Origin of the sequence: Pseudomonas sp. MMS21 TM103 (genome assembly GCF_022132145.1) — a bacterium.
In the GTDB taxonomy this organism is placed as follows: Bacteria; Pseudomonadota; Gammaproteobacteria; order Pseudomonadales; family Pseudomonadaceae; genus Aquipseudomonas.
Map to the genome: position 1 here is coordinate 57,672 of NZ_JAJISP010000007.1, position 215,188 is coordinate 272,859.

Below are 215,188 nucleotides of genomic sequence, written 5' to 3' on the forward strand. Positions count from 1 at the left end.
TGCTGGTCGGAGTGGGTACCCGTTACGGGTCCGGCTGTACCAGTGGCCACGGGGTCTGTGGGGTGGCCCGGCTGTCGCCGCGTTCGTTGGCGGCGACGCTCGCCTTCATGGCCGCCGGTTTCGTCACGGTCTTTGTTCTACGTCATCTGCTGGGGGGCTGAACATGCGCAAACTGAGTGCATTGCTGGCCGGCTTGCTGTTCGGTGTCGGCCTGTTGCTGGCTGGCATGGCCAATCCGACCAAGGTGTTGGGCTTCCTCGATCTGGCCGGTGCCTGGGATCCGTCGTTGGCGCTGGTGATGGTTGGCGCCATCGCGGTCGCCGCGGGGCCGCTGGCCTGGGCCAGGCGCCGCTCGCAGTCATTGCTCGGCGCGCCGATCCAGCTACCGGCCAAGCGCGAGCTGGATCGGCGTCTGATCGCTGGCAGCCTGGTCTTCGGCATTGGTTGGGGGATTGCCGGGATCTGCCCGGGACCGGCACTGGCCATTCTGCTCAGCGGCCATTGGCAGGTCATTGTTTTCGTTCTGGCCATGCTGGCCGGGATGTTGTTGTTCACCGCGCTGGAACGCCGGCGCAGCCTTTAACTCTGGAGATCATCATGAAAACCAATGTTGGCACCATCGACCGCAGCCTGCGCATCGCCGCTGGCTTGATTCTGATCGGTCTGAGTTTGAGCGGCACTATCGGCCTGTGGGGCTGGATCGGCGTCGTGCCACTGGCTACCGGCCTGCTGCGTACGTGCCCGGCGTATTCGTTGCTGGGCATCAATAGCTGCAAACGCTCCTGAGCCGCAGATCGATACGCTCATCACGGGCGCTTACGGCGCCCCACGAAACACCCCTGAGGTATGCGAAGGAGGGCCGTCAGCATGCAAGCGCACATCGAAGCTTTTTTTGATCCTGCCACCTTCACCTACAGCTACGTGGTCAGCGATCCTGCGACCCGGCGCTGCGCCATCGTCGACTCGGTGCTCGACTATGACCAGGCAGCCGGGCGCACCTCGTTCGAGAATGCCGACCGCCTGATCGCCTATGTACGCGAGCAGGGGCTGAGCGTCGACTGGCTGCTGGAAACCCATGTGCATGCCGATCACCTGTCCGCCGCGCCCTACCTCCAGCGTGAGCTGGGCGGCCAGTTGGCCATCGGCGAGCTGATCACCGTGGTGCAGACTACCTTCGGCAAGCTGTTCAATGCCGGCAGCGAGTTCGCCACCGATGGCCGTCAGTTCGACCGCCTGTTCAGCGACGGTGAGTGCTTCCAGATTGGCAGCCTCGCCGCGCGGGTCATCCATACCCCCGGGCATACCCCCGCCTGCCTGACCTATGTGGTCGGCGATGCTGCCTTTGTCGGCGATACCCTGTTCATGCCCGATTACGGCACCGCTCGCTGCGATTTCCCCGGTGGCGATGCGCGGGTGATGTTCCGTTCGATTCGCAAGCTGTTCGACTTGCCGGACCAGACCCGCCTGTACATGTGCCATGACTACAAGGCGCCGGGACGCGAGGAGTTCCTCAACGAAAGCACCCTGGCCGAACAGCGTGCGCACAATGTGCATGTGCACGAGGGGGTCAGCGAGGATGAGTTCGTCGCCATGCGCCGCGCGCGTGACGCGACCCTCGGCATGCCGGCCCTGATCCTGCCGGCGGTGCAGGTGAACATGCGCGCCGGGCAGCTACCGCCGCCCGAGGACAATGGCACCCGCTACCTGAAAATCCCGCTTGATGTACTTTGAGGAGAGGCTGATGGACTCGTCGAATGGCCCGTCGCGCTACCCCTTGGCCATGAATGCGCCGGGCGCAGGCGAAATCGCTCGGGAGCAGGCGCAATGAGCCTGCGCCGCTGGCTGCCCTGCCTCGACTGGGGACGGCAATACAACCGCGCCACGGCCGCGCAGGATGGCCTGGCGGCGCTGATCGTCACCCTGATGCTGATTCCGCAGAGCCTGGCCTATGCCATGCTCGCCGGCTTGCCGCCGGTGACCGGGCTGTATGCCAGCATCCTGCCGCTACTGGCCTATGCCCTGTTCGGTTCCAGCCGCACCCTGGCAGTCGGCCCGGTGGCGGTGGTGTCGCTGATGACCGCTGCCGCCCTTGGGCCATTATTCCCTGCCGGCAGCCCCGAGTATGTCGGCGCCGCCATGTTGCTGGCGCTGCTGTCCGGGCTGTTGCTCGCCGGCATGGCCCTGCTGCGTCTGGGCTTCGTCGCCAACTTCCTCAGCCATCCGGTGGTTTCCGGCTTTATCAGCGCCTCCGGGATTCTCATCGCGGTCGGCCAGCTCAAGCATCTCCTCGGCATTTCCGCCTCCGGCGAGAACCTTCAGCAGCTGCTGCCGGCGCTGCTGCACAACCTGCCGGCGGTACACGGGCCCACCCTGTTGATCGGCGCCTGCAGCCTGCTGTTTCTCTGGTGGGTGCGCGGCCAGCTACAGCCTCTACTGGTACGCCTGGGTCTGGGGGCGACCCTGGCCGGTAACCTGGCCAAGGCCGGTCCGGTGCTGGCAATCATCGTGTCGATCCTGGTGGTCGGCCTGTTGCAGTTGGAGCAGGCCGGAGTCAAGGTCGTCGGCACCGTGCCCCAGGGCTTGGCGGGGCTGACCCTGCCGACCCTGGACTACGGCCTGGCCCTGCAGCTGTTGCCGGCGGCGCTGTTGATCAGCCTGGTCGGCTTCGTCGAGTCGGTGTCGGTGGCGCAGACCCTGGCGGCCAAGCGCCGTCAGCGGATCGATCCAGACAATGAACTGCTCGGCCTGGGCGGCGCCAACCTGGCGGCGGCCTTCAGTGGTGGCTTCCCGGTCACCGGCGGCTTTTCCCGCTCGGTGGTCAACTTCGATGCCGGCGCACAGACACCGATGGCCGGCGTGCTGACCGCTGGCGGTATCGCCATCAGCGTGCTGCTGTTGACCCCGCTGCTGCACAACTTGCCGCAAGCGGTGCTGGCTGCGACCATCATCGTTGCGGTGCTCAGCCTGGTCGACCTCAAGGCCCTGGGCCGGACCTGGCGCTATTCCCGTCAGGACGGTGCGGCGCATGCGGCGACTCTGGGCGGGGTGCTGCTGGTCGGCGTGGAGACGGGTATCCTGATGGGCGTCGGCTTGTCGCTGCTGCTGTTCCTCTGGCGCACCAGCCGCCCGCATGTGGCGGTGGTTGGTCAGATGCCGGGCAGCGAGCATTTTCGCAATGTCGAGCGCTTCGACGTGGTGCAGAGCCCCAGCGTTCTGTCGTTGCGGATCGACGAGAGCCTGTATTTTCCCAACGCGCGCTTTCTCGAAGAGCGCATCGGCGAACTGATCGCGGCGCGCCCGCTGGTACGCCATCTGGTGCTGATGTGTCCGGGGGTCAACCTGATCGATGCCAGCGCCCTGGAAAGCCTGGAAGCCAGCGTCGAGCGCCTGCATGCGGCTGGGGTGCAGCTGCACCTGTCGGAAGTGAAGGGGCCGGTGATGGATCAGCTGCGCCGTTCGGATTTCCTCGAGCGCTTTGGCGGCCAGGTGTTCATCAGCCAGTACCAGGCGCTGCGCACGCTCGATCCGCTAAGCACGCGGCGCGCCCTGGCGCTGGGATAGCGCCGAGCGGGTGTAAGACACGCCCGCCTGCTGCTACCGCTTCAACTTCGCCGGGCGGCTCAAGCGGCGTTACGCATGCTCTGCGCGCCGTCAGTTACAGCAACAACAGCGTGGCCAGGCCGAGGAAGGCGAAAAAGCCGACGACATCGGTCACCGTGGTCAGAATCACGCTGCCAGCCAGTGCCGGGTCGATGCCCATGCGCTGGAGCAGCAGCGGGATGCCCCAGCCGGCCAGTGCCGCGCACAGCAGGTTGACCAGGATGGCGACGCCGAGCACGGCGCCTATGCCCCAGTCGCCGAACCAGAGCACCGCGAGCAGGGCGATCACCACCGACCAGAGCAGGCCGTTGAGGATGGAGATGCCCAGCTCGCGATTGAGCAGGATACGAATATTGCCTTTCTGCAGCTGCCCAAGGGCCAGGCCGCGGATCACCAGAGTGAGGGTCTGGCTGCCGGCGATACCGCCCATGCTCGCCACTATGGGCATCAGTACGGCCAGAGCCACCAGTTGCTCCAGGGTCGCCTGAAACAGGCCGATCACCCAGGCGGCGCTGAATGCGGTGACCAGGTTGATCCCCAGCCATACCGCGCGGCGGCGTGAACTGACCAGCACCGGGGCGAACATGTCGGCTTCGTCATCGAGACCGGCCATTTGCATCAGGGCACGGTCGGAGTCCTCGCGAATCAGGTCGACCACGTCGTCGACGGTGATCCGGCCGAGCACCCGGTTGTGCTCATCGACTACCGGCGCGGACAGCAGGTCGAAGTCCTGGAACAGCTGGGCAACTTCGTTACCCTTGCTGGTCACCGCGATGCCGGCGAGATCGCGGTTCATCAACTCGGCTACGGGGCGGTGCAAATCAGCGGTGACCAGGCTGCTCAGCCGCAGGCCACCCTGGTAATGGCCTTTGCGGTCGACCACCATCAGCATGTCGGTCTGTGGCGGCAGCTTTTCCAGCAGGCGCAGATAGCGCAGCACCGTGCTGACTTGTACATCGGCACGGATCTGGATGGCGTCGGCGTTCATCAAGCCGCCGGCGGAGTCCTCGGGGTAGGACAGCATCGACTCCAGCTGCTTACGCTGGCTAGCGCTGCTGGCGTACAGCAGTTTATTGCCCAGCTCGGCGGGCAGGGTCTGGATCAGGTCGACTCGGTCATCGAGTTCGAGGTGCTCGGCCGAGGCGATCAGGTCTTCAAGGTCGAGTTCGAGTGCCAGGGCGACGCGTATTGCATCGTGAAGATAGGTCAGGACTTTACCGGTCCGGTCGGTGTCGACCATGCTCCAGACGCTGCGGCGTTCTACGGGAGGCAGCGACTCGAGGAGACCAGCGATCTTGGCCGGGTGCATGCGCTGCAGAAGCTTGCCGACCCGCTTGAGCTTCTTCTGGTTCAGCGCATCGCGCACGGCTTCCAGATGGTTGACGCTGCTGTGTGCGTGTTCCTGTTCTGGCCTGGCGTGAGTCGTGTCCGTCGCATCGCCGGCCAGCTGACTGATCAGCTCGATACTGAGGTGGGGCAGGATGCGCACTTCGAGTGCGGGGTCGATTTGTTGCCAGAGCGCCATGCGCTGCTCGGCTTCAAGCCTCTCAAGCATGGCGGCGATCTTGGCCGGATGCATACGGCTGAGAAACTTTCGCGCACGTTTGTTCTTTCCGGCGCGCAGGGCCTGAATTATATGTTCGCTGTCAGTCAGCGTGTGGTTCTCGTCACTGAGACTTGGAGCCGGCTTGATCGGATTCATGGCCGCCAGAGTAACACCCGAGCCGGGACTATCGGGAGGCCAATCCCAAGCGGGGCCCCGGGCAGGCTGCACTCGCCTGCCCGGTTGCGCTCAAGCGCGTTGCGGCGCCGGCTGCTGCTGGGTAATGCAGTGGATGTTGCCGCCGCCGAGGAGGATCTCGCGGCCCGGCACCATCACCACGCGGTGCGCGGGGAACAGGCGCTGGAGGATGGCGCGGGCTTCCTCGTCCTTGGGGTCGTCGAAGCAGGGCGCGATGATGCCGCCGTTGACGATCAGGAAGTTGACGTAGGAGCCGGCCAGGCGCACCTCGGGGTTGCGCTCCTGGGTGCCGGCCACCAGGTCGACCCCGGCGCATTCCTCGGCGCTGGCATGCAGCGGGCCGGGGATCGGCATCTTGTGCACGATTAGCTGGCGGCCGCGGGCGTCGCGGGCGCCTTCGAGTACCTGCATTGCCGCCTGGCAGCGCGGGTAGTTGGGGTTCTGTGGGTCGTCGGTCCAGGCCAGCAGCACCTCGCCCGGGCGCACGTAGCAGCAGAAGTTGTCGACGTGACCGTCGGTCTCGTCGTTGAACAGGCCGTCCGGCAGCCAGATCACCTTGTCGATGGCCAGGTGGTCGCGCAGCAGCTGCTCGATCGCCTCGCGCCCCAGGTGCGGGTTGCGGTTGCGGTTGAGCAGGCACTCCTCGGTAGTGATCAGGGTGCCTTCGCTGTCGACGTGGATCGAGCCGCCCTCGAGGACGAAGCCCTCGGTGCGGTAGCGCGCGCAGCGTTCGATCTCGAGGATCTTGCTGGCCACCTGGTCGTCGCGGTTCCACGGGAAGTACAGGCCGCCATCGAAGCCGCCCCAGGCATTGAAGGTCCAGTCGACGCCGCGTATTTCTCCCTGGTCGTTGCTGACGAAGGTCGGGCCGGTGTCGCGGACCCAGGCGTCGTCGGTGCTGACTTCGACCAGGCGGATGGCCGCATGGTCAAGGCGGGCGCGGGCGTTCTCGTACTGGCCGGCGCTGACGCAGACGGTCACCGGCTCGAACGCGGCGATGGCCTTGGCCACCGCGGTAAAGGCGGCCTGCGCCGGCTTGCCGCCCAGGCGCCAGTTGTCCGGACGCTCGGGCCAGACCATCCAGGTCTGGCTATGGGCTTCCCACTCGGCCGGCATGCGGAAGCCGTCGGCGCGAGGAGTGCTGTGGAGTGTGGTCATTGCGTGTACCTGCAGGGGCAGATGGGGCGCGGCCTGGGCGGCCATCAGGCGCCCAGGCTGCGGCCAAGGGATGGGTCAGGATTCCAGGTAGCCGTCCAGGGTCTTGATCGGCCCGTAGAGGTTCGGCCGGCGGTCGCGGAAGCTGCCCCAGGCGCTGCGCGTGTGCTCCAGCTGATCGAGGTCGAAGCTGTGCACCAGCACGCCTTCCTCGGTCTGGTTCAGCTCTTCGACCTTGGCCCCGAACTGGTCGGCGATGAACGAGGAGCCGTAGAAGTTGATGTGGTAATCGCCCTGGTCTTCGCGGCCGATGCGGTTGCTCGCCACCAGCGGCATCAGGTTGGCGCCGGCATGGCCCTGCTGCACGCGCTGCCAGTGCTCGCGCGAGGTGATATTGGGGTCATGCGGCTCGCTGCCAATGGCCGTCGGGTAGAACAGAATCTCGGCGCCGAGCAAAGCCATGCTGCGCGCGCACTCGGGGAACCACTGATCCCAGCAGATGCCCACGCCGATCTTGGCGTAGCGGGTGTTCCACACCTTGAAGCCGGTGTCGCCCGGATTGAAGTAGTACTTCTCGTGGTAGCCGGGGCCATCCGGGATGTGGCTTTTGCGATAAATCCCGAGGTTGCTGCCGTCGGCGTCGATGATCGCGATGCTGTTGAAACGCGCCCGCCCGGCCAGCTCGAAGAAGCTGATCGGCAGCACCACCTCAAGTTCCTTGGCGACCTTCTGGAAGTGCGCAATGGCTTCGTTGGCCTCGACCGTGGTGGCCAGCTGCAGGTAGTCCGGGTTGGGCTTCTGGCAGAAGTACGGGGTCTCGAACAGTTCCTGGATCAGGATGATCTGCGCGCCCTGGGCCGCCGCCTGGCGTACCAGCTTCTCGGCGTTGGCGATGTTGGCGGCGCGATCCCAGGAACAAGCCATCTGGGTCGCGGCGACGGTGACGATGCGGGACATGGAACACCTCGTATAGGCAATGAGCGGTGGTCGTTACACGCTAGCAGACGACCGATGACGACGCCGTGTCGGCGGGCGGTTGCGTGACTTTATAATCGATAAAAATCCGTTTTAAAAGTTCATTCTGTCTATTTTGTTATTTATTTCGACAAAATGACGGATAAATATCTGTTTTTGGTCGCGGCTAGAGTGCTGCGCCGCGTTTTGGCAGATAGGGCGGCAGGTACAGGCCCAGGTAGGCGTCGAACACGCGCATGCCTTCTTCGGCCAGGCGCGGGGTAATGTTGCCGTGCAGCTGCACCGAGCGGGCATAGACGCGGTCGCCCAGTTCCATGGCCAGGGCGAACACATCGACATCGTCCGGCAGTGCCGGCAGCTCGAAATGCCGCTCGAACAGCACCTGCATCAGCCGGCCCAGCTCGATGTCGTGCTGGCGGTCGGCCTGGGTCACCTCGGTAAGCCCGTGCTGGGCCAGGATCAGTTGCCGGGCCGCGGGGTCGGCCGCGTAGATATCCAGCATGCGCTGCTCGACGATGCGTGATAAATCGCGCCAGTCGCGCAGTTCGGCATGGGTGATGGGCGCCTGCAAGCTGGCACGAAAGGCGGCGTGGATGTCGGCGGTCAGGCCTTCGAGCAGCGCCGGCACGCTGGCGAAGAAGTGGTAGACCGAGGACGCGGGAATGGCCGCGCGCTCGGCCACGCTGTAGATCGACAGATTGGCCACGCCCTGCTCGGCGAGCAGGGCGCGGGCGGCAGCGAGGATCACGGTAATCCGTGCCTGGCTGCTGGCGCGGGGTTTGCGGGCGGTGGCGCTACGCTGCATGGCAATCATCTCGGCAAGGGACGCGCTATTGGACGCCAGCCGGAGCTGTGCAGGCAAGTCGGCTGCAGCGCCTGCGGCCGCCGCCTAGGCTGGGATTCCGCCCGGGATTGCCTGCGGTGGGCTGCAAGGGTGCGCCGACCGGCCAGCGTTACAGCGACTGGGCGCCGTCACGAAAGCGCTGCCACACCCGGTCGCGGACCTGCACGTGCTTTTCCGCAAAGGCCTCCTGGGCATGCAGGCGGCGCTTGGTCTCGGCGTCCGGGTAGAGGCCGGGCTGGTTGCGCAGCGCCACGTCGAGGAACGCCTTGGCGTCGGCATTGCCGCTGGGGTAGAGGGTTTCCGTGGTGATCAGCGCGGCGACTTCGGGCTGCATCAGGTAGTCGATGAAGCGATGGGCCAGGTCGGCGCGGCGGGCGCTGCGCGGGATCACCAGATTGTCGATGAACAGCACCGAGCCCTCATCCGGGACCAGAAAACGCACCGGCTGGCCGGCATCGGCCGCCGCCAGGGCGTCGCCGACCCAGGCCATGGCAACACACAGGCGGCCATTGTTGAGGTCGTCGATATAGCGCTCGCTGTCGATGTAGCGCAAGTTCGGACGCAGGCCATCGAGCACACTGCTGGCGCGCTCGATGCGGCTCGGTGCGCTGCGAGTCAGGCTGCGACCTTGATAGTTGAGCAGCAACGACAGGGTTTCGTCCGGCGCATCCAGCACGCTGATGCCACAACTGGCCAGGCGCGTGCTCTGTTCGGCGTCGAACAGCAGGCTCCAGCTATTGGGTAGCGGGCCACCGAAGGCGGCTTCGGCCTGCGGGGTATTGATTGCCAGGCCAACTGCGCCCCACAGGTAAGGCACCGCGTAACGGTTGCTCGGATCGACCGCTGCGAGCTTGCTCAGCAGTAGTTTGTCCAGGTGCTTGCGGTTGGGCAGCAGGTTGAAATCCAGGGGTTGCAGCTGGTCGTCCTTGATCAGGCGCGGCAAGTCATTGTGCGAGGGGACAATGATGTCGATGGCCTCGCTGCCATCGAGCGCCGCCTGCATTTCCTCGGCACTGCTGAAGGTATGGTATTCGACGCGGATGCCGGTTGCGGCCTCGAAGTCCTTCAGCACTTGCGGGGCGATGTAGTCGTTCCAGTTGTAGACGCGCAGGCTGTCTCCGGCCTTCTCCAGTGGCTCCACTTGCGCAGAGTGGGCCAGTAACGGCACTAGGGTGAGCAGTAGCGAAGCGCAGAAGCGCAGCATGGGTGTCTCCTTGACGGTGCGTCCACGCCAGCCGGCGCGGCCATTGGATTGAGTACGGCGAGCATCCTCAGAGGAATGCGGCGCAACACTATGCCGCCACAGGCTTGCGCGCGCGGCTGATCAGGTTGTTGGCAGTTTCAGCTGGATAAAACGACGCCGGCTCAGGGCCGGCGTCGGGGCTTGCTTACACGGTGTGCAGGTACCAGTTGTACTCGAGGTCGGAGATCGAGTTCTCGAACTCGGCCAGCTCGCTTTCCTTGCAGGCGACGAAGATATCGATGTATTTCGGGTCGATATACCGCGCCAGGATCTCGCTGTCGTCCAGCTCGCGCAGGGCATCGCGCAGGTTGTTCGGCAGGCTTTGCTCGTTCTGCTCGTAGGAGTTGCCTTCCACCGGTGCCGTTGGCTCGACCTTGTTGGTCAGGCCGTGGTGGACGCCCGCCAGGACTGCCGCCAGCAGCAGGTAGGGGTTGGCATCCGCGCCTGCGACCCGGTGCTCGATGCGAACGGCATCGGCCGTGTCGTTCGGTACCCGCAGGGCAACGGTGCGGTTATCGATACCCCAGCAAGGCGAGTTGGGTACGTAGTACTGGGCGCCGAAACGGCGGTACGAGTTGACGTTCGGGCAGAGGAAGGCCATCGAAGCCGGCATGGTTTCCAGCACACCGCCAATGGCGTGGCGCAGGGCATCGTTCTGCTCGGGATCTTCGCAGGCAAAAATATTCTTGCCGTCCTTGTCGAGGATCGAGATGTGCACGTGCAGCCCGTTGCCCGCCTGGTTCGGGTACGGCTTGGCCATGAAGGTGGTGTCCATCTCATGGTCGTAGGCGATGTTCTTCACCAGGCGCTTGAGCAGCAGCGCATAGTCGCAGGCCTTGATCGGGTCGGCGACGTGGTGCAGGTTGACCTCGAACTGCGCCGGGGCACTTTCCTTGACGATGGCGTCGGCCGGGATACCTTGCTCTTTAGCGCCCTCGAGAATGTCTTGCAGGCATTCGGCATATTCGTCGAGGTCGTCGATCAGGTAGACCTGGGTCGAATGCGGACGCTTGCCTGACAGCGGCGAGAGCGGCGGCTGCGGTCGACCGTTCACATTGGCCTGATCGATCAGGTAGAACTCGAGTTCGAAAGCGGCACAAATAGTGAGGCCCAGTTCGTCGAACTTCGCGACCACCTGACGCAACACTTCCCGTGGGTCGGCAAAGAACGGCTCGCCTTCCATTTCGTGCATGGTCATCAACAGTTGCGCGGTAGGGCGCTTCTGCCAGGGTTCATTGCACAGGGTGTTGGGGATGGGATAGCAGATACGGTCGGCATCGCCGATATCCAGGCCCAGGCCAGTGCTTTCCACTGTCGAGCCATTGATATCCAGAGCGAACAAAGACGCCGGGAGGTTGATGCCGCGTTCGTAAACCTTGTGCAGGCTCGCACGCTCGATGCGCTTGCCGCGCACCACTCCATTCATATCTGCAATGAGAAGGTCGACGAACAGGACCTCAGGATGTTTCTTAAGGAACGCGTTCGCTTCGTTAAGCTGAACGGCACGCGGGGGTACCGACATGATGCAACACCTTTATTGTTAAAAATATCAATCATTGAACTGCGATAAGCTGAGTCAATCTTAAACCTAGAGCTCTGTCAAGGGTGGTTTATTTTGCTCTAAAAAAGAGCATTGTGGCCGTTTTTAGGGCGCTTCAGGGCAGTGAACCCCCCCTCGGAGCCATGACTGGCGCGGTGCTCATTGGGGTGTGTACAATTTTTTACATGGCTATTGTGTAAAAAAATGAACAAGGCTAAGCTCCGGTTCAACCCTCTAACAGCAATAAAACGGGTGTCTCATGTCGCACCTGCCGTTGATCGGCGTCACCGCCTGCTCCAAACAGGTTGGTCTGCATCTTCACCATATAACAGGTGATAAATACGTTCGTGCCATAGCTATCGGAGCCGGCGGCTTGCCGCTGATCATTCCGGCGCTGGGCGAACTGATCGATCAGCCGACCCTGCTCGATAATCTGCACGGTTTGCTGTTCACCGGCTCCCCGTCCAATATCGAGCCTCATCATTATAGCGGCTCGGCCAGCGAGGCCGGTACTGCGCACGATCCCGAACGCGATAGCACCACCTTGCCACTGATCCGCAAGGCGATTGCGGCAGGCGTCCCTGTGCTCGGCATCTGTCGCGGCTTTCAGGAGATGAACGTGGCCTTCGGTGGCACCCTGTACCAAAAGGTACATGAAGTCGCCGGCATGCTCGATCACCGCGAGCAGCCGGATGAGCCCCTCGATGTGCAATACGGCCCACGCCACCTGCTGCGGGTGCAGCCAGGTGGCATTCTCGCCGGCCTTGGCTTGCCGAGCGAAATTGCCGTCAATTCCATTCATGGTCAGGGCGTTGAGCGTCTGGCGCCTGGCCTTCGAGTCGAAGCGCTGGCGCCAGACGGGTTGATCGAATCCTTCTCCGTCGAAGGTGCGCCCAGTTTTGCGCTGGGGGTGCAATGGCACCCCGAATGGCAGGTAGGATCCAACCCGAATGATCTCGCCATCTTCCAGGCCTTTGGTGAGGCTTGCAGGAAGAGGGCGGGACTGTGCTGAGCCGACTATATATAAGTCGGCTCTAACCAACCCCGAGGTCTCTATGAGCAGCAAATTGGACCAGCTTTCGAGCTGGCTGAAAGAGCGCAAAATCACCGAAGTTGAATGCCTGATCAGCGACCTTACCGGCATTGCCCGGGGCAAGATTTCGCCGACCAACAAGTTCCTCGACGAGAAGGGCATGCGCCTTCCCGAGAGTGTGCTGCTGCAGACCGTGACCGGCGACTATGTCGAGGACGATATTTATTACGACCTGCTCGACGAAGCGGACATCGACATGTTCTGCCGTCCCGATGCCGATGCGGTGTTCCTGGTGCCGTGGGCCATCGAGCCGACCGCCATGGTCATCCACGATACGTTCGACAAGCAGGGCAACCCGATCGAGTTGTCGCCGCGCAACATTCTCAAGAATGTACTTAAGCTGTATGCCGATAAGGGCTGGAAGCCCATCGTGGCGCCGGAGATGGAGTTCTACCTGACCAAGCGTTGCAGCGACCCGGACTTCCCGCTGGAAGCGCCGATGGGCCGTTCCGGTCGCCCGGAAGTCGGTCGTCAGTCGTTCTCCATCGATGCGGCCAACGAATTTGACCCGCTGTTTGAAGATGTCTATGACTGGAGTGAAATCCAGGGGTTGGATCTCGATACCCTGATCCACGAAGACGGCCCGGCACAGATGGAAATCAACTTCCGGCATGGCGAGGCCTTGCACCTGGCCGACCAGATCACCGTGTTCAAGCGCACCATGCGCGAGGCGGCGCTCAAGCATGACGTGGCGGCGACCTTCATGGCCAAGCCGATCACCGACCAGCCGGGCAGTGCCATGCACATTCACCAGAGTGTGGTGGACATCAAAACCGGACAAAACCTGTTTTCCAATGCCGATGGCAGCATGAGCGAACTGTTTATGCAGCACATTGGTGGCTTGCAGAAATACATCCCCGAACTGCTGCCGCTGTTCGCGCCCAACGTCAATTCCTTCCGCCGCTTCCTGCCGGATACCTCGGCGCCGGTGAACGTCGAGTGGGGCGAAGAGAATCGCACGGTTGGCCTGCGCGTCCCTGAGGCCACGCCGCAGAACCGGCGGGTGGAAAACCGCCTGGCCGGTGCCGATGCCAACCCTTACCTGGTGCTGGCTGCCTCGCTGCTGTGCGGTTACATGGGCATGGTGGAACAGCTTGAACCTGGCGCGCCGGTCCAGGGCCGGGGTTATGAGCGGCGCAATCTGCGCCTGCCGATCACCATCGAGCACGCACTGGAGCGGATGGAGGCCTGCAAGGCGGCGGAAGAATACCTGGGTGCGAAATTCATCCGTGGTTACGTGGCGGTCAAGCGTGCCGAGCACGAAAACTACAAGCGGGTAATCAGTTCCTGGGAGCGCGAGTTCCTGCTGCTCTCGGTTTGAGCGAACGGGTGCCAGGGCGCGAGGCCCGCGGCACCCGCAGTTGGCGTACATTTTTGAGGTGGATATGACTAAGCAAGCAAGCAACCCGCAGACCCTTGAGTGGCAGGCCATGAGCCGTGACCACCACCTGGCGCCGTTCAGCGACTTCAAGCAGTTGGCGGAGAGCGGCCCGCGCATCATCACCAAGGCCGATGGCGTTTACCTGTGGGACAGCGAAGGCAACAAGATCCTCGACGGAATGGCTGGTCTCTGGTGCGTGGCCATCGGTTATGGCCGCGACGAGCTGGCCGATGCCGCCAGCAAGCAGATGAAAGAGCTGCCTTTCTACAACCTGTTCTTCCAGACCGCCCATCCGCCGGTACTGGAATTGGCCAAGACCCTCGCCGAGATCTCCCCCGCCGGCATGAACCATGTGTTCTTCACCGGCTCCGGCTCCGAAGGCAATGACACCATGCTGCGCATGGTCCGTCATTACTGGGCGATCAAGGGCCAGCCGCAGAAGAAGGTCATCATCAGCCGCATCAACGGTTATCACGGTTCCACCGTGGCCGGCGCCAGTCTCGGCGGCATGAAGTTCATGCACGAGCAGGGCGATTTGCCGATTCCAGGCATCGAGCACATTGCCCAACCCTATTGGTTCGGCGAAGGCGGTGACATGAGCCCGGAGGAGTTCGGTATCTGGGCTGCCGACCAGCTGGAGAAAAAGATTCTCGAAGTCGGCGAGGAAAATGTCGCCGCCTTTATCGCCGAGCCAATCCAAGGCGCCGGCGGGGTGATCGTGCCGCCGGACAGTTACTGGCCGCGCATCCGCGAGATTCTCGCCAAATACGACATCCTGTTCGTCGCCGATGAGGTGATCTGCGGGTTCGGTCGCACCGGCGAATGGTTCGGCAGCGACTTCTACGGCCTGCAACCGGACCTGATGACCATCGCCAAGGGGCTGACTTCCGGTTACATCCCAATGGGCGGCCTGATCGTGCGCGACGAAGTCGTCGAGGTACTCAACCAGGGTGGCGATTTCAACCACGGCTTCACCTATTCCGGGCATCCGGTGGCGGCGGCGGTGGCGCTGGAAAACATCCGCATCCTGCGCGAAGAAAAAATCATTGAGCGGGTCAAGGCAGAAACGGCACCGTATTTGCAAAAGCGTCTACGTGAGTTGGCCGATCATCCGTTGGTGGGTGAAGTGCGCGGTGTCGGCATGCTTGGGGCGATCGAGCTGGTGAAGAACAAGGCCACCCGTGAGCGCTATCCGAGCGAGTCGGGGGCAGGCATGATTTGCCGTGGTCATTGTTTCGACAATGGTCTGATCATGCGTGCCGTGGGCGACACCATGATCATTTCGCCGCCGCTGGTCATCAGCAAGGCCGAGATCGACGAACTGGTAGACAAGGCACGTAAGTGTCTCGACTTGACCGCCGCGGAACTTGCCGGCTGAAACACGCCGCTCGTTACAGCGTTCAGCGGGCTACGCTGAACGCTGTAACGAGTGACGCAAGCTTGCCAGGCTGGGCCAGTGCGTTGGTTCGGCTCACCGGAAAGTGGGGCAGCCAGGCTGCGCATTTTCCGGGAACATTTTTACAACAACAGGAGCTGTACGCATGAAGATATTCGGCAAAACCCTTCTCGCGTTGTCCCTCGCCGGGGCGGTCGCGGGTGCCGCGCAAGCTGAGGAAAAAGTGCTGCACGTCTACAACTGGTCGGATTACATCGCCGAAGACACCCTGGAAAATTTCCAGAAAGAAACCGGTATCAAGGTGGTCTACGACGTCTTCGACAGCAATGAAACCCTGGAGGCCAAGCTGCTTTCCGGCGGTTCGGGCTATGACGTGGTAGTGCCGTCCAACCAGTTCCTGGCCAAGCAGATCAAGGCCGGGGTGTTCCAGAAACTCGACAAGTCCAAGTTGCCGAACTGGAAGCACCTCAACCCGGACCTGATGACGGCCCTGGAAAATGCCGACCCGGGTAACCAATACGCCTTCCCCTACCTGTGGGGTACTACCGGCATCGGTTATAACCCGGAGAAGGTCAAGGCGGCGCTGGGTATCGACAAGATCGACTCCTGGGATGTGCTGTTCAAGCCGGAAAATATGGAGAAGCTCAAGTCCTGCGGCATCTCCATGCTCGATGCGCCGGATGAGGTCTATGCTGCCGCGCTGCACTATCAGGGCCTGAACCCGAACCCGACCAGCGTCGATGATGTGAAGAAGGCCGAAGAGCTGCTGATGCAGGTGCGTCCTTACATCACCTACTTCCACTCATCCAAGTACATCTCCGACCTGGCCAACGGCAACATCTGCGTGGCACTGGGCTGGTCCGGCGATGTGTTCCAGGCTCAGGCGCGTGCCGAGGAAGCGAAGAACGATGTCCCGGTCGCCTATGCGATTCCGAAAGAGGGTGCTGCCTCGTTCTTCGACATGATGGCCATCCCGGCCGATGCCAAGAACCTCGACGAGGCGTACGCCTTCCTCAATTACATCCTGACCCCGGAAGTGATCGCGCCGATCTCCGACTATGTCGCCTACCCGAACGGCAACGCCACCGCCACGCCACTGGTATCCGAGGAGATCCGCAACAACCCGGGCATCTACCCGACCGCAGAAGCTTCGAAGAAGCTGTACACCTTCAAGGAGCTGAACCCGAAGGTACAACGTGCCGTAACCCGCAGCTGGACACGGGTGAAATCAGGCCGCTGATCGTAGGCCCAGCGAGGTGGTGAATGCAGGCGATCTGCTGAACCACCCGATTGCTGGCGGGGCATCCCGCCAGCAATCCTGATAATAAAAAAGGAAGCCCATATGCATCGTTCAACCCAGCTGGCCGGCCTCGTGCCCGTGCCATTCGCCATCCTGTTGCCTGCTGTTAGCCCGGCAAGCCTCAAGAGCGGGGCAGAACACACTGTCCGCTTGGTGTTGAGCCGTTGAACCACAGGAATTTGACCACTAACGAGGCCTCCCCTTTGCGGGGCGCCGGAGTTGAAGAGGACACGGCTGTGCGAAATGCCTCCGTCAGCGCCCCGGCGCTTGCCCTGCTGGCCAAGGCCCAGGCGACGATAGTTCAGCGACGCACGGCCAACCGCGACAAGCAGGCAGCGGCCTGCACGAGTCATTCAGTGAGCCCCGCGATAAGTGTCGGGGCCAGCGGTTACCTTGGCTACGCTAAGTCACATGACTGTGGCCCGTATCGATCGATCAGGGCGTAGCCAGAGACGCGGCGGTGTAGCCGCTGCGAGCAGTTTTGGACAGGTTGTTTCACTCGGCGGAGTTGCCGATCACAATACAAAGGCCAATGACCCGAAGCTGGAACAGGGTCGACTAAGGCCACAATTTCAAACGTCCGGCCGTCGGGGTTGGGCGCTACTTTTGCGGGAGTTTTGGTAATGGCAGTTGCTTCCAGTGCCTATAAAAAGGTTATTGAGGGAGATCAACAACCCAAAGAGGTGTTGGTCAAAATCGATCGTGTGACGAAGAAGTTCGATGAAACCATCGCTGTCGACGACGTCTCTCTGACCATCAACAAAGGCGAAATCTTTGCCCTGCTCGGCGGCTCGGGTTCGGGGAAGTCGACCCTGCTGCGCATGCTCGCCGGCTTTGAACGGCCGACCCAGGGGCGCATCTACCTGGATGGAGAAGACATCACCGATCTGCCGCCCTACGAGCGGCCGATCAACATGATGTTCCAGTCCTACGCGCTGTTCCCGCACATGAGTGTGGCGGACAACATCGCCTTCGGCCTCAAGCAGGACAAGATGTCCCGGGCCGAGATCGAGGCGCGGGTCGAGGAAATGCTCAAGCTGGTGCAGATGACCCAGTACGCCAAGCGCAAGCCGCACCAGTTGTCCGGCGGCCAGCGTCAGCGCGTGGCCTTGGCCCGCTCCCTGGCCAAGAGTCCGAAACTGCTGTTGCTCGACGAGCCGATGGGCGCACTGGACAAGAAACTGCGCTCGCAAATGCAACTGGAGCTGGTGGAGATCATCGAGCGGGTCGGCGTGACCTGCGTGATGGTGACCCACGACCAGGAAGAGGCCATGACCATGGCCCAGCGCATCGCCATCATGCACCTGGGCTGGATCGCCCAGATCGGCAGCCCGATCGACATCTATGAAACCCCGACCAGCCGCCTGGTCTGCGAGTTCATTGGCAACGTCAACCTGTTCGATGGCCAGGTGGTCGAGGACATGGAGGGCCATGCGCTGATCGACAGCCCGGACTTGGAGCGCAACATCTTCGTCGGTCATGGTGTCAGCACCTCGGTGCAGGACAAGAGCATCACCTACGCGATTCGCCCGGAGAAGCTGCTGGTCACCACCGAACAGCCGAGCTGCGAGTACAACTGGTCGCGCGGCACTGTGCACGACATCGCCTATCTGGGCGGCCATTCGGTGTTCCACGTGCAGCTGCCGAGCGGCAAGATCGTTCAATCCTTCGTCGCCAATGCCGAGCGTCGCGGCGCGCGGCCGACCTGGGATGACCAGGTCTTCGTCTGGTGGGAGGATGACAGCGGGGTGGCATTGCGCTCATGAATATTTCCCGAAGCATCAGCCGGCGTATGCCCACAGGGAGGCACTTCGTTATCGGAGTGCCCTTCATCTGGTTGTTCCTGTTCTTCCTGCTGCCCTTCATCATCGTCTTGAAGATCAGCTTTGCCGAAGCCGACGTGGCCATTCCACCCTATACGGAGATTTACAACTGGGCGGAACAGCAACTGTCGATTGTCCTCAACCTGAGTAACTACATCTTCCTCAGCGAGGACGATCTGTACCTGGCCGCCTACCTCGGCTCAATAAAGATGGCCTTTATCAGTACCGCCTTGTGCGTGCTGATCGGTTATCCGATGGCTTATGCCATCGCCCGGGCTGACAAGGACATGCAGATGGTGTTTCTGTTGCTGATCATGATGCCGACCTGGACGGCGATTCTGATCCGCGTCTATGCCTGGATGGGCATCCTCAGCAGTAATGGCCTGCTCAACAGCTTGCTGCTGAGTATCGGGGTAATCGACTCGCCGCTGCGCATTCTCAACACCAACCTCGCGGTGTATATCGGCATCGTCTACTCCTACCTGCCGTTCATGGTGTTGCCGCTCTATGCCAACCTGGTGAAGCACGACCAGAGTCTGCTGGAGGCCGCCTCCGACCTGGGCTCGAGCAACATCAACAGCTTCTGGAGAATCACCGTGCCGTTGTCGAAGAACGGCATCATCGCCGGCTGCATGCTGGTGTTCATTCCGGCGGTCGGGGAGTTCGTCATCCCAGAGCTGCTCGGCGGTCCGGAGACACTGATGATCGGCAAGGTGCTCTGGCAGGAGTTCTTCAATAATCGCGACTGGCCCGTGGCCTCGGCCTTGGCGGTGGTGATGCTGGCGGTTCTGATCATTCCGATCATTCTGTTCAACCGCAGCCAAGCTAAAGAAATGGAGGGCCGGGCATGAAGCGTTTCAGTTTCTCCACCCTGATGTTGTGGGCAGGCTTCCTGTTTATCTACTTGCCGATGCTGATCCTGGTGATCTATTCGTTCAACGGTTCGCGCCTGGTCACGGTGTGGGGCGGCTGGTCGGTGAAGTGGTACGTCGGTCTGCTCGACAACACCCAACTGATGGGCGCGGTGATGCGCTCCCTGGAAATCGCCTGCTACACCGCGATTGCCGCAGTTATCCTCGGCACCATGGCGGCCTTCGTCCTGACGCGGGTAACCCGCTTCAAGGGCCGCACCGTGTTCGGCGGGCTGGTCACGGCACCCCTGGTGATGCCGGAAGTGATCACCGGTCTGTCGCTGCTCCTGCTGTTCGTGGCCATGGCCCAGTTGATCGGCTGGCCGAGCGAGCGCGGCATCGTGACTATCTGGATCGCCCACACTACCTTCTGTACCGCCTATGTCTCGGTGGTGGTGTCCTCGCGTCTGCGTGAACTGGATCTGTCGATCGAGGAGGCGGCCATGGACCTGGGCGCCAAGCCCTTGAAGGTGTTCTTCATGATCACCATCCCGATGATCGCGCCGTCCCTGGCGGCCGGCGGCATGATGTCCTTCGCCCTGTCGCTGGACGACCTGGTGCTGGCCAGCTTCGTCTCCGGACCCGGCGCCACGACCCTGCCGATGGAGGTGTTCTCCGCCGTGCGCCTGGGGGTGAAACCGGAAATCAACGCGATCGCCAGCTTGATCCTGTTGTCGGTGTCGCTGATGACCTTCATGGTCTGGTTCATCGCCCGTCGCGCCGAGGTCGCGCGCAAGAAAGCAGTACAGCAAGCCATGGATGAAACCGCTGGCGTTCGGGACCAAGTGGGCCCGGACAGCCGCCGCGATCCTTCGCAGGTGCATGCGCCCGCCTAGGCAGTTGTATGGGTAAACAAACAAGGGTCACTGCGGTGACCCTTTTTTGTGGGGATTTTGCGCACGACTCCTGCGCAGGGAGGCTTCGGCGCAGTTGTTGGCTCACTCGAGGCTCCTGCCTTCGCCGGCTTCCTCATGGGGCACCTGGTCGTGGATGGGCGTGAAGGAGGGGATGTCTTGTCCATCATGAGTGACGACAATGATTGCCGTCTCGAACTTGCGCGCCGTGTCGTTGAGGATGCGCATGACCGCCATGGCGCGCGTGCCATCAATCCGCCATGGAGCAGCACCAACGCCGTCAGTTAAAGCTTCTCTTCCATTCGGTCCACTACACTGCGGCGATGCGGGTAGCGTCTTTGCCGCTCGGCCGTTTCGGCGGCGAAGATCATCGTGTCCTGGTCAGGTGCTGCGTGGGGGTACCTGTCTCCCTGCCGGCGCGGGTTCAGGCGCGCGGATCATGGGGTTTTTGCCGGCAAGTCCCCTCGCGGGTCGAATAATAGGGCTCCCAATTGCGTGGCCCGCACTGCGACGCGGCTTCGCCGACAATCGGGTGAAGATTCCACGCTGAGTCCATATAAATGGAACATTTGCCCGGCTGGCAGCGTTAAATCCGTAACGCAGCGTGCAGGGGCCGATGTCTTGGGCAGAAAAGTTGATATGCACGATTCGGAAGAACAGTTGATCAAGCAGGCTCAAGCAGGCAATCGGCATGCCTTCGGCTCGCTGATGCAGCGCAACCAGGCGCGCGTATTCCAGTTTGTCCGGCGTCTGTGCGCAGGCGGCGACGAGGCCCTGGACATCACCCAAGACACCTTCCTCAAGGCATATCTGGCCTTGGACAAATGGCGGCCCGAGGCACGCTTTCAGACCTGGTTGTTGCAAATCGCCCGCAACACCACCCTGGATGCGTTGCGTCAGCGGCGGCGCCAGCCATGCGAAGCCCTCGAGGACGCCAGTCAACTACTCAGCCCTGTGGCTTCTCCGGAACAACAGTTAGCTGGCTCGCAGCGCATTGCCCTGTTGGAGCGCCTGCTTGCCCGGCTGCCGCTGGAGCACCGCGAAATCTTGCTGCTGCGTGAAGTCGAGGGCCTGTCTTATGCTGAGCTGGCAACCACCTTGGGAATCCAGCAAGGAACGGTCAAGTCGCGGCTGGCCCGGGCCCGCGAGGCCATGCTGAGCAGTTATCGACACGCGAGCGGAGGGCAACTAAATGACTGAGCACCCGGATATGGAGGCGCTGTCCGCCTACCTCGATGGCGAGTCTGATCCACTGGCAAGCCGCTTTATCGCCACGCATTTGGCCGTCTGCCCCAGTTGCGCCACGGTTGTTCGCGACTTGCAGGCAATCAGCCAAGGCTTGCGTGCGCTGGTGCCAGAGCAACCGCCGGTCGATCTAACCGCGCGCGTCAGCGTCTTGCTCGAGAGCCCGCGCCTGAGCCCCCGCCGATCGGCCAGATGGCGTAATCGGCTGCCGGTCGCAGCGGGGGCGGCGGCATCGGTACTGTTTGGCGTGCTGATCGGCTCCGCCTTACCCCCGGAACCGCCGGCGTCCGCTTCGCTGAGCCTGAATGCCCTGGCCGTGCTGGGGAGCGCCCCGCCCGGCGCGCTTTGTGCTCGCCCTGAATCCTGCTACCTGAAGGTAACCCTGAAATGACGCACGCCTCCCTTCGTACCGCACTGGTCTTTTCGTTACTGGTCAATGTCGGCGTACTCGCCGCCGCAGGCTGGCAAATGCTCCCGCGTGATGGTCTGCCGATGCCCTCAGGGGCGCCTACCAGCCTGTCCCGTCACCTCCAGTTGAGTGCCGATCAACTGCAACGCTGGCATGACGCCGAGGTGCTGTTCTTCACCCAGTTGCACGCCTCCGGCGGCGCCATCAAAGAGCACCGTGACCGGCTGATCGAGGCGATCTTCGGAGATACCCCAGACCCTGAATTGATCGAGCGCGAGCGGGTCGCGATCGCCCGCCTGCAAGACGCACAGCAGCAACAGGTTATCGAGCAGCTTCTGCTCGAACGGACCATTCTGACTTCCGAACAACGTCAACGGCTGGCGCAACTGCTCACGCAGCAGCCGGTCGGGCCATCCGGTTTCGAAAGCCTGCACCGTGAATAGGCGCAAAAGATGGAACAAAAAACTCCCGGGCGACGTTCAAGTAAATGAAATCAGTCGCTGAGATCGGCGACCATCATTTACTGCATTGACGGAGTCCCACCATGAACCTGCCCCCCCGTACAGCCATTCTCGCCCTGATCCTGGGCGCTTCCTCTCTGAGCTTTGCCCACGCCAGCCTGGCTAGCGAAGCCGCGCACCAGCACGGAGCCTCCACGCATGAGCTGCAACTGAACGCTGGCGAAAAATGGGCTACCGATGCGCCGTTGCGCAAGGCCATGGGGGCGCTGAATGGCGCCATGCAGACGTCATTGCCGGCCATCCATGACAACCAGCTGGGCGATGCGCAGTACGACCAACTGGCCGCTCGGATCAATGATGAAGTGGCCTATATGGTCAAGCATTGCAAGCTGGCACCCGAGGCCGACGCACAACTGCACCTGGTTATCGCCGAGCTGTTGGCCGGTGCCGACAGCATGGCCGGCAAGACTCCCGACGAGGCCCGTCGAAATGGGGCGGTCAAAGTCCTTGGTGCATTGCAAACCTATGCCACGTACTTCGCCGATACCTCCTTCGACACCATCGAGCATTGAGCTGATTCTGATGCAGGTTGCACCAATGCCTGACTGGGCATGGCCGACGGAGGGTCACCGCAGTGACCCTCTGTCGTGTAGTTGGCGATGCTCGGCAGCTGCTCGCTTTCCAGGTCGGCGATGCACCCAACGATTTTAACTGTACATCCATACAGATTAAGGTTGCCTGAACCCGCGCCACTGCGCATGCTGTGTGCCATCGCGACAAGGAATCAATGATGGCGGCCATGCAGCTCTTCCTCTGTGAGAAACCCTCCCAGGCCAAAGACATCGCCAAGGTGCTCGGCGCCAACCGGCGTGGCGATGGCTGCTGGCTGGGCAGCAACCTGACGGTGACCTGGTGCATTGGCCACCTGCTGGAAACCGCCCCGCCGGATGCCTACGATGCCCGCTACAAACGCTGGGTGCTGAGTGACCTGCCAATCATCCCCGAGCGCTGGAAGATGCTGGTCAAGCCCAAGACCTCCGGCCAGTTCAAGGTGGTCAAGCGCCTGCTCGGCGAAGCCGGCGAGCTGGTCATCGCCACCGACGCCGACCGCGAGGGCGAGATGATCGCCCGCGAGCTGGTCGAGCATTGCCGCTATCGCGGGCCGATCCGGCGCCTCTGGCTGTCGGCCCTGGACGACGCCTCGATCCGCAAGGCCCTGGCCGCGCTCAAGCCCGGCGCCGAGACCTTCAGCCTCTACCATTCGGCGCTGGGCCGCTCGCGCGCCGACTGGCTGATCGGCATGAACATGAGCCGGCTGTTCACCCTGCTCGGCCAGCAGTCCGGTTATCAGGGCGTGCTGCCGGTGGGCCGGGTACAGACCCCGACCCTGCGCCTGGTGGTCGATCGCGACCGCAGCATCGCCGATTTCGTGCCGCTGCCGTACTGGGCCATCGAGGTGCCGCTGCTGGCCGACGACACCACGTTCAGCGCCCAGTGGCGAGCCGCGGCGGATGTCTGTGACGAGCAGGGCCGTTGTTTGCATCAGGCGCTGGCGCAGGAGGCGGCGATCGCCATGGGTAATGCGGGCAGTGCACGGGTGGTGAAACTGCGCACCGAGCGCATGCGCGAAGCGCCGCCGCTGTTGTTCGATCTGGGCACCCTGCAGGAAGTCTGCTCCAAGAAGCTTGGCCTCGGCGCCCAGGAAACCCTGGATATCGCCCAGGCGCTCTACGAAACCCACAAGGTAATCACCTACCCGCGCAGCGACTGTGGCTACCTGCCGCTCAGCCAGCACGCCGAGGCGCCGGCCATCCTCGCTGCGCTGGGCCGGGCCGATTCAGGCCTGGCCGGCCTGCTCGAGCACTTGGACCCGCAACGCCGCTCGCGGGCCTGGAACGATGCCAAGGTCAGCGCCCACCACGGCATCATCCCGACCGCCGCCGCGCTGAACCTGGAGCGCCTGGTCGGCAAGCAACGGGCGGTCTATACCCTGATCCGCGCCCGCTACCTGGCGCAGTTCCTGCCCAGCCACGAATACGACCGCACCCAGGCGGATTTCGACTGCGCCGGCCAGGCCCTGCGCGCGGTCGGCAAGGTCATTGTCGAACCTGGCTGGCGCCGTGCCTTGCCCGAAGCCCTGGCACCCGCCAAAGGCCGCGAAGCGCCAGTCGCACAAGCACTGCCGGCCCTGCGCCAAGGGCAGGACTGCGCAGTGCTGGGCGTGACCCTCAAGGACCTCTGGACCCAGCCGCCGAAACCCTTCACCGAGGGCGACCTGATCAAGGCGATGAAGAACGTCGCCAAGCTGGTCGAGGACCCGCGGCTCAAGCAGAAACTCAAGGACACCACCGGCATCGGCACCGAAGCGACCCGCGCCGGCATCATCCAGGGCCTGCTCGACCGCGGCTACCTGCTCAAACAGGGCAAGGCACTGGCGGCGACTCCGGCCGCCTTCAGCCTGATCGATGCTGTCCCCCGCGCCATCGCCGACCCCGGCACCACGGCAATCTGGGAGCAGGCGCTGGACATGGTCCAGAGCGGCGAGATGAGTCTGGACGACTTCGTCGCCAAACAGTCGGCCTGGATGAGCAAGCAGGTGCAACGCTGCGCCGGCCTGCGCCTGACCATCAGCGGCCCCGCCAGCCCGGCCGCTGCCGCGCCCTGGAAAGGCAAACGCAAGACCGGCAAGCGCAAGGCGACGGCGAGTAAGCGGGTAGGCAAGCCGGTTGCGCGAGGGTGAGCGGGACATCCAGGCTGCATCGCTTAATCACGCAAGCCACGACTGCTGGGCCAGATTAAACGCCTTGGCGCGTCGGCGGCTGAAAGCGCGCGCCTTCACGTAGACGACCGCCTGGGGATGGCCCGAAGTAGTCATGTGTTACTTCGACCCTTGCCGAGGTTAAAAGCGCAACAACAAGCCATTGCCCGCGCCTTTGCGTCTTTCTGGCTGCCGACAACCCCTCTTCACGACTGTTTCCCTCGCTCTGCCCGCAGGCCGAATGTGCAACTGAGGGAAACCAGTTGCTCAACCGCGTGCGCTTCTGGTTTGAGGTCAATCTGGGCGTGCGCCTGTGTGATCTGCTGCTCCGCGCCAAGGCCCTTGGTGTCAGCGTGGCCGGTTTGCCGCGGGATTTGGTAGCAGCAGAGCTTTCGCCACCTGCACGATGAGGTGCGTAGCCTGCAGCTTTGCCGTGTTGTCGCCGTTCTATCCCGTTTTCCGGTTTCGGCAGGGCGACCGTGCTAGCTGCTGACGCGAAAGCGCCGGCTCAGGCTGTTCAACCGTTCGGCCAACGTGCTGAGCTGCTGACCATCACTGCTGAGCTTTTGCGCATCGCTGAGATTCTGCTCGGCCACTTGCTGCACGCTGTTGAGGTGCTGGCTGACTTCCGCACTGGTCGCCGCCTGCTGGTGGGTGGCAGCTGCAATCAGTTCGTTCATCTGGGTGATGGCGTTGATGTCCTGCGCCACTGCGCCGAGCAGTTCGGCGGTGGCCTGACTGTCCTTCACGCAATTGCGCACGCTGTCGCGGCTTTCCTGCATGGCAGAAGCGGCTTGCCGGCTACCCTGTTGCAGGCTGCTGATGATCTGCTGGATTTCGGCGGTGGACAGCGCGGTTTTCTGCGCCAGGTTGCGCACCTCATCGGCGACTACGGCAAAGCCACGGCCCTGATCGCCTGCACGGGCAGCTTCGATGGCGGCGTTGAGGGCCAGCAGGTTGGTTTGTTCGGCAATCGAGCGGATCACCTCCAGCACCTTGCCGATCTGTTCGGATTGATTGGCCAGCGCTTGTACTTCACTTTCGGTGACGTCGATCTGCGTGGCCAGCTTGCCGATCTCGCTGCGCACATGGTTGACCGAGCGGCTGCCCTCGGAGGCCTGCTGGTTAGCCGTTTGCGCCGCACTCGCGGCCCCGTCTGCATGCCCAGCGACTTCATCGATGGCATTGCTCATCTGCTGCATGGCCGAACTCATGTAGGCAATTTCACCCTGCTGGCGGTCTGCACCGCTGCTTAGATGACCGGTGGCCTGCACCAGGTTGTCGCCCATTTGCTGCAGCCCCTGGGTGTCCTTGATCACATCGCTGACCAGCTCATCGAGGGTGTTGAGAAAGCGGTTGAAGCCTTTGCTGACCTCGCCCTGTGCGCTGCTGCGGTAGCTAAGATCAATCGTATCGTCGTGTTTGGTGAGTTGTTCGGCGGCCTGCATCAACGCCGCGCCTTCGACTGCTTCGGCATGAGTCTGTCGGGCCAGGTAGATCAGGATCGCGCTTTCCATCACGACATAGAACGCATGCAGGAAGATGATCGGCCAGCTGCCATCGTTCACCACAACCACCTCAACACCCTGCGATTGCAGGGCGAAGAAACTCAGGTGATGCACTGCAATCACCGTGGCGGCCACCACGATGGGCAGCCAATCGCGGTAATACACCAGAAATGCCAGCAGCACGAAGATGCCAAAGTGCATTTCCAGCATGCCGCCAGCCTGGTTGATGTGCAGCGCCGACATCACCATAAAGGCCGCGCCAATCGCGCAACGCAGCAGACGCCTGCCGGCGATCAGCTGATGCAGCACACTCATCACCGCCACCGTACCGCCGCCGACCAGCAGTGCCTGGCCCCAGGTGCCTTGCCAAGCCGCGAGGCCCAGCGAGTAGAGGAACATCAGCCAGAGCACGCCCAGCATGATGCGATCCGCTTTGCGGTAGTGCTGTTCAAGGGGAGAAAGACTGTCAGGCATGTCGAGGCACTCGGTTAATGGCGTTGTACTCACTGCTGAGTATGGCGGCCATCCGTGGGCTCGCAGAGTATTTTCTGGTACCTAAGTTATACAAGATAATTACTTTGTACAACTGTCGTTAAATTATTGTGGGTTGTTGCTGGGCCGCAGACAGCCGGTTGCAGGGAGTGACCGCGATAGGCTGAATCTAGCCTTCCAAGCGGGCCGGGCAGGGGTTCTCTAGTGTGCTTCTACCGGAAGTGAGGTGCGGTAGTTCCCCCGGCGGCGTGTGCCCGCTGGTTTGAATTTGAAATAGTCAGTTGCTCTGCCAGTCGCAGAAGCAGCCTAGCGCCAGGGTGTTGCTGGCATTGACCGGGCGCCCAGCGCTCAGGGCCTCGAGGATGGGCTCGATGAAGCTGTTACTGGAGGTACAGGTGACCCCTTCGCTGTAGGGGCCGAAATAGGCCAGCTGACCCTGCTTGTCCCAGATCGCCACTGCGGGGCTGGCCGGTATGCCCGCGCTGCCGGGGAGCGCGGCCAGGGCTTGAATGGCGCTCAGGCTGGCCGGTAACTGACCCTTGCTGCCAGGTTTCTGCACGGCATGGAAGCTCACGCCCAAGGGGCCGAAGTGCTTGATCAGTTCGCCCAGGTGTTGCTGATTGCCGATGTTGCACGGGCAGGCCGGATCCCAGAAATGCACCAGGCGAATCGGCCCGGGGCCGGCCAGTTCGGCGGGCAGGCGCAGCTGCTCACCATAGAACAAGGCGGCCTGCTCGCTGAAACTGCGCAGGTAGCGTGCTTCATACCACCAATAGGCGGCGAACATGGCAGCGGCCCAGAGCAGGATCAGCAGGCTGGCGAGTAGGGTCTTGCGGTTGGGGCTGGACATGGCACATTCGGCAGGTGAAAGGACGCATAGCTTGCCATGGCCTGCCGGGCAGCAGAATATCTTTAACAGTCCGCCGCTTGCTGGAAAACGGCGAATGCCTTTGCGAGTACGGCCTACGCGCCCCCGCGTTATTCAACGGCCTGCTGTATCTGTTCCGCGGGAAGCCCGCCTGATTTGATGGAAAGTTTTATGCCAGACCGTTTTAAGCCCGCAGACCTGGTCGCCAGTCTGCGACCCTTGGCCGCCGCGACCATGGCTTTGCCACACGAGCAGGCGTACCGGCGTTTCTACGGCTTCGGGCAGTTGCCGACCGAGGGCAGCCTGCTCGGCTATTTTCAGGTCGGCGCATACCGAATTGCCGCTCAGGTCTGGTTGCCGCCGGCTCCGCGCGCCACCTTGCTGTTAATCCATGGCTATTACGACCACAGCGGCCTGTATCGCCATGTGATCGAGTGGGCGCTTGGCCTTGGCTTTGCCGTGTTGGCGATCGACCTGCCAGGGCACGGTCTGTCCAGCGGCGCGCGCGCCAGCATCGGCGACTTTTCCGAGTATCAACTGGTGCTGCAGGGTGCGCTGGAGCAGGCCGCCGCCCTTGACCTGCCGCAGCCCTGGCACCTGTGCGGGCAAAGTACCGGCGGCGCGATCCTGATCGACTATCTGTTGACCGGCAAACCCGGGCCCGAAGTGGGCGAGGCGATTCTGCTGGCGCCGCTGGTGCGGCCGCGGGCCTGGGCCTGGTCGCAGTTGAGCTATCGACTGCTGAAGCCCTTCATCCGCGAGATTCCACGGCGCTTCAGCGACAATTCGAGCGATCCCGAGTTTATCGACTTCGTGCACAATCGCGATCCGTTGCAGTCGCGCAGCCTGCCAACCGCCTGGGTTGGCGCCTTGAGCCAATGGGTGCCGCGGATCGAGGGGGCGCCACGCAGCGCGCGCAGCCCGCTGATCATCCAGGGCGAAGCGGACATGACCGTGGACTGGCAGCACAACCTGAGGCTATTGCAGGACAAGTTCGCCGCGCCGGAGATCCTGCGCCTGGCCGAGGCGCGCCATCACCTGGCCAACGAGTCGGCAGCACTGCGCCAGCGCTATTTCGATTTTCTGCGCGAGCGTTTGGCCTGAGCGGCTGGGGGGCAACTTAGGCTGGGCGAAGCCCAGCGCAGGCTATTCAGCTGCGCTGTCAGATCCCCCGGGGTGCCGGCGCCAGGTCGGCGCTGCTCTGGCCGACGGCCAGGCCGGCGCGGATGGCTGCCAGGGCGGCCTGATAGTAGGCCTGACCTGCTGTCGATTGGGCGAAGCTGACGAATTCTTCCAGCTCCGGATCGGACAGTTCGCGGTAGACGTGCAGCAGGGTGTTGTCCAGGTCCGCGCCGATCTGCTCCATCAGGCGCTGGCGCTGGGTGTTGAGCAAACCCTGGGCGCTATCGCCACCGAACAGGCCGGGGAGCATCTGGCTGAGGCTATCGGCCGCGACCCCGGCGAGGGCCAGGCTGACTTCGGCGCCGGCCTCCTTGGCCGGCAGCGCCTGGGCCAGGTGGCGGATCAGCAGGCGACGGGTGGCGGCGGCTTCGATGCGCGGCAAGCCTTTTTCATAGAGTGCCAGCTGGTCGCGGCGGGTGGCGAGTTGTTCGGCGGCGATCACCTTGCGACCCAGTTCCGACTGGAAAAACTGCAGGGCCGGTAGCGGGTCGGTGAGGTTTCGCCGCAGGCTTTGCTGCGCGCGTTGATCGATGGCCAGCGGGGCGAAGCGCTGGTTGCTGTTGTTCACCAGCGCCTGGTAGACCGCTGGCGGCAGGCTGTTGCGATAGCGCGTCTGTGCGGCACTCAGGGCATCGTTGAAATGCACGCGTTGCTGCGGCCAGCCGGCTGCCTGGTAGAGCTGATCTTGCGCATCTGCCAGGCTGGGGAGGCTGAGGAACAACAGTAAAACTATGGATAGGACGCGCATACAGACTCCTGTCTAGCGGGCAGCTATTTTCGGTGGCTTGGCGGAGCTTGTCGAGGCGTAGCCAGCAGACTGATAGAATCGCCGGCATGACTATTTCAACTCATTCTGCGCTGTTGGCGCGCATCGTTGACGACCTGGCCGAACAAGGTTGGTCGCTGCAAACGTTGTTCGCTCCACAGACTCTGACCCTCGAACTCGCCGAAGAGTGCCGCAAACGTGCTGCGCAGGGTGAATTAACCCCCGCCAGCATCGGCCGCGGCACTGGCCAGGAGATACGCGAAGGGGTGCGCGGCGATCGTATTCAATGGCTGGATGCCGGCTTGTCGCCGGCTTGCGACCAGTATCTGGCGCTGATGGACGGGCTGCGCCAGGCACTCAATCGCGAGCTCTATCTGGGCCTGGAAGACTACGAGTGCCACTTTGCCATGTATCCGCCCGGCGCCTTCTACCAGAAACATCTCGATCGTTTCCGCGATGACGACCGCCGTGCGGTGTCGGCCGTGTTCTATCTCAACCCACAGTGGCAGCCCGAGCAGGGCGGCGCCTTGCGCCTCTATCTGGCGGACGCGACGACGCGTGATGTGCCACCAGAGGCCGGCAGCCTGCTGGTGTTCCTTTCCGCGGACATGCCCCATGAGGTGTTGCCGGCGACCCGCGAGCGCTTGTCACTGACCGGCTGGTTCCGTCGGCGCGGCGACGACCCGCTGTAGGTCAGCCGATGGCTGATAGTCCCCAGGAGAATGTATGCAGAAGATTCTGGTCAGTCGCTGCCTGCTCGGTCACCGCGTGCGCTACGACGGCGGCGCCCATGGTCCCTTCGATCTGCTCCAGCGTTGGCAGGCCGAGGGGCGGGTGGTCGCGCTCTGTCCGGAAGTCGCCGGCGGCTTGCTGACCCCGCGAGCGGCGGCGGAAATCCCCTCGGGCCAGGGGGCGCCGGTGCTCGACGGCCTGCTGCCGGTACGGACTATCGATGGCGAGGACGTCACGGCGGCCTTCGTCGCCGGCGCCGAACAGGCCCTGAGCCTGGTCCGGCAGCACGGCATCCGTCTGGCGCTGCTCAAGGCGCGCAGCCCGTCGTGCGGCAATCGCGAGAACTACGACGGCAGCTTCAGCGGTGTGAAAGTCGCCGGCGAAGGTGTCACCGCTGCCGCCCTGCGCCGTGCCGGAGTGCTGGTGTTCAGCGAGGAAGAACTGGAAGCGGCGTCCTTGGCGCTGGCGGCGCTGGAGGATTTGCCAGGCGAAGGCGCGCCCCTCGACTAGAGTCATAGTTCTCGTCTTTGCTTGAGGTATGCGCTATGAATCCTGTGTTCGCTGGTCTTGGTCTGCTTGCCGCGCTGCTCGCGCCCCTCGGTTCGGCCTGGGCGCAAACGCCGCGCACCCCGGCGCCGGAAGGGGCGCAGGTGTACTTTATCGAGCCGGCCGATGGCGCGATGGTGGGACAGCACTTCACCGTCAAGTTCGGCCTCAAGGGCATGGGTGTGGCGCCAGCCGGCACGGATGCGCCGGCCACTGGTCATCACCATCTGCTGGTGGATGTCGCTGAACTGCCGGCGATGGACATGCCGCTGCCGGCGACCGACAACATCCGCCACTTCGGCAAGGGCCAGACCGAGACCGAGCTGAGCCTGCCGCCGGGCCAGCACACCCTGCAACTGCTGATCGGCGACAAGAGCCATGTGCCGCTCGATCCGCCAGTCATGTCGCAGAAGATCAGCATCACGGTGCAGTAACGCGGGGCGACCTTGCTGCTCCGGCGGACTGACGCACCGCGACGAAAGGACTCATCGCGCCTTTTCGCATCGTCCCGGTGAGCCCTTTTCACGCCGCCTGAGGCGTGTTCAGCCGGCGCCGCTGAACCAGCCAAAGCCCAGCAGCAGCTGCACCAGGGTGGCGTTGGCGATGTCGATGAAGAAGGCACCGAGCAGCGGGATCACCAGGTAGGCCTTGGGGCTGGGGCCGAAGCGGCTGGTCAGGGCGTTCATGTTGGCGATGCCTACCGGTGTGGCGCCCAGGCCCATGCCGATGAAGCCGGCGCAGATGCAGGCTGCGTCATAGTCGCGCCCGAGCAGGGGAAACACCAGCCACACGCTGAACAGGGCGATCACTGCGGCCTGGATCAGCATTATCAGGCTGATCATGCCCAGCGCGCCCTGCAGCGACAGCAGCGGCAGGCTGATCAGGCTCATGCCGAGAAACAGTTGCAGGCTCAGGTCGCCCATCAGCTGGATCGGTCGCTGATCCACCTCGATCTTGCACAGCTCCAGGCCATTGGTCAGCAGGATTCCGAGGAGCATGGCGGTGAGAAAGGCCGGCAAGCGTGTTCCCAGCGCAGCCAGCCAGTCATACACGGCCGCGCCCAGGGCGAAGCACAGGGCCATCAGCAGCACCGCGGTCAGCAGGCTATTGAGGTCAATCAAGTAGGTGGTGCGCTTGCCGACTTCGATGTGCGGCAGTTCAGGCTCGCGGTGAGCGGGCGACAGACGGTGCCGGCGGATCAGGAGGGCCGCGACGGGGCCGCCGATCAGTCCGCCGCTGATCAGCCCGACAGTGGCGAAGGTCATGCCCAGGGTGCTGGCATTTGCCAGGCCGAAGTGTTGCTCGAACAGCACCCCCCAGGTAAGCGCTGTGCCGTGGCCGCCGGCCAAGGAAATGCTGCCACCAATCAGACCGTAGAGCGGGCTTTTACCGGCAAGCATGGCCAGCGCCGTGCCAGTGAGGTTCTGGAAAAGCAGGAACACCACGGCCAGGCCCAGCATTATCGCCAGTGCCTTGCCGCCCTCAAGCATCTGGCGCAGCTTGGCGGACAGGCCGATGGTGCTGAAGAAGCCGATCAGTAGCAGGTCACGCAGTTGCAGGTCGAAGCGGATTTGCCAGCCGGTGGGTAACTCAATGAGCGCGACCAGGGCGCTGATCAGCAAACCGCCGCTCACCGCAGGCGGAATGTTGTAGCGATTGAATACGCTGATTTTGTGGTTTATGCGATAGCCCAGCCACAGCGCGACTATCGCCAGTGCCAGGGTGGTTGCGGTGTTGACCAGGATAATCGGAGGAACTTGCATGGGCTGCCTTTGAGCGCGTGCTGCTCATGGCCTGGCGGCGACTCGCGCTCCCGCAGGAGCCTGTCGTGGGGGCGCTCGATTGCAAGATGACCACTCCAAGCGCTCATCTTGCCCCCTCAAGCTTAGTCAGGACCAAACGCGGCGCAAAAAAAGGGAGGCCTGAGCCCCCCATGTGCACTGTCGATGCAGCGTTAGAACAGGACGCGGCTACGGATGGTGCCGTTGACGTGTTGCAGCTTCTCCAGCGCCAGGTCGGAATAGTCGGCGTCGACGTCGATCACCACATAGCCAACCTTGTCGTTGGTCTGCAGGAACTGACCGGAGATGTTGATGCCGTTTTCGGCGAACACCTGGTTGATCTCGCTCATCACGCCCGGCACGTTCTGGTGAATGTGCAGCAGGCGGTGCTTGCCCGGATGTGCCGGCAGGGCGACTTCGGGGAAGTTGACCGAGGACACCGAGGTGCCATTGTCGCTGTACTTGACCAGTTTCTCCGCCACTTCCAGGCCGATGTTGGCCTGTGCCTCGGCGGTTGAGCCGCCGATATGCGGGGTCAGGATCACCCGATCCAGGCCGCGCAGCGGGCTCTCGAACTCTTCGTCGTTGGACTTGGGCTCGACCGGGAACACGTCGATGGCCGCGCCGATCAGGTGTTCATCCTTGATTGCCTGGGCCAGGTGCTCCAGCTCGACCACGGTGCCGCGGGCGGCGTTGATCAGGATGCCGCCCTTCTTCATGGCGCGGATTTCCTTCTCGCCGATCATCCACTGGGTGGACGGCAGTTCCGGCACGTGCAGGGAAATGATGTCGCACATCCCCAGCAGGTCATGCAGCTTGGCGATCTGGGTGGCGTTGCCCAGCGGCAGCTTGGTCACGGTGTCGTAGAAGAACACCTGCATGCCCAGGGCTTCGGCCAGAACCGAAAGCTGGGTGCCGATCGAGCCGTAGCCAACGATGCCGAGCTTCTTGCCGCGGATTTCGAAGGAGTTGGCTGCGCTCTTGATCCAGCCACCGCGGTGGCAGGAAGCGTTCTTTTCCGGGATGCCACGCAGCAGCAGGATGGCCTGGGCCAGCACCAGTTCGGCCACCGAGCGGGTGTTCGAGTAGGGCGCGTTGAACACGGCGATACCGCGCTCACGGGCGGCGTCGAGGTCGACCTGGTTGGTGCCGATGCAGAAGCAGCCAACTGCCACCAGGCGGTTGGCGCAATCGAAGACTTCGGCGGTCAACTGGGTGCGCGAGCGAATGCCAATGAAGTGCGCGTCGGCGATCTTTTCTTTCAGCTCGTCGTCGGACAGTGCGCCCTTGTGGTACTCGATGTTGGTGTAGCCGGCAGCCTTCAGGGTGTCCACGGCATTCTGGTGGACGCCTTCGAGAAGAAGGAACTTGATCTTGCTCTTGTCGAGAGAGGTCTTGCTCATCGGAGTACCTGTTGTCCCACAAATAGTGTCAGGGAAAGGGCCAGCGGCGTTGCTGACTGCGTCCCGCAGATCGGCCATCAGCAATTGAAAGCCACTGGGCTCGGCCATAAAGCGTTGAAGCCTGGCTGAAAATGCGCATTTCCACTGAGCAAACTGCGCCTTCCCGGCTGCTTTCGGCTTGTCTGGCCTTGGCTCGCTACGCTTTCAATGCCCTGCTGGAGGGCACGATTCACGGGGTGCGTATGCTAGCATAAGCGCCCCGCGAAACACCCACCCCTGGCACATGAAGCGTGCTCAGGGTGACCATGAATCGTTTGAGAGTTCCGTAGATGACCAATCCTGCGCTGATCGAAGAGCTGAAGACCCTGGTTGAGCCCGGCAAGGTGTTGACCGACGCCGATTCCCTCAACACCTATGGCAAGGATTGGACCAAGCATTTCGCCCCGGCTCCCTGCGCCATCGTCTTTCCCAAGAGCATCGAGCAGGTGCAGGCCATCGTCCGTTGGGCCAATCAGCACAAGGTCGCCCTGGTGCCGTCGGGCGGGCGCACCGGGCTGTCGGCCGCAGCCGTTGCCGCCAATGGCGAAGTGGTGGTGGCCTTCGATTATATGAACCAGATTCTCGCGTTCAACGAATTCGACCGCAGCGTGGTCTGTCAGCCGGGTGTGGTGACCAAGCAGCTGCAGCTGTTCGCCGAAGAGCACGGGCTGTACTACCCGGTGGATTTCGCCTCCAGCGGATCGAGCCAGTTGGGTGGCAATATCGGCACCAATGCCGGCGGGATCAAGGTGATTCGCTACGGCATGACCCGCAACTGGGTGGCCGGTCTCAAGGTCGTCACCGGCACCGGCGAGCTGCTGGAGCTGAACAAGGACCTGATCAAGAACGCCACCGGTTACGACCTGCGCCAGCTGTTTATCGGCGCCGAAGGCACCCTGGGCTTCGTGGTCGAGGCCACCATGCGCCTCGATCGCACCCCGCAGAACCTCACCGCCATGGTCCTCGGCGCCGCCGACTTCGACTCGATCATGCCGGTGCTGCACGCCTTCCAGAACAAGCTGGACCTGACCGCCTTCGAGTTTTTCTCCGACAAGGCCCTGGCCAAGATCATGGGCCGTGGCGACGTGCCGGCACCGTTCGAGACCGACTGCCCGTTCTATGCGCTGCTGGAGTTCGAAGCCAGCACCGAGGAAGTGGCCGATGCCGCTCTCGCCACCTTCGAGCATTGCGTCGAGCAGGGCTGGGTGCTCGACGGCGTGATGAGCCAGAGCGAACAGCAACTGCAGAACCTGTGGAAGCTGCGCGAATACATCTCCGAGACCATCAGCCACTGGACCCCGTACAAGAACGACATCTCGGTCACGGTGTCGAAAGTGCCGGCCTTCCTGCACGATATCGACGCCATCGTCGCTGAACACTACCCGGACTTCGAGATCGTCTGGTTCGGCCACATTGGTGACGGCAACCTGCACCTGAACATCCTCAAGCCGGAAAACCTGTCCAAGGACGAGTTCTTCGCCAGGTGTACGACGGTCAACAAGTGGGTGTTCGAGACCGTGCTGAAGTACAAGGGCTCAATCAGTGCCGAACATGGTGTCGGCATGACCAAGCGCGACTACCTGCACTACAGTCGCTCGGAAGCAGAAATCGGCTACATGAAGGCAATCAAGGCGGTGTTCGACCCGAACGGGATCATGAACCCGGGCAAGATCTTCCCGCTCTGAAAGCTGCTGCGCTTGGACATGCGGCGTAGGCAAAGTCAGGAAAAATGCGGATTGGCAGTAGCCAACTCCGCTTTTTCCCGGCTCCGCCGCCTTGCCTTCGCTCGCGAGGCATTCAGCCAGCTGATTGACTCTTTGGTCGAAACGACAGCCCGCGATGATTCGCCGACTATGGGCGATCAACTATTCCGATCGTAGGGTGGCTTTGCCCGCCCTACACAGCCTGCTCCCACAAAGAGCGGTGCAATGCATTCCCATAAGGAGTTGCCCATGAGCTACCAGCATCAGTATGTCGATGGCACCCATATCCATTTCCCCATGGGCAAGGTGGTGTGCATCGGCCGCAACTACGCCGAACACGCCAAGGAACTGAACAACCCGGTGCCGAGCGAGCCCCTGTTGTTCATCAAGGCCGGCAGCTGTGTGGTGCCGCTGGACGACGGTTTCGCCATCCCCGCTGAGCGTGGTGCGGTGCATTACGAGGCGGAAATTGCCGTGCTGATCGGCAAGCCATTGTCGCGCACACCGAATGCCGAAGAAGTGCTGGACGCGATTTCCGGCTTTGCCCCGGCCCTCGACCTGACCCTGCGCGACCTGCAGGCCAAGCTCAAGGAGAAGGGGTACCCCTGGGAAATCGCCAAATCCTTCGATGGCGCCTGCGTGCTGGCGCCCTTCGTGCCGGGCGACGCGCTGGAGGACCTGAGCGACATCGGTATTCGCCTCTCGATCAACGGCGAAGTGCGTCAGGACGGCAACAGCCGCGACATGCTCAATCCGATTCTGCCGATGATCCAGCACATCGCCGGTCACTTCAGTCTGCAGCCGGGCGACGTGATCCTCACCGGTACGCCGGCCGGGGTCGGCCCGTTGCTCAAGGGCGATGAGCTGGTGCTCGAACTGGTCGGTCACTCGCGCTTCGTCAGCCGCGTGCTGTAACAGGCTCGCCGCGAACGGGGTGCCTGGAGGCGCCCCATTGGGAATCGAACTTCAAGCCCTGGTCGCTAGTCTGACGGCCATGGTTTTCTCGAGTCGTGCCCAATGCCTGTCCCACTCTGTCGTTTCATGCGCCTGCGCCGGCTGATGCTGGTGCTGCTGGTGCTATTGGTCGCCACGGCGTTGCTGATCAATTTCTTGCGGCTGGACGAGCGCGCCTGGTTCTGGCTCGAGGAAGGCCGCCTGAGTGTGGTCGAGCAGCAGGCGAGCATCTGGCTGCCGGGCTATCGCGCCGTCATGCAGGGCAAGTCGCTGTCCGGTCTGGAGCAGGATGAAACCTCAGGCCTGACTTACAACCCCGCCACCGACACCCTGTTCACCGTGACCGGCAAGCACCCGCAGCTGGTCGAGTTGACCCTGGGCGGCGAGGTGCTGCGGCGTATCCCGCTCAGCGGATTTTCCGATCCCGAGGGGGTTGAGGTCGTCTCTGACGGACGCCTGGCGATCATCGACGAGCGTCGGCGCAGCATGACGACGTTCAGTATCAGCGCCGACACCTTGAGCCTGGATGCCGGGGACTATCCGTCGTTCGACCTGGGTTTCGCCGATTCCGGCAACAAGGGTTTCGAGGGGATTGCCTGGGATTCGCTCAATCAGCGCGTGCTGCTCGGCAAGGAACGCGGTCCGCTGGGACTGTTCAGCTTGCCGTTTCCCGGCGAAGACGGCGCGGCCAGGACGCTGCAGGCCTTGCCCTCGAAGCGCGCGTTTGTCCGCGATATTTCTTCGTTGAGTTTCGATGCGCGCAGCGGTCACACCCTGGTGCTGTCCGACGAGTCGCGTTTGCTGCTGGAGTTGGATGAGCAGGGGCAGCCGGTCAGCTTCATCAGCCTGATCGGCGGTCTCAACGGTCTACACGAGAGCATCACCCAGGCCGAAGGCGTGACCATGGATGCGGCGGGCAATATCTACATCGTAGGTGAACCCAATCTGCTCTACGTCTTCAGCAAACCAGCACCTGTAGTGATGCCCACTCAGGTCGAATAAGCGCAGCGATGCCTGCGCACAACCCGCAGGCAGTGCAGCGTGGTTGATCAGTGTGGCGCGCATCCTGGCGGGTTATCGCTGTTGCCCAGGCAGCAGGGACTCATGGCCTCGCATGCGCAGGCGCAGGGCTGGGCGGCGACAAGCTGTACCCGGTCAGTGCGGCGGATCTGTTCCGTTTGTTGCAGACGCAAGCCGAGTGAATACCCGGCCTTCGCCTGCCAGTCCGTCAGCTTTCGTCGTGCAGGGACGCCGACGGTGCATTTTTCTTCACCGATTCGACGCCGTTCTGGCAGCCAGACTCGCTGGCATATAGCTGGCTCTGACCGACCACTTGGCCATTGGTAGCCTTGAGGACGAAGTGAAATTTGCCGCCGGCGGCGGGTTTGACCTCGAAGGCGCCCTCGCGCTGCGAGTTCTTCTGCACCGATTCGATGCCATTGAGGGCCGAGGCCTTGGTCTTGTACAGCTCGCTGGTGAGAATGATCTCGCCGTTGCCGGCGAGCAGGTTGAAGTGAAACTGCCCGTCCTTGGCTGTTTTCAGGTGAAATTTGCTGGCCATGCTGAGTTCCTTGACGTGGGGTGGAGTACCCCAGCAAGCCTAGCTCTCATTGCCTATCCGGCCAGTCCGCTCAGAGGTTGTGAAAATATCGTCTTGGGCGAGCGATATTTCACAGCCGCCCAGTACTCAGCGGGTCAGGGTTTTCACCCCGTCGGTCGTGCCGAGCAGCAGCACGTCTGCCGGGCGGGCGGCGAACAGGCCATTGGTGACCACGCCGACGATGTTGTTGATCTGCGCTTCCAGTTCGCGCGGGTTGACGATGGACAGGTTGTAGACGTCGAGGATCTGGTTGCCGTTGTCGGTGCTCACGCCCTCGCGGTACACCGGGTCGCCACCGAGCTTGACCAGTTCGCGGGCGACATGGCTGCGCGCCATCGGAATCACTTCGACCGGCAGCGGGAAGGCGCCGAGCACCGGCACCAGCTTGCTGGCGTCGGCGATGCAGATAAAAGTCTTGGCCACGGCGGCGACAATTTTCTCGCGGGTCAGGGCGGCGCCGCCGCCCTTGATCAGATTGAGGTGCTCGTCGCTTTCATCGGCGCCATCGACATAGAACTCCAGGTCGCTGACGGTATTCAGTTCGTAGACCGGAATACCATGGCCTTTCAGGCGCGTGGCAGTGGCTTCGGAACTGGCCACGGCGCCGTCGAACTCGGCCTTGTGCCGGGCCAATGCATCGATAAAGCAGTTGGCCGTGGAGCCGGTGCCGACCCCGACAACGCTCTTGGCGTCGAGCTGGGGGAGGATGAAGTCGACGGCAGCCTGGGCGACTGCTTGCTTGAGTTGATCCTGGTTCATCGCGGTCTGTGCCTGGGTGGAATTGGAAGGCGCGAATTATAGCCGCATGTGGCTGAAATCCTCGCCTTCCGCACGCCGTCTATGAGGCTTCGCGATACGGATTGCGCGGATCGTGCAGCCAGTCGAGGAACGGCTTGCCGGTGTCCTGCACCACCATCTCGATGCAGTCCTCGACTGGGCAGGTGATCTGGCACAGGTTGCAGCCCACGCATTCGTCGTCGATCACCTCGTATTTGTGGGTGCCGTCGGCCTGTTTGAGGCTGGCGATGGCCTGGTGCGCAGTATCTTCGCAGGCGATGTGGCAGCGGCCACAGCCAATGCAGGCGTCCTGGTCGATCTTGGCAATCACCTGGTAGTTGATGTCCAGGTACTTCCAGTCGGTGGTGTTGCCCACCGCACGGCCTGAGAAGTCCGCGAGGCTCTCGTAGCCCTGACTGTCCATCCAGCGCGACAGGCCGTCTTTCATCTCCTCGACGATGCGAAAGCCATGCAGCATCGCGGCGGTGCACACCTGTACCGCGCCACAGCCTAATGCGACGAATTCCGCCGCGTCGCGCCAGCTGCCAATGCCGCCGATACCGCAGATCGGCAAGCCTTGGGTTTCGGGGTCGCGGGCGATTTCAGCCACCATGTTCAGCGCGATCGGCTTGACCGCCGAGCCGCAGTAGCCGCCGTGGGTGCTCTGGCTGCCAACGATGGGGTTGGCGACCATACGCTCCAGGTCGACGCTGGTGATCGAGTTGATGGTGTTGATCAGCGAGACCGCATCGGCCCCGCCGCGGTAGGCGGCGCGGGCGGCCAGGCGTATGTCGGTGATGTTCGGCGTGAGTTTGACGATCACCGGCAGCGAGCTGTAGGTCTTGCACCAGCGGGTGACTTGTTCGACGTATTCCGGCACCTGGCCGACCGCCGCGCCCATGCCGCGCTCGGGCATGCCGTGGGGGCAGCCGAAGTTCAGTTCGATGCCGTCGCAGCCGGTGGCTTCCACCAGTGGCAGGATGGCCTTCCAGGACTCCTCGACGCAGGGCACCATCAGCGAGACGATCATGGCGCGATCCGGCCAGTCCTTCTTCACCTGGGTGATTTCGCGCAGGTTGATTTCCAGCGAGCGGTCGGTGATCAGCTCGATATTGTTGAAGCCGAGCACTTCCCGGTTGGCGCCGTAGTGCGCCGAATAGCGCGACGACACGTTGACCGCCGCCGGGTCTTCGCCGAGGGTCTTCCAGACTACCCCGCCCCAGCCGGCCTCGAAGGCGCGGACCACGTTGTAGGCCTTGTCGGTCGGCGGCGCGCTGGCCAGCCAGAACGGGTTGGGTGCCTTGATACCGGCGAATTCGATGGATAGATCAGCCATTTATGCGGCCTCCACGGTGAGCGTGAGATGGGAGTGGATGGCCTCGGCGGCCAGCTTGCCGTGTTGCACGGCCTGGACGGTCAGGTCCTGGCCCAGCGCCGTGCAGTCACCGCCGGCATAGATGCCGGGGAGGCTGGTGCGCAGTTGATCGTCGACCCAGATGCGCTCGCCCTCGCGCTTGAGTTCCTGGGCCAGCGGGTCGACCAGGGCTGCGCCATCGAAGGCCTGGCCGATGGCGGTGAAGATGGCGTCGGCGGCCAGTTCGAAGGTCTCGCCGGTGGGCTGCAGGCGGCCGTTGTCCAGGCGGGTGCGGGCGAAGCGCATGCCGCGCACCTGACCCTGATCGTCGAGCAGCACCTGCTCGGGTTGGGCCCAGGTCAGCAGGCGTACCTGGTTGTCCTTGGCGATGGCCTGCTCATGTTCGGTGGCGCCCATTTCGCCGAGGCCGCGGCGATACACCAGGTTGACGTCGTCGGCACCGAGTTTGCTCATCTGCACCGCCATGTCGATGGCGGTGTTGCCGGCGCCGAGGACGATGCAGCGCTTGGCCAGTGGCAACTGGCTGAGGTCGTCGGTCTGGCGCAGTTCACGGATGTAGTCGGTGGCGGCAAGCAGGCCCGGCGCGGCGTCGTCGGCCAGGCCGAGGCGCTTGCTGGCAGCCAGGCCGATGCCGAGGAATACCGCATCGAACTGCTGGTGCAGCTCGGACAGGCTGAGGTCATCGCCCAGTTTGTGACCGTGGCGGATCTCGATGCCGCCGATCTGCAGGAGAAACTCCAGTTCGCGCTGGGCGAAATCGTCCACCAGCTTGTACTTGGCAATGCCGTATTCGTTGAGGCCGCCGGCTTTCTCGCGGGCCTCGAAGATCACCACCTCGTGGCCGTGCATGGCCAGGCGATGGGCGCAGGACAGCCCCGCCGGGCCGGCACCGACCACGGCGATGCGCTTGCCACTGGCCGGGGCGCGCTGGAACGGGTGTTCGCTGAACTGCGCGTTGTCGATGGCATAGCGTTGCAGCAGGCCGATCAGTACCGGCGCGCACTCCTGTGCATTGTTACGCACGCAGGCCTGCTGGCAGAGGATTTCGGTGGGGCAGACGCGGGCGCAACTGCCGCCGAGGATATTCGCCGAGAGGATTTTCTCGGCCGCGCCCTGGACGTTTTCGTGGCTGATATTACGGATGAACGAGGGGATGTCGATCTCGCTCGGGCAGGCGTTGATGCAGGGCGCATCGTAGCAATACAGGCAGCGGGCGCTTTCCAGGGCGGCCTGGCGGGCGGTGAGCGGCGGGGCCAGATCGGTGAAGCGATCGGCCAGTTCGGCCGCGCCGGCATCCGGCCGCGGCAGGTGGCTGAGGGTGTCTATCACGGTTGTTGTCTCCCGGTTTTGTGGCTTTTATTGGGCAGTGAACAGCGGATAAGCGGCCGTCCGACCTCTGTGGGCCGGATCTGGCAGAGGGTGATGGGTTAGCGGTCTACCGGCGTCGGCCGATTCATCTCGGCGCGTTTGCTCAGCAGGTCGAACACCGCCGGGTAGGCCGGGCGCTCGACGTAGCGGCCGGCACCGCGCTCGGCGCGCAGGTCGCCGTCGGCCCAGACCAGCTTGCCCTGGCTGATGGTGTGGCTGGGCACGCCGCGCACGGTCTTGCCCTCGAAGATGTTGAAGTCGACCTGCTGGTGGTGGGTCTTGGCCGAGATGGTCCGGGTGCCCTGCGGGTCCCAGAGCACCAGGTCGGCATCGGCGCCGACGCGCAGCGCGCCCTTGCGCGGGAACAGGTTGAAGATCTTCGCGGTGTTGGTGCTGGTCAGGGCGACGAAGTCATTCATCGACAGGCGGCCGCTGTTGACCCCTTCGTCCCAGAGCACGGCCATGCGGTCTTCGATGCCGGCGGTGCCGTTGGGGATCTTGCTGAAGTCGTCACGGCCGGCGGCTTTCTGATCGGCGCAGAAGCAGCAGTGGTCGGTGGCGGTGGTGTGCAGGTTGCCCGACTGCAGGCCGCGCCAAAGTGCGTCCTGATGGCCGCGCGGGCGGAACGGCGGGCTCATCACGTAGCCGGCGGCGGTCTGCCAGTCCGGGTGGCGGTAGACGCTGTCATCGAGCAGCAGATGGCCGGCCAGCACTTCGCCGTACACCGGCTGGCCCTTGGCCCGGGCGTAGGTGATCTCATCCAGGGCTTCCTGGGTCGAGACGTGCACCAGGTACAGCGGCGTGCCCAGGGTTTCGGCGATGCGGATGGCGCGGCTGGCGGCCTCGCCCTCGACCTGGGAGGGGCGCGACAGTGGATGCGCCTCCGGGCCGGTCAGGCCCTGGGCGAGCAGTTTGTTCTGCAGGTGATAGACCAGCTCGCCGTTTTCCGCATGCACCGTGGGCACCGCGCCCAGCTGCAGGCAGCGCTCGAAGCTGGCTACCAGGGTGTCGTCGGCGGCCATGATGGCGTTCTTGTAGGCCATGAAGTGCTTGAAGCTGTTGACCCCGAACTTCGCCACCAGCTCGCCCATTTCGGCGGCGACCTGCTCGCTCCACCAGGTGATGGCGACGTGGAAGCCATAGTCGGATGCGGACTTCTCCGCCCAGCCGCGCCAGGTGTGAAAGGCTTCGAGCAGCGACTGCTGCGGGTTGGGGATGACGAAGTCGATGATCGAGGTGGTGCCGCCGGCGAGGCCCGCAGCGGTGCCGCTGAAGAAGTCCTCGCTGGCCACGGTGCCCATGAAGGGCAGTTGCATGTGGGTGTGCGGGTCGATGCCGCCGGGCATCAGGTACTGGCCGCTGCCGTCGAGCAGCTCGCAGCCGGCAGGTGCATCCAGGTTATGACCGATGGCCTGGATCAGGCCGTCTGCGCAGAGTACGTCGGCGCAGTAACTTTCTTCATGGGTGACCAGGGTGGCGCCGCGGATCAACAGAGACATGCCGAGTTCCTCACAGGCTGACCGGTGTATGCCGGTTCTTGATGTTATGGCGGGTCAGTCTGGCGGATTCAAAAAACCTGTCAGATGTGACAGGAATAAATCTAGCCCTAGCCTTGCGATTGAGCAAGATTATTTTTACAGCCAATTTTTAGAAGATTAAGTATCTGAAAAATAACGTTTAAATATTGAATTCACCAAAATGGTGAGGGGGGTAACCATTTTGACGCACTTGACAAGATTCAGATTTAGTCGAGATTTGCAGTGGAAATTCAAGCGTTTGAGTCGGGTCCGTGACTGGCACGCGACGGTGCGGAAATGGTTGCCTGCACCAGTTTGAATCCTGACTATGTGGACAGGCATGCCGGAACGGCTGCCGATCAACGGACGAAAGCCCTGCGAGGAGAGTGAGCGGTTTTATAAAGTCGTTTCAGATCAAATGGTTAGCTAGTTTCAGTAGGGCTGATGAGGGTTTCGGCACGCTTATTGAGTGTTGCCGCTACCGAGTCGGCCGGCTCTGAGACATAAAAATACTCCGGCCATCGGCTCATCCCGATGAGCGAACAATCAGAACAATTCCTGGAGAGGCTCCATGCAACAGAGCAGATCGCAAGTGACCGAGCGCGATGGCTTGTACGAACTGGCCGCTGGCCCCGACGTACTCGACAGCCCGCGCTACAACCACGACATCGCCCCGACCAAGGTGCATGAGCGCACCTGGAACAAGTGGCACATCACCGCACTCTGGGTCGGCATGTCGATTTGCGTACCGACCTACACCCTCGGCGGGGTGCTGACCGCCTACTTCGGCCTGTCGGTCGGCGAGGCGCTGCTGGCGATCCTGCTGGCCAATATCGTGGTGCTGGTACCGCTGACCCTGAATGCCTTCCCCGGCACCAAGTACGGCATCCCCTTTCCGGTCCTGCTGCGCTCCTCCTTCGGCGTGATCGGCTCCAACGTGCCCTGTCTGATCCGGGCGGTGGTGGCCTGCGGCTGGTTCGGCATCCAGACCATGTTCGGCGGCCTGGCCATCCACCTGTTTCTCGGTTCGATCTTCGAGGGCTGGAAGGATCTTGGCGGCACCGGCGAGGTGATCGGCTTCATGATCTTCTGGACCCTCAACCTGTGGGTGGTGCTGCGTGGCGCCGAGTCGATCAAGTGGCTGGAAACCCTCTCGGCACCGCTGCTGGTGCTGGTCGGCGCCGGCCTCTTGGTGTGGGCAATGCCGAATGTGTCGATGAGCGAACTGCTGGCACAGCCGCCCACTCGCCCGGAAGGTGCCAGCGTGACGGGCTACTTTCTCGCCGGGTTGACCGCCATGGTCGGCTTCTGGGCCACCCTGTCGCTGAACATTCCGGACTTCAGTCGCTACGCCAAGAGCCAGAAGGATCAGATCCTCGGGCAGATCATCGGTCTGCCGTTGACCATGTTCCTGTTCGCCTCCCTGGGGGTGGTGCTGACCGCCGCGTCTGCCTCGCTGGTCGGTGAAACCGTGTCCGACCCGGTCAGTCTGATCGGCCACATCCAGAGCCCCGGCTGGGTCGCCCTGGCCATGGCGCTGATCATAGTCGCGACCCTGTCGACCAACACCGCGGCGAACATCGTCTCGCCAACCAACGACTTCCAGAACATCGCGCCCAAGCTGATCAACCGCACCAAGGCGGTGATACTGACCGGTTTTGTCGGTCTCGGCCTGATGGCCCACGAACTGCTGAAGAAACTCGGCCTGCTGGTCTCGGACCTGAGTCTGGAAAGCGTCTATTCCAACTGGCTGTTGGGCTATTCCAGCCTGCTCGGGCCGATTGCCGGGATCATGGTGGTGGACTACTTCCTGATCAAGAAACAGCAACTCGACCTGGCCGGGCTGTACCGCGACGACGTCTATCCGGCGTGGAACTGGATCGGCTTTGTCGCCTTTGGCGTGCCGGTGGCGCTGACCCTGCTGTCGCTCGGCAGCAGTGCCTTCAGCTGGTTCTATGACTACGGCTGGTTCACCGGCTCCTTCCTTGGCGGCCTGCTCTATTTCGGCTTGTGCCGCCTGCGCAGCAGCAGCCCGGTTGCGCTCGCCAAACCCACGCTCTAACGGAACCGGCGCCGGCAACCTCGCGGCGCCTTGCCCTGCATCCTTGCCTGAGGAGATCAGCATGAACAGCACCCAATCCGTCCTCCAGTCCAGCCAGTCGCATATCAACGGTGAACGCCTGTGGCAGTCGCTCATGGAGCTGGCCCAGCTCGGTGCCACGGCCAAGGGCGGGGTCTGCCGCCTGGCCCTGACCGACCTCGATCGCCAGGCCCGCGACCTGTTCGTACGCTGGTGCGAAGAGGCCGGTTGCAGCGTGACGGTCGATGCGGTCGGCAATATCTTCGCTCGCCGCCCCGGGCGTAATCCCGAGTTGCCACCGGTGATGACCGGCAGTCATATCGACACCCAGCCCACGGGCGGCAAGTTCGACGGCTGCTTCGGCGTGCTCGCCGGGGTCGAGGTGCTGCGCACCCTGAATGACCTGGGCGTGCAGACCGAGGCGCCGCTGGAGGTGGTGGTCTGGACCAACGAGGAAGGCTCGCGCTTCGCCCCGTGCATGATGGGTTCAGGGGTGTTCGCCGAGAAATTCACGTTGGAAGAAACCCTGGCCAAGCGCGACGCCGAGGGCGTCACGGTGGGCGAGGCGCTGAATGCCATCGGCTATGCCGGCAGCCGTGCGGTGAGCGGGCATGCGGTAGGCGCCTATTTCGAGGCGCATATCGAGCAGGGACCGATCCTCGAGGATCAACGCAAGACCATCGGCGTGGTGCTCGGTGCGCTCGGGCAGAAGTGGTTCGACCTCAACCTCAAGGGCGTCGAGGCGCATGCCGGGCCAACCCCGATGCACCTGCGCAAGGACGCCCTGGTCGGCGCCGCCGCGGTGGTGGCGGCGGTCAATCGGGTGGCCCTGGAGCACCAGCCGCACGCCTGCGGCACCGTCGGTTGCCTGCAGGCCTATCCCGGCTCACGCAACGTGATCCCCGGCGAGGTGCGCATGACCCTGGATTTCCGCCACCTCGAGCCGGCGCGCCTGGATTCGATGATCGCAGAGGTGCGCGGCGTGATCGACGCGACCTGTGCCCAGCACGGCTTGAGTTACGAGCTGACGCCCACCGCCGATTTTCCGCCGCTGTATTTCGAACCGGGTTGTGTCGAGGCGGTACGCGGCGCGGCGCAGGGTTTGGGGCTGTCGCATATGGATATCGTCAGCGGTGCCGGTCACGACGCGATCTTCCTCGCCGAGCTGGGCCCGGCCGGGATGATCTTCGTGCCTTGCGAGGGCGGCATCAGCCACAACGAGATCGAGAACGCCGCGCCGGCCGATCTGGCCGCAGGTTGCGCGGTGCTGCTGCGGGCGATGCTGGCCGCGTCGGCGGCCATCGGCAAAGGCAAACTGGCGGCCTGATGGGCCGATTGGCCATCGACTAACGGCAGTTGGGTCATGGACGACCGCCGGCCGGCGCGAGCTAAACAGCTTCGAGGTCACCCTGGCGGTGATCATCGCCCACCTGACCGGCGGCGCCGAGCAGGGCTTGCTCGATCGGTTGGCCATCGCCTTCGTCAGCAGTTGCGTGCTGTATTGGCGCTGCTACCTGGCCGCTTGGGCGGTGGTGCGCTCGCGGGTGTGGTGCGTCGACAGGGGGCTGATCATCAGCCTGTTCGTGGTCTCGGCGTGAGCCGTTGATCGCTGTGGCAAAACACCACACTTGGCCCGCTGGCAATGGATGGCGATACTGTCAGCCGTTCCTTTAGCCCAAGCTGTCTGTCGTGAAGGTGTTATGAAGCTGAAAAGCCTGTTCCTCGTTGTGCTTGCCCTGACCCTGACCGCTTGCGGGGGTGTCGATCCGAATTCACCGGAGGGCCAGCGCCAGGCCATCTTCAAAAAGATGCTCAAGGTCAGTGAAGACCTCGGCGGCATGCTGCGTGGGCGCATCCCCTTCAAGGAGCAACGTTTCGTCAGCGGGGCGGCCGAACTCGATCAACTGGTCCGCACGCCTTGGCAGCACTTCCCCCAGGTCAAGGAAGAGGGCGGTGAAACCCGCGCCAAGGATGAAGTCTGGCAGCGCCAGGAGCGTTTTCAGCAACTGGCACGCGAGTTGGAAGCAAACACGGCCGCGCTGGTTGCCGCGACCGCTGCCCTGCCGCTGAAAAGTACCGATCTGGCCGCGCCCGTGCAGCGTGTCGAGGACAGTTGCAAGGCCTGTCATGAGGAGTTTCGCGCGTTCTAGCAGGCCGTTGAAAACTACCTACGTTGCCGATACAGCGTTAAAAACAGGCTCGGAATGCTCATTTACAGCTCGTAAACTCCGCTTCCTCGCCTGTTTTTGCCTTGTCTCGGCTGCCTCGCCTACGTTTTTCAACGGCCTGCTAGCCGGTGGTCTTGCGGCATAACCCCGGATCAGGTCGCGGCATTTACGGGGGCGCTGGTCAGCGTGCCAGCTTAAAACCCCTCGACCCGCGCCGCGCGCAGTTGATCGCGCAATGCGCGCACTTCAGGATGTTGGAAGAAGGCCAGCAGTTGCGCCGCGCGGGTCGGGCCGATGCCCGGCTGGCGCTGCCACTGTGCGTTGCTGCGTCGCGCCAGCGCATCCCAATTGTCCGCCAGCGGCGCCGCGCCGCTGGGCGGCATGCCGAGCGCGTGCAGCCAGTCGACAAAGGGTCGTTGGCGGGCCAGGGTAAATCTCTGTTCGAGCATGCGGGCGCTGCGCGGGCCTAGACCGGGAACCTCGTTCAATTGCGCGGCGGAGAAGGTCAGCCAGTCGAGCAGGCCGTCGAGTTGCTGCGCCTGCAGCAACTTGTCCCAGGTGCCGGGGCCGACCCCGGGTAGCGCCAGACCCTGGGTGCCACTGAGCCAGGCCAGGCGTGCGCGGAATTGGCTGGTGCAGGCCGGCGTCGCCCGCCAGCAGCTCAGCGGATGGTAGTCGCCGGGGTGCGGTGGCTTGACCACGAGGCGTTGCTGGCTGCGCCAGACCACGCTGTCCAGCTTGGGAACGGTCAGCCCGGCCAGCTGGATGGCGACTTGGTCGCCCGGGCCTATGTCCAGGCTTCGCCAGCGTTGCAGCGAACCGAGGCTGACATATTCGATGCTGCGCGCGTCTCGTTTGATCGGCTGCAAACGCAGTACCGGGGTGATGCGCCCGCTGCGGCCAATGCGAAAATCCACCGCCTGCACCACTGCGAGCGCCTGGCTCAGCGGGTATTTCCAGGCCATCGCCCAGTGCGGTGGCTTGGCGTGCCAGCGCTGCGCCGCCGGTCGCGTGCCCTGACGCAGCACCACGCCGTCGCTGGCGAAGGGCAGCGCGTTGCGGTACCAGTGTTCGCGCCAGTGCCTGGCCTGGTTGAAGTCGCCGATTGGCTGGCTCAGGCGCCGGCTGTCGGCAAAGCCCATGGCCTCGAGCCGCTGCAGGCGCTCGCGCATCCCGCTCGGACCGTCCGGCCAGTCCCAGACGAATAAACCGATGCCGGCGGCCTGTTGCTCGTCGAGGCGCTGTCGCGCCAGCAGTCCGGCGATCCGGCCGCGCGCGCCGCGGCCACCGGCTTCGGCTTGCACATGCCGGGGCAGGCGCCAATAGAGTTCGCCCTGCAGGGTCAGGTCAAGGGGCGTCGGCAGGCGTTGCGGAATCCCCGGCAGGCGCTGCACCAGGGCCGTCCAATCCTGGCCGCTGCGGCCGTTACCCCGGCTGATGGCCTGCTGCAGATGACCGTCGCGGTAGACCAGGGTGATCGCCACGCCGTCGACCTTGGGCTGGATCCACAGGTCCTCGCGGCTCGCCATCCAGTGGCGCACCGCCGCGTTATCCGCCAGCTTGCGCAACCCGGTGTGTGCCACCGGGTGGGCAATACGCCCGGCGCTGCTGGCCAGCGCGTCGGGCGGCGCGGCGCCTGTTTCGGCAAAGCAGCCGTGCCACTGCTCCAGGCGGGCGCGCGCCTGATCGTAGAGTTCGTCGGCCACCAGGGACACGCCCTGGCGGTGGTAGGCGTCGTCCCATTGGGCGAGTTGCCTGTCGAGTGCGGAGATTTCCGTCGTGGCCCGCTGGACGGACCAGTCGGGGCAGGCTGCAGCCAGGCCGTCGAGGGCCAGGGGCAAGAGGCAGAGTGCTATCCAGGGCTTCATCGTGAGCGTCCTTGCTCGGAGCGTGAGCCTGAAGCCTAGTCGATCGAACTCAGTTGGTTGCAGGGCTTGCGTAGGTGGCGGTCAGCGAGGACTTGCCCAGGCTGTTGGCGTTGAGCATGTAGCCGACCATGGCGTCCAGGTCGAGCTTGGCAACTTTCAACGCATGCACAGTGAAGATGTAGTGGTGCGGCTGGTCGCCGGAAGGGATGTGCTCGAGGCCGGCAGGTTGAACAGCAGCCAGTGCCACCAGCCACTGCCGGTCGGCGCGTCGGGGTCGTAGACGGTGATGGCGAAACTCTGGGTGCCGGCCGGGGCGTCCTTCCAGTTCAGGGCGGGTGCCCGGTTCTGCCCCTGGCAGCCGAAACCGGCGTATTCCTCGACGTTGCTCAGGGGCTGGCCGTCGTGGATGTCAGGGCTGCCCAACTCAAGTGCCTGGGCCAGGCTGCAGGACAGCAAGCTGGCGCAGAACAGGGCAAGGGGGGACGAGGCGCATGGCGATTCTTCAGGTGGTCCAGATGGATCCTGATTATTGACCGGTTGGCTCAGGCTGGCGCACTCGCTTCGCGCGATTTGTCGCCCGCGCTGCTCATCTGTCTCAGGCTCCTGGGGGCGGACATAAAAATACCCGTACCTCTCGGTACGGGTATTTTCTGCATCCGCCGCCTAGGCGGCTGAGCGGGGCTTTGCCTGGTGTCGCCGTTACAGGCCCGCAGCCGCACGCAGCTCGGCGGCCCGGTCGGTTTTTTCCCAGGTGAAGGAGGTGAAGGTGTCGCCGTCGACGGTCATCTCGGCCGGGGTGCGGCCGAAGTGGCCGTAGGCCGCGGTCGCCTGGTACATCGGGTGCAGCAGGTCGAGCATGTTGGTGATCGCGTACGGGCGCAGGTCGAAGTGCTCGCGCACCAGTTGGATGATCATTTCGTCGCTGATCTTGCCGCTGCCGAAGGTGTTGAGCGAGATCGAGGTCGGTTGGGCCACGCCAATGGCGTAGGACACCTGGATCTCGCAGCGCTCGGCGAGGCCGGCGGCGACGATGTTCTTCGCCACGTAGCGCCCGGCGTAAGCCGCCGAACGGTCGACCTTGGATGGGTCCTTGCCGGAAAAGGCGCCGCCGCCGTGACGGGCCATGCCGCCGTAGGTGTCGACGATGATCTTGCGCCCGGTCAGGCCGCAGTCGCCCACCGGGCCGCCGATGACGAACTTGCCGGTCGGGTTGATGTGGTACTGGGTGCCCTTGTGCAGCAATTCGGCCGGCAGAGTGTGCTTGACGATCAGTTCCATGACCGCTTCCTGCAGGTCGGCCTGGCTGATTTCCGGGTTGTGCTGGGTCGACAGCACCACCGCGTCGATGCCGACCACCTTGCCGTTTTCGTAGCGGCAGGTGACCTGGGATTTGGCGTCCGGGCGCAGCCACGGCAGCAGGCCGGACTTGCGTGCTTCGGCCTGGCGCTCGACCAAGCGGTGGCTGAACACGATAGGCGCAGGCATCAGCACGTCGGTTTCGTTGCTGGCATAACCGAACATCAGGCCCTGGTCGCCAGCGCCCTGGTCTTCCGGCTTGACCCGGTCGACACCCTGGTTGATGTCCGGGGACTGCTTGCCAATGATGTTCAGCACGCCGCAGGTGGCGCCGTCGAAGCCGACGTCGGAGCTGGTGTAGCCAATGTCGCAGATGACGTCGCGGACGATCTGCTCGAGGTCGACCCAGGCGCTGGTGGTGACTTCGCCGGCGACAATGGCCACACCGGTCTTGACCAGGGTTTCACAGGCCACGCGGGCGTGTTTGTCCTTGGCGATGATGGCGTCGAGCACCGCATCGGAGATCTGGTCGGCGATCTTGTCTGGATGGCCTTCGGAGACGGACTCGGAGGTGAAGAGGGAGTATTCGCTCATCGATCGGTTTTCCTATTGTTTACCGGTGGGTGAGAGGGGCCTCGTGAGCCCGTTCATATGCGTGAGCCCGCTCTCGGGCCGTTGTGGTGATCTGGCTTGGCAAAGTGCCGCACCTGAATCTGGAAACCATTGCGTAAACCCACGTACAGGCTTTCGCCCGGTGTGAGTCCGGCGGCGATCGCCCAGCGGGCCAGGTCATCCTGCTCGAAGCCCAGCCAGAGATCGCCGCAGGCCTGCCTGGCCCAACTCTGGTTGTGGCTGCACAGCTCGGTGATCAGCAGGCTGCCGCCGCTGTTCACCTGCCGGGCCAGCTGTTTCAACGCCTCGGCAGGGGCGGCGAAATGGTGCAGGACCATGTTCAGCACCACGCAGTCGGCCGCCGGGTAGTCATCGTTCAGGGCATCGGCGAGTTGCAGCTCGACGTTCACCAGACCCTCTGCCGTGCAGCGCGCACGGGCCAGTTCGAGCATCGCCGGGCTGTTGTCCAGCGCCGTGACCTGGCGGAAGCGGCGTGCCAGTTCGGGCAAAAAAGCACCGTCGCCGGGACCGATTTCCAATGCCGTCGCCGCGCGGGTAAAACCCAGGGCGTCGAGCAGTGCCAGCAGGCTGTCGCGGTATTGCGCCAGGCCGGCGATCAGATCCTGCTGGGCCTGGAAACTGGCCGCCGTACGGGCGAAAAAATCCTGGCTGGCGGCGGCGCGCTGGCTGTGGACCTCGGCGATACGTGCCTGAATAGCGTCAGGCAGCGCCAGGGCATCGACTTCATCGAGTAGCGCCGCGTGCAGGGTGCCGCCCAGGCGCTCGCCTTGGGCCAGGGCGCGGCGGTAGAAGATTGCGTTGCCCTCGCGCCGTGTGGCCACCAGGCCGGCCTGGGCCAGCACCTTCAAGTGGTGGCTCATGCCGGACTGACCGGTGGCGAAGATCTGCGCCAGTTCCAGCACGCCGAAGGAATCGTTGGTCAGGGCGCGCAGCACGTTCAGGCGCAACGGGTCGCCGCCGGCCTTGCACAGGGCGGCGAGGGCGTCGACGGGTTGGAAGGCCAGATGTGAGGCGCGCATATTCATAGGCCGAGCAGTTTAGTCGGTCATTTTTCATCCAGCAATACCAATATCAAAAAGTTTTGATATTGGTATTGCTGCGGTGCAAGCCAGAAAACATTGGCTCTGCGACTATCTGTCATTGCCCCGGCGGGCTCTGCTGGGCGAAAATGGCCGCCTTTTTCGACCTTCCTGTTGCAAAAACCCGTAGGAGATTCAGTGATGCCCAGCCGTCGTGAGCGAGCCAATGCCATTCGTGCCCTGAGCATGGATGCCGTGCAGAAAGCCAACAGCGGCCATCCGGGTGCTCCTATGGGGATGGCGGACATCGCCGAAGTCCTCTGGCGCGACTACCTCAAGCACAACCCGAGCAACCCGAGTTTCGCCGACCGCGACCGCTTCGTGCTGTCCAACGGCCACGGCTCGATGCTGGTCTATTCGCTGTTGCACCTGACCGGCTACGACCTGGGTATCGAAGACCTCAAGCAGTTCCGCCAGCTGCACAGCCGCACGCCCGGCCACCCGGAATATGGCTACACCCCGGGCGTGGAGACCACCACCGGCCCGCTCGGCCAGGGCCTGGCCAATGCCGTGGGTTTCGCCCTCGCCGAGAAGGTGCTGGGCGCCCAGTTCAACCGCGACGGCCACCAGATCGTCGACCACTTCACCTACGTCTTCCTTGGCGACGGCTGCATGATGGAAGGCATCAGCCATGAGGTCAGCTCCCTGGCCGGCACTTTGGGCCTGGGCAAGCTGATCGCCTTCTACGACGACAATGGCATTTCCATCGACGGCGAAGTCGAGGGCTGGTTCACCGACGACACGCCGAAGCGCTTTGAAGCCTACGGCTGGCAGGTGATTCGCAATGTCGACGGCCACGACGCCGAAGAAATCAAGATCGCCATCGACACCGCACGCAAGAGCGAGCAGCCGACCTTGATCTGCTGCAAGACCACCATCGGCTTCGGTTCGCCGAACAAGCAGGGCAAGGAAGATTGCCACGGCGCACCGCTGGGCGTTGACGAGATCGCCCTGACCCGTGCCGCCCTGGGCTGGAACCACGGTCCGTTCGAGATCCCGGCGGACATCTACGCCGAGTGGGACGCCAAGCAAGCCGGCGCCGCCGCCGAAGCCGAGTGGGATCAGCGCCTCAAAGCCTACGCCGCCGCCTATCCGGAACTGGCCACCGAGTTCAAGCGCCGCATCAGTGGCGAGCTGCCGGCCGATTTCGCCGAGAAGGCCACCGCCTATATTGAGGAAGTCGCGGCCAAAGGCGAAACCATCGCCAGCCGCAAGGCCAGCCAGAACGCGCTGAACGCCTTTGGTCCGCTGCTGCCGGAATTCCTCGGCGGCTCGGCCGACCTGGCCGGCTCCAACCTGACCCTGTGGAAGGGCTGCAAGGGCGTGTCGGCCGAAGACGCTTCCGGCAACTACATGTTCTACGGCGTGCGCGAGTTCGGCATGAGCGCGATCATGAACGGCGTCGCCCTGCATGGCGGCTTCGTGCCCTACGGCGCAACCTTCCTGATCTTCATGGAATACGCGCGCAATGCCGTGCGCATGTCGGCGCTGATGAAAAAGCGCGTGCTCTACGTGTTCACCCACGACTCCATCGGTCTGGGCGAAGACGGCCCGACTCACCAGCCGATCGAGCAGTTGGCCAGCCTGCGCTGCACGCCCAACCTCGACACCTGGCGTCCCTGCGACGCGGTGGAATCGGCGGTGGCCTGGAAGTACGCGATCGAACGCAACGACGGTCCCAGCGCGCTGATCTTCAGCCGACAGAACCTGCCGCACCAGGGGCGCGATGCCCAGCAGTTGGCCGACATTGCCCGTGGCGGCTACGTGCTCAAGGACTGCGCCGGCGAGCCGGAGCTGATCCTGATCGCCACCGGTTCGGAAATCGGCCTGGCAGTCGCCGCCTACGAGCAGCTCAGCGCCCAGGGTCGCCAGGTGCGCGTGGTGTCCATGCCGTCGACCAGCGTGTTCGATGCTCAGGATGCCGGCTACAAGCAGGCGGTATTGCCGCTGCAGGTGGGCGCGCGGATTGCCATCGAGGCGTCCCACGCCGACTACTGGTACAAGTATGTCGGTCTGGAAGGTCGCGTCATCGGCATGACCACCTTCGGTGAGTCGGCCCCCGCGCCGGCACTGTTCGAGCACTTCGGCTTCACTGTCGAGAACCTGCTGGAAACCGCCGCCGAACTGCTGGAAGACTGAGTCATACCGACAGAGTAGGGTGGGCTTCAGCCCACCCGACCTCGCCATCTCCCTCGTTTCGGTGAGCCTTTCTATGCAGCAACGCCCCTACAGAATCGCCCTCAACGGCTACGGCCGCATTGGCCGTTGCGTGCTGCGCGCGCTGCATGAGCGCGGTGCCGGGGCGCGTCTGGAAATAGTCGCGCTGAATGACCTGGCCGATCAGGCCAGCATCGAATACCTGACCCGCTTCGACTCCACCCACGGGCGCTTTCCCGGTGAGGTGAAGGTCGACGGTGACTGTCTGCATATCAATGGCGACTGCGTGCGGGTGCTGCGCCAGGCGACGCCGGAAGGCATCGACTGGGCGGCGCTGGGTATCGACCTGTTGCTGGAGTGCTCCGGCGCCTATCACACGCGCGCCGACGCCCAGCGTTTCCTGGCGGCCGGCGCGCCGCGGGTGCTGTTCTCCCAGCCGATGGCCAGCGAAACGGCGGTCGATGCCACCGTCGTCTTCGGGGTCAATCAGCAGTGCCTGACTGGCGAGGAAAAGCTGCTGTCCAACGCCTCCTGCACCACCAATTGCGGGGTGCCGCTGCTCAAGCTGCTCAACGAGGCGGTGGGCCTGGAGTACGTTTCCATCACCACCATCCACTCGGCGATGAACGATCAACCGGTAATCGACGCCTACCACCACGAAGACCTGCGCCGCACGCGCTCGGCCTTCCAGTCGGTGATTCCAGTGTCCACCGGCCTGGCGCGGGGCATCGAACGCTTGCTGCCGGAACTAAGCGGGCGGATCCAGGCCAAAGCCATACGCGTACCGACGGTAAACGTGTCCTGCCTGGACATCACCTTGCAGACCGCGCGTGACACCAGCGCCGCTGAAATCAATCAGGTGCTGCGTCAGGCCGCCGAACGTGGCCCGCTGCAGGGCTTGATCGCCTACACCGAGTTGCCCCACGCCAGTTGCGACTTCAATCACGACCCGCACTCGGCCATCGTCGATGGTAGCCAGACCCGGGTTTCCGGCCCGCGCCTGGTGAATCTGCTGGCCTGGTTCGACAACGAGTGGGGTTTCGCCAATCGCATGCTCGACGTGGCTGAACACTTTCTCGCCGTGTCTCCTGTTTCCATTCAACCAGCCCCCGTGAAGGACTGATTCCATGACCGTTCTGAAGATGACCGACCTCGACCTCCAAGGTAAGCGCGTGTTGATCCGCGAAGACCTCAACGTGCCGGTAAAAGACGGCGCGGTGACGAGCGACGCGCGCATCCTCGCCTCGTTGCCGACCATCAAGCTGGCCCTGGAAAAGGGTGCGGCAGTCATGGTCTGCTCGCACCTGGGTCGCCCGAGCGAAGGTGAATACTCCGCAGAGAACAGCCTCAAGCCGGTCGCCGACTACCTGAGCCAGGCGCTCGGCCGTGAAGTGCCGCTGGTGCGCGATTACCTCGACGGTGTCGCGATCCAGCCCGGCGAACTGGTACTGCTGGAAAACGTGCGCTTCAATCCGGGCGAGAAGAAAAACAGCGACGAACTGGCCCGGCAATATGCCGCGCTCTGCGATGTGTTCGTCATGGACGCTTTCGGCACCGCCCACCGCGCCCAGGGTTCGACCCATGGCGTGGCCAAGTTCGCCAAGGTAGCTTGCGCCGGCCCGTTGCTGGCGGCTGAGCTGGATGCCCTGGGCAAGGCGCTAGGCAATCCGGCCAAGCCGATGGCGGCCATCGTCGCCGGCTCCAAGGTGTCGACCAAGCTCGATGTGCTGACCAGCCTGAGCCAGATCTGCGACCAGCTGATCGTCGGCGGCGGGATTGCCAACACCTTCCTCGCTGCCGCCGGTTTCCCGGTCGGCAAGTCGCTGTACGAGGCCGACCTGCTGGATACCGCCAAAGCCATCGCCGCCAAGGTCAGCGTGCCGCTGCCGGTGGACGTGGTGGTGGCCAAGGAGTTCGCCGAATCCGCCACCGCCACCGTCAAACTGGTCGCCGACGTGGCCGCTGACGACATGATCCTCGATATCGGCCCGCAGACCGCGCTGCAATTCGCCGAGCTGCTGAAGTCGTCGAAGACCATTCTGTGGAACGGTCCGGTCGGCGTGTTCGAGTTCGCCCAGTTCGGTAACGGCACCAAGGTGCTAGCCGAAGCCATCGCCGCCAGCCCGGCCTTCTCGATTGCCGGTGGTGGCGACACCCTGGCGGCCATCGACAAATACGCCGTGGCGGACAAGATTTCCTATATCTCCACCGGCGGCGGCGCCTTCCTCGAGTTCGTCGAGGGCAAGGTGCTGCCAGCCGTGGAAGTGCTGGAGCAGCGCGCCAAGGGCTAGCGCCTGTTGCTCGGGAGGGCCGTGGCGAGGCTGAACCAGGCTCTCTGCAGGTTGTCGATTGACCTGCGCGCGGCGTGGGCCGGCTATCCTTTTACCGCAAGGGCAAAGAAGGGCTGGTCTGCTCGGCCGCTGCCGATGATGTACTCGGTCGCCCTGGCGGCTTTGTTCGGATGTAATCCGGGCTGCGAATTTCATCCCCTGGTGCGCCAGGGGCGGACGAGCTGACCCCTTGTCCCTGAATACTTGAATAGCGCCTGCCCCTGCGGCAGGCTTGCACGATTAACGAGTCCCTCCGGGAGAAAGAACACCATGGCACTTATCAGCATGCGCCAGATGCTCGACCACGCCGCCGAATTCGGCTACGGCGTGCCGGCTTTCAACGTCAACAACCTCGAGCAGATGCGCGCCATCATGGAAGCGGCCGACAAGACCGATTCCCCGGTGATCGTCCAGGCTTCCGCCGGTGCCCGCAAGTACGCCGGAGCACCCTTCCTGCGTCACCTGATCCTGGCGGCCATCGAAGAATTCCCGCATATCCCGGTGTGCATGCACCAGGACCACGGCACCAGTCCTGACGTCTGCCAGCGCTCGATCCAGCTGGGCTTCAGCTCGGTGATGATGGACGGCTCGCTGAAGGAAGACGGCAAGACGCCGGCCGACTACGACTACAACGTCGCCGTGACCCAGCAGACCGTAGCCTTCGCCCACGCCTGCGGCGTCTCGGTGGAAGGTGAGTTGGGCTGCCTGGGCAGCCTGGAAACCGGCATGGCCGGCGAAGAAGACGGCGTCGGCGCCGAAGGCGTGCTCGACCACAGCCAGATGCTCACCGACCCGGAAGAAGCCGCCGACTTCGTCAAGCGCACCCAGGTCGACGCCCTGGCCATTGCCATCGGTACCAGCCACGGCGCCTACAAGTTCACCAAGCCGCCGACCGGTGACATCCTCGCCATCGACCGGATCAAGGAGATCCACAAGCGCATCCCCAACACCCACCTGGTGATGCATGGTTCTTCTTCGGTGCCGCAGGAGTGGCTGGCGATCATCAACCAGTACGGCGGTGACATCAAAGAAACCTACGGCGTGCCGGTCGAAGAAATCGTCGAAGGCATCAAGTTCGGCGTGCGCAAGGTCAACATCGACACCGACCTGCGCCTGGCGTCCACCGGTGCGATGCGTCGCCTGATGGCGACCAACCCGAGCGAGTTCGATCCGCGCAAGTTCTTCGGCGCCACCGTGACGGCCATGCGCGACATCTGCATCGCCCGTTACGAAGCCTTCGGCACCGCCGGCAACGCTTCGAAGATCAAACCGATCTCACTGGAAGCCATGTTCCAGCGCTATGCCAAGGGTGAGCTGGCCGCCAAGGTCAACTAAGCCTCGGCTGCAACGAAAAGCCCGCTCTCGAGCGGGCTTTTTCGTGATCCAGGGTGCCGCCGCGCTGACGGCGGTACCTGTGGTTGCCTGATGAGTCGGCTCTTGCTCACAGGCTCAACGCGAGTGAGTGCAATCGCCAATATACCGCCTGAACAGACGGCTATTCGCTCGGTGCCCTTTCACCTCGTTAGACGAAGGGTTGGCCACCAAACCCTCTCGGGAGTCGCTGCAGTCCCGGCATGTCGGCGAGCTTCTCCCGCCACGCGGCGCGCCAGTCATTCGACACATGAGCGGTCTTGGATCTTCGCGCGGCTCTGCGCGCCGCATTCCGTTCGGCTTTCCGAGCCTCCTTGTACACGTCCGTATTACGACAGTTATGGCATTTCACCTGATTCAGTTTGGTGCTGGAGGCAAGGTTGCTGCCGTGGCTGCCGCAGGCGAGATGACCCGCGACCTTGTAGTGAGTAACCATCGGTTAATCTCCTTATGTTGAGTGCAGCGCAAGCAAGGCGATACGAGATCGGTTGCTTTGAAGCAGATGCCAAAGCGAAGCCGCCAAGGCGCTTGCAGCGAACCAGAGGCCTTACCCTGGCATGGACTCGCACCACCAGAGAGCGAATGAACTTACCTGCACCTAAGCAGCATAGTCCCGCTCACGGCTGCGATCCCGGAGTTCGATTGGACCACTCCCTGTGGGGCGGGTTCGCCGACGAGCGGCGAGGTCATGCACGCCCCGAGGCGTTGTTGATCTGAAACCGCTCGGCCATGCTGCGTTAAACAACAGGCTAAAAATGCGCATTTACAGCTCGTAAACTGCGCTTTCTCGCCTATTTTTGCCTTGCCTGATCTTCGCTCGCTACGTTTTCACACGGCCTGTCTCGTGCGGGCTTTTTGCGTTATGGCGCAGGGCTGGCCAGCGCTCGGTGCTCGATGCCCAGCTTGTAGAATTGTGCGGCGCCGGCCTCGGTTTCGTAACCACTGTTGTCCTGGGGGTAGGCCCCGGCTTTGAAGTACAAGGATTTCGCCGCCCAAGCCGAATCGATCGGGCTATTCCAGTTGATGTCGTTGAGGCTGATCGACAGGGTTCCCTTCGGGGTCAGGTGGATGGCGTAGGTGAAGCGCTGATTGAGTTCGATGTGGCGGGCGATGGTGATGACCTGAATCGGCGCGTCGGGACTCAAGCGCAGCTTGGCGACGATATTGCCGCTGGCCAAATACGCCTTGTATTGGTACTCCAGCTTGAGCAGCGGTGCGCTGCTCTGCTGGGCGTGGATCTGGCCGATGACCAGCTTGCCGGTCGAAGGTACCTGGCTGATCGCCAGGGCGGCGCGCAGGAAATTGTCGGCGCTGGGGTAGGTCCAGTTGCGCAGCTTGCCGTCGGCGAAGGTTTCGCGCAGCTCGCTGCGCGGGTACTTGGCATTCTCGGTGGTGCTGCCGTTGACCGGGGCCCAGAAGAAGATTGCCCCGTCTTTCGACTGGAAGTAATGATCCTGGTAGCCGCCGACCAGCAGGGGGGTGTCGATGGTGGTGGCGGGGACGCCGACGGGAATGCTCAGGTTCCAAGTGGCAAGATCGATCATGACTGGTTCTCCTGGAAGAGAAATGACGTCAGTCGAGGGGCACATCTCATCCTTGAGTCAGTAACGGCTTACTTGGCATCCCTGCGGGTGGCACACGCGAACTGATGGGAGGTTAGGGGGCTGCCGTTGGTCGCGAGAGGCGCTTGTCTTTATAGCGGCAGGCTGCTCGGGGGTATGATGGCCGTTCGTCGATATACTGGCGCCAAAATATAACCATGACGAGCCCGGCACCGTATCTGCTCCGAGAGGCAGCCGCGCGCGGTTGCCAAGGGGATTTCGGGTGGCCGCGAGGGGGCATGAGCTGGCGCGCTGTTGCTGGCAGCGGCGGTTTTTCCAGCGGCTGGGGACACAGGCGCCGACCACTAGTAGGCTGGCGGCGGCAGTGGCGGCTTGCCCGATCGGCGGGTTGCGGCATACTGCGCACCCAGGCCCTACGAGAACCGCTCGGTACCGTCCATGACCCCTCTGAAATTTCTCCAGGGCTACCCGCTGCAGCTGCAAGAGCAGATCCGCCAACTGATCGCCCAGGAGCGTCTGGGCGACTACCTGGCCCAGCGTTACAACGGCAAGCACGGCGTGCAGAGCGACAAGGCGCTGTATGCCTATATTCAGGCGCTCAAGCAGGAGCACCTGAAGAACGCGCCGGCCATCGACAAGGTGTTGTTCGACAACCGCCTCGACCTTACCCATCGCGCCCTCGGCTTGCACACCGCGATTTCCCGGGTGCAGGGCGGCAAGCTCAAGGCCAAGAAGGAAATCCGCGTCGCCGCCCTGTTCAAGGACGCCGCGCCAGAGTTTTTACAGATGATCGTGGTGCATGAACTGGCCCACCTGAAAGAGGCCGAGCACAACAAGGCGTTCTACAAACTCTGCGAATACATGCTGCCCGATTATCACCAGGTGGAATTCGATCTGCGCGTGTACCTGACCTGGCGCGAGCTGCAAGGGCGTAGCCCGGCCTGAACTCGCGGGTGGCCAGCCAGTCGCCGAGTGGCTTCTCAGCCGCGCAGCAGCAGATTAAGCTGATCGACCACTTCCGCCCAGTCGGCGTCCTCGAGAATTTCCTCGCGCAGAAAGCTGGCCTGGGCAGCGGTCCAGAAGGGCGCATCGGCCAATTTGCAGGTTTGCGGCAGCGGCGAATGGGTGCTGATGAAACGCTCGATGCTGGCTTGTTCGGCGGGCAAGCCGAGCTGTTTGAACAGTGCCGATAGATCGTGGCTAGGGTTTTCCATGATGTGCTCCTCTGGAGAGTGGACTCGCCCATACAGCCTAGCGTATATCGACCAATATCTGTCGCAGGATGCTGGCCAGCAGGGCCTGCCTGCAGGCAAGATTTTCACCGGTGCGAGGTGGTCACGGCATGCATTCAGGGGTTTCGCGCAGGTTGCTCGCGGTGCTGGCCAGCCTTGCACTGCTGCTCCCGCCGTTGGCACTGGCGCGCGAGTTGCTGGCGGTAGGCAGCGATTTCCCGCGGGTATTCGAGCGTTCGGGCGCAGGCGTGTATCAGGGGCTCGGCCCGGATGTCCTGCGCCAAGTGCTCGAGCCGCGAGGCTACAGCCTGCGCTTCGCGTCATACCCCTGGGCCCGCGCGCAGCGCATGGTCGAACTCGGTCGGGCCGACATCCTTATCGGTCCCTATCGTAATCCAGCGCGCGAGGCGCGTTTCGCGTTTGTCGGGCCGGCCTTCTATCGCGACCGGATCGTCCTTTATTGCCGCAGCGGCAGGTCGTGTCAGTGGTCTGGCGATCTCCGCCAGCTGTCCGGCCGGCGCATCGGCGTGGTGCGCGCCTGGGCCTACGGCGCGCGTTTCGATAGCGCGCGCGACGTGCTCGAGCTGGTCACCGTGGAGGGGGTCGGCAACGGCCTGAAAATGCTCAGTCTGGGCCGACTCGAACTCCTCGCCAGTAATCAGCGCAACACCCTGCCGCTGTTGCAGGTGCTGGGTTTGACCGATGAAATCAGCCAGCTCGAGCCCCCTGTCGATACCCTGGACGGTTACTTCGCGTTCCCTCTGCATAGCAGCCATGCCCGCCTGCGCGAGGATTTCGACGAGGGCTTTCGGCAGCTGGTCGAGCGTGGACAGCTGGCCCGGCTGGCAGCCCAGTGGCAGGTGGACATTCCTTGAGAAAGGCCCTGCGCCGGTGAGGTTATGCGGCTCGAGGTGGGGCCGGCCAGCCCAGGCTCAATCTAGCCCCGGTGGGCTTCCCTGCAGAACCTCGAGTTCGGCCGTTCAGCAGACCCGCAGCACTTCGAAGCGCTGCGTGCTGCTACCCATGCGAAGCTCCACCTGATCGCCTTCAGCGCAGCCGATCAGGCGTTGTCCAAGCGGTGCGCGCGGGCTGATCACCCGTACTTCCTCGCCTTCCAGCAGCAGCTTCAGGCCGGCACCGTCCGGGCCAAGGAACAGGCACTGCTCGACACCCTGAGCATCGGCTAGCCACACCAAGGCGCTGAGCTGAATGCCCAGTTGCGCATCGAAGGGCCGCAGCCGGAGCTTTTCCCAGGCGCTCAGGGCCTGGCGAATTTCCTCGACCCGGCGCGCCTGCCCGGCGGCCAGATAGGAAGCCTCCAGGCCCAGGGTGTCGTATTTGTTCTCGGCAATATTCTCTTCATGGGTGGCCGCTTCATAGGCGGTCAACGCCGCTTGCTGGGCCAGCGCCAGATCGCTGTGCAGCTTGTCGAGAATCAGTTGCTGGAGCAGAGCTTTGTTCAACGGTCACTCGCAGGGTCGGCAGGAAAAATATCGGCCTATGCACCAAAGTCTAGTGTCGCTATGGCTACCGAAGGCGGCATTGTGCACAGGTTGCTACTAAAAGTGAGGGTGTGGGAATGAACATGATGCGGTCGATGGGATTTTTCTTCCTGTTTCTGCTGGTGCCGCTGGGCGCCTTGCTGGCCAGCTACCCAGGGCCGATTGCCGAATGGTTGAGCGCTCTGTTCGGTGTACCAATCAGCCGGGGCAACCTCGGCGCCGGCTTTATGGTGCTGGCGGCGATCTGCCTCAAGGTCGATCTGACCATTCGTCGTCGTGCCCAGGTCAGCCAGGCGAGCATCGCCTGATCGCGAGTGGGCAACCTGCCATCAAGCTGGCGCAATAGATCCCTGCCGTGGTTACACTGCGCTCCATCTGCGGCGGGAGGCCATGATGGAGACGACACAGTCGGACTACTCGATTTATCGGCAGGTAGTCACGCAACTGATGAATGACCAGGAGCAGCTGCCCAGCCTGCCGATGTTGACCCTGGAGATTCGCCGGGCGCTGGCCAGGCCGGAGGTCAGCATGCCCCAGCTGGTCGGCCTGATCAGCAGAGATCCGGCGCTCAGCGCGTTGCTGATGAAATACGCCTCCAGTGCCTTGCTGCGCACCCGCGTGGCGCCGAAAACCCTGCAGGACGTGTTGCGCGTACTCGGCCTGCAGCAGGTGGATCGGGTGGTGATGCTGCACAGCGTCAAGAGCCTGTTCGTGCTGCACAGTCCCGGCCACAAGCTGCTGTTCATGGACGCCTGGCAGCGACTGACCCTGAAGGCGAGCATCTGCGGCTTTCTCGCGCGCAAGGTGGGGCAGGTGCAGGCCGATCATGCGGTGCTCGCCAGCCTGCTCAGCGAGGTGGGTTCGCTCGCGGTACTCTCGGCCTTCAAGGGCGGCGATCTGGTGCCGACACCGGCGCGTTACCACAGCCTGTGCCAGGCCTACAGCAAATCGCTGGGCCTGATGCTGCTGAAGAAGTGGGCGGTGGACGAAGCCTACGTGGACATCGTGCGCGAGGCGGGCAACTGGCCGCTGCAGCGCCAGCGGCAGATCGAGTTGCTCGATCTGGTCAACCTGAGCCTGTTCCATACCCTGCTTGATAGCGGCAGCGAAGCGCAGTTACCCGCGCTGGCCAGTCTGGCCGCCTATGCCAAGCTCAATGGCTTGCACAATGAGGTGGCGGCGGACGGCAGCCTGGCCCTGGTCAGCCAGCATTGGGACGAGATCCAGGAACTGGCGGCGGTGCTGCGCTAGGGTTTCCCCAGGCATAAGCCTGAAAACTGCCCGCTAGGTCTTGCTCCGGTCCTTGAGCAGGTGGGCGGTGAGGGTGCGCAACGGCCCGAGTTGCCGGCAGATCAGCGCCAGCTGGGTCTGTACCAGGCGCTGCTGGTCGTCCAGGGCATCGGTGCGCTGCTCCAATTCGGCGGCCAATTGCTCTTCGGCATCGCTCTGAATCGCCACCGCCCGCTCTTCGGCAAGGCTTTTGGCGATTTCATCGAGGCTGGCGGCGAGGCGCGCGGCGCTCGCCGGCAGCGGACTCTGCTGGTCGCCGAGGAGGATCTCACCGCGGTGCGCGCCAAGGCCCGAGAGATAACTCAAGAGGGTGTGCGACAGCACCAGAAAGCGGAAGCCGATGTCCGCCTCCTTCCGGAAATGCCCAGGCTCCATGAGCATGTTGCCCAGGGTGGTGGACAGCGCGGCTTCGGCGTTGTGCGCATTGCGCCGGGCCAGGCGGTAGGCCAGGTCGTCGCGTTTGCCGCTGACATACTGCTGGATGATCTGACGCAGGTAGATGCTGTTGCAGCTGAGGGTGTTGGCCAGCATGCGGTTGAGTCGGCGCCCCTGCCAGTCCGGCAGGATCAGGAACACCGCCAGCCCGGCGATCAGGCTGCCGATCAGGGTGTCGACCAGGCGTGGCAGGATCAAGCCGTAGCCGTCGCCGACCTGGTTGAAGCAGAACAGCACCAGCAGGGTGATCGCTGCGGTGGCCAGGGTGTAGCGACTGCTGCGGGTGGCGAAGAAGGCCACCCCGGCGGCCACGGCAAAGAAGGCCTGCACCAGCGGGCTGGGGAACAGGTCGAACAGCGCCCAGCCGAGGATCAGGCCGAGCACCGTGCCGGCGATCCGCTGCACCAGCTTGAGGCGGGTGGCGCCATAGTTCGGCTGGCAGACGAACACCGTGGTCAGCAGGATCCAGTAACCCTGGGTCGGATGCATCCAGTGCAGCACGCCATAGCCGGCGGCCAGGGCGATGGCCAGGCGCAGGGCGTGGCGGAACAGCAGTGAGGTGGGCGTCAGTTGCTGGCGCAGACGCTCCGCGACTTCCTTCAACGAGTGCGGTTCGCGATCCAGCAGGCTGCTGTCCTGCTGCTCGGCCAGGGCATCGGGGTTGCTGGCGTGGCCGAGCAGTTGGTCGAGAGCCGCCAGGTTGCCGGCTAGGGCGCCGAGGGAGCGCAGCAGCTGGCGCCAGGCCGGATTGCTCTGCAGATTCAGGTGCTGCAAGGAGGCATGCAGGTCATCCAGCGCCTGGCTGCACTGCTCGCGGTACTCGAACGGCTGGCGCAGTTCGATGGCCTGGGCCAGGCGCTGACAGGCCTCGCCATGCAGGCGCAGCAGGCGCTGGCAGCGGAACAGCACATCGCTGTGAAAGAAGGCTTCGGCCAGTTCGTTGTAGGGGTAATGCGAGGAACTGGCGCGCTCGTGGATGTCCTGGGCGAGGAAGTACAGCTTGAGGTAGCGACTGACCTTGCTGCCCGGTCGGTCATTGCCGACGCGGTGCAGGATGATTTCCTTGGCGGCATTCAGTGCCGCCACCACCCGACCGTTCTGCCTGGCCAGGGCCAGGCGCCGCTCCTCCACGTCGAGCTGGCGCAGCGGCTCGAACAGGGCAGCCTTGAGCTTGAGGTACTGGCCCAGTTCGCGGAACAGCCGGGCCAGGCTGTGCTGCACCGGCTGGTTGGCGAATAGCGCATTCCAGATCACCGACAGCACCCCGTACCAGGCCGCGCCCGCCATCATAATCAGCGGTTCCAGCCACAGGCCGGCGATGCCGCCCCGCTGCTCCACGCCGATCATGCTGTAGATCGCCAGGATCAGGGTGGCCGAGCCCAGGGTGGCGTAGCGCTCGCCGAGGGCGCCGAGCATGGTCAGGGCGAATCCCGACAGCGCCAGGGCGCTGACGAACAGCCAGGGATAGGGGAACAACCACTCGACCGTGTAAGCCGCCGCGCTGAAGCAACCGAGGGTCACCAGCAGCGCGGTCAGGCGGCCTTGCCAGCTGTCGTCAGTCTCGGCCAGAGCGCTGGCGATCACCCCGAGAAACAGCGGAGTCAGCGCCTGCATCCAGTCTTGCGCCCAGCACAGCCACAGGCTGCCGCTGAGGGCGATGAACACCCGCAGGCTGTAGCTGAATTTATCCAGCGCCCACAGACGGCGCAGGGAATGGCGAAAAGAGCTGGCGGACATCCGGGCGACCTTATGCAGCGGTAATAGTGAGCAGACTAACGGAGTATGCGGACCTCTGGCACTCCCCTGTTGGCAGCTTTTGTTGCCTGTCTGTCCGCTCGGGGCGAGGATGCCGGCTCTGCGCGAAAAGTCATGGACTATCCTTCTAAGCAGACAACCGTACTTAGCAAGTCTTTTGCCACCTGTAGCGGCTGTCGTGGAGAGGGCCGTGAAGGTTTTCCCGATATTGCGTTTGCTCTTGGTCCTGGCCCTGTTGCTCTTGCCTGCGGGGTTGATGGCGGCACCTGGAATGGTGGTGGAGTTGCGCGTCGATGGTGCGATTGGTCCGGCCAGCGCCGATTACGTGGTGCGTGGCCTGTCCCGCGCGGTAGACGAGGGCGCGCAACTGGTGGTGCTGAGCATCGACACCCCCGGCGGTCTGGACACCTCGATGCGCTCGATCATCAAGGCGATTCTCGCCAGTCCGATTCCGGTGGCCAGCTTTGTTGCCCCCAGTGGTGCACGGGCCGCCAGTGCCGGCACCTATATCCTCTATGCCAGCCATATTGCGGCGATGGCGCCGGGCACCAATCTTGGCGCGGCCACCCCGGTGCAGATCGGCGGCATGCCCGGTTCACCGTCGCCCGCACCGGACCAGCCGGAAAGCGCCGATAAGGGCGACAAGCCCGGCGAGGCCAGCGAGGCCGAGAAGGCCGGCGTACCGACCGATACCCTGAGCAAGAAACAAATCAACGATGCCTCCGCCTATATCCGGGGGTTGGCGCAGATGCGCGGGCGCAATGCCGAGTGGGCCGAGCGGGCGGTGCGGGAGTCAGTCAGCCTGTCCGCCGAAGAAGCGCTCGCCCGCAAGGTGGTCGACTACCTCGCCCGTGACCTGGCCGACCTGCTCAGGCAACTGGACGGTAAGCGCTTCACCGCCGCGGGCGTCGAGGTGACGCTGCAAACCGCCGATGCCGTGGTGGTCAGCCGCGAGCCGGACTGGCGGGCACAGTTGCTGGCGGTGATCACCAATCCCAGTGTGGCGCTGCTGTTGATGATGATCGGCGTCTATGGACTGTTCTTCGAGTTTTCCAACCCGGGCAGCGGCGTCGGCGGCGTGCTCGGCGGTATCTGCCTGATTCTGGCGCTGTATGCCCTGCAGCTGTTGCCGGTCAACTACGCGGGAGTGGCCTTGATCCTGCTCGGCATCGCCTTTATCGCCGCCGAAGCATTCCTGCCGAGTTTCGGCGTGCTCGGGATTGGCGGGCTGGTCGCTTTCGTCTTCGGCGCCTTGATCCTGATCGACACCGAAGTGCCCGGCTTCGGCATTCCCCTGGCGTTGATCGTGACCCTGGCCCTGACCACTGGCGGAGTGATTTTCGCCATTCTCAGCATGGCCTTGCGCGCCAGGCGCCGCGCCCTGGTCGGCGGCGACAGCGAATTGATCGGCAGCCTGACGCGGATCCAGGCGGTGCAGCCAAGCAACCCGCTGGGCGGCTGGGTGCAACTGCAAGGCGAGAACTGGCAGGTCGTCAGCCAGGTGCCGCTGCAACCCGGCCAGCAGGTGCGGGTGCTGGCGCGCAAAGGCTCGACGCTGGACGTCGCCACCACTGAAGACACACCGCCACAAGGAGACTGACATGGGTTTCGAATTGAGTTTTGCCACGCTGGCAGTGCTGTTGATGGCGCTGCTGGTTTCGGCGTTTCGTATCCTGCGCGAATACGAGCGCGGCGTGGTGTTCCAGTTGGGGCGCTTCTGGCGGGTCAAGGGGCCGGGTCTGGTGATCATCATTCCGGGCATCCAGCAGATGGTGCGCGTCGATCTGCGCACCATCGTGCTGGACGTGCCGACCCAGGACGTGATCTCCCGCGACAACGTCTCGGTCAAGGTCAATGCGGTGATCTACTTCCGCGTCCTCGACCCGCAGAAGGCGATCATCCAGGTCGAGGATTACCACGGCGCCACCAGCCAGTTGTCGCAAACCACCCTGCGCGCGGTACTCGGCAAGCACGAGCTGGACGAGATGCTCGCCGAGCGCGAACGCTTGAATATCGATATCCAGCAAGTGCTGGACGCGCAGACTGACGCCTGGGGCATCAAGGTGGCGAATGTCGAGATCAAGCATGTCGACCTCGACGAATCGATGATTCGCGCCATCGCCAAGCAAGCCGAGGCCGAGCGTGAGCGGCGGGCCAAGGTGATTCATGCCGAGGGTGAATTGCAGGCCTCGGAAAAACTCATGCAGGCCGCCGAAATGCTCGGTCGTCAGCCCGGTGCCATGCAGCTGCGCTACATGCAGACCCTGAGCAATATCGCCACCGACAAGAGCTCGACCATCGTCTTTCCGCTGCCGATCGAGCTGCTCCAGGGCATGGCCGAACTCAAGAGTAAAAGTTAGCCGGCCATCGACCGCGCAGGTGCTCGCCAGGTGCGAGCCCCGGCGCGGTCGAGGCTGTTGACGGAGGCTGCGATGAACATCCGCTACGAGAGCATTCTGGCCACCATTGGCCGCACCCCGGTGATCCGTATCAACCGCCTGGCGCCGCCCGACGTCGAGTTGTATGTCAAGGCGGAAGCCTTCAACCCCATGGGCTCGGTCAAGGACCGCATGGCCCTCAGCGTGATCGAGGCGGCCGAAATCAGCGGCGCCCTGCAGCCCGGGCAGACGGTGATCGAGGCCACCAGCGGTAACACCGGCATCGGCCTGGCCATGGTCTGCGCAGCCAAGGGTTATCCGCTGGTGGTGACCATGGCCGAGAATTTCAGTATCGAGCGGCGCAAGATCCTGCGTTTTCTTGGCGCGCGGGTGGTGCTCACCCCGGCGGCGCTGAAGGGTAGCGGCATGGTCGGCAAGGCCGAGGAACTGGCGGCGGCTCATGGCTGGTTCCTGGTGCGCCAGTTCGAGAACGAGGCCAACGCCGACGCCCACACGCGCACCACCGCCCTGGAAATTCTCGATGCCTTCGCCGATGGTAAGCTCGACTACTTCGTCACCGGCTACGGCACCGGCGGCACCCTCAAGGGCACCGCGCGGGTGTTGCGCGAGTACCGCCCGGCAACCCGCATCGTGGTCTGCGAGCCGGATAACTCGCCGCTGCTGGGGAGCGGTATCGAACAGATGCATGACGCCGAGGGTCGGCCGCTGGAGAGTCACCCGGCGTTTCGCCCCCATCTGATGCAAGGCTGGACCCCGGACTTCATCCCCAAGCTCACCGAAGATGCCCGCCGTCTTGGCCTGATCGACCGGATCATGCCGGTCAACGGCAACCAGGCCCTGCACTACGCCCGCCAGCTGGCGCGCCAGGAGGGCATCTTCTGCGGGCCGTCGAGCGGGGCCACCTTCGCCGGCGCCATGGCCGTGGCCGCCGATGCTGCCCCAGGCAGTCGCATCCTCTGCATGCTGCCGGATACTGGCGAGCGCTACCTGTCCACGCCGCTGTTCGAGGACATTGCCGTGGACATGACCGAGGAGGAGCAAGACTTGGCCAGCTCGACGCCCAACTTTCGTTTCGACGTTGCCGTCAGCGCGCCCAGCGCCGGGCCGTCGGCACCTGTCGAGCCGGTCGCCGATGCCGAGGCCGAGGCGTTGCTGGCGCAGATCCTCGCCGACCGCCAGCAGCCATTGGTGATGTTCGCCCTGGAGTGGTGCGAGTTCTGCTGGTCGGCGCGCAAGCTGTTCCACGCCCTCGGCGTGCCCTACCGCTCGGTCGACCTGGACTCGGTCGAGTACCAGCAGGGCGACCTCGGTGGCCGCCTGCGTGTGGCGCTGCGGCGCAAGAGCGGGATGCTCACCATTCCACAGGTATTCATCGGTGGCGAATTGGTCGGTGGCTGCAGCGAACTGTTTGGCGCCTATGCCGATGGCCGGCTCGCCACCATGCTGCGGGCCCACGGCGTCGACTTGGCTGAGGCACCGGCGATAGACCCGGCGACCCTGGCGCCGGCCTGGCTGCATCCGCGCAGCTGACCGGCGGCGGACAAGCTGTCGCGCTCTGCGCCGGGTGTCGGAAAATGTGCCGTGATACGCGGATTAATCAGAGCTTTCCCCTGAAGCGCGGCGGATATACAGGGAGGCCAGCGCCGTCGCTCTTCTAGACTTCAAGGTACTCGGCTGGATTAAGGAGAGGATTATGCGTATCGGTGTTCCCAAAGAGATCAAGAACCATGAGTACCGCGTTGGCCTGACCCCGCACTCGGTCGCCGAACTGACCAGTCTTGGCCACCAGGTCTGGGTCGAGACGTTGGCCGGCACCGCCATCGGCTTCAGCGACGGCGACTACCAGGCGGCCGGCGCGCAGATCGCCGGGGACGCGGCGCAGGTGTTTGCCGAGGCGCAATTGATCGTCAAGGTCAAGGAGCCGCTGACCGCCGAGCGCGCGCGGCTGCGTCCCGAGCACACCCTGTTCACTTACCTGCACCTGGCGCCGGATCGGCCGCAGACCGATGAGCTGATGGCCAGCGGCGCCACCTGCATCGCCTACGAAACCGTCACCGACAGCCACGGCCGTCTGCCGTTGCTGGCGCCGATGTCCGAGGTGGCCGGGCGCATGTCGATCCAGGCCGGGGCCAACTGCCTGGAAAAAGCCAAGGGCGGGCGCGGTGTGCTGCTCGGCGGCGTACCGGGCGTGGCGCCGGGCAAGGTGGTGATCCTCGGCGGCGGCGTGGTCGGCAGTCATGCCCTGGCCATGGCGGTGGGGCTGGGCGCCGACGTCACGGTGCTGGACAAGAACGTCGACGCCCTGCGGCGTCTGGACAACCAGTACGCCAGCCGCATCACCACCCTCTATTCGACCCGCGCTACGTTGCGCGAGCAGATCCTTGCGGCCGACCTGGTGATCGGTGGCGTACTGATTCCCGGTGCCGCCGCCCCCAAGCTGATCAGCGCCGAGATGGTCCGGCAGATGCAACCCGGCTCGGTGCTGGTGGATGTGGCGATCGACCAGGGTGGCTGTGCCGAGACCTCGAAAGCCACCACCCACGCCGATCCGACCTATGTGGTCGACGAGGTGGTGCACTACTGCGTGGCCAACATGCCCGGCGCGGTGGCGCGCACCTCGACCCTGGCGCTGAATAACGCGACCCTGCCGTTCGTCATCGCCCTCGCCGAGAAAGGCGTGCGCCGCGCGCTGGAGGATGACCCGCACCTGTGCAATGGCCTCAACGTGGCCAAGGGCATGATCACCTGCGCCAGCGTCGCCGAAGCTCATGGCTTGCCCTTCCAGTCGGCGGCCAGCGTGCTCGAGCATCTGCCGTAGCGCAGACGCACGGACTGATGGCGGCGTGCGCCGGGCGGTGTTGCGCTTCGGCCTCGTAGCTGGCGGCGGCGCCGAGTGGCTTTTCGCGGTTGAAGCCGACGCCGTGAGAGCAATTCTGCGCATTTGATTGACCGGACGGCCGATGTCACTCACGTGATGCGGCCGTGCCGGAACCGCAAATCCCGCAAAAACTGATCGTCAATCGATCAGCCCGTGGCGGTGATTCGGCGCGCGGCCCTTGGTTAGGCCGGCATTTGTGCATAAAATCGCCAGCCTCTAGCAATTCCCCTTGCAGGCGAGCCCGCTATGCCCGATTTCACCCAACGCTTTCTGTTCGACGACGCCGACATTCGCGGCGAGTTGGTCGTCCTGGGCGAGAGCTACCAGCACGTGCTGGCCAAACATGACTATCCGCAGCCGGTCGCGCAATTGCTCGGCGAGCTGCTGGCCGCTGCAGCCTTGCTGGTTGGCACCCTGAAGTTCGACGGTCTGCTGATTTTGCAGGCGCGCTCCTCGGGTGCGCTGCCGCTGTTGATGGTCGAATGCTCCAGTGCCGGCGAACTGCGCGGGATCGCCCGCTATCATGCCGAGCAGATTAACGCCGATGCCGGCCTGGCCGAGCTGATGCCCGATGGTGTGCTGGCGATGACCGTTGACCCCGCCCAAGGCCAGCGCTATCAAGGTATCGTCGATCTGGACGGCGCCACGCTGAGCGATTGCCTGACCAACTATTTCACCACGTCCGAGCAATTGGCCACCCGCTTCTGGCTCTGTGCCGATGGTCAACGTGCGCGCGGTATGCTGCTCCAGCAATTGCCGGCCGATCGTCTGAAAGAACCGGAAGAGCGTGAGGCCAGCTGGCAGCATGTGACGACCCTGGCTAGCACCTTGAGCCACGAAGAGCTGCTCGGCCTGGACAACGAAACCCTGTTGCACCGCCTCTATCATGAAGAGTCGCTGCGCCTGTTCGAACCGCGCCCGCTGCAGTTTCGCTGCAGCTGCTCGCGTGAGCGTTCGGCCAATGCGCTGGTCAGTCTGGGGCAGGCCGATGCCGAACTGCTGTTGAGCGAACATGCCGGGCAGGTGGTGATCGACTGCCAGTTCTGCAATCAACGCTATGCGTTCGATGCCGCCGACATTGCCCAGCTGTTCGCTGGCGGCGGCAGCGCAGGGCCTGCGGACACGCTGCATTGAAGCCGATAGCGTTCGTCTATCGACCCGCTTAGCGGATCGGGTACTGCCAAGAGACGTGCTTTCTGGCATACTTCCGCGACTTTTTTCTCGCTGTAGTAGTGTCTTTGCTTTTACTACAAACCGTTTGGAAAACTCGGCCCATTGGCCGACGGGGACCCTCATGACGCAAGCCAACACCGCCGTGTACACCGACATCAGCGCCGCCCAACTGGTCGAAGAAGCCATTCGCCGCGGCGAGGGCGAACTGGCCGCCAGCGGCGCCCTGGTCGTCCGTACCGGTCACCGCACTGGCCGTTCGCCGGCTGATCGCTTCATCGTTCGGGAGCCGAGCACCGAGGCGCAAATCGCCTGGGGCGCGATCAATCGCCCGTTCCCGGCCGACAAGTTCGACGCCCTCTGGGATCGTGTCGAGGCGTTCAATCGCGATCAGGATTTCTTCGTTTCCCACGTCCATGTAGGTTCCGCCGAGGAGCACTACCTGGCGGTCAAGATGACCACCGCCACGGCCTGGCAGAACCTGTTCGGCCGTCAGTTGTTCATCAATCCCGAGACCTACAACCCTGCCGGCAAGGACGAGTGGAAGGTGCTCAACGTGGCCAACTTCGAGTGCGTGCCCGAGCGTGATGGCACCAACTCCGACGGCTGCGTGATCATCAACTTCGCCGCCAAGAAGGTTCTGCTGGCCGGCATGCGTTACGCCGGTGAAATGAAAAAGGCCATGTTCTCGGTGCAGAACTTCCTGCTCCCGGAAAAAGATGTGCTGCCGATGCACTGCGCCGCCAACATTGGCGAAGAGGGCGATGTGACCCTGTTCTTCGGTCTGTCCGGCACCGGCAAGACCACCCTGTCGGCCGACGAGTCGCGTTATCTGATCGGCGATGACGAACACGGCTGGGGCGAAGGCGTGGTCTTCAACATCGAGGGCGGTTGCTATGCCAAGTGCATCGACCTGTCCGAGAAGAACGAGCCGGTGATCTGGAAGGCCATCCAGTTCGGCACCGTGCTGGAAAACGTCATCCTCGACGAACAGCGCGTGCCGGATTACACCGATGACAGCCTGACCCAGAACAGCCGCGCCGCCTACCCGCTGGAGTTCGTCGAGAAGCGCAGCGAGAAGAACCTCGGCGGCGAGCCGAACGCGGTGATCTTCCTGACCTGCGACCTGACCGGCGTGCTGCCGCCAGTGTCGATCCTCAACGAAGAGCAGGCGGCCTACCACTTCCTGTCGGGCTACACCGCACTGGTTGGTTCCACCGAAATGGGCAGCGGCAGCGGCATCAAGTCGACCTTCTCCACCTGCTTCGGTGCGCCGTTCTTCCCGCGCCCGGCTGGCGAGTACGCCGAGTTGCTGATCAAGCGCATCCGCGGCTTCAACTCCAAGGTCTACCTGGTCAACACCGGCTGGACCGGCGGTGGCTATGGTGTGGGCAAGCGCTTCAATATCCCCACCACCCGTGGCGTGATTGCCGCAATCCAGAGCGGCGCGCTGATCGGCACCGAAACCGAGCAACTGCCGATTATCAACCTCAGCGTGCCGAAGTCGGTACCGGGCGTCGAAACCATCCTGCTCAACCCGCGCAACACCTGGGAAGACCAGAACGCCTACGACGAAGCCGCCAAAGGCCTGGCCAAGCTGTTCATCGACAACTTCAAGAAGTTCGATGTCAGCGACGCCATCAAGCAGGCCGGCCCGCAGCTCTAAGCCGCTATGCCTCCTGCGACAGGGCCGCCTTCGGGCGGCTTTGTCATTTCCGCACCTCGCGCCTGACTGGTGGCGCTGCTCGCGCTGTGGGCGCGAACTGTCGACCCGCCGCTGACCAGCGAGGGTGCCGAGAGGACAGTTTCGCGACCAGATCACGGCTGCCTGGCACTCGCAGGCGACACCGCCCACCGCATCGTTTATGGGTGGCCTGACTCACCCTCACCGCGCTATGGTCACGGGCCATCCAGCGGTCAACGGAGTGACAGCTCATGTACACAACTCTCGAACGTGTTTTCGGTTTCAAGCAACTGCGTCCCGGCCAGGAAGCGGTGATCGGCGCCGTGCTGGCTGGGCGCTCGGCGGCGGCAATCTTCCCGACCGGTTCGGGCAAATCGCTGTGCTACCAGTTGTCGGCACTGCACCTGCCGCACCTGACCCTGGTGGTCTCGCCATTGCTGGCGCTGATGCAGGATCAGCTGGCCTTTCTTGCCCGCCACGGCATCAGCGCCGCCAGCATCGACTCGGCGCAGAGCCGCGAAGACGCCAGCGCGGTGATGGCCCGGGCCAAGTCCGGCGAACTGAAGATCCTGATGATTTCGGTCGAACGCCTGAAGAATGAACGTTTCCGCAACTTCATCGGCCAGGTGCCAATCTCCCTGCTGGTGATCGACGAAGCCCACTGCATCTCCGAGTGGGGCCACAACTTCCGTCCCGACTACCTCAAGTTGCCCGACTACCAGCGCCAGTTCGGCATTCCCCAGGTGCTGCTGCTCACTGCCACGGCGACGCCGCCGGTGATCGCCGACATGCAGGCCAAGTTCGCCATCGCCGCGGCGGATGTGATCACCACCGGCTTCTACCGGCCCAACCTCAACCTGCTGGTCGAGCCGGTCAGTGGCGCCGACAAGCAGCGCCGGTTGGTCGAGTGGCTGGGCGCCAAGGCCGAGCAGCCGAGCATCGTCTACGTCACCCAGCAGAAGACCGCCGAGCAGGTGGCCGAACGCCTGAGCCAGCGCGGTATCGCCGCCAGCGCCTATCACGCCGGGATGGCCCATGAAGCCCGCGAGTCGATCCAGCGCCGCTTCATGGGCGGGCAGATCAATTGCATCGTCGCCACCATCGCCTTCGGCATGGGCATCGACAAGAGCGACATCCGCAACGTGGTGCATTTCGACCTGCCCAAGTCGATCGAGAACTACAGCCAGGAAATCGGTCGTGCCGGGCGTGACGGCCAGGCCTCCGACTGCCTGGTGCTGGCCAACCGCGACAGCCTCAACGTGCTGGAAAACTTCGTCTATGGCGACACGCCTGAGGAGGAGGGCATCCGCTGCGTGCTCGATGAGTTGCTGGCGAACGGCCAGGACGGTCAGTGGGAGCTGATGCTGGGCGCCCTGTCCGAACAGAGCAATATCCGCCAGCTGCCCCTGAAGACCCTGCTGGTGCAGTTGGAGCTGCGCGGCATCATCGCCCCGCGCTATGCCTACTTCGCCGAATACCGCTTCAAACACCTGCTCGAACCCGAGGCCCTGCTGGCCAAGTTCGACGGCGAACGTCGCCAGTTCGTCGAGGCCATCCTCAACAGCTCGCAACGTGCGCGCACCTGGTGCACCCTGGATTTCGACGCGCTCTACCAGCAGCACCAGGCCGAGCGCGGGCGGGTGGTCAAGGCGCTGGATTACTTCCAGGAGCAGGGCTGGATCGAGCTGGAAAGCAAGCAGATGACCGAGGTCTACGCGCTGCTCGATGCCGGCTTCGACCCCGCAGCCCTGAGCGCCGAATTGCATGGCTACTTCAAGCAGCAGGAACGCAGTGAGATCACCCGCATCCACGCCATGCTCGAGCTGTTCGCCACCGAGCACTGCCTGAGTCAGCGTCTGGCCGCCTACTTCGGTGACCGCCAGGCGCCCGAGCGCTGCGGCCACTGCTCGGTGTGCCATGGTCAGGTCGCCCACCTGCCGGAGCCGCCGCCACTGCCCGCATTGGCCGAGCATGACCTGCACCGCCTGTGCGGCAGCTTCATCCAGCGCCACGCCGAGCTGAAAGGCACTCCCCCGAGCGCCGAATGCCTGACTCGCTTCCTCTGCGGGATAAGCGTGCCGCTGTTGACCAAGCTCAAGGCGCGCAGTATGGCCGGCTTTGCCGCGCTGGAGCGGTACCCCTATGCCGAGGTTCGGCGCTGGGCCGAGCAGGCCGGCTAAGCGGCTTGACCGGGCGGTGCTGGCTCCTGGTGCGCTCGATCGAAACGCGCGCCATGGCGCCGGAAGGTTGCGGTATGACGGATTGAGAGCGCATAACGACCCGGTTCTCGATCGAGTAGTTGCAGGGACCTGGCCGGATCGGCAGGCCCCTTAAGGGAGTCTGTAGCTGTCGGGTATCTCAAGTGCCACGAAGTGGCGTATATGCTCCAAAAAACCGTGATGAAATTTAGAGAGCCGGGCCTGGGTGGGAATCAGCATGCTGAAATCCATCTCGATCGCCGGCTCGAAGGCCCGAAACAGCACGCCGCTTCCCCGGTATTCGAGCGCGCTGATGGCATCCACCAGGGCAATTCCAGCGCCCTGCTCGACAAACATGCACATGGGGATCGACAGCTGGGTCTCCAGGCGCAGTTCACGCTGCACGTCATGGGCGGCGAAAATCGCGTCGATATGCTGGCGCGAGGCAATCGTCTGCGGGTAGGAGATGAAGGCTTCACCCTCCAGGTCCTCGGGCACTATCAGTGCCTTGTCCTGTAGCCGGTGACCGACCGGCAAGGCGCACAGCAGGCGCGATTTCAGCAGCTTCTCGCTGCGCGGGCTGGGGTAAGTATTGGGTTGCACGATAAAACCCAGGTCGCAGCGCTGCCCCACCACCAGGTCCACCACTTCGCGCGACGACTGCACCACCAGGGTGATCTGCGCCTGTTCGTGCGCTTTGAGAAAAGCGCTGATCGCCCGCGGCAGAAAGGACAGTCCCAGCGCCGGCGCGCAGGCGATATGCAGCGAGCCGCGGGTGAGGTTGCCTATTTCCCGGGCGGTACGGGCGATGCGCTCCACCCCCAGCAGCGAGCGCTGCACTTCTTCGTACAGCACCAGCGCTTCCGGGGTGGGCTGCAGACGGCCTTTGGTCCGCTCGAACAGGGCGAAGCCGATGTCCTCCTCCAACGCGCCGATCAGCCGGGTCGCCGCCGGCTGGGAGATGTGCAGCATCTCGGCGGCGCGGGTGACGGTCTGCCCGAGGATTACCGCACGAAAGGCTTCCAATTGACGCAGATTCATCCGTCGCAACCCCATAACGAAAAGACATAGTCTTGCAAAAATAAAGCATTTTTCATCGTCGCATAAGCGCCCTAGGATCAATTGCATCTTCACCGACATGGCCGTCTGAGTGAATCCCGGAACAACAACGGGAGCAATCCTGACTGAGGCGCACCCTATGCAAAAAACTGAGATCATGGTCGTTGGCGGCGGTTTGCTCGGCATGGCCATCGCCTACGGCCTGGCTCGCCTGGGGCGCCAGGTCAGCGTTCTGGACGAGGGCGACACGGCCTTGCGCGCGGCGCGCGGCAACTTCGGCCTGCTCTGGGTACAAGGCAAAGGCTACGGCATGCCGGCTTATGCGCAGTGGACCCTGCAATCGGTAGCGCTGTGGCCGCAACTGGCGCGCATGCTGCTGGACGACACCGGCATCGAGGTGCAACTGCGCCAGCCCGGCGGCTTTCAGCTGTGCCTGTCCGATGCGGAAATGGCCGAAGAAAGCCGTCGTCTGTGCTGGCTCAAGGATGCACTGGAGGGCGACTATCCCTTCGAACTGCTTGATCCCGCCGCCCTGCGCAAGCGCCTGCCCGGTGTCGGTCCGCAGGTGGTTGGCGCCTGCTATTCGCCGCTGGATGGCCACATCAATCCGCTTAAATTGCTGCGCGCTTTGCATGCCGGTTGTCACCAGCGCGGCGTGCAACTACTCAATGGACGTCAGGTTAGTGGCATCGCGCAACGCGGCGAGGGCTTCGAGGTTGCCTGCGGTGACCAGCGCTGGCACAGCGAGCGCCTGGTGCTGGCGGCCGGGCTGGGCAACCGCGAGCTCGGCGCTTTGCTGGGCCAGCCGGTACCGGTGCAGCCTAGTCGCGGGCAGATCCTGGTAACCGAACGCCTCGAGCCGTTCCTGCACTATCCCACCAGCACCGTCCGCCAGACCGACGAAGGCACCGTGCAGCTGGGCGATTCGGCGGAGTCGGTGGGCTTCGACGACGGCACCAGCAGCGCGGTCATGGCCGATATTGCCGGGCGGGCGGTGCGGTGTTTTCCGCGGTTGGCGAATGTCCGTCTGGTGCGTGCCTGGGGCGCGTTGCGGGTGTTGAGCCCGGATGGCGCGCCTATCTATCAGGCCCTGCCCGGCGCACCGGGCGCCAGCGTGCTGTCCTGCCACAGCGGCGTGACCCTGGCCGCCGCTCACGCACTGCGCCTGGCGCCCTGGATCGCCGGTGAGCAGGCACTGGTGGAGATCAGCTCCTTCGGCCTGCAACGTTTCGCCGCCCCTGCCGAGGTGCGTCATGCCAGCTGACAGCCTGTTCCGCCAACTGCCCTCCGACGCAGGGTTGCTCAGTATCGAGTTCGATGGCCAAGCCCTAGAGGTGCCGGCCGGTGTCTCGTTGGCGGCCGCCTTGCTCGCCAGCGGTATTCGCCATACCCGCAGCACCCCGGTGAGCGGCAGCCCGCGCGCGGCCTACTGCATGATGGGCGTGTGCTTCGAATGCCTGGTCGAAGTGGACGGCATGCCCAACTGCCAGGCCTGCCTATTGCCAGTCTCACCCGGCATGCGCGTGCGCAGCCAGCGCGGGGCCCGCAGCCTGAGCCCGGCGCCTGCGCTGGAGGAGCACCACGATGACGCTTGAATCCGTCGACCTGCTGATCATCGGCGCCGGCCCCGCCGGCATGAGTGCGGCGCTCGAGGCGTGTCGCCATGGCCTGAGCGTGACGCTGCTGGACGAGCAGGGCTCACCCGGCGGGCAGATCTACCGCAACATCGACGGCAGCGACCCGCAACGCCTGGCGATACTCGGTGCGGATTACCAGGCCGGAGCAAGCCTGAGCGCTGCCTTTATGACCTGCGGCGCGCGCTATATCGCCGGCGCCGCGGTGTGGCAAGTCACCGCGCAGAAGCAGGTGCACTACCTGCTCGACGGCCGCGCCAGGGTCTTACACGCGCGGCGCTTGCTGATCGCCACCGGTGCCTATGAACGGCCCATGCCGATTCCCGGTTGGACCCTGCCCGGAGTGATGACCGCCGGTGCCGGCCAGATCCTGCTGAAAAATGCCGCGCTGTTACCCAAGGGGCCGGTGGTTCTGGCCGGCTGCGGCCCACTGCTGTACTTGTTGGCCGTGCAGTACCTGCGCGCCGGTGTTGCGCTGGCGGCGCTGGTCGATACCAGCAGTCACGCCGATGCGCTCCGCGCCTGGCGCCAGCTGCCGGGCGCCTTGCGCGGCTGGCGCGAGCTGCTCAAGGGCCTGTCGTTGTTGGCGAGCTTGCGCCGCGCCGGCGTCGCGCATTACCGCGGCGCGCGTCATCTGGCTATTCAGGGCGAAGAGCAGGCCGAGGCCTTGCGCTTCAGCAGTGGCGGCATTGAGCGCCGCATTCCGGCGAGCTTGATCCTGTTACACCAAGGGGTGGTGCCGAACAGCCAGATCAGCTGGTCGCTGCGCTTGCAGCACCACTGGAACAACGAGCAACTGTGCTGGAGCGCCGGGCGCGACGTCTGGGGCGAAACCAGCCAGGCGGGCATTTTCATCGCCGGAGACGGTGGCGCCATTGGCGGTGCGCTGGCGGCGCAGCAACAGGGCCGGATCGCTGCCCTGGCCATCGCCGGGCAGTTGCAACGCCTCGCTGCGCCTGACATCGAGGCGCTCGCCAAACCCTATCGGCGCGCCCTGGCTCGACAGCTCGCTACGCGCCCTTTGATCGACACCCTGTACCGCCCGCCACTGGAAAACCGCGTACCGGCAGATGAAGTCATTGTCTGCCGCTGCGAGGAAGTCAGCGCCGGCGACGTACGCCAGCATGTCGACCTCGGCTGCCTCGGCCCCAACCAGACCAAAGCATTCGGCCGCTGCGGCATGGGTCCCTGCCAGGGGCGCCTGTGTGGCCTGAGCGTGACCGAAGTGATCGCCGAACGCCGTGGCGTCCCCCCGGCGCAGGTCGGCTACTACCGCATCCGTTCGCCCTTGAAACCCATCACCCTCGCCCAGTTGGCCAGCGAGCCCATAGCCAGCGCCCCTCAGGAGTCCTAATGAATAGCATCCAACGCATCGACAGCAATCCCCGCCTCAGCCGCGTGGTGGTGCACAACGGCGTGGCCTGGCTCAGCGGCATAGTCGCCGCCGATTGCAGTCAGGATATTCGCGGGCAAACCCGCCAGGTGCTGCAGCGCCTGGAGGAATTACTCACGGAGGTCGGCAGCGACAAAAGCCGCCTGCTCAGCGCGCAGATCTGGATGAAGGACATGCTCAGCGACTTCTCGGCGATGAACGATCAGTGGAGCGCCTGGTTCGCCCCCAGCGAGACACCGGCCCGCGCCACGGCCCAAGTGACCTTCGATGATACCGACATCCGCCTCGAGCTGATCGTCACTGCGGCGGTCTGAGCACAGCACTCACCCTGAACCCGCCGGGTCCGCCCGGAGGTATGGCCTGAATGGCCAGCCAAGCGCCATGCACAGCAGTCATTCGGCTTGCTGCTGCCGATAACGGGTGACTTCATTTCCTGGAGCATCTGGATTACAACAACAACGTAATTGGAGCCACCTATGAATCGCTACAGCACTCTCAAGACCCTCGGCCTGGCGACGCTGGTCGCATTTGCCTGCACCGCCCAGGCCGCCGACAAGCCCCTGCGCCTGGGCATCGAGGCGGCCTACCCGCCCTTCGCCTACAAAACCCCGGACAATCAGATCCAGGGTTTCGACTACGACATCGGCCAGGCGCTGTGCGCCGAGATGAAGGTCACTTGCGAATGGAAAGAGGTCGAGTTCGACGGCCTGATCCCATCGCTCAAGGTGCGCAAGATCGACGCCGCTCTGTCGTCGGTATCGATCACCGAGGAACGCCTGAAGTCGGTGGACTTCAGCCACAGCTACTACCGCGTCCCGGCGAAGCTGGTCGCTGGCAAAGACACTGGCATCGACCGCATCCCGGCGGATCTCAAGGGCAAGCGCATCGGCGTGCAGCGCGCCACCAACTTTGACCGCTATGCCAGTGAATACTTCGTGCCCGCTGGCGCCGAGGTGATCCGCTATGGCACCCAGAACGAGGTGTTCCTTGACCTGCTGGCCGGCCGCCTGGATGCCAGTCTGGCCGGTTCCATCGCCATCGAAGAAGGCCTGCTGAAGACGCCGGAAGGCAGCCCCTTTCAGTTCGTTGGCCCAAGCTTCACCGAACAGCAATATTTCGGCACGGGCGCCGGCATCGCGGTACGCAAAAATGACCCACTGGCTGCCGAGCTGAACAAGGCCCTGGCCGCCATTCGCGCCAACGGCACCTACGACCAGATCCGCAAGAAGTATTTTGACTTCGACATCTATGGCGACTGATTGAGTCCGCTCGTCGCCGCCCTGCGGCGGCGAGCCCGGCCTTCGCAACACCGTGAACCTTAACTCGGGTGGTAGCTATGGAACTTGATCGGGTTGAGCTTTTTGCGCTGGAGCGGTTGTTTGGCCAGGCTGACGCTGGGCCTCACTGCTTGGCAGTAGCGCGCCATCGTTTCGAGGTGTTGGAGCGCTCGAAGACGTCGGTCGGATTCTATTCAATCATTAAATACCCCCACGGCCTTGAGCAGATCCAGCCGCTGCAGGAGCTAAGCTTGCCCTTCAGGCACCATTTGCTGCCGTCTGGCGGCCACTTCGTCTGCTGGGTCGAGGGTGACTCAACGCTGTGCTTGGAGGCCGTCGCCAGTCAGCAGCCTTGGCCTGCGGACTTTACTCCGGCTGGCTTGTAAGGCGCTCGGGATTGCCTGCTTCGCTGCGTTGGACAGCTACCCCTACGCCGAGGTGCGCGCCTGGGCCGAGCAACAACGGGCCATGGCCTGACGTAGCGCGGCAATCGATAACAGCTGATATGGATTGAGGATGGTTCCAGGTCGAGCGGCCCGCTCGATCCGGAGAGGGGCGGCCCGGGCGGCATTCGACAATCCTCAGCTTGTGTGCCGCGCCGATGAACCCTGGTGCACTGCCTGCGGCGAGTGATGATGGGATGGACTCCTCCTCCTGTAGACGGCATCTAGGTGCCAAGTAATGTGTTCTGAGAAAGAGTCACAGTACTAACCAAGAGGAGGAGCCCGTCATGCATGCTAATCCCGTTGCGGCACGTATGCACATCCATTGCGTCGATCTGGCCAAAGAGAAGTTCCAGGTACACAGCTTCAACCACTCTGGCGAGTGCCTGAAGCAGCGCACCTTGACGAGAAGCCAGTTCGAACGGTTTTTCTGTGACGCCCAGATGCCGCGTGGACTGATCGTGATGGAAGCCTGTGCCGGTGCCTCGCACTGGAGCCGCCGGTTCGAAGCCTTAGGTCACCAGACCCGCTTGCTGCCTGCCCAGTTCGTGGCCAAAAAACGCGTGGGCAACAAGAACGATGGCAATGATGCCGACGCGATCTACGCCACCCATTGCGACAAACGGGTACGTCCGGTACCCACCAAAACCCTGGAGCAACAAGATCTGGCGGCATTGCACTGCGCACGGCAGTTATTGATCAAACAACGCATTCAGCTCAGCAACCACATCCGCGGTTTACTGGCCGAGCGCGGTTGCGTGGCCGGCAAGGGCGACAAGGGATTTCAACTGCTCCTGGCGCGCGTCGCCGAACGGCTCGACCCCGAAGTCAGCGAGCCATTGCTGGAGATAATCGGCTTGCAGCTCAAGGTCCTGGAAGCCCTTGATGCGCAACTGAGCGCGCTGGAAAAACGCGTGCGCCAGGCGGCGCAGCAATCGCCCCTGGCCATGCACCTAACCAGTATCTTCGGGGTGGGGCCGGTGATTGCGACGGCGTTTGTCGCCGAACATGGCCGGGGTGTCGAACGCTATGCCGATGCGCGCCAGTTTGCCGCCAGCCTGGGGCTGACCCCGACGGAGCACTCCAGTGGGTCCACACACTGGCTCGGCTCGATCACCAAGTGGGGCGATGCCTATCGACGGCACTTGCTGACCCAAGGAGCGCACACCGTGGTCAGCAACTGTCATCGCCATCTGGACCCGCTGAGCGATCTGGCCCGGCGCCTGCTGGACAAACACAAGCGTCGTAATGTGGTCGTGATCGCGGTGGCCAATCGCATGGCCCGGATTATCTATGCCCTGTTCAAACACCCGCAGGATTACCGCATCACCCGCCAAGGCTGGGCGAACATCACCGCAGGAGGGTATTAAGGTCTTTCGTACACTTGGGTTAACACGCAGGAGGCTTTTCAAACAGCAGCATCGCTGAGATGGTTGAATCAGGTCAGACCGAACGCCGGAAATGCCGAGTAGGGTGTAGGCGCAAGAAGCGTCGCAGTGACGATAGGCACCGGTGTTGCGAACGCCCCATCTAGGCTCGGAGACGACGGTCTCCACAAATAGAAGCCGAATATACGTTAGCGCTGACTTTCAACAATTCGAAGCTTGAAGCTGTGGAGGAGTCCATATACACCCTACGGACCGCGGATTGCTCCAGGCTGGGTGGCGCCTATTCGTAGGGCGGCTTCGGAGCGAAGCGACAGCCCGCAGAATGCGGTGTTGTACCGATGTGTCCTGATAGTTCTGCACTCACCTGAAGGGGCTTGGGTACAGAGGCAAATTCGGGAGCGCAAACGACGCATTCTTATCCCGATGCTAAACCGGGATAAGAATGCGTCAGGGGAGAGGAAAATTCACAACCGAGGCGGCGCTGATGAGGGTCAGCAGCGTCTCGGATTTCGATGGTTCACGCCCCGTCGGGGCGCTGGATCGGTATCGCTGGCCGCCTGGATCAGTGCCAGGGTGCTGCGTTGGATCGCCATGCTCTGCAGTTGAACGGAGCTTCGTTAGCGCTAAGGCTATCAATCCTGACCTATGGTCGGGTTATACCGCTCTACTGTTTCGCCTTGTACGATTTTCCCCTACGCGAGCTACGGCGTTACGCGCTAAGCGCTAAGTTCGGTTGCCATCTGTCGTTGACCTGCACCCACGGTCTGTCATTCGGACTCCATGGTTGTACGTGCATTCTGTGCTTTGGCACTGCGGCCAGCGTGCAGAATCACGCGGGTGCTGATTGGGGGACAAGTGATGCTGGGTGTCGTCATTCGCTTAGGCCCTCCCTATTGCTGTCCTAAGTCATAAGGTAGCCCGATTTATCGCCAGAGGTTTAGTACGAGTGGCGATAAAACCTGATGCTTCAGGAATTAACGCGCATAAACCCCGGCCCAGCGCCGTATTCCCTGGGCTGGGCCGATTTTCCCTGTCGAGAAACCAGCTCGGGGTGGCGTTATGCGTCAACAGGCTCGTCAGTCACCTGGCCTTTACGGTATCCGCGATGCGCGCTGAGCAAGGGTCGATCCGCCACAGGCTCAATCGGCGCGTTTCCAGGCATTTCGGGGTCGACTTCAGACATCCGTGCAGACGCCAGACCCTCTAGGTTAGGCGGCTGTTATATCAGCCGAAAAACTTGGAGTAGACATGTCCAGCCCGATCACCGTTCTGCGCGATACCACCCCCATGCCGATGCTCGACGCCTGCAAATGGGAAAAGCTTGCCGGCGACCCGCACACCGTCAACCTCAATGCCTACACCTCGGAAGACGGCAGCAAGATCATGGGCACCTGGATCTGCACTCCCGGCAAATGGCGGGTCGCCTACGAGAAATGGGAGTACTGCCACTTCCAGGAAGGCTACTGCATCATCACCCCGGACGGTCAGGCGCCGATCCACCTCAAGGCCGGCGATATCTTCATCGTCGAACCGGGCATGCAAGGCACCTGGGAAGTGGTCGAGACGGTGCGCAAGTACTTCGTCTTCGCCTGATATCCACAGTCGCGCAGCCAGGCGCAGATGTAGGGTGGCGTTCAACCACCACCTAGGGGGCTCCTGGTGCGCTCGCTTCCTCCTCCGTCAAGCGCTGCAGGTAGATGGCGAAATCCGGGTCTTCCCCGCGCAATAACTGTGGCAGCCGTTCGCGGAAGTCCTCGCGTCGGCTCCACTCGCGCATGTAGTCCTCCCAGGAGTGCCAGCGCCGCTGTTTCTTCTCGTCCATGTTGGGCTCGTAGATCAGCAGATAGGCACGCTCGAACAGGGAAATGAGCATATCGAAGATCAGCAACATGCGTTCGCGCTGTTCGTCGGTCAAATCCGGGGTGGCAGGCTGGCTGCGCAGCTTCAGGTCCGGGTTGGCCAGTACCACTTCCAGGAAGTCGATATAGGCATCGGAGATCTGCTGCCAGGTGGCTTCCTGTTCATTCGCGCGCTCCTTGCGCTGTTCGACGAGGAACACACCAATCGCGAAGGGCAAGGCCACCACCGTGACGATGTAGGACAGCAGTTCCCAGGTTTCGAGTGTCATATATCTCCCGTCGGCTAATGGCCGGTAGAGCAAGCAAAGCCCATTTTTCGCCGCGGCCGGCGCCAATCGCCCAGGCGCCCTTGGCAACATACGACCAGTGGCACAACTATGGCACACAGGCTGGCTATGCTCAGGTAGCGGGCCGAATGGGCCGCACCAATGCTGTCTTTCGCCCACTCAGCGGTATTTCTCGAACAGCATCGCGTTTATACAGGCAGTCTTCAGGTCAAACGGTGAGACAAGGCAGACAAGGGAAGTTGGTTAACAGCGTGTCATGTGCAACCTGAAAGTGGATGCCTCCGGAAAATTGATGGACGGTCCCAGGCGGCGGTTCAAGCAATTTGACGTGTAGGGATTCATATTATGTTCACGCGGCGTACATTCTTGAAATATACCGGCGGCACCGTTCTTACACTGTATGCAATTAACAGATTCGGCGTGCCCGTCGCACTCGCACAGATTCCCGGTGGCTCACTCGATCCACATGACATTGCCATGTTTCAGACCCCCTTGCTGATTCCGCCGGTCATGCCGAGAGCGGCAAAGTTCAACCGGTTGGCCGGCAAGCAGGTCGACTACTACGAGATATCGGTCAAGCAGTTCGCCCAGCAGATTCTCCCGGCGGGCCTGCCGGCCACCACCGTGTGGGGCTATGGCGCGTTGTCGGCCAACGGCAGTCGAGGCCTGTTGCTGCATAACGCCCCGTCGCTGACCATCGAGGCCAAGTGGAACACGCCGGTGCGGGTGAAGTGGATCAACGACCTCACGGACGATGTCGGCAACTACCTGCCGCACCTGCTGGCGGTGGACCCGACCCTGCACTGGGCCAACCCGCCCGGCGGCCTCGCTGGGCGCGACATGCGCCCGAGCTTCGACAGCACACCGCCGCTCTACACCGGACCGGTGCCCATGGTCACCCATGTGCACGGTGCAGTCGGCGTCGGCGACGAGAGCGACGGCTATACCGAGGCCTGGTACCTGCCCGCTGCCAGCAACATCCCACAGGATTACGCCCATGCAGGCACCTGGTACGGTTTCTTCGCCGGCAAGGCCGAGGCCAAATTCGGTGAGACCTGGGGGCCAGGCTTTGCCACCTTCCAGTATCCGAACCTCAATCGCGCCTCGACCCTCTGGTATCACGACCACACTCTCGGCATGACCCGACTCAATGTCTATGCCGGGCCGGCCGGTTTCTACCTGATACGTGGTGGCCCGGACGGCGACTTGGCGGTGAGCGATACCCGCTCCGGCATGCCAGCGCTGCTGCCAAGTCCGGCGCCGCGGGAGAACGACAAATTCCCGCCGAACAAGACCTACTACGAGATCCCCATCGCCATCCAGGATCGTTCGTTCAACATCGATGGCTCTCTGTTCTACCCCGACTCACGCGAATTCTTCGACGACATTGCCGGTCCCTTCATTCCCGACACCGACATCGCGCCGGCCTGGAATCCCGAGTTCTTCGGCAACACACTGATGGTTAACGGCAACACCTGGCCCTTCCATACCGTCGAGCAGGTGCGCTATCGCCTGCGCCTGCTCAACGGCTGCCAGTCGCGCTTCCTGATCCTCGACTTCGGCAATATCCCCGGTGTGGAGGTCTGGCAGATTGGCAACGAAGGCGGCTTCCTGGCTGCGCCGGTCAACCTCAGCGCCGATCACGGCAATCGCCTGCTGATGGGTCTGGCCGAACGGGCCGACCTGATCGTCGATTTCACCAATGTGCCAGTGGGCAATTACGTGTTGGGCAATATCGGCCCGGACGAACCCTTCGGAGGCGGCGAGCCGGGTCTCGATTTCGAAATTGCCGACCCGGCGTCCACCGGCCAGGTCCTGGAGTTTCGCGTGGTGCCGGCCGTGGCCGTTGACCCGAGTACACCGCCGCAGTTTCTGCAGTTGCCGGCGATCACACCGCTGCCGGCGGCAAGCCTCACCCGTCGCCTGGTCCTGATCGAGGAGGTGTCGGACTACTTTTACGATGCCCCAGCTGAAGCATTACTGGGCACTCTCGCCGGCGACCCCGCCGAGGCGCCGGCACAGTGGAGCAAGCGCCAGTGGGCAGAGCCGGTGACCGAGAACCCGGCCGTGGGTGCGACCGAGGTCTGGGAGCTGTACAACGCCACCGCCGACGCCCATCCGATGCACATCCATGAGGTGGTGTTCGAGGTCATCGACCGGCAGGATATCTTCGTCGACGAGGATGAACAGCAGGTGCAGCTAGCCCCCGGCAGCGTGCCCATTCCAGCCGAGCCCTGGGAGACCGGCTTCAAGGATACGGTCATCACCTACCCCGGCCAGGTCACGCGTCTGCGCGTACAGTTCAACTCGCCCGGCCAGTTCGTCTGGCACTGCCACATCGTCGAGCACGAGGACAACGAGATGATGCGGCCATTGCGCATCGGCCCCCTGCAGCCGGGGCAACCGGACTAGTCGCGCGAGGTGACTATGAGGGCGTCGGCCCGCGGCAGGCGCCCGGAGTCCATGTCCAGCGGCCGATCCGGGTGCCGAGTGTGCTTGCGTCCGCGTCATCCCAGCCAGCATTTACCCCGTCGCGCAAACGATAGGGGTTGCCTTCCACGCCGGCCATTGTCATAACTGTCACGTGGCCATGTGCGGGAGCCTACTCAGCGCTCCCCTGCAGGCTCAACGCAAGACAGGGTTGTGCATCTGCCGTTGCAGCGTCCCGATTTGTAATCTTTGTCAGCGTGTAACGACAAAGTCCGGAACCTCGGCGCCATGTCAGCCCTCGAAGGTACAGACCCGTCAGAAGCGAGGAATACCATGCAAATTCATGTGAGAAGCAACCATATCGAAGGAAGTGTCCGGCTTCAGGAGTGGGTAAGCGCGACAGTGTCCGAGCGGCTGGATCGTTTCGAAGATTTTCTCACTCGGGTTGAAGTTCATCTCAGCGACGAGAATGGCAACAAGGCCGGCGCCGACGACAAGCGCTGCCAGATCGAAGCGCGGCCCAAAGGCCATCAATCCATTTCAGTTACCCACAAAGCCTCCTCGCTCGATCAGGCCGTGGACGGCGCCACCGAAAAAATGCGTCATGCCCTCGATCACATGGTTGGCAAGCTGGAGGTCAGGGCCGTATCCACCGGGCATATCGACGACCCGCGCCTGAGCGAAGAACCCAAGCAAGTCACCGAGGCCCTGCTGCAGGAAGAGTTCCTGGCCAAGGAAGAAGCCCTGAGCCGCGCTTGAGGCGTTCCCATTCGTTGATTCCTGAATGATTGCCATAAGGGGTTGCCATGCGTGCATGGCAACCCCTTTAAGGTTGCGCAAACCGTCCCCGAAGCCGCCAAGCCAGCCCGCGCACTCCCTTGCAGCTGCGGCGCCGCTGCCGGTCTGTTGCGTAACAAAACCCTGTGCTCGCCGCCGATTGTCTGTCCGCCGGCTGCTGCTCAAGCAGGCGTCACAGTCCCCAAAGCGCCAACGCAATCCGCGACCGCCGCCCAGCAAACCCGATGGTTACTCGTTAACTGTTGCGAGCACTGCAGGCGCGAAATGCGCGGATAAAAACCAGGCGTTCTCTCTCTCTCTCTCTCTCTCTATCTCATCAAACAAAAATAACTCGTTGTTTTATATATAGAAATTAGATCAGGAGATGAGCCCTTTAGGAGCCAGCTTGCTGGCGATGCTTTTGACCTACAAAGATCGCCAGCAAGCTGGCTCCTACAGTTTGCTGCGCGACAGCGCGGCGTCGAAAACAAGGCAGGCCCTTCCTCCGGATGACAGACACCCATGCCATACGTCACGGGGGGCAGCGCCTGATTTATCGCCTTTATCGCCGCGCTCCAGCGCGAAATAGGGCCGCCTTTTTTTTTCCCTTCTATCATGTACACGATGCATTGGTATTTATGCCGGCCTGCCGATGTCGATACAGGCTGCGGTGACTCAGCCGTACAACCGTATAGCCGGAGAGCGGCCTTTCGCCATGGATCGTTGTGGCGGGAGCGAACAGACTGATTTCTGAGGCGTCGATGTCCGGGCACGCGGGCGTCTCATCGCAGGAGGGTCGGACATGTACGATTCCAGTCACATCCACCATGATCTGTCTGGTGGCAAGGATCGGATCAACCCCATCGTTTTCTACGGCTCTACACTGGCCATCGTCGTATTCGCCTTGTGGGCGATGTTTTTCACCGAGGCGGCCAACGCGGCCATCTACGCGGCGCTCGGGTGGATATCCAACACCTTCGGCTGGTTTTACTTCATCGCCGTAGTCGCCTATCTGGTGTTCGTCATCGTGATCGGCATGTCCCGTTTCGGCAGCATCAAACTCGGGCCCGACCACGCCGAGCCGGAGTTCAATGTGGTGACCTGGGCGGCCATGCTGTTCTCGGCCGGCATCGGCATCGACCTGATCTTCTACTGCATCGTGGAGCCCATTACCCAATTCATCAGCCCGCCGGTGGGCGAGGGCGGCTCCATCGAGGCCGCCCGCCACGCCATGGAAATTACCTTCCTGCACTGGGGGCTGTCCGGCTGGGGCATCTACACCCTGGTGGGGCTGTGCCTGGCCTTTTTCAGCTACCGTCATGGCTTGCCGTTGCGGATCCGCTCGGCCCTGTTCCCGGTGTTCGGCAGGAAAATATTCGGACCGCTGGGGGATGTGGTGGATATCGCAGCGGTCCTGGGCACCGTCTTCGGGGTAGCCACCAGCCTGGGCATCGGCATCATCCAGCTGAACTTCGGTCTCAACTACATGTTTGGCGTGCCCGAAAGTACGCTGACCCAATCGATCCTCGCCATCATGATCGTGGTGTTCTCCGCCGTTTCCGCGGCCACCGGCGTCGAGCGCGGCATCCGCCGGCTGTCGGAATTCAACATGCTGCTGGCCGTGCTGCTGATGCTCTTCGTGCTGATCGCCGGCAATACCATGTTCCTGCTCAACGCGTTCGTGATGAACGTCGGCGACTACCTGGGCCACTTCGTCCAGTTGTCCTTCAACACCTACGCCTTCGCCCCGCCTACCGACTGGCTCAATGGCTGGACGGTGTTTTTCTGGGCCTGGTGGATCGCCTGGGGACCCTTCGTCGGCCTATTCCTGGCGCGCATCTCGCGCGGGCGAACCATCCGTACCTTCGTGGCCGGCACCCTGATTCTGCCCTTGACCTTCATGATGGGCTGGATGTCCATCATGGGAAACAGCGCCATCGAAATGGTCATGGGCGGCGCCACCGAGTTTGGCGAACAGGCCATGACCAACCCCGGTTCCGCCATCTACCTGTTCCTCGAGAACCTGCCCTGGGTCACCCTCACCACCCTGGTGACCACGCTGCTGGCGATCGTGTTCTTCGTCACCTCCGGGGACTCCGCCTCGCTGGTGCTGTCGAACCTCACCTCCATCATCAAGAACCCCAACGACGACGCCCCGACGTGGATGCGCATAGTCTGGGCGGCGATTATCGGCGTGGTCACCCTGGCGCTGTTGATGACCGACGGCCTGTCGGCGTTGCAGAGCGCCGTGGTGGTAATGGGGCTGCCGTTTGCCTTCGTCCTGTTCCTGATGATGATCGGCCTGACCAAGGCACTGAGGCTGGAAGCCATGAAGGCGGAAAGTCTCAAGTCGTTAGGCCGTCACTTGCCGGAAAGCACCACAAGCGCCGGCGGCGCCCACCCGTCCTGGGCCTCGCGCCTGTCCCGGGCCATGAGTTTTCCGAGTGAAAAGGAAGCGCAGACCTTTCTCGCCGAAACCATCCAGCCGGCGATGGAGGAGGTCAAGGCCGTGCTGGCGGAGAAGGGTTACCACGCGAGCGTGGAAACCGGTGACGAAGCCCTGCCCTATCTGAGCCTGAAGGTGGATCTCGGCGAGGAGTTGAACTTCGCCTATCGGGTCTACCCCAACCAATGCCTGATGCCGTCGTTCACCCTGCGCGCGCCGCGCCCCCAGGCCTATTACTACCGGCTCGAGGTGCACCTGCACGAGGGCGGTCAGGGCTATGACCTGATGGGCTACAGCAAGGAACAGGTGATCGAGGATATCGTCGACCAGTTCGAGAACCACCTGCATTTCCTGCATTTGCAACGGGAGGCGGGCAGCAGTAGCGCGCCGGAGCTTGGCGACGCTACCTAATCCTTGGCGGCGACAGCGCCCTCGCGCCCTATCCGTCGAGGAGGCGGCACATGAACCAGGCAACGTTCGATGAGGAATTCGATTACGTGATCGTCGGCTCCGGCTCGGCGGGGGCCGTGCTGGCCAACCGGCTGAGCGCCGACGGCCAGCATCAGGTGCTGGTGCTGGAGTTCGGCGGCAAGGACAACTCCGTGTTCATCCAGATGCCGACTGCCTTCTCCATTCCCCTCAACATGAAACGGTTCGACTGGGGCTTCTACACCGAAGCGGAACCGGGATTGAAGGGGCGACGCATCCACCAGGCCCGGGGCAAGGTGATCGGCGGCTCCTCCTCGATCAACGGCATGGCCTATGTGCGCGGCTGCGCCGGCGACTTCGACGAGTGGGAGGCGCACGGCGCCAAAGGCTGGGGCTATCGGGACGTGCTGCCGTACTTTCGGCGCTCGGAAGACTGCGTCTACGGCAGCGACGCCTACCGCGGCACCGAGGGGCCGCTCACCACCTGCAACGGCAACAACATGAAGAACCCGCTCTACCGTGCCTTCATCGAGGCCGGCCGGCAGGCCGGTTACGGCGAGACCCGGGACTACAACGGCTATCGCCAGGAAGGCTTTTGCCGCATGGACATGACGGTGCGCGATGGCGTGCGCTGCTCCACCGCCCTGGCCTACCTCAAGCCGGCGCTGGGGCGACCCAACCTCAAACTGGTCATGCATGCCCTCACCACCCGGGTGATCATGGCGGGCAAGCGCGCCTCGGGGGTGGAGTACCGTCGGGGCGGCACGACCCGGCGCGCCCGGGCACGCCGGGAGGTGATCCTCTGCGCCAGCAGCTTCAACTCGCCCAAGCTGTTGATGCTCTCCGGCATCGGCCCGGCCCAGCACCTCAAGGCCCACGGTATCGCGGTGGTGCACGACTTGCCGGGGGTGGGGCAGAACCTGCAGGACCACCTGGAGGTCTGGGTCCAGCAGGCCTGCACCCAGAAGATCACGCTGAACGGCTGGCTGAACCCGCTGGCCAAGCTGTGGATCGGCGCCCAGTGGTTCTTCTTCAAACAGGGCCTGGGCGCGTCGAACCAATTCGAGTCCAACGGCTACATCCGCAGCCGCGCCGGCCTGCAATACCCGGATCTGCAGTACCACTTCCTGGCTGGCGCCATTGCCTACGACGGTTCCAGCGCGGCCGCGGGCCACGGTTTCCAGGTCCACCTCGGACACAACAAGCCCGCCAGCCGCGGCTGGGTGCGGCTCAAGTCCGGCGACCCGGCCGAGCCGCCACAGATGTTCTTCAACTACCTGAGCGAGGAAGCGGACAAGCAGGCCTACCGCAACGGCCTGCGCCTGACCCGGGAGATCTTCGCCCAGCCCGCGTTCGACCCCTACCGCGGAGCGGAACTGTCCCCCGGCAAGCAGGTGCAGAGCGATGACGAAATCGACAACTGGCTCGCCGAAACTGCCGAAACCGCCTACCACCCCGCGGGCACCTGCCGCATGGGCAGCGACGCCATGGCGGTGGTGGACCCGGAGTGCCGGGTGCACGGCGTGGAGGGTTTACGGGTGGTGGACTCCTCCATCATGCCGACGCTGACCAATGGCAACATCAATGCCCCCACCATCATGATCGGCGAGAAGGCCGCCGATCACATTCTGGGCAAGGGTCTGCTGCCTCCCGCCGAGGCGGACGTGTTCTTCGCCGAGGACTGGCAGAACCGCCAGCGTCTGGGTGGGGCCGAGCGCAAGCTCGAGTAGTCACGATTGCACGACCTACCCCGATCAGTCCCCTCTCCCCACTGGGGACGGCCGGCTAGGAGAGGGTTAGGGTGAGGGTGAGGGTGAGGGGAGGTTACCGAGGCAACGAAACTATCGGCTACAAACAGTCTCTGCGATAAACCCAGCTCCGTAAGATGCGCGGGCCGCGTAGGATGAGCGCAGCGATACTCCTCGTAAACTGGGCCGCACTGCACCAACGCCGGGAAATACCCAATCAATCCGCCGTTCGCTGCCGGTACTCGGTGGTGGTGATGCCGGCGAAGCCCCAGTTATCCGTGTCGACTTCCTCGATCACGATATGGGTCAGGTCGGGGCGTTTGTTCAACACCCGTTGCAGGGTTTCGGTGATCTCGCGAATCACCTGGGCCTTCTGCTCGCGGGTAACGCCGTCGCGGGTAATGCGCACATTGACGAAAGGCATGCTGGTACTCCTTGGGGTTTTAACATGCGGAAGGCGCATAGGCCTCCCAGGGGTTTACCACTTGCCGACGCTCATGCCGCCATCTACTGGCAGCACCGCGCCGGTGGTGAAATCGGCGTCCGAGAGATAGAGCACGGCGTCGGCAATCTCCTCGACGCGTCCCACCCGTCCGGCCGGATGCAGGCCAGCGAGGAAGTCGAGGGTTGCCGGGTCATGCATCGGCGTATCGATGATCCCCGGCGCCACCGCATTCACCTTGATGTTGTACGGCGACAGCTCCAGCGCCAGGGCGCGGGTCGCCTGATTCAGGCCGCCCTTGATCAGCACCGGCAGCATGGCCGGCACCGCCAGGTTCGGTTGCAGCGCGATGCTCGCGGTGATGTTGATGATGTGGCCCTGGCGCCGCTCGATCATGTGCCGCGCGGCGGCCTGGGAGGCGTACACCACGCCCTTGAGGTTGGTATCCAGCAGGCTGTCCAGCTCAGCGACCGTGTAGTCGATAAAGGGCTTGGCCAGGAAGAAGCCGGCGTTATTCACCAGCACATCGACCTGACCGAAGCGCTCGATGGCGCGTTCGATCAGGCGCGGCGCGGTGGCCGGGTCGGCGATATCACCGGCCACGCCGAGAAAACGCCCGTTGCCGGCCAGGGTTTCGGCGGCGTCGGCCAGCCGTGCTTCCGAGCGCGCATTGCCGACCACATTGAAGCCGCGGGCGAGATAAGCCTTGGCCAGGCCGAGACCGATGCCGCTGGAGGCACCGGTGATAACGACAGTTCTGTTGTTGCTCATGGTGATAGTCCTGCTTGGGTAGTGGAGGGCAGCGCTGTGGGCAGGACTATATTTGTGCGCTGAAAGCGGATAAATATGCAGCCAGGCACTTCACTTGATACACGGTGTAATCAATGCGGCGACAATTCGACGATGTACTGCTGGGCAGCATCGAGCTGTTCTGTCTGGCAGCGGAGATCGGCAGCTTCACCGGCGCGGCCCTGGCCGCCGGTGTCACCCCGGCGGCGGTGAGCCGCTCGGTCTCGCGCCTGGAGGCGCGGCTTGGCGTGCGCCTGTTCGTGCGCACCACCCGCAGCATCCGCCTGACCGAAGGCGGGCTCGCCTACCACCAGCAATGCCGCGGCGCGTTGAACCAGATGCTCGAAGCCGAGCGCGAGCTGATGGGCCAGCAACAGATGCCGTCCGGCACCCTGCGCATCAGCCTCCCCACCACCTACGGACACCACCGGATACTGCCGCTGCTGCCCGAGTTCCGCCGCCAGTACCCGCAGGTGCAAGTGGAGATCCACCTGGGCAACCGCAATATCGATTTCGTCGACGAAGGCTACGACATGGCCATCCGCGTACGCGCGCAGCCCGATTCCGGCCTGATCGCCCGCCAACTGGAAGACGCCGCCCTGGTCGTGGTGGCGACCCCCGAGTACCTGGCGCGCGCCGGCACCCCGCAGAACCTCGACGACCTGGCGCAACATGAATGCATTCAGTTCGAACTGCCCAGCAGCGGCCGACGCATCGCCTGGCTATTCAACGACGGCGGCCGCCCCTGCGAAACTCTCACCCAGGGCGCCTACCTCTGTTCTGACGACGTGCTTGGCGGCGTGACCCTGGCCAAACACGGCGCGGGGCTGTTCCAGACCTACCGCTTTATCATCGAACGGGAACTGGCCGAGGGCTCACTGGTGGAAGTGCTGCAAGCCTACGCCGGCCGCTCGCGGCCGTTCACCTTGCTCTACCCCCATGGGCGGCATGTGCCGTTGAGATTGCGGGCGTTTATCGATTTTCTGATGGATAAGCAGAAGGGCTGGGGGGCTTGAAGATGACTTAGTCGCCGGGTGCGCTGAAAGGACAATAGGGGACACGGTTTTGGCTTGAATCATCAAGCAGAAGCGAACTTAATCATGCTCTGACCCCCTATTACTCTGCTGGTGGCGTGGCCCTGTTCCAGACCTACCGCTTGATCGTCGAGCGCGAGCTGGCCGAGGACTCAGTGATGGAAGTGCTGCCGCCCTATGCCGGCCGCTCGCGCCCGTTCACCTTGCCCTATCTGCAGGACGATATGTGCTGTCGTGATTGCGTGCGGTTATCGACTTCCGGACAGATAAGCAGAAGGGCCGGAGCCGCTGGGGCGGACTCAGTCGCCAGGTGAGGGATCTCAAATTCGACGATCACGCCTGAGCGATCCGCGACCCTGTGGTCAACACCAGCAGCGGGTGGCTCGTCGGCGCGCACTGGCCGAGCCAGGCCGTTGAGCCGCGAGGCGGTGAAGGCCGACCTGGACCTGCAACCCGAGAGGGACCGGTACACACACCAGGGTCGCCTGGCGTACCGGCAGGCCGCCTCGACGATCAAGCGCTAGACTGAATCTGACGCGCCGCGCCAACCCATGCATGGGTTCGCGATGCTGCGGCCCACTCACTCGAGAGGAGCGTGAAGATGCAGATCGGCATGATCGGCCTCGGTCGCATGGGCGCCAGCATGGTGACCCGCCTGCTGCGCGGCGGCCATGACTGCGTGGTCCATGACCAGGCGCCCGAAGGCATCGCACGCCTGGTCGCGCTCGGCGCCACGGGCGCCGCATCGTTGCCGCAGTTCGTCGACAAGTTGCAGGCACCGCGTGCAATCTGGCTGATGCTGCCGGCCGCGGCCGTCGATGCCCTGCTCGAACAACTGACACCCCTGCTGCAACCCGGCGACATCGTCATCGACGGCGGCAACTCGCACTATCACGATGACCTCCGCCGCGCCGCGGCCCTGGCGGCAGCAAACATAGCCCACGTCGACGTCGGCACCAGCGGAGGCGTGGCCGGCCTGGACCGCGGCTACTGCCTGATGATCGGCGGCGGCAGGGAGTCGGTGCAGCATCTCGCACCGGTGTTCGTCACCCTGGCCCCGGGGGCCGGCACGGCGGCGGCGACACCTGGCCGCCGCGCGGGCGCCGGCACGGCCGATCAGGGCTGGCTGCATTGCGGGCCGCACGGCGCCGGCCACTTCGTCAAGATGGTCCACAACGGCATCGAGTACGGGGTGATGGCCGCCTATGCCGAGGGTCTGAACATCCTGCACCACGCCAATATCGGCCTGCGCGAGCACGCAGTCGATGCCGAGACGACGCCGTTGCGCGAGCCTGCGCATTACCAGTACGAGCTGGACCTGCCCGAAATTGCCGAGGTCTGGCGCCGCGGCAGTGTGATCGGCTCTTGGCTGCTGGATCTGACGGCCGCCGCGCTGGCGGACGATCCCTCGCTGGCCGGCTATGAAGGCCGGATCTCGGACTCCGGCGAAGGCCGCTGGACGGTGCAGGCGGCCATCGACGAGGCCGTGCCCGCCCCCGTGCTGAGCGCGGCGCTGTATGCCCGATTCGGTTCGCGCGGCGACGCCGACTTCGCCAACCGCGTGCAATCTGCCATGCGCCATGAGTTCGGCGGCCACCTCGAGAAGCCGGCCGATGGCGGGCCAACCGGAACCTGACATGAACGCAGACACCGCCTCTCCCCCCACAAAGCCCGCCGACGCCTTGGTGGTGTTCGGCGCCAGCGGCGACCTGGCGCACAAGAAAATCTTTGCGGCGCTCTGCGCGATGGGCCGAAGTGGTGCGCTGAAGGTGCCGGTGATCGGCGTCGCCTCATCACGGTGGAGCGTCGAGCAATTTTGCGCGCGCCCGGGACAGCGTCGAGAAAGGCGGCCGCGAGGTCAGCCCGCATGCACTCAATAATCACCTCCTGTCGGTGCTGCAGTACGTCAGCGGCGACTATCAGGATGCGTCCACCTTCGAGGCTTTGAAATTGGCCCTGCGGGGCGCGCAGCGACGTCGGCCTGCTGTCCGAGGAATTCGACCCGCGCAGCGGGCACATGCAGGGCAATTTCCCGCAGGCGCTCAGCCCCATGGTGCTGGTCAATACCGCACGGCTGCTTTCGTTGGCGCCACGCCAGCTCGATGAATCGAGCAGGACGGGCGAACGCCCTGCAGCCGTAGCGGGTCGGCCCCACTTAACTGCCTGGCCGAATGGTAAAGCATCGAAAAACAATGGCCAAACAAGCGCTTGAGCGGCCCATTTTGGCAGCAAGATTCGTGTTTAAAGGGAAAGAATCCGCGTGCGAAAGACCAGCGGTGACCACGATGACGATGCGGCTGGGCGCCGGCTTGGGTCGGTGAAATCCAGCAGCAATCGGCCAAAACGGGCGTTCAGGCCATGAGAATATGAAAAATTAAGCAGTCCCCCTTTTCCCCATGCGGTTATCCAGGGCGTGCCATGCGGCGGACGCCGATCTTCGACCTTGGTGGCACGACGGTTAGTGTCTGGGGTGGTGCTTGCGTGGCCAGGGTGCGCCCTGGATCGGTCTGGCTGGGCAAGGGCAGGCGCGCAGCTTGCGGTGGTGGGTATTCGGCAGGCTGACGGCCAGCGACTACCCTGTACCTGGCGAATCCGCTTGGCCGAGGCCGTCGCCCGGGCCAGGCTACACGACTGCGAGGAGGCCATGGCTGTGGAACACCTGGACGTTCTGATCATCGGCGCCGGCCTGTCCGGCATCGGCGCGGCCTATCACCTGATGCGGCAGTGCCCGCACAAGCGCTTCGCGATCCTCGAAGGCCGGCATGCCCTCGGCGGCACCTGGGATCTGTTTCGCTACCCGGGCATTCGCTCCGACTCGGACATGTACACCCTCGGCTACAACTTCAAACCCTGGACCGACCCGCAGGCGATTGCCGACGGCCCGTCGATCCGCCGCTATATCGAGGAGACCGCGCGGGAGCACGGCATCGACGCCAAGATCCGCTACCGGCACCGGGTGCTCAAGGCCGACTGGTGCAGCGTGGCGGCGCGCTGGACCTTGCAGGTTCAGTGCGGCGAGGCGGCCGAACCGCGCCAGCTGAGCTGCAATCAGTTGCTGATGTGCACCGGCTACTACCGCTACGAGGCCGGCTACACCCCGGCGTACAAGGGCCGCGAGTTGTTCCGCGGCGTCTTCATCCACCCGCAGCAATGGCCGCCGGGCTTCGACTACAGCGGCAAGACCGTGGTGGTGATCGGCAGCGGCGCCACCGCCGTGACCCTGGTGCCGGCGCTGACCGACAAGGCCCGCCACGTGACCATGTTGCAGCGCTCGCCGAGCTACGTGCTCAGCCTGCCGCAACGCGATGGACTGGCCAGCCTGCTGCGCCGCTGGCTGCCGCCGACCCTGGTCTACCGGCTGCTGCGCGCGCGCAACGTGGCCATGCAGCTGGCTTTCTACAGGCTGGCCAGGGGCTTGCCGACGCTGGTGCGCAAGCTGCTGCTGGGCCGGGCCCGGCGCCAACTGGGCGCGGATTTCGACATGCGCCACTTCAGCCCGCGCTACCGGCCGTGGGATCAGCGCCTCTGCGTGGTGCCGGACGGCGATCTGTTCAAGGCGCTGCGCGCGGGCAAGGCCTCGCTGGTGACCGAGCAGATCGACAGCTTGACCGAAACCGGGATCCGCCTGAAAACCGGCAAGGTGCTGCCGGCCGACGTGATTGTCAGCGCCACCGGCCTGGACCTGCTGCTGTTCGGCGGTATCGAGGTGGCGGTGGACGGCCAACCGTTCGACGCGGCCAAGAGCATGGGCTATCGCGGCATCATGCTGCGCGACCTGCCCAATGCCGCGGTGGTGCTCGGTTACACCAACGCCAGTTGGACGCTCAAGGCGGACCTGTCCAGCGAGTACTTCTGCCGCCTGATCAAGCACATGGACGCCATCGGCATGCGCCAGTGCACCCCGCGCGACCCGGCGCGTCGGGTCGGGGAAGCGCCGTTCCTCGACCTGGCCTCCGGCTACATCCAGCGCGCCGCCGAGAGAATTCCCAAGCAGGGCGATCGCGTGCCTTGGAAGCTCTACCAGAATTACCTGCTCGACCTGGCACTGCTGCGCTACGGCAAGCTGGAGGACGGCTACCTGGAATTCAGCTCGCCGCAACCCGGCGCGGATGCCGAGGCGGTCGGCACGGTCGCATAAGACTCAGCCCCATCGCGACGCGACCATCCTCCACAGGAAAAATTTTCCGCCGCTGCTATTCCAGTGGCACATTGCCATGTACCATTTGCGACGCGCTTCACGGATGACCACAAGCGCAGCCCATTGCAAATGGCATTAGCCACTGGACGAAAGGACTCGCCATGAATACTCAGAAAGAGCAACGTCACCTCCCCGCGCTGCGTGCGCACATCGATCAAATGCTCAACAACGGTTGGCAAATCGTCAGTCGCAACCCCCTCAAATTGAGCAGTGGCCGCAGAACCTGCCTGGTTATGCACGGCATGTTGATCGGCGAAGTCGCCTAGTGTTTCCGGTCGTTAGCTGCGAATAGCGTGGGCGACGGCTCACCCTCGGCTTCCGCCGCAGGCGCTAGAGATAGGTGCAGACACCAGGACCCTCCCCACGCAGTCGTTGCAGCAGCCGTTCGCGGACGTACTCGCGCGGGCTCCACTCGCGCATGCAGTGCCCCGAGGAATGTCGGCGCAGGTGCTTCTCCTCGCTCAGGTCCGGGCTGGCTTGCACTCCCCTCGGGAGCGTCGAGGTAGGCAGCGCAGCTCTGTTGTCAGGTCAGCTCCTCCTCCTGCGCCGGCTCCCGGGTCCCGCAATCGCGAACGGCAGGGCCGAGATAGGGCAGCAGTCATCTCGCTTCCGCTGCGTGCGGTTCACTCAAGCAATGACCCTTCTGGCCTGCCCTGACTACTGGCGAGTGCTGAAAATGGGGGGGGTTAGCCCCCGGATGTCATTCGATGTCCGGGGTTTCTTCACGTTTACCCTCCCGGCGAATGCGCGCTTCTTGCACCGTTCGAGCAACCACGACCCCGCTCGTCAATGACGCTCGTCCAGCCCTCGCCGTGGCGCCATCAGCCTCGGCCAATGGCGACTATCTGTTCGATCAACCACTGCAACGCCGCGTCGCGTTGGCGCTGCGCCAGGCTGACGACTTCCAGGTGGAAGGGGCCGAGGGGGAAGGGCAGGTCAAACAGTTGCAGCGGCAAGAGCGCGGCGAAGTGGCGGGCCAGTTGCCCGGGCAGCACGGCCGCCAGTTCGCTGCTGGCGACAATATGCGCGGCCTGCAGGTAGTTCGGTGTGGTGTAGAGAATCTCGCGGCTCAGGCCCTGCTCGCCCAGCCACTGGTCGACCATGCCGCGGGTCTGGCCTCCGTGAACCCACAGGTGGCGCAGCTGGAGAAAGGTCTCCAGGTCCAGCGCCCCCGCGACCAGCGGGTGGTCGCGGCGCAGCGCCAGTTGCAGGGTTTCGCTCATCCAGTGACGACGGGCGAAGCGTGCGGGTGTCTCCTCGAAGCGGCCCAACACCAGGTCCAGTTCACCCTTGTCCAGGTCTTCGGCAGGCAGGCTCGGGCTGAGGTGGCGGATGTCGAGGCGAATCCCCGGCGCCTGCTGGCTGAGCCGCTCGACCAGGCGCGGCATGCAGATCAGCTCGACGTAATCGGTTACCGCGATATTGAACCGCAGCCGGCTGCTCGCCGGATCGAAGGCCACACCGGCCATCAGGCTCTGCTCGATCTGCTGCAGGGCGGCGCGGATCGGCGCTTCCAGGGCCAGCGCGCGCGGCGTCGGTTGCATGCTGCGGCCGACGCGTACCAGCAACGGGTCGTCGAGCAATTCGCGCAGACGGTTGAGGGCGTTGCTCACCGCCGGTTGGCTGAGCGATAGCCGCTCGGCGGCGCGCGAGACATTGTGCTCGCGCATCAGGGCCTCGAATACGCGCAGCAGGTTGAGATCGAAGGTGGAGATATTCATCAGCTGAATACGACTTATCACAAGACTAAATTTCAAAAATAGTAGCGCCTTGTTTATGGTGATTGTCGATTTTTTGTACTCCCGCCAGAGGAACCCCGATGAGCCACTCCGCTTTCACCGTTCAGCAAGCCGCCGTGATCGGCGCCGGCACCATGGGCCGCGGCATCGTCATGAGCCTGGCCAACGCCGGCATCCGAGTGCTGTGGCTGGACAACAACCCGCAGATGCTCGAACAGGCCCTGGGCGTGGTCGCCGAGACCAATGCGCACAACGTCCGCCTCGGCCGCATCAGCGAGCAGGAGTCCGCCGCGCGCCTGGCCTGCATCACCCCGGTGAACGACTACCCGGCGCTGGCCGAGGTCGACCTGGTGATCGAGGCGGTGTACGAGAACCTCGAGCTCAAGCAGCAGATCTTCCGCAGCCTGGACGCCGTCATGCAGCCGGCGGCGATCCTTGCCAGCAACACCTCGGCGCTGGACATCGACGCTATCGCTGCGGTCACCGCGCGGCCGGAAAGCGTGCTGGGCCTGCACTTCTTCAGCCCGGCGCACATCATGAAGCTGCTGGAGATCGTCCGCGGCGCCAGGACCGCGCCCGCGGTGCTGGACGCCGCGCTGGAGCTGGGCCGGCGCATCGGCAAGGTGGCGGTGGTGGCCGGCAACTGCCACGGCTTCATCGGCAACCGCATGCTCCACACCTACGTGCGCGAGGCGCGCATGCTGCTGCTCGAAGGCGCCTACCCGCATCAGGTGGATGCCGCGCTGCAGGGTTTCGGCTTCGCCATGGGCCCGTTCCGCATGTACGACGTGGTCGGCATCGACCTGGAGTGGCGTGCCCGCGAGCTGGCCGGCAAGGGCCAGGATGACCCGGCGGTGCAGGTCGACAACCGCCTGTGCGGCCTCGGCCGCTTCGGCCAGAAGGTGCGCCTGGGCTATTACCGCTACGCCGAGGGCAGCCGTCAGGCCGAGCATGACCCCGAGGTGGACGCCCTGGTGTTGCAGGTCTCCGAACAGCTGGGCTTCGACCGCCGTGCCATCGATCCTGCGGAAATCCTCGAGCGCTGCCTGCTGGCGCTGGTCAACGAAGGCGCGAAAATCCTCGAAGAGCATATCGCCAGCAACAGCCACGACATCGATCTGGTCTACCTCAACGGCTACGGCTTCCCGGCGGACAAGGGCGGGCCGATGGCCTGGGCGGACGCGCAGGGCCTGGCGGACATTTTGGCCCGGCTCAAGGTGTTGCAGGCGCAGTTCGGCGAGCATTGGCAGCCTGCCAGGCTGATCGAAACCCTGGCCGCCAGCGGTCAGCCGTTCGCCTCCGTGCAGGAGGGCCGGGTATGAATTACCAGGCGCCGCTGCGCGACATGCGCTTCGTCCTCCACGAGCTGTTCGATATCGGCGGCCACTGCGCGCTGCTCGGCAACGGCCTGGAGCGCGAGCTGATCGACGGCGTGCTGGAGGAGGGCGCGCGCTACGCCGCGGGCGTGGTGGCACCACTCAATCGCCACGGTGACGAGCAGGGTTGCCAGCTGGACGCCGGGCGGGTCAGCACCCCCGAGGGGTTCCGCGAGGCTTACCAGCAATACGTCGACAACGGCTGGGCGAGCATGACCGGGCCGAGCGAGTACGGCGGCCAGGGCTTGCCGCAGATGCTGGCGTGCAACTTCCACGAGATGCTGATGAGCGCCTCGCTGTCCTTTCGCGTGTACTCGGGGCTGACCGAAGGCGCGGTGCTGGCGCTGTTCAAGCACGGCAGCGAGGCGCTGAAACAGGCCTACCTGGGCAAGCTGGTCAGCGGCCAGTGGGCCGGAACCATGTGCCTCACCGAGCCGCAAGCCGGCACCGACCTGGCGCTGCTGCGTACCAAGGCCGAGGCGCAGGCGGACGGCAGTTACCGGGTCAGCGGCAGCAAGATCTTCATCAGCGGCGGCGAGCAGGATCTGTCGGAGAACATCGTCCACCTGGTCCTGGCGCGTCTGCCCGATGCGCCGGCCGGGGTGAAGGGCATCTCGCTGCTGCTGGTGCCGAAATTCATTGCTACCGAGGATGGCGGCCTGGGCGCGCGCAATGCCCTGAGCTGCGGCGCCCTCGAACACAAGATGGGCATCAAGGGCGCGGCCACCTGTGTGATGAACTTCGACGGCGCGACTGGCTGGCTGGTCGGCGCGGCCAACCAGGGCCTGGCCTGCATGTTCACCATGATGAACGACGCGCGCTTCCAGGTCGGCTTGCAGGGCCTGGGCGTCGCCGAGGCGGCGTTCCAGGGTGCCTTGGGCTATGCCCGCGAGCGTCTGCAGTCGCGGGCGCTGGGCGGGCCGGTCGCGCCGGGCAAGGCGGCCGACCCGATCATCAGTCATCCCGATGTGCGGCGCATGCTGCTGACCCAGAAGACCCTGGTCGAAGGCAGTCGCATGCTCGGCGTCTACTGCGCGCGCCAGCTCGACCTCGAACACGGCCACCCGGACCTGGCCGCGCGCCAGGCCGCCGGCAAGCGCGCGGCGCTGCTGATCCCGATCGTCAAGGCATTCTTCACCGACATGGGCCAGGAAGTCGCCAGCCTCGGCGTGCAGGTGTATGGCGGCCACGGTTATATCCGCGAGTGGGGGATGGAGCAGTTGATGCGCGACAGCCGCATCACCCAGCTGTACGAAGGCACCAATGGCATCCAGGCGCTGGACTACATTCGCCGTAAGGTGCTCGGCGATGGCGGCAGCGAACTGTCGCGGTTGCAGGCCGAGTTCAGCCAGTTGTGCGATGAGCAGATGAGCCGTCCGGCCCTGGCCGAACTGGCCCATGCACTGCAGGCGCGCATTGGCGAATGGCGCGAACTGAGCAGCGCGGTGATCACCGCCAGCCAGCGCGATGTGCAGGAGATCGGCGCCACTTCGGTGGACTTCCTTCAGTATTCGGCCTATGTGTTGTTGGCCGGTCTCTGGCTGCAGGCCGCGGCCCGGGCGCAGGATGTGCTGGACGAGGCGCTGGACGAACCGGCCTTCTACCAGGCCAAACTGCACAGCGCGGAATTTTACCTGAAGCGCGTGCTGCCCCGCGCCAGCGGCCACCGCGAAGCGCTGCTCGGTGGCGCGGACTGCCTGATGGCCATGCCGGAGGCGAGTTTCGCCTTTTGAACCGCCAAGCCACTTCAGTCGCCTAGCCGTGACAGGGCGCCGCCGCGCTGGGACAGCCCAGGGAAGGGCCGTTCACCCTGGGTGCGGGACTCGCATCGAGAATAACCAGAGGATCACCCCATGCAGCCATTCAGCTTCGCCACCACCGCGCAGATCATCTGCGAAAGCGGTTCCGCCCGTCGGCTGGCGGCCCTGTGCGTCGAGCGCGGTGCTCGCTCGGTGTTTATCGTCACCGACCCGGGGATTACCCAACTCGGCCTGCTCGCCGAGGTGTTGCCCGGTTTTCTCCTGGAAGGGCTGACCGCCCAGGTGTTCGATCAGGTGGTGGCCGATCCGCCGGAGGCCATCGTGCAGAGCGCGGTGGCGCAGGCCAGGGCGCTCAAGGCCGAGCTGATCATCGGCTTCGGCGGCGGCAGCTCGATGGACGTGGCCAAGCTGGTCGCGCTGCTCGCCCACCCCGACTGCAGCCAGGAGCTGGCCGATATCTACGGCGTCGGCAATGCCAGGGGCCGGCGCCTGCCGTTGATCCAGGTGCCGACCACCGCCGGCACCGGCTCGGAAGTGACCCCGGTGGCGATCGTCACCACCGGGGTCACGACCAAGCTGGGCGTGGTCTCGCCGCTGCTGCTGCCAGACCTGGCCCTGCTCGACGCCGACCTGACCCTTGGCCTGCCGCCAGCGGTGACCGCCGCCACCGGCATCGACGCCATGGTGCATGCCATTGAGGCCTACACCAGCGTGCAGAAGAAGAACCCGCTGTCCGACCTGCTGGCGCGCGAGGCGTTGCGTCTGCTCGCGGCCAACCTCGACCAGGCGGTGCACAACGGCAGCAATCGCGAGGCGCGTCAGGCCATGCTGCTCGGCGCCTGTCTGGCCGGCCAGGCGTTTGCCAATGCACCGGTGGCGGCGGTGCATGCGCTGGCCTATCCACTCGGAGGCCACTTCCATATCCCCCACGGCCTGAGCAATGCGCTGGTGCTGCCGCACGTACTCGGTTTCAACGCCGCGGTGGCCGCGCCGCTGTATGCCGAGCTGGCGCCGCTGGTGCTGGGCGCGAAGTTGCGTCCCGGCAGTGCCATGGACCAGACAGAACAGTTCATTCTCGAACTGGCCGATTGCAGCGAACGTAGCGGCTTGCCCACGCGTCTGCGCGACGCCGGGGTGCCGCAGGAGATGCTCGCGCAACTGGCGGCCGACGCCATGCTGCAACAACGCCTGCTGGTCAATAACCCGCGCGAGATGACCGCCGCGCACGCCCTGGCGATCTACCAGTCGGCCTATTGAGGCGTATCACCGCCATCCAAGGACAGCCCATGACCCCGCCCCAGCATCTGCGCCGCGACTACCCGCACCTCCAGCCGATCAGCACCCGCTGGCACGACAACGACATCTACGGCCATGTGAATAACGTCACCTACTACAGCTACTTCGACAGTGCGGTGAACGCCTACCTGATCGAGGTCGGCGGCCTGGATATCCACCACGGCGAGGTGGTCGGTTTCGTCGTCAGTTCCAGCTGCGACTACTTCGCCTCCATCGCCTTCCCCGAGCGCATCGAGATCGGCATGCGGGTCGCCAAGCTGGGCAACAGCTCGGTGCAGTACGAGCTGGCAGTGTTCAAGCAGGGCGAGGAGCAGGCCTGCGCCGCTGGGCGCTTCGTGCATGTCTTCGTCGAGCGGCAGAACAATCGGCCGCTGCCGATTCCCGAACGCCTGCGCGCGGCGCTGGCGGCCTTGCGGGTGGAATAGGCTGTTCGCGGGCATGGGACTGGGCGTCGCCCCCGCCCCTCAGGCTTTGCAGTGCTCTGGTGGGCAGCGCGTCGTGCCCATGCAGACACGCGCAGGGTGTGCCGTATGCGCCAGTCAGCTGGATGAATGGTGAAAGTGCCGCCGGCACACTAGGCTTTCGGCAATCGTCTGGTGAAAGAGTGCCCATGCCCAATCCAACCCGTGAGCAGGCGCAGCAGCGCGCCGAGCGGATTCACGCCTTCGAGCAGGAACTGGCGCAGTTGCAGAGCGAGCGGGTGGTCAGCCTGACGCCGCAACAGCAGGTGGCGATCAGTCTCTATCACCGGCGCCTGCTCGGTCATTTCGCCACGACTCTGGACATCGACGCCGACCAGCGCTCGCGGCAGTTGTCGCTGGGCATGCGCATCGCTTCGCTGTTCGGCTCCCTGGCGCTGGCGACGGGAGTGTTCTTCCTGTTCTATCAGTTCTGGGGGCTGTTCAACGAGGCGGCGCAGGTGACGATCCTGCTCGGCAGCGCGCTTGGCAGCCTGCTGCTGACCTTCTGGATCCAGGCGCGCGACCGCTCCGGTTACTACGCCCAGCTGGCGGCGCTGCTGTGTTTCGTTTGCTTCGTGCTCAACCTGAGCATGCTCGGGCAGATATTCAACATCACCCCATCGGACCAGGCTCTGCTGCCCTGGGGCGCGCTGGCCTTGCTGCTCGCCTACCAGTGCCGGCAGCGCCTGCTGCTGGCGGTTGGCATCCTCTGCCTGGGGCTGTTGGTCGCCATTCGCTGCAACGCCTGGGGCGGCTTCTACTGGCTGTCGGTGGGCCAGCGGCCGGAGAATTTCCTGCCGGTGGCGCTGCTGCTGATGGCCATTCCGCAGCTGTTCGAGCAGTCGCACTACAGCGGTTTCGCCGGCCTGTATCGCGGCATGGCGCTGCTGTTCCTGTTCGTCCCGGTACTGCTGTTGTCCTACTGGGGGGCCGGCAGCTACCTGCCGTGGTCGAGCGCGGCGGTCGAGACGGTCTACCAGGTGCTCAGCTTCCCCCTTGCCGGGCTGGTCATCTGGCAAGGCATACGCCGCGGCTGGGCGGAGCTGGTCAATCTCGGCCTGCTGTTCGCGCTGATCTTCCTCTACGCCAAGCTGTTCGACTGGTGGTGGCAGCTGCTGCCCAAGTACCTGTTCTTCCTGTTGCTGGGGCTGCTCTCGCTGTTACTCCTGGCGCTGCTGCAACACTGGCGCAGAAGCGCCCAGGGTGGCGGGCAATGAACGCCCCGAGCACGCGCCAGCGCCTGTGGCTGGGTCTCGGCCTGATTCTGCTGAGCAACGCCCTGGCCCTGGCCGGGGTCTACTACAACCGCAGCGGCGAGACCGAGAGCAGCCTGACCCTGAGCGAGCGCGAACTGCAGTGGCCCCATGGCGACTGGTTCCACCGCGAGGACAACAGCGGGCTGCGTTTGCAGCTGCTGTGGCGCCGTGCCGACGAGTCCGGCTCGCTCGACTGGCTGAGTACAGACAAGCTGCAGGCCCTGGGTTTCCAACGGCCCGACTTCAGCCGGGGCGACTGGCAACAGCGCCTCAACCGGCAGTTGCCACGGCCGGTGGTGCTGGTGCTGGAACTCGCCGGCCCGGCGTACCAGCAGCAGGTGCAGAATGCGCGCCAGGCGCTGGCCGAGGCCGAGGAGCGGGTGCGCAGCCGGCCGGATGATCAGGAACTGCAACGCCAGCGCGACAGCCGCCGCGAGCAGCTGATCCAGGAAGAGCAGCGCGACAGCCGTCTGTTCCTGATCGATGCCGGACTCGACGCCCAAACGCTGCGCCAGGCCTACCCGGATCGCCAGCGCTACCTGTTGCTCGGCGGGCGCCTGAAGCCCCATGCGGGCAGTGGAACAGCGCAACCGGGCGGATTATCCGCAGCCATCTATCCCGATCAATTGCGGGTCACGGTGCCGCATGCCCTGCGTGAGGTGTTCAGCGACTGGCAGCAGGGCGGCGCCTATCGGACGGAGCTGCCGCAGGTGCGGGTCCAGCTGGCATTCGGTCGCCGGCATGAGCCGTGGATACTCGACGCCAGTCGCCGCTAGGCGCGGTGGTGACCAATTAGATAGCGAGGGGGACGCCTGGGGTCCAGCATCGCTCCGCTTTCCCGTCGCGCGCCTTGCCGCGAACGCCCGCGACGGCGCTCGATAGTGTCACCGCCTCTGCGCCCTATCGATCGGCCAGCGCCGCGCGGCGGCCGCGTTCGAGGTCGATGGTGGCGAGAATCAGCAGGCCAAGGACGAAGTAGCTGCCGGTGATCAGGATCGCCAGGCGGTGGTCGCCATCGGTCAGCCAACTGGTCAGGCCGTAGGTCATCGGGCCGAGAATCGACGACAGCTTGACCGCCTGGCCCCACAGACCATAGAACTCCGCGCGCCGCGATGGCGGCGCCAGCAGGCCGACGATGGCGCGCCCGGCCGACTGGCTGGCACCCATGCACAGCCCGGCGATGTTCGCCGCCAGCCAGAACAGCGGCGGGCCCTCGGCGGCCCAGGTCAGACCGATCATCAGCAGCCAGCCGAACAGGGTCAGGGTCAGGGTGGCGAGATGGCCGAGGCGATCCTGCACATAGCCGAACAGCACGGCGCCGATCGAGGCGGTGACATTCACCAGCAGGATCAGTTTGAGGGTGTCCTGGGTGGTGAAGCCCATGGCCTGGGTGGCATAGATGGCCGCCAGGGTCACCACCGCGGCGATCCCGGCCTGGTAGCACAGGGTGCAGGCGAGAAAGCGCAGCAGGTCGCGATAGCGCCCGGCTTCGCGGGCCGTCTGGGCGAAGCGGGCGAATGCCAGCCGCACGCCGTGGCGGGCGCCGGCTTGCAGCTGCGCCTGGCTGCGATCGCGCAGGAACAGGAAGGTCGGCAGGCTGGACACGGCGAACAGGCTCGCGGTGAGCAGCATGCACACCGGCACGAACTGCGCCGCCGTGTGGCCCTGGGCCTGCGCCCAGCTGACATAGGCCAGGCTGGCGCCGAGGCTGAGCAAGCCGCCGATATAACCGAAGCCCCAGCCCCAGCCGGAGACTTGGCCGATGGCATCCTCGCGGGCGATTTCCGGCAGGAACGCGGCAATCAGGTTTTCGCCAGTTCCGAAGCAGAAGTTCGACAACACGACGAACACGATGGCCGTAACCAGCGCGCCCGGCCCGGCGAATGCCAGGCCGGCGGTGAACAGCACGCAGCCGAGGGTGCTGAGCAGTAGCAGGCGCTTCTTGCAGGCATAGGCATCGGCGTAGGCGCCGAGCACTGGCGCGCTGACGATGATCAGGGCATAGGACAGGGCGATGGCACTGGTCCAGGCCAGGGTGCCCCAGGTGGCGCCGCCGGCCACCACCGCGACGAAGTAGGCGTTGAACACCGCGGTGATCACCACCGTGGTGTAGCCGGAGTTGGCGAAGTCGTACATTGCCCAGGCCCAGGCTTCGCGGCGCGTGACTCCGGGGGCAAGGCTGGGGGGCATGGCAATCACTCTGTTGGGGCGGGCAATTAAGGGTCAAGCAAGCCTAGCAGGCTGCCCGACGAGAGACGACCGCGCTATAACCGCCGACCTGCTATGGGCTAGAGGTTATTATCGCCCGCGCCGGCAAAGGCTTATTGTTTTTGGGCGAGGGTGGTCGTCGAGACTGCCCATCCGGTAAGGGGTCGCTGATGAGTCGTTTGCCTCACGCAACACGCGCCCATCCCGATTCAGCGGCTGCGGCGCAACGACTGTTACGCATCGTTAGACAGACGCTTGTCGAGCTGCGTCCCGATACGGCGCCTGATTTGTCCGTCAGCCTGCACAGCGTACTCGACAGCGATCTGGGGCTGGACAGCCTGGCCCGGGTCGAACTGTGGTCACGTGTCGAACGCGAGTTCGGCGTGCGTCTCCCGGAGGCACTGTTCGCCTCGGCGGAGACGCCGGGCGATGTGCTCGAAGCGCTGCTGGCGTGCGCCCCGACAGTCGCGGCTGGGCCGCCTGGCAACGTCGAGCGCTTGCCCGTCGGCCCGCAGGAGCGGCTTACACCGGACGCCGCGCAGACCCTGATCGAAGTGCTCGACTGGCATGTGCAGCATCATCCGCAGCGCATCCATGTACGCCTGTTGGGCGAAAACGATACCCCCGAAGACATCAGCTACCTGGCCTTGCAGCAGGGGGCCAGGGCGGTGGCCAGCGGGTTGCAGCGACGCGGTTTGCAAGCCGGGCAGCGGGTGGCACTGATGCTGCCAACCGGCCGGGATTTCCTCTACGGCTTCTTCGGCATCCTCCTCGCTGGCGGGGTGCCGGTGCCGATCTATCCGCCCATGCGCATGTCGCAGATCGAGGAGCACTTGCGCCGCCAGGCCGGCATTCTGGCCAACGCCGAGGCGACCATGCTGCTCACCGTCAGCGAAGCCAAGCTGCTCGCCCGCCTGCTCAAGCCGCAAATCCCGAGCCTGCGCGAGATCGCCACTGTGGCCGAGTTGTGCGGCGCAGCCGGCACCTTCCTGGCGACGCCGCGCCAGTCCCAGGATCTGGCATTCCTGCAGTACACCTCGGGCAGTACCGGGCAGCCCAAGGGGGTGATGGTCAGTCATGCCAACCTGCTGGCCAACATGCGGGCGATGGGCACTGTGCTGCGCGTCAGCGCCGACGATGTGTTCGTCAGCTGGTTGCCGATGTACCACGACATGGGTCTGATCGGCGCCTGGCTCGGCAGCCTGTATTACGGTTTCGTCCTGGTGCTGATGTCGCCGCTGGCCTTTCTCGCCCGGCCGCTGCGCTGGCTGGAGACCATCCACCGCTACCGGGCCACGTTGTCGGCGGCACCGAATTTCGCCTACGAGCTGTGCCTGAGCAAGCTCACCGACACTGAGATCCAGGGCCTCGACTTGAGCAGTTGGCGCCTGGCTTGCAACGGCGCCGAACCGGTCAGCCCGGACACCCTGCAACGCTTCGCCGAGCGCTTCGGCCGCTGTGGGCTGCAGCCGGGGGCGCTGGCCCCGGTCTACGGTCTGGCCGAGGCGACCCTGGGCGTGGCCTTCCCGCCTGTGGGCCGCGCGCCGCTGATCGACTGGGTTAGACGCGAGCCGTTCCAGGCCCAGGGCAAGGCTGTGCGCGCCGAGCCGGGGAGTCTCGATGCGCTGCGTTTCGTCAGCTGCGGTCGGCCGTTGCCTGGGCATCAGGTACGCATCGTCGATGACCACGACATCGAGCTGCCCGAGCGTACCGAGGGCCATCTGCAGTTCAAGGGGCCATCGACCAGCAGTGGTTATTTCCACAACGCAGAGGAGAGCCAGCGGGTACGCCATGGCGAATGGCTCGACTCGCTCGATCTGGCCTATGTGGCCGCCGGCGAGGTTTATATCAGTGGGCGGGCCAAGGACCTGATTATTCGCGGCGGGCGCAACATCTATCCCTACGATGTGGAGACCGCAGTTGGCAGCCTGCCGGGCCTGCGCAAAGGCTGCGTCGCGGTGTTCGGCAGTGGCGACCCGGCCAGCGTCAGTGAGCGCCTGGTGGTGCTGGCGGAAACCAACGAAAAGGATCCCCGCGTGCGGCAACGCCTGCAACAGCAGATCCGGCGGGTCGCCGTCGACCTGACCGGGGTGCCGCCGGACGATATCGTTCTGGCGCCGCCGCACAGTGTGCTGAAAACCTCCAGCGGCAAGATCCGTCGCGCCGCCAGTCGTGAGTTGTACGAGCGCGGCGAGGTAGGCCGGCCGGGGCGTCCGGTGTGGCGGCAACTGCTGCGCCTGCTGCAGTCGGCGGTGTGGGCGCAACTCGGCCGCGGCTGGCGCAGCGTGCGGGCCGTCTGCTATGCCGGGTATTTCTGGGCCTTGCTCGGGCTGCTCGGCAGCCTGACCTGGACGGCGGTGGCTCTGCTGCCACGGCTGAGCTGGCGCCGCCGTTTGACCGGGGCCTCGGCGCGTCTGTTCTTGCGCCTGGCGGGCATCCCCTTGCACATCGAACGCCTGGACAGGCTGCGCCATTCGGAGGTGCGAGTGCTGGTCGCCAATCATGCCAGTTATCTTGACGGTTTGCTGCTCTGTGCGGCGTTGCCGCCCGAGTTCAGCTTCGTCGCCAAACGCGAGCTGGCTGGGCAACGCATCGCCGGACCCTTCCTGCGCCGGCTTGGCACCTGCTTCGTCGAGCGCTTCGACCTGCAGCGCAGTACCGCTGATGCCGAACGCCTGGCGGCGGCTTTGCGGTCCGGACAATCGCTGCTGCTGTTTCCCGAAGGCACGCTGAGCCGCGAACCGGGGTTGCTGCCCTTTCGCATGGGCGCCTTCGTCCTCGCCGCGCGCGCCGACGTGCCGCTGGTGCCGGTGGCCATCGTGGGTTCGCGCATGGTGCTGCGTGACGGTCAATGGTTTCCCCATCGTGGCGAAATCCACCTGCACATCTGCGCCCAACTGCTGGCGCAGGGGCCCGACTGGCTGGATGCGATCAAGCTGCGCGACAGCGCGCGGGCCGAGTTGCTGCCGCGCCTGGATGAGCCTGATCGATTGCGGCTGTCGGGCTGAGGGGGGCTGGCGAGCCGGGCAAGCGCTGGTGGGTTGCTCAAGCGCATGCTGGCAGCTGAACACTGCAATCAGCGACCTTGGCCCAATGCAATGGACTTCCCACCGATGGCGTCCCTATTGGTGCGGCATGGGTAGCGGAGGGGGCGCCTGGTTTGTATCGGCGAATGCCACTTGGATGGAGCCTGAAAAAAAGCCGCTCACCTGGTTAAGTGAGCGGCTGGTGTCGAGGGCTATGGTGCTGGGCGCACCATGACTCAATGGTGGCGATGTTTCTTGTGCTTGTGCTTGTGCTTATGGCCATGGCGGTGGCCACCGCCGTCATAACGGCTGTCATAGCGGTTGTCATAGCGGTTGTCGTTGCTCAGTTCGTTGCCGAGTGCGCCGCCGGCTGCGCCACCCAGGCCGGCGCCCAGGATCGATCCGCTGCTGCCGCCGACTTGGCCGCCGAGCACCGAGCCGCCCGCCGCGCCGAGGCCACCGCCGAGGGCGGCGCCGGTCTTGTTGCCGTCGCGGGCGGTAATCGCGCCGCCAGCGGCGCCGCCGACCCCGGCACCAATCGCCGCGCCGCTGCTGCCGCCGACCTGTTGGCCGATGACGTTGCCCAGGACACCGCCCACGCCACTGCCGAGGGCGACTTTGCCTGAGTCGCCAGCCAGGGCATAAGGCGTGGCGATAAGGCTGCTGAGCGCGAACGCTACGAGAATTTTGCGCATTGTTTGAGTCCTGCTGAAAAAGGGGGCGAGCGTACTGCAGTCACGATTAGTGGCTTTTCGCTACATCGCACAGATGTAGAGGCGCCTGGCGGGTTTTGGTTCAATGGCGCTCAAACGCCCGTGCGCTATCCGCAGCAAAAGCGCGCTGTGGCCTAGGCTGTCACCCGCCGCAGGCCGTGCACCGATGGTTCACCGGCGCGGCGCACGTCCTGGCAGGTTGTCGCTGCGCTGTGAACGGACCGCCCACAGAGTCAGGGGCAATCCGCGCCTCAGCCCGGCGCGTGCCATCTGCGTGGGCTTCAGCGCTTGCCGGTTCGACCCACTAGTCGCGCCAGCCGTGGTCGTGGTGCCTACGCTTGTGGCGCTTGCCGTGGTGATGACGATGGCCGTGACGGTGGTCGTCACGGTAATAAACGCGGTCGCCACGGTAGTCGCGGTCGTCGTAACGGTTGGCATCGCCATAGCTGTTGCCGATGGCGCCGCCGGCCCCACCGCCGAGCGCCGCGCCGATCAGGCCGCCGGTGGTGCCGCCCATTTGCTGGCCGATGACGTTGCCACCGGCTGCACCCAGGCCGCCACCGATGGCGGCTTCGGTCTTGTTGCCGTTGCGTGCGGCGACCGAGCCGCCCGCGGCACCGCCGACGCCGGCGCCGATGACCGCACCGGTGCTGCCGCCGATCTGCTGGCCGACCACCGAGCCCAATACCCCGCCCAGCGCGCCGCCTACCCCGGCCCGCATGTTATCGCCTGCCATTGCCTGTCCTGCGACGAGGCCGAGGCTCAGTAGCAGCATCGAAATGTAGTTCATGGAGACGCTCTCCTGGTGATTAAGTCGGTGGCGATGCTGGGGTTGGCGACCAGGCCTGGCAAGCTTCTGCCGACGAGCGGTGTGCTTATGTTGAGTTGTGTAAGTGGCTGTTTTAAATGGAGAACTTTTTCTTTTTTCGGCGGTCTGCGGCTATTGGTCGAGCCCAGTCCGGGCGTTTCCAGGCCTTTCGAGGCCTCTGCTCGCGGCCCGGCAGGGAGGTGGAAAGTGCCATATTTTGGTCTTTGAGCGGCGGGACGCCGGACCACAGCAAGCCGGCTCCGGCAGCCGGGTGAGTGGCAAAGAAGGCTTCCCCTGGCGGGCAGGTTCCAGTCATTTCGCTAGAAGTTCGCCCGCGGTCATTGCCTAAGCGCTGATGCGCCGCAAAGCGAGACGCTCAGGAGGGTGGGACGGGCCGCCAGCGGGGGTGGTCAGGCGGGTCCGCCGCCCTGACAACACTCGGCCATTACGAAGCTCAGCGCCTGCTGCAGGCGGGCGAAGTCGACCCGGTTGAATACTTCACGGCCATCGCGCTGCTGGGTCAGCACGCCGGCCTGCACCATGGTGTTGAGGTGATGGGCCAGGGTCGAGCGGGGAATGCCGATGCGTTCCTGCAACTGGCCGAAGTTGAGCCCATCCGGGCCGCTGCGGACCAGCGTGCGGAAGACCTGCAGGCGCAGCGGATTGCCCAGCGCCTCAAGGCAAGATGCGACTTCATTGAGTTCCATGGCGCGGAGAATAGACAAGCGGCCAGCGGCATGCAACCATATGACTAGATTACTAGTTATATGGTCATTCAGTGAAGGCGACGGCGCCTGCCGTCCGGGAGCCTGCCGTGAACAAGTCAGCTTTACGCTTCGTCGCCGGTAACGGCCTGCTCGATCGCCGCGCCTTTCTCAAGAGCGGTTACGGTCTGACGCTTGCCACAGCCATCGGCCTGTCGCCGGCCGGGCGCGTGCTGGCGCAAGCCGAACCACCCATGCCGGCCTGGATGACCAGCCTGGGCGGCGCCGATGTCGACTACGGCAGTCCCTCTGGGCATGAGCGCCAGGTGTTGCGCCAGCTGCAGCCGAGCACCGCGCAGACCGCCGGGTTCAGCATCTGGCATTCGCCGTTGCAGCATCAGCGTGGCAGCATCACCCCCAGTGGCTTGCACTTCGCGGTGCACCACAACGGCATCCCGGCCATTGACCCCGAGCGTCATCAATTGCTGATTCATGGTCTGGTCGAGCGGCCGCTGAAGTTCGACCTGGAGAGACTGCTGCGCTATCCCATGGTGTCGCGCATCCAGTTTCTCGAATGCGCGGGCAACACCGCGGCCAACGCCATCTCGCCGACGGCTCGCGATGCCGATTGTCAGGAGCTGTTCGGCCAGGTATCGGGTTCGGAATGGACCGGCGTGCCGCTGTCCTATCTGTTGCGCGAGGCGGGGGTCAAGGCCGCGGCGCGCTGGGTGATCTGCGAGGGCGCCGATGGCGGCTCGCACAGCCGCAGCCTGCCGCTGGCCAAGTTGATGGATGACGCCATCATCGCCTTCTACCAGAACGGCGAGCGTCTGCGGCCCTCCCAGGGTTATCCGCTGCGCCTGTTCGTGCCGGGCTGGGAAGGCAACGTCAGCGTCAAGTGGCTGCACCGCCTGGAAGTCAGCGACAGCCCGGTGTTCAGCAAGGACGAGTCGGGCCTCTACACGCGCATTCTCAGCGACGGCGAGATTCTCGCGTTCGGCTTCCCCATGGATGTCAAGTCGGTGATCACCCACCCCAGCGGGCAGCAGCAGTTGCCCGAGCTCAAGGGCTTCTACGAGGTCTCCGGGCTGGCCTGGTCCGGCATGGGGCGCATCGCCAAGGTCGAGGTGTCCGCTGACAACGGCCGCACCTGGGCGCTGGCGCAGTTGCAGGCGCCGGTGCTGGACAAGGCGCTGACTCGCTTCAGCATCCCCTGGCAGTGGACGGGCGCGGCCACCACCCTGCTCAGTCGCGCCACCGACGAGCTGGGCAACACCCAACCGACCCGGAGCGACTGGCGCCGCCGCTATGCGGCCCACTCCTTCAACCACTACAACGCCATCCAGGCCTGGCGCGTGAGCAGCAGTGGCGAGGTAGAGAATGTCTATGCGTAGCCTCTGGCTGCTGCTGGCGCTGACCACCAGTGCGGTGGCGCAGCCGCTGATCGGGTTCGGCCTGCCGCTGTCGACGCAGACCATCCAGCGCTATGCCATCAGCGTGTATCCCGATGGCCGCAACCTGCCCCCTGGCCAGGGCAGCGTGCGCGCCGGTGGCGAGCTCTATGCCGACCGCTGCGCCAGCTGCCACAGCGCCAACGGCAAGCAAGGCCCGGCGGCGCGACTGGTCGGTCGCGACGGCTTTTTCAGCTTCGACGACCCGCTGCGTATCATGCGGATCGGCGAGCATCCGCTGTTGTTGTTTTCGGTAGGCGGTCAATGGCCGTACGCCACCAGTATCTTCGACTACACGCGCCGGGCCATGCCGCACTACGCACCGAAGAGCCTGAGCGATGATCAGGTGTATGCCATCACGGCCTATATCCTGCACATGAACGGCCTGCTGGACGCGTCCGCCGTGCTCGATCAGGACAGCCTGCCCAAGGTCGAGATGCCCGGTCGCAAGCGCCTGCGCTGGGCGCAAGGCGCACCGGAGTCCGCCGCGCCAGCGCCTATGCCGTGAGCGCTAGGGACAAACGCTCGTCTACTGCGTTCGATTTTTCACTACCTCTGAGAAAACAGCCGGTTCTGCCGGCGCAAGACGGCAACAGCGGCGGAATCTGGCGGGGTCCTACTCCAGCAGGCTCTCGCGACTCCACTGTTCCAGTGCCTGGGCCAGAGGCAGCACCTCGCCGGGGCGGCTCAGGGCGTAGCCGGGTAGCTGGGCGATGCGCGCCTGGAACTCGGGGTTCTGCAGCACCCCGAGCAGGGCGCCCATGGCCGGCAGGGCCAGGCTGTCCTGGTGGCAAAGCAGGCAGTAGTGCTCGCGCGCCATGGGAATGAAGGACAGGCCGAACAGGCGCGCCGCCGCCTCGACGCCGAAACCGGCATCGGCCATGCCGCTGGCGACGTAGGCGGCGACCGCCGCGTGGGTGTATTCCTCGTTATGGAAACCGTCGATGTCGGTGCTGTCGATCTGCGCCTGTTGCAACAGGCTTTCCAGCAGCATGCGTGTGCCCGAGCCCTGTTCGCGGTTGACGAAGCGTCGGCCGCTGCGCTGCAGGTCGGCCAGGCCGCTGATGCCCAGCGGGTTGCCGGGGGCGAGGATCAGGCCCTGGGTGCGCACGACGAAGGTGATCACCCGATGCTCGGCCCTAAGCCAGGGCTGGATGCGTGCCATGCTCAGGCTGCCCAGCGGCCCGGCCGGTACATGCAGGCCGGCCAGGTCGCAGTCGCGGCGTTGCAGCGAGAGCATCGCCTCGACCCCGCTGCGAAACTGCAACTCCCACTGCCAGCGGCCATCCTGTTCCAGCCACTCGCGTAGCGCCGCCACGGCGAAGCCATGGCTGGCGTGGATGCGCAGGCCGGGGCGGGTTTCCTGCAGCGCGCGATTGAGTTCGACCTCCAGTTCGCCGGCGAGGTTGTCCAGTTGCGGGCTCAGGCGCGCGCGGATCCGTTGGTCGGCGCGCAGCAGCTTTTCCCCGAGGCTGGTGAGGTGCGCGCCCTTGCCGCGCTCCAGGGCAATCAGCGGGCTGCCGAAGAAGGCCTCCCACTTGCCCAGCAGGTTCCACGCGTGCCGGTAGGAGTAGCCGCTGCGGGCCGCGGCCTCGGTTAGCTTGCCGGTATCGTGGACGTTTTGCAGCAGGCTCAGGCCCTGCGGGTCGAGGCTGCTGCCGTCGGTCTGGTGAAAGCGCCAGCGCGGTTGGATCTCGATACGGATCATATGTCCTCTGCTTCATATTTGATGCTGCGTTACGCCATGTTAGCTTGCTTTACGCGGTTTTTATCATCCGTAAATAAGAACTCAATTTCATATGTTGTGCGATCAAGAGGTCGCCCAGTCGTTCGCCGGATAGTTTCGGCGATTGCTGGCGACCACCACCACGCACAGCGGCCGGAGCCTCGAACATGGCCAAGCTTGCCCAGCATGCAGATTTTCCCCAGTACCAGGCCGTCACCCGCGCGGTGCTGGCGGCGCACCGGGACGAACCCGGCGCCCTGCTGCCGATTCTTCACGACATCCAGGAGCGTCTCGGCGCGGTGCCGCCCGAGGTGCTGCCGATGATCGCCGAAGACCTCTGCCTGTCGCGCGCGGAGGTGCACGGGGTGGTCAGCTTCTACCACGATTTCCGCGCCAGTCCGGCCGGTCGCCTGCACCTCAAGGTGTGCCAGGCCGAGGCCTGCCAGTCGATGGGCGCCAAGGCGCTGACCAATGAGCTGCAGGAAAAACTCGGTTTGCAACTGGGCGAGACTCGTGAAGACGGCAGCCTGACCCTGGAGGCGGTGTATTGCTTGGGCAACTGCGCCTGTGCGCCGAACGCCATGCTCAACGGTGAGCTGCACGGCCGGGTCGATGCCGAGGACCTGCTGGACCTATTGGAAGAACAGGAGGCGCGCGCATGAGCCAGTTGAACCAAGCCATCACCGTCTACGTGCCGCGTGACGCCAGCGCCCTGAGCCTGGGCGCCGACGCGGTGGCACGGGCCATCGTTGCCGAAGCCCAGGCGCGCAATCTCGAGGTACGCCTGGTGCGCAACGGTTCGCGCGGGCTGTTCTGGCTGGAACCGCTGGTCGAGGTTGCCACCCCGGCCGGGCGCGTGGCCTATGGCCCGGTCAAGGCCCGCGATGTCGCCGGGCTGTTCGATGCCGGCTTTCTCGCTGGTGGCGAGCACCCGAAGGCACTCGGCCTGACCGAAGAAATCGACTACCTCAAGCGCCAGGAGCGCCTGACCTTCGCCCGCGCCGGGATCACCGATCCGCTGTCGCTGGCCGACTATATCGCCCATGACGGCTACCGCGGCCTCACGCGCGCGCTGGAAATCGGCGCCGAGGCGATCATCGCCGAGGTGCTCGACTCCGGCCTGCGCGGACGTGGCGGCGCGGCCTTTCCCACCGGGATCAAGTGGCGCACCGTGGCCGGCTGCGCGGCTGCACAGAAGTACATCGTCTGCAACGCCGACGAGGGCGACTCGGGCACCTTCTCCGACCGCATGGTGATGGAGGACGACCCCTTCGTGCTGATCGAGGGCATGACCATCGCCGCCCTGGCCGTCGGCGCCACCGAGGGCTACATCTACCTGCGCTCGGAATACCCGCACGCCGAGGCGGCGCTCACCGCGGCCATCGCCACGGCCTATGCCGAGGGCTACCTGGGCGACGACATTCTCGGCAGCGGCCAGCGCTTCCACCTGCATCTGCGCCGTGGCGCCGGTGCCTATGTCTGCGGTGAGGAAACCTCGCTGCTGGAGAGCCTCGAGGGCAAGCGCGGCGAAGTGCGACCCAAGCCGCCGCTGCCGGCGATCGAGGGCCTGTTCGGCATGCCCACGGTGATCAACAACGTGATCTCGCTGGCCTCGGTGCCGATCATCCTGGACAAGGGCGGTGCCTACTACAAGGACTACGGCATGGGCCGTTCGCTCGGCACCTTGCCGATCCAGCTGACCGGCAACATCGCCCGCGGCGGCCTGATCGAGAAGGCCTTCGGCATCACCCTGCGCGAACTGCTCTACGACTACGGCGGCGGCTCGGCCACCGGGCGGCCGATCCGCGCGGTGCAGGTTGGCGGTCCGCTGGGCGCCTACCTGCCGGAATCGCAGTTTGACACGCCGCTGGACTACGAGGCCTTCGCCGCCCTCGGCGCGGTGCTCGGCCACGGCGGCATCGTGGTGTTCGACGACAGCGTCGACCTGGCCGAGATGGCCCGCTACGCCATGGAATTCTGCGCCATCGAATCCTGCGGCAAGTGCACGCCCTGCCGGATCGGCTCGACCCGTGGCGAAGAGCTGCTTGAGCAGATCATCGTCGCCCGCTCGGAAGGTCCGCAGCCGGGGCGCATCGAACTGCTCAAGAGCCTGTGCGACACCATGCTCGGCGGCTCGCTCTGCGCCCTCGGCGGCATGACCCCCTATCCGGTGCTGAGCGCCCTCAATCACTTTCCCGAAGACTTCGGGGTGTCTCCAGACACCGCCGCAGCCCGCTGAACCGGAGACACTGACATGGCCCTGTTTCGTGAACTCGACTATGGCACTCCCGCCCGCACCGGCGCCCCGGTAACGGTGGAAATCGACGGCCAGGCGATCACCGTGCCGGCCGGCACCTCGCTGATGCGCGCGGCCCAGGAAGCCGGCATCGCCGTGCCCAAACTGTGCGCCAGCGACAGCCTGGAGCCCTTCGGCTCGTGCCGCCTGTGCGTGGTGGAGATCGAAGGCCGGCGCGGCTTCCCGGCGTCCTGCACCACCCCGGTGGAAGCCGGTATGAAGGTGCACACGCAGAGCCCGAAACTGGCCGACCTGCGTCGCGGCACCATGGAGCTGTACATCTCCGATCACCCGCTGGACTGCCTGACCTGCTCGGCCAACGGCAACTGCGAGCTGCAGGACATGGCCGGCGTGGTCGGCCTGCGCGAGGTGCGCTACGACCCGGTGAAGACCCACCTGGCCGAGACCAAGGACGAATCCAACCCCTATTTCAGCTTCGACCCGGCCAAGTGCATCGTCTGCAACCGCTGCGTGCGCGCCTGTGAAGAAGTGCAGGGCACCTTCGCCCTGACCATCACTGGCCGTGGCTTCGATTCGCAGGTCAGTGCCGGGCAGAACGAGGACTTCCTCGACTCCGAGTGCGTGTCCTGCGGCGCCTGCGTGCAGGCCTGCCCGACCGCCACGCTGATGGAAAAGTCGGTGATCGAGATGGGCCAGGCGGAACGTAGCGTGACCACCACCTGCGCCTATTGCGGGGTCGGCTGCTCGTTCAAGGCCGAGATCAAAGGCAATGAAGTGGTGCGCATGGTGCCGAACAAGGACGGCCACGCCAACCACGGTCACTCCTGCGTCAAGGGCCGCTTCGCCTGGGGCTACGCCACCCACCCGGATCGCATCGCCGCGCCGATGATCCGCGAGAGCATCGATCAGCCGTGGCGCACCGTCGACTGGGACGAGGCGATCAGTTACACCGCCAAGCGTTTCAAGGACATTCAGGCGCAGTACGGCCGCGACTCGGTCGGCGGCCTGACCTCCTCGCGCTGCACCAACGAAGAAGCCTACCTGGTGCAGAAACTGGTGCGCGCCGCCTTCGGCAACAACAACGTCGACACCTGTGCGCGGGTCTGCCATTCGCCGACCGGTTACGGCCTCAAGGTCACCCTCGGCGAATCCGCCGGGACCCAGGACTTCGACTCGGTGCTGGCCGCCGACGTGGTGCTGGTGATCGGTGCCAACCCCACCGACGGTCACCCGGTGTTCGGCTCGCAGCTCAAGCGGCGTCTGCGCGAGGGCGCCAAGCTGATCGTCGCCGACCCGCGCGGCATCGACCTGGTGCGCGGCCCGCACGTCAAGGCCGACTACCACCTGCAACTGCGTCCCGGCAGCAACGTCGCCCTGCTCAACAGCCTGGCCCACGTCATCGTCAGCGAAGGCTTGGTCAATGAGGCCTTCGTCGCCGAGCGCTGCGAGACCGAGGCCTTCGAGCAATGGCGCGCCTTCGTCGCCGACCCGCGGCACAGCCCCGAGGCCATGGCGGAACTGACCGGAGTGCCGGCCGCCGAAGTGCGCGCCGCCGCGCGGCTGTACGCCACCGGCGGTAACGCGGCGATCTACTACGGCCTGGGCGTGACCGAACACAGCCAGGGCTCCTCGACCGTGATGGCGATCGCCAACCTGGCCATGGCCACCGGCAACATCGGCCGCGCCGGCGTCGGGGTCAACCCGCTGCGCGGACAGAACAACGTGCAGGGCTCCTGCGACATGGGTTCCTTCCCCCATGAGCTGCCCGGCTACCGCCACGTCTCCGATCCGCTGGCGCGGGCGCAGTTCGAACAATCCTGGGGCGTCAGCCTGCTCGACGAGCCGGGCCTGCGCATTCCCAACATGCTCGCCGCGGCGCATGCCGGCACCTTCAAGGGCATCTACATCCAGGGCGAAGACCCGGCGCAATCCGACCCGGATACCCAGCACGTCACCGACGCGCTGCGGGCCATGGAGTGCGTGGTGGTGCAGGACCTGTTCCTCAACGAAACCGCCAAGTTCGCCCACGTGTTCCTGCCCGGCGCCTCCTTCCTCGAGAAGAACGGCACCTTCACCAACGCCGAGCGGCGCATCTCGCCGGTGCGCAAGGTGATGCCGGCGCTGGCCGGCAAGGAAGACTGGGAAGTGACCATGGCGCTGTCCAACGCCCTCGGCTACCCGATGAACTACAGCCATCCGTCGCAGATCATGGACGAGATCGCCAGCCTGACGCCGACCTTCACCGGCGTCAGCTATGCCAAGCTCGACCATATGGGCAGCATCCAGTGGCCGTGCAACGACGCCGCGCCGCAAGGCACGCCGATCATGCACGAGGACGCCTTCGTGCGCGGCAAGGGCCGCTTCATGGTCACCGAGTACATCGCCACCGAGGAGCGCACCTCGCGCAAGCGTCCGCTGATCCTGACCACCGGGCGGATCCTCTCGCAGTACAACGTCGGCGCGCAGACCCGGCGCACCGAGAACAGTGCCTGGCATGCCGAGGATGTCCTCGAGTTGCACCCGGTGGATGCCGAGGACCGCGGGATCAACGACGGCGACTGGGTGGCGATCAACAGCCGCGCCGGCGAGACGGTGATGCGCGCGGTGGTGACCGAGCGGATGCAGCCGGGGGTGGTCTACACCACCTTCCACCATCCGGAATCCGGTGCCAACGTGATCACCACCGACAACTCGGACTGGGCGACCAACTGCCCCGAGTACAAGGTCACCGCCGTGCAGATCAGCAAGGTCGAAGCGCCTTCGCAGTGGCAGGACGAGTTCCAGGCCTTTACCAAGGAGCAACTCGACCTGCTGCCACGGATCAAGGTTACCCAGCTCTAAGCGCCGCTGGCGGCGGGCGATCCGGGTGATCGTCCGCCGCCCTTGTTTTTCAGCTCTTCGACCGCCAGAGGTTCGCAGATGGGCATGAACGCCACACAATTGATCAAGATGGCCAACCAGATCGGCGCCTTCTTCGCCTCCCAGCCCGACCCCGAGCAGGCGCGCGCGGACTTCGCCCTGCACTTGAAGAAACAATGGGACCCGCAGATGCGCACCGCGCTCTATGCCCACCTCGACGCCACCGCCGGCGAAGGCCTCAGCGCCTTCGCCCTGGAGGCGATGCAGGGCCTGCGCGAGCAGATAGAGCCGCTGGCCAAGCGCGCCTGATTGCTGACCTAGGCCAGGCGCAACGCCGAACAACAAGCCCGCATCCTGCGGGCTTGTTGTTTTATCTCGAGCAGGCGCCGCAGGATTCAAGGCAAGTGCGGCGAGTCGGCCCGTAAGGTTTTTCGCAAGCAGCGGGGTTTAGCTAACTGGAACGCGCCCGTTGGCCATGGCGAGCTGGTCGTGCAAGTAGATGCAGCGCTTTGCCGATTCGCCCTAGACAGCGTCCGTTTGAATGGCATAGTTTCTGATGGGAATCGGCCGGCAGCACCTGCTGCTTGGGCTGGCTGTCATCCCTATCGAATTTCTCCCTCAAGGCGTCTCTCAGCACAAGGCAAGAAGTGACAAGGGCTTAAGGTTGCACTGAGCCGCTATTGCGCGGGCATGGTCCTTCTCCACCGCGCTCAAATCGCTCGCTTGGCTCACGGGGACTGCGTGTCGCAGCCCCTAAACCGTTCTGCAACGCTATAGGCCTTTTATGTGGATGCGTGCTACCTGCTTACTTGAATTCAACAGCCCGGTTGCGACGCCGTTTATCTTCATGCTGCGGCCACGCAGTGGCTGGCAGCAGTGGGTCGGCCGCGAACAATACCTGTTGACGCCCAGCGTATCGGCGGTTGAGTTCACTGACCCATTTGGCAACCTTTGCCAGCGCCTGGTCGCGCCGGCCGGGCAATTCGCGGTCCACACCTCGTTTGATGTCGAGGCAGCCGAAGCCTCCGATACCGCGCCCGGCGCGTACTTTGTCGAGGTGCAACAGTTACCCGAAGAAACCCTGCCATTCCTGCTGCCCAGTCGCTTCTGCGAGTCTGATCGCTGCACCCAGCTGGCCGCTTCCATCGTTGCCGGACGGCTGCCTGGCTACGATCAATGCAGCGCGATCGTGGCGTACATTCGCCGAACCATCGCCTATACGCCCGGAGCGGGTCAGCAAATCATCAGCGCGTGCGAGGTCAACGAGCGGTCACAGGCGGTCTGCCGGGACATGGCGCATCTGGGGATTGCCTGTTGTCGTGCGCTGTCGATTCCGGCGCGCATGGTCGTGGGCTACCTGGAAAACCTGCAACCGATGGACCTGCATGCCTGGTTCGAGGCCTACGTGGGCGGGCGCTGGTACACCTTTGATCCAACCCAGGATAATGAGCAAGGCGGCAGGATTACCGTCGCCTACGGGCGAGACGCAGCCGACGTGGCCATCTACACGCAGTTCGGCGACCCGGTTGAGTTACTGCACATGCAGGTAAGCGTCGAACGAATCGCGGCACCGGCCTACTGACTGGTTTCTGTCTTTGCTTGCAGCGGCGCCGGGCTGTACACCCGTGGGGCGTTGTGGTGCGGCAGGTGGATCAGGTTGAGGCAATGGCGACGAGCCCAGTCCGTCGCCAGGTCGGTTGGGGCGGAGAGGCTGACCAGGGTGCCGATGCCGGCGCGCACCGCCTTGTGGATCAACTCCAGGCTGCAGCGGCTGGTGACCACGGCGAAGCCCTGACAGGGCTCCAAGGGCTCGCGCAGCAGGGCGCCGATCAGCTTGTCCAGGGCGTTGTGGCGGCCGATGTCCTCGCGGCACAGGCGCAGCTCGCCGCTGCCATCGACGAAGGCCGCGGCATGCAGCGCGCCGCTGTGGCGGGCCAGGCGCTGGGCTTCGGCGAGGCGATCGCGCAGCGCATGCAAGTGGGCGGGCGGCGGCAGGGTATGGGCGGGCAACACCGCGAGCTTGGGCAGTGCCTGTTCCAGTGCTTCCACCCCGCACAGGCCACAGCCGCTGGTGCCGGCCAGCTGCCGGCGCTGCTGCTTGAGCGCCCAGAAGGCGCGGTTGCTGATGTCCACCTCGGCATTCAGGGTGGCACCGCTACGCGTGAGGCGGATGTCGTAGATCTCGTCGATGGAGTCGACCAGGCCGCCGCTGAGGCTGAAACCGGCGATAAAGTCTTCCACCGCCGAGGGCGAGACCATCATCACCGCATGACTGATGCCGTTGTAGCTGATGGCCAGCGCGCTCTCTTCGGCCAGTACGGCATCGGCCACCACGCTCGGCGTGCCCAGTTCGGCGTAGGCATAGACCTCACCCGCGCGAGTGGGCGCGTCGGAGGCCTGGGCGGTAGGGGGCGTTGATGCAGCGCGTGACATGGCTGGCGTCTCTGGATACGACTTATTGGCCTAGCCTAAGCCCGCCGGGCGCAGGCGTCTAATGAGGATTGGCGCGATGCCGAGCGTGGATACTGGCAGGTCGTTTTCAAGCGTGCCGTTCAAGGCAGCAGGTCGCGGTAATCCTCCACCGCGGCGAATTCCTCGGTGTCCTTCGGGCCTTTGCGGCTGTCCGGCTGGCGCACCGCCAGCAGATGGCCGACGCCGAAGTCGCGGGCGCTGCGCAGGACTGGCAGGCTGTCGTCGATGAACAGGCTGCGCGCCGCATCGAAGCCGATATCCTGTTGCAGGGCGAACCAGAACTGCTGCGCTTCCTTGGCGAAGCCGTAGTCGTGCGAGCTGATCAGGCGGTCGAAGTAGGGCGCCAGTTCGATGCGTTCGAGCTTCAGCGACAGCGAGTCACGATGGGCGTTGGTGATCAGCACCGCGCGCTTGCCGGTGGCGCGAACCGCGGCGAGGAAGGTGTCGGCGTCCGGGCGCAGGGCGATCAGGTGCGCCACTTCGCGCTTGAGGTCGCGGATCGACAGGTTCAGCTCGCGGCTCCAGAAGTCCGTGCAGTACCAGTTGAGCTGGCCGGCATGCTCGTGGAACAGTGGCAGCAACTCGGCGTCGGCCAGCGCCCGGCTGATGCCGTGCAGCTCGGCATAGCGTTGTGGCAGGTGCTCCAGCCAGAAGTGGTTGTCGAAATGCAGGTCGAGCAGGGTGCCGTCCATGTCCAGCAGTACGGTGTCGATCTCGGTCCAGGGCAATGACGGCATGGCGGCTTCTTGTAGGCTGAGTGCGGAGCTTGTCGCGAATCTGCCGACTGGCGTCGTGATCGCGCAATCTCCGACGGGGCTAATCGGAAAAGGCGCGGTATGATAACTCGCCCCGCCACTCTCAGGAGCCGCACCATGCGTCAGAAACCCACCGTACTCGCCCGCGAGATTGTCGCCAGCAGTCGCCTGTTTCGTGTCGAGGAACTGCAGCTGCGTTTCGCCAACGGTGTGGAACGGACCTATGAGCGGCTGATCGGCAAGGGCGTCGGTTACGGCGCGGTGATGATAGTGGCGCTGGCCGATGCCGAACATGTGCTGCTGGTCGAGGAATACTGCGCCGGCACCGACGACTACCAGCTGTCGCTGCCCAAGGGGCTGATCGAACCGGGTGAGGACGTGCTGGCGGCGGCTGACCGCGAACTCAAGGAAGAAGCCGGTTTCGGTGCGCGGCGGCTCGAGCACCTGACCGAGTTGAGCCTGTCGCCCGGCTATATGAGCCAGAAAATCCAGGTAGTGCTGGCCACGGATCTGTACCCGGAAAGCCTGCCCGGCGACGAACCGGAGCCGATGCGGGTGGACAAGGTCAACCTGCGCGAGCTCTCGAGCCTGGTGCAGCATCCCCAATTCAGCGAGGGCCGAGCCCTGGCCGCGCTCTACCTGGCGCGCGACCTGCTGACCCAGCGTGGAGACTTCGTGCTATGAGCCACCCCCTGATCCCGGCGGTAATCCAGTTGGTCCGCGAGGCCGGCGCGGCGATTCTGCCGCATTGGCGCGCCGGTGTGCTGGTGACCGAGAAGGCCGACGCCTCGCCGGTGACCGCCGCCGACATGGCCGCCCACCACATCCTCAACGACGGCCTGATCGCGCTCGATCCGAGCATTGCGGTGCTGTCCGAGGAGGATGCCGATATCGCCTACGCCGAGCGCGCGCAATGGCGCCGCTGGTGGCTGGTCGACCCACTGGATGGCACCAAGGAATTCATTGCCGGCAGTGAAGAATTCACCGTCAACGTCGCGCTGATCGAGCAGGGCCGGGTGGTGTTCGGCGTGGTCGGCATCCCCGCCAGCGGTCGCTGCTACTACGGCGGCGCCGGCCTGGGTGCCTGGCGCGCCGAGGCCGATGGTGCGGAGCAGCCAATCAGCGTGCGCCTGAGCCCGGACGAAGCCTTTACCGTGGTCGCCAGCCGGCGTCACACCAGCCCGGCGCAGGAGCGTCTGCTGGAGGGCCTGAGCGAGCGCTTCGGCGACCTGCAACTGGCCAGCGTCGGCAGTTCGCTGAAGTTCTGCCAACTGGCCGAAGGCATTGCCGATTGCTACCCGCGCCTGGCGCCGACCTCGCAGTGGGACACCGCTGCCGCCCAGGGCGTGCTGGAAGGTGCCGGCGGCGAAGTGCTGACCCTGCAGGGCGAGGTGCTGACCTATGAGGCGCGCGAGTCGCTGCTCAATCCATCCTTTCTCGCCTTGCCGGTAGCCGTCGAGTGGCGCGCCGAACTGATCCAGCTGGCCCGCGCCCTGGACTGAGAGCAGGTTTACCCGCCTGCTGCAGCCGGCTCCAGGCGTCCGTAGCTGCCCCCCCCAGAACCTCGAGCAATCCGCGCTCCCTGGGCGGTCATTCGCCGCAGGCAGTGGACCATAGGTTCGCTGGTGCGGCACCAGAGCTGGCGGGTTGTCGCTGCGCTCCGAAGCCGCCCTACGCTCTGGGGGAGTCGTCATATCTGCAGCGATCCGCGATCCGGGTGTCAGTCGGCGATCAGTTGCTCGACCAGCTCCGGGTCGTCGATAAAGCGATTGCGCGTGCCCTGCAGACTGCCGATCTTTTCGTTGCGGGCGTTTTCTTCGGCATCCGGCGGGTCCATCCGGTGCCACTGCTTGTACATGCGCACGTCGCCGACGATGGGCAGGCCGTACTCGATGTGCATGTAGAAGATCGCCCGGGCGATGTTGCCCTTGGCGGCGTCGCGCGGCTCAAGCACTTTGAAGCGGCTCTTGAGGTCGCAGCCGATGTCGGCGAAGGTGCTCTGCTCGCTGGCGTCCAGCAAACCGAACTGCGCCTTGCGCCGCAGCTGTTCGGCGCGGGTCAGCGCCGGATAGAGGTTATGCAGATCGGCGGCCATATAGGCATAGCGTGGGGTCATGATGCTGCACTGACGATCGGTGATGCAGTGCAGGGCGCTTTTCAATTGCTTGCTGCTGTAGATCGGGCTGATGCTGAGCAGTCCGCCGCCGCCTTGGCCGGTGAAGGCCTTGGCGCAATACAGCGAGGTGCCGCCGGCGCCATACAGCTCATCCCAGAACAATTGGTCGCGCAGTTGTGGGTCGGAAATCTGACTCTGGCCATTGGCCAGAATCGGCAGGCTGAAACTGGCTGCCAGGCAACCGAGGGCGATAACGACTGCTCGCATGCTAAGGACCCGCTGACCGCCGTGTTCGGGGTCTGTTGTTTTTCTGGAATGGCCGCATCTAACAAGACCGACGTCACATGATCAAGCCGAAAGATTGGCGCCATGTAAGCCTTAGCTTACATGGCGTGCTGTCGATCGCCACTACTGTGGTGGCTGCTGGGCAGCTAATCTTCTGCCCATGGACGTAGCGCAGGAAGCGCAAAGCAACCAACAGGGATACGCTGGATAGCCGCCAGGATGGCGCGCGCAACATGGATGTCAGTACACAGTCTGCAAAGGCCCCGCACCAGCGGGGTTTTCTTTTTTGGGCGTTCGCCCAGTCCGGCGCTTCTGCCGCGTCAATCTCCAGTAGAGTGATGGTCCACAACGGGGGCAGCCCAGGCATCGGCACGCAGGCCGGTCGACTCGATGGCGACCCGCAGTGAACTGTGACGACTTTGCACTCCCCGAGTCCCGCCATGCTGATTCCACTTGCCCAGTGCTTTCCCCCTTCGATCCGCGCCGTCTGGTTCCTGCTGCTGGCGGCGTTGAGCCTGGGCGCTGTCCTGCCAGTGGCTGCCGCGCCGCTATACCGCGTGGGAGTGGAAGACGTCGATTACTACCCAATCTATGCGGTGTCGGCGGACAACCAGTACCGTGGTTACGCCCGCGCCCTGCTCGACCTGTTCGCCGCCCACGCGGACATTCAGCTGCGTTATGTACCCTTGCCGGTACGCCGACTCCATCACAATTACTGGGCGGGCCGGCTTGACCTGATATTCCCCGACAGCCCGCGCTGGAATGAAACCGGCAAACCACAAGGAGTGATTACCTACTCGCAGCCGCTACTGACCTTTCAGGACGTGATGTTGGTGCTGCCGGGGCGGCTGGGCCAGCCGCGTGAGCGTTTTCGCAAGCTCGGCTTCGTGCGCGGGTTCACTCCCTGGAAGTTTCAACCCGAGATCGCCGCAGGTCTGGTGGAGATCCACCAGGCGCCGAGCCCGGAGGGTCTGATTCGGATGACCCTGGCGGGCTACATCGACGGGGCCAACATGGCCCGCCAGGTCGCGCGCTACCACCTGGGCAAACTCGAGCGGCCGTACGCCCTGGTGGAAGAGCCCAGCTTGTTGCCGTCCAGCGACAGCCGCTATTACCTGTCGAGCATCCGCCATCCCGAGCTGATCCAGCGCTTCGATGCCTTCCTGCATAGCGAGCGGCAGGCGGTCGCGGCGCTCAAGGCGAAATACGGGCTGTAAGCCAAGGCGTCAGTGCTCGTGGAACTATCGAGCGCCGGCGCGCGGCACCGAGCAGCGCCCCAAGCCGCAACCGCCCAACGGATGTGGGGCGTAGCGATGAACCATCGGTGTACTGCCGGCGTCGAGTGACAGCCAGCGGCGCGCGCAATGCTCGAGGTAAGGGGGCGGCCGCTGGCCAATCCGCGCTGACCCGCGCGGGTCAGCTGTTTACCTGCTTCTCCACCCACTTGGCATAGGCGTCGATGAATTTCTGCAGGAAGGGCTTGATGCCGTCGCCGAGCATGCCGGCTTCCTCGAAGAAGCTGCCGGCGCCGCCCAGATAGGCTTCTGGCTGCTGCATCATCGGCACATCGAGAAACACCATGGACTGGCGCAAGTGCTGGTTGGCGCCGAAGCCGCCGATGGCGCCCGGCGAGGCGGTCAGCACCGCACCCGGTTTGCCGCTAAAGGCGCTCTGGCCGTAGGGCCGCGAACCGACGTCGATGGCGTTCTTCAGCGGCGCCGGCACCGAGCGGTTGTATTCCGGGGTGACGAACAGCAGCGCGTCGGCCGCCTTGAGCGCGGTGCGAAAGGTGGTGTAGGCCTCCGGTGGCCGGTCGTGGTCGATGTCCTCGTTGTACAGCGGCAGTTCGCCGATCTCGACGATCTCCAGCTTCAGCGAGGCTGGTGCCAGTTCGGCCAGCGCCAGGGCCAGCTTGCGGTTGATCGAGCCTTTACGCAGGCTGCCGACCAGGACGGCGACGTGGTGAACCTTGCTCATGACGACTCCTTGCTGAGGGATGAGCTGAAACTATAGACCGCCGCTGCGCAGAAGGTCCTGGCGGGCCTCGCTCAGCTGAAGGCCGTGAGCAAATCCTCGACCATGGCGCGTTGTGCCTCGCTCGACTCGCGGCCGCGGTGGCTGGCCAGGTCGAACTGCACGCTGAAGCCGAGTGGCTGCGCCAGCAGCGCGCGCAGCTGGCCGCGAGTCACCCAGGGCGCGGCGATGTGCCGGGGCAGGTAGCCGATATGGGCGCCGGAGAGGACGAAGGCCAGGGTGCCCTCGACCTGCTCGCTGCGCGCACTGCTGGCGCTGGCCTGCCAGGGCTCGTCGGGCTGGGTGAAACGGTAGGGGTGGTGCACGCCATCTGCGCTGTCCAGTTGTTCTACAGCGGGGTCGGGTTGGTCGAACAGCGGGTGGCCGAGGCCGCAATAGAGCGCCTGCTGCTCCTCGAACAGCGGCCGGTAGTCGAGGGCGGTCTGGGTGCCGGAGAAGTAGCCGATCGCCAGGTGCAGCTGGTCCTGCAGCAGGCGCCTTTCCAGTTCGGCGGGCATGGCGCTGAGCAGCTCGATCTGCACCGCCTGGTTGCGCCGGCGGAAGCGCCCGATGGCGGCGCCGACCCGCGCCAGCACCTCGTCGTCGAGGGCCTCGGACAAACCGATGCTGAGCGTGCCGAGCAGCTTGTCGGCCATGCCCTGGGCCTCGCCCTTGAAGGTCTCGATGGCGGCGAACAGCTTGTGCGCCGCCAGCAGCACCTGCTCGCCCTTGGGCGTCAGGCGGAAACCGGCCTTGCCGCGTTCGCACAGGCGAAAGCCCAGGCGGGTTTCCAGCTTGGCCATCTGGGTGCTGATGGTCGACTGGCCGATTCCCAGTTCGCCCTGCGCGGCGCTGAAGCCACCGCTTTCCACCACGGTGGCGAACAGGCGCAGCAGTTGCAGGTCGAGGTCGCGGACTTGGCTGAGCATGCGGCTCCATACATCGATAAATGTTGATGCCAGAGTAGATCACTTCATATTTATTGGATGCAACAGGCGGTGCAGGATCGACCTATCCAGCGCCTCCGCGAGAGAGGCGCGGCCACCGAAACTGCCGGAGGAATACCGCCATGCGCCTTGCCGCAAGCCTGTTACTGATCGCCTTCGCCCTGCCGTTGCAGGCCGAGGAGCGGGTGCTGAATATCTACAATTGGGCCGACTACGTGGCGCCGCAGGCGCTCAAGCGCTTCCAGGCCGAGAGCGGCATCCGGGTCAAATACGACACCTTCGACAGCACCGAGGTACTCGACAGCAAGCTGCTTACCGGGCGCAGCGGCTACGATGTCGTCTTCCCGGCCTCCAGCGGCCTGGCGCGGGCGATCCAGGCCAGGGCCCTGCAGCCAGTCGGCGCCCTGAGCAATGCCGGCAACCTCGATCCGCAGCTGCTGGCCAAGCTGGCCGGCGTCGACCCCGGTAACCAGTACGGCGTGCCCTATACCTGGGGCACCGTGGGCCTGGGCATCAACCAGCAGGCGGTCGAGCAGCGCCTGCCGGGCGTGGCGCTGGACAGCCTCGACCTGCTGTTCAAACCGGAGTACGCGAGCAAGCTCAAGGATTGCGGGATCGCCGTGCTGGACTCGCCCCAGGAGGTGATTGCCATCGCGCTCAACTACCTGGGCAAGCCGCCCTACAGCGCCAGCAGCGAGGACCTCGCGGCCGCCCAGCAACTGCTGGCGAAGCTGCAGCCGAACCTGCTGTACGTGAACTCCGCCCGGCAGATCAACGACCTGGCCAGCGGCGCGGTGTGCCTGGCGCTGACCTATACCGGCGACGCCGGCATGGCCGCGGCGCGGGCGGCGGACACCAAGCAGCCGTTCGATGTGGTCTACCGCATCCCCCGCGAAGGCACGCTGATCTGGTTCGACACCATGGCCATCCCCAAGGATGCGCCGCACCCGCAGGCAGCCCGCGCCTTCATCGACTACATGCTCAAGCCCGAGGCAATCGCCGAGTTGACCAACGAACTCTATTTCGCCAATGCCAACGTCGCCTCGGCGCCGCTGATCGATGAGGCGGTGCGCAGCGATCCAGAAATCTATCCGGCCGCCGCGGTGCGCGCCAGGCTGTTCCCCGAGCAGACCATGGCGCTCAAGGATCAGCGCAAGCGCACTCGCCTGTGGACCGCCTTCCGCAGCCAGTATTGATCACCTGAACGAGTAGACGACCATGGATCACGCCTTCGACAACGACCAGGCCATCACCCGCGACAGCCTGTACGGCACCAGCGCCGAACCGACCTACGCCGGCATCACCAGCTTCATGCGCCGCCGCTATACTCGCGACCTGCGCGGCGTCGACCTGGTGGTCAGCGGGGTGCCGTTCGACACCGCCACCACCAACCGTCCCGGCAGCCGCTTCGGCCCGCGGGCGATCCGCGCTGCCTCGATCCAGTCGGCCTGGGCCCGCCACTTTCCCTGGGAGTTCGACCCCTTCGACCTGCTGGCCTGCATCGACTATGGCGACTGCTACTTCGACCACGGCACCCCGCAGGACACCCCGGCGGCCATCGAGGCCCATGCCGACAAGATCCTCGCCGCCGGCTGCGCCATGCTCACCCTCGGCGGCGACCACTTCATCAGCTACCCGTTGCTCAAGGCCCACGCCAAGCGGCACGGCGCGCTGTCGCTGATCCACTTCGACGCCCACAGCGACACCTGGCCGGACGAGGAGGGCGCGCGCATCGACCACGGCACCATGTTCTACCACGCCGCCCGCGAGGGCCTGGTCGACCCGGCGCGCTCGGTGCAGGTCGGCCTACGTACCACCAATGACGACGTCATGGGCTTCCAGGTGCTGGATGCGCGCGAGGTGCACCGGCACAGCCCGGAGCAGATCGCCGAGCGCATCCGCGCGCGGGTCGGCGACCACCCGGTGTACCTGACCTTCGACATCGACTGCCTCGACCCGGCCTTCGCCCCCGGCACCGGCACCCCGGTATGCGGCGGCCTCTCCAGCCACCAGGCACTGGAGATCCTGCGCGGCCTGCGCGGCATCAACCTGGTCGGCATGGACGTGGTGGAAGTGGCGCCGCCCTACGACAACGCCGAGGTCACCGCCCTGGCCGGCGCCACCCTGGCGATGGAGATGATCTGCCTGTACGCGGCGCGGCATAAGCTATAGGGCGCGTCTGCACATGAGCTGAGCCGCTTCCGTCGTCTCGCCGATCCAAGCCCCGGTCCGCCTGTGAGTAGCCCGGGGCTTTTTCTTTGGCCCATGGCGAAAAGCTGGTGGCCTGAATGGTCAGTCCAATGAGTCAATGTTGGCGCCCGAGACGCCGACAGGCGGTTGCAGTGCTTGTCTCGGGACCTCAGGGATCCGCTCTTGAGTCAATCGGCTGGCTGCACCGATCACCAGCCGCAAGCTGTGTGCCTGAGCCGGAGTGGCGCGTGCGGAGGGTTGTATACAAAGCCCCGTAGCAGTCCATCCAATTGTTCACACGCTTTTGATAAATTGTTTACAGCGTATTGCGCAATCTTGTTGAAACGTAGTACACAGGGTCTCGCGTTTGCGCACCCGGTGCCGCTCAGCGAAGGGAAAAAAGAAGGGTGCAAGGCCCCACAGGGCGCTGCTCCTCTCCAATAATAAAACGCCGATACCCGCTTGTTTGAGCTGCTAAGGTCATCGGAAGACAGGAGAAAACCCAATGAATCAAGAGCAGGCCACATCCGCCTCCGATGCCCAGCCGCGCTTGATCTTGACCGGCATCCGCAAGGTCTACCCCGCGGTTGTCGCCAATGATGGCATCGACCTCAGCGTGATGCCTGGCGAGATTCATGCCGTGCTCGGCGAAAACGGTGCCGGCAAATCTACCCTGATGAAGATCATCTACGGCGTGACCCGCCCGACCTCCGGCCACATGGTCTGGGAGGGCCAGCCGGTCTCGGTGGAAAACCCGGCCCATGCGCGCAGCCTGGGCATCGGCATGGTGTTCCAGCACTTCTCCCTGTTCGAAACCCTGACCGTGCTGGAGAACGTCGCCCTGGCCCTGCCGGGCAAGCCCGACATGAGTGACCTGGCCCGGCGCATCGAGTCGGTGTCCAAGCGCTATGGCCTGCCGGTCGATCCGCGTCGCCACGTGCATGCGTTGTCGGTGGGGGAGCGCCAGCGGGTCGAGATCGTCCGCTGCCTGTTGCAGAACCCGCGTCTGCTGATCATGGACGAACCGACCTCGGTGCTCACCCCGCAGGCGGTACGCAAGTTGTTCGAGACCCTGCGCCAGCTGGCCAGCGAGGGCTGCTCGATTCTCTATATCAGCCATAAGCTCGATGAGATTCAGGAGCTCTGCCACAGCGCCACCGTGCTGCGCGGCGGCAAGGTCACGGGCGCCTGCATTCCTGCCGAGGAAACCCCCAAGAGCATGGCGCGGCTGATGATCGGCAAGGACCTGCCGGCTTGCGAGCACACAGTCGCACCGGCCGACGGCGAGATTCGCTTGAAGCTGAACGGGCTGTCGCAGGCCTCCATCGACCCCTTTGGCACCGACCTGAAGAACCTGCAGCTGGAGGTGCGCTCCGGCGAGATCGTCGGCATCGCCGGGGTCTCGGGCAATGGTCAGGCCGAGCTGTTGGCGGCTATTTCCGGGGAGGCCCCGCTGAGCGAGAAAGACCCGGTGCAGATCTGCGGCAACGCGGCGGGGCGCTTGTCGCCCGATCAGCGTCGGCAGATCGGGCTGTGCTTCGTGCCAGAAGAGCGTCTGGGCCGTGGCGCGGTGCCGAGCATGGCGCTGAGCGACAACGCGATTCTCACCGCCGCCGTGTCGAAAGGCCTGGTCAGGCACGGCCTGATCGATTTTCGCGCGGCCAAGGCCTTCGCCAGCGAATGCATCGAGCGCTTCAACGTCAAGTGCGGTGGGCCGGCCGCGCAGGCCCGATCGCTGTCCGGCGGCAATCTGCAGAAGTACATCATGGGCCGCGAGATCATGCAGGCCCCCAAGCTGCTGGTGGCTGCCCAGCCCACCTGGGGCGTCGACGTAGGCGCATCGGCCTTTATCCGCCAGCAGATAATCGACCTGAGAAACGCCGGGTGCGCGGTGTTGGTGGTGTCCGAGGAACTCGATGAGCTGTTCGAGATTTGCGACCGCATCGCGGTGATCGCCGATGGGCGATTGTCGCCGACGCGGCCCTTGGCCGAGACCTCGGTGGAGGACATCGGCGTGTGGATGAGCGGCATGTGGCCAGGCAGCGAGAGCGCCGCCACATCGACCAGCAACCAATAACAAGGGAACGCGCACCATGCTGTCATTCAAGCTAGAAACCCGCCCCGAAGCCTCGCGCACCATGAGCTATCTGTCGCCGCTGCTTGCGGTGGCACTGACCATGCTCGGTGGGTTGCTGTTGTTCTCCGCCTTAGGCAAAGACCCCCTGGAAGGCTTCCAGGTCTTCTTCCTCAACCCGTTGCGCCACTGGTACGGCGTGTCCGAACTGCTGCTCAAGTCCGTCCCGCTGATGCTTATCGCGGTGGGCCTGGCCATTGGTTTTCGCGCCAATGTGTGGAATATCGGCGCAGAAGGCCAGTTCATCCTCGGCGCCTGTGGCGCGACTGGTGTGGCCCTGGCCATGGGCGACTACAGCGGCCCGCTAGTGCTGCCGGCGATGGTCGTCGCCGGGGCGCTGGGCGGTGCTGCCTGGGCGGCGATCCCGGCATTCCTGCGCACCCGCTTCAACGCCAACGAGATCCTGGTCTCGCTGATGCTGGTGTATGTCGCGCAATTGCTGGTGTCCTGGCTGGTGTTCGGCCCCTGGATGGACCCAGACGGCTTCAACTTCCCGCAGAGCAAGATGTTCTCCGATTCGGCGCTGTTGCCGCTGCTGGTAGAGGGCACGCGGCTCAACCTGGCTTTCGTGATGGCGCTGGGGGTGCTGTTGATCGGCTATGTGTTCATGCACAACAGCTACCTCGGCTTCAAAATGCGCGTGGCCGGCGAGGCGGCGGATGCGGCGCGCTATGCCGGCTTCTCGGCCAAACGCATGGTCTGGATCGGCCTGCTGGTGGGCGGGGCCTGTGCGGGTGTGGCCGGCATGGCCGAGGTGGCCGGGCCCATGGGCCAGCTCACCGACAAGGTCGCCAGCGGCTACGGCTTCGCCGCCATCATCGTGGCCTTCGTCGGGCGGCTCAATCCCATCGGGATCTTCTTTGCCAGCCTGTTGATGGCCCTGTTGTTTCTCGGCGGCGAGCAGGCGCAGTTGTATCTGAGCCTGCCCGCGTCGATCTCCAAGGTGTTCCAGGGCATGCTGCTGTTCTTCCTGCTCGGCTCGGACCTGTTTATCAACTACCGGCTGCGCGTGCGGCTGACCCTGGCCAAGGCGGGAGACTGACATGGAGCAGAGTCTGATTACCTCAATGCTGTTCGCCACCCTGGTGGCGGGCACGCCGCTGATCATCGTGGCCCTGGGCGAACTGATCACCGAAAAGGCCGGGGTGCTCAACCTGGGCGCCGAAGGCACCATGGCGATGGGCGCGGTGGCCGCCTTCGCCGCCACCCATTACACCGGCAATCCCTATCTCGGCGTGCTGGCCGGCATGGCGGCGGGTGCGCTGATGAGCCTGTTGTTCGGCCTGCTGACCCTGACGCTGATGGCCAATCAGGTGGCCTCCGGGCTGGCCCTGACGATCTTCGGCGTCGGCCTCTCGGCCTTTGTCGGCAAGCCCTTCGAGTCGCTGACCCTGCCGGCCGTGCCGGCGATCCGCATACCGCTGCTGGCCGATATTCCGCTGCTCGGGCCGGCGCTGTTCAACCAGCAGTCGCTGGTGTATTTCTCCTGGGCCCTGCTCGGCGGCGTGATCTGGTTCCTCTACAAGAGTCGCGCCGGACTGATCTTGCGCGCCGTCGGCGAGTCGCCCTCGTCGGCCCATTCGATCGGCTATTCGGTGATCGGCATCCGCTACCTGGCCACCACGTTCGGCGGCGCCATGGCCGGTATCGGCGGCGCCTTCCTGTCGGTGTTCTACACGCCGCTGTGGGTCGAGGGCATGGTCTCCGGTCGCGGCTGGATCGCCCTGGCGCTGGTGGTGTTCGCCACCTGGCGGCCGCTACGGGTGATGGCCGGGGCCTATCTGTTCGGCGGGGTGATGATCAGCCAGCTGTTTATCCAGGGCTCGGACCTGCAGATCGATGTGCCGTCGCAGTTGCTCTCGGCGCTGCCTTATCTGGCGACCATTTTCGTGCTGGTGCTGATTTCGCGTAATCAACAGACGATCCGGCTCAACTCGCCGATGTCGCTTGGCCAGCCCTACCGGCCGGACGCCTGATCCGTTGGCCGGTGCGCCGAGAGCTGCCGGCCAGGTTAATTTTTCACCGAATACCAAAACCCACAACAGTGAGTCAGGAGAGGCATCGATGAGCAATCGCAGGAACTTCATCAAGGCAGCGAGTGGTGTGGCAGTGGCAACAGCGTTGGGCTTTGGCCTGCTGGGCGCGGCGCAGGCGGCCGACCCGCTCAAGGTCGGCTTCGTCTATATCAGCCCGATCGGCGACGCCGGCTGGACCTACCAGCATGATCAAGGGCGCTTGCAGATGGAAAAGGCCCTGGGCGATCAGGTTGAAACCAAATACATCGAGAACGTACCGGAAGGCGCCGACGCCGAACGGGTCATCCGCGAACTGGCCAGTAGCGGCTACAACCTGATCTACGCCACCAGCTTCGGCTACATGAACTACGTCGAGCGGGTCGCCAAGCAGTTCCCCAACGTGACCCTGATGCATGCCACCGGCTACAAGACGGGCAAGAACTTCGGCAACTACAACGCGCGCTTCTATGAGGGCCGCTACCTGAATGGCGTGGTCGCCGGCAAGATGAGCAAGTCCAACGTGCTCGGCTATGTCGCCGCCTTCCCCATCCCCGAAGTGGTGATGGGCATCAACGCCTTCGCCCGCGGCGCGCGCAGCGTCAACCCGGATGCCGAAGTGCGGGTGATCTGGGTCAACAGCTGGTACGACCCGGGCAAGGAACGCGAAGCCGCGCTGACCCTGATCTCCCAGGGCGCCGACATGCTCACCCACCACACCGACTCCACCGCCGTGGTGCAAGCCGCGGAAGAGAAGGGCGTGAATGCCTTCTCCTATCACTCGGACATGAGCAAGTACGGCGCCAAGGCGCAGCTCTCCGGCACCACCCACCAGTGGGGCAAGTTCTACACCGATACTACCCAAAGCGTGCTGGACGGCACCTGGAAGCCGGCTTCCACCTGGGGTGGGATCAAGGAGGGGATGATCGAGATCGTGCCGCTCAACCCCTCGGTACCGGCTGATGTCAACGAGCTGGTGGTGAAGTTGGAAGCCGACATGCGCGCCGGCACCTTCCACCCCTTCACTGGCCCAGTGGTCGATCAGGATGGCAAGACGCGTGTCCCCGCTGGCGAGGTGATCAGCGATGAGGAGTTGAATCACATGAAGTACTTCGTCGAGGGGGTCGCGTCCAAGCTGCGGCAGAACTGAGTACCGACAAACAAAGGGCCAGCCGCGAGGCTGGCCTTTTGCGTTGCGGCCGGTTCCAACTGGCGGTCAGGGTGAGGGATATCTGGGTTTACGCCGCAGACAGTGGGCCGTTGAGCGCGAGGGCGAAGGTTGCGGCGACGTTGGCCAGGCGAGAAAAAGCCGGGCCATCAGGGCCCGGCAAAGCCTGTACACGGAGTCATCGAGATGCGGAGGCGCGGCCTTACCAGAGCGGCAGGCTGTAGCTGACGATGAAGCGGTTCTCGTCCAGGTCGCTGCCGAAGTTGCTGCGGGTGGTGGCGTTGCGCAGTCGCAGGCCGAGGTTCTTCAGCGGGCCGTCCTGGAAGACGTAGGCGATGTCGGTGTCGCGTTCCCAGGTCTTGCCTTCGCTGAGGCCGACGCCGCGGTCGACGTTGTCGCCGGACAGGTAGCGGGTCATGAAAGTCAGCCCCGGCACCCCTAGGGCGGCGAAGTCGAAGTCGTAGCGCAGCTGCCAGCTGCGTTCGTCCTGGTTGCCGAAGTCGTTGATCTGCACCAGGTTGACCAGTGCGTTGTCGGCGCCGGCGAGGTAGGCGAAGCCGGTGTCACCGCTCAGGCGCTGGTAGCCGGCGGTGAAGCCCTGGGCCCCCAGGCGGTAGGTGAACAGGGCGCCGAAGGCATCGTTGTCGACGTTGCTGCCACCGTCATCGCGGGAGCGGGCGAAGCGGACATCCGACTTGAAGCTCTGCCCCTCGCCCAGCGGCACTTGGTGCACCAGGTTGACCAGGTGCTGCTGGTAGATGCCGTCGAGACCTCCGTAGTAGTAGCTGGTGGCGAGTTCGGGGGTCCATTGGTAGCGACCGCCAGCGAACAGGAACTCGTCGCTGCTCTTGCTGCTGCCCAGCACGATGTTGCGCTTGCCGCCGTTGAACACGGTCATTTCCTGGTTATCCGAGGAGTCGCGCTGGTTGACCCGGTCGAGGCGGCCGAGGTCGAGGTTCAGGCCCGCCACCTCGTTGCTGTTGAGCCAGGCGCCGCGAAAGGTCTGCGGCAGCAGGCGGCTGTCGTTGCGCATCACCGCCGGCAGCACCGGCTGCAGGGTGCCGAGCTTGAGAGTGCTGTTCGATGCACGCAGCTTGGCGGTGAAGCCGGCCTCGGCGTACTCGTCCTGGGCGCGCTTGGGCGCCTCGCGATCGCTCTTGAGGATGCCGGTGCCGGTGCGATCCGGGCTGGAGTCGAGCTTGACCCCGAGCAGGCCGATGACATCGAAGCCGACGCCGATCGGGCCCTCGGTGTAGCCGGACTCGAAGCGCAGCTGGAAGCCCTGGGCCCACTCCTCGGCCTTGGCCTGGGGCGCGCCGTGCTGGCGGAAGTCGCGGTTCATGTAGAAGTTGCGGGTATCCAGCAGCGCCTTGCTGTCGTCGACGAAAGCCGCCAGGGTCGGGCCGCTCAGGCCCAGGGCGATGCTCGCGGCGAGCAGCTGGCGGCTGAGTATCGGGGTGTGTCGCATGGGTAGTTCCTCTTGTTGTTATTGTCGCTACGGTTTTTTTTGCCCACAGCCGTCCTGGCAGCGCCTGCCGGGGCAGCGCCGTGGGGTTTGGGGTGAAAGCTGAAAAAAAAGCGCGGGCCCAATACGCGGACCCGCATTTTCGCTCAAGGGTTACAGGGTCTCGCGCAGACCCAGGCGCTCGGCGCGGAACAGCCGCGCATCCATCAATTTCGGTTGGCGCACGATGGGGGCGAAGTCCATGCGCGCAAGAATGTCGCGCTCGAGATCCACACCCGGAGCGATCTCGATCAGCTCCAGGCCGTGCAGGGTCAGGGCGAACACACAGCGCTCGGTGACGTAGAGCACCGGCTGGCCGCGCTCGGCGGCCTGGCGTCCGGCGAAGGTGCGCTGCTCGACTTCGGCGACGAACTTGCGCAGCGCGCCGTCCGCGACGATGCGCAGCTGGCCGTCCTCGATGCGGATGTCCTGCTTGCCGGCGCTGAAGGTGCCGACGAACACCACGCGCTTGGCGTTCTGGCTGATGTTGATAAAGCCGCCGGCACCAGATAGCCGGTTGCCGAACTTGGACACGTTGAGGTTGCCCGCCGCGTCGGCCTGGGCCAGACCGAGGAAGGCCAGATCCAGGCCGCCGCCGTCGTAGAAGTCGAACTGGTAGGGCTGGTCGAGCAGCGCGCTGTGGTTGCTCGCCGCGCCGAAGTCCAGGCCCGACGCCGGAATGCCGCCAATCACCCCGGGCTCGGCGGTCAGGGTCAGCAGGTCGATCACGCCTTCCTCGGCGGCTACCGCAGCGACGCCTTCGGGCATGCCGATGCCCAGGTTGACCACTGCGCCGGCCTGCAACTCGAGGGCGGCGCGCCGGGCGATCAGCTTGCGCACGTCCAGCGGCAGCGGTGCCAGGCTGTCTACCGGCACCCGGGTTTCTCCGGCGAAGGCCGGGTTGTAGGCGGTGGCGAAGGTCTGCTGATGGTTCTGCGGTTCGGCCACCACCACGCAGTCGACCAGGATGCCGGGGATTTTAACCGCGCGCGGATTGAGCGAGCCGCGTTCGACGATGCGTTCGACCTGGGCGATCACCAGGCCGCCGCTGTTGTGCGCGGCCATGGCGATGGCCAGGCTCTCGATGGTCAGTGCCTCGCGCTCGAACGACAGGTTGCCGTCGGGGTCGGCGCTGGTGGCGCGGACGATGCCGACGTGAATCGGAAAGGCCTGGTAGAACAGATAGTCCTGGCCGTCGATCGGCATGCGCCGCACCAGGTCGGCGGTGGTCCTGGCATTCAGCTTGCCGCCGCCGAACGCGGGGTCGACGAAGGTGCCCAGGCCGACCCGCGACAGCTGCCCCGGCTTGCCGGCTGCGATGTCGCGGAACAGTTGCGAGATCACCCCCTGCGGCAGGTTGTAGGCCTCGATGCGGTTGTCCACCGCCAGTTTCTGCAGCCCCGGCACCAGGCCCCAATGACCGCCGATCACCCGCCGCAGCAGACCTTCATGGGCCAGGTGATTGAGCCCGCGGCCCTTGCCGTCGCCCTGGCCGGCGGCATACACCAGGGTCAGGTCGCGTGGCGCCTGTTCGCGCTGGAAACGCTGCTCTAGGGCGATGGCGATTTCCTCGGCGAAACCGATGCCGACGAAGCCACCGGTGGCGACGTTGGCGTTGTCTGGAATACGTGCCACGGCGGCGGCGGCGGTGATGATCTTTCTCATGGCACGAACCTCAGAAACTGCCAAACAGGGTGCCCAAGCTGATGCAGCGCGAGAGAAATCAGAATACCGAGGGTACCCATGGTGGGGGCGTTCCTTTTTGTTGTTGTTTTACGGCGCGACTCTGCGGTGCGCCGAACTTCAAGCATCCGGGCGGCGCCCCGGTGCGATGGATGGACAAGCTTTAGCGAAAGCCGTGCCAAGTCGTTCGAAGAGCGTTGGGGAAAGCCGGAGAACAGGCTGCGGGCCAGGCACCATGGGGCTTTGCGCCCTGTGTCGGCGGGCGGCGTCGTGCCCGGGCACCGCTGTCGGGCCGAACGCGAGTGTCTGCTTAGCTGGACATGCTCAGTGGGACAGTGGCCGTCGAAGGCGTTGTCCAGTTTCCTGGACGGCGGCGCGGCGGAGCTTCGGTAGACAGGCGCGCACGGATTTCCCCGGATCGCCTGCAGGTGTTCATCTATCGGTGCGCATGGCGCACCCCACGGGGCGGCGAGGCAGGGCGGACGGTGTCGGGGTAGGGTGCGCCGCGCGCACCAAGGGTCACTGCTCGCGCGCGCTCAAACCGTGCTGCTGCAGCTTGCTGTACAGGCTGGCGCGGGAGATGCCCAGTTCGGTGGCGGTGCGCCGGCGGTTGCCGGCGCAGGCGGCTAGGGCCTGCTGCAGGGCGCGGCGTTCGGCTTCGGCGATGCTCTCGGCCAGCGGTCGCAGTGGGCCTGCGAGCGCCCCGGCGACGGCCAGCGGCTCGGCCGGCAGCGCCTGTGCCGGCAGGCCCGGTATGGCCAGCAGCGGCTGCAACTGCGCCGCCTCCAGCAAGGGTCCGTCGGCATCCAGTTGTGCGCGCTCGAGCAGGTTGCGCAGCTCGCGCACGTTGCCCTTCCAGGGCTGGGCGCCGAGCAGGGCCAGGGCCGCGGGGCTGAGTTCCATGGGCGCCTGGCCGGAGCGGTTGGCGATGTCGTCGAGCAGGTGCTCGACCAGGGCGGGGATGTCCTCGCGGCGTTCGCGCAGCGGCGGCACCTGCAGGGCCAGGACGTTGAGACGGTAGTAGAGGTCGTCGCGGAACTGCCCGGCAGCGACCTTGGCCTCCAGGTCGATATGGGTGGCGGCGATCACCCGTACATTGAGCGGCTTGACCTGATTGGAGCCGAGCGGTTCGACCTCCTGTTCCTGCAGCACGCGCAGCAGCTTGGCCTGCAGCGGCAGGGGCAGGTCGCCGATCTCGTCGAGGAACAGGGTGCCGCCGTTGGCCACCTCGAACTTGCCGATGCGGCCCTTGCGGTCGGCGCCGGTGAAGGCGCCGGGTGCGGTGCCGAACAGCTCGGCCTCGACCAGGGTTTCCGGGATGGCCGCGACGTTGACCGCGACGAAGGGCCCGTTGGCCCGCGGCGACAGGTTGTGGATGCCCTGGGCCAGCAGTTCCTTGCCGGTGCCGGTCTCGCCGCGCAGCAGCACCGTGGCGTCCAGTTGCGCGGCGCGCCGGGCCATGCGCTTGACCTCGCTGGCCGGCGCGCTGCTGCCGATAAAGCCGGCGATGGTGTAGCGCGCCCGCCGCGCCTTGGCCAGCTCGTGCTGGGTGGCCAGCAGCTGGTTCTGCAGCACGGTGAACTTGGCCATCAAGGGCTTCAGGTGACGGGCGCGGTCGAACAGGACGAAACCCAGGGCGCCGACCAGGGTGCCGTCCTCGTCGCGCAGGGGGATGCGGGTGACCACGAAATGCTCGCTGCCGAAGGCCATCAGGTCGAGCATGCTCGGCTGACCGCTCTCGACCACCTCGCGCAGCCGGCTGGCCGGCAGCACCTGCTCGATTTCCTGGCCGAGCACGCTACGCGGATCGCTGATACCGACCTTCTCGGCGTACTTGTCGTTGATCCAGACGATCCGCGCCTGGCGGTTGACCGCGATGGTGCCCTCGCACTGGGCGTTGAGGTGATCGAACAACAGCGGCATGGCCACCGCGCGAAAGCGTTCGGGCGAGACGCCGATGATCAGGCCGTGCTGGTCGAGGTCGTCGCGGGATATGGCCATGGCAGCTGAGGTTCCAGGGAGTGATGCAGGCGATTATGGGAGCCGGCGCCCGGCCGAGGCAAGGCAGGCGCGCCGCGCCCGGGCTCGGCGGCTGCCGAGCCCGGGGCCGCTGGGGGCGGGCGCACCGATCGAGCGGGTTTCAAGGCCCGCCATACACCTCGTTGGGCAGCCAGGTGGCCAGCGGCTGGAACCAGAACACCAGCGCCAGGCCGAGCAGTTGCAGGGCGATGAAGGGCGCGACGCCCAGGTAGATATCGCGGGTGGTGATGCCCGGCGGGCACACGCCCTTGATGTAGAACAGGGCGAAGCCCACTGGCGGGGTGAGGAACGAGGTCTGCAGGCACATGGCGAACAGGATGGCGAACCACAGCGGGTCGACGCCCATGGAGAACAGCACCGGCGCCACCAGCGGCAGGATGATCAGGGTGATCTCCACCCAGTCGAGGAAGAAGCCCAGCAGGAAGGTGATGAACAGCACGGTCAGCAGCACGCCGGTCTGGCCGAACGGCAGGCCGGTCAGTGCCGCGCGCACCACGTCGTCGCCGCCCAGGCCACGCAGCACGGCGGCGAACACCGTGGCACCGATGAAGATACCGAAGATGAACGCGGTGGTGCGGCTGGTCTGGTACAGCGCCTCCCTGAGCACGGCCAGGTTCAGGCGGCGGCTGATCCCGGCCATCAGCAAGGCGCCGGCCGCGCCCACGGCCGAGGCCTCGGTGGTGGTGGCGATACCGAAGAAGATCGAACCGAGCACCGCGAGAATCAGCGTCAGCGGCGGCACCACGGCCCAGAACACGTCGATCAGGGCGCGGGCGTCCAGCGGCTGGCGATTCTTCGGTGCCGGGGCGAAGTCCTTCTTCAGCCAGGAGGCGATGACGATATAGAGGATGTACAGGGCGGCGAGCATCATTCCCGGAATCAGCGCGCCCATGAACAGCTTGCCGACCGAGGCCTCGGGGGTGCCGAGGCGGTCGGCCATCAATACCAGCATGATGCTCGGCGGCACCAGGATGCCCAGGGTGCCCACCGAGCAGGCAGTGCCGACCGCCAGTGACTTGTTGTAGTTGGCCTGCAGCATGGGCCCCAGCGAGAGCATGCCGAGCAGCACCACCGAGGCGCCGACGATGCCGGTGGAGGCGGCCAGCAGCACGCCGACGATCACCACGGTGATCGCATAGCCGCCGCGCAGCGGTCCGAGCACCCTCACCAGGCTGTGCATCAGGCGTTCGGCGATGCCGGAGCGGTCGAGCATGATGCCCATGAAGATGAACAGCGGCAGCGCCACCATCAGTTCGTTGGCGACAATGCCGTAGATGCGCGCATCCAGCACGCCGATGGTGCCGCTCCAGGTGAACCAGAGGTCGGCGTCGAAATATTCCACCAGCACATGGCCGGTGACGGCGAAGACCAGGCCGATGCCGGCCAGCGACCAGGCCACCGGGAAACCGAGCAGCAGCAGGACCATGAAGCTGGCGAACATGGCCATGACGAGAATTTGTTCCAGACCCATTACTTCAACCTCGTGATCAGGGGTGCGGATGGCCGCCGTTGCGGTCATCGGCGGGCACGCTAATGGCCCGGGGGAAGTTGAACAGCAGGGTGCTGCAGCGCGAGGCGCGGGAGAACAGGGCGATGCCCACCAGGATCAGGCCCAGCGGCAGCACGCTCTTGAACAGGAAGCGGTAGGGCAGCCCGCTCGGCGCCTGCGAGTGTTCCTGGTAGACGAAGGCGGTGTAGGCATAGGGGACCAGGGCTTGGATCATCAGGTAGATGACCGGCAACGCCAGCAGGACGATACCCAGCAGTTCGATCAAAGCCTGGCTGCGCGTGGAGAACTTCTCGCGCAGGACATCGACGCGTACGTGATCGTCGCGAACCACGGCGTAGGCCAGGGCCAGCATCATCGCCGCGCCGAACAGGTGCCAGGACAGCTCTTCCAGGGCGATCGAGCCGCGCGCCATGACGAAGCGGCTGAACACATTGCCCAGCACCACCCCCAGCACCGCCAGCCACAGCCAGGCGCTGGCCCGGCCGATGGCGACGATCAGGCGATCCAGGCGCCAGGACAGGCGGTTGTTGGGCAGATCAGCGGTGGCCAGCGGATCGGCAGAAGCAGGTTGCTGCATCGGGAAAACCTCGCACGTATCAGGCAGGAAGACGCAACGGGCCGCGGCATGGCCGGGCCCGTGCAGGTTCAGGTTGCGTGATCATTCGTGCTGATAGAAGTCCCGTGGCAGGTAACCCATGCTGTGCCAGGTGCCATGCAAGGTCATGAACTCGCGCTGACTGGTCAGCACACGCTTGAACATGGCGTCCTGCCCGGCGATCTCTTCGAGCACCTCATTGGTCACGCGCTGCAGTTCACGCAGCACTGGCTCGGGCAGCACCCGGGCCTGCACGCCTTCCTTCTTGTAATCGGCGAGGGCGGTCGGTTGTGCCCACTCGCTTTCGGCGAAGCCCTTGAGGGTGGCCGACTCGCAGCCCATCTCGATCAGCGCACGGCTCTGCGGCTCCAGCTTGTCCCACACATCCTGGTTGACCAGCAGGTGCGAGGTGGTCAGGGTCTGGTGCCAGCCCGGCATGATGTAGTTCTTGATGATCTGGTCGAGGCCGAGCATCTTGTCGATCGCCGGCTGGGAGAACTCGGTGGCGTCGATGGTATTGCGCTCCAGCGCCTGGTAGATCTCGCCGCCGGGAATCATGGTGACCGAGGCGCCGAGCTTCTCCAGCACCTTGCCGCCGATGCCGGCGAAACGGATGCGCAAGCCATCGAAGTCTTCCAGCTTCTCGATCGGTTTGGCGAACCATCCGGCGCCTTCCGGGCCGATGATGCTGCACAGCATCGGGTGGATGTTGTGCGGGGCGTAGATCTCCTCCAACAGCTTCTTGCCGTCGCCCTGGTAGTACCAGGCCAGATAGGCCGGCGGCTCCATATTGAAGGGCGCGCCCGAATACAGCGGCAGGGCGGGGATGCTGCCCTGGTCGTAGCCGATCCAGGTGTAGCCGGCCGGGTACTTGCCGGTGCTCACCGCATTCATGATCTCGAACGGCGGCACCAGCTCGCCCGGCTCGTAGTAGCGCAGCTGGATATCGCCGCCGGAGATGGTCTTGAGCGATTCGGAGAGGTGCTTGATCGGAGTGGTCAGGCCCACCAGGTGTGAAGGGAAGGCCAGCGGCACCTGCCAGCGGATCTTCTCCGTCGCCAGCGCCGGGGTGGCGAGCAGGCTGCCGGTGAGCAGGGCAGCGGCGGTAACGCCTAGGGTCAGGCGGGAGAGCTGTTGTTTCATCGACATGCTGGAATTCCTTGTTGTTGTTTTTGTCTGGGCTGCCGGTCGGGCAGCGACCCAGGCGAAGCGGGGCGGATCGCGCCCCGTCAGCTGCAGCGGTCGACGCCGCAAGGGCGCCGGCAATTAGCCTGTGGGGCTAAGCAGATTCTGTGCCTCATTGAATAAGTCCTTTTAAATCAGATCATTAGATGGTTTCAGGGCGGCCGGGTGGAACATCCAGTCCGGAAATCTGGACAGTGTCCGCAATGACCCGGTCAGGCTGTCCAGAAATTCAGACAGCTGTCCGAAAATCCAGACCTCGCTCCCCTGGGCCGCGCGCTGGTGGGGGCGCACAGCCAGCGCCGCCCTCTAGACTAGTCGCTGTCGCCGCAGCCGTGGCTCATGCGAAGGGCCAATGGCGCCCTTGCGGCGCATCTGCGATAGTCGATCGGCTAAGCCGCGGGGCGCCAAGCCGCCAGTGGTCTGGGTTCTGGACAGGCGGAAACGAGAAAGCCGCGCAGTGCGCGGCTTTAAAGTTGGTCGGCCCACCCGGACTCGAAGCGTGGACCAGGGGATTATGCGTTGCCTGGGAATGCTGGAAGCCCAGTGAAATGGTGCGTAGCTAAGCGCAGGTACAGTGAGCTGAAAGTATCGTCTTTACTGGTGTTGAGCGTAGTTCGACGTAATGGGTAGAAGCTGGGCGCTGTACCGTCAGCGTACTGTGTTTTTACTGCCAAACGGCTCAGCCTTGGGATCGTCTGAAAGGCCCCTTTCCCCCAAAAAAAACTCAAGTGAGGTTATCAATGTTCCCACACGTCAGCGGTTCCTGCGCGGATCGCTGCCACAACAAATTTTGCAGATAGCAGGCAGCCAATTCGATGGAACGAGTCACCTTTATTCTTACCACCATCGTCAACAACCGCTTTCGCGGCAAAAACCGCGGTACGGCTACGAGCGTGCCTTGCAGCCTCGTAGACGGAGTAGACCTCCATGTCAAAGCCGGTCAGTTTTCGCTGTCCAACCGCCAGTGTCGAGGTTTTGCCTCCCTCCGCAATGACCGCGCTTCCGCTGCTAGTGATCGCATCAGATATGATCTTGCAACTGACCCGTTCCCTGCCACTCGGCACTTCCGACGTGCCGGGATCTAGACCAGCCTGAAGGTTCGTCATCGCTTTTCCCGAGGCGACCTCTACTAACTTGTTGTGCACATTAACGTCCAATTGCACATCGTAGTGTTCAGACTTGAAGCCCGTCGTGCTCCACTTCCCCGCGTCGTGCTGATGGCAAGTCTGGGTCACTAACAAATCGTATATTTCGGACTCTCCCGCGACTCCGCCGCAGATGCCACTCATGCAAATCAGGCGCGGCTCGAACCGGTCTAACGCGAACGCAGCAGAAACTGCTGCAGCAACGAGGCCCATGCGACTTGCTCGAACGATTACCGTCTTGTATTCCCCTATCCGGACTTCTCGGCAGATCAAGCCTGAGATGGTCGTCACTGGTCCCCAAGTATCCGTAAGGCCTTCGAATGCGTCGGCCTCCTTTTCTAATGCACACACAATAACCACATCAAATTTTTTCGCAGGCTGAGCCGCCAGCAGTTTGATCTTCAGCGCCTCTCGCCACTTGCCGTGATCGTTGAAGGGGATCACGTTGATGTCGACCAAGTTTAGGTCGTGCACGAAATCCCCTTCGTTGAGGCTGTGCCGGGTCAAGACAATAGCGGGTGTGCTGAAGGACTTGCTGTGATAGTCCCGCGTAGTCTCGACTAGTGATGCATGGTGGTCTTCCAAAGCACTGTCCCTGGCCGAGCGGGGTACTATGAGATCAAGAAGAATCAAATCGAACTTGGCATTGGCAACGGCGCGCGAATAGTCCAGCCAATTCTTTTCTCGCTGGATTATAGCCTCAGGCATGATTTCGACGACGTGCGCACGGACCTGTTCAAACTTCTCGTCTTCGTCTTCCAGTACCAATATTTTCATAGCTGCTCCAAGATCGAAATGATGTCCGCCTTCCATTGGTTGTCGTTCTCTAGGTATCTAACGCAACCAGCCACCTCTATACCGAATTTCTCGAATATTTCCTTTTTAGCCAAGTCCACAGGAATTGGAAGGCTATCCATGTCGATATCTGGATACTGAGTCAGAATAATGCAGTGTGTATTGTTTCCTGTGTAGGCGATCTCAAACAACACATCGAGCCCGCCCGACGACAGTGGGAAGGGAGAGCCTGCGCCCGCTTGCGGCTCATGGCTGTGGATCGACATGTCAATGATTGCCAATTCGAACACCTGCGATGCCAGCAACGCGGTCGCGGACGCTAGGGCTTGACATCCGACCATTTCAATCCTGTCCTTAAAGATTTCGCTCAAATGCGAACGAATACCTTCCATTTTGAATTGATCGTCTTCGACGATCAGACATTTGAACTTCTCAGTGTTCAAGAACATAAATAAGCCTTACTTGTACTTCGTTGTCCACTACCGCGTACTGGTCTAGCGCAAAATCTTGCCGATTGCTCGCCAAAAGTAGCAGCTTCGGTATTCCGCTCTTCTTGTCATATAAGTTCGCATCTTGGAAGCCTACCTTCTTGCGCATTTCAATAAGATCTGAAACCTCAGCTGGGTCATCTGTTGGTTTGATCGAAGAGCATATCTCAATGACCAAGAGTTTTTCCTTGCCTGGCACGATTTCAAACTTGCGCTTTAGCGGGCGGCTGCGATCTGCGTATTTAGCCGCATTGCCAACCACGATTGCGAGAGAGTCGTAGATCAGATGGTAGAAACTGCCGACAAGCTCGATCTCTTCCTTACTGTGGTCGACATTTTGGGGATCGAAATCGGGGATTGTGTCCTTCACTTCGGCAACTGTCGCAGCAAAGAGCAATGAAACCGACGCTTTAGGCGCCACGATCGATGGGCGCTTGAACCATCCGAACATGGTTGAGAGCTTCCGGTCGATAGATAGTTCTAATTCCCGCCGAAAGCTATCTGCGAGCCTCGCGTTGACCGCTGTCGCTGCCGGCACTAACTCTTCAACGAGGAACTTTTCATTTTTCAAGGGCGTCTGCTGCGCTTTCAGGTACCGAGTGACCGCAATTAAGTCCAATTCCGCGAGTCGCCAGCAGTAGTCGATGATCGTTGGACAGATATCAGCGGTCGATGTTGTCTCAGCATAGCTGTTGCTGATGTTCGTCACAGCCGCCGCCAACACCTCCTGTTTGCTCGGGCAATATACTTCCGGAGTCAAAAGACCTAGCGGTTTCGATTTCGAATAAACATGTAAGCGCTCCGCAATGATTTTCTCAACTGCATCGTTGTAAACGTCCTTCCACGAATTCCATTTCGCTACAAAATGAGGCATGTTAAACAGCGGTTTGAATCTATCTGACTTTTCCATCGAGTTGATAACACTCGAATACACATGCCCGTGAAAGGTGCCGTGACGGATCCGTCGGCCGATATATGACGCAATACCAAAAACTGCATTTGAGCAGAATGCGTTATAGCTTTGAGCCATGACCATCGAAATTATTGTCTCATCGCAGGTGACGGATACTCCTTTCTTTCCTGATCCTGTTGAAGTCAGTGCGCTACTCAGCTCAATCATCATCTCGTCTTCAATCCACGACGAGAAGCGCGAGGGATCCACGTAGATCCTGTGGTCATCAATCTCGTTTCGAACTCTGTTGATTTTGTGATCGATCCGCACAGCGCGAGCGCGCTGAAGAAAGTGTTCGTCGTCAGTAAATCTAGCCATCCATTCATGCAGTGATGCGCGAATCTCGGGGATGTCGGCACGATGTGGCGCGAGTTTGGTTAGCTTGGCCAAGAAGTCTTCAGTTGCAATGTCATATATGTACTCCGCCACATAGGGATGAGAAATCTCATAGGCTTTTACAAGCTTGACCAGCGAGCCATCGTGATACTTGAAAGCGATATCCTCTAGAAGTTTTCTCAAAATAAAGCTATCAAGTTCATTTTTACTGCGTTTGGCGAGCAGTAAGAAAAGGATCAGCTTTACCAGTTCGTCCCTAGCAAGCTTTGCTGCCGTACGAACCGAATTGATGGGAACCGTACGTGCCAAGTCGCGCGTCAGGCCCATAAGGGTGAGCAGGTCCTCCTTTTCGAAACCGATCTGCCCCTCTGACTCAGTCAGCCAGTAGTTAAATAGTGCTGACCTCGTGACTGTACCCGATATCTCCAGCTTGGCTAACGCAGGATATTTGTGCTTGGTGAACTGTGAGCTTCCCACGAGATCATGTAGTGTAGTATTTCCCACCCAGTCTCGCAGTGTTTGGTCAAGCTCGGCAGGCAACACATCCACTTGTTCGCGTGATACGTCGTAATAGCTATCGATCAGTACTCGATATTGCCGAATCGGTTCATATTCTAACCACGCGCTAGATTGTTTGAAAAAAGCGTACTCGCCTTCGCTGGCCGTGGCATCGTAGGTCGCCACGAGAGATTCGAAGAGCTCAGGCCGGCCGATATCGTTGGCAATCTCCGCGATTGCGGGAAAGTCGCTCATCTGAAAAAGGTGGCAATTGAATTTCGCTAAAATGATGGCGTCGATCAGCGAGCACTTCACTACTTCCCTAAGGAAACTCTCTAAATCCTGGATTGAGTCTGCAAACGGTTGAACGGTCAGTTTGGATAGCGTGCGGGTATAGCGGTTGATGGCACCTCGGTCAGAGATATTTAGAATGGACCTCTTGCTCATCAGAATGCTTTGATCCCGCGCATATGTGTGGATCAATGATGAGACCACCCCGCCTTTAATGCCGGCCTGAAGCACCAGTTTCTCAATACGGTCGTCAACACAGCCTTGTCCGAGGTTTTCACGGATAAGAATGATGCGCCGCAAGAGCGCGTGGCTCCAGCCATCTGTTTTCAAAGTATCGACGATGAAATCTAGACAAGCAGTGAAGTCCCTAGCAGCATACAGCGTGTCAATTTTTTGTAGGGAATTGGCGAGCTGTTTGAGTCGTGCCTTGTACGTGCGGGCGCTGGCTTCTACGACGTTCAGTAGTTCGTGTAAATCTGTCTCACGATGCTCTTGAAGGGTATCGAAAAACGGCGGCTTTTTCGGGAAAGGAGTTGGTTTTCTTACCGCCTTTGTTAAGGCCGAACTATTCAAAATCGCCTCTAGGGCTTCCACTTGAGCCTTTCCAAGCTTGCTGCTCAATTGCGTCAAGCGACTGATCGTATTTCCGTCTCTATCGCTGAGTATGGCTCGGAGCTTGTTTCTCGTTTTTAAGTCGAGTCGCTTGAACTCTTCATCCCTGCGCATTATTAACTCCGAGTAGGCATAACTTTGTCTGTAAACAGGGAAGCGATTTATTCTCCGCACGGGCACTTGTTGTTCTTCTCACTGTTCTGCCTCTCAAAGACTCTGCATGGTTCGGCACTTTGGAAACTCCGAGCAGCCCCAGAATTGCTGTCCCGCTTTCGCGCCTGATTTCACGGTGCGGATCAGCAATGCACTGCCGCACTTAGGGCATTGCCGCTCAGCTGTCGGGTCACTTCGGCGCTTGAGGTTTTGTACATGCTCGCTGTGGGTGGCGAGGGTCGGGGCGCGACGGCTGGTTTGCAGAGCCTGCAGCATGGCGTCCACTTCAGCCTTGCTGAAGACCGACTGCTGGAATGACTGGATATAGCGAATAAAGCCAACGCCCTGGGTCACGTTGGCCGGCACTTCGGTTTTGAAGGTGCTGCCGCCGACAAAGGTGATGACCGAGTGCAGGTGCTCGGGGTTAACGCCAAGGGTGGCTTCCAGGGCCTTGAGGTGCTTGTAGTTCTGCCGCAGCGGGTTCTGGAATTTGAAGGTGCGCTTGTAGAGCTTCTGCGTCCACTGCGCCTGCTTCTCGCTGCCGAAGATCCAGCCGCTCATGTTCTTGGTTTCCAGCACGAAGATGCCGAAGGGCGAGAGGAAAACGTGGTCGATCTGCGTGGTGCCGTCCGGGGTGGTCAGCGTGACGTTGTGTAGGCGGCGGTAGGTCTGCTTGTCCAGCTGCCAATGGGCGAACAGCCGTACCAGGAGTTCGCCAATATGGCCCTTGGCCCAGGGCGACTTGAGCAAGCCGATCAGCAGCATCAGCGGAATAAACCAGCCCAGCGTGCCCCAGACCTGCGCGATGACGGGGGTGAAGTCCATTTCTCAACCTTCGGAAATCCTGAGTTACCCGGATAGTACCGAATGTAAGGGTAAAAGAACGAAAGTATTCAATGGCGCGTCTAGCTCGGGCCTTTGCTGCTGATTGTTGGCAAGAGCGCGGGCCGCTATATGTGTGGCTATACACCTGGCTGGGCTCGTCGCCCGGCCCGGCATAACCATTGAGAAATGATGATGCGTATTCACTTGCTGTCTGATCTGCACAATGAGTTCGGGCCGTTTACGCCAGAGCCGCTGGACTGCGATGTGGTCATTCTGGCGGGCGATATTGATGTCAGGGCGCGTGCTGTTGAGTGGGCCAGGCAGTCCTTTGCCGGTCCGGTGCTGTACGTCCCGGGCAACCACGAGTTTTACGGTGGCCACCTGACTCACACCCTGCAGGAGCTGCGGGCGGCGCAGGATGATCGCGTCCGGCTGTTGGAGCGCGACGAAGTCATCCTCGGCGGCGTACGCTTTCTGGGGGCGACCATGTGGACGGATTTCGCCGCTACCGGTAACCCGCCGATGGCCTGCCTGAGTGCGCAGAACGCGATGAACGACTTCCGGCAGATCCGCACTGGAGGTTACAGGCGCATCCGCCCAGCCGATCTGATCGCCCAGTCGGTGCAGACGAAAGACTGGCTGCGCGTGAAGCTGTCGGAAGCATTTGCCGGCCCAACGGTGGTGATCACCCACCACGCGCCAACGCTGCGCTCCCTCCAGGGCGGCCCGCTCGCGGGCACTCACCTGGCTGCCGCATACGCCAATCACTGGGAAGACCTCATGGGTGGCGAGCGCATGGCGCTGTGGGTGCACGGCCATTCGCACAGGGCTGTCGACTATGACCTGGCGGGCACGCGGGTGGTGTGCAATCCCCGGGGGTATCCGGGGGAGGAGACAGGCTTTCGCTCGAATCTGCTCATTGAGTTCTAGCCACCCGGCTAAAGCCCGAGGGCCGGTCTGGCGGTTTTTTGCTGCAGACATGAAAAAGCCGCGCAGTGCGCGGCTTTGGAGTTGGTGGGCCCACACGGACTCGAACCGTGGACCAAGGGATTATGAGTCCCCTGCTCTAACCAACTGAGCTATGGGCCCTCAGAAGCCGGCGGATTATACCGGTGCCTTCTCTGTAGTGCCAACCGAACGACGCGGACCGAGGAAATTATGGGCGAAGACGTCGGCCGCGAGGGGACGACTGAGGACGAAGCCCTGGATCTGTTCGCAGCCTTCGGTGGCAAGAAACAGTTCCTGGGCCTTGGTTTCCACGCCTTCGGCGATCACCGTGAGTTGCATGCTGCGGCCCAGGGCAATGATGGCACGGGCTATGGCTGCGTCGTGTGGGTCGTTCGGCAGGCCGCGGACGAAGGATTGGTCGATCTTCAGGGTGTCCAGCGGCAGGCGCTTGAGGTAGCTCAGCGAGGAGTAGCCAGTGCCGAAGTCGTCGATGGCCAGTTGCACGCCGAGGGCTTTCAGTTGGTGGAGGATGCTCAGGGCGTCCTCGGTCTGGTTCATGATGAAGCTTTCGGTGATTTCCAGTTGCAGCAGGCTGGGGTCGAGAGAGTTGCCGTCGAGCAGCTGCGAGATGCGCTCGAGCAGGTGCGGCTGGTGCAGTTGGGCGCCGGCCAGGTTGACCGAGAGCGGGCCGAAAGGTGCGTGGAGGATTTGCCACTCGCGCATTTGCCAGCAGGCTTGCTGCAACACCCAGTCGCCCAGGGGCAGAATCAGCCCGGTTTCCTCGGCCAGCGGGATGAAACGGTCGGGCGGAATTTCGCCGAACACCGGGTGGATCCAGCGTATCAGGGCTTCGGCGCCGGCCAGGCGGTTGGTGCTCAGGTTCAGTTTCGGCTGGTAGTAGAGTTGCAGCTCTTCGCGCTCCAGGGCGCGGCGCAGTTCATGTTCCAGGGCCATGCGTTCGGTGGCCTCAAAGGTCAGATTGCGGGTGTAAATTTCGACCCGGTTGCGGCCTTTGGCTTTGGAGCGGTACATGGCGGCGTCGGCGTTCTTCACCAAAGTGGCGACATCCTGGCCGTCATCCGGGAACAGGCTGATGCCGATGCTGGCGCTGATATGGAACTCATGGTCGTCGATATGGAAGGGCGGGCCGAAACAGGCGAGCAGTTTGTTGGCGACCAGTTTGGCGTCCTCGCTCTGGTGCAGGCCCGGCAGCAGGATGATGAACTCGTCGCCGCCGAGTCGGGCGACGGTATCGATGTCGCGCAGTTGTTGCTTGAGGCGGATGGCAATGCTCTTGAGCAGCTGGTCGCCGACCGGGTGACCAAGGCTGTCGTTGATGTGCTTGAAGCGGTCCAGGTCGAGAAACAGGATGGCGCCTTGGCGCTCGTCGGTTTGCGCCTCGTCGAGTGCGGCATGCAACCGTGTTTCGAACAGCAGGCGGTTGGGCAGGCCGGTCAAGGAGTCGTGGTGGGCCTGGTAGTCGAGTCGGGCCTGGGCATGTTTGAGTGAGCTGATGTCTGCGAACACGGCGACGAAGTGCGTGGTCTGCTGGTGCTCATTGCGCACGGCATTAATGGTCAGCCATTCCGGATAGATTTCGGCGTTCTTGCGCCTGTTCCAGATCTCCCCTTGCCAGTGCCCTTCAGCTTCCAGTTGGTGCCACATGGCACTGTAAAAGGCGCTGTCGTGTTGGCCGGAGGCAAGTAGTCGGGGTGTTTTTCCGAGCGCTTCGGCTTCGCTAAAGCCGGTAATTTCGCTGAAGGCGCGGTTGACCGCGACTATGCGCTGCTGGGGATCGGTGATCATCACGCCTTCGGCGGTGCTTTCGAATACGGTGGCGGCCTGCTGGAGTTTTTCCTGCATGGCCTGGCGTTCGGTGATGTCGCGGGCGATGCTCAGCAGGCAGGGCTCGTCGCCGACCTGGATCGGTTGGACGGTCAGTTCGCACAGGCGTATCTGGCCATTGCGGTTGCGAATCGAGGCCTCCATGTCACGCACGCTGCCGTGCAAGCCGATCAGTTCGATCATCCTGGCGCGGTCTGCGGGGTTGGCCCAGATACCCAGTTCCAGGGTTGAGCGGCCGGCTGCTTGGCTGCTGCTGTAGCCGGTGATGCGGCTGAAGCCTTCATTGATTTCGATCAGCTGGCCGTCGCGGACGCGACTGATCAGCAGGCCGTCGGGGGAGGCGTGGAAGGCTCTGGCGAATTTTTCTTCGGAGATCAGCAGTTGCTGTTGGGTGGCTTTGAGTTGGCTGATGTCGCGCACGACCACCACCAGCGCCGGCGTATCGGCTAGCTGGAAGGCCTGGGCGGAGATCAGGCCGGTGAAGGTTTGGCCGTCACGCCGCTGGAAGGGCAGCTCCAGGTTGCGCAGGCTCTCGTCTTGCAGGCGTTTGAGCAGGATCTGGCCGATGCCGGGGTTGCCCCAGATATTCAATTCGGTGGCACTTTTGCCGAGCGCTTCGGCGATCGGGATGCCGGTCTGCTGTTCGAAGGCGTCATTGGCTTCCAGCAGGCAGCCGTCGGCCCTGCGCATGATCATCAGCATGTCCGGGCATTGCTGGAATACCGAGGCGAATTTCTGTTCGGAGAGGCGCAGGTCCAGCTCGGCCTGTTTGGCTTCGCTGATGTCGACCATCAGGCCGCGCATGATCGTCTCGTCGCCACTGCGGGCCAGGGTCACGATGTCGCGGATCCACAGCACGCGGCCATCGGCGGCATGCATGCGGTAGTCGAGGCTATGGTCGCGGCCGGCAGTGCTTTCGCGTTGGCGGTAGTCCAGGGCCTGCTGTGCGTCGTCCGGGTGCAGGATGCTGAGCCAGAAGCCTGGGCGTTTCCAGTCGGCCAGCGGGTAGCCAAGCAGTTTTTCCGCGTGCGGCGAGACGTAGGTAAAGCTGTAGTCATGCAGGTGTGCCTCCCAGGCGATGGCCGAGAGGTTTTCCACCAGACTGCGGTAATGCTGTTCGCTGTTGCGCAGTTTTTGTGCGAGAAGACTGCGAGTGGCCATTTCGGCATGCAGGCGGCGGTTGATACGCAGTATCACGGCGATGATGGCGCACAGTGCAAGCAAAGCCGGGAGGCCGTACAGCAGCAGTTCGCGCCAGTTGCTGCGCCTGTCCTCAACGTTGCCGACCCAGCGCTCTTGCAGGGCGCTGATTTCGCTGCTGCTGATGTCGGCGAGGAGCTTGTCGAGAATCCCGATGAGTACCGTTTGGTCGCGGGGCGCGGCCATGGAAAGCTTATAGCGGTAGGGCGTTTCGCCGCTGATGATCAGGCCGTTGAGTTTGAGCTGGCGCATGCTCCAGACACTGGAGGCGAGGTCGCCGATCAAGGCATCGGCCTGGCCGGTTGCGAGTGCCTGCAGGGCCGCATTGACGGTCGGCAGCGCTATCAGGCTGAGTTCGGGGTGCTGGCTGCGCAGCAGTTCATGGGGCGCATAATTTTCGACCACGGCAATTTTGAGGTCTTGGAGATCCTTTATCGCGCGTGGATGCGGGCCATCATCGCGCGCCAGGATGACGATCGGGAAGTCCAGGTAAGGGCGGCTGAAGGCCAGGTAAGTCTGCCGTTCCGGGGTGGCCATGACCGCTGGAAGTAAATCCAGTTGGCCGGTCTTGGCCAGCTCCAGTACTTCGCTCCAGTTGTTGGTGTCACTCGGTTGCAGGCTCACGCCCAGGCGTTTCTCGAGCAAGGCGATGTAATCGGCGGCCAGGCCCTGGTAGCGGCCTTGTGGGTCGCGGAACTCGAACGGCGGCCAGGAGGTATCGATGCCCAGGCGCAGTACTGGGTGTTCGGCGAGCCAGCCGCGCTCCTCTTCGCTAAGCGAGAAGGCGGCAACCGGACTGACCCAATACACCAGACACAACAGGAGAATGGCCGGCAATCGCGGCATAGCGCCCTCGTTACAAATCGAGTGATGTTTCGAGTGTAGACGGGGCGTGGGGCACAAGGCCAGCAGATAGCAAAACCCCCGGTTTGGGCCGGGGGTTTTGTATTACTCGTCGAGGAAGGAGCGTAGATGCTCGCTTCGCGTCGGGTGGCGCAACTTGCGTAGCGCCTTGGCCTCGATCTGACGAATCCGCTCGCGCGTTACATCGAACTGCTTACCAACCTCCTCGAGGGTGTGGTCGGTATTCATGTCGATGCCGAAGCGCATGCGCAGTACCTTGGCTTCACGAGCGGTGAGGCCGGAGAGTACGTCGCGGGTGGCTTCCTTGAGGCTTTCCACGGTCGCCACGTCGATCGGCGACTGTGTTCCGGAATCCTCGATGAAGTCACCCAGATGCGAATCTTCGTCATCGCCGATCGGGGTTTCCATGGAGATCGGCTCTTTGGCGATCTTCAATACCTTGCGGATTTTGTCCTCAGGCATTTCCATGCGTTCACCCAGCTCTTCCGGGGTCGGTTCGCGACCCATCTCCTGCAGCATTTGCCGCGAGATACGGTTGAGCTTGTTGATCGTCTCGATCATGTGCACCGGAATACGGATGGTGCGGGCCTGGTCGGCAATCGAGCGAGTGATCGCCTGACGGATCCACCAGGTGGCATAAGTCGAGAACTTGTAGCCGCGACGGTATTCGAACTTGTCCACCGCTTTCATCAAGCCGATGTTGCCTTCCTGGATCAGATCGAGGAATTGCAGGCCGCGGTTGGTGTACTTCTTGGCAATCGAGATCACCAGACGCAGGTTCGCCTCAACCATCTCTTTCTTCGCGCGACGAGCCTTGGCTTCGCCGATCGACATGCGACGGTTGATGTCCTTGATCTCTGCCAGAGTCAGGTCGCACTCGGTTTGCAGGGCAACCAGCTTCTGTTGGCAACGCTGGATGTCGGCCTGCAGGCCGCCGATGGCCTCGGCGTATTTTGCTTTGCCCTTGGCCAGTTGCTCGGACCAGGTTGGGTCAATTTCGTTGCCTGGGAACAGGCGCAGAAAGTCGGCGCGGGGCATGCGGGCATCACGTACGCAGAGCTGCATGATGGCGCGTTCTTGAGCGCGCAGGCGCTCCAGGGCACCACGCACACGAACCACCAGCGCTTCATACTGCTTGGGCACCAGCTTGATCGGCGAAAACAGCTCGGCCAGGGCTTTCAGCTCGGCAATGCCTTGCTTGCTGCCGCGACCATGCTTCTTCAGCGTCTTCTTGGCGATCTCCAGTTGCTCGGAGATGGCTGTGAAGCGGCGCAGGGCTTCTTCCGGATCCGGGCCGCCGTCGCCTTCTTCTTCCTCTTCGGTGTCGTCCTCTTCCTCTTCCTTGTCGTCACCGGCATCGTCGGCAGTGCCGTCTTTGACCGGTACCGGCGCGGCAGGGGCTGCAACAGGAATAGTGCCGTCATCCGGGTCGATATAGCCGTTGAAGACTTCGACCAGGCGGCCACCTTCGGTGGAAACGCGGGTGTATTCGGCGAGGATGCTGTCGACGGTGTTCGGGAAGTGGGCAATAGCACCCATGACTTCTCGGATACCTTCTTCGATACGCTTGGCGATTTCGATTTCGCCTTCGCGTGTCAGCAGTTCCACGGTGCCCATTTCACGCATGTACATGCGCACCGGGTCAGTGGTACGGCCAATGTCGGTCTCCACCGCTGCCAGCGCGGCAGCGGCTTCTTCAGCGGCTGCCTCGTCGGTATCGGCGTCGGCCAACATAAGGGCGTCCGCATCCGGAGCACTCTCGTGTACGGGGATCCCCATGTCGTTGATCATGCGAATGATGTCTTCCACCTGCTCCGGATCTGAAATATCTTCCGGCAGGTGGTCGTTGACCTCTGCGTAAGTCAGATACTTCTGCTCACGACCCAGGGTGATCAACTCTTTGATACGGGACTGTTGTTGCGCTTTTCCGGACATAACACCCTATCCACTGAAGGTCTTGGCGGGCTAAAAACAAGCCGCGGATTATACCCGAATAAGACCCCTATGCGCCAGTTGGGCTCGGGATTACCGGTGATGCATTACGGCTCAGCAGGTTGCGCAGCTGGTTTTTTTCCTCTGCACTTAACTCACTTTGACGGGCTTTGTTGATCAAATGTTCCAGGCTACGCTCGCGTTGGCGGGCTATTAGCCTATTTATAGTGTCGAAAAACTGTTGTTCAAGGTTGTCGGCCGAAATTAGCCACTCCTTTTCCGCCAGGGCCCGCAATAGGCGGCCCTGATCGGTACCGTGCCAGCGCGCGATCAGTTGCAGTGTGCGCAGTTTCGGGTTCTTTTGCAGGGCGCCGAGCAGGGCGACCAGCAGCTGTGCGTAGGTGTCGTCTTCGGCGGCGAAATGGCTGACATCTTCGACGTTCTGTGCCAATTCAGGGTGATGCAGTAGCGTGCGTAAAGCGCTCAGGTGCGGCGATTCGACGCTGACGGCGGTGCGGGGTGCGCGCGGCGTGAAGTCGTCGCGACCCTTTTTACTCCACTTCCCGCCTTCTTTCTTCCAGTTGCTCTTGCCCTTGCTGCGTTCGAAGCCCGCCGTTGGTTCGGGGTTTTCGTATTCGTTGTGGCTGGGCGCGACATCATAGTAGGCGCTATCGGGGATTTCGCCATGATCCGGGTGGTAGTCGCCGGGCGACGAATGGCTGGTGTGCGGTTGGGCGCTGCTTTTCGCGGTCGGGGCCATCTGGCTCAGGGCTTCGCCGCTCAGTCCGGTGATTTCGGTCAGGCGCTGGCGCATCAGGGTGCGCAGGTTGTTGCCGGGAATTTTGTCGATCAGTGGCGCGGCCAGAGTCACCAGATGGGCTTTGCCTTCGAGCGAGCGCGGGTCGGCCTCTTCGCTGAGTTGCTGGAAGAAGTAGTCGGCCAGCGGTTGCGCCTGTTGGTTGATCCGGGCGCGGAAGGCGTCGGTGCCTTCGCTGCGCACCAGGGTGTCCGGGTCTTCGCCGTCGGGCAGAAACAGGAAGCGTGCGCGCCGGCCATCTTGCAGGCTTGGCAGGGTCGCCTCCAGGGCGCGCCAGGCGGCGTTGCGTCCGGCCTGGTCGCCGTCGAAGCAGAACAACACGCTGGGCACTATGCGAAACAGGCGCTTGAGGTGTTCTTCGCTGGTGGCGGTGCCGAGGGTGGCGACGGCGTTGCGCAGGCCTTGCTGGGCCAGGGCGATGACGTCCATGTAGCCTTCGACCACCATGATTTCGTCGAGGTCGCGGTTGCTTTTGCGTGCCTCGAAAAGGCCGTAGAGTTCCTGGCCCTTGTGGAATACCGGGGTTTCCGGGGAGTTCAGGTACTTGGGTTTGTCGTCGCCGAGTACCCGGCCGCCGAAGGCGATCACCCGGCCGCGGCTGTCGCGGATGGGGAAGATCACGCGGTCACGGAAGCGGTCGTAGCGCTTGATTTTTTCCGGGTTGTCGGCGTTTTCCACCAGCAGGCCGGCGTCGATCATGGCCTTCTGCTGCAGGCTGTCGCTGGCCAGGTGCTTGTGCAGATTGTCCCAGCCGGGCGGGGCGAAGCCGAGGCCGAAGTCGCGGGCGATCTCACCGGACAGGCCGCGGCCCTTGAGGTACTCCACGGCGGCCTTGCGCTGTGGATGACTCTTCAGGGCCTGGCGGTAATACTCGGCGGCAGCTGTCAGCAGTGGGTATAGCGGTGAGTCGGTGGGTTGACGCGGTTTGCTGTCGCGTCCGTTTTCTTCGCGCGGCACGTCCATGCCGGCGCGTTTGGCCAGGTCCTCGACCGCCTGGGGGAAGTCCAGTTGGTCGTGGTCCATGATAAAGCCCAGGGCGTTGCCGCCCGCGCCGCAGCCGAAGCAGTAATAAAACTGTTTATCCGGGCTGACGCTGAATGAGGGGGTTTTTTCTTTGTGGAAGGGGCAGCAGGCGGTGTAGTTCTTGCCGGCCTTTTTCAGCTGGATGCGCGAGGCGACCACGTCGACAATATCGGTGCGGTTGAGCAGGTCGTCGATAAATGACTGTGGAATCAGGCCGGCCATAGGCGCTCAGGATACTGCCGTGCGAGGCGGCGGGACAAATGTTACGGAAACTAAAAGACCCCGCGCCACCCGTGGGTGATGCGGAGTCCAAAAGCGAAGCCTGGCCGAGGCCAGGCGTTCAGGCGTTACGCTTGTACGTATTAGTACAGGCGGACGCTACGGCGCTGTTCGCGCTGTACTTTCTTGGCATGACGCTTAACAGCGGCTGCTGCTTTGCGCTTACGCTCGGAAGTCGGCTTTTCATAAAATTCACGGCTGCGAACTTCGGCCAAAACACCGGCTTTTTCGCAGGAGCGCTTAAAACGACGCAGAGCTACGTCGAAGGGTTCGTTCTCTTTAACTTTGACGGCTGGCATCCAGGGCGTACCTTCTTTATTACCGGGGGGTGTCGTACTCCTGGCAAATGGCGCTGGAGAACGTACGTTTTTAAGGGTTGCGGATGTTACCGTCTCATCGGCAGGAATGCAAAGCTTCTGATCGAAAAGGGCTGGTCTGAGTCTGCCAGCGCCGATTATCATGCGCGTCTTCTGGCGTTTAGCCTCTTCATATCAAGGCGTTGCCCATGCTGGTACTGGGATTGGAAACTTCATGCGATGAGACAGGCGTCGCACTCTATCACAGTGAGCGTGGTTTGCTGGCCGATGCCTTGTTCAGTCAGATCGAGCAGCACCGTATCTACGGTGGCGTGGTGCCTGAGTTGGCTTCGCGCGATCACGTCAAACGCATGCTGCCGCTGATTCGCGAGGTATTGGCCGACGCAAAATGTACGCCGGAAGATATCGAGGCCGTCGCCTATACCGCGGGGCCTGGCCTGGTCGGTGCGCTGCTGGTTGGCGCCTCCTGCGCCCAGGCCCTGGCCTTCGCCTGGGGTGTTCCAGCGCTGGGTGTGCACCATATGGAAGGCCACTTGCTGGCGCCAATGCTGGAGGAAAATCCGCCGGCTTATCCGTTCGTCGCTTTGTTGGTCTCCGGTGGTCATACCCAGCTGGTGAGGGTCGATGGCATCGGTCGCTACCAACTGCTCGGCGAGTCACTCGACGATGCCGCCGGCGAAGCCTTCGACAAGACTGCCAAGCTGATGGGCCTGCAATATCCGGGTGGGCCGGAAATCGCGCGACTGGCCGAGCAGGGCACTCCGGGGCGCTTCACTTTTCCGCGGCCGATGACCGATCGGCCGGGGCTGGATTTCAGTTTCAGCGGCTTGAAGACCTTTACCCTGAATACCTGGCAGCAGTGCCGTGTTGCCGATGATGACGGCGAGCAGACCCGCTGTGACGTCGCCCTGGCGTTCCAGCAGGCGGTGGTCGATACCCTGACCATCAAGTGCCGTCGGGCGCTCAAGCAGACCGGTCTCAGCTCTCTGGTGATCGCTGGCGGGGTTAGCGCGAACAAGGCACTGCGTCTGGGGTTGGAGAAAATGCTGACCGAGTTCAAGGGGCAGGTGTTCTATGCCCGTCCGGCGTTCTGCACCGACAACGGTGCGATGATCGCCTATGCCGGTTGCCAGCGCCTCATGGCCGGGCAGCATGAGGAGCTGAACATCAAGGTGCAGGCGCGTTGGCCGATGGAGGCGTTGCCGGCGCTATAGCCGCAAGCTCCAGTCGGTCTGCGCTGGTCCTGCGGCGGCGAGTTAGAAATGCCGTTCTCGGCCGTCGAACAGGTCGCGTAGATTGCTACGGTGTCGCCAGACGATCAGGCCGGTCACTGCGCACATCGGCAGCAATCCTTCGGGTTGTTGCCAGGCCAGCAATGGCAGGCTCAGCGGGGTGGCGATCAGTGCGGCCAATGAGCTGGTGCGGGTCAGGTTGAAACTCAGTAGCCAGGCGCAGATGGCCAGCAGTGCAGCCGGCGGGTAAAGCCCCAGCAGCATGCCGGCGGCAGTGGCGACGCCCTTGCCACCGCGGAAGCGAAAGTACAGTGGGTAAAGATGGCCAATGACGGCGGCGAGGCCCAGCCAGGCTTGCTGTTGCAGGGTCAAGCCAAGCAGGGCGCCGGCCAGGACCGGGAGCAAGCCTTTGAGCAGGTCGCCGAGCAGGGTCAGGGAGGCTAGGCGTTTGCCGGCGACCCGCAGCATATTGGTGGCACCGGGATTGCCGGAGCCCATGGCGCGTGGGTCCGGCCCACCCGCCTTGCGGCTGAGTAGAATGGCGAAGGACAGCGAGCCGAGCAGGTAGGCGAGGATCGCCAGTAGCCAAAACATGGTAGCCATTCCATGGTGAAGGAATGGCTGGATTCTAGCAGGCAGTTGAAAAAGGTAGCGAGCGCAGTACCACAATGGCCTCGGCGGTTCGCCCAGCAAGGCAAAAGCGTGGTGTGCGAGTCGCAAATGAGCATTTAAACCTGATTTCAACGCCGTATAGTCGTGCACAGAAGTTGCTAGTCGTTCAGCCTCGATATGGGGCGGTTTTGGCGTGTTGTGGAGAGAGTGCTTGGACACAGTTTTTATTGAAGGCCTGGAAGTCGATACGGTCATCGGTGCCTACGACTGGGAACGTACCATTCGCCAGTGCTTGCGCTTGGACCTGTGCCTGGGTTGGGACAACCGTCCGGCAGCGGCTGGTGATGACCTGAGCAAGGCGCTCGATTACGCGGCTGTGTCCGCGCGAGTCCAGGCCTTCTCCAGCGAAGCGCAGTTCATCCTGGTGGAAACCTTTGCCGAGCGGCTGGCGGAGGTGTTGATGAGCGAGTTCCAGATTCCCTGGCTGCGCCTCAGGTTGACCAAGCCCGGTGCAGTACCGGCCGCAATTGGCGGTGTTGGCGTGGAGATCGAGCGCGGATGTCGCTAACTCCAGTAGTGCTTGGTCTGGGCAGCAATATCGAGCGTGAGGCGCATTTGCAGGCCGGGCTCGAGGCGCTGGCCGCGATGCTGCGCGACATGCGCTGCTCGCCGGTGTTCGAAAGCCAGGCGGTGGGCATCAAGAGTGGGCCCTTCTTCAACCTGGTGGTGGCGGGCTACAGCGAACTGCCGTTGGGTGAGCTGGATCGTCGGCTGAAATTCATCGAGGCTGACAACGGTCGTTATGCGCCCGAGCGCAAGGGTTTGCCGCTGGATATCGATGTGCTGCTGTATGGCGATCAGGTCGGCAATTTCGACGGGCTGGTGCTGCCGCGCGCAGAAATCCTGAAAAACGCCTTTGTGCTCTGGCCGTTGGCGCTATTGCTGCCGGATGAGCTGCATCCGGCTGAGCAGCGCAGTTTTGCTGCCTTGTGGCAGACGACGCAGATCGAGCAGCAGCTTCATCCGGTGGCATTCCAGTGGCGCGGGGCCGAGTTGACGCCGGCCGAGCTGCGCCAGACGTTCCCTGCGCACGCCTAGGCTGCGCAGTGCGCAGCCTAGGCCCCAGTCAGCCTATGGTTGTGCCTTGTAGGTCTTGAGCGCCTTGAGGCGCTCAAGACGCAGCGCCTCGCCCAGCTCGGGGCCTTGCAAGCCCTGCTCCAGCAACGGCTTGACCGCCACGGCGCGAGCCGCCTGCATGGCGCCGCGCAGGTAGTCGGCTTGCGGGTAGTCGCGATGTTCCAGTCCGTCCCGCCCTCGCGCATCCATTTCGCAGGCCGCGATGAACGCCTCGAAGCGCTGCGGGCGGCGAAACACATCGAAGTGCTGTAGCAGCTCCAGCAGGGTCGAGGCTTTCAGCTCGAGGGCGCGATGGCCGTGAGTGTGATATTCGCCGACCAGCAGGGCCAGTTCCTGACAGTCTTTCGGCGCCTTGCTGCGTGCGTTGATCGCGCGAATCAGCTTCAGCCCGCGTTGCTCGTGGGCGATATGCCGGGGCCAGTCGGCCATCGGCGTCAGCCCTTTGCCCACATCATGCAGCAGGCAGGCCCAGCGCACCGTTAGCGGCTGCTGGTATTCGGCGCACTGACGCAAGACGCTGAGTACATGCGCGCCGGTATCGATTTCCGGGTGATGGGCGGGTGGCTGTGGCACGCCGAACAGTGCGTCGACTTCCGGTAGCAGCGCCCCGAGGGCGCCGCAGTCACGCAATACCTGGATAAACACATCGGGGCGCGGTTCGAGCAGGGCGCGGGAGATTTCCTTCCAGCTGCGTTCGGCTGTCAGCGCCGAAAGTTCACCGGAGTCGCTCAGTTGCTGCATCAGCGCCAGGGTCTCGGGGGCCACGCGAAAGCCCAGGGGGGCATAGCGCGCGGCGAAGCGAGCGACCCTCAGCACCCGCAGCGGGTCTTCGGCAAAGGCCGGGGAGACATGCCGCAGCAGCTTGGCTGCGAGGTCGCGTTGGCCGCCATAGGGGTCAATCAAGTGGCCTTGTGCGTCCTCGGCCATGGCGTTGACGGTGAGGTCGCGGCGGATCAGGTCTTCTTCGAGGGTGACGTCCGGGCTGGCATGGAAGGTGAAGCCGCCATAGCCACGGCCATTCTTGCGCTCGGTGCGCGCCAGGGCGTACTCCTCGCCGGTTTGCGGGTGCAGGAACACCGGGAAGTCTGCACCCACCGGGCGATAGCCCTGCTCCAGCATCTGTTCGGCACTGGCACCGACCACCACCCAGTCGACCTCGGTGACTTCGCGGCCGAGCAGGCGATCTCGCACTGCGCCGCCGACTTTGTAGATCTGCATGTCTGTTCCTCCGCTGAGTGCAGAGGATAACGGCTGTGGCGTACAGGCGGCCAGGAAGTTGCCGGTCAAATCGGCGGGATGATCAGGTCGAGCCGGGGGTAGTCACTGTCCTGATCGCTGTCGCTCTTGGGCGGCACATGCTGGGTGTCGATCAGTTTGTCGCCCTGCAGGGTTTCCAGGTGAATGTCGAAACCCCACAGGCGATGCAGGTGCTTGAGCACTTCATCGGTGGAGTTGCCCAGGGGTTTGCGGTCGTGCTGCTGGTGGCGCAGGGTCAGTGAGCGGTCGCCGCGGCGGTCGATGCTCCAGATTTGGATGTTGGGCTCGCGATTACCCAGGTTGTACTGGGCGGCCAGGGTTTCGCGGATGCTTTGGTAGCCCGGCTCGTCGTGGATGGCCGGGACCAGCAATTCATCCTTCTGATCGTCGTCGAGAATGCTGAACAGCTTGAGGTCGCGAATTACCTTGGGCGACAGGTATTGCAGGATAAAGCTCTCGTCCTTGAAGCTGCTCATGGCGAACTTGAGGGTTGTCAGCCAGTCGCTGCCGGCGATATCGGGGAACCAGTGCTTGTCTTCTTCGGTGGGCTCTTCGCAGATCCGGCGGATGTCGCGGTACATGGCGAAGCCAAGGGTGTAGGGGTTGATGCCGCTGTAGTAGGGGCTGTCGAAGGGTGGCTGATAGATCACGCTGGTGTGCGACTGGAGAAACTCCATCATGAAGCCGTCGGTGACCAGGCCCTCGTCATACAGGTCGTTCATCAGGGTGTAGTGCCAGAAACAGGCCCAGCCCTCGTTCATCACCTGGGTCTGGCGCTGCGGGTAGAAGTACTGGGCGATCTTACGCACGATGCGGATCACCTCACGCTGCCAGGGTTCGAGCAGGGGCGCATGTTTCTCCAGGAAGTACAGGATGTTTTCCTGGGGCTCCGAGGGGAAGCGCTTGTTGTCTTCCTCGCCGCGCTTGCCGGCGCCCTTGGGGATGGTGCGCCAGAGGTCGTTGATCTGTTTCTGCAGATGCTCTTCGCGCTCCTTTTGCCGGCGCTGCTCCTCTTGGGCGGAAATCGGGTAGGGGCGTTTGTAGCGGTCGACCCCGTAATTCATCAGGGCATGACAGGAATCGAGCAGGTCTTCCACTGCATCGATGCCGTGGCGCTCCTCGCACTTCATGATGTACTGCTTGGCGAAGACTAGGTAGTCGACGATCGAGCTGGCGTCGGTCCAGCTGCGGAACAGGTAGTTGCCCTTGAAGAAGCTGTTGTGGCCGTAGCAGGCGTGGGCAATCACCAGTGCCTGCATGCACATGGTGTTCTCTTCCATCAGGTAGGCGATGCAGGGGTCGGAGTTGATCACGATCTCGTAGGCCAGGCCCATCTGTCCGCGTTTGTAATTCTTCTCGGTACTGAGGAAGTGTTTGCCATAGGACCAGTGGTGATAACCCAGCGGCATGCCCACCGAGGCGTAGGCGTCCATCATCTGTTCGGCGGTGATCACCTCGATCTGGATAGGGTAGGTGTCCAGCGCATAGCGTTCGGCGAGCCGGCCGATTTCGCGGTCGTAGGCGCCAATCAACTCGAAGGTCCACTCCGATCCGGTGGAGATCGGCTGGCGTTTCTTCACGGGTACGCTGCTGTCTTGCGCTGTCATGTTGCAAGCCTCCGCTGGAACAGTTCGCGGAACACGGGGTAAATATCGCCTGCCGAGACCAGTTGCTGCTGGGCGAAGGTTTCGTCAAAGGCCTCGCTGACCTGCTCGTACTCGAACCACAGCGCCTGGTGCTCGCGCGGGGTGATCTCGACGTAGGTGAAATATTGCACGAACGGCATGATCTGCTTCATCAATATATCCCGGCAAATCGGCGAATCGTCATTCCAGTTGTCGCCATCCGACGCCTGGGCGCCATAGATATTCCACTCGTTGGTGGGGTAGCGCTCGGCCATGATCTCCTGCATCAGCTTGAGCGCGCTGGAGACGATGGTGCCGCCGGTTTCGCGGGAGTAGAAGAACTCCTCCTCGTCCACCTCCTTGGCGCTGGTGTGGTGGCGGATGAACACCACGTCGATCTTGTCGTAGTTACGCTTGAGAAACAGGTACAGCAGGATGAAAAAGCGTTTGGCGATGTCCTTGGTGGCCTGGGTCATCGAGCCGGACACGTCCATCAGGCAGAACATCACCGCTTTCGAGCTGGGGTTGGGTTGCTTGACCAGCAGGTTGTACTTGAGGTCGAAGGTGTCGAGGAAGGGCACGCGCTTTATCCGGGCCTGGAGCTTGCCGACTTCAAGCTCAAGCGCCTGAATATCGCCGAAGTTGTCCGGCTCTTCGCGCTTCAGCCGCTCCAGTTCGAGTTGCGCCTCTTTCAGCTTGGTGCGGCTGCTGCCAGACAGGGCGATGCGCCGGGCGTGGGCTGAGCGCAGGGTGCGCACGATGTTGATCCGTGACGGATTGCCCTCGTTGCTGATACCGGCGCGCACGGTCTTGAAGGTATCGGCACCGGTCAGGTGGCGCTTCACCAGGTTGGGCAGTTCAAGATCCTCGAACATGAAGTCGAGAAATTCTTCCTGGGTGATCTGGAAAACAAACTCATCCATGCCTTCGCCAGTGTTGCTGGCCTTGCCCGCCCCGCGACCGCCCCCTCCACCTGGCGGACGGGGGATGCGTTCGCCCGCGATGAATTCCTTGTTACCCGGATGGACGGCGGTCTGCTTGCCGCCGCGGCCGTGGTGAAACACTGGCTCGTCGATATCGCGACCAGGAATGCTGATTTGTTCGCCATGCTCCATGTCGGTAATGGAACGACGGCTCACCGCCTCTTCGACGGCTTTCTTGATGTGGTCACGGTAACGCCGCAAGAACCGCTGGCGGTTAACCGTGCTCTTGTTCTTGCCGTTCAGACGTCGGTCGATCACATGGCTCATAGGGCCCCTCCGAGGAGCTGCAAGCGACACGCCACAATCTGCAAATGCGACCCCGCCCGGGGTCGCGTTGGTTTGCAGCTCGAAGCGTGCTGCTTATGGCTGCCTTACTGCGATTTACGAACCCGCAGATACCACTCGGACAGCAGGCGAACCTGCTTGTCGGTGTAGCCGCGCTCGACCATGCGAGTGACGAAATCGTTGTGTTTCTGTTGATCCTCCTTGCTCGCTTTGGCGTTGAAACTGATGACCGGCAACAGGTCTTCGGTATTGGAGAACATTTTCTTCTCGATCACTACGCGCAGCTTCTCGTAGCTGAGCCAGGTCGGGTTCTTGCCGTTGTTGTTGGCGCGGGCGCGCAGCACGAAGTTGACGATCTCGTTGCGGAAGTCCTTCGGATTGCTGATGCCTGCCGGTTTCTCGATTTTCTCCAGCTCCTCGTTGAGCGCGACGCGGTTGAGGATCTCGCCGGTTTCCGGGTCACGGTATTCCTGATCCTGAATCCAGAAGTCGGCGTACAGCACATAACGGTCGAAGATGTTCTGCCCGTATTCGCTGTAGGACTCGAGGTAGGCGGTCTGGATTTCCTTGCCGATGAACTCGATATAGCGCGGCGCCAGATACTCCTTGATAAAGCGCAGGTAGCGCTCGCGGGTTTCGGCGGGGAACTGCTCCTGTTCGATCTGCTGCTCCAGCACATAGAGCAAGTGCACCGGGTTGGCTGCCACCTCGTGCGGGTCGAAGTTGAACACCTTGGACAGGATCTTGAAGGCAAAGCGGGTCGACAGACCATTCATGCCCTCGTCGACCCCGGCAGTGTCGCGGTATTCCTGGATCGACTTGGCCTTGGGGTCGGTGTCCTTGAGGTTCTCGCCGTCATAGACGCGCATCTTCGAGTAGATGTTCGAGTTCTCCGGTTCTTTCAGGCGGCTCAGTACCGAGAACTGGGCGAGCATCTTCAGGGTGTCCGGTGCGCAGTGGGCTTTTGCCAGGGAGCTGTTGAACAGCAACTTGTCGTAGATCTTGATTTCGTCGGTAACACGCAGGCAGTAGGGCACCTTGACGATGTAGATGCGGTCGATGAACGCCTCGTTGTTCTTGTTGTTGCGGAAGTTGTGCCATTCCGACTCGTTGGAGTGGGCCAGCAGGATGCCGCTGTAGGGGATCGCGCCGAGGCCCTCGGTGCTGTTGTAGTTGCCTTCCTGGGTGGCGGTGAGCAAGGGGTGCAGAACCTTGATCGGCGCCTTGAACATCTCGACGAATTCCATCAGGCCCTGGTTGGCCCGACACAGGGCACCGGAGTAGCTGTAGGCATCGGCGTCGTTCTGCGGAAACTCTTCCAGTTTGCGGATATCCACCTTGCCAACCAGGGAGGAGATATCCTGATTGTTCTCGTCGCCCGGTTCAGTTTTGGCGATGGCGATCTGGTTGAGGATCGAGGGGAACAGCTTGACCACGCGGAACTGGCTGATGTCGCCGCCGAACTCGGTCAGGCGCTTGGTCGCCCAGGGCGACATGATGCTGCTCAGGTAGCGTTGCGGAATGCCGTATTCCTCTTCGAGGATGGCGCCGTCCTCATCGACGTTGAACAGGCCGAGCGGCGACTCGAACACGGGGGAACCCTTGATGGCATAGAAGGGCACTTTTTCCATCAGGTGCTTGAGTTTTTCCGCCAGCGACGACTTGCCGCCGCCAACCGGACCCAGCAGGTAGAGGATCTGCTTCTTCTCTTCCAGGCCTTGGGCGGCGTGGCGGAAGTAGGAGACGATCTGGTCGATGCACTCCTCCATGCCGTGGAAGTCGGCGAAGGTCGGATAGCGACGGATCACCTTGTTGGAGAAGATCCGCGACAGCCTAGAGTTGCTTGAAGTATCGATCAACTCAGGCTCGCCAATCGCCAGCAGCAGACGCTCTGCTGCAGTGGCGTAGGCACTGCGATCCTGTTTGCACAGTTCGAGGTATTCCTGCAGGGAGTACTCCTCCTGCCGGGTCGCCTCGAAACGTTGTTGGAAGTGGCTGAAAATGCTCATAACTTCACCTCGCTCGATGCTTAAAGCCGCCGTGGCATCGGTCGTGCGGGTGCTGGCGATCGGCTGATGGATCAGCCGAGGATAGTCCCCCAGAACACCTAATGGTCTTACCGATGGCCCGGATGCCGGCTGGCCGGCTCTACCTTGATTTTGATGGCCTGAACTAAAGGATAGTTCGGAATCGGTAAGATCAAGTGGCAACGAACGATAACAGGATATTACCGCTCGCTAGGGGCGAGTGGTAGTCCAGCGCTGGCGTGGCCTTGAGGGGCGAATAAATTTTTATTCGTCGGGTGTTTGCGCGGTTTCTTCCGGGAAGGTCGCGCGCCACAGTTCGAAGCCGCCATCCAGGCTGTACACCGCGCTGAAGCCTTGGCCGACCAGGTAGGCGGCGGCACTCTGGCTGGAGTTGCCGTGGTAGCAGGTGACGATCAGCGGCAAGTCGAGATCGGCCCTGGCGATGAAATCGTGCAGCGAGTGATTGTCCAGGTGCTGCGCGCCTTTGATATGGCCGGCGGCAAAGCTTTGCGGGTCGCGGATGTCGACCACTGCGGCGCCCTGTTGACGCAGCAGCTGGGCTTCGGACGGGGGGATACGTGTGAACTCGCTCATGGATGCACCTCACTGCAGTTACAGCGGTGACGTTCACCGCTATCGACATTCAATAGGGTTAAGGCGCCACCCCACACGCATCCGGTGTCCAGGGCGAACAGACCGGGTTCCTCGCAGCGACCTTCCAGTGCCGCCCAGTGGCCGAAGATGATCTTCTGCCCGCGGGTCTTGCGCTGTTTGTGGCTGAACCAGGGCGCATAACCGGGCGGCGCGCTGCCGGCGCCTTCCTTGCTTTTCAGGTCCAGGGTGCCATCTGCCGTGCAGAAGCGCATGCGCGTGAAGTAGTTGGTGATCACCCGCAGGCGGGTCACGCCGTGCAGATCCTTGTCCCACTTGGCGGGCTCGTTGCCATACATGCCATCGAGGAACAGCGGAAAGCGGGCGTCGTCGAGCAGGGCTTCCTCAACCTCGGCCGCGCGCCTGAGGGCTTTCTGAACTGACCATTGCGGCGGGATGCCGGCATGCACCAGGACGATGTCGCGCTCGGCGTCATAATGCATCAGCTTCTGGCGGCGCAACCAGTCGAGCAGGTCGGCGCGATCCGCTGCGTCGAGAATCTCCTGCAGGGTGTCGCTCTTCTTCAGTCGTTCGATATTGCACGCGACAGCCAGCAGGTGCAGGTCATGGTTGCCCAGTACGCAGGTCAGCGCCTCGCGCATCTGATAGAGGAAGCGCAAGGTGGCGAGCGATTCCGGGCCGCGGTTGACCAGGTCGCCGACCAGCCACAGGCGATCTATGGCGGGGTCGAATGCGACCCGCTGCAGCAGGCATTGCAGGGGTTTCAGGCAGCCTTGCAGGTCGCCGACGGCATACGTCGCCATCAGTGCAGCGAGCCTGGTACCGCCAGGCGGAACGGTGCGATAAGGGCATCGAACTGCTTGCCGTCTTCGGCGAGCATCTGGTAACTGCCCTGCATGGTGCCGACGCGGCTGGTCATGACGGTGCCGCTGCTGTATGTGTGGCTCTCTCCGGCCGCGATCAGCGGTTGTTGGCCGACCACGCCAGCGCCACGCACCTCCTGCACATGGCCGTCGCCATCGGTGATGAGCCAGTGGCGTGACAACAGTTTGGCCGGCAACTGCCCGTGGTTGACGATGGTCACGTTGTAGGCGAAAGCGAAGCGATTCTGCTCCGGCTGTGACTGTTCCGGCAGATAGCGGGTGGTGACGCTGACGTCGACCTGGTAACGGGGATCTGACATGTACAAAACCTGCTTGATAACTGCTGCTCTGGAAATTGCGGCGTTGCGAATGGGCCGGGACATAGTGTCTCGAAAGGCTCATTCACACCTCGTAAGCTCGTCTCGAGCATCCTTCGCAGTCGTTGCGATGAGCCAGTTTAACTGGCTCAAACAGCGTTGGGTTGTTCGGCCAGCCGATCGGCCAGGCGTACAAAGGCCGCCAGATCCAGCTGTTCGGGGCGCAGGCTGCCATCGACGCCAGCCGCTTCAATTTCCTCTGCGGTCAACAGGGCCTTGAGCGTGTTGCGCAGGGTCTTGCGACGCTGGTTGAAGGCCTCGCGCACGACGTTCTCGAGCAGGCGGTGGTCCTTGGCCGGGTGGGGCAGCACTTCATGCGGCACCAGGCGGACGATCGCCGAGTCGACCTTGGGCGGCGGATTGAATGCGCCGGGGCCGACATTGAACAGGTGCTCCACCCGGCAGTGGTACTGCACCATGATCGACAGCCGGCCCCAGTCCTTGCCGCCCGGGCCTGCAGCCAGGCGCTCGACCACTTCCTTCTGCAGCATGAAGTGCATGTCGCGGATCAGTGCGGCGTTGTTCAGCAAGTGGAAGATCAGCGGGGTGGAGATGTTGTACGGCAGGTTGCCGACCACGCGCAGGCTATGCGGGGCAGGGTTTAGGCTGCTGAAATCGAACTTCAGGGCGTCGCCCTGATGCAGCTGGAAGCGCGGTTCGGCGGCAAACTTGTGATTGAGGATCGGGATCAGGTCGCGATCCAGTTCGATCACGTCGAGTTGTGCGCCGCTGTCGAGCAGGCCTTCGGTGAGGGCGCCCTGGCCCGGGCCGATTTCCAGCATGCGCTCGCCTTCACGGGCATGGATGGCGCGCAGGATGCGGTGGATGACCCCGGCGTCGTGCAGGAAGTTCTGGCCGAAGCGCTTGCGCGCGCGGTGTTGGGGGTGTTCGGACATGGAGCAGCTCCAAGCCTCAAGCTGCAAGCGTCATGCAAGCGCCCAAAGCAGCAAGGCAAAGGGGCGCAGCTTACCAGTTGCGGGCGCACTCGGCACCCTGATTGGCCCGGTCAGTCCTGGCTGGCTGCCATCTGGTAGGCGGTTTCCAGGGCGACCTGCAGGCTACCGCTATCGATCCTGCCGCTGCCGGCCAGGTCCAGCGCCGTGCCGTGGTCGACCGAGGTGCGGATGATCGGCAGGCCCAGGGTGATATTGACTGCGGCGCCGAATCCCTTGAATTTGAGTACCGGCAGACCCTGGTCGTGGTACATCGCCAACACGGCGTCGCAGTGGTCGAGGTGCTTGGGCGTGAACAGGGTATCGGCCGGCAGCGGGCCAATCAGGTCGATGCCTTCGCCGCGCAGGCGTTCGAGGGTCGGTTCGATCACCTCGATCTCCTCGCGCCCAAGGTGGCCGCCTTCGCCGGCATGCGGGTTGAGGCCGCAGACCAGAATGCGCGGCCGGGCGATGGCGAATTTAGTGCGCAGGTCATGGTCGAGGATGCGGGTGACCCGGATCAGGCGTTCGGCGGTGATGGCCGCGGCGACATCCTTGAGCGGCAGGTGGGTGGTCACCAGGGCCACGCGCAGGCCGTGGGTGGCGAGCATCATCACCACCTGCTCGGTGTGGGTCAGTTCGGCGAGAAATTCGGTGTGCCCGGAGAAGGGGATGCCGGCCTGGTTGATCACGCCCTTGTGCACCGGCGCGGTGATCATGCCGACGAAATGTCCGTCGACGCAGCCCTGGCCGGCGCGGGTCAGGGTTGCCAATACATAAGCGGCATTGGCCGGATTCAATTGGCCGGGCACTACGGGTGCCGACAGCGCCGTGTCCCAGACAAACAGGCTACCAGCTGGCGCGGGGGCGCTCGGCCAGTTGCCGGGGCCGGCCTCTATCAGCTGAATGTCGAGGTTAAGGCAGTGGGCGCGCTCGGCGAGCAGTTCGCGGCTGGCGATGGCGATCAATGCATGGGGTTGCGCCTGGCGAGCGAGCAACAGGCACAGGTCGGGGCCGATGCCTGCCGGCTCGCCAGGGGTCAGTGCGAAGAGGTGCTTTGCAGTCATGGGCAGGTTCTCGGTTGTGCCGGTTGGCTGGGCATCGAGGTGGACAATCAGCGCTATGTTACGCCGTGCTCGCTGCAGAACGGAAAAAGCCCGGTGCTGCGAGGGGCAGGCGCCGGGCTTTGATCTGATCCGCTATGTCTTACAGCTTGATTTCGACGTAGGCCTCGTCGCGGATCTGCCGCAGCCAGGCTTGCAGTTCTTCGTCGTACTTGCGGTTGCGCAGCACGGTCAAGGCCTGTTGCTCGCGGAACTGCGCGCTGCCATCGGTGGCGCGGCGACCCACTACCTGCAGCACATGCCAGCCGTATGGGCTCTTGAACGGCTTGGACAGTTCGCCGCTGGCGGTGTTGTTCATCACCTCGCGGAACTCCGGCACCAGCACGCTGGGGTCGATCCAATCGAGGCTGCCACCGTTGAGCGCCGAGCCCGGGTCTTCCGAGAAGCTCTTCGCCAACTCACTGAAGTCTTCGCCGGCCAGGAGGCGCTCATGCAGGCGTTCGACCAGGCGTTTGGTTTCGGCTTCGCTGCGAATCTCGCTGGGCTTGATCAGGATGTGCCGAACATTGACTTCATCGCGCAGCTGGGTGGCGCCGCCACGTTTTTCCAGCAGCTTGAGCATGATGAAGCCGCCAGGGGTGCGCATGGGCTCGGTGACATCGCCGACCGACATCGCGCCAATCATGGCGTCAAATGGCGGTGGCAGTTGCGCCGCCTTGCGCCAGCCCATATCGCCGCCTTCAAGAGCGGTCTCGCTGGCCGAGTGGGCCACTGCCATCTGGGCGAAGTCGGCGCCATCGCGAAGCTGCTGGTGCAGTTCCCGTACCTGGCGCTCAGCTGCCTGAATGGCTTGCGGGGATGCCCCGTCGGACAGCGGGATGAGGATGTTGGCCAGGCGGAACTCTTCCGAGAGCTGCATTTTGCCGAGGTCGGACGCGAGGAAGTTCTGCACTTCCTGATCGGTGACCTGGATGCGCTCGGCCACGCGGCGTTGACGCACGCGGCTGATGATCATTTCGCGGCGTACCTGGTCGCGGGCGTCGTCATAGGACAAGCCGTCCCGCTCAAGCGCGGCGCGGAACTGCTCCAGGCTCATGCTGTTGCGTTGGGCAATGCTGGCCAGTGCCTGGTTGAGTTCCTCATCGGTGATGCGAATGCCGGAGCGGTCGCCTATCTGCAGCTGGATGTTCTCGATGATCAGACGCTCGAGCACTTGCTGACTGAGGACGCCCTCGGGCGGTAGTTCTGCACCGCGTTTAGCGATGGTTTGCTGCACTTCGCGCACCCGCGCGTCGAGCTGGCTCTGCATGATCACGTCATTGTCGACAATGGCCACAACACGGTTGAGGGGTTGTACCTCGGCTTGCGCCGCGGCACCCAGTAACAGTGCGCCCAGCAGCAGCGGGCGCACGCAATCAGAAAGCTTGATCTTCACGTTCACGATAACCTTGAATGCCTTGATCGAGGAAAGTCTCAACCTTGTTGCCTGTCACGCCACCCAAGCCTTTGAGGACGATTTGCAGGAAAATGCCACGGTCTGGCTGATCATTCTGCGACGGACTCAAGCTGACTTCGTCATAGTCGATCCAGTAGCGATTGATCAGGCGCAGCTTCCAGCAGCAGCTGTCATATTCAAACCCGCCGAAGGCTTCGAGGGTGCGATCACGGCTGTAATCGTACTGCCAGCGGGAGATCACGCTCCATTGCGGGACGATTGGCCAGATCACCGAGAAATCATGCTGGCTGACTTTGTAGTAGTCCTTGATGAAGTTGGCGCTGCCTGGAGTGCCATAGTCGCCACCGCCAACCACCCAGTTACCACTGGCTTGGTCATAGCGCACGGTGTCGTTGCGGTAGCGGTACCCGGCATTGACCACCTTGTTCGGGTTGTCTTCCGGCTGGTAGTGGAACATCGCGCTGCCCGAACGGGTGCTGCGGGTGTCCGGGTCCCAGTTGAAGTCCGACGAGAAGCGCCAGTCGCGGTTGAAGCGATACAGGTACTCCAGGGCATAGGGCGATTGCGAGGTCTGTGCGTCCGTGCGAGTGCGGTAGTCGATGCCCGGCATCTGCACCTGGCGGTCTTCGAAGTAGAAGGCCTGGCCGATGCTGAAGCGCTGACGCTCGAAACCGTTTGGCTCGATCCAGCGGTTGGTCAGGCCCAGCGACAGCTTGTTCTCGTCGCCGATACGGTCCTTGCCGGAGAAACGGTTTTCGCGGAACAGCGACGAATAACTGAAGTTGCTCTCGCCGGTGTCGAAGACCGGGATATCGGTCTGGTCTTCCTCGGGGACATAGAGGTAGAACAGCCGTGGTTCCAGGGTCTGGCGATAGGACTTGCCGAACAAGGTTGTGTCGCGGTCGAAGTACAGGCCGCTGTCGACGCTGGCGATGGGCACGCCGCGCTCCTGGCTGCTGTTGAACTCCTGTTCGGCGAGCAGGCTGGACTTGCCCTGCTGATCGAGGCTCAGGTCGTAATTGGTCTGCAGGTACTTGATCTTCGGCGTCAGGAAACCCCAGCTCCAGGTCAGCGGCAGGCTGACGGCCGGCTCCAGGTGCAGGCGCGTGCCATTGGCGCGGGCCAGGCCGCGTAGATTGCTGTCATACCAAGGTTGTTCGGCGACACCCTCTTCGTTGATGAAGCTGCCGCTGCGCAGGTCGCGGTCGAAACGCACCAGTTCACTGCCGTAGCTGATATTCAGGCCACCCGGCTGGAACGGCAGGGCACCATCGAGGGTGATCTGCGGCAGGCGGTTGTACGGCGTGATATCGGTGATATTGGCCAGTTCATAGGCGTGCGCATTGAGGCGCGCGGTATAGCTGCCGCCACGATAGGTCAGGGTGCCGCGCTGGTTGACGTAGGTGGTGGAGTCAATGCCGAGATCGGTGTCCAGATCCTGGAAGTAATAGGGATCGCTGATGTCGGTGTAGTCGACTTCGGCCAGCAGGCGCGAGTTGAGGCCGCCCTTGTGCTGCCAGCTATAGAGCCAGCGCTGATCTTCGTAGTCCGACTGCAGTTTGCGGTCGTCGTTGCTGTCGTCGAGGTAAGCCGCGCCAAACTGGCCTTCGCTGCTCTTGGTCAGGTAGCGACCTTCGCCTTCGATGAGCAGACCGCGGTCACTCATGTAGGTCGGATAGAGCGTGGCGTCGTAGTTCGGCGCCAGGTTGAAGTAGTAGGGCGTCTGCAGCGTCATGCCGTTATCGCTGGAGCTGCTGATGCTCGGCGGCAGGAAGCCGGATTGACGGCGGTCGTCGATCGGGAAGTAGATGTAGGGGGTGTAGAAAACCGGGAAATCCTTCACCCGCAGGGTCACGTTGGTCGCAGTACCGAAGCCGGTGGCCGGGTTCAGGGTGACGTTGTTGCCCTTCAGGTGCCAGGTGTTGCTGCCCGGTTCACAGGTGGTATAGGTGCCGTCTTTCAGGCGAATAACCGCGGTTTCTTCACGCTTGGCGTAGAGCGCGCTGCCACGTACATGGCTTTTGTGCAGTACATACTCGGCGTTCTCGACCTTGGCTTCGCCGTTGTCGAGTTGCAGTTCGGCACGATCACCAACGACCAGAATGCCCTGGTCGCGCAGGCGCACGTTGCCGATCAGTTCGCCGCGGTTCTCGGCCTGACGCAGGCTGGCTTCGTCGGCCTCGACCTGCATGCCGGCCTGGCGCAGCACGACATCGCCGGCCAGGGTGGCAACCTGTTGTTCCTGCTCATAGCGCGAGGCTTTGGCGGTAATGAACATTGGCGCTTCATTCATCGGCGTCTGGTCGTTCATCCCCGGCCTGCTCGGCTCGACGTAGCCGCCCGCGCAGTAGGGGCCGACTTCCGCCAGTTGCGCTTCGTTCAGCTTCTCGCGGGGCACCCAGTCGAGATGGCTGTAGTCGGCGCTGCGCGTAGCCAGGGCTTTGCCGCCGCTCTCCGTGACCAAGGTGGCGCGGGAGGCTCGACTTGCGTCAGAACTGTCCTGGCGCTGGGCCGTGGTCGCAACTCTCGGCTCGGGTCGCTCCGGCACGGCGGCGCTACTGGTTTTCGGGGCGCAGGCCCAGCCTCCGGTAGCGGATGCCTGGCAGTCGTACTGCTCGGCAGCAACAGCGAATTGACTGGCCAGTGGCTGCAAGGCCAAAAGGCTGCCAGTTACCAGAAGAGGGAATTTTTTGCGGAACCTAGGGTATTTTACTGCCATCTTGTTTTCCGGGCTTCCTGCGGGCATTGGGCCCAGAGGCCGCACGCCTCTCGATGGGCTGAAAAAGATGCTGGATAATAAAGCATGACCCGCGCAACGGCTAGCGCCGTCGGAGACCCTTGTAATGCCTGATGAAGATATACGCCTGCAGCTCCTTAATCGTTGGCTCGACCAGCAACTGCCAGCCTTGTTCGCCGCCCGCGGTTGGGGGGAGGTGCCGCTCGGCACGCTGACGCCCGCCAGCAGTGATGCCAGTTTCCGCCGATATTTCCGTTGGCAGGGCGATGGCCGCACTCTGATTCTGATGGATGCGCCACCGCCTCAGGAGGACTGCCGTCCCTTCGTCAAGGTCGCCGAACGGCTGGGCGAGGCTGGGGTCAATGTGCCGCAGATCCTCGCCCAAGACCTGGAGCGCGGATTTCTCCTGCTCAGCGATCTGGGGCGGCAGACCTACCTGGAGGTGATCGATGCCCAGAACGCCGATCAACTGTTCGACGATGCAGTGCAGGCCTTGCTGGCCTTTCAACGGCTGCCGATGGATGCGCCGCTGCCCAGTTATGACGATGCCTTGCTGCGCCGCGAGCTGCAGCTTTTTCCCGAGTGGTATGTAAAGCGTCACCTGGGCGTCGAGCTGAGCGAGGCGCAGCAGGCTGCCTGGCAGCGTATCTGTGCGCTGCTGATCGACAGTGCTCTGGCCCAGCCCAAGGTGCTGGTGCACCGCGACTACATGCCTCGCAACCTGATGCTCAGCACGCCGAACCCGGGGGTGCTGGACTTTCAGGACGCGGTCTACGGTCCGGTAACCTATGACGTCACCTGCCTGTTCAAGGATGCCTTTCTCAGTTGGCCCGAGGCGCGGGTGCGCGACTGGCTCGAGGGCTACTGGCAGCAGGCCAAGGCGGCAGGGATTGCGGTGCAGGCCGAGCTGGACGAGTTTCTCCGTGCCAGCGACCTGATGGGTGTGCAGCGTCATCTCAAGGTGATCGGCATCTTCGCGCGGATTTGTCACCGTGATGGCAAACCCAGGTACCTGGACGATGTCCCGCGTTTCTTCACTTACATAGAAGCCGTGCTGGCGCGCCGTCCGGAACTGTCCGAGCTGGCGGAGCTGTTCGCCAGCCTGCCCCAGGCCACCGCGGTGCCGGCATGAAGGCGATGATCCTGGCGGCCGGCAAGGGCGAGCGCCTGCGGCCCTTGACCCTGCATACGCCCAAGCCGCTGGTGCAGGCCGCCGGCGTGCCCTTGATCGAGTACCACGTGCGCGCCCTGGCCGCCGCCGGGTTCCGCGAGTTGGTGATCAACCACGCCTGGCTCGGTCAGCAGATTGAGGATTACCTCGGCGATGGTGCGGCCTTTGGCCTGAGCATCGTCTATTCGGCCGAAGGCGAACCGCTGGAAACCGGTGGTGGGATTTTTCGCGCCCTGCCGCTGCTGGGTGATCAGCCCTTTGCGCTGATCAACGGCGACATCTTCACCGACTACCCCTTTGCCCAGTTGCGTCGACCCTTGTCGGGGTTGGCTCATCTGGTGCTGGTGGATAATCCGCCGCATCATCGCTCTGGTGATTTTGCCTTGTGCGCCGAGCGCGTCGGCGAGGCGCACGCCGAGCAACCGAGTCTGACCTACAGTGGTATCGCCGTGCTGGCGCCGGCCTTGTTTGCCGGCTGCCAGCCGGGTCCTTTCAAGCTGGCCCCGCTGTTGCGCCGCGCCATGAGCGAAGGCTTGCTGAGCGGCGAGCGCTTCGCCGGTCGTTGGGTCGATGTCGGCACCCATGAGCGCTTGGCCGAAGTCGAGCGTTTGCTCGCCGTGGGGCACTGAGATGCTCTGGCCGGCGACGCTGCTGGGTGCCGTTGGCGGCGCGGCGCTGGCCAGCATTCCCGGCGCCTTGCTCGGTGGGCTGCTCGGCCAGGTTGTGGATCGGCGCTTGCGTTTGCACAGTTGGGCGGCGTTGCGCGAGCGGCTGGGCGGCAAGCCGTATCCGGGGGACGAGGAGGTGTTGTTTGTCCTGCTCGGTCGCCTGGCCAAGTGCGATGGCCGTGTGCTGCAGGCGCATATCCTCCAGGCGCGCGCCGAGATGCAGCGCCTGGGCCTGGATGCCGCGGGTCAGCAGCGGGCGGTCGCGGCCTTCGCGCGCGGCAAGATCGGCCGCGAAGGCCTGCGCGCGCCCTTGCGCCGCCAGCGCGTACAGGCCGAAGCCCTGTTGCGTGCATGTTGGCGCATGGCTTGGGTGGACGGGCGGGTCAGCCAGACCGAGCGCGAGTTGATTCTGCTGTGGGGCAAGTGGCTGGGCGTGTCGATGGCGACCCAGCAAGTGCTGAGCGCGGCCTATGCGCCGAAGCAGGGGCCGGTGGCTGCCACGGGCGGTAGCTATCAGCAGGCACTACGTCTGCTCGGGGTGAGCGCCGATAGCGAGCCGGCGCAGATCAAGCGCGCCTACCGGAGGCTGTTGAGTCGCCACCACCCGGACAAGCTTGCCGGCAGCGGGGTATCGCCCGAGCGGCTGCGCGAGGCCACGGAAAAGACCCGTGAACTGCACCAGGCCTACGGGCTGGTTCGCCAGCGGCGCGGTTTTCGCTAGCAGGCTGTTCAACCTGCCGGCAGTTGCAGCGTCAGCCAGCCGCGCAGCCGGCGGTACAGCTGTTCCTGTTCGACTTCGGGGTTGCCCGGCAAGGCCTTGAGTGCCACCTGGGTATAGGCCGGATGTTTCTGGCGTTTGCTGGCCTGGGCGCGTTCGGTGGCCGCACTGCGCTCGAGTGGCCGATCCTTGTAGTAGAAGTCGCCGGTGGCCAGCTTGAGGCTGGCTTGCAGCTCTTCCAGCCCGGGGCTGGCATCGGCTGCCGGCTTGACGTCCACCAGCAGCAGGCCGCGCACGTCGGCGGGTTGTTCCTCGCTGAGATAGCGCATGCTCCAGTAGCCGCCACTGCCATGACCGAGCAGGACGATCTGTTTGGCCTGCTGCTGGCGGGCCAGTTCCAGGGCCGCGGCGATGCGCTGCTTGATACGTCGGGCGTGACGTTCGCTGGCGTCTTCCTTGGGCTGGTCAGCCTGGCCATCCGGATCGGGTTGCGCAGTGTCGGTGGCTGGCGGCAACTCTTCAGCCTCGGCGTCGAGCGGTGGCCCATCGGTCGCCATAGCTGCGCTTGTGGCCTGGAGGGCTAGTGGTGGGTCGTTCTGCGGATCGGGCAGGCTCAGGGTCAGGCTGTGCCAGCCGGCATCCGGCAGCTTGCGGCGCAGCGGGCCAATTACTTTGGGCCAATCGGCGCTTTCGCCATCGCCCGCCACCAGCACCACCACGCCATGAGCCTCGGCGGTATTGGCAGGTAGCCACAGGGCCAGGAAGGTCTCATCCCCGGCGTGCAGCTGCTGCTGTTCCTGATCGGGTAGCTGGCGGATCAGCGCGCTGGCGGCAGCCGCACTGCGTTCGGCTGGTGGCAGGCGGCTCAGGTCTGTCGCGGGCGGCTCGGCCGCTACGCCCTGCTCGCCACCGGCCGCGTCCGTCGTACTGGCCTCTGCGGCCTGCAACGGTGAGCCGAGCGGCAGTACCAGGCTCAGGCTCAGGGCTGCCAGCAGGGGGCGGATGGCGCAGGGCATGGACGACTCCAGGGGGCAGTTTGAGCGCCCCAGCCTACTGCTTGTGCGGCGTTTTGTCAGTGCCAACCCTTGGCGAGGCGGGCCTCGACTGGAGTAAGGTATCACCCTTGTGAAAAGACTCCTGCCAGTGGCGGCTGCCTCGCGACGGCGTTCGAGCTTCTCACTCCCTCGGAATATTATTCCGCTGCCCTGGCAGAGTAATTTTGGCAATGAGTACTATGTGGTCGCGCATCCTCTTTCTGCTCCTGCTGTGGCCGTTTTTTGCCTGGGCTGAAAGCGCGGTGCTGCCCCTGCGGCCGCTCTTCACGGCCGAGCAGCAGGCCTGGCTCGCCGAGCATCGGCAGTTGCGCGTGGGCCTGCTCATGCAGGCGCCCTGGGCCTTGTACGATCGCCGTCTGCAGCGACTTTCCGGGGCCAACGTCGAGCTGATGAGCCGTGTGCTGCAGGGCATGGGCGTGCAGCCGCTATGGTTGCGCTACGCCGACCAAGGCGAGCTGGATAGCGCGCTGCGCCGTGGCGAGGTCGACCTCGCGCCGGGACTGCAGCAGACCCCACACGGGCTGCGCCTATGGCTCTATTCCACGCCCTACATGCGGGTGCCGCATCTGGTGGTGAGTGAGCAGCGCGGCATCAGCGCAGTCGACCTCGACCGCCTGGCATACGATGAGCTGGTCGCGGTGCGCGAACCGAGCCCGGTGTTCGAGTACCTGTACAAGACCCACAACAATCTGCAGCTGCAGGGGGTGAGTTCGGAGCGCGTGGGCCTGTTGCGCCTGTTGCGCCAGGAGGTCAGCTACGCGGTGGTCGACGAGGCGCGGCTGAGTCTGCTGCTGCGCGAGCCGCAGTTCGCGGCCCTGAGCATCGTCGGCGATATCGGTCTGCCGCAGCTGCTGCGCATCGCCAGTCGGCGCGACCAGCCGCTGCTGGCGGAAATCGTCGAGCGGACCCTGGAGGCCATGCCCGGACGCGAGATCGAGCATCTGCGTGAGCGCTGGCTGCCGTTGAAATACCCGCAGATTGGCGAATCGCTGGCCTTCTGGCGGGGCCTCGCGCTGCTCCTGCTGTTGGCCTTGCTTAGCGCCGCGGCCATCATCCTGCACCTGCGCCAGCAGCGCCGCGGCCTGGAGCGTCAGCTGCTCGGCGTGCGCCAGGAATTGACTCAGCGCGAGGTGGCCGAGCAGGCCCTGCGCCTCAGCCAGTTCTCCATCGACCACAGCACCGTGGGCATACTCTGGGTCAATTGGGACAGCCATGTGCGTTACGCCAACCGCGCCGCCGAGGACATGCTCGGCTATGCCAGCGGGGCGCTGGTGGAGCGGCCGTTACAAGCCCTGGAGCCGAGCCTGGATATGGACCGCTGGCTGAGCCTGTGGAAGTTGGCGCGCAGCAGTGGCGAGGCCTTGCCAGCATTCGAGACCGAGTGCCTGTGCGCCGATGGCAGTGGCTTGCCGGTGGACGTGTCGCTGAGCTTCCTGCGCTTCGACCGGGCGGAATACCTGGTGGTGTTCCTTGCCGATGTCACCGAACGCCGCCGCGCCCGCGCCGCCCTGCAGGAGAGCGAGGCGCGACTCAAGGGCATCGCCGGCAATGTGCCCGGGCTGGTGTTTCGCCTGGAGCGCGCCGCCATCGAGCAGGCGGTGGTGTTCGCCTACATCAGCGAGGGCAGCGTCGAACTGGTCGGTTATCCGGCCGTCGAGTTGCAGCGCGCCGACCGCGGGATTCGCAGCCTGGTGCATCCCGATGATCAGGCCAGCTACCGGCGCAGCCAGGACGCGGCCCTGGCCGGCGACAGCGACTGGCAGTGGCAGGGGCGCATTGTCACCCGCGCCGGTCAGCTGCGTTGGGCCGATATCAAGGCCACCGCGCGGCGCCTGGGCGAGGGCCGGGTGGTGTGGGACGGGATCGTCTGGGACATCACCGAGAACAAGCAGGTGGAGCTGGCGCTGGGCGAGTCGCGGGCCCGCCTGCGTGAGCTGTCGGCCCATCTGGAAAGCGTGCGCGAGGAGGAAAAGGCGCGCATCGCCCGCGAAGTGCACGACGAGTTGGGCCAGGTGCTCACCGTGCTCAAGCTGGAAACCGCCATGTGCGAACTGGTCTGCTCCGGCCAGATGCCGGAGCTGGATCGGCACCTGCAGAATATGAAGCGCCTGATCGCCCAGCTGTTTCAGCTGGTGCGCGATGTGGCCACCGCCCTGCGCCCGCCCATTCTCGATGCCGGCATCGCCTCGGCCATCGAGTGGCAGGTACGCCGCTTCGAGGCGCGTACCCAGATCCCTTGCATGATCGAGGTGCCGGAGAACCTGCCGAAACTCAGCGATGCCAAGGCCATCGGCCTGTTTCGCATTCTCCAGGAGGCGCTGACCAACATCATGCGCCACGCCGGCGCGCACAGCGTCCGGGTGAGCCTGCGCCTGGAGGACGGCGAGCTGTGCCTGTGCGTCAGCGACGACGGCAAAGGCTTTGCGCCCGAGCCGCGCAAGCCGGGGCAGTCGTTCGGCCTGGTCGGCATGCAGGAGCGGGTATTGATGCTCGGTGGCCAGTTGCAGATTGACAGCCAGCCCGGCGAAGGCACTACGCTGTGCGCACGAGTGGCGGTGACCGAGGAGGAAGTGGCGTGATTCGGGTAATGGTGGCTGAGGACCACGCCATAGTGCGTGAGGGCATCAAGCAGTTGATCGGCATGGCCCGCGACCTCGAGGTGGTGGGCGAGGCCGGCAATGGCGAGCAGTTGCTCGAGTGTCTGCGCAAGACCGCCTGCGACGTGGTGCTGCTGGATATCAGCATGCCCGGGGTCAACGGCCTGGAAGCAATTCCACGGATCCGCGCGCTGGCCGGTGGACCGGCGATCCTGGTGCTGTCGATGCACAACGAAACGCAGATGGCGGCCCGTGCGCTCAAGGTTGGCGCCGCCGGTTATGCGACCAAGGACAGCGACCCGGCCCTGCTGATCACGGCCATCCGCAAAGTGGCCGCTGGTGGCCGCTACATCGATCCCGACCTGGCCGACCGCATGGTCTTCGAGGTCGGCCTGACCGATTCGCGACCGCCCCATGCCCAGCTTTCCGAGCGCGAATTCTCGGTGTTCGAGCGCCTGGTGCGCGGCGAAGGGGTCAACGACATCGCCCTGCATCTGGCGATCAGCAACAAGACCGTGAGTACCCACAAGGCGCGCCTGATGCAGAAGCTCGGGGTGCACTCGATGGCCGATCTGGTGCGCTATGCCATGGAGCATCGCCTGGTGTGAGAGGGTGTTTGCTAATTACTGCGCTCGACCTCTGAGTCGGCGTGCCGCGCATCCGCAGCCTGGCGGATGACCTTGGTCTTGTAGGGCAATGCCTACACCAAACTCTCCGTTGATCTGATGCCAGGTCGTCATCCTGCCCGATTTTTTCAGTACCGCGCTGCACCTAGTCTGTACCCAACGACGTACAGACAACAACAAAGGGTGCGGTGATGTCCGAGTCTCAGGCAAACGATGTGTTGGTGAGCTTTCGCGGTGTGCAGAAGAGCTATGACGGCGAGAATCTGATCGTCAAGGATCTCAATCTGGACATCCGCAAGGGTGAGTTCCTGACCCTGCTCGGCCCATCGGGTTCAGGCAAAACCACCAGTTTGATGATGCTGGCCGGGTTCGAAACCCCCACCGCCGGGGAAATCCTCCTCGGCGGCCGCTCGCTGACCAAGCTGCCACCGCACAAGCGCGACATCGGCATGGTGTTCCAGAACTACGCCTTGTTCCCGCACATGACGGTGGCCGAGAACCTGGCCTTTCCGCTGACCGTGCGCGGCTTGTCGCGCACCGACATCAGCGAGCGGGTCAAGAAGGCGCTGTCGATGGTGCAACTGGACAGCTTCCGCAATCGTTACCCCGGCCAGCTTTCCGGTGGCCAGCAGCAGCGTGTGGCCCTGGCCCGCGCCCTGGTGTTCGAACCGCAACTGGTGCTGATGGACGAACCCCTGGGCGCCCTCGACAAGCAGCTGCGCGAACACATGCAGATGGAGATCAAGCACCTGCATCAGCGTCTGGGCGTGACCGTGGTCTATGTGACCCACGACCAGGGCGAGGCGCTGACCATGTCCGACCGGGTGGCGGTGTTCCATCAGGGCGAGATCCAGCAGATTGCCGAGCCGCGCACCCTCTATGAGCAGCCGAGCAATACCTTCGTCGCCAACTTCATCGGCGAGAACAACCGCCTCAGCGGTCACCTGATCAGCCGCGATGGCGAGCGCTGTGTGGTCGGCCTGGCCCGCGGCGAGCGGATCGAAGCGCTAGCGGTCAACGTCGGTCAGCCTGGCGAGCCGGTGACCCTGTCGGTGCGGCCCGAGCGGATTCGCCTGAACGGCCACAGCGAGGCCTGCCCGAACCGCTTCTCCGGGCGCGTCGCCGAGTTCATCTATCTGGGCGATCACGTGCGCATTCGCATGGAGGTCTGCGGCAAAACCGATTTCTACATCAAACAACCGGTGGCCGAGCTGGATAACGCCCTGGTGGTTGGCGATCTGGTGCCGCTCGGCTGGCATGTCGAGCACGTCCGCGCCCTCGACCCGCAGCAGCCAGACTGAAGCTGCCCTGACAGTGCTTCATCCTTACCCATGTGACACAGCGGAGATAACAACAATGTCGATATCCCTGAAGTTTGCGGCCCTGGCCGCTGGGGTGGCCCTTGCAGTTCCGGCAATGGCTGCCGATCTGACTGCGATTTCATTCGGTGGCGCGAGCAAGGAAGCGCAGGTCAAGGCCTTCTACGAACCCTTCGAGAAAAGCACCGGCAACAAGATCCTGGCCGGCCAGTACAACGGCGAGATGGCCAAGGTCAAGGCCATGGTCGACACCAACAGCGTGAACTGGAACCTGCTTGAAGTGGAATCGCCCGAGCTGGCCCGCGGCTGTGACGAGGGTTTGTTCGAGCCGCTCGATCCGGCGCTGTTTGGCAACCCGGACGATTTCATCGACGGCGCTATCCAGCCATGTGGCGTGGGCTTCTTCGTCTGGTCGACGGTGCTCGCCTACAACGCCGACAAGCTCAGCGGCGCACCGACCGGTTGGGCCGATTTCTGGGATGTGAAGAAATTCCCCGGCAAGCGCGGCCTGCGCAAGGGCGCCAAGTACACCCTGGAGTTCGCCCTGATGGCTGACGGCGTGGCTCCTATCGAAGTCTACAAAGTGCTGGCGACCCGCGAGGGCGTCGACCGGGCCTTCCGCAAGCTCGATGAACTCAAGCCGCATATCCAGTGGTGGGAAGCCGGCGCCCAGCCGCCGCAGTACCTGGCCTCGGGCGACGTGGTCATGAGTTCGGCCTACAACGGTCGGATCGCCGCGGTGCAGGCCGAGAGCAACCTGCAGGTGGTGTGGAACGGAGGCATCTACGACTTCGATTCCTGGGCCATCCCGCGTGGCGCGAAGAATCAGGAAGAAGCCAAGCAGTTCATCGCCTTCGCGGTGCAAGCGGAGCCGCAGAAAGTCTTCGCCGAAAACATCGCCTACGGCCCGGCCAAGAAACAGGCCATCGACCTGCTGGCGCCCGAGCGCCTGAACGTGATGCCGACCACGCCTGAAAACATCAAGGATCAGGTAGCCATCGATGTGACCTTCTGGGCCGATTACGGCGAGCAGCTGGAACAGCGCTTCAATGCCTGGGCAGCGCGCAACTAAAGCCACCCTGGCCCCGGCCGCAGTGCCGGGGCCTTACCTGTTTTGCCTGTGTTTACCCGTCGCCTAGTGCGGCCGTTGCATGCGGAGTTTTCCATGGCCAGCGTAATGCCTGTCACCGACCTGCCCATCACCAGCCCCAGTCTCAAGCAGCGTCTGGCCCGCGCCGAACGCTTCAACCGGCTAAAGTCCAAGGCGCTGATCCTGCCCCTGCTGGTGTTTCTCCTGCTGACCTTCCTGGTGCCCATCGGCGCCCTGCTCTGGCGCAGTGTGGACAACCCGGAAGTGGTCGCCAGCCTGCCGCTTACCGTCGAGGCCATCGCCGAGTGGAACGGCAAGGCACTGCCGAGCGAGGCGGTGTATCGCGCCGTGACTCTGGATATCGTCGAGGCACGCAAGCAGCGCAGCCTGGGTGATCTGTCCAAGCGGCTGAACATGGAACTGGCCGGCTTTCGCAGCCTGATCAGCAGCACCGCCCGTGCGCTGCCCTTCGCCAGCGAACCGGCGTCCTACAAGGACGCCCTGGAAAGCCTGGACGAGCGTTGGGGTGACCCGGCCTATTGGCAGGTGATCCGGCGCAACAGTTCGAACGTTACCCCCTATTACCTGCTGGCGGCCCTCGACCATCGCATCGACGATCTCGGCGAGCTGGCCAGTGCCACCCCGGACCAGGCCATCTACCTGGACATTTTCGTGCGCACCTTCTGGATGAGCCTGGTGATCACCGCCATCTGCCTGGTGCTGGCCTACCCCCTGGCCTATCTGCTGGCCAACCTGCCGACCCGGCAGAGCAACCTGCTGATGATCCTGGTGCTGCTGCCGTTCTGGACCTCGATCCTGGTGCGGGTGGCGGCCTGGATCGTGCTGTTGCAGTCCGGTGGCCTGATCAATGGCGCGCTGCTGTCGCTGGGCATCATCGACGAACCGCTACAGCTGGTGTTCAACCGCAGCGGGGTGTACATCGCCATGGTGCATATCATGCTGCCGTTCATGATCCTGCCGATCTACAGCGTGATGAAGGGCATCTCGCCCACCTACATGCGCGCGGCGGTGTCGCTCGGTTGCCACCCCTTCGCCAGCTTCTGGCGGGTGTACTTCCCGCAGACCCTGGCCGGGGTCGGGGCGGGCTGCCTGCTGGTGTTCATCCTGTCGATCGGCTACTACATCACGCCGGCGCTGCTGGGCAGCCCGAGCGACCAGATGATCAGCTATTTCGTCGCCTTCTATACCAACAACACCATCAACTGGGGCATGGCCACGGCCCTTGGCGGCCTGTTGCTGGGCGCCACCCTGGTGCTTTACGTGGTGTACAGCTGGCTAGTCGGGGCCAGCAAGTTGCGGCTGGCCTAACTCAGCCCCAGGGCGGGAGAGGGCGCAGCCCTCCACCTATAGATTGATTGGAGAACCTTTATGCTCAGCCCTTATATGTCGCCCATTGAACGCATCTGGTACTACAGCCTGCGCAGCCTCTGCGGCCTGGTGCTGCTGTTTCTGATCCTGCCGGTGCTGGTGATCATTCCGCTGTCGTTCAACTCCGGCAGCTTTCTGGTCTACCCGCTGCAGGGCTTTTCCCTGCGCTGGTACGAGGACTTCTTCATGTCCGCCGACTGGATGCGTTCGCTGAAGAACAGCCTGATCATCGCCCCGGCCGCCACCGTGTTGGCCATGGTCTTCGGCACTCTGGCGGCCATTGGCCTGACCCGCGGCGAGTTCCGCGGCAAGGCGCTGGTGATGAGCCTGCTGATCTCGCCCATGGTGGTACCGGTGGTGATCGTCGGGGTGGCCAGCTACCTGTTCTTCGCCCCGCTGGGCCTGGGCAACAGCTACCTGTCGCTGATCGTGGTGCATGCGGTGTTGGGCGTGCCCTTCGTCATCATCACGGTGTCGGCCACCCTGCAGGGCTTCAACCAGAACCTGGTGCGTGCCGCTGCCAGCCTCGGCGCCTCGCCGCTGACGGCGTTTCGCCGGGTGACCCTGCCGCTGATCGCGCCGGGAGTGATCAGCGGCGCGCTATTCGCCTTTGCCACCTCCTTCGATGAGGTGGTGGTGACCCTGTTTCTCGCCGGCCCGGAGCAGGCCACCCTGCCGCGGCAGATGTTCAGCGGTATTCGCGAGAACCTGTCGCCGACTATTGCCGCCGCCGCGACCCTGCTGATCGGCTTTTCCATCCTGCTGCTGCTGACCCTGGAATGGCTACGCGGGCGCAGCGAGAAACTGCGTACCCAGCAACCCACCTGATCGCCAAGAACACAAGAGAGCCCGCATGAGCCTTGAGTTGAAGGACCCCAGCCTGCTGCGTCAGCAGGCCTATCTGAACGGCCAGTGGTGCGAAGCCGACAGCGGCGCGCGTACCGAGATCTTCAATCCGGCCAGCGCTGAAAAGATCGGCAGCGTGCCCAATATGGGCCGTGACGAAACCCGTCGCGCCATCGAGGCGGCGCAAGCCGCCCAGCCGGCCTGGCGCGCGCTGACCGCCAAGGAGCGCGCCAATCGTCTGCGCCAGTGGTTCAGCCTGATCATGGCCAACCAGGAAGACCTGGCGCGGATCATGACTGCCGAACAGGGCAAGCCGCTGGCCGAGGCCCGTGGCGAGATCGCCTACGCCGCCTCCTTTATCGAGTGGTTCGCCGAGGAAGCCAAGCGCGCCTACGGCGATGTGATCCCCGGCCATGCCGCGGACAAGCGCATCCTGGTGCAGAAGGAGCCGGTGGGCGTCACTGCCGCCATCACGCCGTGGAACTTCCCCAGCGCCATGATCACCCGCAAGGCTGGCCCGGCTCTGGCGGTAGGGTGCGCCATGGTCCTCAAGCCGGCGCCACAGACGCCGTTTTCGGCCCTGGCCCTGGCTGCTCTGGCCGAGCGCGCGGGTATTCCTGCCGGCTTGCTCAGCGTGATCCCGGCGGATGTTGCCAGCAGCCGCGAGGTCGGCGCCGAGCTGTGCGCGAACCCCATCGTGCGCAAGCTGTCGTTCACCGGTTCGACCGCAGTCGGCATCCAACTGATGCAGCAGTGCGCGCCGACCCTGAAGAAGCTGTCGCTGGAGCTGGGCGGCAACGCGCCTTTCATTGTCTTCGACGACGCCGACCTGGATGCGGCGGTGGAGGGCGCGATCATTTCCAAGTACCGCAACGCCGGGCAGACCTGCGTGTGCGCTAACCGCCTGTATGTGCAGGACGGCGTCTTTGAGGCCTTCGCCAGCAAATTGCAGGCGGCCGTGGCCAAACTCAAGGTCGGCAACGGCATGCTGGAGGGCATCACCACCGGGCCGCTGATCAACGCCGAGGCGGTGGCCAAGGTCGAGCGTCACCTGGCCGATGCCCTGGCCAGGGGGGCGACCCTGGTCGCCGGCGGCAACAGCCTGGGCGGCAACTTCTTCGAGCCGACCATCGTCACCGGCGTGACCGCCGAGATGGCCGTGGCGCGCGAGGAAACCTTCGGCCCGCTGGCGCCGCTGTTCCGTTTCAGCGACGAGGCCGAGGTGATCCGCCAGGCCAACGACACCGAATTCGGCCTGGCCGCCTACTTCTACGCCCGCGACCTGGGCCGGGTGTTCCGTGTGGCCGAGGCCCTGGAGTACGGCATGGTCGGCATCAATACCGGGGTGATCTCCACCGAAGTGGCGCCGTTCGGCGGCATGAAGTCTTCGGGTATGGGCCGTGAAGGCTCTAAATATGGCCTCGACGAATACCTGGAAATCAAATACCTCTGCCTGGGCATCTAACCCGGCGATGTAATCCCGCAGGGGCGCACGAGAACGTTGCGCCTTCTGCTTTTTATAGGGACATCCCTGTGCGCCGGGTGCGCTGCGGCAGTCGATCATCGAATACTGTCAGGCCGCCATCGGTGACACATCCTTGAACCACGCCGTATCGACCCGGCGAATGAGGACATTATGAGCAAGACCAACGAATCCCTGATGCAACGCCGCACCGCCGCCGTCCCTCGTGGCGTGGGCCAGATCCACCCGATCTTCGCCGACCGCGCTGAAAACGCCACGGTCATCGACGTCGAAGGCCGCGAGTTCATCGACTTCGCCGGCGGCATCGCCGTGCTCAACACCGGCCACCTCCACCCGAAAGTCATTGCCGCGGTGCAGCAGCAGCTGACCAAGCTGAGCCACACCTGCTTCCAGGTGCTGGCCTACGAGCCCTATGTCGAGCTGTGCGAGAAGATCAACGCCAAGGTGCCGGGCGACTTCGCCAAGAAGACCCTGCTGGTCACCACCGGCTCCGAAGCGGTGGAAAACGCGGTGAAGATCGCCCGCGCCGCCACCGGCCGTGCCGGGGTGATCGCCTTCACCGGCGGCTACCACGGCCGCACCATGATGACCCTGTCGCTGACCGGCAAGGTCAATCCCTATTCGGCCGGCATGGGCCTGATGCCCGGCGGCGTGTTCCGCGCCCAGTACCCCTGCGAACTGCACGGGGTCAGCACGGACGACGCCATCGCCAGCATCGAGCGGGTGTTCAAGAACGATGCCGAGCCGCGCGATATCGCCGCGATCATCATCGAGCCGGTGCAGGGCGAGGGCGGCTTCTATATCGCGCCGAAAGACTTCATGCAGCGCCTGCGCGCGCTCTGCGACCAGCACGGCATCCTGCTGATCGCCGACGAAGTGCAGACCGGCGCCGGCCGTACCGGCACCTTCTTCGCCATGGAGCAGATGGGCGTGGCCGCCGACCTGACCACCTTCGCCAAATCGATCGCCGGCGGTTTCCCGGTGGCGGGCGTGTGCGGCAAGGCCGAATACATGGACGCCATCGCCCCGGGTGGCCTGGGCGGCACCTACGCCGGCAGCCCGATCGCCTGCGCCGCGGCGCTGGCGGTGATGCAGGTGTTCGAGGAAGAACAGCTGCTGGAGCGCTGCAAGGCCGTCGGCGAGCGTCTGGTCACTGGCCTCAAGGCCATCCAGGCCAAACACAAGAGCATCGGCGAGGTGCGCGCCCTCGGTGCCATGATCGCCATGGAACTGTGCGAGAACGGCGATCTGCACCAGCCGAACGCCGCGCTGACCGGCCAGATCGTGGCCAAGGCGCGCGACAAGGGCTTGATCCTGCTGTCCTGCGGCACTTACGGCAACGTGCTGCGGGTGCTGGTGCCGCTGACCGCCGAAGACGAGTTGCTCGACAGGGGCCTGGCGATCATCGCGGAGTGCTTCGCCGAACTGGCTTGATCGAGCGTTAGCGGTATACACAAGACCTGCTGCGGCGGGTCTTGTGCGTGAGGGCGGCCGACTATCGTCCTAGCGGCAGGTCGTGATTCGCTCGGGTACAATGCGCGACTTTCGTGAATGCTCCTGAGGTGCGCCATGCAACCCTTCGCCATCGCCCCGTCGATTCTCTCCGCCGATTTCGCCCGCCTGGGCGAGGAAGTGGACAAGGTGCTCGCCGCGGGTGCCGACATCGTTCACTTCGATGTGATGGACAACCACTATGTGCCCAACCTGACCATTGGCCCGATGGTCTGCGCGGCGCTGCGCAAGTACGGCATCACCGCACCGATCGACGCGCACCTGATGGTCAAGCCGGTCGACCGCATCATCGGCGACTTCATCGAAGCCGGCGCCAGCTACATCACCTTCCATCCGGAAGCCAGCGAGCATGTCGACCGCTCCCTGCAGCTGATCAAGGCCGGCGGTTGCAAGGCCGGCCTGGTGTTCAACCCGGCTACCCCGCTGGAGGTGCTTAAGCACGTGCTGGACAAGGTCGACATGATTTTGCTGATGAGCGTCAACCCGGGTTTCGGCGGGCAGAAGTTCATCCCCGGCACCCTCGACAAGCTGCGCGAGGCGCGCGCGCTGATCGACGCCAGCGGTCGCGAGATTCGCCTGGAGATCGACGGCGGAGTCAATGTGCAGAACATCCGCGAGATCGCCGCCGCCGGTGCCGACACCTTCGTGGCCGGCTCGGCGATCTTCAGCCAGCCGGACTACAAAGGCGTGATCGATGCCATGCGTGCCGAGCTGGCCCAGGTGCGCGGGTGACCGCACTGCATGAGCTGTTTCAAGGCGAGTTGCCACGCCTGGTGATGTTCGACCTGGACGGCACCCTGGTCGATTCGGTGCCGGACCTGGCAGCGGCGGTGGACAAGAGCCTGCTCCAGCTCGGGCAGCCGGCGGCCGGGATCGGGCAGGTGCGCGACTGGGTCGGCAATGGTGCGCGGGTGCTGGTACGGCGCGCCCTGGCCGGCGGTCTGCAACATGAACATATCGACGATGCCTACGCCGAGCAGGCGCTCGAACTGTTCATGCAGGCCTATGCCGAGGGCCACGCCTTGACCCTGATTTACCCAGGCGTACGGGAAACCCTCGACTGGCTCCATGCACAACGGGTCGAGATGGCCATTATCACCAACAAGCCGGAGCGCTTCGTCGCGCCACTGCTGGATGACAAGGGCCTGGGCCGCTATTTCCGCTGGATCATCGGCGGCGACACCCTGCCCCAGCAGAAGCCCGAACCGGCGGCGCTGCTGCATGTGCTGCAGCTGGCCCGGGTCGAGGCGCGGCAGGCGCTGTTTATCGGCGATTCGCGCAATGACGTGCTGGCGGCCAAGGCTGCCGGTGTGCCTTGCGTGGCGCTGAGTTACGGTTACAACCACGGTCGGCCGATCGCCGAAGAGGGCCCGCTGCGGGTGCTGGATGATTTACGCCAGCTGCTGGTTGCCGGCTAAGCCGCGCGGGGCGGGTTGCTTAGGTCAGGCGGCTGCGCTAGTGTTGCCAGTCTTTACTCCCGCCTAAGTGAGCTCCGTGGTGGTTACCTGCACGCGCTGGTCCGCAAGAACCGGTATGAAAATCATCAAGGCCCTGGCCCGTTGGCGCTGGCGCCTCTGACCTGATCTTGGCCGCTTAGGCGGCGCGTTTGCACACGACCGATTTACCCTCAAGCCACGAGGCTGATATGACCCGCGAAGAATTCCTGCGTTTAGCCGCTGCCGGCTATAACCGCATTCCGCTTGCCTATGAAACCCTGGTCGACTTCGACACCCCGTTGTCGATCTACCTGAAGCTGGCCGATGAGGCCAACAGCTACCTGCTCGAATCCGTTCAGGGTGGCGAGAAATGGGGCCGTTACTCGATTATCGGCCTGCCGGCGCGCACCGTGCTGCGCGCCTACGGTCACCGCGTCAGCATCAGCGTCGATGGTGTCGAGGTGGAGCGCCACGAGTGCGCCGACCCGCTGGCCTTCGTCGAGCAGTTCCAGGCGCGCTACCGGGTGCCGACCCTGCCCGGGCTGCCGCGTTTCAATGGTGGCCTGGTCGGTTATTTCGGCTACGACAGCGTGCGTTACGTCGAGCCGAAGCTGGCGGCGGGGAGCCATCCCGACCCGCTGGGTACCCCGGATATCCTGCTGATGGTGTCCGACGCCGTGGTGGTGTTCGACAACCTGGCCGGCAAGATGCACGCCATCGTCCTTGCCGATCCGGCCGAGGAGGGGGCCCTGGAACACGGCCAGGCCCGCCTGCAGGAGATCCTGTGCAAGCTGCGCCAGCCCATCACGCCACGTCTGGGGGTCGACCTGAATGCTCCGCCTGGAGCCGAGCCGGTGTTCCGCTCCAGCTTCAGCCGCGACGACTACGAGCGTTCGGTCAAGGCGATCAAGGAGTACATCCTCGCCGGCGACTGCATGCAGGTGGTGATCTCCCAGCGCATGTCGATCCCGTTCAAGGCTGCACCTATCGACCTGTACCGGGCGCTGCGCTGCATCAACCCGACGCCCTACATGTACTTCTTCAATTTCGGCGACTTCCATGTGGTCGGCAGTTCCCCCGAGGTGCTGGTGCGTCTCGAGGATGGCCTGGTCACGGTGCGGCCTATCGCCGGTACCCGTCCGCGCGGCGCCAACGAGGAGGCCGATCTGGCCCTGGAGCAGGATCTGCTCGCCGATGCCAAGGAAGTCGCCGAACACCTGATGCTGATCGACCTGGGCCGCAACGACGTCGGTCGGGTCGCCAGCACCGGCTCGGTCAAGCTCACCGAGAAGATGGTGATCGAGCGCTATTCCAACGTCATGCACATCGTCTCCAACGTCACCGGCCAGCTGAAGCCCGGCCTGACCGCCATGGACGCCCTGCGCGCCATTCTGCCGGCCGGCACCCTGTCCGGGGCGCCGAAGATTCGCGCCATGGAAATAATCGACGAACTGGAACCGGTCAAGCGTGGCGTCTATGGCGGCGCCGTCGGCTACCTGGCCTGGAACGGCAACATGGACACCGCCATCGCCATTCGCACCGCGGTGATCAAGGATGGCGAGCTGCATGTCCAGGCCGGAGCCGGCATCGTCGCCGACTCGGTGCCGGCGCTGGAGTGGGAAGAAACCCTGAACAAGCGTCGCGCCATGTTCCGCGCCGTGGCACTGGCCGAACAAACCGTCCCTGACCAGAACCAGCGCTGAGGAGTCCTGCCATGCTGCTGATGATCGATAACTACGACTCCTTTACCTACAATGTGGTGCAGTACCTCGGTGAGTTGGGGGCGGACGTCAAGGTGATCCGTAACGACGAGCTGAGTGTCGCCGAGATCGCTGCCCTGAACCCCGAACGCATCGTGGTTTCGCCCGGGCCCTGTACGCCCAACGAGGCCGGCGTGTCGCTGGCGGTGATCCAGCACTTTGCCGGCAAGCTGCCGATCCTCGGCGTCTGCCTGGGCCACCAGAGTATCGGCCAGGCCTTCGGCGGCGACGTGGTGCGCGCGCGCCAGGTGATGCACGGCAAGACCAGTCCGGTGTTCCACGAAAATAGCGGGGTGTTCGCCGGGCTCAACAATCCACTGACGGTGACCCGCTATCACTCCCTGGTGGTCAAGCGCGAAACCCTGCCGGACTGCCTGGAAGTCACCGCCTGGACCCAATTCGAGGACGGCGCGCTCGACGAGATCATGGGCCTGCGCCACAAGACCCTGCATATCGAAGGCGTGCAGTTCCATCCGGAGTCTATTCTCACCGAGCAGGGCCATGAGCTCTTTGCCAACTTCCTCAAACAACATGGAGGCATGCGCGCATGAACATCAAGGAAGCCCTTAATCGGGTTGTCAGTCAGCTCGATCTGAGCACTGCAGAAATGCAGGATGTGATGCGCGAAATCATGACCGGCCAGTGCACGGACGCGCAGGTCGGCGCCTTCCTCATGGGCTTGCGCATGAAGAGCGAGACCATTGACGAGATCGTCGGTGCGGCACAGATCATGCGCGAGCTGGCCGCGCCGGTGCAGATCGAGGCCGAGCGTCTGGTCGACACCTGCGGCACCGGTGGCGACGGCATGAATATCTTCAACGTCTCCACTGCGGCGGCCTTCGTCGTCGCAGCGGCCGGTGGCCAGGTGGCCAAACACGGCAACCGTGCGGTCTCGGGCAAGAGCGGCAGCGCCGATCTGCTGGAGGCCGCCGGGGTCAACCTGAATCTCACCCCCGAGCAGGTGGCGCGCTGTGTCGAGAGCGTGGGGGTCGGCTTCATGTTCGCCCCGGCCCACCACGGCGCGATGAAGTACGCCATCGGCCCGCGTCGCGAACTGGGCCTGCGCACCATCTTCAATATGCTCGGGCCGATGACCAACCCGGCCGGGGTCAAGCATCAGGTGCTGGGGGTGTTCAGCAAGGCGCTGTGCCGGCCGCTGGCCGAAGTGCTGCAGCGTCTGGGCAGTGAGCATGTGCTGGTGGTGCATGCCCAGGATGGTCTGGATGAGATCAGCCTGGCGGCTCCGACCTTCGTTGCCGAGCTGAAAGACGGCGTGGTCAGCGAGTACAGCATTCAGCCGGAAGACTTCGGCATCAAGAGCCAGAGCCTGATCGGTTTGACCGTCGATGACGCCGAACAGTCGCTGGCACTGATCCGTGATGCGCTGACCAAGCGCAAGGGCGAGCAGGGCCAGAAGGCGGCCGACATGATCGTGCTCAATGCCGGAGCGGCGCTGTATGCCGCCGATCTGGCCAGTAGCCTGAAGGAAGGTGTACAACGGGCCCATGATGCGCTGCATACCGGGCTGGCCTGGGAGAAACTGCAGGAACTGGTGTCCTTTACCGCGGTATTCAAGCAGGAGAATGAAGGGTGAGCATTCCAACCATTCTGGAGAAGATCCTTGCCCGCAAGGCCGAAGAAGTGGCTGAGCGTCGCGCCATCGTCGGCCTCGATGAAGTCGAGCAGCAAGCTCGTGCCGCCGATACCCCGCGGGGCTTTGCCCGGGCCTTGCAGGAGCAGGTCAAACGCAAGCAGCCGGCAGTCATCGCCGAGATCAAGAAGGCTTCGCCGAGCAAGGGCGTGCTGCGCGAGATCTTCGTCCCGGCGGACATCGCCCGCAGTTACCAGGCCGGTGGGGCGACCTGCCTGTCGGTGTTGACCGACGAGGATTTCTTCCAGGGCGCCGACCTCTACCTGCAGGAAGCGCGCAGTGCCTGTTCGTTGCCGGTGATCCGCAAGGATTTCATGGTCGACCCCTACCAGATTGTCGAGTCCCGCGCCCTGGGCGCCGATTGCGTGCTGTTGATCGTCGCGGCGCTGTCCGATGCGCAGATGGCCGAACTGGCGGCGACGGCCAAGGCTTTCGATCTCGATGTGTTGGTCGAGGTGCACGATGGCGACGAGTTGGAGCGGGCGTTGAATACCCTGGACACGCCGCTGGTGGGCATCAACAACCGTAACCTGCATACCTTCGAACTCGACCTGGAAACCACCCTGGATCTGTTGCCGCGAATTCCGCGCGACCGTCTGGTGGTGACCGAGAGCGGCATCCTCAATCGCGCCGATGTCGAGCTGATGGAAATCAGCGAGGTGTATGCTTTTCTGGTCGGCGAAGCCTTCATGCGTGCGGAAAATCCAGGGGTCGAACTGGAGCGGCTGTTCTTCCCCGAGCGCCGGCGGATGAGTGCCAGCTCCGATGTGGACTGATCCAGGCGAATAAAAAAACCGGCGCATGCGCCGGTTTTTTTATGCCTGGCGACTTCAGCGGGTGCCGAACACCACCATGGTTTTGCCTTTGACGTTGACCAGGCCTTGCTCTTCCAGGGCCTTGAGCACGCGGCCGACCATCTCGCGAGAGCAGCCGACGATGCGGCCGATTTCCTGGCGGGTGATCTTGATCTGCATGCCATCCGGGTGGGTCATGGCGTCCGGCTGCTTGCACAGGTCGAGCAGGGTGCGCGCCACGCGGCCGGTGACATCGAGGAACGCCAGGTCGCCGACCTTGCGCGTGGTATTGCGCAGGCGCTCGGCCATCTGGCTGCCGAGGGCGTAGAGGATGTCCGGGTCTTGCTGGGTCAGTTCGCGGAACTTGGCGTAGCTGAGTTCCGCCACCTCGCACTCGGTCTTGGCGCGGACCCAGGCGCTGCGCTCTTTCTCCGCACCGTCCTTGTCGAACAGGCCCATCTCGCCGAAGAAGTCCCCGGGGTTGAGGTAGGCGATGATCATTTCCCGGCCATCGTCATCCTCGATGAGGATGGTGACCGAACCTTTGACGATGAAGAACAGGGTTTCGCAGCGATCACCTGCATAGATGATGGTGCTTTTGGCCGTATAGCGACGACGGTGACAATGTGCGAGGAGTTTGTCGAGATTCTTGATTTTAGGTGTAAGGGTAATTGCGACCATGCCCGAGTCCCGAAAATAAAAAGGTAAGCCTTTGTCTGACAGGCAATTTCTTATAGTTATCTAGCCCAGTGTGCCAGTAATCCGGCGTCAGCTTAACAAACACGCCAAGGCCTGGGTCGATTTTGCGACATGGCTAGCATCTAGCGGCGGAACTTGCGCCCAGAAGGCTGCAGCCAGAGCGCGAAAAGGGCTGTGATAAGCTGCGTCCCTTTTTAACAGCGGAGGCTTGGTAATGAAAGCGCGCATTCAATGGGCCGGCGAAGCCCTGTTTATCGGCGAGTCGGGCAGTGGTCATGCGGTGGTGATGGACGGTCCGCCGGAGAGCGGCGGCCGTAATCTGGGTGTGCGCCCCATGGAAATGCTGCTGATCGGTCTGGGCGGGTGCAGCAACTTCGATGTGGTCAGCATCCTGAAAAAATCCAGACAGCCGGTAGAGAGTTGTGAAGCCTTTCTCGAGGCCGAACGGGCCACCGAGGAGCCCAAGGTATTCACCAAGATCCACCTGCACTTCGTGGTCAAGGGCCGAGGCTTGAAGGAGGCGCAGGTCAAGCGTGCGGTCGAACTGTCGGCAGAGAAATATTGCTCGGCCTCGATCATGCTCGGCCGCGCCGGTGTCGAGATCACCCATGACTACGAGATCATCGAGTTGGGTTGAAGCCGCCCTAAGCTGCAGGTGAAACCATAAAGGGCGCCAACGGCGCCCTTTATGGTTTTCCCATCTTATTGCTCGCAGCTACAGCCGATAGGCGCTCTTGGTCATGACCTTGGACAGCAGCGTCATGCCGATTTTAACCGGCACCGGGAAGCGTAGGCCGCCGGCTTCCAGGGCGCTGGTGGCATGGCGCTCTTCATCGAGGCGCATCTGCTCGAGGATCGCCCGTGACTTGTCGTCGTTTAGCGGGAGCTGTTGCAGGTGTTCGCTGAGGTGCTTGACCACCTGGTCTTCGGTGGCGGCGACAAACCCCAGGCTGATCTTGTCGCTGATCAGGCCGGCGACGGCGCCGACACCAAAAGACAGGCCATAAAACAGCGGGTTGAGAACGCTCGGGTGGCTGCCGAGTTGGCGGATACGTTGCTCGCACCAGGCCAGATGATCGATTTCCTCATCGGCGGCATGCTCCATGGCGCTGCGTACCTTGGCCAGCTTGGCGGTCAGCGCCTGGCCCTGGTACAGCGCCTGGGCGCATACCTCGCCAGTGTGATTGATGCGCATCAGGCCGGCGACATGCCGTGCGGTCGGTTCATCCAGTTCGGTCTCCGCCTGCACGATGGCCGGCGAGGGGCGACTGGGCTGGCCGCTGAAAGGCAGCAGGGTACGCAGGGCCGCATCCGCCTGCAGGAACAGGCGGTCTACGGGGGAGTAGTGACGTTCGCTGGCCATCGGGCACCTCCGGCGAAAAGAGAGTGGCAAGTTTACTCCAATCGATGTGCCGCGGCTTGACCGGCGTCAGGGCCGTTCGGCAGGGCGGGAGTTGTTGCTCAGCCCGGCGGCCAGGTCATCTGCCGTTGACCGAGGACATGCATATGAATGTGGTAAACGGTTTGTCCGCCCAATTCATTGCAGTTCATCACCACGCGAAAGCCGTCTTCGCAGCCCTGTTCTTTGGCCAGGCGCTGAGCCGTATAGAGGATGTGCCCGGCCAGGGCTTTATCGTCTTCGCCGAGGTCGTGAAGGGTGTGAATGTGCTTTTTCGGGATCACCAGGAAATGCACCGGGGCCTTGGGGCCGATATCGTGAAAGGCGATCACTTGATCGTCTTCATAAAGCTTGCGCGCGGGTATTTCCCCGGCGACGATCTTGCAGAACAGACAGTCCATGGCGCAGTCTCCTGGCCTGTTGAATGAGGCCCGAGTCTAACGGGCTGAGTTGATCCCGGCCAGAAGGCCGCCACAAGGAGCGGGTGTGAAGAACGATATCCATGATCTGGGCCTGGTGCTCGACTCCAGGATCAAGCTGGTCCTCATCGAGTCCTGGGATGAGCCGCGCGTGCTGGAAACGCTGACCGGTCTGGCGGTCAAGCGTGGCCTCGGCCTGCACACTTGGTCGGTGACCGAAGGCCTGCAGCGCCTGGGCTTCGGCGGTGAGGCGCTGGACGAAAGCGCGAGCCAGGAGCCGGAGGCCGCGTTGCGGCTGATCAAGGCCGATCCGCAGGCGAACCTGTACGTGCTGTGCGACCTGCATCCGTTCCTCGTCGACAACCCCAGGCTGGTGCGCTTGCTCAAGGAAGTCGCCATGCGCGATACGCCCCATGCGCCAACCCTGGTGCTGGTCTCCCATGCCTGCAAGCTGCCGGCGGAGGTGCAGCGCTTTGCCGCGCGTTTCAGCCTGGCGCTGCCGTCGGAAGACGAATTGCTGGCGATCGTGCGCGAGGAAGCCAGCCGCTGGAGCGAGCGCAATCGCAATGCCCGAGTACGCACCGATAATCGCACCTTGCAGCAGGTGGTGAAGAACCTGCGCGGCTTGAGCCATGGCGAAGCCCGGGTGCTGGCGCGCAATGTGATCTGCGATGACGGCGCGATAACCCAGGAGGATTTGCCGGAACTGAACAAGACCAAGTTCCAGCTCCTAGATCTTGAGGGGGTGCTGAGCTTCGAGTACGACACCGCACGCTTCGCCGAGGTCGGCGGCTTGAACAACCTGAAGCGCTGGCTGGCCGAGCGCCAGGGCATGTTCCTCGACGGCAAGGGCATCGACCTGCCCAAGGGCATGCTGCTGGTCGGTGTGCAGGGCGGCGGCAAGAGCCTGGCCGCCAAGGCCGTGGCTGGATTGTGGGGCTTGCCCCTGCTGCGGCTGGACTTTGCCTGCCTGTACAACAAGTTCTTTGGCGAGACCGAGCGCAACCTGCGTGAGGCCTTGAGCCTTGCCGAGCAAATGGCCCCCTGTGTGTTGTGGATCGACGAGATCGAGAAAGGCCTGGCCAGCGGCGAGCACGACGGTGGCGTCAGCCAGCGGGTGCTCGGCACCCTGCTGACCTGGATGGCCGAGCGCAAGACACCGGTATTCATGGTGGCGACCGCCAACGCCATCCAGCGGCTGCCGCCGGAGCTGGTGCGCAAGGGGCGTTTCGATGAGCTCTTCTTCGTCGACTTGCCAGATCAGGCCGTGCGCGCGGAGATCTTTCGCATCCATCTGGCACGGCGCGAACTGGAACCCGCCGGTTTCGATCTGCAGCTGTTGGCGCTCGCCAGCGAGGGTTTTTCCGGGGCCGAGATCGAACAGGTCGTGGTCAGTGCCCTGTATGCCGCCCAGGCGCAACAACAGGAGGTCGATCAGGCCTTGCTGCTGCACAGCATCCAGAGTACCGCACCCTTGTCGGTGGTGATGGCCGAAGACCTCAATGCCTTGCGCGCCTGGGCCCACGGTCGAACGGTCCTGGCCTGATCAGCTGCGGCTGAGCGTCCGGTTGAGCCGCGCTGCGACCTGGTGCTCCAGCCAGCGCGGCGCTATGGCCTGCAGCCGATTGCGCCAGCCGGGGATGGTGATGCGCCCGTCCTGGGCGACGCAGGCAGCCCACGTGGCGACCCCGGCGCTGTTGATCAGCCGGTCGATGGGCCGCTCGTTCTGTTCCAGTTCATACAGCAGGCCGGCGGTTTGCAGTGGTTCAGCCAGGTCGCAGACGCCGAACAGGATCTCCACGGCAAAGCGCTGACTCAACTCGCAGGCAATGCTGTCCAGCGCATCGCGTTGCTGCGCGACCAGGATCAGGCTACGCCCGCGAGGTGCCAGGGCTTCGGTCAGGGTTCGGCCGATACCGCTGGAGGCGCCGGTAGTCAGGGCATAACGGGGCGTGGGGTTAGGGCCGGCCTGGCCTCTGTGGTGATGAGGCGCGAGTCAGAGGCCCGTGCGGTTCAAATAATTTTGGTAGGCGGGCAGGGTGATGGCGGCCAGGATGCCGAGTACCGGGACCAGTAGCCAGAGCCAGGCCAGTACCTTGACCCCGCGGCTGTTGGGCGGTGCTGGTGGGCCGTAGCGATTCGCTCCGGTTGTGCCAGGAATGACCAGCATCAACAGGGCGAAAACGCCACCGGCGATCGGTACCATGTTGATCAGCCAGAGCCAGCCTGACCAGCCGATGTCATGCAGGCGCTGTACGCTTATCTGTACGTTGACCACTACAATGCCGATGCCAACCAAGGCCATCAGGATGACGCCGACTAGTGGTGAAATGGCCAAGCCGATGCTGGCTAGGCCGAACAGGGCCAGCGCCCCCAGCAGTAGCATCAGTGACCAGGCCAGATAGCGCAGGCGGCCGATGCGTCCTTCGATGCTGAATACGTCGAGCTCACCGAATTCTGGCAGTGCTTCCGCGACTGTCGCCAGGGGTGTCGCGTAGGGGGTATTGCCGGCTCTGCCGATGTCGCCGGGCTGCTGAGGCTGGTCAGCTTGCGTACTCTTGGAGAGCGCCGCCTGTCGGGCGATAAATTTCTCGATGATGACGCCGCAGGCTGAGCACTCCGCTGCCTTGGCTTGCCGGTGGTCGCACTTGGGGCAGGTCATGTCGCTGCTGGCGGCGCTCGCGGCGAAGCGATGCTCTCCGGTGTCCTCCAGGCTCAGGCTGACGCCGGGCTCAGGCTCTTTGCGCGCTCTTGCCCCTGCGCGGTGCAGGGCCGCAAGGTATTGGTCGGCCTCGTCCTCAGACAAGTTGCGCTTTAGGGCGATAGTGCGGCCACTGAATAGCGCATTAATTCGTGTGTGGTCACTCTTGAACAGGCGCGCAAGTTTGTCTTGGGCGGTTTCCAACGCCACCTCAGGCATTAATTCGCCACTGAAGACAATCTTGAAACGGGCTTGGGTCATGCGGGCTTCCTTGTCGGCGCTATGGGTAAAGGGCCACTACAGCCTAGCGGGCCCGCCGGCCTCTGAACAGGCAGCCTGGAGCACAAATATGCTGGTTGCTTCACAGTTGGCGTGCCCGTCTGATGGACGATAAAAGTTTGGCTGTTGAGTCGACATGGCTTGCTGAAGCCGTTCCGGTGAGTGTCGGGTGACTGGAGTGTGGCGGTCGCTGGCGGCCATTGCGTCGATTGTAATTGGCTGCCAGCGACGAGAAGGATCGCCCGCTCAGTGTCGCTTTACCGCGGCCAGCGCTGCTGCAGAAGTTGGGCCCGACGCTGTGCATCGCGGTACTCGCGATCCAGGCGCGCCACCAGCGCATCGACGCTTGGTAGATCGGCGATGGTGCCGACGCCCTGGCCGGCCGACCACACGGTTTTCCAGGCTTTGGCCTCGTCGCTGATCGGCTTGAGTTTTTCCCCGTAATTGATCTCGCCCTTGTTTTGCAGCTGCTTGAGGTCGTAGCCGGCCAGCTCCAGGCTCTGGCGCATGAAGCTGGCCGGCACGCCGGATACCGCCGGGGTGTGGATGATGTCGGCGGCCTTGGCGTCCAGAATCATCTGCTTGTAAGCCGCCGGAGCATTGTTCTCTTGCGTGGCGATGAAGCGGGTGCCGAGGTAGGCCAGGTCGGCGCCGAGCAATTGCGCGGCGAGAATTTCATGGCCGTGATTGAGGCAGCCGGCAAGCAACAGGGTCTTGTCGAAGAACTGGCGGATTTCCGCAATCAGGGCAAAGGGGCTCCAGGTGCCGGCATGACCACCGGCACCGGCAGCGACCGCGATCAAACCATCGACTCCGGCGTCTGCGGCTTTCTCCGCATGGCGGCGGGTGGTCACGTCATGGAATACCAGCCCCCCATAGCCGTGCACTGCATCAACCACTTCCTTGGCCGCGCCGAGGCTGGTGATGACGATAGGCACGCGGTGTTCGATGCAGATGGCCAGATCGGCCTGCAGGCGCGGATTGCTGCCATGTACTATCAGGTTGACTGCATAAGGCGCGAACTCGGCCTGCAGACCGGCTTCGATCTCTTCCAGCCAGGCTTTGAAGGCGCCGCTGTCGCGCTGGTTGAGCGCTGGAAAACTACCGACGATGCCGTTACGGCAACAGGCGAGGACCAGTTGCGGGTTGGACACCAGGAACATAGGGGCGGCCACCACAGGCAGGCGCAGGCGTTGTTCAAGCAGGGTGGGAAGGCTCATGCGGATTCCTCGGGCTGGTTCAGAAGGGTTTGACCACGACCAGGATGACGACAGCGAGCAAGACCAGTACTGGTGCCTCATTGAACCAGCGGTAGAACACATGGCTGCGCCGATTCTCGCCGCGGGCGAAGCGTTTGAGCTGAGCACCGCAGAGGTGCTGATAAGCGATCAGCAGGATGACCAGACTGAGCTTGGCGTGCATCCAGCCCTGGCTGAAGTAGTAGCCGGGGTTGAGGCTAATTAACCAAGCACCGAAAATCAGGGTGGCGATCATCGACGGCAGCATGATGCCGCGATACAGCTTGCGCTCCATCACGCAGAAGCGCTCGCGACTGGTGTCGTCTTCGCTCATGGCATGGTAGACAAACAGGCGTGGCAGGTAGAACAGCCCGGCGAACCAGCAGACCATGGCGATAATGTGCAGGGCTTTGAGCCACAGATAGAGCATTGATCGACTCCCTGAATGATAAATAGGCCCGATAGTAGTGGCCTGTGCCCAATACGTCATCTGCGCGGTTGGCCGTTGGCGGTTACGGCCTTATCATCGACGGCTTTCCAATGGCTTTCTGCAAGGGGCATGTGATGGTCAAGGTCGGTATCGTCGGCGGCACGGGCTACACCGGAGTGGAGTTGTTGCGCTTGTTGGCGCAGCACCCACAGGCGCAAGTTGCAGTCATCACTTCGCGCTCAGAGGCGGGCTTGCGCGTCGACGAGATGTACCCGAACCTGCGCGGTCACTACCCTGGCCTGTGCTTCAGCGTCCCGGATGTCGCGACCCTGGGTGCCTGCGATGTGGTGTTCTTTGCCACTCCACATGGTGTAGCCCATGCCCTGGCCGGCGAGTTGCTGGCGGCCGGGACCAAGGTCATCGACCTGTCTGCCGACTTTCGTCTGCAGGACGCCGAAGAGTGGGGTAAGTGGTATGGCCAGCCCCACGGCGCGCCGGATCTGCTGCCTGAAGCGGTATACGGCTTGCCGGAGGTCAACCGCGAAGCGATCAAGCAGGCGCGGCTGATCGCCGTGCCCGGTTGCTATCCGACCGCTGCGCAGTTGGGCTTTATCCCGTTGCTGGAAGCCGGGCTGGCCGACACTTCGCGGTTGATCGCCGACTGCAAGTCCGGGGTCAGCGGCGCCGGGCGCGGTGCCAGCGTCGGTTCACTGTTCAGCGAGGCTGGTGAAAGCATGAAGGCCTACGGCGTCAAAGGACATCGTCACCTGCCGGAAATCTGCCAGGGTTTGCGTCGTGCGGCGGGTTCTGCGGTCGGTCTGACCTTCGTGCCGCACCTGACCCCGATGATTCGCGGCATCCATGCGACCTTGTATGCGACCGTGGTAGACCGCTCGGTCGATCTGCAGGCGCTGTTCGAGCAGCGCTATGCCAGCGAGCCGTTTGTTGATGTGATGCCGGTAGGTAGTCACCCGGAAACCCGCAGCGTGCGAGGGGCCAATGTTTGCCGTCTTGCCGTGCACCGCCCGCAAGACGGCGACCTGGTGGTGGTGCTGTCGGTAATCGATAACCTGGTCAAAGGTGCTTCCGGCCAGGCAGTACAGAACATGAACATCCTGTTCGGGCTCGATGAGCGCCTGGGGCTGGCACACGCGGCCATGCTGCCCTGATGTCCGGCTGGGAAGTACGCCCCAGTGACCCGCGCCGCACCGGCCGGATGCGACTGGTGCTGCTGTTGTTACTCCTGGCTATTCCGGCCTCGTTCTGTGCCGGGGTCTGGTGGCAGCTGCGCGCGACCCAGGCGATTGAGGTGCAGTACCAGCCGATGCAGGAGCGCTTGATCGCGCTGGAGCAGGAACTGGATCAGGTGCGCCAACGCCTGATTGTGGTCAGCAGTGGTGAGAAAGTCGCGCAGCAGGCCAATGAACAGAGCCGTTTGACCATCAAATTGCTTGAAGAGCAGATCTTCAAGCAGCAGCAAGACCTGGCGTCCTACAGGGGCGTACTGGCGCCAGCCAGTCGTCGGGAGGGGTTACGGATCCGCGCCTTTGAGTTGCAGGCCACGGACAGGCCGCTGCATTTCCGCTACAAAATACTCCTCAGCCGGGTGGGCAAGGACGACAAACCCATTGAAGGCCAGTTAGTGGTGACAGTGGAGGGGCGTCAGGATGGAAAGGCGGTCAGCTTGGAACTGGCCGCATTGACGCAAAATTTTCCTGATCAGTTCAGTGGTCAGGTAATTCCCTTTGCGTTCAAGCACTTCCAAGCGATTCCTGAAGCTGGACGCTTCGCCGAGCTGAAGTTGCCTGACGGCTTTATTGCGCATCAGATCAGGGTGCGTGCCGAGATCAAAGGCGAAAAGCCGTTGGAGCGGACATTCAAATGGATCGACCAGGAGTAACAGCCTCCCATGTGGAATAAAGACAAACGCAAGACCGACCTGCAGCGCTTCACTGGCAAGACCAGCCTGATCGCGGCGGGGGCGGAGTTCAACGGAGACTTACAGTTTCATGGCGCTGTACAGGTCGATGGGCGGGTCTGTGGCAATTTGCAGACCAGTGATGGCCTGGTTCGAGTCAGTGCCGAGGGCCAGGTTGAAGGTGAGATCCGTGCCCCGCGCATAGTGATCGACGGCGAGGTTATCGGCGATGTTTACGCCAACGAGCACCTCGAGTTGGGTAGCCGCGCGCGAGTGTGCGGCAATCTGTATTACGGCTTGATGGAAATGGCCATGGGGGCGCAGATCGAAGGGAGCATGCGTCCACTCAAAGAGCAGCCGCGACCTTTGGAGTTGTCGGGAAATCTGGTTACTGCAGAATAGTTGACCGCTTTTGTAGGGTAAGTGGATAATGCAGGGCCTCAACGCAGTATGGCGTCTAGCGCCGGGAGATAGTCAGCATGAGCGTCGAAACCTTCACCCCCACAGCTTTGCTATTCACGCAGGGCGCGGCAAGCAAGGTGAAGAGCCTGGTCGATGAAGAGGGTAACCCTCGCCTGAAGTTGCGCGTGTTCGTCACGGGTGGCGGCTGTTCGGGCTTCCAGTATGGCTTCACTTTTGATGAAGAAGTCGCCGATGACGACACCATTGTCGAGCGCGAAGGGGTGAGCCTGGTCGTAGACCCCATGAGCTTCCAGTACCTGGCGGGTGCCGAAGTGGATTATCAAGAAGGCCTGGAAGGCTCGCGCTTCGTGATCAATAACCCCAATGCCACCACTACCTGTGGCTGTGGCTCGTCCTTCTCGATCTGACTACGTAAGCACAGACGTTCGACGCCGCGCCGAGTGCGCGGCGTTGTCGTTTCTGTACTTGTCAAAGCCCCTGGTCAGGCGGGATAGATAGCGCCGAGCACTCGCAGTCCGCAAGCGCCTGTCACACTCGGCCGATTGGTGGGTATGCCTTCCAGGCAGCAATGTGCCAGCCAGGCGAAAGCCATGGCCTCCACCCAATCTGCCGGTACACCATAGGCCTGCGTGCTGTTGACTGCGCAGCCTGGGAGCAGGGCGGCGAGGCGAGTCATCAGTGTGCGGTTATGCGCGCCCCCACCGCAGACCAACAGCTCATCAGTCTCGCTTTGGGCACTGTGCAGCGCTTTGCTGATGCTGATTGCCGTCAGCTCCAGCAGTGTCGCCTGTACATCCGCTTCGGTATAACGGGGTTGCTTGTCCAGGTGCTGGTCAAGCCAGTCCAGATTGAACAGCTCGCGACCGGTACTCTTTGGTCCTTGGGTGTTGAAGAAGGGGTCGCTGAGTAACGCTTCGAGTAGCTCGGACTGCACCTTGCCACTGGCTGCCCAGGCGCCGTCGCGGTCATAGCTATCGCCGCGTTGGCGTTGGATCCAGGCATCCATCAGGACATTGCCGGGGCCACAGTCGAACCCGCGCACAGGTTGATCGGGCGCGAGCAGGCTGAGGTTGCTGAACCCACCGATATTCAAGACCGCGCGATAGCAGTGTTGCTCGCCAAATAGAGTTTCGTGGAATGCGGGCACCAGCGGTGCACCTTGACCTCCGGCGGCGACATCACGGCGACGAAAGTCGCTCACTACGCTGATGCTGGTCAATTCGGCAAGCAGGGCGGGGTTGCCCATCTGGATACTGAACCCGCGGGCGGGTTCATGGCGAATGGTTTGGCCGTGACTGCCGATTGCACGGATTGATGCAGGGGTGAGTTCTTGCCGTTTCAGTAACGTCTGTATGCCCTGGGCGGCCAATCTAACCCATCGTTGTTCAGTCATGGCCGCACGCGCCAGTTCGTCCGGTCCAGGTGCACACAGGGCCAAAATTTCAGCCCGCAGTTGTTCCGGCATGGGCAGGTAATGGGTGGCGAGTAGAGTGGTTTTCTCGCTCTGCTCGATCAGGGCGATGTCCAGCCCGTCGAGACTGGTGCCGGACATCAGGCCAAGATAGAGCGGCATCTGCGTTAGCGCTTGTTGAGAGCGAGCAGGGTGGTTTTTTCCTGATCCATGCGTGCCATCAAGGGGGTGCTCAGTTGCATGAAACGCTGCTTTTCATTGCGTGCGATGGGATCGGCCATTGGCAGTTTTTGGCTCAGGGGATCGACGTGGGTACCGTTGACCTGAAATTCGTAATGCAAGTGTGGTCCGGTGGAAAGGCCGGTAGTACCTATGTAACCGATGATCTGGCCTTGCTTGACGTTGCCGCCGGTGCGGATGCCTTTGGCAAAGCCCTGCATGTGGGCATAGAGGGTGCGGTAGCGGCTGCCGTGCTGGATGACGACGGTGTTGCCGTAGCCACCTTTACGTCCGGCGAGGGCGATTTTGCCATCGCCAGCGGCTTTGATTGGTGTGCCACGGGCTGCGGCGTAATCGACGCCCTTGTGCGCGCGGATTTTGTTCAGAATCGGATGGCGCCGGCCGTTGGAGAAGCGTGAGCTGATGCGAGCAAAATCTACAGGGGTGCGGATGAAGGCCTTGCGCATGCTGGTGCCGTCGGCACTGTAGTAGCTGGTATTGCCCTGTTTGTCGGTGTAGCGAACCGCGGTGAAGGTCTTGCCCCGGTTGGTGAAGCGGGCAGACAGGATGTTGCCGGTACCGACTTGCTTGTTGTTGACCACTTTCTCTTCATAGACCAATTCGAACTCGTCGCCATTACGAATATCCATGGCGAAGTCGATGTCGTAACCAAAAACGTTTGCCAGGTCCATGGTCAATCCATGGGAGAGGCCGGCGCGTTTCGCCGACAAAAACAGCGAGCTGTTGATTACGCCGCGGGCATAGGTGGTTTTGACTTCCGGTTTGACGATGTCCCGCTTGAAGGTGAAACCTTTTTCATTCTTGTTGATGCTGATGCTTTCGAGGTCGCTGAGCGTGCTCTTCAGGCTCTCGAGTTGGCCGTCGGCGGATAGTTGGAACTCGAGCGCCTGCCCAACTTTCAGGCGGCTGAACTGCTTGGCTTCCTTGCTGCTGCCCAAAACGTCGTGAAGGCTGGTGGCGGATAAGCCTACATCGGCGAAGATCGTGGATAGCGTATCGCCATTGGCAACCCTGACAATCTTGTGGCTGGGCTCCGGCGGAGTGGAGTCGGCTGTTGCGGTGTTTGGGCGGGTACCGTCATCTTCGGCTTGGATGCTTTGATCGGCGCTGTTGCTGATGTTCGAGGGCTGCTCGATTCTGGCAAATGGCGAAGCGTTCCGATCTTCGTTGAGCTGATCAGGACGCTGGGCATTCGTTTCCCGCAGAACAAGCTCCGAGCTATTGTCAAGCTCGAGGCTAAGGTAGGTTTTTTGCGCTTCGACTTCACGTGACGGGAAGACCAGCAAGGTCAGGCTGAGCAGAGCAGCTATACCGCTTGCAGCGAGGATATGAGTTTTTGGGTAAAGCGGTGGCGCTTTTCTTATAGAGGTCATAGGTGGCTTTGACTTTGAAATAAGTGAAAAGAAAAGATGAAGAAGATGATGAATATGCATTAATTGTATAAAATATAACCAAAACGTCTGTGAGGCAACCCCGAAAGGGCTGTGGCGGGCAGATGTGCGAGCGTCTGGGCAAAACTTGTTATTTGTACGTGATCTTGTATGGTTGGTTCCCTTTCAATTTGTGTGGTCGTGAGTCCTGTCATGAAGTCGGTAGAAGAGCAGCTGGCGCTGATCAAGCGCGGTGCGGAAGAGGTTTTGGTTGAGTCTGAGCTGGTGGAGAAACTCAAGCGTGGTCAGCCGCTACGTATCAAGGCGGGCTTCGACCCGACGGCGCCGGATCTCCATCTCGGGCACACCGTGCTTATTAATAAGCTGCGGCAGTTTCAGGAATTGGGTCATCAGGTGGTTTTTCTGATCGGCGATTTTACCGGAATGATTGGTGATCCGAGTGGCAAGAGTGCGACCCGGCCGCCTTTGACGCGCGACCAGGTGCTGGCGAATGCCGAGACCTATAAAACTCAGGTGTTCAAGATCCTTGATCCGGCGAAAACCGAGGTGGCGTTCAACTCCACCTGGATGGATCAGCTGAGCCCCGCCGACTTTATTAGGCTGGCTTCGCAATACACGGTTGCGCGTATGCTTGAGCGTGACGATTTCAGCAAGCGCTACTCGACCAATCAGCCGATTGCCATCCACGAGTTCCTCTACCCATTAGTGCAGGGTTATGACTCTGTTGCTTTGCGCGCGGATGTCGAGCTAGGTGGGACCGATCAGAAATTCAATCTGCTAATGGGGCGTGAATTGCAGCGCTCCTATGGTCAGGCGTCGCAATGCATCGTCACCATGCCGCTGCTCGAGGGGTTGGACGGTGTCAAGAAGATGTCCAAGTCGCTGGGTAACTATGTAGGCATCCAGGAAGCTCCGGGTGTCATGTATGGCAAATTGGTGTCTATCCCAGATGTGCTGATGTGGCGTTACTTTGAGTTACTCAGCTTCCGCTCAATGGATGAGATCGCTCAGCTCAAAGTCGACGTCAAAAATGGTGCCAATCCGCGTGATATCAAGATCAAGCTGGCTGAGGAGATAGTCGCGCGCTTCCATGGGGAGGAGGCGGCGGCAAGCGCTCATCGTTCGGCGGGTAACCGTATGCGTGAGGGCGAGCTGCCGGAAGACTTGCCGGAAGTTGAACTGGTTTCAGCTGAGGATATGCCTATCGCGGCTTTGTTGAACAAGGCTGGCCTGGTCAAGAACGCGGCCATGGCGCGTGACCTGCTGGGTTCTGGTGGCGTGCGAGTGGATGGTGATGTGGTGGATCGTTCCTTTATACATAAGCAGGGCGCAACCCACGTCTGTCAGGCGGGCAAGAAGGCTTTTGCGCGCATTACGCTAAAGGCTGAATAAAGGCTTGACGTAGTTTCTGTCGGGCCTATAATCCGCACCTCTTCTGGCGCAGGCTTCTCGGTAAACCTCTTGCAAAACAAGAAGTTAGCTTAAAAAGAGAAGTTGCAAAGCAGCGAAAGCTGCGTAGAATGCGCCACTTCTGCAGGGTTGAGGTTTGGTTCTGCAGGGGTCGGTCGAGGTGATCGAAAGCGGTAAAAGAGGTGGTTGACAGCGGTTTGAAACGCTGTAGAATTCGCCTCCCGCTAACGAGAAGCCTAGAGTTGATCGGAAGCGCAAGTGGTTGAAGTTGAAAAGAAATTTTCGTG

General features: G+C 63.5%; 184 protein-coding genes, 1 tRNA gene and 4 pseudogenes (1 of these 189 running past the window's edge). 111 read left to right on the forward strand and 78 right to left on the reverse strand.

All coding sequences use genetic code 11. The features are described 5' to 3' along the window. The 5 genes from LJY18_RS19030 to LJY18_RS19050 form a co-directional block, all read left to right on the forward strand. On the forward strand, positions 1–161 hold the end of the coding sequence (locus tag LJY18_RS19030; protein WP_238043481.1) for a YeeE/YedE family protein. It extends 301 nt beyond the left edge of the window; only the last 161 of its 462 coding nucleotides appear in the window; its start codon lies off the left edge, out of view; its stop codon occupies positions 159–161. A gap of 2 nt (positions 162–163) precedes the next feature. Continuing rightward, positions 164–583 carry a YeeE/YedE family protein gene (locus tag LJY18_RS19035; RefSeq protein WP_238043483.1) on the forward strand — a complete coding sequence of 140 codons (420 nt, stop codon included), beginning with the start codon at positions 164–166 and terminating at the stop codon, positions 581–583. 14 nt (positions 584–597) lie between these two features. Further along, positions 598–786 carry a YgaP family membrane protein gene (locus tag LJY18_RS19040; protein WP_238043485.1) on the forward strand — a complete coding sequence of 63 codons (189 nt, stop codon included), beginning with the start codon at positions 598–600 and terminating at the stop codon, positions 784–786. Positions 787–867: 81 nt separating this feature from the next. Next, complete coding sequence (locus LJY18_RS19045) at positions 868–1,731, forward strand: MBL fold metallo-hydrolase (protein WP_238043487.1); 864 nt, start codon at positions 868–870, stop codon at positions 1,729–1,731. 93 nt (positions 1,732–1,824) lie between these two features. Next, complete coding sequence (locus tag LJY18_RS19050) at positions 1,825–3,561, forward strand: SulP family inorganic anion transporter (RefSeq protein WP_238043489.1); 1,737 nt, start codon at positions 1,825–1,827, stop codon at positions 3,559–3,561. Between the two features lie 94 nt (positions 3,562–3,655). Here the strand turns inward: LJY18_RS19050 and mgtE are convergent, their stop codons facing one another. From mgtE to LJY18_RS19080, 6 genes are all read right to left on the reverse strand, one after another. Beyond that, the gene (mgtE, locus tag LJY18_RS19055; RefSeq protein ID WP_300650602.1) at positions 3,656–5,302 is read right to left on the reverse strand and encodes a magnesium transporter; all 1,647 of its coding nucleotides are present in this window, start codon (positions 5,300–5,302) and stop codon (positions 3,656–3,658) included. A gap of 90 nt (positions 5,303–5,392) precedes the next feature. Further along, on the reverse strand, positions 5,393–6,499 hold the full coding sequence (gene aguA / locus LJY18_RS19060; protein ID WP_238043494.1) for an agmatine deiminase: 1,107 nt from the start codon (positions 6,497–6,499) through the stop codon (positions 5,393–5,395). 75 nt (positions 6,500–6,574) lie between these two features. Continuing rightward, positions 6,575–7,453, reverse strand: coding sequence for an N-carbamoylputrescine amidase (gene aguB / locus LJY18_RS19065; protein ID WP_238043496.1), 879 nt, complete (start codon positions 7,451–7,453; stop codon positions 6,575–6,577). A 184-nt stretch (positions 7,454–7,637) separates the two neighbouring features. Then, the gene (locus tag LJY18_RS19070; RefSeq protein ID WP_238043499.1) at positions 7,638–8,276 is read right to left on the reverse strand and encodes a TetR/AcrR family transcriptional regulator; all 639 of its coding nucleotides are present in this window, start codon (positions 8,274–8,276) and stop codon (positions 7,638–7,640) included. A 148-nt stretch (positions 8,277–8,424) separates the two neighbouring features. Next, positions 8,425–9,519 carry a polyamine ABC transporter substrate-binding protein gene (locus LJY18_RS19075; protein WP_238043501.1) on the reverse strand — a complete coding sequence of 365 codons (1,095 nt, stop codon included), beginning with the start codon at positions 9,517–9,519 and terminating at the stop codon, positions 8,425–8,427. Between the two features lie 184 nt (positions 9,520–9,703). Beyond that, positions 9,704–11,080 carry a glutamine synthetase family protein gene (locus LJY18_RS19080; RefSeq protein ID WP_238043502.1) on the reverse strand — a complete coding sequence of 459 codons (1,377 nt, stop codon included), beginning with the start codon at positions 11,078–11,080 and terminating at the stop codon, positions 9,704–9,706. Between the two features lie 277 nt (positions 11,081–11,357). Here LJY18_RS19080 and LJY18_RS19085 point away from each other — a divergent pair, with 277 nt between their 5' ends. The 7 genes from LJY18_RS19085 (at position 11,358) to LJY18_RS19115 (ending at position 19,838) form a co-directional block, all read left to right on the forward strand. Beyond that, on the forward strand, positions 11,358–12,110 hold the full coding sequence (locus tag LJY18_RS19085; protein ID WP_238043503.1) for a gamma-glutamyl-gamma-aminobutyrate hydrolase family protein: 753 nt from the start codon (positions 11,358–11,360) through the stop codon (positions 12,108–12,110). Positions 12,111–12,153: 43 nt separating this feature from the next. Further along, positions 12,154–13,512 carry a glutamine synthetase family protein gene (locus tag LJY18_RS19090; protein WP_238043504.1) on the forward strand — a complete coding sequence of 453 codons (1,359 nt, stop codon included), beginning with the start codon at positions 12,154–12,156 and terminating at the stop codon, positions 13,510–13,512. Positions 13,513–13,576: 64 nt separating this feature from the next. Next, the gene (locus tag LJY18_RS19095; RefSeq protein ID WP_238043505.1) at positions 13,577–14,950 is read left to right on the forward strand and encodes an aspartate aminotransferase family protein; all 1,374 of its coding nucleotides are present in this window, start codon (positions 13,577–13,579) and stop codon (positions 14,948–14,950) included. A gap of 163 nt (positions 14,951–15,113) precedes the next feature. Continuing rightward, positions 15,114–16,208: a polyamine ABC transporter substrate-binding protein gene (locus LJY18_RS19100; protein ID WP_238043506.1), complete on the forward strand. Its 1,095-nt coding sequence runs from the start codon at positions 15,114–15,116 to the stop codon at positions 16,206–16,208. A 683-nt stretch (positions 16,209–16,891) separates the two neighbouring features. Next, complete coding sequence (locus LJY18_RS19105) at positions 16,892–18,034, forward strand: ABC transporter ATP-binding protein (protein ID WP_238043507.1); 1,143 nt, start codon at positions 16,892–16,894, stop codon at positions 18,032–18,034. Positions 18,035–18,060: 26 nt separating this feature from the next. Next, on the forward strand, positions 18,061–18,942 hold the full coding sequence (locus tag LJY18_RS19110) for an ABC transporter permease subunit (RefSeq protein WP_238043780.1): 882 nt from the start codon (positions 18,061–18,063) through the stop codon (positions 18,940–18,942). After that, positions 18,939–19,838 (forward strand): ABC transporter permease subunit, encoded by a 900-nt coding sequence (locus LJY18_RS19115; RefSeq protein WP_238043508.1) that lies wholly within the window; start codon positions 18,939–18,941, stop codon positions 19,836–19,838. The genes LJY18_RS19110 and LJY18_RS19115 overlap by 4 nt, the downstream gene beginning before the upstream one ends. A gap of 102 nt (positions 19,839–19,940) precedes the next feature. Here LJY18_RS19115 and LJY18_RS19120 read toward each other — a convergent pair whose 3' ends face one another. Then, on the reverse strand, positions 19,941–20,093 hold the full coding sequence (locus LJY18_RS19120; protein WP_238043509.1) for a hypothetical protein: 153 nt from the start codon (positions 20,091–20,093) through the stop codon (positions 19,941–19,943). 402 nt (positions 20,094–20,495) lie between these two features. Here LJY18_RS19120 and LJY18_RS19125 point away from each other — a divergent pair, with 402 nt between their 5' ends. From LJY18_RS19125 to LJY18_RS19145, 5 genes are all read left to right on the forward strand, one after another. Further along, on the forward strand, positions 20,496–21,056 hold the full coding sequence (locus tag LJY18_RS19125) for an RNA polymerase sigma factor (RefSeq protein ID WP_238043511.1): 561 nt from the start codon (positions 20,496–20,498) through the stop codon (positions 21,054–21,056). Next, positions 21,049–21,492: an anti-sigma factor family protein gene (locus tag LJY18_RS19130; RefSeq protein ID WP_238043512.1), complete on the forward strand. Its 444-nt coding sequence runs from the start codon at positions 21,049–21,051 to the stop codon at positions 21,490–21,492. The genes LJY18_RS19125 and LJY18_RS19130 overlap by 8 nt, the downstream gene beginning before the upstream one ends. Next, positions 21,489–21,953 carry a Spy/CpxP family protein refolding chaperone gene (locus LJY18_RS19135; RefSeq protein ID WP_238043513.1) on the forward strand — a complete coding sequence of 155 codons (465 nt, stop codon included), beginning with the start codon at positions 21,489–21,491 and terminating at the stop codon, positions 21,951–21,953. Before LJY18_RS19130 ends, LJY18_RS19135 begins: the two co-directional genes overlap by 4 nt. 101 nt (positions 21,954–22,054) lie before the next feature. Continuing rightward, the gene (locus LJY18_RS19140; protein WP_238043514.1) at positions 22,055–22,543 is read left to right on the forward strand and encodes a hypothetical protein; all 489 of its coding nucleotides are present in this window, start codon (positions 22,055–22,057) and stop codon (positions 22,541–22,543) included. 227 nt (positions 22,544–22,770) lie between these two features. Beyond that, positions 22,771–24,711 (forward strand): DNA topoisomerase III, encoded by a 1,941-nt coding sequence (locus LJY18_RS19145; protein WP_238043515.1) that lies wholly within the window; start codon positions 22,771–22,773, stop codon positions 24,709–24,711. Positions 24,712–25,211: 500 nt separating this feature from the next. On the opposite strand, the gene LJY18_RS19150 is transcribed toward LJY18_RS19145, so the two are convergent. Both LJY18_RS19150 and LJY18_RS19155 read right to left on the reverse strand, forming a co-directional pair. After that, complete coding sequence (locus LJY18_RS19150) at positions 25,212–26,711, reverse strand: methyl-accepting chemotaxis protein (RefSeq protein ID WP_238043516.1); 1,500 nt, start codon at positions 26,709–26,711, stop codon at positions 25,212–25,214. A 295-nt stretch (positions 26,712–27,006) separates the two neighbouring features. Continuing rightward, a complete protein-coding gene (locus LJY18_RS19155; protein ID WP_238043517.1) occupies positions 27,007–27,579 on the reverse strand; it encodes a DUF6436 domain-containing protein in 573 nt (190 codons plus the stop codon). A 189-nt stretch (positions 27,580–27,768) separates the two neighbouring features. On the opposite strand from LJY18_RS19155, the gene LJY18_RS19160 reads away from it, so the two are divergent. Beyond that, complete coding sequence (locus LJY18_RS19160) at positions 27,769–28,701, forward strand: alpha/beta hydrolase (protein WP_238043518.1); 933 nt, start codon at positions 27,769–27,771, stop codon at positions 28,699–28,701. Between the two features lie 58 nt (positions 28,702–28,759). On the opposite strand, the gene LJY18_RS19165 is transcribed toward LJY18_RS19160, so the two are convergent. Next, entirely contained in the window at positions 28,760–29,527 is a 768-nt protein-coding gene (locus LJY18_RS19165; protein ID WP_238043520.1) for a hypothetical protein, read from the reverse strand. Between the two features lie 86 nt (positions 29,528–29,613). On the opposite strand from LJY18_RS19165, the gene LJY18_RS19170 reads away from it, so the two are divergent. Genes LJY18_RS19170 through LJY18_RS19180 form a run of 3 tightly spaced genes read left to right on the forward strand, consistent with a single transcriptional unit; the run spans position 29,614 to position 31,257 of the window. Beyond that, the gene (locus LJY18_RS19170; protein ID WP_238043522.1) at positions 29,614–30,237 is read left to right on the forward strand and encodes a 2OG-Fe(II) oxygenase; all 624 of its coding nucleotides are present in this window, start codon (positions 29,614–29,616) and stop codon (positions 30,235–30,237) included. A 34-nt stretch (positions 30,238–30,271) separates the two neighbouring features. Then, a complete protein-coding gene (locus tag LJY18_RS19175; RefSeq protein ID WP_238043524.1) occupies positions 30,272–30,787 on the forward strand; it encodes a DUF523 domain-containing protein in 516 nt (171 codons plus the stop codon). 35 nt (positions 30,788–30,822) lie between these two features. Next, positions 30,823–31,257: a DUF4399 domain-containing protein gene (locus tag LJY18_RS19180; protein WP_238043526.1), complete on the forward strand. Its 435-nt coding sequence runs from the start codon at positions 30,823–30,825 to the stop codon at positions 31,255–31,257. A 108-nt stretch (positions 31,258–31,365) separates the two neighbouring features. On the opposite strand, the gene gltS is transcribed toward LJY18_RS19180, so the two are convergent. Beyond that, positions 31,366–32,586, reverse strand: a complete 1,221-nt coding sequence (gltS, locus tag LJY18_RS19185) for a sodium/glutamate symporter (RefSeq protein WP_238043528.1) — start codon at positions 32,584–32,586, stop codon at positions 31,366–31,368. Between the two features lie 191 nt (positions 32,587–32,777). Further along, positions 32,778–34,007 (reverse strand): phosphoglycerate dehydrogenase, encoded by a 1,230-nt coding sequence (gene serA / locus LJY18_RS19190; RefSeq protein WP_238043530.1) that lies wholly within the window; start codon positions 34,005–34,007, stop codon positions 32,778–32,780. A gap of 329 nt (positions 34,008–34,336) precedes the next feature. On the opposite strand from serA, the gene LJY18_RS19195 reads away from it, so the two are divergent. From LJY18_RS19195 to LJY18_RS19205, 3 genes are all read left to right on the forward strand, one after another. Further along, positions 34,337–35,731 (forward strand): FAD-binding oxidoreductase, encoded by a 1,395-nt coding sequence (locus LJY18_RS19195; protein WP_238043533.1) that lies wholly within the window; start codon positions 34,337–34,339, stop codon positions 35,729–35,731. A 267-nt stretch (positions 35,732–35,998) separates the two neighbouring features. Then, on the forward strand, positions 35,999–36,664 hold the full coding sequence (locus LJY18_RS19200) for a fumarylacetoacetate hydrolase family protein (protein ID WP_238043535.1): 666 nt from the start codon (positions 35,999–36,001) through the stop codon (positions 36,662–36,664). A 102-nt stretch (positions 36,665–36,766) separates the two neighbouring features. After that, positions 36,767–37,705: an SdiA-regulated domain-containing protein gene (locus tag LJY18_RS19205; protein WP_238043537.1), complete on the forward strand. Its 939-nt coding sequence runs from the start codon at positions 36,767–36,769 to the stop codon at positions 37,703–37,705. Between the two features lie 226 nt (positions 37,706–37,931). Here LJY18_RS19205 and LJY18_RS19210 read toward each other — a convergent pair whose 3' ends face one another. The 5 genes from LJY18_RS19210 to hydA form a co-directional block, all read right to left on the reverse strand. Beyond that, the gene (locus tag LJY18_RS19210) at positions 37,932–38,264 is read right to left on the reverse strand and encodes a YegP family protein (RefSeq protein WP_238043539.1); all 333 of its coding nucleotides are present in this window, start codon (positions 38,262–38,264) and stop codon (positions 37,932–37,934) included. A 126-nt stretch (positions 38,265–38,390) separates the two neighbouring features. Then, complete coding sequence (gene rpiA, locus LJY18_RS19215; RefSeq protein ID WP_238043542.1) at positions 38,391–39,062, reverse strand: ribose-5-phosphate isomerase RpiA; 672 nt, start codon at positions 39,060–39,062, stop codon at positions 38,391–38,393. A 79-nt stretch (positions 39,063–39,141) separates the two neighbouring features. After that, positions 39,142–40,416, reverse strand: a complete 1,275-nt coding sequence (gene preA / locus LJY18_RS19220; RefSeq protein WP_238043544.1) for an NAD-dependent dihydropyrimidine dehydrogenase subunit PreA — start codon at positions 40,414–40,416, stop codon at positions 39,142–39,144. After that, positions 40,417–41,784: an NAD(P)-dependent oxidoreductase gene (locus LJY18_RS19225; protein ID WP_238043547.1), complete on the reverse strand. Its 1,368-nt coding sequence runs from the start codon at positions 41,782–41,784 to the stop codon at positions 40,417–40,419. A gap of 98 nt (positions 41,785–41,882) precedes the next feature. Further along, on the reverse strand, positions 41,883–43,322 hold the full coding sequence (gene hydA, locus LJY18_RS19230) for a dihydropyrimidinase (RefSeq protein WP_238043549.1): 1,440 nt from the start codon (positions 43,320–43,322) through the stop codon (positions 41,883–41,885). Positions 43,323–43,911: 589 nt separating this feature from the next. On the opposite strand from hydA, the gene LJY18_RS19235 reads away from it, so the two are divergent. The 4 genes from LJY18_RS19235 (at position 43,912) to LJY18_RS19250 (ending at position 47,570) form a co-directional block, all read left to right on the forward strand. Beyond that, positions 43,912–45,402: an NCS1 family nucleobase:cation symporter-1 gene (locus LJY18_RS19235; RefSeq protein ID WP_238043552.1), complete on the forward strand. Its 1,491-nt coding sequence runs from the start codon at positions 43,912–43,914 to the stop codon at positions 45,400–45,402. A 61-nt stretch (positions 45,403–45,463) separates the two neighbouring features. Next, complete coding sequence (locus LJY18_RS19240; protein WP_238043554.1) at positions 45,464–46,747, forward strand: Zn-dependent hydrolase; 1,284 nt, start codon at positions 45,464–45,466, stop codon at positions 46,745–46,747. Positions 46,748–46,835: 88 nt separating this feature from the next. Continuing rightward, on the forward strand, positions 46,836–47,018 hold the full coding sequence (locus LJY18_RS19245) for an MAPEG family protein (RefSeq protein WP_238043556.1): 183 nt from the start codon (positions 46,836–46,838) through the stop codon (positions 47,016–47,018). 102 nt (positions 47,019–47,120) lie between these two features. Beyond that, complete coding sequence (locus LJY18_RS19250) at positions 47,121–47,570, forward strand: c-type cytochrome (RefSeq protein WP_238043559.1); 450 nt, start codon at positions 47,121–47,123, stop codon at positions 47,568–47,570. Positions 47,571–47,782: 212 nt separating this feature from the next. Here the strand turns inward: LJY18_RS19250 and ligB are convergent, their stop codons facing one another. From ligB to LJY18_RS19270, 4 genes and pseudogenes are all read right to left on the reverse strand, one after another. Further along, on the reverse strand, positions 47,783–49,456 hold the full coding sequence (gene ligB, locus LJY18_RS19255) for an NAD-dependent DNA ligase LigB (RefSeq protein ID WP_238043561.1): 1,674 nt from the start codon (positions 49,454–49,456) through the stop codon (positions 47,783–47,785). A gap of 49 nt (positions 49,457–49,505) precedes the next feature. Then, positions 49,506–49,912: pseudogene (locus LJY18_RS19260) on the reverse strand (YbhB/YbcL family Raf kinase inhibitor-like protein). A 243-nt stretch (positions 49,913–50,155) separates the two neighbouring features. Next, a complete protein-coding gene (metK, locus tag LJY18_RS19265) occupies positions 50,156–51,346 on the reverse strand; it encodes a methionine adenosyltransferase (protein WP_238043563.1) in 1,191 nt (396 codons plus the stop codon). Positions 51,347–51,399: 53 nt separating this feature from the next. Continuing rightward, complete coding sequence (locus tag LJY18_RS19270; RefSeq protein ID WP_238043565.1) at positions 51,400–52,410, reverse strand: ArsR/SmtB family transcription factor; 1,011 nt, start codon at positions 52,408–52,410, stop codon at positions 51,400–51,402. Positions 52,411–52,605: 195 nt separating this feature from the next. Here LJY18_RS19270 and tkt point away from each other — a divergent pair, with 195 nt between their 5' ends. From tkt to fba, 4 genes are all read left to right on the forward strand, one after another. After that, the gene (tkt, locus tag LJY18_RS19275; RefSeq protein ID WP_238043568.1) at positions 52,606–54,603 is read left to right on the forward strand and encodes a transketolase; all 1,998 of its coding nucleotides are present in this window, start codon (positions 52,606–52,608) and stop codon (positions 54,601–54,603) included. Positions 54,604–54,676: 73 nt separating this feature from the next. Further along, on the forward strand, positions 54,677–55,744 hold the full coding sequence (epd, locus tag LJY18_RS19280; RefSeq protein ID WP_238043570.1) for an erythrose-4-phosphate dehydrogenase: 1,068 nt from the start codon (positions 54,677–54,679) through the stop codon (positions 55,742–55,744). A 4-nt stretch (positions 55,745–55,748) separates the two neighbouring features. Beyond that, a complete protein-coding gene (locus LJY18_RS19285; RefSeq protein ID WP_238043572.1) occupies positions 55,749–56,912 on the forward strand; it encodes a phosphoglycerate kinase in 1,164 nt (387 codons plus the stop codon). A 309-nt stretch (positions 56,913–57,221) separates the two neighbouring features. Continuing rightward, positions 57,222–58,286: a class II fructose-bisphosphate aldolase gene (fba, locus tag LJY18_RS19290; RefSeq protein ID WP_238043574.1), complete on the forward strand. Its 1,065-nt coding sequence runs from the start codon at positions 57,222–57,224 to the stop codon at positions 58,284–58,286. A gap of 187 nt (positions 58,287–58,473) precedes the next feature. Here fba and LJY18_RS19295 read toward each other — a convergent pair whose 3' ends face one another. Next, positions 58,474–58,758: a hypothetical protein gene (locus LJY18_RS19295; RefSeq protein ID WP_238043575.1), complete on the reverse strand. Its 285-nt coding sequence runs from the start codon at positions 58,756–58,758 to the stop codon at positions 58,474–58,476. A 424-nt stretch (positions 58,759–59,182) separates the two neighbouring features. Beyond that, on the reverse strand, positions 59,183–59,866 hold the full coding sequence (locus LJY18_RS19300; protein ID WP_238043576.1) for a polysaccharide lyase family 7 protein: 684 nt from the start codon (positions 59,864–59,866) through the stop codon (positions 59,183–59,185). A 456-nt stretch (positions 59,867–60,322) separates the two neighbouring features. On the opposite strand from LJY18_RS19300, the gene LJY18_RS19305 reads away from it, so the two are divergent. After that, positions 60,323–60,829 carry a M48 metallopeptidase family protein gene (locus LJY18_RS19305; RefSeq protein WP_238043577.1) on the forward strand — a complete coding sequence of 169 codons (507 nt, stop codon included), beginning with the start codon at positions 60,323–60,325 and terminating at the stop codon, positions 60,827–60,829. A 35-nt stretch (positions 60,830–60,864) separates the two neighbouring features. On the opposite strand, the gene LJY18_RS19310 is transcribed toward LJY18_RS19305, so the two are convergent. Continuing rightward, positions 60,865–61,098: a DUF2789 domain-containing protein gene (locus LJY18_RS19310; protein ID WP_238043578.1), complete on the reverse strand. Its 234-nt coding sequence runs from the start codon at positions 61,096–61,098 to the stop codon at positions 60,865–60,867. 128 nt (positions 61,099–61,226) lie between these two features. Between LJY18_RS19310 and LJY18_RS19315 the strand changes: the two genes are divergently transcribed. Further along, entirely contained in the window at positions 61,227–61,991 is a 765-nt protein-coding gene (locus LJY18_RS19315) for a substrate-binding periplasmic protein (protein ID WP_238043579.1), read from the forward strand. Positions 61,992–62,096: 105 nt separating this feature from the next. Here LJY18_RS19315 and LJY18_RS19320 read toward each other — a convergent pair whose 3' ends face one another. After that, a complete protein-coding gene (locus LJY18_RS19320) occupies positions 62,097–62,579 on the reverse strand; it encodes a GreA/GreB family elongation factor (protein ID WP_238043580.1) in 483 nt (160 codons plus the stop codon). A 134-nt stretch (positions 62,580–62,713) separates the two neighbouring features. On the opposite strand from LJY18_RS19320, the gene LJY18_RS19325 reads away from it, so the two are divergent. Continuing rightward, complete coding sequence (locus LJY18_RS19325; RefSeq protein WP_238043581.1) at positions 62,714–62,926, forward strand: hypothetical protein; 213 nt, start codon at positions 62,714–62,716, stop codon at positions 62,924–62,926. Between the two features lie 82 nt (positions 62,927–63,008). Beyond that, positions 63,009–63,869: an HDOD domain-containing protein gene (locus LJY18_RS19330; protein ID WP_238043582.1), complete on the forward strand. Its 861-nt coding sequence runs from the start codon at positions 63,009–63,011 to the stop codon at positions 63,867–63,869. A gap of 33 nt (positions 63,870–63,902) precedes the next feature. Here LJY18_RS19330 and yccS read toward each other — a convergent pair whose 3' ends face one another. Further along, positions 63,903–66,080: a YccS family putative transporter gene (gene yccS / locus LJY18_RS19335; RefSeq protein WP_238043584.1), complete on the reverse strand. Its 2,178-nt coding sequence runs from the start codon at positions 66,078–66,080 to the stop codon at positions 63,903–63,905. A 274-nt stretch (positions 66,081–66,354) separates the two neighbouring features. Here yccS and LJY18_RS19340 point away from each other — a divergent pair, with 274 nt between their 5' ends. The 7 genes from LJY18_RS19340 to LJY18_RS19370 all read left to right on the forward strand — a co-directional run bounded on the left by LJY18_RS19340 (position 66,355) and on the right by LJY18_RS19370 (position 76,409). Continuing rightward, positions 66,355–67,698, forward strand: coding sequence for an NfeD family protein (locus LJY18_RS19340; protein ID WP_238043781.1), 1,344 nt, complete (start codon positions 66,355–66,357; stop codon positions 67,696–67,698). Between the two features lies 1 nt (position 67,699). Continuing rightward, positions 67,700–68,458, forward strand: coding sequence for a slipin family protein (locus LJY18_RS19345; protein WP_238043585.1), 759 nt, complete (start codon positions 67,700–67,702; stop codon positions 68,456–68,458). Positions 68,459–68,530: 72 nt separating this feature from the next. After that, a complete protein-coding gene (locus tag LJY18_RS19350; RefSeq protein WP_238043588.1) occupies positions 68,531–70,027 on the forward strand; it encodes a pyridoxal-phosphate dependent enzyme in 1,497 nt (498 codons plus the stop codon). A 163-nt stretch (positions 70,028–70,190) separates the two neighbouring features. Next, positions 70,191–71,315, forward strand: a complete 1,125-nt coding sequence (gene ald, locus LJY18_RS19355) for an alanine dehydrogenase (RefSeq protein WP_238043591.1) — start codon at positions 70,191–70,193, stop codon at positions 71,313–71,315. Positions 71,316–71,621: 306 nt separating this feature from the next. Further along, complete coding sequence (hslO, locus tag LJY18_RS19360) at positions 71,622–72,509, forward strand: Hsp33 family molecular chaperone HslO (protein WP_238043592.1); 888 nt, start codon at positions 71,622–71,624, stop codon at positions 72,507–72,509. A gap of 160 nt (positions 72,510–72,669) precedes the next feature. Next, the gene (locus LJY18_RS19365) at positions 72,670–74,211 is read left to right on the forward strand and encodes a phosphoenolpyruvate carboxykinase (protein WP_238043595.1); all 1,542 of its coding nucleotides are present in this window, start codon (positions 72,670–72,672) and stop codon (positions 74,209–74,211) included. A gap of 269 nt (positions 74,212–74,480) precedes the next feature. Continuing rightward, positions 74,481–76,409: a RecQ family ATP-dependent DNA helicase gene (locus tag LJY18_RS19370; protein WP_238043597.1), complete on the forward strand. Its 1,929-nt coding sequence runs from the start codon at positions 74,481–74,483 to the stop codon at positions 76,407–76,409. A gap of 150 nt (positions 76,410–76,559) precedes the next feature. Here the strand turns inward: LJY18_RS19370 and LJY18_RS19375 are convergent, their stop codons facing one another. Further along, entirely contained in the window at positions 76,560–77,468 is a 909-nt protein-coding gene (locus LJY18_RS19375; RefSeq protein WP_238043599.1) for a LysR substrate-binding domain-containing protein, read from the reverse strand. A gap of 157 nt (positions 77,469–77,625) precedes the next feature. On the opposite strand from LJY18_RS19375, the gene LJY18_RS19380 reads away from it, so the two are divergent. From LJY18_RS19380 to LJY18_RS19410, 7 genes are all read left to right on the forward strand, one after another. Beyond that, positions 77,626–78,750, forward strand: coding sequence for an NAD(P)/FAD-dependent oxidoreductase (locus LJY18_RS19380; RefSeq protein ID WP_238043600.1), 1,125 nt, complete (start codon positions 77,626–77,628; stop codon positions 78,748–78,750). Beyond that, entirely contained in the window at positions 78,740–79,081 is a 342-nt protein-coding gene (locus LJY18_RS19385) for a (2Fe-2S)-binding protein (RefSeq protein ID WP_238043602.1), read from the forward strand. Before LJY18_RS19380 ends, LJY18_RS19385 begins: the two co-directional genes overlap by 11 nt. Next, entirely contained in the window at positions 79,071–80,474 is a 1,404-nt protein-coding gene (locus tag LJY18_RS19390; protein ID WP_238043605.1) for an NAD(P)/FAD-dependent oxidoreductase, read from the forward strand. Before LJY18_RS19385 ends, LJY18_RS19390 begins: the two co-directional genes overlap by 11 nt. Beyond that, complete coding sequence (locus LJY18_RS19395) at positions 80,474–80,827, forward strand: RidA family protein (RefSeq protein WP_238043607.1); 354 nt, start codon at positions 80,474–80,476, stop codon at positions 80,825–80,827. The genes LJY18_RS19390 and LJY18_RS19395 overlap by 1 nt, the downstream gene beginning before the upstream one ends. 162 nt (positions 80,828–80,989) lie before the next feature. Continuing rightward, positions 80,990–81,772, forward strand: coding sequence for an ABC transporter substrate-binding protein (locus tag LJY18_RS19400; protein WP_238043608.1), 783 nt, complete (start codon positions 80,990–80,992; stop codon positions 81,770–81,772). A 748-nt stretch (positions 81,773–82,520) separates the two neighbouring features. Further along, a complete protein-coding gene (locus tag LJY18_RS19405; RefSeq protein ID WP_238043610.1) occupies positions 82,521–83,603 on the forward strand; it encodes an IS110 family transposase in 1,083 nt (360 codons plus the stop codon). Positions 83,604–84,869: 1,266 nt separating this feature from the next. Next, a complete protein-coding gene (locus LJY18_RS19410; protein WP_238043612.1) occupies positions 84,870–85,214 on the forward strand; it encodes a cupin domain-containing protein in 345 nt (114 codons plus the stop codon). Between the two features lie 52 nt (positions 85,215–85,266). On the opposite strand, the gene LJY18_RS19415 is transcribed toward LJY18_RS19410, so the two are convergent. Further along, a complete protein-coding gene (locus tag LJY18_RS19415) occupies positions 85,267–85,749 on the reverse strand; it encodes a hypothetical protein (protein ID WP_238043614.1) in 483 nt (160 codons plus the stop codon). A 495-nt stretch (positions 85,750–86,244) separates the two neighbouring features. On the opposite strand from LJY18_RS19415, the gene LJY18_RS19420 reads away from it, so the two are divergent. The 4 genes from LJY18_RS19420 (at position 86,245) to betA (ending at position 93,579) form a co-directional block, all read left to right on the forward strand. Further along, the gene (locus LJY18_RS19420) at positions 86,245–88,179 is read left to right on the forward strand and encodes a multicopper oxidase family protein (protein WP_238043616.1); all 1,935 of its coding nucleotides are present in this window, start codon (positions 86,245–86,247) and stop codon (positions 88,177–88,179) included. Between the two features lie 351 nt (positions 88,180–88,530). After that, positions 88,531–88,956 (forward strand): HPF/RaiA family ribosome-associated protein, encoded by a 426-nt coding sequence (locus LJY18_RS19425; RefSeq protein WP_238043618.1) that lies wholly within the window; start codon positions 88,531–88,533, stop codon positions 88,954–88,956. Positions 88,957–89,776: 820 nt separating this feature from the next. Beyond that, complete coding sequence (betT, locus tag LJY18_RS19430) at positions 89,777–91,831, forward strand: choline BCCT transporter BetT (RefSeq protein ID WP_238043620.1); 2,055 nt, start codon at positions 89,777–89,779, stop codon at positions 91,829–91,831. A 50-nt stretch (positions 91,832–91,881) separates the two neighbouring features. Beyond that, on the forward strand, positions 91,882–93,579 hold the full coding sequence (betA, locus tag LJY18_RS19435; RefSeq protein ID WP_238043623.1) for a choline dehydrogenase: 1,698 nt from the start codon (positions 91,882–91,884) through the stop codon (positions 93,577–93,579). Between the two features lie 235 nt (positions 93,580–93,814). Here the strand turns inward: betA and LJY18_RS19440 are convergent, their stop codons facing one another. Then, complete coding sequence (locus tag LJY18_RS19440; RefSeq protein WP_269137882.1) at positions 93,815–94,060, reverse strand: tautomerase family protein; 246 nt, start codon at positions 94,058–94,060, stop codon at positions 93,815–93,817. A gap of 15 nt (positions 94,061–94,075) precedes the next feature. Next, positions 94,076–94,810, reverse strand: a complete 735-nt coding sequence (locus LJY18_RS19445) for an SDR family NAD(P)-dependent oxidoreductase (protein WP_238043627.1) — start codon at positions 94,808–94,810, stop codon at positions 94,076–94,078. Positions 94,811–94,923: 113 nt separating this feature from the next. Between LJY18_RS19445 and LJY18_RS19450 the strand changes: the two genes are divergently transcribed. From LJY18_RS19450 to LJY18_RS19475, 6 genes and pseudogenes are all read left to right on the forward strand, one after another. Further along, positions 94,924–95,844, forward strand: coding sequence for a LysR family transcriptional regulator (locus LJY18_RS19450; protein WP_238043629.1), 921 nt, complete (start codon positions 94,924–94,926; stop codon positions 95,842–95,844). A 113-nt stretch (positions 95,845–95,957) separates the two neighbouring features. Beyond that, positions 95,958–96,205, forward strand: a pseudogene (locus LJY18_RS22810) (hypothetical protein); the annotation flags it as partial. Between the two features lie 258 nt (positions 96,206–96,463). Next, positions 96,464–97,498: a phosphogluconate dehydrogenase (NAD(+)-dependent, decarboxylating) gene (gene gnd / locus LJY18_RS19460; RefSeq protein ID WP_238043630.1), complete on the forward strand. Its 1,035-nt coding sequence runs from the start codon at positions 96,464–96,466 to the stop codon at positions 97,496–97,498. A gap of 1 nt (position 97,499) precedes the next feature. Further along, positions 97,500–97,742 (forward strand): hypothetical protein, encoded by a 243-nt coding sequence (locus LJY18_RS19465; RefSeq protein WP_238043632.1) that lies wholly within the window; start codon positions 97,500–97,502, stop codon positions 97,740–97,742. 764 nt (positions 97,743–98,506) lie between these two features. Next, the gene (locus tag LJY18_RS19470) at positions 98,507–100,000 is read left to right on the forward strand and encodes a flavin-containing monooxygenase (protein WP_238043633.1); all 1,494 of its coding nucleotides are present in this window, start codon (positions 98,507–98,509) and stop codon (positions 99,998–100,000) included. A gap of 161 nt (positions 100,001–100,161) precedes the next feature. Then, positions 100,162–100,326, forward strand: coding sequence for a hypothetical protein (locus LJY18_RS19475; RefSeq protein WP_238043636.1), 165 nt, complete (start codon positions 100,162–100,164; stop codon positions 100,324–100,326). Between the two features lie 555 nt (positions 100,327–100,881). On the opposite strand, the gene LJY18_RS19480 is transcribed toward LJY18_RS19475, so the two are convergent. Further along, on the reverse strand, positions 100,882–101,781 hold the full coding sequence (locus LJY18_RS19480; RefSeq protein ID WP_238043782.1) for a LysR family transcriptional regulator: 900 nt from the start codon (positions 101,779–101,781) through the stop codon (positions 100,882–100,884). 98 nt (positions 101,782–101,879) lie between these two features. Between LJY18_RS19480 and LJY18_RS19485 the strand changes: the two genes are divergently transcribed. The 6 genes from LJY18_RS19485 (at position 101,880) to LJY18_RS19510 (ending at position 108,724) form a co-directional block, all read left to right on the forward strand. Next, positions 101,880–103,121 carry a 3-hydroxyacyl-CoA dehydrogenase gene (locus tag LJY18_RS19485; protein WP_238043637.1) on the forward strand — a complete coding sequence of 414 codons (1,242 nt, stop codon included), beginning with the start codon at positions 101,880–101,882 and terminating at the stop codon, positions 103,119–103,121. Next, a complete protein-coding gene (locus tag LJY18_RS19490; protein WP_238043639.1) occupies positions 103,118–104,908 on the forward strand; it encodes an acyl-CoA dehydrogenase C-terminal domain-containing protein in 1,791 nt (596 codons plus the stop codon). Before LJY18_RS19485 ends, LJY18_RS19490 begins: the two co-directional genes overlap by 4 nt. Before the next feature lie 120 nt (positions 104,909–105,028). After that, complete coding sequence (locus LJY18_RS19495) at positions 105,029–106,192, forward strand: iron-containing alcohol dehydrogenase (protein ID WP_238043641.1); 1,164 nt, start codon at positions 105,029–105,031, stop codon at positions 106,190–106,192. A 29-nt stretch (positions 106,193–106,221) separates the two neighbouring features. Further along, a complete protein-coding gene (locus LJY18_RS19500) occupies positions 106,222–106,656 on the forward strand; it encodes an acyl-CoA thioesterase (RefSeq protein WP_238043642.1) in 435 nt (144 codons plus the stop codon). Positions 106,657–106,841: 185 nt separating this feature from the next. Beyond that, a complete protein-coding gene (locus tag LJY18_RS19505; RefSeq protein ID WP_238043644.1) occupies positions 106,842–107,909 on the forward strand; it encodes a DUF2157 domain-containing protein in 1,068 nt (355 codons plus the stop codon). Continuing rightward, positions 107,906–108,724, forward strand: a complete 819-nt coding sequence (locus LJY18_RS19510) for a DUF4824 family protein (protein ID WP_238043646.1) — start codon at positions 107,906–107,908, stop codon at positions 108,722–108,724. Before LJY18_RS19505 ends, LJY18_RS19510 begins: the two co-directional genes overlap by 4 nt. A gap of 124 nt (positions 108,725–108,848) precedes the next feature. Here the strand turns inward: LJY18_RS19510 and LJY18_RS19515 are convergent, their stop codons facing one another. After that, positions 108,849–110,138 carry an MFS transporter gene (locus LJY18_RS19515; protein ID WP_238043648.1) on the reverse strand — a complete coding sequence of 430 codons (1,290 nt, stop codon included), beginning with the start codon at positions 110,136–110,138 and terminating at the stop codon, positions 108,849–108,851. 188 nt (positions 110,139–110,326) lie between these two features. On the opposite strand from LJY18_RS19515, the gene LJY18_RS19520 reads away from it, so the two are divergent. Next, positions 110,327–113,164, forward strand: a complete 2,838-nt coding sequence (locus tag LJY18_RS19520; RefSeq protein WP_238043650.1) for an AMP-binding protein — start codon at positions 110,327–110,329, stop codon at positions 113,162–113,164. Positions 113,165–113,418: 254 nt separating this feature from the next. Here LJY18_RS19520 and LJY18_RS19525 read toward each other — a convergent pair whose 3' ends face one another. From LJY18_RS19525 to LJY18_RS19535, 3 genes are all read right to left on the reverse strand, one after another. Continuing rightward, positions 113,419–113,877, reverse strand: coding sequence for a hypothetical protein (locus LJY18_RS19525; RefSeq protein ID WP_238043652.1), 459 nt, complete (start codon positions 113,875–113,877; stop codon positions 113,419–113,421). 322 nt (positions 113,878–114,199) lie between these two features. Continuing rightward, entirely contained in the window at positions 114,200–114,685 is a 486-nt protein-coding gene (locus LJY18_RS19530) for a hypothetical protein (RefSeq protein WP_238043653.1), read from the reverse strand. Between the two features lie 428 nt (positions 114,686–115,113). Beyond that, positions 115,114–115,428 (reverse strand): ArsR/SmtB family transcription factor, encoded by a 315-nt coding sequence (locus tag LJY18_RS19535; protein WP_238043655.1) that lies wholly within the window; start codon positions 115,426–115,428, stop codon positions 115,114–115,116. An 89-nt stretch (positions 115,429–115,517) separates the two neighbouring features. Between LJY18_RS19535 and soxC the strand changes: the two genes are divergently transcribed. Further along, positions 115,518–116,801 carry a sulfite dehydrogenase gene (gene soxC, locus LJY18_RS19540; RefSeq protein ID WP_238043656.1) on the forward strand — a complete coding sequence of 428 codons (1,284 nt, stop codon included), beginning with the start codon at positions 115,518–115,520 and terminating at the stop codon, positions 116,799–116,801. Continuing rightward, a complete protein-coding gene (locus tag LJY18_RS19545) occupies positions 116,794–117,366 on the forward strand; it encodes a c-type cytochrome (protein WP_238043657.1) in 573 nt (190 codons plus the stop codon). The genes soxC and LJY18_RS19545 overlap by 8 nt, the downstream gene beginning before the upstream one ends. Before the next feature lie 108 nt (positions 117,367–117,474). On the opposite strand, the gene LJY18_RS19550 is transcribed toward LJY18_RS19545, so the two are convergent. Beyond that, positions 117,475–118,566, reverse strand: a complete 1,092-nt coding sequence (locus tag LJY18_RS19550; protein ID WP_238043658.1) for a substrate-binding domain-containing protein — start codon at positions 118,564–118,566, stop codon at positions 117,475–117,477. A gap of 185 nt (positions 118,567–118,751) precedes the next feature. Between LJY18_RS19550 and LJY18_RS19555 the strand changes: the two genes are divergently transcribed. The 5 genes from LJY18_RS19555 (at position 118,752) to LJY18_RS19575 (ending at position 125,282) form a co-directional block, all read left to right on the forward strand. After that, on the forward strand, positions 118,752–119,246 hold the full coding sequence (locus tag LJY18_RS19555; RefSeq protein ID WP_238043659.1) for a formate dehydrogenase subunit gamma: 495 nt from the start codon (positions 118,752–118,754) through the stop codon (positions 119,244–119,246). Further along, positions 119,243–120,823: a formate dehydrogenase beta subunit gene (locus LJY18_RS19560; RefSeq protein WP_238043660.1), complete on the forward strand. Its 1,581-nt coding sequence runs from the start codon at positions 119,243–119,245 to the stop codon at positions 120,821–120,823. Before LJY18_RS19555 ends, LJY18_RS19560 begins: the two co-directional genes overlap by 4 nt. Positions 120,824–120,838: 15 nt before the next feature. Next, positions 120,839–123,682 carry a formate dehydrogenase subunit alpha gene (gene fdhF / locus LJY18_RS19565; protein WP_238043661.1) on the forward strand — a complete coding sequence of 948 codons (2,844 nt, stop codon included), beginning with the start codon at positions 120,839–120,841 and terminating at the stop codon, positions 123,680–123,682. An 84-nt stretch (positions 123,683–123,766) separates the two neighbouring features. Next, a complete protein-coding gene (locus tag LJY18_RS19570) occupies positions 123,767–124,009 on the forward strand; it encodes a formate dehydrogenase subunit delta (protein WP_238043663.1) in 243 nt (80 codons plus the stop codon). Positions 124,010–124,601: 592 nt separating this feature from the next. Continuing rightward, positions 124,602–125,282: a transglutaminase-like domain-containing protein gene (locus LJY18_RS19575; protein ID WP_330872786.1), complete on the forward strand. Its 681-nt coding sequence runs from the start codon at positions 124,602–124,604 to the stop codon at positions 125,280–125,282. Here LJY18_RS19575 and fdhD read toward each other — a convergent pair. Further along, on the reverse strand, positions 125,276–126,133 hold the full coding sequence (gene fdhD / locus LJY18_RS19580; protein WP_238043665.1) for a formate dehydrogenase accessory sulfurtransferase FdhD: 858 nt from the start codon (positions 126,131–126,133) through the stop codon (positions 125,276–125,278). The genes LJY18_RS19575 and fdhD overlap by 7 nt on opposite strands. Before the next feature lie 119 nt (positions 126,134–126,252). Beyond that, positions 126,253–126,909 carry a GMP/IMP nucleotidase gene (yrfG, locus tag LJY18_RS19585; RefSeq protein ID WP_238043667.1) on the reverse strand — a complete coding sequence of 219 codons (657 nt, stop codon included), beginning with the start codon at positions 126,907–126,909 and terminating at the stop codon, positions 126,253–126,255. Positions 126,910–127,044: 135 nt separating this feature from the next. On the opposite strand from yrfG, the gene nudE reads away from it, so the two are divergent. Together nudE and cysQ are read left to right on the forward strand one after the other, a co-directional pair. Further along, on the forward strand, positions 127,045–127,611 hold the full coding sequence (gene nudE / locus LJY18_RS19590; RefSeq protein WP_238043669.1) for an ADP compounds hydrolase NudE: 567 nt from the start codon (positions 127,045–127,047) through the stop codon (positions 127,609–127,611). Continuing rightward, positions 127,608–128,429: a 3'(2'),5'-bisphosphate nucleotidase CysQ gene (gene cysQ / locus LJY18_RS19595; RefSeq protein WP_238043671.1), complete on the forward strand. Its 822-nt coding sequence runs from the start codon at positions 127,608–127,610 to the stop codon at positions 128,427–128,429. The genes nudE and cysQ overlap by 4 nt, the downstream gene beginning before the upstream one ends. A 218-nt stretch (positions 128,430–128,647) precedes the next feature. On the opposite strand, the gene LJY18_RS19600 is transcribed toward cysQ, so the two are convergent. Next, complete coding sequence (locus LJY18_RS19600; protein ID WP_238043673.1) at positions 128,648–129,310, reverse strand: endonuclease; 663 nt, start codon at positions 129,308–129,310, stop codon at positions 128,648–128,650. Positions 129,311–129,768: 458 nt separating this feature from the next. On the opposite strand from LJY18_RS19600, the gene LJY18_RS19605 reads away from it, so the two are divergent. Then, the gene (locus tag LJY18_RS19605; RefSeq protein ID WP_238043675.1) at positions 129,769–130,545 is read left to right on the forward strand and encodes a substrate-binding periplasmic protein; all 777 of its coding nucleotides are present in this window, start codon (positions 129,769–129,771) and stop codon (positions 130,543–130,545) included. Between the two features lie 199 nt (positions 130,546–130,744). On the opposite strand, the gene LJY18_RS19610 is transcribed toward LJY18_RS19605, so the two are convergent. Beyond that, positions 130,745–131,305, reverse strand: a complete 561-nt coding sequence (locus LJY18_RS19610; protein ID WP_238043677.1) for an NADPH-dependent FMN reductase — start codon at positions 131,303–131,305, stop codon at positions 130,745–130,747. Between the two features lie 71 nt (positions 131,306–131,376). Further along, on the reverse strand, positions 131,377–132,270 hold the full coding sequence (locus tag LJY18_RS19615) for a LysR family transcriptional regulator (protein ID WP_238043679.1): 894 nt from the start codon (positions 132,268–132,270) through the stop codon (positions 131,377–131,379). A gap of 140 nt (positions 132,271–132,410) precedes the next feature. On the opposite strand from LJY18_RS19615, the gene LJY18_RS19620 reads away from it, so the two are divergent. The 6 genes from LJY18_RS19620 to LJY18_RS19645 all read left to right on the forward strand — a co-directional run bounded on the left by LJY18_RS19620 (position 132,411) and on the right by LJY18_RS19645 (position 139,774). Then, entirely contained in the window at positions 132,411–133,484 is a 1,074-nt protein-coding gene (locus LJY18_RS19620; protein ID WP_238043682.1) for an extracellular solute-binding protein, read from the forward strand. Between the two features lie 22 nt (positions 133,485–133,506). Further along, the gene (speB, locus tag LJY18_RS19625; protein ID WP_238043684.1) at positions 133,507–134,460 is read left to right on the forward strand and encodes an agmatinase; all 954 of its coding nucleotides are present in this window, start codon (positions 133,507–133,509) and stop codon (positions 134,458–134,460) included. Between the two features lie 523 nt (positions 134,461–134,983). Then, a complete protein-coding gene (locus LJY18_RS19630; protein ID WP_238043686.1) occupies positions 134,984–136,555 on the forward strand; it encodes an ABC transporter ATP-binding protein in 1,572 nt (523 codons plus the stop codon). A 19-nt stretch (positions 136,556–136,574) separates the two neighbouring features. Next, positions 136,575–137,654, forward strand: coding sequence for an ABC transporter permease (locus LJY18_RS19635; RefSeq protein WP_238043784.1), 1,080 nt, complete (start codon positions 136,575–136,577; stop codon positions 137,652–137,654). A gap of 1 nt (position 137,655) precedes the next feature. Next, the gene (locus LJY18_RS19640) at positions 137,656–138,588 is read left to right on the forward strand and encodes an ABC transporter permease (protein WP_238043688.1); all 933 of its coding nucleotides are present in this window, start codon (positions 137,656–137,658) and stop codon (positions 138,586–138,588) included. An 88-nt stretch (positions 138,589–138,676) separates the two neighbouring features. Next, positions 138,677–139,774, forward strand: a complete 1,098-nt coding sequence (locus LJY18_RS19645) for a BMP family ABC transporter substrate-binding protein (RefSeq protein ID WP_238043691.1) — start codon at positions 138,677–138,679, stop codon at positions 139,772–139,774. A 220-nt stretch (positions 139,775–139,994) separates the two neighbouring features. Here LJY18_RS19645 and LJY18_RS19650 read toward each other — a convergent pair whose 3' ends face one another. The 10 genes from LJY18_RS19650 to LJY18_RS19695 form a co-directional block, all read right to left on the reverse strand. Further along, positions 139,995–141,260, reverse strand: a complete 1,266-nt coding sequence (locus LJY18_RS19650; protein ID WP_238043693.1) for an OprD family porin — start codon at positions 141,258–141,260, stop codon at positions 139,995–139,997. 150 nt (positions 141,261–141,410) lie between these two features. Beyond that, positions 141,411–142,961 carry an acyl CoA:acetate/3-ketoacid CoA transferase gene (locus tag LJY18_RS19655; protein ID WP_238043696.1) on the reverse strand — a complete coding sequence of 517 codons (1,551 nt, stop codon included), beginning with the start codon at positions 142,959–142,961 and terminating at the stop codon, positions 141,411–141,413. A 537-nt stretch (positions 142,962–143,498) separates the two neighbouring features. Then, positions 143,499–144,980: a sigma-54 interaction domain-containing protein gene (locus LJY18_RS19660; RefSeq protein WP_238043698.1), complete on the reverse strand. Its 1,482-nt coding sequence runs from the start codon at positions 144,978–144,980 to the stop codon at positions 143,499–143,501. 139 nt (positions 144,981–145,119) lie between these two features. Continuing rightward, on the reverse strand, positions 145,120–146,490 hold the full coding sequence (locus tag LJY18_RS19665; protein ID WP_238043699.1) for a TRAP transporter large permease: 1,371 nt from the start codon (positions 146,488–146,490) through the stop codon (positions 145,120–145,122). Between the two features lie 16 nt (positions 146,491–146,506). Beyond that, the gene (locus LJY18_RS19670) at positions 146,507–147,106 is read right to left on the reverse strand and encodes a TRAP transporter small permease subunit (protein WP_238043700.1); all 600 of its coding nucleotides are present in this window, start codon (positions 147,104–147,106) and stop codon (positions 146,507–146,509) included. 81 nt (positions 147,107–147,187) lie between these two features. Continuing rightward, positions 147,188–148,273: a TRAP transporter substrate-binding protein gene (locus tag LJY18_RS19675; protein WP_238043701.1), complete on the reverse strand. Its 1,086-nt coding sequence runs from the start codon at positions 148,271–148,273 to the stop codon at positions 147,188–147,190. A gap of 773 nt (positions 148,274–149,046) precedes the next feature. Further along, positions 149,047–150,231 carry a phosphorylase family protein gene (locus LJY18_RS19680; RefSeq protein WP_238043702.1) on the reverse strand — a complete coding sequence of 395 codons (1,185 nt, stop codon included), beginning with the start codon at positions 150,229–150,231 and terminating at the stop codon, positions 149,047–149,049. Further along, positions 150,228–150,698 carry a hypothetical protein gene (locus LJY18_RS19685; RefSeq protein ID WP_238043703.1) on the reverse strand — a complete coding sequence of 157 codons (471 nt, stop codon included), beginning with the start codon at positions 150,696–150,698 and terminating at the stop codon, positions 150,228–150,230. The genes LJY18_RS19680 and LJY18_RS19685 overlap by 4 nt, the downstream gene beginning before the upstream one ends. Further along, positions 150,682–153,540, reverse strand: a complete 2,859-nt coding sequence (locus LJY18_RS19690) for a hypothetical protein (protein ID WP_238043704.1) — start codon at positions 153,538–153,540, stop codon at positions 150,682–150,684. The genes LJY18_RS19685 and LJY18_RS19690 overlap by 17 nt, the downstream gene beginning before the upstream one ends. 93 nt (positions 153,541–153,633) lie before the next feature. Continuing rightward, complete coding sequence (locus tag LJY18_RS19695) at positions 153,634–154,404, reverse strand: nuclease-related domain-containing protein (RefSeq protein WP_238043705.1); 771 nt, start codon at positions 154,402–154,404, stop codon at positions 153,634–153,636. A 192-nt stretch (positions 154,405–154,596) separates the two neighbouring features. Here LJY18_RS19695 and LJY18_RS19700 point away from each other — a divergent pair, with 192 nt between their 5' ends. Further along, complete coding sequence (locus tag LJY18_RS19700; RefSeq protein ID WP_238043785.1) at positions 154,597–155,334, forward strand: metallophosphoesterase family protein; 738 nt, start codon at positions 154,597–154,599, stop codon at positions 155,332–155,334. Positions 155,335–155,416: 82 nt separating this feature from the next. Here the strand turns inward: LJY18_RS19700 and LJY18_RS19705 are convergent. The 5 genes from LJY18_RS19705 to rpsU form a co-directional block, all read right to left on the reverse strand. Next, positions 155,417–155,493, reverse strand: a tRNA-Ile gene (locus LJY18_RS19705). 15 nt (positions 155,494–155,508) lie between these two features. Continuing rightward, positions 155,509–159,243: an EAL domain-containing protein gene (locus tag LJY18_RS19710; protein WP_238043706.1), complete on the reverse strand. Its 3,735-nt coding sequence runs from the start codon at positions 159,241–159,243 to the stop codon at positions 155,509–155,511. A 102-nt stretch (positions 159,244–159,345) separates the two neighbouring features. Next, complete coding sequence (gene rpoD, locus LJY18_RS19715) at positions 159,346–161,196, reverse strand: RNA polymerase sigma factor RpoD (RefSeq protein ID WP_238043708.1); 1,851 nt, start codon at positions 161,194–161,196, stop codon at positions 159,346–159,348. A gap of 67 nt (positions 161,197–161,263) precedes the next feature. Next, positions 161,264–163,255, reverse strand: a complete 1,992-nt coding sequence (gene dnaG, locus LJY18_RS19720; protein ID WP_238043709.1) for a DNA primase — start codon at positions 163,253–163,255, stop codon at positions 161,264–161,266. A 140-nt stretch (positions 163,256–163,395) separates the two neighbouring features. Next, positions 163,396–163,611: a 30S ribosomal protein S21 gene (rpsU, locus tag LJY18_RS19725; protein WP_003296736.1), complete on the reverse strand. Its 216-nt coding sequence runs from the start codon at positions 163,609–163,611 to the stop codon at positions 163,396–163,398. 206 nt (positions 163,612–163,817) lie between these two features. On the opposite strand from rpsU, the gene tsaD reads away from it, so the two are divergent. Then, positions 163,818–164,843 carry a tRNA (adenosine(37)-N6)-threonylcarbamoyltransferase complex transferase subunit TsaD gene (tsaD, locus tag LJY18_RS19730; protein ID WP_238043711.1) on the forward strand — a complete coding sequence of 342 codons (1,026 nt, stop codon included), beginning with the start codon at positions 163,818–163,820 and terminating at the stop codon, positions 164,841–164,843. 42 nt (positions 164,844–164,885) lie between these two features. Here tsaD and plsY read toward each other — a convergent pair whose 3' ends face one another. Beyond that, positions 164,886–165,455: a glycerol-3-phosphate 1-O-acyltransferase PlsY gene (gene plsY / locus LJY18_RS19735; protein WP_238043713.1), complete on the reverse strand. Its 570-nt coding sequence runs from the start codon at positions 165,453–165,455 to the stop codon at positions 164,886–164,888. Between the two features lie 229 nt (positions 165,456–165,684). Here plsY and folB point away from each other — a divergent pair, with 229 nt between their 5' ends. Both folB and folK read left to right on the forward strand, forming a co-directional pair. Further along, complete coding sequence (gene folB / locus LJY18_RS19740; protein WP_238043715.1) at positions 165,685–166,041, forward strand: dihydroneopterin aldolase; 357 nt, start codon at positions 165,685–165,687, stop codon at positions 166,039–166,041. Continuing rightward, positions 166,032–166,571 (forward strand): 2-amino-4-hydroxy-6-hydroxymethyldihydropteridine diphosphokinase, encoded by a 540-nt coding sequence (folK, locus tag LJY18_RS19745; RefSeq protein ID WP_238043717.1) that lies wholly within the window; start codon positions 166,032–166,034, stop codon positions 166,569–166,571. Before folB ends, folK begins: the two co-directional genes overlap by 10 nt. Positions 166,572–166,604: 33 nt before the next feature. Here folK and LJY18_RS19750 read toward each other — a convergent pair whose 3' ends face one another. The 11 genes from LJY18_RS19750 to LJY18_RS19800 form a co-directional block, all read right to left on the reverse strand. Beyond that, positions 166,605–167,828: a multifunctional CCA addition/repair protein gene (locus LJY18_RS19750; protein WP_238043719.1), complete on the reverse strand. Its 1,224-nt coding sequence runs from the start codon at positions 167,826–167,828 to the stop codon at positions 166,605–166,607. A 65-nt stretch (positions 167,829–167,893) separates the two neighbouring features. Then, positions 167,894–169,447: a SpoVR family protein gene (locus LJY18_RS19755; RefSeq protein ID WP_238043786.1), complete on the reverse strand. Its 1,554-nt coding sequence runs from the start codon at positions 169,445–169,447 to the stop codon at positions 167,894–167,896. 23 nt (positions 169,448–169,470) lie between these two features. Then, positions 169,471–170,742: a YeaH/YhbH family protein gene (locus tag LJY18_RS19760; protein WP_238043721.1), complete on the reverse strand. Its 1,272-nt coding sequence runs from the start codon at positions 170,740–170,742 to the stop codon at positions 169,471–169,473. Between the two features lie 104 nt (positions 170,743–170,846). Then, positions 170,847–172,769, reverse strand: a complete 1,923-nt coding sequence (locus LJY18_RS19765) for a PrkA family serine protein kinase (RefSeq protein WP_238043724.1) — start codon at positions 172,767–172,769, stop codon at positions 170,847–170,849. Positions 172,770–173,051: 282 nt separating this feature from the next. Further along, the gene (glpE, locus tag LJY18_RS19770; RefSeq protein WP_238043726.1) at positions 173,052–173,381 is read right to left on the reverse strand and encodes a thiosulfate sulfurtransferase GlpE; all 330 of its coding nucleotides are present in this window, start codon (positions 173,379–173,381) and stop codon (positions 173,052–173,054) included. Then, positions 173,378–174,202, reverse strand: coding sequence for a symmetrical bis(5'-nucleosyl)-tetraphosphatase (locus LJY18_RS19775; protein ID WP_238043728.1), 825 nt, complete (start codon positions 174,200–174,202; stop codon positions 173,378–173,380). The genes glpE and LJY18_RS19775 overlap by 4 nt, the downstream gene beginning before the upstream one ends. Further along, a complete protein-coding gene (gene apaG, locus LJY18_RS19780; RefSeq protein ID WP_238043730.1) occupies positions 174,202–174,582 on the reverse strand; it encodes a Co2+/Mg2+ efflux protein ApaG in 381 nt (126 codons plus the stop codon). Before apaG ends, LJY18_RS19775 begins: the two co-directional genes overlap by 1 nt. A gap of 146 nt (positions 174,583–174,728) precedes the next feature. Continuing rightward, positions 174,729–175,535 carry a 16S rRNA (adenine(1518)-N(6)/adenine(1519)-N(6))-dimethyltransferase RsmA gene (gene rsmA / locus LJY18_RS19785; RefSeq protein ID WP_238043732.1) on the reverse strand — a complete coding sequence of 269 codons (807 nt, stop codon included), beginning with the start codon at positions 175,533–175,535 and terminating at the stop codon, positions 174,729–174,731. A gap of 110 nt (positions 175,536–175,645) precedes the next feature. Then, positions 175,646–176,638, reverse strand: coding sequence for a 4-hydroxythreonine-4-phosphate dehydrogenase PdxA (gene pdxA / locus LJY18_RS19790; protein WP_238043733.1), 993 nt, complete (start codon positions 176,636–176,638; stop codon positions 175,646–175,648). A gap of 139 nt (positions 176,639–176,777) precedes the next feature. Further along, positions 176,778–178,070, reverse strand: a complete 1,293-nt coding sequence (locus LJY18_RS19795) for a peptidylprolyl isomerase (RefSeq protein ID WP_238043734.1) — start codon at positions 178,068–178,070, stop codon at positions 176,778–176,780. Further along, positions 178,051–180,810, reverse strand: a complete 2,760-nt coding sequence (locus LJY18_RS19800; RefSeq protein WP_238043735.1) for an LPS-assembly protein LptD — start codon at positions 180,808–180,810, stop codon at positions 178,051–178,053. The genes LJY18_RS19795 and LJY18_RS19800 overlap by 20 nt, the downstream gene beginning before the upstream one ends. A gap of 124 nt (positions 180,811–180,934) precedes the next feature. Between LJY18_RS19800 and LJY18_RS19805 the strand changes: the two genes are divergently transcribed. Genes LJY18_RS19805 through LJY18_RS19815 form a run of 3 tightly spaced genes read left to right on the forward strand, consistent with a single transcriptional unit; the run spans position 180,935 to position 183,388 of the window. Then, a complete protein-coding gene (locus tag LJY18_RS19805) occupies positions 180,935–181,960 on the forward strand; it encodes an aminoglycoside phosphotransferase family protein (protein WP_238043736.1) in 1,026 nt (341 codons plus the stop codon). Beyond that, entirely contained in the window at positions 181,957–182,628 is a 672-nt protein-coding gene (gene murU, locus LJY18_RS19810; RefSeq protein WP_238043737.1) for an N-acetylmuramate alpha-1-phosphate uridylyltransferase MurU, read from the forward strand. The genes LJY18_RS19805 and murU overlap by 4 nt, the downstream gene beginning before the upstream one ends. A 1-nt stretch (position 182,629) precedes the next feature. Continuing rightward, positions 182,630–183,388 carry a DnaJ domain-containing protein gene (locus LJY18_RS19815; RefSeq protein ID WP_238043738.1) on the forward strand — a complete coding sequence of 253 codons (759 nt, stop codon included), beginning with the start codon at positions 182,630–182,632 and terminating at the stop codon, positions 183,386–183,388. An 8-nt stretch (positions 183,389–183,396) separates the two neighbouring features. Here the strand turns inward: LJY18_RS19815 and LJY18_RS19820 are convergent, their stop codons facing one another. Further along, a complete protein-coding gene (locus LJY18_RS19820; RefSeq protein ID WP_238043739.1) occupies positions 183,397–184,401 on the reverse strand; it encodes an alpha/beta hydrolase family protein in 1,005 nt (334 codons plus the stop codon). Positions 184,402–184,610: 209 nt separating this feature from the next. Between LJY18_RS19820 and LJY18_RS19825 the strand changes: the two genes are divergently transcribed. From LJY18_RS19825 to trpC, 14 genes and pseudogenes are all read left to right on the forward strand, one after another. Continuing rightward, positions 184,611–187,019 carry a PAS domain-containing sensor histidine kinase gene (locus LJY18_RS19825; protein WP_238043741.1) on the forward strand — a complete coding sequence of 803 codons (2,409 nt, stop codon included), beginning with the start codon at positions 184,611–184,613 and terminating at the stop codon, positions 187,017–187,019. A gap of 8 nt (positions 187,020–187,027) precedes the next feature. Then, positions 187,028–187,645: a response regulator gene (locus LJY18_RS19830; protein WP_238043787.1), complete on the forward strand. Its 618-nt coding sequence runs from the start codon at positions 187,028–187,030 to the stop codon at positions 187,643–187,645. Positions 187,646–187,854: 209 nt separating this feature from the next. After that, positions 187,855–188,964: an ABC transporter ATP-binding protein gene (locus LJY18_RS19835; protein WP_238043743.1), complete on the forward strand. Its 1,110-nt coding sequence runs from the start codon at positions 187,855–187,857 to the stop codon at positions 188,962–188,964. A 55-nt stretch (positions 188,965–189,019) separates the two neighbouring features. Next, on the forward strand, positions 189,020–190,054 hold the full coding sequence (locus LJY18_RS19840) for an ABC transporter substrate-binding protein (RefSeq protein WP_238043745.1): 1,035 nt from the start codon (positions 189,020–189,022) through the stop codon (positions 190,052–190,054). Between the two features lie 105 nt (positions 190,055–190,159). Then, positions 190,160–191,401, forward strand: coding sequence for an ABC transporter permease (locus tag LJY18_RS19845; protein ID WP_442964510.1), 1,242 nt, complete (start codon positions 190,160–190,162; stop codon positions 191,399–191,401). A 60-nt stretch (positions 191,402–191,461) separates the two neighbouring features. Continuing rightward, complete coding sequence (locus LJY18_RS19850) at positions 191,462–192,289, forward strand: ABC transporter permease (protein WP_238043749.1); 828 nt, start codon at positions 191,462–191,464, stop codon at positions 192,287–192,289. Positions 192,290–192,314: 25 nt separating this feature from the next. Continuing rightward, on the forward strand, positions 192,315–193,772 hold the full coding sequence (gene gabD, locus LJY18_RS19855; protein ID WP_238043750.1) for an NADP-dependent succinate-semialdehyde dehydrogenase: 1,458 nt from the start codon (positions 192,315–192,317) through the stop codon (positions 193,770–193,772). Between the two features lie 171 nt (positions 193,773–193,943). Further along, positions 193,944–195,224: a 4-aminobutyrate--2-oxoglutarate transaminase gene (gene gabT, locus LJY18_RS19860; protein WP_238043751.1), complete on the forward strand. Its 1,281-nt coding sequence runs from the start codon at positions 193,944–193,946 to the stop codon at positions 195,222–195,224. 135 nt (positions 195,225–195,359) lie between these two features. Further along, complete coding sequence (gene rpe / locus LJY18_RS19865; protein ID WP_238043752.1) at positions 195,360–196,034, forward strand: ribulose-phosphate 3-epimerase; 675 nt, start codon at positions 195,360–195,362, stop codon at positions 196,032–196,034. Next, a pseudogene (locus LJY18_RS19870) lies at positions 196,031–196,880 on the forward strand (phosphoglycolate phosphatase). The gene rpe and the pseudogene LJY18_RS19870 overlap by 4 nt, the downstream one beginning before the upstream one ends. Positions 196,881–196,947: 67 nt before the next feature. Continuing rightward, positions 196,948–198,441, forward strand: a complete 1,494-nt coding sequence (trpE, locus tag LJY18_RS19875; protein WP_238043754.1) for an anthranilate synthase component I — start codon at positions 196,948–196,950, stop codon at positions 198,439–198,441. Between the two features lie 11 nt (positions 198,442–198,452). Further along, a complete protein-coding gene (locus LJY18_RS19880) occupies positions 198,453–199,049 on the forward strand; it encodes an aminodeoxychorismate/anthranilate synthase component II (RefSeq protein WP_238043755.1) in 597 nt (198 codons plus the stop codon). Further along, entirely contained in the window at positions 199,046–200,092 is a 1,047-nt protein-coding gene (gene trpD, locus LJY18_RS19885; protein WP_238043756.1) for an anthranilate phosphoribosyltransferase, read from the forward strand. The genes LJY18_RS19880 and trpD overlap by 4 nt, the downstream gene beginning before the upstream one ends. Next, positions 200,089–200,925 (forward strand): indole-3-glycerol phosphate synthase TrpC, encoded by an 837-nt coding sequence (gene trpC, locus LJY18_RS19890; RefSeq protein ID WP_238043758.1) that lies wholly within the window; start codon positions 200,089–200,091, stop codon positions 200,923–200,925. The genes trpD and trpC overlap by 4 nt, the downstream gene beginning before the upstream one ends. Positions 200,926–200,979: 54 nt before the next feature. On the opposite strand, the gene crp is transcribed toward trpC, so the two are convergent. Beyond that, positions 200,980–201,624 (reverse strand): cAMP-activated global transcriptional regulator CRP, encoded by a 645-nt coding sequence (crp, locus tag LJY18_RS19895; RefSeq protein WP_172153125.1) that lies wholly within the window; start codon positions 201,622–201,624, stop codon positions 200,980–200,982. A gap of 232 nt (positions 201,625–201,856) precedes the next feature. Here crp and LJY18_RS19900 point away from each other — a divergent pair, with 232 nt between their 5' ends. Next, positions 201,857–202,279 (forward strand): OsmC family protein, encoded by a 423-nt coding sequence (locus LJY18_RS19900; RefSeq protein ID WP_238043760.1) that lies wholly within the window; start codon positions 201,857–201,859, stop codon positions 202,277–202,279. A 78-nt stretch (positions 202,280–202,357) separates the two neighbouring features. Here LJY18_RS19900 and coq7 read toward each other — a convergent pair whose 3' ends face one another. Beyond that, the gene (gene coq7 / locus LJY18_RS19905) at positions 202,358–203,005 is read right to left on the reverse strand and encodes a 2-polyprenyl-3-methyl-6-methoxy-1,4-benzoquinone monooxygenase (protein WP_238043761.1); all 648 of its coding nucleotides are present in this window, start codon (positions 203,003–203,005) and stop codon (positions 202,358–202,360) included. 98 nt (positions 203,006–203,103) lie between these two features. After that, entirely contained in the window at positions 203,104–203,442 is a 339-nt protein-coding gene (locus LJY18_RS19910; RefSeq protein ID WP_238043762.1) for a histidine triad nucleotide-binding protein, read from the reverse strand. Positions 203,443–203,527: 85 nt separating this feature from the next. Here LJY18_RS19910 and LJY18_RS19915 point away from each other — a divergent pair, with 85 nt between their 5' ends. After that, on the forward strand, positions 203,528–205,006 hold the full coding sequence (locus LJY18_RS19915) for an AAA family ATPase (RefSeq protein WP_238043763.1): 1,479 nt from the start codon (positions 203,528–203,530) through the stop codon (positions 205,004–205,006). Between the two features lie 108 nt (positions 205,007–205,114). Here the strand turns inward: LJY18_RS19915 and LJY18_RS19920 are convergent. The 4 genes and pseudogenes from LJY18_RS19920 to hemJ form a co-directional block, all read right to left on the reverse strand. Next, positions 205,115–205,399, reverse strand: a pseudogene (locus LJY18_RS19920) (SDR family NAD(P)-dependent oxidoreductase); the annotation flags it as partial. 57 nt (positions 205,400–205,456) lie between these two features. Next, entirely contained in the window at positions 205,457–206,422 is a 966-nt protein-coding gene (locus LJY18_RS19925; RefSeq protein WP_238043764.1) for a DUF805 domain-containing protein, read from the reverse strand. A 275-nt stretch (positions 206,423–206,697) separates the two neighbouring features. Further along, positions 206,698–207,660 carry an NAD(P)H-dependent flavin oxidoreductase gene (locus LJY18_RS19930; RefSeq protein ID WP_238043765.1) on the reverse strand — a complete coding sequence of 321 codons (963 nt, stop codon included), beginning with the start codon at positions 207,658–207,660 and terminating at the stop codon, positions 206,698–206,700. A 19-nt stretch (positions 207,661–207,679) separates the two neighbouring features. Then, the gene (hemJ, locus tag LJY18_RS19935; protein WP_238043766.1) at positions 207,680–208,108 is read right to left on the reverse strand and encodes a protoporphyrinogen oxidase HemJ; all 429 of its coding nucleotides are present in this window, start codon (positions 208,106–208,108) and stop codon (positions 207,680–207,682) included. 134 nt (positions 208,109–208,242) lie between these two features. On the opposite strand from hemJ, the gene argC reads away from it, so the two are divergent. From argC to erpA, 4 genes are all read left to right on the forward strand, one after another. Continuing rightward, a complete protein-coding gene (argC, locus tag LJY18_RS19940; protein ID WP_238043788.1) occupies positions 208,243–209,277 on the forward strand; it encodes an N-acetyl-gamma-glutamyl-phosphate reductase in 1,035 nt (344 codons plus the stop codon). Between the two features lie 140 nt (positions 209,278–209,417). Beyond that, positions 209,418–210,008 (forward strand): DUF6776 family protein, encoded by a 591-nt coding sequence (locus tag LJY18_RS19945; protein ID WP_238043767.1) that lies wholly within the window; start codon positions 209,418–209,420, stop codon positions 210,006–210,008. 9 nt (positions 210,009–210,017) lie between these two features. After that, positions 210,018–210,428: a bactofilin family protein gene (locus tag LJY18_RS19950; RefSeq protein WP_238043768.1), complete on the forward strand. Its 411-nt coding sequence runs from the start codon at positions 210,018–210,020 to the stop codon at positions 210,426–210,428. Positions 210,429–210,505: 77 nt separating this feature from the next. Continuing rightward, positions 210,506–210,856 carry an iron-sulfur cluster insertion protein ErpA gene (gene erpA, locus LJY18_RS19955; RefSeq protein ID WP_238043769.1) on the forward strand — a complete coding sequence of 117 codons (351 nt, stop codon included), beginning with the start codon at positions 210,506–210,508 and terminating at the stop codon, positions 210,854–210,856. Between the two features lie 74 nt (positions 210,857–210,930). Here the strand turns inward: erpA and LJY18_RS19960 are convergent, their stop codons facing one another. Both LJY18_RS19960 and LJY18_RS19965 read right to left on the reverse strand, forming a co-directional pair. After that, on the reverse strand, positions 210,931–212,022 hold the full coding sequence (locus LJY18_RS19960) for an anhydro-N-acetylmuramic acid kinase (RefSeq protein WP_238043771.1): 1,092 nt from the start codon (positions 212,020–212,022) through the stop codon (positions 210,931–210,933). A gap of 5 nt (positions 212,023–212,027) precedes the next feature. Continuing rightward, positions 212,028–213,473 (reverse strand): peptidoglycan DD-metalloendopeptidase family protein, encoded by a 1,446-nt coding sequence (locus LJY18_RS19965; protein WP_238043772.1) that lies wholly within the window; start codon positions 213,471–213,473, stop codon positions 212,028–212,030. 210 nt (positions 213,474–213,683) lie between these two features. On the opposite strand from LJY18_RS19965, the gene tyrS reads away from it, so the two are divergent. Then, positions 213,684–214,883 (forward strand): tyrosine--tRNA ligase, encoded by a 1,200-nt coding sequence (tyrS, locus tag LJY18_RS19970; RefSeq protein WP_238043773.1) that lies wholly within the window; start codon positions 213,684–213,686, stop codon positions 214,881–214,883. Positions 214,884–215,188: the final 305 nt, after the last annotated feature.

Coding starts and splice junctions, on each gene's coding strand:
- LJY18_RS19835 (WP_238043743.1), top strand. CDS start 187,855: ATGTCCGAGTCTCAGGCAAACGATGTGTTGGTGAGCTTTCGCGGTGTG.
- aguB (WP_238043496.1), bottom strand. CDS start 7,453: ATGTCCCGCATCGTCACCGTCGCCGCGACCCAGATGGCTTGTTCCTGG.
- LJY18_RS19655 (WP_238043696.1), bottom strand. CDS start 142,961: ATGAGAAAGATCATCACCGCCGCCGCCGCCGTGGCACGTATTCCAGAC.
- LJY18_RS19845 (WP_442964510.1), top strand. CDS start 190,160: ATGCCTGTCACCGACCTGCCCATCACCAGCCCCAGTCTCAAGCAGCGT.
- LJY18_RS19900 (WP_238043760.1), top strand. CDS start 201,857: ATGAAAGCGCGCATTCAATGGGCCGGCGAAGCCCTGTTTATCGGCGAG.
- LJY18_RS19240 (WP_238043554.1), top strand. CDS start 45,464: ATGAACAGCACCCAATCCGTCCTCCAGTCCAGCCAGTCGCATATCAAC.
- cysQ (WP_238043671.1), top strand. CDS start 127,608: ATGAGCCACCCCCTGATCCCGGCGGTAATCCAGTTGGTCCGCGAGGCC.
- LJY18_RS19390 (WP_238043605.1), top strand. CDS start 79,071: ATGACGCTTGAATCCGTCGACCTGCTGATCATCGGCGCCGGCCCCGCC.
- LJY18_RS19805 (WP_238043736.1), top strand. CDS start 180,935: ATGCCTGATGAAGATATACGCCTGCAGCTCCTTAATCGTTGGCTCGAC.
- LJY18_RS19340 (WP_238043781.1), top strand. CDS start 66,355: ATGGCGGCACCTGGAATGGTGGTGGAGTTGCGCGTCGATGGTGCGATT.
- LJY18_RS19665 (WP_238043699.1), bottom strand. CDS start 146,490: ATGGGTCTGGAACAAATTCTCGTCATGGCCATGTTCGCCAGCTTCATG.
- LJY18_RS19500 (WP_238043642.1), top strand. CDS start 106,222: ATGACCCCGCCCCAGCATCTGCGCCGCGACTACCCGCACCTCCAGCCG.
- pdxA (WP_238043733.1), bottom strand. CDS start 176,638: ATGACTGCAAAGCACCTCTTCGCACTGACCCCTGGCGAGCCGGCAGGC.
- LJY18_RS19235 (WP_238043552.1), top strand. CDS start 43,912: ATGCAACAGAGCAGATCGCAAGTGACCGAGCGCGATGGCTTGTACGAA.
- LJY18_RS19440 (WP_269137882.1), bottom strand. CDS start 94,060: ATGCGCCTTCCGCATGTTAAAACCCCAAGGAGTACCAGCATGCCTTTC.
- LJY18_RS19155 (WP_238043517.1), bottom strand. CDS start 27,579: ATGTCCAGCCCCAACCGCAAGACCCTACTCGCCAGCCTGCTGATCCTG.
- plsY (WP_238043713.1), bottom strand. CDS start 165,455: ATGTTTTGGCTACTGGCGATCCTCGCCTACCTGCTCGGCTCGCTGTCC.
- LJY18_RS19530 (WP_238043653.1), bottom strand. CDS start 114,685: ATGAACTACATTTCGATGCTGCTACTGAGCCTCGGCCTCGTCGCAGGA.
- LJY18_RS19135 (WP_238043513.1), top strand. CDS start 21,489: ATGACGCACGCCTCCCTTCGTACCGCACTGGTCTTTTCGTTACTGGTC.
- tkt (WP_238043568.1), top strand. CDS start 52,606: ATGCCCAGCCGTCGTGAGCGAGCCAATGCCATTCGTGCCCTGAGCATG.
- LJY18_RS19195 (WP_238043533.1), top strand. CDS start 34,337: ATGACCAATCCTGCGCTGATCGAAGAGCTGAAGACCCTGGTTGAGCCC.
- LJY18_RS19115 (WP_238043508.1), top strand. CDS start 18,939: ATGAAGCGTTTCAGTTTCTCCACCCTGATGTTGTGGGCAGGCTTCCTG.
- LJY18_RS19470 (WP_238043633.1), top strand. CDS start 98,507: ATGGCTGTGGAACACCTGGACGTTCTGATCATCGGCGCCGGCCTGTCC.
- LJY18_RS19075 (WP_238043501.1), bottom strand. CDS start 9,519: ATGCTGCGCTTCTGCGCTTCGCTACTGCTCACCCTAGTGCCGTTACTG.
- coq7 (WP_238043761.1), bottom strand. CDS start 203,005: ATGGCCAGCGAACGTCACTACTCCCCCGTAGACCGCCTGTTCCTGCAG.
- tyrS (WP_238043773.1), top strand. CDS start 213,684: ATGAAGTCGGTAGAAGAGCAGCTGGCGCTGATCAAGCGCGGTGCGGAA.
- LJY18_RS19660 (WP_238043698.1), bottom strand. CDS start 144,980: ATGGCCATATCCCGCGACGACCTCGACCAGCACGGCCTGATCATCGGC.
- LJY18_RS19350 (WP_238043588.1), top strand. CDS start 68,531: ATGAACATCCGCTACGAGAGCATTCTGGCCACCATTGGCCGCACCCCG.
- LJY18_RS19965 (WP_238043772.1), bottom strand. CDS start 213,473: ATGACCTCTATAAGAAAAGCGCCACCGCTTTACCCAAAAACTCATATC.
- LJY18_RS19145 (WP_238043515.1), top strand. CDS start 22,771: ATGCAGCTCTTCCTCTGTGAGAAACCCTCCCAGGCCAAAGACATCGCC.
- LJY18_RS19445 (WP_238043627.1), bottom strand. CDS start 94,810: ATGAGCAACAACAGAACTGTCGTTATCACCGGTGCCTCCAGCGGCATC.
- LJY18_RS19525 (WP_238043652.1), bottom strand. CDS start 113,877: ATGCGCAAAATTCTCGTAGCGTTCGCGCTCAGCAGCCTTATCGCCACG.
- LJY18_RS19100 (WP_238043506.1), top strand. CDS start 15,114: ATGAAGATATTCGGCAAAACCCTTCTCGCGTTGTCCCTCGCCGGGGCG.
- rpiA (WP_238043542.1), bottom strand. CDS start 39,062: ATGAACCAGGATCAACTCAAGCAAGCAGTCGCCCAGGCTGCCGTCGAC.
- rpsU (WP_003296736.1), bottom strand. CDS start 163,611: ATGCCAGCCGTCAAAGTTAAAGAGAACGAACCCTTCGACGTAGCTCTG.
- LJY18_RS19550 (WP_238043658.1), bottom strand. CDS start 118,566: ATGATCCGTATCGAGATCCAACCGCGCTGGCGCTTTCACCAGACCGAC.
- LJY18_RS19630 (WP_238043686.1), top strand. CDS start 134,984: ATGAATCAAGAGCAGGCCACATCCGCCTCCGATGCCCAGCCGCGCTTG.
- LJY18_RS19165 (WP_238043520.1), bottom strand. CDS start 29,527: ATGCGCGTCCTATCCATAGTTTTACTGTTGTTCCTCAGCCTCCCCAGC.
- LJY18_RS19850 (WP_238043749.1), top strand. CDS start 191,462: ATGCTCAGCCCTTATATGTCGCCCATTGAACGCATCTGGTACTACAGC.
- LJY18_RS19465 (WP_238043632.1), top strand. CDS start 97,500: ATGAACGCAGACACCGCCTCTCCCCCCACAAAGCCCGCCGACGCCTTG.
- LJY18_RS19160 (WP_238043518.1), top strand. CDS start 27,769: ATGCCAGACCGTTTTAAGCCCGCAGACCTGGTCGCCAGTCTGCGACCC.
- LJY18_RS19385 (WP_238043602.1), top strand. CDS start 78,740: ATGCCAGCTGACAGCCTGTTCCGCCAACTGCCCTCCGACGCAGGGTTG.
- LJY18_RS19610 (WP_238043677.1), bottom strand. CDS start 131,305: ATGAGCAAGGTTCACCACGTCGCCGTCCTGGTCGGCAGCCTGCGTAAA.
- LJY18_RS19370 (WP_238043597.1), top strand. CDS start 74,481: ATGTACACAACTCTCGAACGTGTTTTCGGTTTCAAGCAACTGCGTCCC.
- LJY18_RS19675 (WP_238043701.1), bottom strand. CDS start 148,273: ATGTCGATGAAACAACAGCTCTCCCGCCTGACCCTAGGCGTTACCGCC.
- LJY18_RS19300 (WP_238043576.1), bottom strand. CDS start 59,866: ATGATCGATCTTGCCACTTGGAACCTGAGCATTCCCGTCGGCGTCCCC.
- LJY18_RS19410 (WP_238043612.1), top strand. CDS start 84,870: ATGTCCAGCCCGATCACCGTTCTGCGCGATACCACCCCCATGCCGATG.
- LJY18_RS19510 (WP_238043646.1), top strand. CDS start 107,906: ATGAACGCCCCGAGCACGCGCCAGCGCCTGTGGCTGGGTCTCGGCCTG.
- LJY18_RS19950 (WP_238043768.1), top strand. CDS start 210,018: ATGTGGAATAAAGACAAACGCAAGACCGACCTGCAGCGCTTCACTGGC.
- fba (WP_238043574.1), top strand. CDS start 57,222: ATGGCACTTATCAGCATGCGCCAGATGCTCGACCACGCCGCCGAATTC.
- LJY18_RS19295 (WP_238043575.1), bottom strand. CDS start 58,758: ATGGTTACTCACTACAAGGTCGCGGGTCATCTCGCCTGCGGCAGCCAC.
- LJY18_RS19680 (WP_238043702.1), bottom strand. CDS start 150,231: ATGAAAATATTGGTACTGGAAGACGAAGACGAGAAGTTTGAACAGGTC.
- LJY18_RS19365 (WP_238043595.1), top strand. CDS start 72,670: ATGACGCAAGCCAACACCGCCGTGTACACCGACATCAGCGCCGCCCAA.
- LJY18_RS19560 (WP_238043660.1), top strand. CDS start 119,243: ATGAGCCAGTTGAACCAAGCCATCACCGTCTACGTGCCGCGTGACGCC.
- erpA (WP_238043769.1), top strand. CDS start 210,506: ATGAGCGTCGAAACCTTCACCCCCACAGCTTTGCTATTCACGCAGGGC.
- LJY18_RS19200 (WP_238043535.1), top strand. CDS start 35,999: ATGAGCTACCAGCATCAGTATGTCGATGGCACCCATATCCATTTCCCC.
- crp (WP_172153125.1), bottom strand. CDS start 201,624: ATGGTCGCAATTACCCTTACACCTAAAATCAAGAATCTCGACAAACTC.
- LJY18_RS19035 (WP_238043483.1), top strand. CDS start 164: ATGCGCAAACTGAGTGCATTGCTGGCCGGCTTGCTGTTCGGTGTCGGC.
- betA (WP_238043623.1), top strand. CDS start 91,882: ATGAACCAGGCAACGTTCGATGAGGAATTCGATTACGTGATCGTCGGC.
- LJY18_RS19475 (WP_238043636.1), top strand. CDS start 100,162: ATGAATACTCAGAAAGAGCAACGTCACCTCCCCGCGCTGCGTGCGCAC.
- betT (WP_238043620.1), top strand. CDS start 89,777: ATGTACGATTCCAGTCACATCCACCATGATCTGTCTGGTGGCAAGGAT.
- LJY18_RS19505 (WP_238043644.1), top strand. CDS start 106,842: ATGCCCAATCCAACCCGTGAGCAGGCGCAGCAGCGCGCCGAGCGGATT.
- LJY18_RS19880 (WP_238043755.1), top strand. CDS start 198,453: ATGCTGCTGATGATCGATAACTACGACTCCTTTACCTACAATGTGGTG.
- metK (WP_238043563.1), bottom strand. CDS start 51,346: ATGAGCGAATACTCCCTCTTCACCTCCGAGTCCGTCTCCGAAGGCCAT.
- aguA (WP_238043494.1), bottom strand. CDS start 6,499: ATGACCACACTCCACAGCACTCCTCGCGCCGACGGCTTCCGCATGCCG.
- LJY18_RS19210 (WP_238043539.1), bottom strand. CDS start 38,264: ATGGCCAGCAAATTTCACCTGAAAACAGCCAAGGACGGGCAGTTTCAC.
- LJY18_RS19120 (WP_238043509.1), bottom strand. CDS start 20,093: ATGGCGGTCATGCGCATCCTCAACGACACGGCGCGCAAGTTCGAGACG.
- fdhD (WP_238043665.1), bottom strand. CDS start 126,133: ATGTCACGCGCTGCATCAACGCCCCCTACCGCCCAGGCCTCCGACGCG.
- LJY18_RS19170 (WP_238043522.1), top strand. CDS start 29,614: ATGACTATTTCAACTCATTCTGCGCTGTTGGCGCGCATCGTTGACGAC.
- argC (WP_238043788.1), top strand. CDS start 208,243: ATGGTCAAGGTCGGTATCGTCGGCGGCACGGGCTACACCGGAGTGGAG.
- rpoD (WP_238043708.1), bottom strand. CDS start 161,196: ATGTCCGGAAAAGCGCAACAACAGTCCCGTATCAAAGAGTTGATCACC.
- LJY18_RS19555 (WP_238043659.1), top strand. CDS start 118,752: ATGGCCAAGCTTGCCCAGCATGCAGATTTTCCCCAGTACCAGGCCGTC.
- LJY18_RS19315 (WP_238043579.1), top strand. CDS start 61,227: ATGCATTCAGGGGTTTCGCGCAGGTTGCTCGCGGTGCTGGCCAGCCTT.
- hemJ (WP_238043766.1), bottom strand. CDS start 208,108: ATGCTCTATCTGTGGCTCAAAGCCCTGCACATTATCGCCATGGTCTGC.
- LJY18_RS19515 (WP_238043648.1), bottom strand. CDS start 110,138: ATGCCCCCCAGCCTTGCCCCCGGAGTCACGCGCCGCGAAGCCTGGGCC.
- epd (WP_238043570.1), top strand. CDS start 54,677: ATGCAGCAACGCCCCTACAGAATCGCCCTCAACGGCTACGGCCGCATT.
- LJY18_RS19070 (WP_238043499.1), bottom strand. CDS start 8,276: ATGCAGCGTAGCGCCACCGCCCGCAAACCCCGCGCCAGCAGCCAGGCA.
- folK (WP_238043717.1), top strand. CDS start 166,032: ATGTCGCTAACTCCAGTAGTGCTTGGTCTGGGCAGCAATATCGAGCGT.
- tsaD (WP_238043711.1), top strand. CDS start 163,818: ATGCTGGTACTGGGATTGGAAACTTCATGCGATGAGACAGGCGTCGCA.
- LJY18_RS19615 (WP_238043679.1), bottom strand. CDS start 132,270: ATGCTCAGCCAAGTCCGCGACCTCGACCTGCAACTGCTGCGCCTGTTC.
- LJY18_RS19765 (WP_238043724.1), bottom strand. CDS start 172,769: ATGAGCATTTTCAGCCACTTCCAACAACGTTTCGAGGCGACCCGGCAG.
- gabD (WP_238043750.1), top strand. CDS start 192,315: ATGAGCCTTGAGTTGAAGGACCCCAGCCTGCTGCGTCAGCAGGCCTAT.
- LJY18_RS19205 (WP_238043537.1), top strand. CDS start 36,767: ATGCCTGTCCCACTCTGTCGTTTCATGCGCCTGCGCCGGCTGATGCTG.
- preA (WP_238043544.1), bottom strand. CDS start 40,416: ATGGCTGATCTATCCATCGAATTCGCCGGTATCAAGGCACCCAACCCG.
- LJY18_RS19400 (WP_238043608.1), top strand. CDS start 80,990: ATGAATCGCTACAGCACTCTCAAGACCCTCGGCCTGGCGACGCTGGTC.
- LJY18_RS19090 (WP_238043504.1), top strand. CDS start 12,154: ATGAGCAGCAAATTGGACCAGCTTTCGAGCTGGCTGAAAGAGCGCAAA.
- LJY18_RS19800 (WP_238043735.1), bottom strand. CDS start 180,810: ATGGCAGTAAAATACCCTAGGTTCCGCAAAAAATTCCCTCTTCTGGTA.
- LJY18_RS19080 (WP_238043502.1), bottom strand. CDS start 11,080: ATGTCGGTACCCCCGCGTGCCGTTCAGCTTAACGAAGCGAACGCGTTC.
- trpE (WP_238043754.1), top strand. CDS start 196,948: ATGACCCGCGAAGAATTCCTGCGTTTAGCCGCTGCCGGCTATAACCGC.
- LJY18_RS19600 (WP_238043673.1), bottom strand. CDS start 129,310: ATGCGAGCAGTCGTTATCGCCCTCGGTTGCCTGGCAGCCAGTTTCAGC.
- LJY18_RS19270 (WP_238043565.1), bottom strand. CDS start 52,410: ATGAATATGCGCGCCTCACATCTGGCCTTCCAACCCGTCGACGCCCTC.
- apaG (WP_238043730.1), bottom strand. CDS start 174,582: ATGTCAGATCCCCGTTACCAGGTCGACGTCAGCGTCACCACCCGCTAT.
- LJY18_RS19645 (WP_238043691.1), top strand. CDS start 138,677: ATGAGCAATCGCAGGAACTTCATCAAGGCAGCGAGTGGTGTGGCAGTG.
- LJY18_RS19420 (WP_238043616.1), top strand. CDS start 86,245: ATGTTTCAGACCCCCTTGCTGATTCCGCCGGTCATGCCGAGAGCGGCA.
- LJY18_RS19415 (WP_238043614.1), bottom strand. CDS start 85,749: ATGACACTCGAAACCTGGGAACTGCTGTCCTACATCGTCACGGTGGTG.
- rpe (WP_238043752.1), top strand. CDS start 195,360: ATGCAACCCTTCGCCATCGCCCCGTCGATTCTCTCCGCCGATTTCGCC.
- LJY18_RS19310 (WP_238043578.1), bottom strand. CDS start 61,098: ATGGAAAACCCTAGCCACGATCTATCGGCACTGTTCAAACAGCTCGGC.
- LJY18_RS19305 (WP_238043577.1), top strand. CDS start 60,323: ATGACCCCTCTGAAATTTCTCCAGGGCTACCCGCTGCAGCTGCAAGAG.
- LJY18_RS19405 (WP_238043610.1), top strand. CDS start 82,521: ATGCATGCTAATCCCGTTGCGGCACGTATGCACATCCATTGCGTCGAT.
- LJY18_RS19605 (WP_238043675.1), top strand. CDS start 129,769: ATGCTGATTCCACTTGCCCAGTGCTTTCCCCCTTCGATCCGCGCCGTC.
- nudE (WP_238043669.1), top strand. CDS start 127,045: ATGCGTCAGAAACCCACCGTACTCGCCCGCGAGATTGTCGCCAGCAGT.
- LJY18_RS19520 (WP_238043650.1), top strand. CDS start 110,327: ATGAGTCGTTTGCCTCACGCAACACGCGCCCATCCCGATTCAGCGGCT.
- LJY18_RS19425 (WP_238043618.1), top strand. CDS start 88,531: ATGCAAATTCATGTGAGAAGCAACCATATCGAAGGAAGTGTCCGGCTT.
- LJY18_RS19040 (WP_238043485.1), top strand. CDS start 598: ATGAAAACCAATGTTGGCACCATCGACCGCAGCCTGCGCATCGCCGCT.
- ald (WP_238043591.1), top strand. CDS start 70,191: ATGCGTATCGGTGTTCCCAAAGAGATCAAGAACCATGAGTACCGCGTT.
- hslO (WP_238043592.1), top strand. CDS start 71,622: ATGCCCGATTTCACCCAACGCTTTCTGTTCGACGACGCCGACATTCGC.
- trpD (WP_238043756.1), top strand. CDS start 199,046: ATGAACATCAAGGAAGCCCTTAATCGGGTTGTCAGTCAGCTCGATCTG.
- LJY18_RS19375 (WP_238043599.1), bottom strand. CDS start 77,468: ATGAATCTGCGTCAATTGGAAGCCTTTCGTGCGGTAATCCTCGGGCAG.
- fdhF (WP_238043661.1), top strand. CDS start 120,839: ATGGCCCTGTTTCGTGAACTCGACTATGGCACTCCCGCCCGCACCGGC.
- LJY18_RS19250 (WP_238043559.1), top strand. CDS start 47,121: ATGAAGCTGAAAAGCCTGTTCCTCGTTGTGCTTGCCCTGACCCTGACC.
- LJY18_RS19830 (WP_238043787.1), top strand. CDS start 187,028: ATGGTGGCTGAGGACCACGCCATAGTGCGTGAGGGCATCAAGCAGTTG.
- LJY18_RS19045 (WP_238043487.1), top strand. CDS start 868: ATGCAAGCGCACATCGAAGCTTTTTTTGATCCTGCCACCTTCACCTAC.
- LJY18_RS19180 (WP_238043526.1), top strand. CDS start 30,823: ATGAATCCTGTGTTCGCTGGTCTTGGTCTGCTTGCCGCGCTGCTCGCG.
- gabT (WP_238043751.1), top strand. CDS start 193,944: ATGAGCAAGACCAACGAATCCCTGATGCAACGCCGCACCGCCGCCGTC.
- glpE (WP_238043726.1), bottom strand. CDS start 173,381: ATGAGCGAGTTCACACGTATCCCCCCGTCCGAAGCCCAGCTGCTGCGT.
- ligB (WP_238043561.1), bottom strand. CDS start 49,456: ATGAAGCCCTGGATAGCACTCTGCCTCTTGCCCCTGGCCCTCGACGGC.
- LJY18_RS19670 (WP_238043700.1), bottom strand. CDS start 147,106: ATGCAGCAACCTGCTTCTGCCGATCCGCTGGCCACCGCTGATCTGCCC.
- LJY18_RS19495 (WP_238043641.1), top strand. CDS start 105,029: ATGCAGCCATTCAGCTTCGCCACCACCGCGCAGATCATCTGCGAAAGC.
- LJY18_RS19910 (WP_238043762.1), bottom strand. CDS start 203,442: ATGGACTGTCTGTTCTGCAAGATCGTCGCCGGGGAAATACCCGCGCGC.
- dnaG (WP_238043709.1), bottom strand. CDS start 163,255: ATGGCCGGCCTGATTCCACAGTCATTTATCGACGACCTGCTCAACCGC.
- LJY18_RS19925 (WP_238043764.1), bottom strand. CDS start 206,422: ATGACCCAAGCCCGTTTCAAGATTGTCTTCAGTGGCGAATTAATGCCT.
- LJY18_RS19960 (WP_238043771.1), bottom strand. CDS start 212,022: ATGCCGCTCTATCTTGGCCTGATGTCCGGCACCAGTCTCGACGGGCTG.
- LJY18_RS19700 (WP_238043785.1), top strand. CDS start 154,597: ATGCGTATTCACTTGCTGTCTGATCTGCACAATGAGTTCGGGCCGTTT.
- LJY18_RS19175 (WP_238043524.1), top strand. CDS start 30,272: ATGCAGAAGATTCTGGTCAGTCGCTGCCTGCTCGGTCACCGCGTGCGC.
- yrfG (WP_238043667.1), bottom strand. CDS start 126,909: ATGCCGTCATTGCCCTGGACCGAGATCGACACCGTACTGCTGGACATG.
- rsmA (WP_238043732.1), bottom strand. CDS start 175,535: ATGTCCGAACACCCCCAACACCGCGCGCGCAAGCGCTTCGGCCAGAAC.
- yccS (WP_238043584.1), bottom strand. CDS start 66,080: ATGTCCGCCAGCTCTTTTCGCCATTCCCTGCGCCGTCTGTGGGCGCTG.
- LJY18_RS19150 (WP_238043516.1), bottom strand. CDS start 26,711: ATGCCTGACAGTCTTTCTCCCCTTGAACAGCACTACCGCAAAGCGGAT.
- LJY18_RS19050 (WP_238043489.1), top strand. CDS start 1,825: ATGAGCCTGCGCCGCTGGCTGCCCTGCCTCGACTGGGGACGGCAATAC.
- LJY18_RS19815 (WP_238043738.1), top strand. CDS start 182,630: ATGCTCTGGCCGGCGACGCTGCTGGGTGCCGTTGGCGGCGCGGCGCTG.
- LJY18_RS19710 (WP_238043706.1), bottom strand. CDS start 159,243: ATGCCGCGATTGCCGGCCATTCTCCTGTTGTGTCTGGTGTATTGGGTC.
- LJY18_RS19485 (WP_238043637.1), top strand. CDS start 101,880: ATGAGCCACTCCGCTTTCACCGTTCAGCAAGCCGCCGTGATCGGCGCC.
- LJY18_RS19750 (WP_238043719.1), bottom strand. CDS start 167,828: ATGCAGATCTACAAAGTCGGCGGCGCAGTGCGAGATCGCCTGCTCGGC.
- mgtE (WP_300650602.1), bottom strand. CDS start 5,302: ATGAATCCGATCAAGCCGGCTCCAAGTCTCAGTGACGAGAACCACACG.
- LJY18_RS19650 (WP_238043693.1), bottom strand. CDS start 141,260: ATGCGACACACCCCGATACTCAGCCGCCAGCTGCTCGCCGCGAGCATC.
- LJY18_RS19490 (WP_238043639.1), top strand. CDS start 103,118: ATGAATTACCAGGCGCCGCTGCGCGACATGCGCTTCGTCCTCCACGAG.
- LJY18_RS19825 (WP_238043741.1), top strand. CDS start 184,611: ATGAGTACTATGTGGTCGCGCATCCTCTTTCTGCTCCTGCTGTGGCCG.
- LJY18_RS19095 (WP_238043505.1), top strand. CDS start 13,577: ATGACTAAGCAAGCAAGCAACCCGCAGACCCTTGAGTGGCAGGCCATG.
- murU (WP_238043737.1), top strand. CDS start 181,957: ATGAAGGCGATGATCCTGGCGGCCGGCAAGGGCGAGCGCCTGCGGCCC.
- gltS (WP_238043528.1), bottom strand. CDS start 32,586: ATGCAAGTTCCTCCGATTATCCTGGTCAACACCGCAACCACCCTGGCA.
- LJY18_RS19480 (WP_238043782.1), bottom strand. CDS start 101,781: ATGAATATCTCCACCTTCGATCTCAACCTGCTGCGCGTATTCGAGGCC.
- LJY18_RS19380 (WP_238043600.1), top strand. CDS start 77,626: ATGCAAAAAACTGAGATCATGGTCGTTGGCGGCGGTTTGCTCGGCATG.
- LJY18_RS19450 (WP_238043629.1), top strand. CDS start 94,924: ATGCGGCGACAATTCGACGATGTACTGCTGGGCAGCATCGAGCTGTTC.
- LJY18_RS19690 (WP_238043704.1), bottom strand. CDS start 153,540: ATGCGCAGGGATGAAGAGTTCAAGCGACTCGACTTAAAAACGAGAAAC.
- LJY18_RS19395 (WP_238043607.1), top strand. CDS start 80,474: ATGAATAGCATCCAACGCATCGACAGCAATCCCCGCCTCAGCCGCGTG.
- LJY18_RS19695 (WP_238043705.1), bottom strand. CDS start 154,404: ATGGACTTCACCCCCGTCATCGCGCAGGTCTGGGGCACGCTGGGCTGG.
- gnd (WP_238043630.1), top strand. CDS start 96,464: ATGCAGATCGGCATGATCGGCCTCGGTCGCATGGGCGCCAGCATGGTG.
- LJY18_RS19930 (WP_238043765.1), bottom strand. CDS start 207,660: ATGAGCCTTCCCACCCTGCTTGAACAACGCCTGCGCCTGCCTGTGGTG.
- LJY18_RS19285 (WP_238043572.1), top strand. CDS start 55,749: ATGACCGTTCTGAAGATGACCGACCTCGACCTCCAAGGTAAGCGCGTG.
- LJY18_RS19760 (WP_238043721.1), bottom strand. CDS start 170,742: ATGAGCCATGTGATCGACCGACGTCTGAACGGCAAGAACAAGAGCACG.
- LJY18_RS19345 (WP_238043585.1), top strand. CDS start 67,700: ATGGGTTTCGAATTGAGTTTTGCCACGCTGGCAGTGCTGTTGATGGCG.
- LJY18_RS19820 (WP_238043739.1), bottom strand. CDS start 184,401: ATGCCCTGCGCCATCCGCCCCCTGCTGGCAGCCCTGAGCCTGAGCCTG.
- LJY18_RS19085 (WP_238043503.1), top strand. CDS start 11,358: ATGTCGCACCTGCCGTTGATCGGCGTCACCGCCTGCTCCAAACAGGTT.
- LJY18_RS19140 (WP_238043514.1), top strand. CDS start 22,055: ATGAACCTGCCCCCCCGTACAGCCATTCTCGCCCTGATCCTGGGCGCT.
- LJY18_RS19640 (WP_238043688.1), top strand. CDS start 137,656: ATGGAGCAGAGTCTGATTACCTCAATGCTGTTCGCCACCCTGGTGGCG.
- serA (WP_238043530.1), bottom strand. CDS start 34,007: ATGAGCAAGACCTCTCTCGACAAGAGCAAGATCAAGTTCCTTCTTCTC.
- LJY18_RS19620 (WP_238043682.1), top strand. CDS start 132,411: ATGCGCCTTGCCGCAAGCCTGTTACTGATCGCCTTCGCCCTGCCGTTG.
- speB (WP_238043684.1), top strand. CDS start 133,507: ATGGATCACGCCTTCGACAACGACCAGGCCATCACCCGCGACAGCCTG.
- LJY18_RS19330 (WP_238043582.1), top strand. CDS start 63,009: ATGATGGAGACGACACAGTCGGACTACTCGATTTATCGGCAGGTAGTC.
- LJY18_RS19840 (WP_238043745.1), top strand. CDS start 189,020: ATGTCGATATCCCTGAAGTTTGCGGCCCTGGCCGCTGGGGTGGCCCTT.
- LJY18_RS19130 (WP_238043512.1), top strand. CDS start 21,049: ATGACTGAGCACCCGGATATGGAGGCGCTGTCCGCCTACCTCGATGGC.
- LJY18_RS19105 (WP_238043507.1), top strand. CDS start 16,892: ATGGCAGTTGCTTCCAGTGCCTATAAAAAGGTTATTGAGGGAGATCAA.
- LJY18_RS19125 (WP_238043511.1), top strand. CDS start 20,496: ATGCACGATTCGGAAGAACAGTTGATCAAGCAGGCTCAAGCAGGCAAT.
- LJY18_RS19110 (WP_238043780.1), top strand. CDS start 18,061: ATGCCCACAGGGAGGCACTTCGTTATCGGAGTGCCCTTCATCTGGTTG.
- LJY18_RS19545 (WP_238043657.1), top strand. CDS start 116,794: ATGCGTAGCCTCTGGCTGCTGCTGGCGCTGACCACCAGTGCGGTGGCG.
- LJY18_RS19325 (WP_238043581.1), top strand. CDS start 62,714: ATGGGATTTTTCTTCCTGTTTCTGCTGGTGCCGCTGGGCGCCTTGCTG.
- LJY18_RS19685 (WP_238043703.1), bottom strand. CDS start 150,698: ATGTTCTTGAACACTGAGAAGTTCAAATGTCTGATCGTCGAAGACGAT.
- LJY18_RS19570 (WP_238043663.1), top strand. CDS start 123,767: ATGAACGCCACACAATTGATCAAGATGGCCAACCAGATCGGCGCCTTC.
- hydA (WP_238043549.1), bottom strand. CDS start 43,322: ATGTCTCTGTTGATCCGCGGCGCCACCCTGGTCACCCATGAAGAAAGT.
- LJY18_RS19775 (WP_238043728.1), bottom strand. CDS start 174,202: ATGGCGACGTATGCCGTCGGCGACCTGCAAGGCTGCCTGAAACCCCTG.